Source organism: Treponema primitia ZAS-2 (genome assembly GCF_000214375.1).
Taxonomy (GTDB): Bacteria; Spirochaetota; Spirochaetia; order Treponematales; family Breznakiellaceae; genus Termitinema; species Termitinema primitia.
On record NC_015578.1, the window covers coordinates 2,248,545 to 2,479,230 of the forward strand.

202 protein-coding genes, 4 tRNA genes and 1 riboswitch (2 of these 207 only partly in view) are annotated in these 230,686 nt (G+C 49.2%); of the genes, 125 read left to right on the forward strand and 81 right to left on the reverse strand.

Features of this window, described 5'->3' with window-relative positions; translation table 11 throughout:
- The 3 genes in view from TREPR_RS09780 to TREPR_RS09790 are tightly spaced (at most 18 nt apart) and all read left to right on the forward strand, a layout consistent with a single transcriptional unit that may run on beyond the window.
- Nucleotides 1–1,355, forward strand: the 3' end of a protein-coding gene (locus TREPR_RS09780) for an Ig-like domain-containing protein (RefSeq protein ID WP_015708150.1). It extends 3,043 nt beyond the left edge of the window; 1,355 of the gene's 4,398 nt are visible here — the last part of the coding sequence; its start codon lies beyond the left edge, outside the window; it ends in the stop codon at nt 1,353–1,355.
- Nucleotides 1,356–1,373: 18 nt separating this feature from the next.
- Nucleotides 1,374–3,335: a cytoplasmic filament protein CfpA gene (gene cfpA / locus TREPR_RS09785; protein WP_015708151.1), complete on the forward strand. Its 1,962-nt coding sequence runs from the start codon at nt 1,374–1,376 to the stop codon at nt 3,333–3,335.
- A complete protein-coding gene (locus TREPR_RS09790; RefSeq protein WP_015708152.1) occupies nt 3,332–4,657 on the forward strand; it encodes an ABC transporter substrate-binding protein in 1,326 nt (441 codons plus the stop codon). The genes cfpA and TREPR_RS09790 overlap by 4 nt, the downstream gene beginning before the upstream one ends.
- A gap of 5 nt (nt 4,658–4,662) precedes the next feature.
- Here TREPR_RS09790 and TREPR_RS09795 read toward each other — a convergent pair whose 3' ends face one another.
- The 8 genes from TREPR_RS09795 to TREPR_RS09830 all read right to left on the reverse strand — a co-directional run bounded on the left by TREPR_RS09795 (nt 4,663) and on the right by TREPR_RS09830 (nt 13,730).
- On the reverse strand, nt 4,663–5,331 hold the full coding sequence (locus TREPR_RS09795) for a DUF6320 domain-containing protein (RefSeq protein WP_015708153.1): 669 nt from the start codon (nt 5,329–5,331) through the stop codon (nt 4,663–4,665).
- 1 nt (nt 5,332) lies between these two features.
- Entirely contained in the window at nt 5,333–6,598 is a 1,266-nt protein-coding gene (locus TREPR_RS09800) for a hypothetical protein (protein WP_015708154.1), read from the reverse strand.
- Between the two features lie 9 nt (nt 6,599–6,607).
- Entirely contained in the window at nt 6,608–7,531 is a 924-nt protein-coding gene (locus tag TREPR_RS09805; protein WP_174269883.1) for an alpha/beta hydrolase, read from the reverse strand.
- 334 nt (nt 7,532–7,865) lie between these two features.
- Nucleotides 7,866–8,342, reverse strand: a complete 477-nt coding sequence (locus TREPR_RS09810; protein WP_015708156.1) for a DUF192 domain-containing protein — start codon at nt 8,340–8,342, stop codon at nt 7,866–7,868.
- Nucleotide 8,343: 1 nt separating this feature from the next.
- Nucleotides 8,344–9,051 (reverse strand): hypothetical protein, encoded by a 708-nt coding sequence (locus TREPR_RS18745; RefSeq protein ID WP_015708157.1) that lies wholly within the window; start codon nt 9,049–9,051, stop codon nt 8,344–8,346.
- A gap of 134 nt (nt 9,052–9,185) precedes the next feature.
- On the reverse strand, nt 9,186–10,418 hold the full coding sequence (locus TREPR_RS09820; RefSeq protein ID WP_041611128.1) for a Crp/Fnr family transcriptional regulator: 1,233 nt from the start codon (nt 10,416–10,418) through the stop codon (nt 9,186–9,188).
- 95 nt (nt 10,419–10,513) lie between these two features.
- The gene (gene murB / locus TREPR_RS09825) at nt 10,514–11,494 is read right to left on the reverse strand and encodes a UDP-N-acetylmuramate dehydrogenase (protein ID WP_015708159.1); all 981 of its coding nucleotides are present in this window, start codon (nt 11,492–11,494) and stop codon (nt 10,514–10,516) included.
- Nucleotides 11,481–13,730, reverse strand: a complete 2,250-nt coding sequence (locus tag TREPR_RS09830; protein WP_081468655.1) for a hypothetical protein — start codon at nt 13,728–13,730, stop codon at nt 11,481–11,483. Before TREPR_RS09830 ends, murB begins: the two co-directional genes overlap by 14 nt.
- A 110-nt stretch (nt 13,731–13,840) precedes the next feature.
- On the opposite strand from TREPR_RS09830, the gene TREPR_RS09840 reads away from it, so the two are divergent.
- The 21 genes from TREPR_RS09840 to mazG all read left to right on the forward strand — a co-directional run bounded on the left by TREPR_RS09840 (nt 13,841) and on the right by mazG (nt 45,244).
- On the forward strand, nt 13,841–14,422 hold the full coding sequence (locus TREPR_RS09840; protein ID WP_015708162.1) for a DUF4398 domain-containing protein: 582 nt from the start codon (nt 13,841–13,843) through the stop codon (nt 14,420–14,422).
- 673 nt (nt 14,423–15,095) lie between these two features.
- The gene (gene nifJ / locus TREPR_RS09845) at nt 15,096–18,659 is read left to right on the forward strand and encodes a pyruvate:ferredoxin (flavodoxin) oxidoreductase (RefSeq protein ID WP_015708164.1); all 3,564 of its coding nucleotides are present in this window, start codon (nt 15,096–15,098) and stop codon (nt 18,657–18,659) included.
- Between the two features lie 311 nt (nt 18,660–18,970).
- On the forward strand, nt 18,971–20,503 hold the full coding sequence (locus TREPR_RS09850; protein WP_015708165.1) for a DUF5312 family protein: 1,533 nt from the start codon (nt 18,971–18,973) through the stop codon (nt 20,501–20,503).
- A gap of 9 nt (nt 20,504–20,512) precedes the next feature.
- A complete protein-coding gene (locus TREPR_RS09855; RefSeq protein WP_015708166.1) occupies nt 20,513–21,811 on the forward strand; it encodes a glycosyltransferase family 4 protein in 1,299 nt (432 codons plus the stop codon).
- Between the two features lie 69 nt (nt 21,812–21,880).
- Complete coding sequence (locus TREPR_RS09860) at nt 21,881–22,489, forward strand: HAD family hydrolase (protein WP_041611595.1); 609 nt, start codon at nt 21,881–21,883, stop codon at nt 22,487–22,489.
- 24 nt (nt 22,490–22,513) lie between these two features.
- Nucleotides 22,514–25,072, forward strand: coding sequence for an ATP-binding protein (locus tag TREPR_RS09865; RefSeq protein ID WP_015708168.1), 2,559 nt, complete (start codon nt 22,514–22,516; stop codon nt 25,070–25,072).
- Nucleotides 25,073–25,133: 61 nt separating this feature from the next.
- The gene (locus tag TREPR_RS09870; protein ID WP_052299714.1) at nt 25,134–28,688 is read left to right on the forward strand and encodes an ATP-binding protein; all 3,555 of its coding nucleotides are present in this window, start codon (nt 25,134–25,136) and stop codon (nt 28,686–28,688) included.
- A gap of 21 nt (nt 28,689–28,709) precedes the next feature.
- Nucleotides 28,710–29,414, forward strand: coding sequence for a PHP domain-containing protein (locus TREPR_RS09875; RefSeq protein ID WP_015708170.1), 705 nt, complete (start codon nt 28,710–28,712; stop codon nt 29,412–29,414).
- 351 nt (nt 29,415–29,765) lie between these two features.
- Nucleotides 29,766–30,815, forward strand: a complete 1,050-nt coding sequence (locus TREPR_RS09880) for an ABC transporter substrate-binding protein (RefSeq protein ID WP_015708171.1) — start codon at nt 29,766–29,768, stop codon at nt 30,813–30,815.
- A gap of 93 nt (nt 30,816–30,908) precedes the next feature.
- Nucleotides 30,909–32,690: an ABC transporter permease gene (locus TREPR_RS09885; protein ID WP_015708172.1), complete on the forward strand. Its 1,782-nt coding sequence runs from the start codon at nt 30,909–30,911 to the stop codon at nt 32,688–32,690.
- A complete protein-coding gene (locus TREPR_RS09890) occupies nt 32,683–33,822 on the forward strand; it encodes an ABC transporter ATP-binding protein (RefSeq protein WP_015708173.1) in 1,140 nt (379 codons plus the stop codon). Before TREPR_RS09885 ends, TREPR_RS09890 begins: the two co-directional genes overlap by 8 nt.
- 286 nt (nt 33,823–34,108) lie before the next feature.
- A complete protein-coding gene (locus tag TREPR_RS17880) occupies nt 34,109–35,191 on the forward strand; it encodes an endonuclease/exonuclease/phosphatase family protein (RefSeq protein ID WP_015708174.1) in 1,083 nt (360 codons plus the stop codon).
- Nucleotides 35,188–35,955 (forward strand): HAD family hydrolase, encoded by a 768-nt coding sequence (locus TREPR_RS09900; protein ID WP_015708175.1) that lies wholly within the window; start codon nt 35,188–35,190, stop codon nt 35,953–35,955. The genes TREPR_RS17880 and TREPR_RS09900 overlap by 4 nt, the downstream gene beginning before the upstream one ends.
- A complete protein-coding gene (locus tag TREPR_RS09905) occupies nt 35,948–36,718 on the forward strand; it encodes an HAD family hydrolase (protein ID WP_015708176.1) in 771 nt (256 codons plus the stop codon). Before TREPR_RS09900 ends, TREPR_RS09905 begins: the two co-directional genes overlap by 8 nt.
- 46 nt (nt 36,719–36,764) lie before the next feature.
- Complete coding sequence (locus TREPR_RS09910; protein WP_015708177.1) at nt 36,765–38,630, forward strand: ABC transporter permease; 1,866 nt, start codon at nt 36,765–36,767, stop codon at nt 38,628–38,630.
- A gap of 64 nt (nt 38,631–38,694) precedes the next feature.
- The gene (locus TREPR_RS09915; protein WP_015708178.1) at nt 38,695–39,816 is read left to right on the forward strand and encodes an ABC transporter ATP-binding protein; all 1,122 of its coding nucleotides are present in this window, start codon (nt 38,695–38,697) and stop codon (nt 39,814–39,816) included.
- 21 nt (nt 39,817–39,837) lie between these two features.
- Nucleotides 39,838–41,034, forward strand: coding sequence for an ABC transporter substrate-binding protein (locus tag TREPR_RS09920; protein WP_015708179.1), 1,197 nt, complete (start codon nt 39,838–39,840; stop codon nt 41,032–41,034).
- Nucleotides 41,035–41,666: 632 nt separating this feature from the next.
- Nucleotides 41,667–42,731 carry a LacI family DNA-binding transcriptional regulator gene (locus TREPR_RS09930; RefSeq protein ID WP_015708181.1) on the forward strand — a complete coding sequence of 355 codons (1,065 nt, stop codon included), beginning with the start codon at nt 41,667–41,669 and terminating at the stop codon, nt 42,729–42,731.
- Nucleotides 42,715–43,608 carry a carbohydrate kinase family protein gene (locus tag TREPR_RS09935; protein ID WP_015708182.1) on the forward strand — a complete coding sequence of 298 codons (894 nt, stop codon included), beginning with the start codon at nt 42,715–42,717 and terminating at the stop codon, nt 43,606–43,608. The genes TREPR_RS09930 and TREPR_RS09935 overlap by 17 nt, the downstream gene beginning before the upstream one ends.
- A gap of 27 nt (nt 43,609–43,635) precedes the next feature.
- Nucleotides 43,636–44,337, forward strand: a complete 702-nt coding sequence (locus TREPR_RS09940; protein WP_015708183.1) for an MgtC/SapB family protein — start codon at nt 43,636–43,638, stop codon at nt 44,335–44,337.
- Nucleotides 44,338–44,398: 61 nt separating this feature from the next.
- The gene (gene mazG, locus TREPR_RS09945; RefSeq protein ID WP_041611604.1) at nt 44,399–45,244 is read left to right on the forward strand and encodes a nucleoside triphosphate pyrophosphohydrolase; all 846 of its coding nucleotides are present in this window, start codon (nt 44,399–44,401) and stop codon (nt 45,242–45,244) included.
- A 22-nt stretch (nt 45,245–45,266) separates the two neighbouring features.
- Here mazG and TREPR_RS09950 read toward each other — a convergent pair whose 3' ends face one another.
- Together TREPR_RS09950 and pth are read right to left on the reverse strand one after the other, a co-directional pair.
- Nucleotides 45,267–46,241 (reverse strand): hydroxyacid dehydrogenase, encoded by a 975-nt coding sequence (locus TREPR_RS09950; protein WP_015708185.1) that lies wholly within the window; start codon nt 46,239–46,241, stop codon nt 45,267–45,269.
- A 15-nt stretch (nt 46,242–46,256) separates the two neighbouring features.
- Nucleotides 46,257–46,880 carry an aminoacyl-tRNA hydrolase gene (gene pth / locus TREPR_RS09955; RefSeq protein WP_015708186.1) on the reverse strand — a complete coding sequence of 208 codons (624 nt, stop codon included), beginning with the start codon at nt 46,878–46,880 and terminating at the stop codon, nt 46,257–46,259.
- 71 nt (nt 46,881–46,951) lie between these two features.
- On the opposite strand from pth, the gene TREPR_RS09960 reads away from it, so the two are divergent.
- The 7 genes from TREPR_RS09960 (at nt 46,952) to TREPR_RS09990 (ending at nt 54,894) form a co-directional block, all read left to right on the forward strand.
- Nucleotides 46,952–48,808 carry a glycoside hydrolase family 36 protein gene (locus TREPR_RS09960; RefSeq protein ID WP_015708187.1) on the forward strand — a complete coding sequence of 619 codons (1,857 nt, stop codon included), beginning with the start codon at nt 46,952–46,954 and terminating at the stop codon, nt 48,806–48,808.
- Nucleotides 48,809–50,461, forward strand: coding sequence for a putative manganese-dependent inorganic diphosphatase (locus TREPR_RS09965; protein WP_015708188.1), 1,653 nt, complete (start codon nt 48,809–48,811; stop codon nt 50,459–50,461). It abuts the gene before it with no gap.
- 258 nt (nt 50,462–50,719) lie between these two features.
- Entirely contained in the window at nt 50,720–51,532 is an 813-nt protein-coding gene (locus tag TREPR_RS09970; RefSeq protein ID WP_015708189.1) for a MerR family transcriptional regulator, read from the forward strand.
- A 162-nt stretch (nt 51,533–51,694) separates the two neighbouring features.
- Entirely contained in the window at nt 51,695–52,750 is a 1,056-nt protein-coding gene (locus TREPR_RS09975; protein ID WP_015708190.1) for an IS481 family transposase, read from the forward strand.
- 82 nt (nt 52,751–52,832) lie between these two features.
- A complete protein-coding gene (locus TREPR_RS09980; RefSeq protein WP_015708191.1) occupies nt 52,833–53,801 on the forward strand; it encodes a uroporphyrinogen decarboxylase family protein in 969 nt (322 codons plus the stop codon).
- A gap of 64 nt (nt 53,802–53,865) precedes the next feature.
- On the forward strand, nt 53,866–54,477 hold the full coding sequence (locus TREPR_RS09985; protein WP_015708192.1) for a GTP-binding protein: 612 nt from the start codon (nt 53,866–53,868) through the stop codon (nt 54,475–54,477).
- Nucleotides 54,478–54,894 (forward strand): hypothetical protein, encoded by a 417-nt coding sequence (locus TREPR_RS09990; RefSeq protein WP_015708193.1) that lies wholly within the window; start codon nt 54,478–54,480, stop codon nt 54,892–54,894. It abuts the gene before it with no gap.
- Between the two features lie 92 nt (nt 54,895–54,986).
- Here TREPR_RS09990 and TREPR_RS09995 read toward each other — a convergent pair whose 3' ends face one another.
- From TREPR_RS09995 to TREPR_RS10015, 5 genes are read right to left on the reverse strand one after another with little or no spacing between them, the layout of a single operon-like run.
- Complete coding sequence (locus TREPR_RS09995; RefSeq protein WP_015708194.1) at nt 54,987–56,045, reverse strand: ABC transporter ATP-binding protein; 1,059 nt, start codon at nt 56,043–56,045, stop codon at nt 54,987–54,989.
- A gap of 9 nt (nt 56,046–56,054) precedes the next feature.
- Nucleotides 56,055–57,056 (reverse strand): ABC transporter ATP-binding protein, encoded by a 1,002-nt coding sequence (locus TREPR_RS10000; protein WP_015708195.1) that lies wholly within the window; start codon nt 57,054–57,056, stop codon nt 56,055–56,057.
- Between the two features lie 11 nt (nt 57,057–57,067).
- On the reverse strand, nt 57,068–57,955 hold the full coding sequence (locus TREPR_RS10005; protein ID WP_015708196.1) for an ABC transporter permease: 888 nt from the start codon (nt 57,953–57,955) through the stop codon (nt 57,068–57,070).
- 6 nt (nt 57,956–57,961) lie between these two features.
- A complete protein-coding gene (locus TREPR_RS10010; RefSeq protein ID WP_015708197.1) occupies nt 57,962–58,909 on the reverse strand; it encodes an ABC transporter permease in 948 nt (315 codons plus the stop codon).
- 57 nt (nt 58,910–58,966) lie between these two features.
- Complete coding sequence (locus TREPR_RS10015; protein ID WP_148257286.1) at nt 58,967–60,523, reverse strand: ABC transporter substrate-binding protein; 1,557 nt, start codon at nt 60,521–60,523, stop codon at nt 58,967–58,969.
- Nucleotides 60,524–60,752: 229 nt separating this feature from the next.
- Between TREPR_RS10015 and TREPR_RS17885 the strand changes: the two genes are divergently transcribed.
- Together TREPR_RS17885 and TREPR_RS10025 are read left to right on the forward strand one after the other, a co-directional pair.
- A complete protein-coding gene (locus tag TREPR_RS17885) occupies nt 60,753–61,322 on the forward strand; it encodes a flavodoxin family protein (RefSeq protein ID WP_015708199.1) in 570 nt (189 codons plus the stop codon).
- Nucleotides 61,323–61,453: 131 nt separating this feature from the next.
- Entirely contained in the window at nt 61,454–61,846 is a 393-nt protein-coding gene (locus tag TREPR_RS10025) for a pyridoxamine 5'-phosphate oxidase family protein (protein ID WP_015708200.1), read from the forward strand.
- On the opposite strand, the gene TREPR_RS10030 is transcribed toward TREPR_RS10025, so the two are convergent.
- The 10 genes from TREPR_RS10030 to rpiB form a co-directional block, all read right to left on the reverse strand.
- Complete coding sequence (locus tag TREPR_RS10030) at nt 61,836–62,954, reverse strand: zinc dependent phospholipase C family protein (protein WP_015708201.1); 1,119 nt, start codon at nt 62,952–62,954, stop codon at nt 61,836–61,838. The two genes, TREPR_RS10025 and TREPR_RS10030, sit on opposite strands and share 11 nt — an antisense overlap.
- 18 nt (nt 62,955–62,972) lie before the next feature.
- Nucleotides 62,973–63,608 carry an ATP-dependent Clp protease proteolytic subunit gene (locus TREPR_RS10035; RefSeq protein ID WP_015708202.1) on the reverse strand — a complete coding sequence of 212 codons (636 nt, stop codon included), beginning with the start codon at nt 63,606–63,608 and terminating at the stop codon, nt 62,973–62,975.
- Nucleotides 63,609–63,643: 35 nt separating this feature from the next.
- The gene (locus TREPR_RS10040; RefSeq protein WP_015708203.1) at nt 63,644–64,174 is read right to left on the reverse strand and encodes a CinA family protein; all 531 of its coding nucleotides are present in this window, start codon (nt 64,172–64,174) and stop codon (nt 63,644–63,646) included.
- Nucleotides 64,167–64,583 (reverse strand): bactofilin family protein, encoded by a 417-nt coding sequence (locus TREPR_RS10045; protein ID WP_015708204.1) that lies wholly within the window; start codon nt 64,581–64,583, stop codon nt 64,167–64,169. Before TREPR_RS10045 ends, TREPR_RS10040 begins: the two co-directional genes overlap by 8 nt.
- Entirely contained in the window at nt 64,567–65,304 is a 738-nt protein-coding gene (locus tag TREPR_RS10050) for a response regulator transcription factor (protein ID WP_015708205.1), read from the reverse strand. Before TREPR_RS10050 ends, TREPR_RS10045 begins: the two co-directional genes overlap by 17 nt.
- The gene (lnt, locus tag TREPR_RS10055) at nt 65,304–66,932 is read right to left on the reverse strand and encodes an apolipoprotein N-acyltransferase (RefSeq protein WP_015708206.1); all 1,629 of its coding nucleotides are present in this window, start codon (nt 66,930–66,932) and stop codon (nt 65,304–65,306) included. The genes TREPR_RS10050 and lnt overlap by 1 nt, the downstream gene beginning before the upstream one ends.
- Nucleotides 66,929–67,339: an HU family DNA-binding protein gene (locus TREPR_RS10060; protein ID WP_015708207.1), complete on the reverse strand. Its 411-nt coding sequence runs from the start codon at nt 67,337–67,339 to the stop codon at nt 66,929–66,931. Before TREPR_RS10060 ends, lnt begins: the two co-directional genes overlap by 4 nt.
- Before the next feature lie 60 nt (nt 67,340–67,399).
- Nucleotides 67,400–67,675, reverse strand: a complete 276-nt coding sequence (gene rpsT, locus TREPR_RS10065) for a 30S ribosomal protein S20 (RefSeq protein ID WP_015708208.1) — start codon at nt 67,673–67,675, stop codon at nt 67,400–67,402.
- 70 nt (nt 67,676–67,745) lie between these two features.
- Nucleotides 67,746–67,916, reverse strand: a complete 171-nt coding sequence (locus tag TREPR_RS18445) for a hypothetical protein (RefSeq protein WP_148257287.1) — start codon at nt 67,914–67,916, stop codon at nt 67,746–67,748.
- A 123-nt stretch (nt 67,917–68,039) separates the two neighbouring features.
- Complete coding sequence (rpiB, locus tag TREPR_RS10070; RefSeq protein WP_015708210.1) at nt 68,040–68,495, reverse strand: ribose 5-phosphate isomerase B; 456 nt, start codon at nt 68,493–68,495, stop codon at nt 68,040–68,042.
- A gap of 69 nt (nt 68,496–68,564) precedes the next feature.
- Between rpiB and TREPR_RS10075 the strand changes: the two genes are divergently transcribed.
- Both TREPR_RS10075 and TREPR_RS10080 read left to right on the forward strand, forming a co-directional pair.
- The gene (locus tag TREPR_RS10075) at nt 68,565–68,945 is read left to right on the forward strand and encodes a metal-dependent transcriptional regulator (RefSeq protein ID WP_015708211.1); all 381 of its coding nucleotides are present in this window, start codon (nt 68,565–68,567) and stop codon (nt 68,943–68,945) included.
- Nucleotides 68,908–69,729: an RsmB/NOP family class I SAM-dependent RNA methyltransferase gene (locus tag TREPR_RS10080; RefSeq protein WP_015708212.1), complete on the forward strand. Its 822-nt coding sequence runs from the start codon at nt 68,908–68,910 to the stop codon at nt 69,727–69,729. The genes TREPR_RS10075 and TREPR_RS10080 overlap by 38 nt, the downstream gene beginning before the upstream one ends.
- Before the next feature lie 5 nt (nt 69,730–69,734).
- Here the strand turns inward: TREPR_RS10080 and TREPR_RS10085 are convergent, their stop codons facing one another.
- The 6 genes from TREPR_RS10085 to dxs all read right to left on the reverse strand — a co-directional run bounded on the left by TREPR_RS10085 (nt 69,735) and on the right by dxs (nt 75,695).
- Nucleotides 69,735–70,577 (reverse strand): tRNA pseudouridine synthase A, encoded by an 843-nt coding sequence (locus TREPR_RS10085; protein ID WP_015708213.1) that lies wholly within the window; start codon nt 70,575–70,577, stop codon nt 69,735–69,737.
- Nucleotides 70,570–71,436: a DUF2225 domain-containing protein gene (locus tag TREPR_RS10090; RefSeq protein WP_015708214.1), complete on the reverse strand. Its 867-nt coding sequence runs from the start codon at nt 71,434–71,436 to the stop codon at nt 70,570–70,572. Before TREPR_RS10090 ends, TREPR_RS10085 begins: the two co-directional genes overlap by 8 nt.
- 7 nt (nt 71,437–71,443) lie before the next feature.
- A complete protein-coding gene (locus tag TREPR_RS10095; RefSeq protein WP_015708215.1) occupies nt 71,444–71,818 on the reverse strand; it encodes a holo-ACP synthase in 375 nt (124 codons plus the stop codon).
- A gap of 61 nt (nt 71,819–71,879) precedes the next feature.
- Nucleotides 71,880–72,848, reverse strand: coding sequence for a CdaR family protein (locus TREPR_RS10100; RefSeq protein WP_015708216.1), 969 nt, complete (start codon nt 72,846–72,848; stop codon nt 71,880–71,882).
- Nucleotides 72,838–73,695, reverse strand: coding sequence for a diadenylate cyclase CdaA (gene cdaA, locus TREPR_RS10105; protein ID WP_015708217.1), 858 nt, complete (start codon nt 73,693–73,695; stop codon nt 72,838–72,840). The genes TREPR_RS10100 and cdaA overlap by 11 nt, the downstream gene beginning before the upstream one ends.
- A gap of 74 nt (nt 73,696–73,769) precedes the next feature.
- Nucleotides 73,770–75,695: a 1-deoxy-D-xylulose-5-phosphate synthase gene (gene dxs / locus TREPR_RS10110; RefSeq protein WP_015708218.1), complete on the reverse strand. Its 1,926-nt coding sequence runs from the start codon at nt 75,693–75,695 to the stop codon at nt 73,770–73,772.
- A gap of 901 nt (nt 75,696–76,596) precedes the next feature.
- Here dxs and TREPR_RS10120 point away from each other — a divergent pair.
- The 10 genes from TREPR_RS10120 to TREPR_RS10165 all read left to right on the forward strand — a co-directional run bounded on the left by TREPR_RS10120 (nt 76,597) and on the right by TREPR_RS10165 (nt 85,994).
- A complete protein-coding gene (locus TREPR_RS10120; protein ID WP_015708221.1) occupies nt 76,597–77,457 on the forward strand; it encodes a flagellin N-terminal helical domain-containing protein in 861 nt (286 codons plus the stop codon).
- A gap of 329 nt (nt 77,458–77,786) precedes the next feature.
- Nucleotides 77,787–78,641, forward strand: a complete 855-nt coding sequence (locus tag TREPR_RS10125) for a flagellin N-terminal helical domain-containing protein (protein WP_015708222.1) — start codon at nt 77,787–77,789, stop codon at nt 78,639–78,641.
- Nucleotides 78,642–78,797: 156 nt separating this feature from the next.
- A complete protein-coding gene (locus TREPR_RS10130; RefSeq protein ID WP_015708223.1) occupies nt 78,798–79,181 on the forward strand; it encodes a flagellar protein FlaG in 384 nt (127 codons plus the stop codon).
- Nucleotides 79,182–79,242: 61 nt separating this feature from the next.
- A complete protein-coding gene (gene fliD / locus TREPR_RS10135; protein WP_015708224.1) occupies nt 79,243–81,273 on the forward strand; it encodes a flagellar filament capping protein FliD in 2,031 nt (676 codons plus the stop codon).
- A gap of 11 nt (nt 81,274–81,284) precedes the next feature.
- On the forward strand, nt 81,285–82,244 hold the full coding sequence (locus TREPR_RS10140; protein ID WP_015708225.1) for a hypothetical protein: 960 nt from the start codon (nt 81,285–81,287) through the stop codon (nt 82,242–82,244).
- A gap of 28 nt (nt 82,245–82,272) precedes the next feature.
- Nucleotides 82,273–83,355, forward strand: coding sequence for a flagellar brake protein (locus tag TREPR_RS10145; protein ID WP_245534718.1), 1,083 nt, complete (start codon nt 82,273–82,275; stop codon nt 83,353–83,355).
- A 56-nt stretch (nt 83,356–83,411) separates the two neighbouring features.
- A complete protein-coding gene (locus tag TREPR_RS10150) occupies nt 83,412–83,675 on the forward strand; it encodes a hypothetical protein (protein WP_015708227.1) in 264 nt (87 codons plus the stop codon).
- Nucleotides 83,668–84,108: a tRNA (adenosine(37)-N6)-threonylcarbamoyltransferase complex ATPase subunit type 1 TsaE gene (tsaE, locus tag TREPR_RS10155; protein ID WP_281054610.1), complete on the forward strand. Its 441-nt coding sequence runs from the start codon at nt 83,668–83,670 to the stop codon at nt 84,106–84,108. Before TREPR_RS10150 ends, tsaE begins: the two co-directional genes overlap by 8 nt.
- Nucleotides 84,105–84,800, forward strand: coding sequence for a tRNA (adenosine(37)-N6)-threonylcarbamoyltransferase complex dimerization subunit type 1 TsaB (gene tsaB, locus TREPR_RS10160; protein ID WP_015708229.1), 696 nt, complete (start codon nt 84,105–84,107; stop codon nt 84,798–84,800). Before tsaE ends, tsaB begins: the two co-directional genes overlap by 4 nt.
- Nucleotides 84,801–84,911: 111 nt before the next feature.
- On the forward strand, nt 84,912–85,994 hold the full coding sequence (locus TREPR_RS10165; protein ID WP_169313419.1) for an HD domain-containing phosphohydrolase: 1,083 nt from the start codon (nt 84,912–84,914) through the stop codon (nt 85,992–85,994).
- A 5-nt stretch (nt 85,995–85,999) separates the two neighbouring features.
- Here TREPR_RS10165 and csrA read toward each other — a convergent pair whose 3' ends face one another.
- The 7 genes from csrA to TREPR_RS10200 form a co-directional block, all read right to left on the reverse strand.
- Nucleotides 86,000–86,233 (reverse strand): carbon storage regulator CsrA, encoded by a 234-nt coding sequence (gene csrA / locus TREPR_RS10170; RefSeq protein WP_015708231.1) that lies wholly within the window; start codon nt 86,231–86,233, stop codon nt 86,000–86,002.
- Entirely contained in the window at nt 86,227–86,676 is a 450-nt protein-coding gene (gene fliW, locus TREPR_RS10175) for a flagellar assembly protein FliW (RefSeq protein WP_015708232.1), read from the reverse strand. Before fliW ends, csrA begins: the two co-directional genes overlap by 7 nt.
- Before the next feature lie 28 nt (nt 86,677–86,704).
- Nucleotides 86,705–87,952: a flagellar hook-associated protein 3 gene (locus tag TREPR_RS10180; protein WP_015708233.1), complete on the reverse strand. Its 1,248-nt coding sequence runs from the start codon at nt 87,950–87,952 to the stop codon at nt 86,705–86,707.
- Nucleotides 87,953–88,010: 58 nt separating this feature from the next.
- Nucleotides 88,011–89,891, reverse strand: coding sequence for a flagellar hook-associated protein FlgK (gene flgK / locus TREPR_RS10185; protein WP_015708234.1), 1,881 nt, complete (start codon nt 89,889–89,891; stop codon nt 88,011–88,013).
- Nucleotides 89,892–89,902: 11 nt separating this feature from the next.
- A complete protein-coding gene (locus TREPR_RS10190) occupies nt 89,903–90,394 on the reverse strand; it encodes a hypothetical protein (RefSeq protein ID WP_015708235.1) in 492 nt (163 codons plus the stop codon).
- A gap of 165 nt (nt 90,395–90,559) precedes the next feature.
- A tRNA-His gene (locus TREPR_RS10195) sits at nt 90,560–90,631 on the reverse strand.
- A 95-nt stretch (nt 90,632–90,726) separates the two neighbouring features.
- Nucleotides 90,727–91,368 carry a flavodoxin family protein gene (locus TREPR_RS10200; protein WP_041611132.1) on the reverse strand — a complete coding sequence of 214 codons (642 nt, stop codon included), beginning with the start codon at nt 91,366–91,368 and terminating at the stop codon, nt 90,727–90,729.
- Nucleotides 91,369–91,502: 134 nt separating this feature from the next.
- Between TREPR_RS10200 and TREPR_RS10205 the strand changes: the two genes are divergently transcribed.
- Nucleotides 91,503–91,576 (forward strand) — tRNA-Val (locus TREPR_RS10205).
- A 144-nt stretch (nt 91,577–91,720) separates the two neighbouring features.
- Here TREPR_RS10205 and TREPR_RS10210 read toward each other — a convergent pair.
- The 3 genes from TREPR_RS10210 to mfd are packed head-to-tail and all read right to left on the reverse strand — an operon-like array spanning nt 91,721 to nt 96,571.
- Nucleotides 91,721–92,449 (reverse strand): lysophospholipid acyltransferase family protein, encoded by a 729-nt coding sequence (locus TREPR_RS10210; RefSeq protein ID WP_015708237.1) that lies wholly within the window; start codon nt 92,447–92,449, stop codon nt 91,721–91,723.
- Between the two features lie 32 nt (nt 92,450–92,481).
- Nucleotides 92,482–93,111: an HAD family hydrolase gene (locus TREPR_RS10215; RefSeq protein ID WP_015708238.1), complete on the reverse strand. Its 630-nt coding sequence runs from the start codon at nt 93,109–93,111 to the stop codon at nt 92,482–92,484.
- 22 nt (nt 93,112–93,133) lie between these two features.
- A complete protein-coding gene (gene mfd / locus TREPR_RS10220) occupies nt 93,134–96,571 on the reverse strand; it encodes a transcription-repair coupling factor (RefSeq protein ID WP_015708239.1) in 3,438 nt (1,145 codons plus the stop codon).
- Nucleotides 96,572–96,757: 186 nt separating this feature from the next.
- On the opposite strand from mfd, the gene TREPR_RS10225 reads away from it, so the two are divergent.
- The 8 genes from TREPR_RS10225 (at nt 96,758) to TREPR_RS18640 (ending at nt 102,001) form a co-directional block, all read left to right on the forward strand.
- Nucleotides 96,758–97,522 (forward strand): Swt1 family HEPN domain-containing protein, encoded by a 765-nt coding sequence (locus tag TREPR_RS10225; protein WP_169313420.1) that lies wholly within the window; start codon nt 96,758–96,760, stop codon nt 97,520–97,522.
- Between the two features lie 161 nt (nt 97,523–97,683).
- Nucleotides 97,684–97,878, forward strand: a complete 195-nt coding sequence (locus tag TREPR_RS10230; protein WP_015708240.1) for a hypothetical protein — start codon at nt 97,684–97,686, stop codon at nt 97,876–97,878.
- A 76-nt stretch (nt 97,879–97,954) separates the two neighbouring features.
- Nucleotides 97,955–99,247, forward strand: coding sequence for a hypothetical protein (locus TREPR_RS10235; RefSeq protein WP_015708241.1), 1,293 nt, complete (start codon nt 97,955–97,957; stop codon nt 99,245–99,247).
- Nucleotides 99,248–99,273: 26 nt separating this feature from the next.
- Nucleotides 99,274–99,672, forward strand: coding sequence for a hypothetical protein (locus TREPR_RS10240; protein WP_015708242.1), 399 nt, complete (start codon nt 99,274–99,276; stop codon nt 99,670–99,672).
- Nucleotides 99,673–100,038 (forward strand): hypothetical protein, encoded by a 366-nt coding sequence (locus tag TREPR_RS10245; RefSeq protein WP_015708243.1) that lies wholly within the window; start codon nt 99,673–99,675, stop codon nt 100,036–100,038.
- 15 nt (nt 100,039–100,053) lie between these two features.
- Nucleotides 100,054–100,674 carry a hypothetical protein gene (locus TREPR_RS10250; protein WP_015708244.1) on the forward strand — a complete coding sequence of 207 codons (621 nt, stop codon included), beginning with the start codon at nt 100,054–100,056 and terminating at the stop codon, nt 100,672–100,674.
- Nucleotides 100,675–100,718: 44 nt separating this feature from the next.
- On the forward strand, nt 100,719–101,774 hold the full coding sequence (locus TREPR_RS10255) for an IS481 family transposase (RefSeq protein WP_015708190.1): 1,056 nt from the start codon (nt 100,719–100,721) through the stop codon (nt 101,772–101,774).
- A 53-nt stretch (nt 101,775–101,827) separates the two neighbouring features.
- A complete protein-coding gene (locus tag TREPR_RS18640; RefSeq protein WP_169313421.1) occupies nt 101,828–102,001 on the forward strand; it encodes a hypothetical protein in 174 nt (57 codons plus the stop codon).
- A 55-nt stretch (nt 102,002–102,056) separates the two neighbouring features.
- Here TREPR_RS18640 and TREPR_RS10265 read toward each other — a convergent pair whose 3' ends face one another.
- Nucleotides 102,057–105,140, reverse strand: a complete 3,084-nt coding sequence (locus TREPR_RS10265; protein ID WP_015708245.1) for a hypothetical protein — start codon at nt 105,138–105,140, stop codon at nt 102,057–102,059.
- A gap of 254 nt (nt 105,141–105,394) precedes the next feature.
- Between TREPR_RS10265 and TREPR_RS10270 the strand changes: the two genes are divergently transcribed.
- Complete coding sequence (locus TREPR_RS10270) at nt 105,395–105,973, forward strand: hypothetical protein (RefSeq protein WP_041611136.1); 579 nt, start codon at nt 105,395–105,397, stop codon at nt 105,971–105,973.
- A 64-nt stretch (nt 105,974–106,037) separates the two neighbouring features.
- On the opposite strand, the gene TREPR_RS10275 is transcribed toward TREPR_RS10270, so the two are convergent.
- The 4 genes from TREPR_RS10275 to TREPR_RS10290 form a co-directional block, all read right to left on the reverse strand.
- On the reverse strand, nt 106,038–106,520 hold the full coding sequence (locus TREPR_RS10275; protein ID WP_015708247.1) for a hypothetical protein: 483 nt from the start codon (nt 106,518–106,520) through the stop codon (nt 106,038–106,040).
- Nucleotides 106,501–109,584: a hypothetical protein gene (locus TREPR_RS10280; RefSeq protein ID WP_015708248.1), complete on the reverse strand. Its 3,084-nt coding sequence runs from the start codon at nt 109,582–109,584 to the stop codon at nt 106,501–106,503. The genes TREPR_RS10275 and TREPR_RS10280 overlap by 20 nt, the downstream gene beginning before the upstream one ends.
- An 83-nt stretch (nt 109,585–109,667) precedes the next feature.
- Nucleotides 109,668–110,144 (reverse strand): hypothetical protein, encoded by a 477-nt coding sequence (locus tag TREPR_RS10285; protein WP_015708249.1) that lies wholly within the window; start codon nt 110,142–110,144, stop codon nt 109,668–109,670.
- Nucleotides 110,145–110,226: 82 nt separating this feature from the next.
- Nucleotides 110,227–112,644: a leucine-rich repeat domain-containing protein gene (locus TREPR_RS10290; protein ID WP_015708250.1), complete on the reverse strand. Its 2,418-nt coding sequence runs from the start codon at nt 112,642–112,644 to the stop codon at nt 110,227–110,229.
- 240 nt (nt 112,645–112,884) lie between these two features.
- Here TREPR_RS10290 and TREPR_RS10295 point away from each other — a divergent pair, with 240 nt between their 5' ends.
- Nucleotides 112,885–113,085 (forward strand): hypothetical protein, encoded by a 201-nt coding sequence (locus tag TREPR_RS10295; RefSeq protein ID WP_015708251.1) that lies wholly within the window; start codon nt 112,885–112,887, stop codon nt 113,083–113,085.
- 39 nt (nt 113,086–113,124) lie between these two features.
- Nucleotides 113,125–114,039: a hypothetical protein gene (locus TREPR_RS10300; RefSeq protein WP_015708252.1), complete on the forward strand. Its 915-nt coding sequence runs from the start codon at nt 113,125–113,127 to the stop codon at nt 114,037–114,039.
- Between the two features lie 103 nt (nt 114,040–114,142).
- On the opposite strand, the gene TREPR_RS10305 is transcribed toward TREPR_RS10300, so the two are convergent.
- The 10 genes from TREPR_RS10305 to TREPR_RS10355 all read right to left on the reverse strand — a co-directional run bounded on the left by TREPR_RS10305 (nt 114,143) and on the right by TREPR_RS10355 (nt 126,073).
- On the reverse strand, nt 114,143–115,561 hold the full coding sequence (locus TREPR_RS10305; RefSeq protein ID WP_245534719.1) for a DUF2779 domain-containing protein: 1,419 nt from the start codon (nt 115,559–115,561) through the stop codon (nt 114,143–114,145).
- Nucleotides 115,562–115,654: 93 nt separating this feature from the next.
- Nucleotides 115,655–116,518 carry a hypothetical protein gene (locus TREPR_RS10310; RefSeq protein WP_015708254.1) on the reverse strand — a complete coding sequence of 288 codons (864 nt, stop codon included), beginning with the start codon at nt 116,516–116,518 and terminating at the stop codon, nt 115,655–115,657.
- Between the two features lie 502 nt (nt 116,519–117,020).
- Complete coding sequence (locus TREPR_RS10320) at nt 117,021–117,206, reverse strand: hypothetical protein (RefSeq protein WP_015708256.1); 186 nt, start codon at nt 117,204–117,206, stop codon at nt 117,021–117,023.
- Nucleotides 117,207–117,258: 52 nt separating this feature from the next.
- Nucleotides 117,259–117,498, reverse strand: a complete 240-nt coding sequence (locus TREPR_RS10325; RefSeq protein ID WP_015708257.1) for a hypothetical protein — start codon at nt 117,496–117,498, stop codon at nt 117,259–117,261.
- 1 nt (nt 117,499) lies between these two features.
- The gene (locus TREPR_RS10330) at nt 117,500–118,084 is read right to left on the reverse strand and encodes a hypothetical protein (protein ID WP_015708258.1); all 585 of its coding nucleotides are present in this window, start codon (nt 118,082–118,084) and stop codon (nt 117,500–117,502) included.
- Nucleotides 118,084–121,065: a DUF4116 domain-containing protein gene (locus TREPR_RS10335; protein ID WP_015708259.1), complete on the reverse strand. Its 2,982-nt coding sequence runs from the start codon at nt 121,063–121,065 to the stop codon at nt 118,084–118,086. The genes TREPR_RS10330 and TREPR_RS10335 overlap by 1 nt, the downstream gene beginning before the upstream one ends.
- Before the next feature lie 14 nt (nt 121,066–121,079).
- On the reverse strand, nt 121,080–121,892 hold the full coding sequence (locus TREPR_RS10340) for a hypothetical protein (protein WP_015708260.1): 813 nt from the start codon (nt 121,890–121,892) through the stop codon (nt 121,080–121,082).
- Between the two features lie 23 nt (nt 121,893–121,915).
- Nucleotides 121,916–122,500, reverse strand: a complete 585-nt coding sequence (locus TREPR_RS10345) for a hypothetical protein (protein ID WP_041611137.1) — start codon at nt 122,498–122,500, stop codon at nt 121,916–121,918.
- Nucleotides 122,500–123,354 (reverse strand): hypothetical protein, encoded by an 855-nt coding sequence (locus TREPR_RS10350; protein WP_015708262.1) that lies wholly within the window; start codon nt 123,352–123,354, stop codon nt 122,500–122,502. Before TREPR_RS10350 ends, TREPR_RS10345 begins: the two co-directional genes overlap by 1 nt.
- Nucleotides 123,355–123,595: 241 nt before the next feature.
- Entirely contained in the window at nt 123,596–126,073 is a 2,478-nt protein-coding gene (locus TREPR_RS10355; protein WP_015708263.1) for a hybrid sensor histidine kinase/response regulator, read from the reverse strand.
- A 241-nt stretch (nt 126,074–126,314) separates the two neighbouring features.
- Here TREPR_RS10355 and TREPR_RS10360 point away from each other — a divergent pair, with 241 nt between their 5' ends.
- The 12 genes from TREPR_RS10360 (at nt 126,315) to TREPR_RS10420 (ending at nt 137,287) form a co-directional block, all read left to right on the forward strand.
- Nucleotides 126,315–127,991 carry an ATP-binding protein gene (locus TREPR_RS10360; protein ID WP_015708264.1) on the forward strand — a complete coding sequence of 559 codons (1,677 nt, stop codon included), beginning with the start codon at nt 126,315–126,317 and terminating at the stop codon, nt 127,989–127,991.
- A gap of 78 nt (nt 127,992–128,069) precedes the next feature.
- Nucleotides 128,070–128,624: a hypothetical protein gene (locus tag TREPR_RS10365; protein WP_015708265.1), complete on the forward strand. Its 555-nt coding sequence runs from the start codon at nt 128,070–128,072 to the stop codon at nt 128,622–128,624.
- Nucleotide 128,625: 1 nt separating this feature from the next.
- On the forward strand, nt 128,626–128,895 hold the full coding sequence (locus tag TREPR_RS10370) for an STAS-like domain-containing protein (protein WP_015708266.1): 270 nt from the start codon (nt 128,626–128,628) through the stop codon (nt 128,893–128,895).
- A 495-nt stretch (nt 128,896–129,390) separates the two neighbouring features.
- Entirely contained in the window at nt 129,391–130,422 is a 1,032-nt protein-coding gene (locus TREPR_RS10380) for a helix-turn-helix transcriptional regulator (RefSeq protein ID WP_015708269.1), read from the forward strand.
- Nucleotides 130,423–130,656: 234 nt separating this feature from the next.
- The gene (locus TREPR_RS10385; protein WP_015708270.1) at nt 130,657–131,172 is read left to right on the forward strand and encodes a hypothetical protein; all 516 of its coding nucleotides are present in this window, start codon (nt 130,657–130,659) and stop codon (nt 131,170–131,172) included.
- A gap of 347 nt (nt 131,173–131,519) precedes the next feature.
- Nucleotides 131,520–132,101 carry a 2'-5' RNA ligase family protein gene (locus TREPR_RS10390; RefSeq protein WP_041611139.1) on the forward strand — a complete coding sequence of 194 codons (582 nt, stop codon included), beginning with the start codon at nt 131,520–131,522 and terminating at the stop codon, nt 132,099–132,101.
- Nucleotides 132,102–132,425: 324 nt separating this feature from the next.
- The gene (locus TREPR_RS17890) at nt 132,426–134,012 is read left to right on the forward strand and encodes a leucine-rich repeat domain-containing protein (RefSeq protein ID WP_015708273.1); all 1,587 of its coding nucleotides are present in this window, start codon (nt 132,426–132,428) and stop codon (nt 134,010–134,012) included.
- Nucleotides 134,013–134,051: 39 nt separating this feature from the next.
- The gene (locus TREPR_RS10400; RefSeq protein WP_015708274.1) at nt 134,052–135,116 is read left to right on the forward strand and encodes a hypothetical protein; all 1,065 of its coding nucleotides are present in this window, start codon (nt 134,052–134,054) and stop codon (nt 135,114–135,116) included.
- 351 nt (nt 135,117–135,467) lie between these two features.
- Nucleotides 135,468–135,659 carry a hypothetical protein gene (locus TREPR_RS10405; protein WP_015708275.1) on the forward strand — a complete coding sequence of 64 codons (192 nt, stop codon included), beginning with the start codon at nt 135,468–135,470 and terminating at the stop codon, nt 135,657–135,659.
- A gap of 349 nt (nt 135,660–136,008) precedes the next feature.
- Entirely contained in the window at nt 136,009–136,488 is a 480-nt protein-coding gene (locus tag TREPR_RS10410; protein WP_041611140.1) for a hypothetical protein, read from the forward strand.
- A 264-nt stretch (nt 136,489–136,752) separates the two neighbouring features.
- Nucleotides 136,753–136,959, forward strand: a complete 207-nt coding sequence (locus TREPR_RS10415) for a hypothetical protein (RefSeq protein WP_041611141.1) — start codon at nt 136,753–136,755, stop codon at nt 136,957–136,959.
- Nucleotides 136,946–137,287 carry a type II toxin-antitoxin system PemK/MazF family toxin gene (locus TREPR_RS10420; protein WP_015708276.1) on the forward strand — a complete coding sequence of 114 codons (342 nt, stop codon included), beginning with the start codon at nt 136,946–136,948 and terminating at the stop codon, nt 137,285–137,287. The genes TREPR_RS10415 and TREPR_RS10420 overlap by 14 nt, the downstream gene beginning before the upstream one ends.
- Before the next feature lie 52 nt (nt 137,288–137,339).
- On the opposite strand, the gene TREPR_RS10425 is transcribed toward TREPR_RS10420, so the two are convergent.
- On the reverse strand, nt 137,340–138,068 hold the full coding sequence (locus TREPR_RS10425) for a hypothetical protein (protein ID WP_041611142.1): 729 nt from the start codon (nt 138,066–138,068) through the stop codon (nt 137,340–137,342).
- A gap of 46 nt (nt 138,069–138,114) precedes the next feature.
- Between TREPR_RS10425 and TREPR_RS10430 the strand changes: the two genes are divergently transcribed.
- The 15 genes from TREPR_RS10430 (at nt 138,115) to TREPR_RS10500 (ending at nt 152,894) form a co-directional block, all read left to right on the forward strand.
- Nucleotides 138,115–139,323 (forward strand): sensor histidine kinase, encoded by a 1,209-nt coding sequence (locus TREPR_RS10430; RefSeq protein WP_015708278.1) that lies wholly within the window; start codon nt 138,115–138,117, stop codon nt 139,321–139,323.
- On the forward strand, nt 139,320–139,925 hold the full coding sequence (locus TREPR_RS10435; RefSeq protein ID WP_015708279.1) for a response regulator transcription factor: 606 nt from the start codon (nt 139,320–139,322) through the stop codon (nt 139,923–139,925). The genes TREPR_RS10430 and TREPR_RS10435 overlap by 4 nt, the downstream gene beginning before the upstream one ends.
- 31 nt (nt 139,926–139,956) lie before the next feature.
- A complete protein-coding gene (locus tag TREPR_RS10440; RefSeq protein ID WP_015708280.1) occupies nt 139,957–140,616 on the forward strand; it encodes a tyrosine-protein phosphatase in 660 nt (219 codons plus the stop codon).
- A 142-nt stretch (nt 140,617–140,758) separates the two neighbouring features.
- Entirely contained in the window at nt 140,759–141,565 is an 807-nt protein-coding gene (locus tag TREPR_RS10445; RefSeq protein ID WP_169313422.1) for a uracil-DNA glycosylase family protein, read from the forward strand.
- A complete protein-coding gene (locus tag TREPR_RS10450) occupies nt 141,558–141,800 on the forward strand; it encodes a hypothetical protein (protein ID WP_041611143.1) in 243 nt (80 codons plus the stop codon). Before TREPR_RS10445 ends, TREPR_RS10450 begins: the two co-directional genes overlap by 8 nt.
- A gap of 209 nt (nt 141,801–142,009) precedes the next feature.
- Nucleotides 142,010–143,437 carry a DUF4116 domain-containing protein gene (locus TREPR_RS10455; protein WP_015708282.1) on the forward strand — a complete coding sequence of 476 codons (1,428 nt, stop codon included), beginning with the start codon at nt 142,010–142,012 and terminating at the stop codon, nt 143,435–143,437.
- A gap of 164 nt (nt 143,438–143,601) precedes the next feature.
- A complete protein-coding gene (locus TREPR_RS10460) occupies nt 143,602–144,633 on the forward strand; it encodes a formylglycine-generating enzyme family protein (RefSeq protein WP_148257454.1) in 1,032 nt (343 codons plus the stop codon).
- Entirely contained in the window at nt 144,623–145,786 is a 1,164-nt protein-coding gene (locus TREPR_RS10465) for a formylglycine-generating enzyme family protein (RefSeq protein WP_015708284.1), read from the forward strand. Before TREPR_RS10460 ends, TREPR_RS10465 begins: the two co-directional genes overlap by 11 nt.
- Nucleotides 145,787–145,829: 43 nt before the next feature.
- Entirely contained in the window at nt 145,830–146,489 is a 660-nt protein-coding gene (locus tag TREPR_RS10470; protein WP_015708285.1) for a response regulator transcription factor, read from the forward strand.
- A gap of 13 nt (nt 146,490–146,502) precedes the next feature.
- The gene (locus tag TREPR_RS10475; protein WP_015708286.1) at nt 146,503–147,822 is read left to right on the forward strand and encodes a protein kinase domain-containing protein; all 1,320 of its coding nucleotides are present in this window, start codon (nt 146,503–146,505) and stop codon (nt 147,820–147,822) included.
- A gap of 13 nt (nt 147,823–147,835) precedes the next feature.
- Nucleotides 147,836–148,642, forward strand: coding sequence for a vWA domain-containing protein (locus TREPR_RS10480; protein ID WP_015708287.1), 807 nt, complete (start codon nt 147,836–147,838; stop codon nt 148,640–148,642).
- Between the two features lie 70 nt (nt 148,643–148,712).
- Nucleotides 148,713–149,579: a PP2C family serine/threonine-protein phosphatase gene (locus TREPR_RS10485; protein ID WP_015708288.1), complete on the forward strand. Its 867-nt coding sequence runs from the start codon at nt 148,713–148,715 to the stop codon at nt 149,577–149,579.
- A 10-nt stretch (nt 149,580–149,589) separates the two neighbouring features.
- Complete coding sequence (locus TREPR_RS10490; protein ID WP_015708289.1) at nt 149,590–150,195, forward strand: hypothetical protein; 606 nt, start codon at nt 149,590–149,592, stop codon at nt 150,193–150,195.
- An 11-nt stretch (nt 150,196–150,206) separates the two neighbouring features.
- Nucleotides 150,207–150,908, forward strand: a complete 702-nt coding sequence (locus tag TREPR_RS10495) for a hypothetical protein (RefSeq protein ID WP_015708290.1) — start codon at nt 150,207–150,209, stop codon at nt 150,906–150,908.
- Nucleotides 150,909–150,983: 75 nt separating this feature from the next.
- A complete protein-coding gene (locus tag TREPR_RS10500; RefSeq protein WP_245534720.1) occupies nt 150,984–152,894 on the forward strand; it encodes an ATP dependent DNA ligase in 1,911 nt (636 codons plus the stop codon).
- A gap of 121 nt (nt 152,895–153,015) precedes the next feature.
- On the opposite strand, the gene TREPR_RS10505 is transcribed toward TREPR_RS10500, so the two are convergent.
- From TREPR_RS10505 to TREPR_RS10525, 5 genes are all read right to left on the reverse strand, one after another.
- Nucleotides 153,016–153,849, reverse strand: a complete 834-nt coding sequence (locus tag TREPR_RS10505; RefSeq protein WP_015708292.1) for a formate/nitrite transporter family protein — start codon at nt 153,847–153,849, stop codon at nt 153,016–153,018.
- A 272-nt stretch (nt 153,850–154,121) separates the two neighbouring features.
- Nucleotides 154,122–154,337: riboswitch (cobalamin riboswitch) on the reverse strand.
- Nucleotides 154,338–154,642: 305 nt separating this feature from the next.
- Nucleotides 154,643–154,715 (reverse strand) — tRNA-Lys (locus TREPR_RS10510).
- A gap of 36 nt (nt 154,716–154,751) precedes the next feature.
- Entirely contained in the window at nt 154,752–156,431 is a 1,680-nt protein-coding gene (mtaB, locus tag TREPR_RS10515; RefSeq protein WP_148257291.1) for a tRNA (N(6)-L-threonylcarbamoyladenosine(37)-C(2))-methylthiotransferase MtaB, read from the reverse strand.
- Nucleotides 156,367–156,963, reverse strand: a complete 597-nt coding sequence (locus TREPR_RS10520) for a tetratricopeptide repeat protein (RefSeq protein ID WP_174269884.1) — start codon at nt 156,961–156,963, stop codon at nt 156,367–156,369. The genes mtaB and TREPR_RS10520 overlap by 65 nt, the downstream gene beginning before the upstream one ends.
- 42 nt (nt 156,964–157,005) lie before the next feature.
- Nucleotides 157,006–157,380: a bactofilin family protein gene (locus tag TREPR_RS10525; RefSeq protein ID WP_015708295.1), complete on the reverse strand. Its 375-nt coding sequence runs from the start codon at nt 157,378–157,380 to the stop codon at nt 157,006–157,008.
- Between the two features lie 188 nt (nt 157,381–157,568).
- On the opposite strand from TREPR_RS10525, the gene pta reads away from it, so the two are divergent.
- Nucleotides 157,569–158,567 (forward strand): phosphate acetyltransferase, encoded by a 999-nt coding sequence (gene pta / locus TREPR_RS10530; protein WP_015708296.1) that lies wholly within the window; start codon nt 157,569–157,571, stop codon nt 158,565–158,567.
- A 113-nt stretch (nt 158,568–158,680) separates the two neighbouring features.
- Here pta and TREPR_RS10535 read toward each other — a convergent pair whose 3' ends face one another.
- Genes TREPR_RS10535 through TREPR_RS10545 form a run of 3 tightly spaced genes read right to left on the reverse strand, consistent with a single transcriptional unit; the run spans nt 158,681 to nt 161,882 of the window.
- Nucleotides 158,681–159,037, reverse strand: coding sequence for an FMN-binding protein (locus tag TREPR_RS10535; RefSeq protein ID WP_015708297.1), 357 nt, complete (start codon nt 159,035–159,037; stop codon nt 158,681–158,683).
- A gap of 11 nt (nt 159,038–159,048) precedes the next feature.
- Nucleotides 159,049–160,806, reverse strand: coding sequence for a putative PEP-binding protein (locus TREPR_RS10540; protein ID WP_015708298.1), 1,758 nt, complete (start codon nt 160,804–160,806; stop codon nt 159,049–159,051).
- The gene (locus TREPR_RS10545; protein ID WP_015708299.1) at nt 160,806–161,882 is read right to left on the reverse strand and encodes a hypothetical protein; all 1,077 of its coding nucleotides are present in this window, start codon (nt 161,880–161,882) and stop codon (nt 160,806–160,808) included. Before TREPR_RS10545 ends, TREPR_RS10540 begins: the two co-directional genes overlap by 1 nt.
- A 92-nt stretch (nt 161,883–161,974) precedes the next feature.
- On the opposite strand from TREPR_RS10545, the gene TREPR_RS10550 reads away from it, so the two are divergent.
- The 3 genes from TREPR_RS10550 (at nt 161,975) to TREPR_RS10560 (ending at nt 167,545) form a co-directional block, all read left to right on the forward strand.
- Nucleotides 161,975–162,973, forward strand: a complete 999-nt coding sequence (locus TREPR_RS10550) for a DHH family phosphoesterase (protein ID WP_015708300.1) — start codon at nt 161,975–161,977, stop codon at nt 162,971–162,973.
- Nucleotides 162,970–164,475, forward strand: a complete 1,506-nt coding sequence (locus tag TREPR_RS10555; protein WP_015708301.1) for a pallilysin-related adhesin — start codon at nt 162,970–162,972, stop codon at nt 164,473–164,475. The genes TREPR_RS10550 and TREPR_RS10555 overlap by 4 nt, the downstream gene beginning before the upstream one ends.
- Before the next feature lie 454 nt (nt 164,476–164,929).
- Nucleotides 164,930–167,545: an ATP-dependent Clp protease ATP-binding subunit gene (locus TREPR_RS10560; protein WP_015708302.1), complete on the forward strand. Its 2,616-nt coding sequence runs from the start codon at nt 164,930–164,932 to the stop codon at nt 167,543–167,545.
- Between the two features lie 24 nt (nt 167,546–167,569).
- On the opposite strand, the gene TREPR_RS10565 is transcribed toward TREPR_RS10560, so the two are convergent.
- The gene (locus tag TREPR_RS10565; RefSeq protein WP_015708303.1) at nt 167,570–168,844 is read right to left on the reverse strand and encodes a glucose-1-phosphate adenylyltransferase; all 1,275 of its coding nucleotides are present in this window, start codon (nt 168,842–168,844) and stop codon (nt 167,570–167,572) included.
- A gap of 111 nt (nt 168,845–168,955) precedes the next feature.
- Here TREPR_RS10565 and TREPR_RS10570 point away from each other — a divergent pair, with 111 nt between their 5' ends.
- From TREPR_RS10570 to TREPR_RS10660, 19 genes are all read left to right on the forward strand, one after another.
- Complete coding sequence (locus tag TREPR_RS10570) at nt 168,956–171,409, forward strand: DEAD/DEAH box helicase (RefSeq protein ID WP_015708304.1); 2,454 nt, start codon at nt 168,956–168,958, stop codon at nt 171,407–171,409.
- On the forward strand, nt 171,399–172,712 hold the full coding sequence (locus TREPR_RS10575; RefSeq protein ID WP_015708305.1) for a ribonuclease H-like domain-containing protein: 1,314 nt from the start codon (nt 171,399–171,401) through the stop codon (nt 172,710–172,712). Before TREPR_RS10570 ends, TREPR_RS10575 begins: the two co-directional genes overlap by 11 nt.
- On the forward strand, nt 172,687–173,118 hold the full coding sequence (locus TREPR_RS10580) for a GNAT family N-acetyltransferase (protein ID WP_015708306.1): 432 nt from the start codon (nt 172,687–172,689) through the stop codon (nt 173,116–173,118). Before TREPR_RS10575 ends, TREPR_RS10580 begins: the two co-directional genes overlap by 26 nt.
- A 34-nt stretch (nt 173,119–173,152) precedes the next feature.
- A complete protein-coding gene (gene ruvA / locus TREPR_RS10585; RefSeq protein ID WP_015708307.1) occupies nt 173,153–173,746 on the forward strand; it encodes a Holliday junction branch migration protein RuvA in 594 nt (197 codons plus the stop codon).
- A 63-nt stretch (nt 173,747–173,809) separates the two neighbouring features.
- Entirely contained in the window at nt 173,810–174,838 is a 1,029-nt protein-coding gene (locus TREPR_RS10590) for a helix-turn-helix transcriptional regulator (RefSeq protein WP_015708308.1), read from the forward strand.
- 344 nt (nt 174,839–175,182) lie between these two features.
- Nucleotides 175,183–176,070, forward strand: coding sequence for a sigma-70 family RNA polymerase sigma factor (locus tag TREPR_RS10595; RefSeq protein ID WP_015708309.1), 888 nt, complete (start codon nt 175,183–175,185; stop codon nt 176,068–176,070).
- An 83-nt stretch (nt 176,071–176,153) separates the two neighbouring features.
- Nucleotides 176,154–178,379, forward strand: a complete 2,226-nt coding sequence (locus TREPR_RS10600; protein WP_015708310.1) for an ATP-binding protein — start codon at nt 176,154–176,156, stop codon at nt 178,377–178,379.
- Nucleotides 178,380–178,691: 312 nt separating this feature from the next.
- Nucleotides 178,692–179,075, forward strand: a complete 384-nt coding sequence (locus tag TREPR_RS10605; protein ID WP_015708312.1) for a hypothetical protein — start codon at nt 178,692–178,694, stop codon at nt 179,073–179,075.
- A gap of 58 nt (nt 179,076–179,133) precedes the next feature.
- A complete protein-coding gene (locus TREPR_RS10610; protein WP_015708313.1) occupies nt 179,134–179,898 on the forward strand; it encodes a metallophosphoesterase family protein in 765 nt (254 codons plus the stop codon).
- 60 nt (nt 179,899–179,958) lie between these two features.
- Entirely contained in the window at nt 179,959–180,363 is a 405-nt protein-coding gene (locus TREPR_RS10615) for a hypothetical protein (protein ID WP_015708314.1), read from the forward strand.
- Nucleotides 180,360–180,773 (forward strand): peptidyl-tRNA hydrolase, encoded by a 414-nt coding sequence (locus tag TREPR_RS10620; RefSeq protein ID WP_015708315.1) that lies wholly within the window; start codon nt 180,360–180,362, stop codon nt 180,771–180,773. The genes TREPR_RS10615 and TREPR_RS10620 overlap by 4 nt, the downstream gene beginning before the upstream one ends.
- 46 nt (nt 180,774–180,819) lie before the next feature.
- Nucleotides 180,820–181,623, forward strand: a complete 804-nt coding sequence (locus TREPR_RS10625; protein ID WP_015708316.1) for an ADP-ribosylglycohydrolase family protein — start codon at nt 180,820–180,822, stop codon at nt 181,621–181,623.
- Nucleotides 181,624–181,631: 8 nt separating this feature from the next.
- The gene (locus TREPR_RS10630) at nt 181,632–184,268 is read left to right on the forward strand and encodes a PD-(D/E)XK nuclease family protein (RefSeq protein ID WP_015708317.1); all 2,637 of its coding nucleotides are present in this window, start codon (nt 181,632–181,634) and stop codon (nt 184,266–184,268) included.
- A complete protein-coding gene (locus tag TREPR_RS10635; RefSeq protein WP_015708318.1) occupies nt 184,265–187,423 on the forward strand; it encodes a UvrD-helicase domain-containing protein in 3,159 nt (1,052 codons plus the stop codon). The genes TREPR_RS10630 and TREPR_RS10635 overlap by 4 nt, the downstream gene beginning before the upstream one ends.
- A gap of 84 nt (nt 187,424–187,507) precedes the next feature.
- Nucleotides 187,508–188,101, forward strand: a complete 594-nt coding sequence (locus tag TREPR_RS10640) for a hypothetical protein (RefSeq protein WP_015708319.1) — start codon at nt 187,508–187,510, stop codon at nt 188,099–188,101.
- Between the two features lie 70 nt (nt 188,102–188,171).
- Entirely contained in the window at nt 188,172–189,497 is a 1,326-nt protein-coding gene (locus TREPR_RS10645; RefSeq protein WP_015708320.1) for a DUF262 domain-containing protein, read from the forward strand.
- Nucleotides 189,494–191,461 (forward strand): GmrSD restriction endonuclease domain-containing protein, encoded by a 1,968-nt coding sequence (locus TREPR_RS10650; protein ID WP_015708321.1) that lies wholly within the window; start codon nt 189,494–189,496, stop codon nt 191,459–191,461. The genes TREPR_RS10645 and TREPR_RS10650 overlap by 4 nt, the downstream gene beginning before the upstream one ends.
- Before the next feature lie 208 nt (nt 191,462–191,669).
- Nucleotides 191,670–193,220 (forward strand): formylglycine-generating enzyme family protein, encoded by a 1,551-nt coding sequence (locus tag TREPR_RS17895; protein WP_015708322.1) that lies wholly within the window; start codon nt 191,670–191,672, stop codon nt 193,218–193,220.
- Nucleotides 193,217–193,840, forward strand: a complete 624-nt coding sequence (locus tag TREPR_RS10660; RefSeq protein WP_015708323.1) for a hypothetical protein — start codon at nt 193,217–193,219, stop codon at nt 193,838–193,840. The genes TREPR_RS17895 and TREPR_RS10660 overlap by 4 nt, the downstream gene beginning before the upstream one ends.
- 52 nt (nt 193,841–193,892) lie before the next feature.
- On the opposite strand, the gene TREPR_RS10665 is transcribed toward TREPR_RS10660, so the two are convergent.
- Nucleotides 193,893–194,228: a hypothetical protein gene (locus tag TREPR_RS10665; RefSeq protein ID WP_015708324.1), complete on the reverse strand. Its 336-nt coding sequence runs from the start codon at nt 194,226–194,228 to the stop codon at nt 193,893–193,895.
- Nucleotides 194,228–194,533 (reverse strand): type II toxin-antitoxin system RelB/DinJ family antitoxin, encoded by a 306-nt coding sequence (locus tag TREPR_RS10670; RefSeq protein ID WP_015708325.1) that lies wholly within the window; start codon nt 194,531–194,533, stop codon nt 194,228–194,230. Before TREPR_RS10670 ends, TREPR_RS10665 begins: the two co-directional genes overlap by 1 nt.
- Before the next feature lie 218 nt (nt 194,534–194,751).
- Here TREPR_RS10670 and ruvB point away from each other — a divergent pair, with 218 nt between their 5' ends.
- From ruvB to TREPR_RS10695, 5 genes are read left to right on the forward strand one after another with little or no spacing between them, the layout of a single operon-like run.
- A complete protein-coding gene (gene ruvB, locus TREPR_RS10675; RefSeq protein ID WP_052299805.1) occupies nt 194,752–195,741 on the forward strand; it encodes a Holliday junction branch migration DNA helicase RuvB in 990 nt (329 codons plus the stop codon).
- Nucleotides 195,716–196,738, forward strand: coding sequence for a tRNA preQ1(34) S-adenosylmethionine ribosyltransferase-isomerase QueA (gene queA, locus TREPR_RS10680; protein WP_015708327.1), 1,023 nt, complete (start codon nt 195,716–195,718; stop codon nt 196,736–196,738). The genes ruvB and queA overlap by 26 nt, the downstream gene beginning before the upstream one ends.
- A gap of 54 nt (nt 196,739–196,792) precedes the next feature.
- The gene (locus tag TREPR_RS10685) at nt 196,793–197,014 is read left to right on the forward strand and encodes a hypothetical protein (RefSeq protein ID WP_245534721.1); all 222 of its coding nucleotides are present in this window, start codon (nt 196,793–196,795) and stop codon (nt 197,012–197,014) included.
- Nucleotides 197,015–197,039: 25 nt separating this feature from the next.
- Nucleotides 197,040–198,833 carry a glycoside hydrolase family 13 protein gene (locus TREPR_RS10690; protein ID WP_169313423.1) on the forward strand — a complete coding sequence of 598 codons (1,794 nt, stop codon included), beginning with the start codon at nt 197,040–197,042 and terminating at the stop codon, nt 198,831–198,833.
- A 25-nt stretch (nt 198,834–198,858) separates the two neighbouring features.
- The gene (locus tag TREPR_RS10695; protein ID WP_015708329.1) at nt 198,859–200,106 is read left to right on the forward strand and encodes a glycerate kinase type-2 family protein; all 1,248 of its coding nucleotides are present in this window, start codon (nt 198,859–198,861) and stop codon (nt 200,104–200,106) included.
- Nucleotides 200,107–200,398: 292 nt separating this feature from the next.
- Here the strand turns inward: TREPR_RS10695 and TREPR_RS10700 are convergent.
- The 3 genes from TREPR_RS10700 to TREPR_RS10710 form a co-directional block, all read right to left on the reverse strand.
- Nucleotides 200,399–200,472: transfer RNA gene (locus TREPR_RS10700), tRNA-Pro, on the reverse strand.
- A gap of 63 nt (nt 200,473–200,535) precedes the next feature.
- Entirely contained in the window at nt 200,536–202,371 is a 1,836-nt protein-coding gene (locus tag TREPR_RS10705; protein ID WP_015708330.1) for a sugar phosphorylase, read from the reverse strand.
- Nucleotides 202,371–202,769 carry a cytidine deaminase gene (locus TREPR_RS10710; protein WP_015708331.1) on the reverse strand — a complete coding sequence of 133 codons (399 nt, stop codon included), beginning with the start codon at nt 202,767–202,769 and terminating at the stop codon, nt 202,371–202,373. The genes TREPR_RS10705 and TREPR_RS10710 overlap by 1 nt, the downstream gene beginning before the upstream one ends.
- Before the next feature lie 89 nt (nt 202,770–202,858).
- On the opposite strand from TREPR_RS10710, the gene TREPR_RS10715 reads away from it, so the two are divergent.
- Nucleotides 202,859–204,973, forward strand: a complete 2,115-nt coding sequence (locus TREPR_RS10715) for a hypothetical protein (RefSeq protein WP_015708332.1) — start codon at nt 202,859–202,861, stop codon at nt 204,971–204,973.
- A gap of 127 nt (nt 204,974–205,100) precedes the next feature.
- On the opposite strand, the gene TREPR_RS10720 is transcribed toward TREPR_RS10715, so the two are convergent.
- Genes TREPR_RS10720 through metG form a run of 6 tightly spaced genes read right to left on the reverse strand, consistent with a single transcriptional unit; the run spans nt 205,101 to nt 213,098 of the window.
- Nucleotides 205,101–206,843 carry an AMP-binding protein gene (locus tag TREPR_RS10720; RefSeq protein WP_015708333.1) on the reverse strand — a complete coding sequence of 581 codons (1,743 nt, stop codon included), beginning with the start codon at nt 206,841–206,843 and terminating at the stop codon, nt 205,101–205,103.
- Nucleotides 206,844–206,870: 27 nt separating this feature from the next.
- Nucleotides 206,871–207,425: a helix-turn-helix domain-containing protein gene (locus TREPR_RS10725; RefSeq protein ID WP_015708334.1), complete on the reverse strand. Its 555-nt coding sequence runs from the start codon at nt 207,423–207,425 to the stop codon at nt 206,871–206,873.
- Between the two features lie 11 nt (nt 207,426–207,436).
- Nucleotides 207,437–208,957 (reverse strand): type I 3-dehydroquinate dehydratase, encoded by a 1,521-nt coding sequence (locus tag TREPR_RS10730; protein WP_015708335.1) that lies wholly within the window; start codon nt 208,955–208,957, stop codon nt 207,437–207,439.
- 36 nt (nt 208,958–208,993) lie between these two features.
- Nucleotides 208,994–209,509, reverse strand: a complete 516-nt coding sequence (locus TREPR_RS10735) for a hypothetical protein (protein WP_015708336.1) — start codon at nt 209,507–209,509, stop codon at nt 208,994–208,996.
- A complete protein-coding gene (locus tag TREPR_RS10740; RefSeq protein ID WP_015708337.1) occupies nt 209,506–210,624 on the reverse strand; it encodes a lipid II:glycine glycyltransferase FemX in 1,119 nt (372 codons plus the stop codon). Before TREPR_RS10740 ends, TREPR_RS10735 begins: the two co-directional genes overlap by 4 nt.
- On the reverse strand, nt 210,624–213,098 hold the full coding sequence (metG, locus tag TREPR_RS10745; protein ID WP_041611144.1) for a methionine--tRNA ligase: 2,475 nt from the start codon (nt 213,096–213,098) through the stop codon (nt 210,624–210,626). Before metG ends, TREPR_RS10740 begins: the two co-directional genes overlap by 1 nt.
- Before the next feature lie 186 nt (nt 213,099–213,284).
- Between metG and TREPR_RS10750 the strand changes: the two genes are divergently transcribed.
- Complete coding sequence (locus tag TREPR_RS10750) at nt 213,285–214,523, forward strand: ATP-binding protein (RefSeq protein ID WP_041611145.1); 1,239 nt, start codon at nt 213,285–213,287, stop codon at nt 214,521–214,523.
- Nucleotides 214,524–214,702: 179 nt separating this feature from the next.
- On the opposite strand, the gene TREPR_RS17900 is transcribed toward TREPR_RS10750, so the two are convergent.
- Entirely contained in the window at nt 214,703–216,073 is a 1,371-nt protein-coding gene (locus TREPR_RS17900; RefSeq protein WP_015708340.1) for an Ig-like domain-containing protein, read from the reverse strand.
- A gap of 251 nt (nt 216,074–216,324) precedes the next feature.
- Between TREPR_RS17900 and TREPR_RS17905 the strand changes: the two genes are divergently transcribed.
- A complete protein-coding gene (locus TREPR_RS17905) occupies nt 216,325–216,654 on the forward strand; it encodes a helix-turn-helix domain-containing protein (protein ID WP_015708341.1) in 330 nt (109 codons plus the stop codon).
- Between the two features lie 7 nt (nt 216,655–216,661).
- On the opposite strand, the gene TREPR_RS10770 is transcribed toward TREPR_RS17905, so the two are convergent.
- Nucleotides 216,662–217,306, reverse strand: a complete 645-nt coding sequence (locus TREPR_RS10770) for an RluA family pseudouridine synthase (RefSeq protein WP_041611628.1) — start codon at nt 217,304–217,306, stop codon at nt 216,662–216,664.
- Nucleotides 217,307–217,423: 117 nt separating this feature from the next.
- Here TREPR_RS10770 and TREPR_RS10775 point away from each other — a divergent pair, with 117 nt between their 5' ends.
- The 9 genes from TREPR_RS10775 to TREPR_RS10815 all read left to right on the forward strand — a co-directional run bounded on the left by TREPR_RS10775 (nt 217,424) and on the right by TREPR_RS10815 (nt 228,288).
- Nucleotides 217,424–218,593: a hypothetical protein gene (locus TREPR_RS10775; RefSeq protein WP_015708343.1), complete on the forward strand. Its 1,170-nt coding sequence runs from the start codon at nt 217,424–217,426 to the stop codon at nt 218,591–218,593.
- A gap of 77 nt (nt 218,594–218,670) precedes the next feature.
- Nucleotides 218,671–219,651 carry an ABC transporter ATP-binding protein gene (locus TREPR_RS10780; RefSeq protein ID WP_015708344.1) on the forward strand — a complete coding sequence of 327 codons (981 nt, stop codon included), beginning with the start codon at nt 218,671–218,673 and terminating at the stop codon, nt 219,649–219,651.
- Entirely contained in the window at nt 219,648–220,610 is a 963-nt protein-coding gene (locus TREPR_RS10785) for an ABC transporter ATP-binding protein (protein WP_015708345.1), read from the forward strand. The genes TREPR_RS10780 and TREPR_RS10785 overlap by 4 nt, the downstream gene beginning before the upstream one ends.
- Nucleotides 220,611–220,632: 22 nt before the next feature.
- Nucleotides 220,633–221,589 carry an ABC transporter permease gene (locus tag TREPR_RS10790; RefSeq protein ID WP_015708346.1) on the forward strand — a complete coding sequence of 319 codons (957 nt, stop codon included), beginning with the start codon at nt 220,633–220,635 and terminating at the stop codon, nt 221,587–221,589.
- 11 nt (nt 221,590–221,600) lie between these two features.
- The gene (locus tag TREPR_RS10795) at nt 221,601–222,539 is read left to right on the forward strand and encodes an ABC transporter permease (RefSeq protein WP_015708347.1); all 939 of its coding nucleotides are present in this window, start codon (nt 221,601–221,603) and stop codon (nt 222,537–222,539) included.
- A gap of 24 nt (nt 222,540–222,563) precedes the next feature.
- Complete coding sequence (locus TREPR_RS10800; RefSeq protein ID WP_015708348.1) at nt 222,564–223,697, forward strand: M24 family metallopeptidase; 1,134 nt, start codon at nt 222,564–222,566, stop codon at nt 223,695–223,697.
- A 38-nt stretch (nt 223,698–223,735) separates the two neighbouring features.
- Nucleotides 223,736–225,349 (forward strand): N-acyl-D-amino-acid deacylase family protein, encoded by a 1,614-nt coding sequence (locus TREPR_RS10805; RefSeq protein ID WP_015708349.1) that lies wholly within the window; start codon nt 223,736–223,738, stop codon nt 225,347–225,349.
- Between the two features lie 30 nt (nt 225,350–225,379).
- Nucleotides 225,380–226,594, forward strand: coding sequence for a dipeptidase (locus tag TREPR_RS10810; RefSeq protein WP_015708350.1), 1,215 nt, complete (start codon nt 225,380–225,382; stop codon nt 226,592–226,594).
- Nucleotides 226,595–226,647: 53 nt separating this feature from the next.
- Nucleotides 226,648–228,288: an ABC transporter substrate-binding protein gene (locus tag TREPR_RS10815; protein WP_015708351.1), complete on the forward strand. Its 1,641-nt coding sequence runs from the start codon at nt 226,648–226,650 to the stop codon at nt 228,286–228,288.
- Between the two features lie 155 nt (nt 228,289–228,443).
- Here TREPR_RS10815 and TREPR_RS10820 read toward each other — a convergent pair whose 3' ends face one another.
- Complete coding sequence (locus TREPR_RS10820) at nt 228,444–229,097, reverse strand: PTS sugar transporter subunit IIA (RefSeq protein ID WP_015708352.1); 654 nt, start codon at nt 229,095–229,097, stop codon at nt 228,444–228,446.
- Between the two features lie 564 nt (nt 229,098–229,661).
- A complete protein-coding gene (locus tag TREPR_RS10825; RefSeq protein ID WP_015708353.1) occupies nt 229,662–230,111 on the reverse strand; it encodes a bacteriohemerythrin in 450 nt (149 codons plus the stop codon).
- A 234-nt stretch (nt 230,112–230,345) separates the two neighbouring features.
- Here TREPR_RS10825 and carA point away from each other — a divergent pair, with 234 nt between their 5' ends.
- Nucleotides 230,346–230,686, forward strand: the 5' portion of a protein-coding gene (gene carA / locus TREPR_RS10830) for a glutamine-hydrolyzing carbamoyl-phosphate synthase small subunit (RefSeq protein WP_041611147.1). It continues 778 nt past the right edge of the window; the window shows 341 of its 1,119 coding nt (coding positions 1–341); it begins with the start codon at nt 230,346–230,348; its stop codon lies beyond the right edge, outside the window.

Genomic DNA, 230,686 nt, shown 5'->3' on the forward strand with positions numbered 1-230,686 from the left:
TTGATATTTCCGAGGCGCCCCTTGGATTCTACAATATCCGTATCGTTGCCACGGACATGGCGGGAAATACCGCCGTGGCCAGCCGCAATGTTACTAAAACTACCGAGGCTGAGGCATCGGAAGCGTCCTTCTACAACCCCATGCCCGGAGAAGTTCATACAGGCACCATCAACATAAGCGGTCGGACCCGGGGACTGGTGGTTCCCACAGAGGTCCAACTCTGGGCAAACCGGGAGCCCCATGCTACGGTACCAGTAGATAAATACGGAAATTTCTTTTATAAGTTCCCCCAGAATAAAATACCCGACGACGGCTTTCTTGTCCTTTCGGCCAGCTATGAAACCCCCTCGGGGGAGATGGTGTTCAGCAATGAACACCCCATGCTCTACCGGGATGCGGGCCCCACGGTTACTGTTGAAAGCCACAAGGACGGGGACGTGATCACCGGCAGGCCCTGGTTAAAGGGCCGCGCCTGGATGGAGTTCAGCCCATCCCAGTGGGCTTCCCTGCCCAGGGGAGAGCGGCCTTACTACGATGTGAAAAAGGTCCTGATAAGCTTTGATAATGGCCGCACCTACCATGTTGCCAAGGGAACCCGGGAATGGAAATTCCGGCTGGAGTGCAGCGAGATAGGCCGGGGACCCCTTCCCATCCTGATTCGGGCGGAATTCGCCAACGGCGAAATAGCCATACGCCGGGTGGTAATGACTATTGACCTGGATCCCCCGGCCCTGCGGACCCTTGACCCAGAGGAAGATACCCTCCACCGGGATGCCTTGTATGTCTACGGTACCGCCTCAGAGGAATACGCCTTTGACTCGATCATGATCAACCTGCGGCCCGGGGATAAAGCCCTCTACATGATTCCCCCCATTATCCAGGGACTATACCTTGATGCATCCTTTTTCGGCGCAACTATCGCATCCGGAGGTTTGGGGATTACCTTCTTTGAGAACAATGTAAAGCTCCAGGTCCATGCGGGGATAGCGCCCTCTGAGGTCGAAGGCGAGGCAGGGCGATATCCCGGCCAAGTTTTCGGGGCCAAACTTATCGCCAACCTCTACAACCTCCCCTTCCGGTACATCTTCGGCCCGGACTGGGAAATGTTTTCCATGACCTGGGCACTGGGGGCCAACTTTGCCTACTTCTCCATGGGGGAAGGCACGCCCCAGATCCTGGGGGCGGTTCTGGCCCAATGGGAAGTGGCGCGTTTTACCTTTCCCCAGTTTAAGGTTTTCAGCTCCTATGCCGCCTATGTGGAACCCGCCGTGTGGTTTACCTCCACTGAAGAGGGTATCAAAGCAGACAGGTTCAAATTCCGTATCGGCTTTGGAATCCGGGCTAATGTGTTCTAAAGTTTAAGGAGAATCGCCATGGGAACCAAGGGCACACCGGGCCAGGCAAAAAGCCGGCAGGACGAAGTTACACGGCTCATGCAGGAGGAGACTGAAAAGGTCATCCATCACATAAAAACCCAACTGCCCAAGGAAGTGGTTGAACGGCTGGATGTCCCGGGGGGGCTCAAGGATAATTTGCTGAATTTTTTCAACCGGAGTTTTCAGGATCTGTTCAATCATTATCTGGGAAGTACCGAAGACGATATTGGGAAAAGCCTGCGCGACTTTCAACAAAGTTCCCCGCGCAGTTATGCTGGGGGAGATCTTCCCCGGTACGCCCCCAGGGACATTACAGAACTTCTTACGGGCATAGGCGGGACAGGTAAATTCAACACCGGGGAAATCGAAAAATCCCTGGTCAATATGTACGGTCATTTCCAGGGTCACCTTCAAAAAAGCATCAATGAACTGGAAGATAAGACCAGCAGCCTCCTCCGGCACAGGACCGATACAGGGGCCTTTATCCGGGGTGACGGAAGTTATAGGGTGGTCAAGTGCAGTTTCAGGGACAACCTGGAAAAGCCCAGGACGGTAACGGACCTTAAACTTTCGATTAATATTCCTGAATCGGATCTGATAAGCCCCATCTTTCACTACCAGGCTACCGCAGAATATCTGATAAAGGATCTGCTCTCCAGACGGATACAGAATAGCATTGACAAGGAAATTGAACAGCTTCGGGATGAACGGATAGATGAGGGCTTAGAGGATCTGAACGATACGGATCTGCTCCTGCATAAGTTGGATCAGGTGGAGGAATTCACCGATGACAATGCGGATCAGGACAAAGCGAAGCGGTACTCCCTGCTCGCCAAGAGCATCATGGACCGGCTTAAGGGCATGGGTGCAGAACTTGAAGGGGATTACGACCAGTTGAATATACGGGAAAACCTCAGGAAGATCATTGATTCCGAAAATATCCGGGATAGAGGCTTCAACACTGCGATTAATTCCATTACCACAATCCTGGACAATGCCCGGCTTGGATTTCAATACATTGAAAACTTAAAAAACGCCCGGGAACTGGTTATCCGGGAATATGAAGACACGGATACCCAGGGGCTTCCGGACGAACGGTACCAGCTGCGGCTGCGTTACTACGATACCAATCAGCTTACAGAAGCCCGCAAAGCCTATGACGCTCAGATGAAGAGTTTCGGGACCGAGGTAAAACTGGTTTGGGACATACTTCAGGTAATCTACGAGGAGGGCAAATCCCCCTTTAAGGTCTGTGACTTCAAGGACCTGACCCGAAAAACCCAGGACCGGATCCGTAAACTGAATAAGGACCAGGCTGGCCCCTACGGGGATCTTGAAAAACCCTGGGATGAAATGAGTTTTGTACGCCCTACTGAGACCGAGGTGGAGAAGGCGAACCGCACCTACACCTGGGAAAAGGAAAATATCCAGCGCCGCATCCCCATCATACGGAGCCTGATCCAGGAAATTTACAATTACGATTATCCTGTGGAACGGCGCTCCCTGGAGGATAGGCTGAATTTTCTGGAAGCGGAATACAATCGCTTTGAGTACGGCATCAACCCCTACCACCTCCAGCCCGGGCTGGTCCTGGATATGGATATCACTTCAATAAAACGGAAAAAACTGACCCTGGAGGCAATGTCCAATGTGCTCACCGAATTCCTCCGCACTGTTTCCCGGGGCTTCCAGGATGCAGCCCTCTCCAACAGTCCCCGCCAGGGGGGCACCGGCAATCAGAGGAATGACCGTTTCCGCAAGGGAAATCTTGGCAACCCCAGCCCCGCCGGGTCCGCCTCCTTTCTTGCGGGCAGCATTTCTGCCAGTTTAGGTATGGACGAAACCCAACCTCTCCCGGATTCGGTGCCTATGGAAGAGGATCCGGAAAGCGGGTCGGATACGGAACTTCCAGTGAAGTCTCCCACAGATGAAGAAGCCGGGGAGATTCGGGAAATTTGATACGGACCACATCAACCTTACTGATAGTTTTATTGCTGGTAGGGTGCGGCAAACAGGAACCTGTAAAACTGCGGGTACTGAATTATACAGACAGCACATCCCCCGCTTATTCAACTGAACTTGAACGGGTATGGGAAGCCTTTGAAAAGGCAAATCCGGAGATTATCCTGGAACGGGAGGATCTCCGGGGAGAATCCTTTTTTAACAGGCTTGAGACCTATATCACCGCAGGGGATCTTCCGGATGTGATCTACGCATGGCCTTCGGAACAGGCCGCAGGGCTTACCGCCCCGGGTATCACAGAGCTTCATGCCAAAAAACTCCTCAAGGACCTGGCGCCCCTCATTAAAAAGGACAAACTTGGAATGACCTACTCCCCGGTTGCCCTGGACGGCGCGCTTCAGGCAGGTGGCTATCTGGGGATTTTACCCCGGTCCATCGGTTCCAGCCACAGTTTTTATGTCAATAATGCGGTTCTTCGGGATGCAGGACTTAGTCCAGCAAAGACCTACGATGAACTGAAAGCCCAGGTTCCCCTGCTGGCCGCCAAGGGGTATGACACGGTTATTATCGGTAATCAGGACGGCTGGGTAATGCCCTACTGCCTTTTTTCGCTTTTGGCCGGACGGTTCTGCGGCCCCCGCTGGGAACAGCGTATACTCTCGGGAGAAGCAAAATTCACGGATGAAGATTTTATAGCGGCTATCAGCTTCGTACAGAATCTCTACCGGGATGCTGTGATCCCCATGGAGACACTAAACTATTCCTACGGAGACGTTACCCGGCGCTTTGCCACAGGCCAGTCAGCCTATTTGATCGACAGCCAACAACGGGCAGCCGCCCTGGTAAGTCCCGACACCAATGGTGATACATTAATCTCAGCGGAACGGGAGGAAGACATACTCCTCAGGGTATTCCCTGAAATCAGGGGAGTAAAACTAAACAATTCTACCTCGGTTATCCCCGGCCCCGGATGGGGCATCGGCGCTCAGGTAGCTTCAAATTCCGCAAAGGAAAAAGCAGCCTGGGGTCTGGTAAAGTGGCTTTCCGGCAAGGAAGTCCAGACTTGGCTTTTGGAATCAGGGGCCATCATGACAGCCACCCGCACTGATATTGAAATTGACAGCCTGCCCCTATCCCTCCTACAAAAGGCCGCCGCCGGCTTCGCCGGCAACTACAGCGCCGGAACCGCAGTGATCAGCAGGACCTTCCAGTCCCGGGTAAACGTCTCCCTCAACGATGGCTTGCAAGAACTGGGGATTGGAACCAAGTCCGCCAAACAGGTGGCAGAAGCGGTTCAACGCAGTTTTGAACAGCCGTAACGGAACTAAAGGTGCATGCGCCGCTGGAGTTCCTGCCACAGGGATTTACCCTCAAAGAGCAGGAGAAAAGCCAGAGATATTATGGAAAGGGTAAAACAAACAAGGGCAGGATAGATGATGGTGACCACATGAAAGATCACCAGCAATAATGAAAAAATACTGATCACACTGATAAATCCCAGAAATAAACAGTAATCTTCAACTTTTAGCCTGCGTACCTTTGCAAATACCGCTAGGGCAACCATAGAACAACTAAAGAGTATGGGAATTACAAAATTCAGGGACCACTTATAAAAACCATTGAAAAAATCCCAGAGTAGAACCAACAGGGATATTATCATAAGCTGACGGAAAATAATTTTGGGAATGTCCCACCATTGCCGGTTAATAACCAGAAAAGAAAGCCAGAGGCTGGCAAGGCCTGCGATGATAAAAAGTGACCACAAAATCCCCGAAACCGGCAGGGCAATATTTACCGCCACGGATATGGCCGCCACAGCAATGGTGCCGAAGGCGATAAAGCTAAGGAGCCTTTTGAAAGAACCCGAAGGAGGCTGAATGAGGGGGAAAACATTCCCCTCAGGTTCGGCGATTCCGGTCAAATCTCCCTGGCAGAGGGGGCATCGTTGAGGGTTGCCGGCTACCTTGACATTACATTTATTACAAACAAGCATACTAGGCTCCCAATCCTGCAAGGTTGGAGACAATCGTAATATCCAGACCTAAATTCCCCAGGGCACGGAAGAAGGCCCTCTGAATACCCGAGCTTACCAGAGGGGAAGAAAAACTGATCACCAGGGTATCCTCAAAGGAACAGATGGCGACATGGGGACGTTTTGTACTGGTAAATAAACTGAACAGGCTTATATGGGGAGCAAGCTCCCGGGGCATGCTGATCTTTCCGATGTTGGATAGCGCAGCGCTGTCCTCCATATCCGCCTTCCATGCAGCGGTTTTCAATACCGGGGCCTTGACCACCAGGGGCACCACCTTCAAGGCAAATGCATCCTCCAGGGAAAAAAGCCGGTTGATCCGCTCCTGGATCCGTTCAGGGGTCAACTCTGTTTTAAAAGAAAGCTTAACCCGCTCTGCTACATCCTCCAGGGTCTTCCCCTGGGTAGAAAAATTGTGGGAAACATTAATAGCCCCAAAAAAATTCCGGGCCGTAGGGGTGGCAAAATATTTTCGCAGATCCACAGGAATAGTGACGGACACCGGCTTATCCTCATCCCGGATCTTCATACCCTCATGGATGGAACAAATAAGCAGGCTGACAAGAAATTCGCTTACCGTGGTTTGATGTTCATGGGCTTTTTGTATCATTGCAGAAACCGAAACATGGCCTTCAATAATACCTATCCTGGATTCGGGAAACCGTTCGCCCCTGATACGGTACGCCCGGGGCAGAGAGGGAATCCGGGGCGCTCTTTTTTTAGAGTAATACTTATCAAAGGCGTCCAGGCTTTTTTGCTCATCCGAGGCATCGTCGTTTTCCAGGTGAATATTTTTATCAATTCTATGGGGATATTTTTCCGTAAGGTAGTGGTACACGATGGTTTTCAGAAACTGGAGGGCCCCAACTCCATCGGAAAGGGCATGATAAATTTCCAGGTTGATCCGTTTACGGTAATAGCTAAGCTCAAAGAGGAGGTTTTTCCTGTTCACATCATACAGGGGCGCACAGGGGGGTTTATATTCCTCCCGTACCACAGGCTGTATATCACTTTTTTCAAAATAGTACCAAAAGAAGCCCCGGCGTATGACAAACCGGTAGAAAGGATACTCGCCCAGGCTGGCGTTCAGGGCACGCTGCAGGGTCTCTGCATCCACTGCCTCCCGAAGCTCGCAGCAGAAACGGAAAACCTTGGTGTCATCCTTGGTGGTACTGGGAGGAAATATTTTTGCGGCATTATCCAGACGACTCCATTGATTAGAATACACGGCGCTCCCCTACTCATCCAAAAATGCGTTAATCAGTTCATAGGTTTTCTGCACATGAACAAAGCGTGGGGAAAGCATCATATAGGCGTGAAAGGCATCCTTCATCCTGAAAACCTTCACCTGAACCCCCGCCTCTTCCAGCCGCTTCCCATAAAACTCCCCCTCATCCCGGAGTGGGCAATACTCGGCACTGATGATCAGGGTTTTAGGCTGGCCGCTTAGATCCGCTGCTTCAAGTGGCGCAAAATAGGGATTTTTGTAATCATCATCCGAGGACTTGTACAGGTCTATCATATCTGCCACTCGTTTTGAAGTTAACAAATAATCGGTTCCATTGGTCCTGATGGATTCAAAGGGCGAAGAGGAACTGTGATCCGCAGCGACCGCAGGATAGATCAAAATTTGCCGGGGAGGCAAAAATTCACCCCGGTCCCTGGCCATAAGGGAAACCGCCGCTGCCAGGTTGCCCCCGGCGCTGTCCCCGATAATGGTTATATTGGCAGGGTCCACGTTGAGCAGACTCTTACCCAGGAACAATTCCCGGGCCACGGCGTAACAATCCTCCGGGGCAGCGGGAAAATGGCTTTCCGGAGCAAGCCGGTAATCCACAGAAACCACCACCGCAGAAATAGCCCCGGCTAAATAGCCGCACATCTTAGTATAACTTTCAATACTTCCGGTAACCCAGCCGCCGCCATGGAAAAACAAAAGGAGCCGCCGGGGGCTTCCCTTTTTGGGCAAAAAGACCCGCACAGGCACCTCATAATCACCGGATTTTACCATATGATCCCAGATTGAATAGGCCTCAGGTTTAGGTCTTAGCCGGGCGGACAGATTTTCAAACTGTCGCTCCACCTTATAGCTCTTCTTAATATCCACATTCAGGTAGGCTATAGCTTTCAGAGCCGCCCGCATCGCCTTGTTTATAGCCACATTTTGCCTCGCAGGGATAGTATACAGCAATTTTCTCTGTTTATGATAGCTGTATTGGTGGTAGTGACCGGGGCGCTCCCCTGCGCAAGCAGGTTCTTGGCAATTCCCTACCACCCTAACCTGTAGAGCCTGCCTACGGAGCCCGGTAGGTCTCCTCCGGCAGAGAATTCCAGAGACGGGTGGCAGGGAATTGCCCGCCCGCCCCTGCCTCTGTCCCTATATAGGTACCTTAAAGCGGTTGCTATATACAATGGTATGGTTGACTTTAGTCGTTTGACGCTTTTTCGCCCGGTCAGTAGCCCAGCAGAGCTGTCATAAACTGAGAACACCAGCCTTACTGTACCGGCCCGCACCGATCGCCGATACTGATCCCTGCCCTGGTGAACCAGCCCTGGGGGACTTCCAGGGCATAGCGGCCTGAGCGGCGTGATTGAATCGCAGTTGTATCCTGGGGCTTCATGTCGTGGATTTCCATAATACGGCCGTCATAGGCGATATAGGCTATGGACAGGGGAAGCAGGGTATTTTTCATCCAAAATGAAAGGATCTGGTCCTTTTCAAATACAAAGAGCATCCCCTCCCCGTCTTTCAGGGAGCTCCGCCCCATGAGGCCCCGAGCACGCTGATCATCGGTTCGGGCAATTTCAGCCAACAGTTTTACTGTTTCCCCGTTTTCCCGCTCTATGGTAAGCTCCCGCTGTTCCAGCTTGTGCTGCCTCCCGGTACTTCCGGCGGAATCACCGGGAGCGCAGTTTACTGCCCCTGCGCCGATCAGGATCAGGCTAAAAAAAAGACTCCGGGGGCATTTCACGTTAAAACCCGTCCAAAAAAGAATTCCGGTTGAGCAGTTCCCGGGAGCCGTCGGCGGAGGAGCTTTTGACCATAGCGCTGAAGGCCGGCTTGTCTATGTACTTCACCGTCAGGGGCCGCTCAATAGAGACCCGGGTCTCGGCGGTTTCCCAGACAGCCTCCTTGGGGCTCAAGGAACTGGGGGGGCCGTAACGTTTCACAAAGCTGGTAAAAACCGAGTAGTGATCCACCAGCCGGGTATCCAGGATAAAAGACATGATGAACAGGGATTCATCCCGGAACTGAAAGAAAGCGCGCCGGATAAAGGACAGGCCCTGGGTTTCCACTAGGGTTTGATCCTGGTCCGAAGGGACCAGGGAGACATCCCGGTCTTCACGGAAGCGGAATATGTCATCCTCCCGGAGAACTATCTTGAGCCCATCAAGACCGATTCCTAAAAAAATGTGCCGGAAACTGCGGGGCAACTCAGCGTAGACCGAGGGTTCCTCGGCCGCCGTTTCTTCCACATCTAAATAATTGAGGTATTCCTCGTCTTGGGTGTATCCCTCTGCCGCTTGGCCTTCAGTGTCCCCTTGGCCTTCGGTTTCTTCCGAAAAGTTGCTCCAGTCATATTCAAAGCCCTCATCGGCGTTGCCATTATCCTGGGCGTACAAAGCGCCGGAAAGGAGGAGCAAAGACAAGGCCAGTACCAGGGACAGATGTTTCATCATTTGATTATCGGTGAATTCAGCGCTAAAACTAAACGCTTCAAGTGATTCTCGGTTTAGGATAGCTGTATTGGGTTACTGACCCGGGAGGGAAATGAGCCGCCATTGCTTGCTTAAACAGAAAATTGTTAAAGTGCCTAGGGTTTCTTTACCCCGGCTTTGCGGTGCTTTTCTATGCGTTCCATATTCCGATAGTACTGGGCCTGTTTGGATATCTCCCAGGCATCCAGGACGCAGATCTTTTCATTGATAAGCCGGATCTTGTGGTTATCCATAATCTTTTTCATCACCAGGTTGCCCTCCGCTTGGGAGAGACCCACCATGTTTATCAGTTCCTTGGGGCCGAAATCAAAGATATGGCTCTGGACATTTTTAAGGTCCACCCGGGCTTTTTCAAGCTGGATCAACAGGACATCGTACAAACGTCCCAGGGGATCCGCGATCAGGGTGTTGGCTATCTGTTTATAGATGAACCAGATCCGTTCCGACAGGAGGGTGGTCAGTTTGGCGACTATCTGGGGCTGGGTGACTACCATGCGGCTAAAATTCTCCCGGTTCACTGTGAGGAGCAGGGCGTCCTCATAGGCGACTGCGCAGGCGGTTCGGGGTTTAGACTCCAGCAGTGCCATTTCCCCAAAAATATCTCCACTTTTCAGCACCGCCAGGAGAACTTCGTTATTGTCCGCTATCTTGGCTATCTTTACCGACCCTTTCTGAATGATATACAGCTCTTCCCCGGGCTCACCCTCGGCGAATATCATAAAATCCTTGGGGTATTTCCGAATGTAGTCGCCCTCCTGGGACTCAATGGCCTGGGTTTTAACATAGGGGGCAATTTTCATCATCCGTTCCCGGGCGAGGTTAAAATTTTCCCCCTGGGGACAAAACCTGACATACTTGGAATAGGCGTGATACGCATGGTTGTATTGGCTTATCTTGGCGTAGTACTCGGCCACAATAAAGAGGTGCTCTGTCCCCTCCTCACCTGCATTTTTCAGGGTCAGCCGGGTCAGAGCTTCGTCAAGGTAGCGCATACGTTTGGAAAACAGGAGGATGATCTTCATGGCCACTGCGGAATTCTTTTGAATCAGTTCGCTGTATTGATCCTTTTCAACGGAAATCAGGGTAACATCTGTTATGGCTTGGGCGGTTTCGATATGGCTATGGGTGGACATGGTGGATACCACCCCGAAGAAGTCCCCGGGTCCCAGGAGATTGCTCCCTTCCTCAACCACCACTTCCACGGCCTTGGAAATTCGCACCTTCCCTTCCCGGATAATGAAAAACCGGTCGGCGTTATGCTTACCCTCCACTACGATATAAGAGCCTTTCTTAAAACTGACAAACGTAAGTTGCAGCTGTCCGCTCATAAAACCCCGCTAAAGTATAAAATCCCGAAAAAATTGTCATTATACAAATTCTTCTTTTAGTATATCTTAGTATCGGAATAAAATCCATTCAGAGTTCAGGGATTAAAATCTCCGACAAAAATAATTTCCGGTTCCAATTCAATCCCCAGGGCGGCCTTTACCTTTTCCGCCGTTAGGGATGTCAGTTCCCGAATATCAGCAGCCCTGGCGTTCCCGGTGTTGATAATAAAGTTCCCGTGCCAGGGCGCAATTTGGGCCCCTCCTACAGAAAGGCCCCTCAGGCCCAGTTCATCGATGATCTTTCCTGTGGGTTTCCCGAAATCCCGGTTGTTCTTAAAGGCTGACCCCGCCGAAGGGAAGCGGTAATGCCCCTTCTCCTCCCGGTCTCGGCGATGTTTTTCCATATCACCCTGTATTTCCAGCTTTTCCCGGCGTTGAAGCCTGAACCGGGCGGCCAGAATCAGGACATCCCTGGTTTGGAAGGGGCTTTTTTTATAGGAAAAATCCCCTTTCCCGGGGAAAAGGCTGATTCTATTCAGTTTTTCATCCAGTATTTCGGTTTCCAAAAGTACATCCGAGACCTGCCTATCGAAGCACCGGGCGTTCATCCACACCGCCCCTCCCAGGGTGCCGGGCATTCCCGCCAGGAATTCAAGCCCCCCCCAGCCTTCACGGGCAGCGGCTTCTAGGGCATCATCCACCCTTGTCCCCGCCCGGATCAAAACGCTGCCCGAGGCAGCTGTAGCTTCGTCGGGGCTGAAGTCGCAGCCGGTCCATCCGGTGGTGTCCAGCACTATCCCCCGGAGCCCCGAGTCGGATACCACCAAATTTGCCCCGCCCCCCAGGATAAAGAGGGGTATACCCTGGGTTCGGGCCAGATCCAGCAGGGCTACGGCAATAGGTGGGAAAGCCTCGCCCCGGGGCCGTATCCAAAGATCCGCCGGGCCGCCGACCTTAAAGGTGGTATGGGTCGACAGGGGTTCGTCGTATTTCAGGTCATCCTGGGCTAGCAGAGCCGTGATTTCAGAGGGGAGCCTTTCGATCAGGGCCTCCAGTACTGCTTTACTGTAACTCAAAAAATTCTTTCCTTTCATTATTGTTCTGGTCCACCAGGGCACCCAGTTTCTTTGCAGCCAGGTCCGGCGCCAGGCTGCATATCCGGCTGCTCACCAGATTACGGGTCTTATACCGCTGGGTAAGTCCGGACAGAAGCCGGGCGGAAATCACTGGGTGACCGGCGGCAGTATAGCCTGTGGCGGCGGACCAGGAAAAGGCACATTCTCCGGTATCCAGGGCAAAGCGCCAGGATGGAGGGCTCTTTTCCAGGAGTTCTTTCACCAACGAGGCCGCCCTTGCCCCGGGGCTTTGAGGCGCCGGAACCTTATCCCTGTCGTCATAGGGGACGGCGCCCTTCATTTTTGTCATGGCCCGCCGCTCCAGTGGGGAACCAAAGGCAAAAACCGCCGTATCCCCCTCAATGCCGCTTAGCACCCCGCCGGCCTTTCCAAACACCTTAAGCACCTCTTTGAGAAAGGCTGAGGCGGCTTGGGCAGCCTCCTGGGGACTACTTCTGTTTTCAAGGCCCTTCAGGTTTCCCTCCCGAACAACCACAATAGCCGCGTTGGTATTGAGGGTTTCTGAAAGCCCTGGCCCCCCAGCCCGGATGAGCCCTTTCAGCCAGGAAGGATCCATCCGGGGACCGTAGGCCCGGCGGAGGCGGTTTGCCTCCCGGTATTTTGCAAGCAGGGCGAACACAAAGGATGAGATAATCCCCGCCAAGGCCCCGGATAAGGGGATAAGGGGATCCATCCAGTAAGAGCGGAGGATAAAACTCTCTGAAAAACCAAAACCCAGGGCTGCGGTCAGGACCAGACCCAGGCCCAGGGAAACCCAAGGGCCGGTCAGGGCAATAGAGGTCAGAATGACCAGGACCCCAAGAAGAGACCAGACCAGGGTATCCTGGCCGGTATCCGGGCTGAATACCCGGCCGGTAAGGAGGGTATTGGCCATGAGGGCGGAGCTTTCCAGGTCTGAGTTTTCCCCGGGGGCGCCCAAAATGCAGAAGGCTCCGGAAAGTTCCGCTTCCATGGCAGAGCGGAGGCGCAGCAGTTCGGCGTATTTTTCCCGAAGATTCCTGAAAGTGAGGATCAGCTCATTTCGTAGGACCGTAACCCGCCGTATCCCCTCCACTCCTAAGGATTCGGAGGCAATCATCCGCTCATATCCGTCAACCAGGCTTGTTTCCGAGGGTCCATTAAAAAATTCATCCAGGGACTTGAAATACCCCGCCCTGGCGTTCAGCCAGAGGTCTTTTTTTTCCTGATCCGGGGCTGCCAACAGTTCGTCCCGGATTTCTTCGGTATATTTATGGAGGTATCCCGGATATGCTACGGGGTCCAGGTCCTTATAGATACCCTGGTTTTCCGCATTGGTCAGGAGCCGCCCGAATTCCCGGTCCGCCTCCTCATATTCCTGAAACGCAGCCAAGGGGATACGACGGAAATCCTGTTCTTCCAGGTTAGGAGGAATAAACAAAAGCGCCCCGGTTTCGTCTGTGGGGAGAGGAAAATCCCCCTCCGGCCCGGCACTGAAAGTTCCAGCGCTTTTCAGGGCGGCAAAAACAATATGCTCCGCCTCAGAACCATCTTCCCGGATCATCACCGGGGCGATACGGCGTATTTTGCCGTCCCAGTCCTTGGCCGACCCAAGATACAGATCCAGCCCGGGAAGGTAGAGCCTGCCAAAAACCCCGGCGGAGTGCTCCAGGAGCTTCTCCTGTTTTTCCTGGGGAACCAGGGCTTGGAGAAGCCGATCCTTACCCCGTTCGGTGATAATCACCAATTCCCCCACATAGCGTTCCGCCTCCGAGGGAAGGATAAAACCCAGCCGTATAGCCTCAAAGAGGTTCCGTATATTCCGTTCCACCAGGGCAAATTCCCCGTCAAACCGAGACCGTATCCCGGGGGAACCGGAGCTGTCACCGGAAACACCGGGAAAGTTCCCCCCAAAGGAAGGGTTTTCCAGGACCGGTGTCTGAATAATCAGAGTATCAGCCCCCATTTCGGTCAAGGTCATCAATACCTGAGAAGCCGCAGAAGGATCGATAAAATCCTCTTGGGACAGCCGGGTTTCGATAAGCAACAGCTCCTGAGAAACCGGAGGGCGCCCGGCAAATTGCAAGAGATAATCGTAATGGGGCCCCAGCTTAGGGCCTTTCAGAACATGAGAAGAAAGGACAATAACAGCAGCAGCGACACAAAACGTCACCGCCAGTCTGACCAGAGCCTTCTTTTTAGAAATATATACTGCCATAGATACCTTATTTTCGAAATTATTCCGATAATAGTAAAGTCTTTTATACTTGCTTATACCATAAGGTATGATTATTATATAAAGACAGAATGATTTTCAGGAGGAAAAAATTGAGCAAAAGTAGAATAAACATCATTCTATTTGTACTTTTAGCCCTGTCCCTGGTAGGCTGCGCCAAGCCGCCTACCGCAGAAATGGATAATGCCATAGCAGCGGTAACCAGGGCGGAAAATGATCCAGATGCCATAGCCTACGGCAGCTCTTCATTAGCCCGTGCCCGGGAAGCCCTGTCCAATATGCAGGCCGAAGCCGGTGCAAAGCGCTATGACGGTGCAAAGACCTATGCCCAGGAAGCGATTAACGCCGCAGACCGGGCCATAGCGGACGGCAAAACCGGAGCCCAGCGTGCCCGGGACGAAGCCGCCACCCTGGTAAACGGAGCCCGTACAGCCCTGACAGAAACCGAAAAGAACATCACCGCCGCCAAGGGTGTAAAAAACCTCGGTCTTGACTTTGACGGTATTTCCCAGGACTTTAATTCCGCTAAAAACCTGGTAGATCAGGCTCAGGGTTCTCTTTCCACAGGGAACTACCCTGACTGTGTCAGCAAAAGCCAGTCTGCCCGGTCTATTTTAGGGAATATTGATACTAAGATAAGTCAGGCAAGTATAGCTACTTCACGGAAGAAGTGAGCTGAGATGGCATACACAGGGGAGGAAGAGAAATACCCCCGCCCCCTAACCTGTAGAATTCCCCTTCGTCAGCCTCGCTTTGCGAGTCTGCTCCGGGGAGGAATTCCAGAGACGGGGGCGGAGGTATTTCCCTCCCTCCCCTGCCTTTTGTCACTCACACTTCCAGAATAAAAGGATAGCCTGTTCCCCAAGGTTCAATAATATTCCCTGCCATTATGTTTAACAGCGGTCCAAAGTACCCCTTTAAGTACCATATACCATTGATCCAAAGCATCCCCTACCCTCATGTTTACCACCGATTTAAGGCGCCCCTTACCGTACCGTATACTAGCGATCCAAGGCATACCCTACCCTTTTATGTTTACCACCGATCCAAGGCGCTCCCTCCCGTTAAGTTTAGCGGAGTTAAGGTTTTCCTTATGTTATGTATAACAATGGTTTAATGTAAATATACCGGGATAGAGGCAGGGCCGGGGGGCAATTCTTTCCGGCCCGTCTCTGGAATTCTCTGCCGTAGCAGACCGCGTAGCGGGCTGACGGAGGCAGGCTCTACAGGTTAGGGCCGGGGAGAATTGCCCCCCCGGCCCGGTCAGTAACCCAGTACAGTTATCACTATTGAACATTTTACATCCAAAAGATATAATAAAGAAACCCTTTACCTAATGAGGAAAAAATGTCCGAAAAACACATGGTTATGATTGATGGTAACACCGCCGCGGGCCAGGTTGCCCACGCGCTAAGCGAAGTAATCGCAATTTATCCGATTACCCCCTCCAGCCCCATGGGCGAAGTCTCCGATGAGCTTTCAGCCCAGGGCAAGAAAAACCTCTGGGGCACTATCCCCCAGGTGGTCGAAATGCAGTCTGAAGCTGGCGCCGCGGGGGCGGTCCACGGGGCCCTGACCTCAGGCGCCCTCTCTTCCACCTTTACCGCGTCCCAGGGATTGCTCTTGATGATCCCCAATATGTACAAGATCGCCGGTGAGCTCACCTCAACGGTGTTCCACATCGCCGCCCGTGCCCTGGCTACCAGTTCCCTCTCGATTTTCGGGGACCACCAGGACGTGATGGCCTGTCGGCAGACCGGCTGGGCCATGCTTTCCTCCAACAGCGTCCAGGAAGCAGCGGATTTGGCGGTCATTTCCCATGCCGCCACCCTTCGCTCCCGGATACCCTTCCTCCACTTCTTTGACGGTTTCAGAACCAGCCACGAATTGCAGAAGGTCGAGGAAGTGTCCTTTGATACCCTGAAGCAGATGATCGACGACGATCTGGTCCGGGCACACCGGCTGCGGGGGCTGACCCCGGAAAAGCCCTCCATCAGGGGTACCGCCCAAAACCCTGACACCTATTTCCAGGGCCGGGAAGGGGTAAACCAGTACTACAATAAGGTTCCCGCCATAGTTCAAGCGGAAATGGACAAATATGCCAAGATCACCGGTCGTGCCTACCACATTTATGACTACTTCGGGGCCAAGGATGCGGAAAAGGTGATCATTATCATGGGTTCCGGCGCGGAAACCTGCGAAGAAACCGTGGAATACCTGAACAAAAACGGTGAAAAGGTCGGGGTACTCAAGGTACGGCTCTACCGGCCCTTTGATGCCGCGGCTTTTGTAAAGGCCCTGCCTGCAACGGTTAAGGCTATTGCGGTTCTGGACCGGACCAAGGAGCCCGGCTCCCTGGGCGAGCCCCTGTACGAAGATGTCCGGACCGCCATCGGCGAAATTCAGGCTGAGGGAAAGGCCCAGTTCAAGGATTATCCCACCATTCTGGGCGGCCGCTACGGCCTGGGTTCCAAGGAATTCACCCCCGCCATGGTCAAAGCGGTTTTTGATAACCTTTCGGGTAAGAAAATCCCCAAATTCATCGTTGGGATCAATGACGACATCCTGGGCCAGAGCCTGGCCTATGACGAACATTTTGTTTTGGCCGAAGAAGGCATGAACGAAGCCATGTTCTACGGCCTGGGTGCCGACGGCACGGTCGGGGCCAACAAGAACTCCATCAAGATCATCGGGGACGCCAAGCCGGAACTTTCCGCTCAGGCCTACTTCTCCTACGACTCCAAAAAATCCGGGGGCTTCACGGTCTCCCACCTGCGCTTCGGTAAAAGCGCCATCCGCCGCCCCTACCTGATCACCAAGGCGGACTTCCTGGCCTGTCACAAATTCTCCTACATGGAAACCTTCGACCTCCTGGCCAACATCAAAGACGGCGGCACCTTCCTCCTGAACAGCCCCTATAGCGCCACCGAAGTATGGAAGGAAATCCCTGTGGAAGCCCAGAAGCGGATCATCGACAAAAAGGTCAAGTTTTACGTGATCAACGCCGCAGAAATAGCCCGGAATACCGGCATGGGGAACCGTATCAACACGGTCATGCAGGCCGCCTACTTCAAGCTTTCCGGGGTGCTCCCGGAAGCGGATGCAGTCAAGTATATGAAGAAATTCATCGAAAAATCCTACGGCAAGAAGGGCGCCGACGTGGTCCAGAAAAACTACGCCACCGTGGATGCCTCGCTCAACGCAGTTCAGGAAGTGAAATACTCCGCTGTAGACGGCAAGCTTCATATGAAACAACCTTTTGCCACAGCCAAGGACCCCTGGATTCAGGATGTGCTGGGCGCCGTGTCCATCCAGGATGGGGACAGGTTGCCGGTAAGCAAAATCCCCGTGGACGGCACCTTCCCCACCGCCACCACTCAGTACGAAAAACGGGCGGTCGCCGAGCGGGTTCCCAGTTGGGACCCCTCGATCTGCGTTCAGTGCGGTACCTGTGCTATAGTGTGTTCCCACGCCTGTATCCGCTTCAAGAACCTTACCGACGCCGAAGCGTCCAAGGCCCCCAAGGGCTTTAAGACTGTGGCGATTAAGCCTAAGCCCGTGGACGGTAAACAGACTGCCCTGGTCATCTCCGCCGAAGATTGTATGGAATGCGGGGTCTGCATCAACGCCTGCCCTGCCAAATCCAAAGAAGATCCGAACAAGAAGGCCCTAAGCTGGATTAACTATGCGGATAACCCGGAATACCACGCGGAACAAGCCGCAGCCTGGGACTATTTCCTCAGCCTGCCCGAAGTTCCCGCGGAAGAACTCAACCTGTCCACCCCCAAAGGCCTGGCCTACAAGCGGCCCCTCTTTGAATTCTCCGGCGCCTGCGGCGGCTGCGGTGAGACTCCCTATGTGAAGATCCTCTCCCAGCTCTTCGGGGACCGGGCGGTTATCGCCAACGCCACGGGCTGTTCCTCCATCTACGGCGGGAACCTTCCCACCACCCCCTACGCCCAGCGCGCCGACGGCCGGGGCCCCACCTGGTCCAACAGCCTCTTTGAAGACGCCGCAGAATTTGGCTTAGGTATGCGGCTCACCAGCGACAAGCTGGCTGAGTTTGCCAGAGAAGTGGCAGTTGTCGCCAAGGGCGAAGGCCTCCAGACGGGCATCATCGACAAGATCCTGGCAAACCCCCAGAGCACTGACGCTGAGATCGAAGATCAGCGCAAACTGGTAGACCAGCTCAAGGCAGCCCTGAAAAGCGACACGAAACCGACTGCCAAGCAGCTTGCCTCCCTGGCGGACCACTTCATCAAGCGGTCCGTGTGGATACTGGGCGGCGACGGCTGGGGCTATGACATCGGCTACGGCGGTCTGGACCACGTCCTGGCCAGCAACCGGAACATCAACGTCCTCTGCATGGATACGGAAGTGTACTCCAACACCGGCGGTCAGATGTCCAAGGCAACCCCCATAGGGGCCATCGCCAAATTCGCCGCCGCCGGCAAGGACATTACCAAAAAGGACCTGGGAGCCCAGGCTATGAGCTACGGCTATGTATATGTGGCCCGGATCTCCATGGGGGCCAACATAGGCCAGACCATCAAAGCCTTCCGGGAAGCAGAATCCTACCCCGGGGCCTCCCTGATCCTCGCCTACTCCCACTGCATCAACCACGGCATCGACATGAGCAAGGGCCTGGAACAGCAGAAAGCAGCGGTTACCTCGGGCCTCTGGCCACTGTACCGCTACGATCCCCGGCTCAAGGGAGAGGGCAAAAACCCCTTCCAGTTGGACTCCAAGGAAGCCACCACCAGCCTGGAAGACTTCATGTACAAGGAAGTCCGCTTCAAGAGCCTCAAGGCTGCCAGCCCCGACCGCGCCGACGCCCTGCTTGCCAAGGCCAAAGCCCAGGCAGAGCGGGTGTGGAAAGAGTACAAGTATTTAGCGGATAGACCATTCTGAGAAAAAAACTTTCGGTTTTTTTCTTAAGGAGTTTGGCGGAGCCAAACTCCACGAAAAGTGTTTAGCTAATGAGGCCCGGAGTCGCTGTGAAGGCGGTTCCGGGCTTTTTTATGGTTAAAAAGCGGGAGGCGAATTTTCCCTTGCTGTTGAGACCCACCTAAAATCCCGGGGTTTATAGCCCTAGCCCCCATAAACCAAGCACTCTGGAGTTTGCGCAGCAAACTCCAAGCAAGTTCCGCAGGAACTTGCCCCCTTCCCAACGGTATTGAAAAAACCCTGCCGATATTCCATAGTATTAGGGAGGTACGTTTATGCCAGATGATTTAATCGGGAAGGTCATTTCGATAATTTCCGGCGGTGAGGAGCCGGATTCGGAAAAGAAGACCCTGCTAAAGTTGGTGGTCAAAGAAATCAGCCAGAATAAATATGCCAAATTTTTCCGGCTGAAGTCCGAGGAAATCGACCCCTCCTTTGCTGCCTATATCTATGAAATATACAAGATAGTGTATCCTGCCTGCGCCTTTGTGCAGAATACCGCCAAGCTGAGCCGGGTAAAGCATATCTCCGTGGAAGCCTTTATGGACAAGGGAACCCTGGAACTGGCCCGGAAGCTCCGCCCCGAAGTGGTACAGGAGCGGGTTAAGGCCCAGGAACCTAAGGTTGTGAGTGCCCAGCTTAAGGAAGATCTGAACTCCTTTGTTGCGGTCTTTGATAGTAAGCGGATTGCCAATATAAACCGGTGTTATAACCTTAATACCGCCTTGATACAGTTTGCCCAGTTCAATTTCCTTTCAATTTTACGGAGATTCGACACTGGTCTGCCCGAGGGCAATGGCCCCTATACCCCCCGGTTCCAGCCGGCTAAGGCGGCGGATCTGATCGAAGAATTAAGGCAGTTCCGCGCGGTCATTCAGCACCTAGAACCCGGGGATGACTGGAAAAACGCCCTGACTATCCTGAAAATCGCCCGGGATGGCCAGGAGCTTATCCCCCTAAACCAGTGGAATATGCTTCTGATGAACCTGCGGGAGTTTAAAAATTCTAATATCATCGAGCTCATCGGGCAATACACCACCAAAAACCCGGTATGGCGGGTTAAATCCGAGCCAATTGACGAGCAGTTGGCGGAAAACTGGCTTGAGGCAAAGCGTTCCGATGTTCAGGGGGTGATTGACCGTATTGTGACCAGCCAGCGGAACGGCCAGATAGAAACCCTGGCTACCGCCGTGTTCGGGACCCCGGAGGTGACCAGGCTTCAGTACTACAACCAGGAAACCACTGATGCCTGCAACGATATAGGCCTGGATGGTTTTCTCTATGCCGGGGCAATGAATTACCTCACCGCATTTGTTCAGGATTTTCTTTCCAAAGAAATGCAGGAACTCTGCGATATACTCCTGGTCCGGGGGCAGTGGATAATCAATTCCCAGTCCATGGAAATGTCCAACGCCATCCATACCATCAACGATGCTACCGAATCGGCCGCCGACCTGGACCTGCTCCTTTCGGAAACCGGAACCTTCGGCCCCCGTTTTTCCCAGGCCCTGGTCCAGGCGGACCGGAACAAGACCCAGGCCAGGTTCATTGACCATGTGGCAGGTGAACTGGACGAGACCGCCCTTACCCTGATCAATACCGCTGTCCAGAGCCTGGTGGTGGTGGGGAAGCACATGAAAAACCTCCTGGGAGATACCCAGAAAAGTCCCCCTGAGCTTATCATCAACTGGAAGGAACTGGGGTACTTCACCAAGGTCCCCATCAGCCAGCGTATAACCGAGGCTTACAAAAAAATCAATTACTTTGTTCAGTTAATGTTACTGCTCACCCATCCCGAGTCGGCTTAGGAGGCCTTCATGTACCTGACCAAATTGACCAATATCCGCCACATAGGGTTTGTATCGACCCGCTTACAGGGTACCGATGGGGTTTCCCTGGAAACCGATAAATGGCGGCAGGTACTAGAAAAGATGGGGTATGAATGTTTTTTCTTTTCAGGCCTTTCCGACTGGGCGCCGGAAAAATCCATGGTGGTGGATGAAGCTTTTTTCGGCCACCCCATCATCGAAGATATACAGGAACGCTGTTTCGGAACTACCGTCCGTGGGGAGGGCCTGACCGGGGAAATCCAAGCCATACGGTTTCGGCTTAAACGGGCTATCTACGAATTTGTAGAGACCTTCAATATCGATCTCTTGATCGTAGAAAACGCCCTAACCATCCCCATGAACATCCCCCTGGGGCTTGCCCTGACCGAATACATTGCCGAAACAGGGATCCCAACCATTGCCCACCACCACGACTTTGCCTGGGAACGGCAGCGCTTTTCCGTGAACTGCGTGGAGGACTACCTGGCCATGTCCTTCCCTCCCCGGCTCCATACCATCAACCATGTGGTGATCAATTCCGAAAGCCGGCAGCGGCTTTCCTACCGCTGCGGCCTTTCCTCCATCATCATCCCCAATGTATTAGACTTCGATACCCAACCCCCGGAAATGGATGATTACGCCGCAACCATGCGGAAGGACCTGGGCATAGCGGAGGATGAGCTGCTGCTGCTCCAGCCTACCCGGATGGTTGCCCGCAAGGGTATTGAGCACGCCATAGAACTGGCGAACCGACTGAGGGACCGGGGTAAAAAAGCCAAGCTCCTGATCAGCCACCAGGACCGGGACGAAGGTTCCCAATACTACGAACGGACCATGGACTACGCAAAGATACTTGGGGTGGAAGTGATAGTGCGCCCGGACCTTATCGGCGCAGAACGGGGAAGCACCGAGGGGTTGGACGGAGCTCCGGGACAGAAAAAGTACAGCCTCTGGGACTGCTACCTGAACGCAGACTTTGTCACCTACCCTTCCACCTATGAGGGGTTTGGCAATGCCTTCCTGGAGGCGATCTGGTTCAGGAAGCCCATCCTGGTAAACCGCTATTCAATATTCCAGCGGGACATAGAACCCCTGGACTTTGATGTGGTGATCATGGAGAACTACGTAACGGCAGAAACTATCGACAGCGTGGAAGCTATACTATCCGGCTCCGGGGCTTTAAGTGTGATGACCTCCAAAAATTACGAGCTGGGGAAAAAATTTTTCTCCTTCAACCTTCTGGAACAGCGGATCCACCAGGTTATGATGAATTTCGGTCAGTTATAAAGGGAATTTCTAAAAGCTTCAGTTCTTAGAATTTTGCTGCGTAAAAAAACTAACGGGGAAGGCTGCAAGGTGATCAAAAATATTATCTTCGATATGGGAAATGTGCTTGCCAAATTCGATACCGCCCGTTTCTGTGCCTCCCGGGTACGGTCCAGACGGGACCGGAAAATTATGCAGCGGGAAGTGTTCGCCTCGATTGAATGGTCCCGGCTGGACCGGGGGGTTATTACCCATGAGGAGGCCATAGCTTCCATCCAGGGGCGGCTGCCTGAAAAACTTTGGCATTATGCGGATTGGCTGGTGCGGCACTGGTATGATCATTTTGAGCCCGACCAGACAATTGAGCGGTTCATCGGCGCCCTGAAAAAAAAAGGGTACCGAATCTACCTGCTTTCCAATGCAGGATTTGATTTCTATAAGTTCAAACCCTCTCTGGGGGCGCTGCGCTGGTTTGACGGAGAAATTGTCTCTGCGGATGTTCATCTCTTGAAGCCGGACCGGCAGATATTTGATGCACTGCTCAATAAATACGCCCTAAAGGCGGAGGAATGTTTTTTTGTAGACGACATGAGCCTCAATGTTGAAGCCGCCCTTAACATCGGCTTTTCCGGCATGATCTACCGGGGATGCGTAAGGGATCTTGCCGCTGGGCTGGAAAAGGCTGGGGTAAGCCTTTAAGGATCGGAGAACAGCATAATTGGTATGAAAACGGACCTCAAAAAAATTTCACTAACCCTGCGTTTTACCCTCTTTTTTATCATTTTTGTGCTTGCCGTAATCGCGATCATTATTACCACTTCCGTCCAGCAGATAAGGGACGCCGCAAAAATGACCAGCGCCTGGCTGGGGTTTCCCATTGTAAATCGGGCCGCCGCACAGATTGACGGTGACGCCTTCGAAAGACTCTGTAAAACCCTGAACGCCCGGGACCCTTTCTACGAGGAGACCCGGCTTAAACTTTTGGCGATTAAAGAAGAAACCAAATGCCTCTACCTCTACACCATGGCGCCAAAACGGGGGGGAGGGGGACGAGGCCGGGGAAGGGGAAAGATATACCAATTCATTGTTGACGGCGGAAATCCGGAGGATGAAGGATTTTCCCCCATCGGCGCCGAAGAAGATACCAGCGCGTATGATATCGCCTTTCAGTTGGCCTGGGAAACAAAATTGCCCCAGTTCGGGACCCTGGCGGTACAGAGCCAGTGGGGCTACACCATAGGGACCTTTATGCCTATCTTAAATTCCGCCGGGGATGTTGTCGGTATTATCGGCTGCGATTTTGAAGCGGAATCGATTTTCAACGCCATCATGTCCCGGATCAAACAACAGACTGTTCTTTCTACGGCCTTAATCCTTCTTGGTTTTTTAATCTATCTGTTTTTGCTTAAGGGGGTAACGGCTTATAACCGGAATCTTCTGGAATTGAGCAGGAAAGCAGAGGCTGCTTCGGAAGCGAAAAGCGCCTTTCTTGCCAAAACGAGCCATGAGATCCGTACTCCCATGAATGCGATCATCGGTATGGCGGATATTTTACTGCGCCGGGAACTGTCCCGGGAAAGCCATGAAGATGTGGAGAGTATTAAAAAGGCGGGGATGAGTCTGCTTTCCATTATTAACGACATTCTTGATTTTTCAAAAATAGAATCCGGTAAGCTTGATATTGTAAGCGACGATTATACGCCGGCCTCGATGATCAATGATTGTATCAACATTATCCGCCCTCGGCTTAAAGGCGCCCCTGCTGTATTCACGGCCCATGTTGATAACAGTCTACCCCAAACGCTTTCAGGCGACGCCACCCGCATCAGGCAGGTGCTTTTGAATCTTCTTTCCAATGCGGTTAAATACACCAAAGAAGGAACCATCACCTTGACGGTTACGGCCCCGCCCCTTCCTGATATTGAGGACTCAGTTTTATTAACCATGACGGTTGCCGACACCGGCCAGGGTATACAGGCCGAGGATATGGATAAGCTGTTCGGGGATTTCCAGCAGGTAGACCTTAAGCGGAACCAGGGTATTGAAGGAACCGGCCTGGGGCTTGCCATAAGCCGCAGCCTTTGCCGCCTCATGGGCGGGGATATTACGGTCAGTTCGGTTTACGGCCAAGGCAGCGTTTTTACCGCCGCCATACCCCAGAAGCTTGTGAACGCCGCGCCCATGGCGGAGCTAAACCATCCGGGAAAAAGTCTTGTCCGCTTTACGGCGCCCGCCGCAAAAATCCTCATCGTGGACGATATTGTTACCAATTTAAACGTAGCTCAAGGTTTGCTTGCCCCGTATCAAATGGATATCACCACCTGTACCAGCGGAGAAGAGACGGTCAAGCTGGTTATGGAAAAAGACTACGATCTGATACTCATGGATCACATGATGCCCGGTATGGATGGCATAGAAGCCACGGCGGCTATCCGGGCCTGGGAAAACAAACGGCAAATTTCGGAGGGATATGCGAAGCATATTCCCATCATAGCTTTGACCGCCAATGCAATTTCCGGCATGAGGGAAATGTTTCTGGAGAAGGGCTTTGACGATTATCTTTCCAAGCCCATCGAAATTTCCAAACTTGACAGGATAATGGCCAAATGGATACCCACAGAAAAACAGATAAGCGCCGAAATGGAAACTGTTTCAGTGGAACCAGACGCTGAAACAGCGCCGGGCACCGGGGGCATAAAAATAGACGGGGTGGACACCGCAAAGGGTATTGCCATGACCGGCGGGACCGAAGCCGTCTATCGGAAGGTATTAAGCGCTTTTTATCAGGACATTTTGGACAGGCTGCCCCTGTTTGCCCTCATTCCTGATCCGTCTTCCCTTTTCCTTTTTACCACCAATGCTCACGCCATCAAGAGCGCCGCCGCCACCATCGGGGCTGCCGCAGTATCCGCAGAAGCTGCGGAACTGGAGGCTGCGGGAAAGTCGGAGGACCTGGCGCGTATTATAATGGGCTTATCGGAATTTTACCGGGACCTCCAAAATTTGGCGGATGGCATAAGCCGGGTCCTGGGGGACGATACCCCGGAGAATCAAGATAGGGGCGCCGGGGGAAGTTCCGCCGAGTATGTTCCCCTGTTTACGGAGCTCCATGCAGCGCTTGAACAGGAGCAACCCGGGACGGTACACCGCCTCCTTACGGAATTGGAAGCGGCGCCGCTTGACGGAAAAACACGGGAAGCCCTGGCTGCTGTTTCCAACGCAGTTTTAATGAGTGAGTTTCAGGAAGCAATCGAAAAGCTGACGGTACTCCGCCAGACATAAGGAAAAAGGAAAAAAGTAATTGAACGGATCGGGTACAAAACAAGTATTTTTATTCACAGTAATGCTTTTGGCATTCTTATCAAATTTAAACGCCGAGCCCCGGGGAGCGGGCCCCCTGTATATAGACTTAAAAACCTACCCCCTCTATGTAAAATCCGGTTTTTCCCCCGCCGACCTTTTGAGGGGGCCCGATGTTTCTTCCGGTGCCTGGCAGGTGGTGGAAGTTTCCGCCGGCCCGGTGATGATACGGGATTTCGGGCTTCCGGATCTTCCCCGCCGTGTTTTCCTTTCCCCCTTTGGAGTTAAGGAAAGAGAATTTACTGTTCTTGTTCCCTTTAAGCCGGAAGACAAAATCCTCTCTGCTCTTGATTCGGATACTACTTCTGCGCCGGGTTTGTTTTTGGCCAGTATAGGTGACAACTGGGAAGTTTACCTTAACGGTCATCTGGTAAAGTCGGAAATGCACCTGAACTCTGAGGGTAGTATTGTTTTGCACCGTAGCATGCGCTGGGTTTTCTTCCCCCTGGATAAAACCCATTTTGTCCCGGGGGAAAATATTCTGGGCTTCAGGCTCGTCGGGGATCCGACCTATAAATCCTTGGGGTTTTCCTATGCTTCCCCGTACTATATTGATGAGTATACCCGCATCGCCGATCAGTATAGCGAATCTCTGACCATGGCCCTGATTGGGGTGTATTTTTTCATGGGGATCTATCATTTATTTATGTTTCTTATCCACAAAAAAGAATACTATAACCTGTCCTATGGCCTTTTTTCAGTGGTACTGGGTGTTTATTTCTCCATGCGTACCCATTTTATTTACCGCATTATTGCTAATACGGCTATTATATGGCGGGTAGAATATTTCTGTGTGTTCCTGGCGCTGCCCATTGCGGCTTTTTTCCTGGAAAGCCTTTGTCTGAAGAAAAACTTTATCATCACCCGGATTTACGGCGCCATTTCTGTACTGCTTGCAGTGGTTCAATTGCTGTTTTCCCAAGCCTTTAGGGACGATATTCTAACAATATGGCAAGTAGTAATCATACCGGCTGGTATACTTCTCGTGAGTTTCTATTTTGGGTACTCCTTTGTAATTGCATACCGGGAGATAAAAGGGCAGTATACCGCTCCGGGGGGGGTCTCCTTTCCCAGGACGGTGGCTAAAGTTTTTATTGACACCTCTATTGGCAGTTTGATAATCGGGGGGGTAATCGGTATCGGCTCCACTGTTCTTGATTTAATCGACTCTACCTTTCTGCATTACGGGCTTACCCTGACCCGTTACGGCTTTTTTGTGTTTACCACCGGGGCGGCCTTGATCATGGCCCGCCGGTTCGCCTCCTTGTACAACCAGCTAAACCTTACCAATAGGGATCTGGAGCAGACAACCCGGACCCTGGAAAAGCAGATAAAAGCTTTGACAGAAGCGGAACGGGCAACCCAGGCAAAAAGCGTCTTCCTGGCCAATACCAGCCATGAGATCCGTACCCCCATGAACGCTATCCTAGGAATGGCGGAACTGATACTGCGGAAGGATATTCCCCAGGATGTATACGAAGAAGCCAGGAGTATCAAACAGGCGGGATCAAACCTACTTTCCATCATCAACGATATTCTGGACTTTTCAAAAATAGAATCGGGCAAGCTGGATATTGTAGAAGTTGATTACCAGCTGGGTTCGGTGATTAACGATGCTATCAGCATCATCCGTATCCGGCTGAGCGAAAAACCAATACTGTTCACTGTGGATATTGACAGCAGGCTGCCGGACCGCCTGGCAGGGGATGAAGTACGGGTGCGGCAGGTATTGATGAACCTCCTCTCCAATTCGGTCAAGTATACCCAGGCAGGCCACATTATCCTTGCAGTCACCGGTGAGCTGTGGGAAGATCAGATTATTCTGGCCATTTCGGTTACCGACACCGGCATCGGTATTAAACAGGAAGATATGGGGAAATTGTTCGGGGAGTTCCAGCAGTTTGATACCCACCGGAACCAGGGCATTGAGGGAACCGGCCTGGGGCTTGCCATAAGCCGTAACCTCTGCCGCCTTATGGGCGGAGATATTGTGGTGGACAGCGTATACGGAAAGGGCAGCGTCTTTACCGCAACCATACCTCAGAAGGTGCGGGAAAAGGAGCCCCTGGCGGCGGTTGAAAACCCTGAAACAAAAGCGGTACTGCTCTATGAAAGCCGGAAAGAATACGCCGATTCGATTGTCTATTCGATACAGAACCTGAGCATGCCGGTAACCGCCGCCGTGGATATGGAACACTTTAGCCAGGAGCTGAGGGCCAGTTCACTCCCCGGTGAGAAAAGGTATTCCTTTGCATTTGTATGCGCCGAGGCAGTGGAGGCGGCGTTATCCATTATACAGGAATTATCCCTGCCCACAAAATTGGTGCTCCTGGGAGCGCTCCAGGAAATATCCTCCTTCAAGAATATCCCTATTATCAGTATGCCCGCCTATGCCCTGCCCATTGCCAATGTGGTTAACGAAAAAACAGATACCCCCTATCATACAGAAACCATTGTACGGTTTACTGCCCCTGACGCCCGGCTCCTCATTGTTGATGATATTGTTACCAACCTGAATGTAGCTAAGGGGCTTCTGAGTGTATATCAGATCGATATCACCACCGTAACAAGCGGAAGGGAAGCGGTAGATTTGATAAAGAACAACCGCTATGATATGATACTGATGGACCACATGATGCCCGAAATGGACGGCATTGAAGCGACTGCAGCAATCCGGGCCTGGGAAGCCGAACAAAAGGAGTCGGTGGAGTTTGATCCGCAGGATCAAACTCCCAAGGAACAGGCAAAGCCTGTTCCCATCATCGTTCTTACCGCAAACGCAGTAACCGGGATGAGGGAGATGTTTTTATCCAAGGGCTTTAATGACTACCTCTCCAAGCCTATTGAGATATCCAAACTTGACGGGATGATGGCAAAATGGATACCCCTTGAAAAGCAGATAAAACCAAAGCCCGGAACCGATTCTGAACGAACTATGGAAACCACGGGTATAAAAATTGACGGGGTGGATACTGCCAGGGGCCTGGCCATGACCGGCGGGACTGAGGCGGGGTACCGAAAGGTGCTGGCCTCCTTCCGTAAGGATGCCCTGGAACGGCTGCCCGGACTGGAACGTGTTCCCAATGAGCAGGAACTCTCCCTTTTTACCACCAATGTACATGCCCTCAAGAGCGCTGCCGCCACCATCGGCGCTGCCGGGGTATCAGAGGAAGCCGCGGAACTGGAGGCGGCGGGGAAGGCAGGGGATCTGACCCGTATCGAAGAAGGGCTTCCTCCGTTCTACTGGAATCTGAAAGATCTGGCGGAACAGATAGTATCAGTGCTGGATGACAAGGTCGACGCTGAAACTGATTCCGATAGCGATATTTCCCAGTACCTTCCCCTGTTCACGAAGCTAAAGGAAGCTCTGGAACAAGAGCATCCCGGGCTTATCCGCAGTATCCTTACGGAACTTGAGCAAAAACCCTTTAACGACAAAACGAAAAAACATATCGATGGTATTTCAAATTCAGTCCTGATGACTGAATTTGAAGAGGCCTTAGTAACAATAAATAAACTGATTAACGACCTGAGTTAAATGAGAAATGAGGTATAACAGATGAAGACTTTCCGCATTGATCCCCATGTTCACGCCAGTGAAACCAGCGCATGCAGCTGGATAAGCGGTTCCGACATGGCCGCCCAGTACAAAGCCCTGGGCTATGATGGTATAGCCATAACCGATCATCTTCATGAAGGGTACATTTCCTCTCTCCCCTGCCGGGATAACTGGGACGCCTGTGTGGATAAATATCTTTCGGGTTACAGAGCGGCAAAGGCCATGGGTGAAAAGGTGGGGCTGGCCCTTATCTTCGGTGTGGAGATACGTTTTACTGAAAGCGATAACGACTATCTTCTCTACGGCATGGATGAACAATTTCTCAGGGCCCATCCCTATCCATACCGGAACGGCCTTGAGGATTTTTATAACAATTACCATGATAAGCTGCTTATCATCCAGGCCCATCCGTACCGTGGGGGCGGTGACAATATACGGCCCCGGTTTCTCCACGGGGTGGAGGCTGTCAACGACAGTCCCAGGCATGATAGCCACAACCAGCAGGCCTTTGCCCTTGCGGAGGAGCATTCCCATCTGATACGGACCTGCGGTTCCGATGCCCATAGGCCTGGTGAACTGGGCCGTGCGGCCATGGTATTTGACTTTCCGGTCCACGATTCCCTTGCATACAAAGAAGCGCTTGAAAAAGGAGCGTACCATATGGAGTGCCCCAATTTCAGGGATCTAATCGAAAAGTATACATAAGACAGCGTTCAGGAACAAAGAAAGCAGATATTGATCCCATTTTGCCCGTTCATTTGTTACATTTTTGGTAAACGGTTGCAATGATGTTTCGGTATAAATTTTAAAAAATGGACTTTTCAACAAGATTTTTGGGAATATTTAAGGATAAGTCACAGCAAATTACATTTTATAACTATTTTTAAAAAATATTTTTCTTGACAGATTTATAATTCAGGGGTTACAATAACGTAAACGGTTACAAACCATTGATTTTCTTGCTTTTTATGCAAGGTGATCATAGAATTAAGAACAAGTTACCTAAGTCCCGGTATAAAAACCGATACTATACAATTTCGAGGAGGAAATTTTAGTATGAAACATCGACTTCCATTATTTCTGTTTGTGTCTATCCTTTTGGCGGCTTGCACCCCCAAATCAGGGCAATCAGCCGGAACAGCCGCGCCGGCTTACAACCAGCTCACGGTCTATTCGGCCCTGCCGGATCAGGAAATCCCCACCTATTTTAATGCCTTTGAAAAGGATACAGGCATCCATGTGAACTATGTCCGGCTCTCCGCCGGGGAGATGATGGCCCGTATCTCTGCGGAAAAAAACAATCCCCAGGCCTCGCTCATGCACGGCGGTTCCAGCGATACCTATGTGGCGGCAAATAAAGAGGGGCTTCTGTCCCCCTATCAGTCCTCAGAACTTGCAAACATCCCCGCCCAGTACCATGACGCGGATGGCGTGTGGAACCCCATCTATGTAGGGGCCATCGCTTTTGTCTGTAATACCGATTGGTTTAAGGAAAACAACCTGAAGATGCCCACATCCTGGGCGGATCTCGTTAAGCCGGAATTCAAGGGACAGGTATCCATGGCCCACCCTGCCACATCCGGCACTTCTTACACCGTGCTTGCAACCCTTATCCAGCTCTTTGGGGAAACCGAATCCTGGAACTATCTGAAAAAGTTAGACGCCAATGTACGCCAGTACACCAAGGCCGGAGCCGCCCCGCCCCAGGAAGCGGCCCTTGGGGAAGCGGCCATTGCCATCACCTTCTCCCATGACGGCCTCAAGCCCAAAATGGAAGGGTATCCTGTGGAACTGGTGTTCCCCACCGAGGGTACGGGTTACGAAGTGGGAGGCGTGGCGCTTATCAAAAACGGCTTTGAAAAAGAACAGGAAAACGCAAAACGTTTTATCGACTGGTTTATGAGTGTCCGGGGGCAGGAACTGTTCATTGATGCCGCCAGTAACCGTCTGCCGGTCAATACTAAAGCCAAGTATACCCCGGGGCTGGTCAGCCTGGATGACCTGCCAATCATTAATTATGATGCTGTATGGGCGGGGCAGAACAAAGCAGCTTTTGTAGCGAAATTTAATGATTTAATCGAAAATACTTCAAATCTCAAGGAGTAATTTTTCACCGTCTTTGAGATAGTCCCTTAACAACCCGGGAAAGGCAGACCTGTCCGCTTTTTTCGGGTTGTTCGTACCATAAAAGGAGGTACCATGCTAGCAGGAGCCGCCGGGGAAAAAATCCCGGAGAAGAAGCTTAACTACCTGTCCGGTCGTAATGATATGACAATGCTTATCCGCCAGCCCCTGCTTCTGATTACTATTTTTATTATCGGCCTTATGCTTGTGACCTTTGTCCTCCTGCCCATTTTTAATGTGTTCAAAATGGGCGCCACCGATGGGAACAACCGTTTTACCCTGGGTAATCTTACCAGTATTCTCTCCACACCATCCTTACGCAGAACATTCTACAACAGTATGACCCTGGGGCTTATCGTCGCGGTAATCGCAACAGTGATAGGGTATTTGTTTGCTTTTGCCATAACCCGCACAGAAATGAAAGGTAAAAAATTTTTTAAGGCCATTGCCACTCTGCCCATTGTTTCGCCCCCCTTTATCCTTTCACTGTCCATCATCTTCCTGTTCGGCCGTCAGGGCCTCATCACCAGGGGCCTTTTGGGGATCAGAAATGCTGATGTATACGGGATGCACAGCCTTATTGTGGTGCAAACCCTCTCGTTCTTTCCAGTAGCCTACCTGACCCTAAGCGGCATTTTGGAATCTATCGACGATTCTGTGGAGGATGCGGCTTACAGCTTGGGCGCCACCCGGGGGCATATCTTCAGGACCGTTACCCTCCCCCTTTCTTTGCCGGGCATAATCAGTGCCATGCTGCTGGTTTTCATCCAGTCCATGGAGGATTTCTCAAACCCTGCGGTCATTGCAGGTTCCTTTTCCACTCTATCCGTAGAAGCCTACCGGATTATCACCGGTATGTACGATCTCCACAAGGGTTCCATGATGGCAATTGTACTGCTCTTGCCGACCGTGGCGGCGTACCTCCTGCAAAAATACTGGATGCGTAAAAAAAGTTTTGTTACCATCACGGGGAAGCCCACCCAGAAACGTCGCAAGCTCCATGAAAAACACATCGTATACCCCCTGTTTGCCGCCTGTATCCTGGTTTCAGCCTTTATCATACTCTTGTACGGGACCGCCCTGACCGGGGCTTTTGTGAAAACCTGGGGAGTTAATTATCAGCTCACCCTGTCACATTTTGAATTTGTGCTGTCCATGGGGCTGGACTCCCTGTGGAATTCGGTCAAGCTGGCCGTCTATGCCGCACCCATTGGGGGCATACTAGGCATGATTATTGCGTATCTCACCGTGCGGGTCCGGTTTCCCGGCAGGAGGGCCATGGAAGTAGTTTCCCTGCTGACCTTCGCCGTGCCCGGCACGGTGCTGGGTATAGGCTATATTACTTCCTTTAACCAAAGGCCTCTGCTCTTCACAGGCACAGCGTTTATACTCGCCGCAGCTTTTGTGTTCCGCAACCTTCCTGTGGCTATAGAGTCGGGTACCACAACCCTGCTACAGATAGACAAATCCATTGAAGAGGCTTCTTCCATTTCAGGTGCAAGCAGTGCCTATTCCTTCCGCCGTATCACCCTGCCCCTGCTGCGCAATGCCTTCTTTTCCGGTCTTGTGTACGCCTTTGTGCGGGCAATGACCGCGGTAAGCGCCATCATATTTCTGGTGTCCCCCCGATGGCCCCTGGCCACATCAAAAATATTTTCCCTCTTTGAAGCCTCACGGTATTCCGATGCCGCAGCCTATGTTACCCTTATGATTGTTATCATCCTGGCTGCCATAGGCATCATCAATATTTTAGTACATATTCTGCTTTCCCCCAGGGCAAAGGCCCCCCGGGAGGAGGAAATCAAAAAAGCGCTAGTATCATTTGAAGTACAAAAGGAAGGAGCCGGCCATGTTTGAAAATACCGAGGCCATACGCCAATTCAGCAAAAAGAGCAGCGGCGTAACCCTGAAGAATATTACCAAGTTATTCCCCACCCCGGAAAAAAAGGGGGAAACCATCGCGGTGAACCACATCGACTTGGATATTGCCGATGGGGAGCTTGTAACCCTGCTGGGGCCTTCGGGCTGCGGTAAAACCACTACCCTGCGGATGATCTCCGGTTTTGAATATCCCTCGGAAGGGCAGATCCTTATCGGCGGTAAGGACGTAGCAAAGGTGCCCCCCAACAAGCGGGGGATTTCTATGGTATTCCAGAGCTACGCCCTGTTCCCACACATGAGCATTTGGGAAAATGTCGCCTACGGACTGAAAGTACAGCGTCTTTCCAAGAATGAGGTTCTCGCCCGTACCAATAAAGTTATTGAATTGATGCAGCTAACCGGGATGGAACGGCGTTTCCCGAACCAGCTTTCCGGGGGGCAGCAGCAGCGGGTAGCCCTGGCCCGGGCCATCGTCATTGAGCCCAGTGTGCTTCTTTTTGACGAACCCCTTTCAAACCTTGACGCAAAACTGCGTGAACACATGCGAGACGAACTCCGGTCCCTACAAAAACGCCTTGGAATTACCAGCCTTTACGTCACCCACGATCAGGGAGAGGCAATGGCTATCTCTGACCGGGTGGTGATCATGAAAGACGGAGATCTCATGCAGATTGGTACGCCCAAGGACATCTATGAGTATCCCTCCTGTAAATTCGTGGCTAATTTTATTGGCAAGGCAAACTTTATCTCCGGCATCTACGAAGCTAAGGAAGATGAAGCGGCCCTGGTTCGCATCGGAGACAGGAGTTTCAAAATACCGAACCCCGGCAAAGCGCCGGTTCGGCCCGGGGAAAAGTGCTGCCTTACATTCCGGCCTGAATCGGTCAAACTGTCCGTGCACGAGGAGGGGATTCCCGGAACCATCAGGCGGGTAACCTTCCTGGGTTCAAACATGGAATATGAGCTGGAACTTGCGGATACCGTGCTGGTGATAGAAATTTACAATCCCCAGCTGCATAAAACTTACGCCGAGGGTGAAAAAGTAAACGCCGTACTTGATATGGAATGTGTACGTGTGCTGCCCGACTCTCCCCTGGATGCGGAATAAGCTTAATTATTGCTTCTACCGGCCACTGGCAAGCAGCGTTCAGGAACAAAGAAAGCAGATATTGATCCTATTTTGCCCTTTCATTTGTTACATTTTTGGTAAACGGTTGCAATGATATTTCGGTGTAAATCGTAAAAACTAGGCCTGTCAACAAGGTTTTTGGTAAGATTTAAGGATAAGCCACGTCAGATTACATTTTTTTCACATTTTATAAATATTTTTCTTGACAGATTTAAAATTCGGGGGTTACAATAACGTAAACGGTTACAAACCGAATAGGGGAGTTATGATTCAGTACAAACAGGAAAGTATAGGGATAGCCGCCGCCGCAGTGGGGAAACTGTCCCACCCTGAGGCTATAAAGACCTATTTGCCTGAAATGCTGGAGCTTGAGGGGGATAATAGCTTTTCCAAGACCGGAAAAACACCCTTCAGGGCGGCGATTTTCAATATGGAAGCAGGCAGGCGGCTTAAGGAGATAAAAGCCTATTTTACCTATCTCCCCCAGCTTAAGGATGCGGATGTGCTCTTTGCCAATGAGCTTGACTACGGGATGGCCCGGACAGGGAATCTTCATGTTACAAAAGAACTGGCAGAATGCCTTGGCATGAATTATGTTTACGGGGTGGAGTTTCTTACCCTTAAAGCAGGGCAAAGCGGGAACGGCCTTGGGCTGCATGGAAACGCCATTTTTTCCCGCTTCCCCCTAAAGAATTTCGGCGCCCTACGGCTCCCCATAGCCTACGACTGGTTTTACAAGCCCGGGGACAGCCGCCTGGGTATGCGCATGGCGGTATTTGCAGAGGCAGACATGGGCGCCCTGGGAACAGTGGGCCTGGTGAGTGTGCACCTGGAAAACCGCACTGACCCCCGGGGAAGGCTGCATCAGATGGAAGCCCTTCTTAACGCGGTGGAAGGACATTTTGCCCCCGGGACTCCGGTGCTCATAGGCGGGGACATGAACACCAATACGATTGACGGCAATGATGACAGCCAGATGCGCAGCCTGGCGGATCACCCTGATGAACAGTGGCGGCGGCTGGGACAGATTCCCGCCCTGGAACCCCTGCTGGACCATGCGGCCTCCCGTGGCTTTTCCTACCATGACTGCAATAGCATGACCAAGCCCACCAGGCGCAAGCCCATGGATGACGGGCAGACGGTGCTGCTCAACCTGGATTGGTTTTTCCAGCGAGGCCTTGTCTGTTCTGCACCAAGCAGGGTGGAAAGTATCTTTCATAGCAATGGCCTTAAAAACCCGTCGGAAGAAGCCCTCTCCTATCAGGGGCAGGAATTGTCGGATCACGATATTGTTTTGGTAAGCTGCGCGGGTAACTCCGTTGCAAGTTGCGGAGGGAAGCGGTCATGATCCGGGCGGTAATTTTTGACGTCGGCGGCGTACTCCACACTAGCGAAGACGACCCTGTTCAGGAAAAAAACTTTGCCCTTTCGGTCTTACAAACCCTGTCTGAAAACGGGATTAGCCTGAATATAAGCCCCGAGGATCTTATTGCCGCGGTGGACAAGCGGGCCAAGGAATACAAAAAACACAGCGAGCAAGACCTTAAAGAACTTCCCCCGGCAAGGGTCTGGTCAGAATTCTTCCTCAAAGACTTTTCCCTCACAGAAAAGCAACTGGCCCCCTGCGCGGAACGCCTCTGTTTTCTGTATGACGGGGAACGCAAGCAGCTTGTCCCGAGACCAGGTATGAAGGAAGCCCTTGGTGAGCTTAAAGCCATGGGCATGAAGCTTGGCATCATCAGTAATATTCTTTCCCCCGACTTTGTCCATGACCGGCTTAAACGGTACGGCCTGGCGGATTATATGGACTCTGTGGTTACCTCCATGGAAACGGGGATACGGAAACCGGACAAGCACATATTCGAAATTGCAACAGAAAAACTCAGCCTGGTTCCGTCCGAATGCGCCTATGTGGGGGATCGTATCTCCAGGGATGTGATTGGTTCCCATAATGCAGGCATGGCCATGGTCATATTGATTAGATATCCTGCGTCGGAAAAAAAGGACGCCCGGTTTGTTTCCCCTGAAAATGAACCGGATTACCGGGTTGACGGGTTTCCGGAAATTCCGGCCCTGATACACAATGCAAATCGGAGGGCACAGCATGCTTAAGGCGGTCATTTTTGATATGGGCGGAACCCTGGAGGATGTGTTTCATAAACCGGAATATAACGAAACCTGCGGCAGAAAACTCCTTGATTATCTGGGGATGCAGGGTATGCAAATTGATCTTGAGCCGGCCAAATTTATGGAGCACATTGAGGCCCAAAATAAGGCGTACCGCAAATGGGGTGTGGACCAGGGTATTGAGCTCAGCCCCTACGAACTTTGGTCCCAGTGGCTGCTCAAAGGCTTTGACTGTAACCGGGATCGCCTCAAGGCTGCTGCAAACGATCTTGCGGATATCTGGGAACGGGTCTACTATCACCGTTCCCTGCGCCCGGAATCAAAGCCCATGCTTGATGAACTTGCGGAGATGAAGATATCCATGGGGATCATTTCAAACACCTCTTCCTATACCCAGGTGTTTGAAATACTCCACGAATACGGGATACGCGGCTATTTTGACACCATCGTTCTTTCTTCCATTGCGGGGTTTAGAAAACCTAACCCGGCGCTTTTCCTCACTGCTTCAGGCGCCCTGGGAGTCAGGCCCGACGAATGCCTCTATGTGGGGGATACCATTTCCCGGGATGTGCGGGGTTCCCGGCTTGCGGGGTATCTCGGCTGCATACGGATCAATTCGGAATTGACCAAGGGTTCCGATGCAGGGTTCGGGACCGAAGACGAGGAAGCGGAGTATCCGGTAGCCAGCCTTATGGAAATACCAGGGATAGTAAAGAAATTAACAGAAGAAGGGGCTTCAAAATGTTAAACCTTGAAATTACCCCTGCTAACAATACGGTAAAGGAGGAGACTGTATGAGTACAGCGCAGTTATCCCAGCCAGGATCTTATTCGGTGGCACGGAAGATAAAAAATGCCTTTCTCAATATTGTTACCAATCCCTACAATGTCATTGTAGTGATAACAATTATTCTGCTCGGCTATTTGATTATCATGCCCCTGCTGGATATGATTACCACCACATTTGAATTGCAACGGGTGGACCTGAGAAGGTTTCCGAACATGACGGAGGGTGAATTTACCCTGTACTACTGGAACCGTCTGGTTTTTTCAAACCTCAGCCAGGCACTGCTCTACAGACCGCTGCTCAATTCTCTTTGCATAGCGATTTCTGTTTCGGTAATGAGCATACTGCTCGGTTCGGTTATTGCATGGCTCATGGTGCGCAGCGATATTCCCTGGAAAAAATTCTTTTCCCTGGCGGTTATCATTCCCTATATGCTGCCCTCCTGGTGTAAATCCATGGCCTGGATTACGGTATTTAAGAATTCCCGCATTGGGGGTCGTATAGGCTTTCTGGCAGCTATGGGTATTGAAACCCCAAACTGGCTTGCCTACGGGCCCATACCCATAGTCCTGGTATTGGTCATCCACTACTATGCCTACGCGTATCTTTTGGTATCCGCGGCCCTCGGCTCGGTCAACAGCGAACTTGAAGAGATGGGAGAAATTGCGGGGGCCAATAAGAGGCAGATACTGAGTAAAATAACCATGCCCCTGGTACTGCCGGCCATACTTTCGGCGGTTATCCTTACCTTTTCCAAGGCCATGGGAACCTTCGGGGTACCGGCCTTTCTGGGGATGAAGGTAAACTTCAACACCATTTCTACCACCTTGTATCAGACCATTAAAAACCGGGAAGCCACAACGGGCTATGCGGTGGCCATGATACTGATAGGGATTTCGTCAGTTTTTGTGTTCATCAATCAAAAGGCCATCGGTGCGAGAAAGAGTTTTGCTACCATAGGTGGTAAGGGTGGACGATCAACCCTGATAAAACTGGGGCCCTGGAAGTATATGATAATGGTCATGCTGCTCCTGCTCCTGGTGTTAGGCGTTATGGGCCCCCTGCTTATTCTGGTAGTGGATACCTTTATGCTTAAACCGGGCTTATATACCCTATCCAATTTTACCTTCCACTACTGGGCCGGGGCGCCAAACCTTTCAATCTATGAAGGCGAACCGGGGGTGCTCCACAATCCGCGCTTCTGGATGATATTCAGAAACACTATCATGCTGGTGGTATGTACTTCGGTTATCGCTTCCCTGGTAGGGCAGATTATCGGGTATATCATTTCCCGAACCAGGGGAAAACTGGCGGGGAAATTTATCGAACAGCTGGTCTTTGTGCCCTACCTTATTCCATCCATTGCCTTTGGCGCAATTTACCTGTCCATGTTTGCGGTTCCCCGTCTCGGCATACCCCTGCCCGGGGGAGGAACCTTCCACCTTATTCCGTCCCTGTACGGAACCTTTACCCTCATGGTACTGGTCAGTGTGGTCAAACATCTGCCCTTCTCATGCAGGGCGGGTATTTCAAATATGCTCCAGATAGGGGTCGAGCTGGAAGAAGCGGCGACCATCCAGGGATCCTCCTTCCTTAACCGCTTCAGGCGCATTGTACTCCCCCTGTCCAAAGCAGGTTTTGTATCGGGCTTCATGCTGATATTTATCAGTATCATGAAGGAACTGGATCTGATCGTCCTTATCATGACCCCCACCAGGGCTACCCTGCCCTATATGGCGTTTCAATATGCGAACCAGAACCAGGAACCCTATTCCAATGTGGTTGCAGTAATACTGTTTGCCATTGTTTTTATCACCTATATGCTGCTGAATATCGGCGGTAAGGCGGATATCGCCAAGAGCATGGGCGGCTGAAAACCGTTTCTTGCAAGTTCCCCGCGCAAAGCACGGGAAACAAACATCTAACAAGGAGAAAGAGATGAGCAGGATAGAACTTAAAAATATTGACAAGTTTTACGGCAGTAACCATGTGCTGAAAAACCTTAACCTTACCATCGAGGACGGAGAATTTATGACCCTCCTGGGACCCTCGGGATGCGGGAAAACAACAACCCTCCGGGTCATTTCGGGACTTGAGACGCCCCAAAACGGAACCATCAGCCTGGACAACAAGGAAATTGTCAATGCAAAGGAACTGTTCTATGTGGCGCCTTCCAAGCGGGAACTAAACCTGGTATTCCAATCCTACGCCCTGTGGCCCCACATGACGGTGTACAAGAATGTAGCCTTTGGGCTGACCATAAAAAAGATCCCCAACAGCGAGATCAAGGCAAAGGTGGAAAACGCCCTGGACCGTATGCAGATACTCCAGTACAAAGACCGGTATCCCTCGGAACTTTCAGGCGGGCAGCAGCAGCGGGTGGCCATAGCCAGGGCCATTGTTACCACCCCAAAGATACTGCTTTTGGACGAACCCCTTTCCAACCTTGACGCGAAGCTCCGTATTGATATGCGGTCAGAACTCAAGCGGCTGCACCAGGAAATGGGGACCACGGTTGTGTATGTTACCCACGATCAGATTGAAGCCCTTACCATGAGTACCAAGGTAGCTATTTTCTTTGACGGAGTGCTGGTGCAGGTGGATACACCAATGGATGTGTATAAAAACCCTGTCTCCCTGAGGGTGGCAGACTTTATCGGCAATCCCCGGATTAACTTTGTCGAAGGAAAGGCTTCCCTTGAAGGGGGTGATCTGGTGGTAGCTTCTGATCTGGGTGAATTCAGATTCGACCAAAAGGACCTGACCGCCAATGAATTCCCCAAATCAGGAAAATTTGACTGCATCCTCGGCCTCAGGCCCGAACAGCTCACTCCACAGAGAAATTCTTCCCCCGGCGCCCTGGAGGCTTCCGTATACGCTTCCCAGCCTGCGGGTTCCGAGACCCTGGTGCAGATTCAGATAAAAAATACCCGGCTTCTGGTCAAGGAGCTTGGCATAGGCAATTATGAGAGTGACCAGAAACTGTACCTGAGCATAAATCCTAATATGATCAATGTCTTTAACAAGGAAAGCGGCGCGCTTATTAAATACGCACTGTAAAATTTTATGGAGGAAAAGAAAATGAAAAGAATTATTATTCTTTCGGCATGCGTCTTTGCCCTGGCTTTAAGCTGCGGTAAAGGAAAAACAACTGGCAGCTCCCAGGCAGCTGCGCCGGTTACTCCGGTTATCACCGAATGGGCCAAAGCGAATAAAGTCGACGATGGCTCCCAAACTGAGGATGAATTGTATGAACTTGCCAAGAAGGAAGGCCAGGTTACCATCTATTCTATTTCCAGCCGTATTACTTCGATAAAAGTCAGCTTTGAAAAGAAATACCCTGGAGTTACGGTTAATGCCTTTGACATCAGCTCCAACGAACTCTATGAAAAGGTTACCAGGGAATATGCTGCAGGGGTTTACAACGCCGATCTGGTGCATATCAAAGATGAGGACGGGGCGATTTATCAGGAAATGGTACTGCCCGGTAAATTCAACCTTTACTACCCACAGGATATCTGCGCTCATATACCTGAATCGTCACGGGCCTATTCCATGCCCCTCTATGTTGAGCTTTCCCAGTGGTTTTATAATTCAGAGCTCTTCAGCGCTCCCCCCATTTCCAGCTGGTGGGATCTGACCAAACCGGAATGGAAGGGCCGTATAGTTATGCAGGACCCCCTGAGCGCCAACACCTATCTTATCAACTTTGCGGCCTTTGTGGCAAACTCAGCGCTTTTTGAAGAGGACTATCAGAAAGTCTTCGGCGAAAAAATAAAACTTTCCCCCGAGTGTCCCACTGCGGCGCATGAACTTATCAAACGTCTAACAGCAAATGACATTATCTTTGAAAGTTCATCCGACAGGGTTTGTGAAGCGGTCGGTACAAAAGGACAGAAAGGACCGGGTTTAGTCGGCTGGGCAGCTTCTTCCAAGCTCCGCAAAAATGCCAGCGACAACTGGGTTTTGGCACCTATCAATATTACCCCCGGAACCAGTCTCCATAACCAGAATAATCTCTACCTTGTGGACCAGGCTCCCCATCCCAATGCGGCAAAACTTCTGCTCCGCTGGATGCTCGGAGGCACCGATGGCAAAGGCGAGGGCTTTAATCCCTTTAACACCCTGGGCGGCTGGTCTGTACGGGATGACGTTGTCCCTGCCAAGGGCAATCCCCTGCTGGCAGACCTCAAGACCTTTGAAGCAGATCCCAGTTACCTTTACAGCGCCGTGCCTGATATAAAGGATTATTGGATTTCACTTCAAACAAAAAGATAAATTGAGACGTTTTCCCCGCCTATGCGGAGGGAACGCCACCGCACTTACCATTAAACGAAAGTTCGGAAATATAGTATCCGGACTTTCGTTTAAAAAATCCGGTTAAGCAATGGGCATTTTTACAGACAGAGGCAAAATAAAAAGTACTTTTTTTCTCAGCGCTTTTTCACTGAGCATGCTTTATGCTGTGATATTTATACTGTCCTATGCACTAAGCGCTGGGCCCGTCGCGAATCTTGTTCCATGGGATACCGGAAACTTTCTTGCGGTATGGCTGCCCCCGTCAATTATCTGCATCATAGCCAGTGCAATCTGCGTTATACCGCTTTTTTTTATCAGGGATAAACGTCTGGTTCCTGCGGCATTTTTTCTGCTCTTTATATACGCAGCTCTTATAGGCGTTTTTGCCCTTCTACACTATTCCCCAGAGCAGCGCCGGGCAGCGGCAGGGCTTTTTATTATGTATCTCTTTTTGCCTGTATTATGGGGCAATCTGATTTCCACTCTTGTCTATGTCTTTTATGGAAAGCGCACGTAGCACCGTGCATAATATTTATGTATTGACGGGTTTACAAAATAAAAATATACTTTAACTGTTACATAACTGTTTATTCAAAATGAAGGGTATGCCAATGATAAGCACAAAGAGGTTAACCATACGGGATATTGCAAAAATAAGCGGCGTATCCTACGCAACTGTTTCCCGTGCCCTGACCGGTAGCCCCGGTATCAACAGCGAAACCCGTAAACAGATTCTTGGGATATGCGACCAGGTTGGATATACCACAAACTACATGGCCCGCTCCCTGGTGGTGCGAAAAAGCAAACTTCTTGGGTTTATCGTGGGCAGCATCGACAACCCCTATATGGCCCAGCTTGCCTTTCAGGTGGAACTCTACGCCAGACAGCGGGGGTACAGCCTTATCCTCTGTAATTCCATGCACCAGGAACAGCACGAGGCGGAACTTTTTTCCCTCCTCATGGGCAGGCAGGTTGACGGAATCATCATTACCCCGACCAACGCCGAATCCTATGAATTGATGGATAAATACGTTGAGCAGATCCCTACGGTCGTTATCGGTGATAACCTGAAGGATGAACGCCGCAGTTATGTTACGGTAGATAATTACCAAGGAGCAGAACTGGGTACGGAATACCTCATATCCATGGGCCACCGGTCTATTGTCTATATCGGCCACCGGCAGGGAAGCAAAACCCATCAACACCGTACCGAGGGGTACCTCAACGCATGTAAGAAGCACGGCTTGAAAACTGCGGTAATCAGTAATGCTGCGCCATCCAGTTCCATAGAACACGGGTATACCCTGGGGAAAAATCTCCTTTCAGGCCCTCATCCCTATACAGCGATATTTGCGGGTAACGATACCACTGCCCTGGGTGTAATGAAGGCGGCGGATGAATTGGGAATACGAATACCCGAAGATATTTCCCTAATCGGCTTTGACAACATTTCTTATTCCATGCTACCCCGGATCAACCTTACCACCATTGAACAGCCCTTGCGCACCATGGCTGTTTCAGCGGTGGATATGTTGATCCATAATATAGAAGAAAGCGCGGCGGGGTATTCACACATTGTGCTTACCCCCACCCTGGTAAAACGAGGCACCTGCCGGCTTATAACAGGAGCCGGAGAAGAATATCAGAAGGAGAACTTACATGGGCAAACAATTTGACACCCTTATTATCGGACAGCCCTCACTGGACATCAACACGGACCATGAAGGGCACACTATCCACGAGATAGGTGGAGCGGTGGTTTATTCAGGCTTTGCGGCGGCAGCTCTGGGCCATTCGGTTTGCGTGCTTCCCAAGGCAAATAAGGATACTGTGGATACCGTATCCCTGTTCGCCAAATCAAAGAACATTGAAGTTGCGGTGGTTGGAAGCGCCAATAGTACTTCTATTGAAAACATCTACCATACTGCGGACAAAGAACGTCGGACCTGCCGGGCGGTGAGCCGCATAGATGGGTACCGGCCCGCAGATGTGCCTCCGGTGGACGCTAAGATTTACCACTTGGCAGGGCTAATGCGGGGAGACATCGGCAATGATATGATTGATTTTGCATATAAAAAAGCCCTGGTGGCGGTAGATGTGCAGGGCTTCCTCCGCTGTGGAGATGAGAAAACAGGGGAGATGTCCTTCCATGACTGGCCTGAGAAACACGAACTGCTGCCCAAAATACGGTTCCTCAAAACCGATGCGGCGGAAGCAGAAATCCTCACAGGGCTCAAGGACCGGACCGAAGCTGCGAAGGTCCTATTCGGCTGGGGCGCCCAGGAGATCATGATCACCCACAATACGGAGGTGCTGATCTACGACGGGAAAACCATCTACACCGAACCCATAAAAGCCCGCAACCTTTCCGGGCGTAGCGGTAGGGGGGACACCACCTTTTCAAGCTACATCACCGAACGGCTGGGAGTGGGGATCCCTGAGGCACTGCTTACCGCCACCGCCCTGGTCTCTCTGAAGATGGAACACCCCGGCCCCTTCAACGGAACCAGGGCCGATGTAGAAGCCTATATCAGAGAATTCTACAAAAAATAACAAGTACAACAAAGGATAGGAATTGTTATGAATTTTGACTACACGGAGATACTACAAAAACTGCATGAGCTTAACTGGATATCTATATGCCTGCGATCTGTTCTATCCATGCTTCTCGGCGGCTTTCTTGGCTATGACCGGGGCAAAAAAAACAGACCCGCAGGGTTCCGTACCCACATGCTGGTATGTTTCGGCGCAACCATGGTAATGATGACCAACCAGTTTGTCTACCAGACCTACCACGTATCGGATCCGGTACGGCTGGGCGCCCAGGTAATCAGCGGCATCGGCTTCCTCGGTGCGGGTTCGATCATCCTGAACGCCAAAAGCCAGGTCAAAGGAATTACCACCGCTGCGGGCCTTTGGGCTGCGGCTTGCTGCGGCCTTGCCATAGGTATAGGCTTTTATTCGGGGGCTATTATGGCCGGGATTGTCATTTATTTTATCGTGGTGGTGCTGAACCGCTTTGATACCCGCATCCAGGATCGTACCACAGTTATTCCCCTGTACCTTGAATTCGATAAAAAACACCCTTTCAGCGATTTTCTCTCCTATGCCCGGGAACAAAAACTTTCAGTGTCAGATATACAGCTCAGTAAAAACAAATTCATGAAAAAGATGACCTTCTGCGTGACCCTGGTGGTAAAAAGCGATATACCCCGCTTGCGTTCAGAGGTAGTGCAGTTGGTTCAGCACGCCGAAGGGGTTCAGTTCATGGAGGAGCTGTAGATGCCGGGGGATTTGTCGGATAGACTTGATCTTCTGGGGCTTTACAAGCCACACTGGGGTTATGTCTGATTCAAAGAAAACCGAAGAAGGGGCCTTTAAGGGCCTCTATGACACGGTGGTGCAGCTCCGCGCCCCCGACGGCTGCCCCTGGGACCGGGAACAGTCACCTGCTACCCTCCGGGGAGATCTTATCGAAGAGACCTACGAGTGTATTGAGGCCATTGATCAGAAGGATCCTGCCCATATACGGGAAGAGCTGGGGGACCTTTTCCTCCTGGTGACCATGATCTCCTATATGCACGAGCAGGAAAAGCTCTTTTCCGTGGCCGATGTGCTGGGAGACATCACAGAAAAACTGATACGCCGACATCCCCATGTATTCGCCGACGTAAAGGTTAAGGACAGTGCAGAGGTTCTGGACAACTGGGCCAGGATAAAGGTAGAACAGGAGGGCCGCAAGCCCAAGGACTCCCTGATGGACCAGGTGTCCCGTTCCCTGCCGCCCCTGGACCGGGCTTACAAACTTCAGAAAAAGGCTGCCAAGGCCGGTTTCGACTGGCCGGATACCCAGGGAGTCATGGGCAAGGTTGATGAAGAGTTGGGGGAGGTCGCCGATGCTATCGGGGCACTGGAAGCCCTGAGCCGTCACGCCGCTGAGGCCCCCGAGGGGGTCAGAAGGCTGCATGAAGACCTGGAAGGGGAACTGGGGGACCTCCTCTTTTCAGTGGTAAACCTCTGCCGCTTCTTAAAAGTGGAGCCTTCAGTGGCCCTCCAGCGCACCAATGCTAAATTTACGGAACGCTTCCGGCACATAGAAAAAAGGATGAAAGAAAGCAGCCTAGAACTGAGCAAAGAAAATATGAATGCCATGGACAAATTCTGGGAAGAAGCTAAGGAAAAAAGTTAACCCTAAACCCGAGTAAACCATATCAGGGCGATACTGTGCTGTCCGCCCTCGGATGCGCCGGGTGGTTTACCGGCCAAGTGGGCTTATCACCCCGGAGTATCTCGTCGATGCCTTTAGCGGCATCCAGGGACATTTTGTAGTTTGCCTCAACCGAAAGGCCGGCGCTGTGCTGGGTCACAATTACCTGGTCCATGCGGTATAGGGGGCTGTCAAAGCGGGGCTCGGGATCAAAGACATCCACCGCAGCCCCGGCAAGGCGGCCCTCATCCAGGGCCCTGGCCAGATCGGCTTCCACGTAGGTGTCACCTCGGGCGCAGTTAATGTAATAGGCACTGGGTTTCATAGCGGAAAAGGCTGCGTAGTTAAACATTCCCCGGGTTTCAGAGGTAGAGGGCACAAAAACCCCCAGGTAGTCCGAAGAAGAGAGGATCCGGGAAAAATCCGTGGTATGCTCCACCATCAGCGGGGTTTCGGGGTGTTTACGGGGGTGGTAGGTGAGTATCTTCATACCCAGGCCTGAGACTTTTTCAGCTACCATGCGGCCTATGCGGCCAAAGCCTACGATGCCCAGGGTTAAACCCGCCAGATCCCGGCGCTTCAGGTGTTCCCGGTAGGTCCAGTCCCCTTCCCGGGTTTTTCGATCCAGCCTGATGAGATCGCATTCCAGGGCCATGATCATGGCCACCGCGCATTCTGCCACGGTGTTTCCATTGGACAGGGGGGCGTTGACCACCCATATACCCTGGGACTCGGCGTAGTCCACCGCTACCGTATCCACCCCTACCCCATGGCGGGCTATCACCTTGAGCTTCTTCCCCGCAGCCAGAACCTCCTCGGGGAACCGGGCGATACGGGCCAGCAGGGCGTCGGCGTCAGCGATTTCCCGTTTAAGGGTTTCAATATCCGTGGGAACACCCACCTTGATCTCATATCCCCGTTCAAGGAGATAGTCCTTTCCCGATGAATCCACGTCCTCGGGTATCAATACCTTATACACCGGTTTACCCCTCCCCTAGCCTATCTTCTTTTTATTCCATTCCGGCAAAAGTGCCTCGGGCCCCTCCAGGAGCGAGCGGGTCAGGGCGGAAGCACAGGCTTCCAGGACCTGATCCAATACCGGCTTCTCCGGGTTTCCAAAATCCGACAGAACCCAGCCGGAAATATTATCGTGGTTCGGCCTGCCTATGCCTATACGCAGGCGCCAAAAATCGGCAGTGCCGAAGCAGCTTTTCATGGACCGCAGGCCGTTGTGCCCCCCCAGGCCGCCTGAAAACTTGAATGCCGCGACGCCCAGGGGAAGCTCCAGCTCATCATGGATCACCAGTATTTTTTCCGGGGGAATTTTAAAAAAAGAAGCAGCGGCCTTGACCGACTCCCCGGAAAGGTTCATATAGGTTTCGGGCATGAGGAAGTGGAGTCTCGGGGGAAGGGCCGGCAGTTTTAGGCCGTCCGGACCGTCAACAGGCGAGCTTGGCGGTTTTAAAGCCCTGCTGTCCAGGCCGGCGTAAAGGCCCTTGTACTTCTTCTGCCAGCTCAGGGCAAAGGGAAGAACCGCTGCTAAAAGCCGGCCCGCGTTATGGCGGTTATTCTGATATTCAGGTCCGGGGTTACCCAGAAATGCAATAAGTTCAATCATTGGTTTGCTAATCTTTCTATCCTATAGTAAACTATTATCAGCAAAATTTATAGTGATTTTTCGGGGATAATATGGAACTTATACAAACAAAGGGCCCATTGCCAACCGGGTTAGCCGGGACATTGCTGCGCTATACTGCCGGAGCTGCGGGGCAAATTGCAAGGGAAAGGGGCGGGGCTTTTGAAATCGCCCTCTGGCCCTTTGAGGAATTAATGAATTTTGCCGGCCTGGAAGGGGCGGACCAGGAGGCTTTCGGAGATCCTACGCAACTGACGGTCCAATGCGGGGGCTGGCAATCCTGGTCTGCGGGCTGGGAACTGGCTGCGGGGGAAACCTTGCCGAATCGGGTCCTGATTATCCCGGAGTTGTTAAAGCTTACCAACCGTCCAGGGGACACCGAGACACTGGCTGACCGGAGCGGCAAAGACTGGCTTATTGGACACTTCATCATGTATATCAGAGCAGGAGACCGCTACCTCTGTATAGCTGCTCTGGATGAGGGGCCTCCGGTAACGTACCGGATCAATATGAAGCGGGGATTGGTCAGCGCGGAGATCTACTGCCCGGGGAAAACCTGGGCGGAGGGGGAAGCGGCGGCAACGCTGGCGGTTTTTTCCGTTCAGGGATTCTTTTCCCTGAAGGATGCACTGAGAAAACTCTACGGGCAGGAAGAGAGCTTCAAAACCACTGCCTTCCTGGGTAAGATCCCCGGGGGATACGAATCCTGGTACAACCACTACACGAATATCAATGAAAAACTCATCCTGGGAGATCTGGAAAATCTGGGAAAAACCGAAAACATCATCAAGCTCCATTACCTGGATTCAAAAAAGCCCGTGGTATTCCAGATAGACGACGGTTGGGAAAAGGCTGTGGGGGAATGGGAAATCAATTACAAGCGCTTCCCTCAGGGACTCGCCCCGGTGGCTTCACAAATCGAACAGGCCGGGTACATACCCGGCCTCTGGTTCGCGCCTTTTCTGGTGATAAAAAAAGCCCGCATATTCAGGGAAAAACCCGAATGGGTCCTGAGGGAAAAGCCGGGTGGTAAGCCCGTGGTGGCAGGGTTCAACCACCTCTGGGACAAACAGTATTACTGTCTGGACATATCCCGGGAGGATGTACTGGATTACCTTGGGGGGCTTATAAACCGAGCGGTCGATGAATGGGGCTTCCGCTATCTCAAACTGGACTTCCTCTACACAGGCCTCTTTAACGGGGCCTTTGCCAATCCCGGCAGCCCTCACGAACACTACCGCCGGGCCTGCGCTGTCCTAACCGGCCGTAGCGCTACCAGGACCGGGCTTCCGGTGGCCTACCTGGGCTGCGGCCTCCCCCTGGGGCCTTCCTACCGCCGCTTCCCCCTCTCCCGTATCGGGGCGGACACAAAGGCCGAGTGGGACTGGAAACTGGTAAAATGCCTGGGCCACACAGGCCGGCCCTCGGCCTATATAAATCTCATGGACACCATAGGCCGTTCCTTTATGAACGGCTCGGTGTACATCAACGATCCGGATGTGATCTTCCTCAGAAGCCAAAACTGCCGGCTCACGGCCAATGAAAAGGAACTTATCGCCCTGGTCAATTTCCTCCTGGCAGGACAAATCATGTTTTCCGACAATCCCCTTCAGCTAAGCCCTGATGACCTGGCCCTGTCCGGGCATATTGCGGAACTGTACCGCAGCCTGGAGGGGGATGAGTATGGGGTAAGGCGGCTGGACCGGGATCTGTTCCGCCTGGAAAGCCGGTCCAGGAAAACCACGGGCATCATCAACCTTTCCGAAAAGCCCTGGCAGGTCTCCGGGGATGAGACAGAAGGCGGTTTTTATGCTATACTAAAGGAAGGAGAGTATATTATTGATCACCGTATCGGAGGGACCATGAATTTTGCACCCCATACAATTACGATCCTACGGATAAAGAAATAAATGAAAAAGAAAACCTATATAATCGGACACCGAAACCCCGACACTGATTCGGTGGTTTCCGCCGCAGCTTATGCCCGGCTAAAACAGGCCCAGGGGCAAGAAAACGTTTTCCCCGCAAGGGCGGGGAACATCGGCTATCAAACCGAGTACATCTTCAACCGCTTTAAGGTACCCGTACCGGAGTACCTGCCGGACCTTATCCCCAAGGCCTCCTACTACATCTCGGAGCCCCCAGTGACCATAGCCGAAGATGTGACGGTCTGGGAGGCCCTGGAACGTATGCAGAAGGACGGCCTTAGGGTCATCCCCATCGTTGATTCCCAGGGTATATACAAAAGTATGCTCCACTACCGGGGTTTTGCCAATTATATTATCACCCACATCAACCCACACAAGAAATCCTATTTTCCCGTGTCCATCGATCACCTGACCGCCACCCTCCGTGCCCAGCCTATCACGGTGTTCAATTCCAGTGAAGTGAAGAAGTCCCCCATTGTGGTGGCCGGCTCTTACAATGACTACTTCAAGAAACATCTGGAAGAGGAAAGCCCGGACGACTCCCTGGTGATCCTGGGGGACCGCTGGGATTTACAGAAATTCTGTCTGGAGAGGAAGGTCCGGGCGCTGATACTCTCCAACGGCCATACCCTGGATAAGGAACTGGTAGCCTTGGCGACAAAGAACCATGTATCGGTGATAACCAGTCCTTTCGATACCTCATCAACAGCGATGCTGATCATCTACTCAGCACCGGTGAGTGCCATGGGGGACGATTCTGTACCCCTGGTTCACCTGAATGATCCGGTGCGAAAAATACGGGAACCCCTATCAACGGCCCCTTCCCGCTGTCTCCCAGTGGGGGATGACGAGGGCCGGGTGGCGGGGATTATCTTCGAGGGAGACCTGATCAAGGAACCAAATATCGAAGTAATAATGGTGGATCATAATGAACCCAACCAGGCCATTGAGGGGATTGAAAATTACCGTATCCTTGAAGTGATAGACCACCACAGGCTTGGAAACCTTTCCACCAAGTACCCTATCACTTTTATTAACAAGGTAGTAGGGGCTACCTGCACTATTATTGCCAACCTTTACCGGGAATCCCATGTACCCATGGACAAGGAAATAGCATCAATACTACTCTGCGGTATCCTGTCAGATACCTTATCTCTCCACTCCGCCACAACCACCGATACGGATAGGAATACTGCGGAGTACCTTTCTTCGGTTACCGGCCTGGACATAATTCAACTGGGACAGGAACTCCAGACAGAAGCGAACCGCATCAACGCCCGTCCCGCAGAAGAACTGGTCGCCATGGACATGAAGGAATACGCCGAACAGGGGGTGGAATTTTCCGTGAGCCAGGTTGAAACCGACCGCCCGGACGATCTGGTAACCCGCAAGGATGAAATCCTGGGTCAGCTTGAAAAAATCTGCTCCCGCAAAAAATGGCTGTTCTCCGCCCTTCTGGTCACCGACGTGACCACCCTGGATTCCCTGCTCTTTGTAGCGGGAAAAAAATCCTTCCTGGCCCAAATCAACTTTCCCCGCAAGGAAGATGGTATCTATGTGATGAAGGACGTAGTTTCACGGAAAAAACAGCTCATCCCCCTGCTTTCTGAACTGGTGGAAAAGGCAAAGGACTGACTGAATCTATTCGCATACTATACAATCAGGAAAAATCAACCCGAAAAATGGGTATTTTTCAGGAAAAGTCAGCCCGAATAATGTGGAATTTTGAGGAAAAATCAGCCCATAAAAGAATCCGGATCCTTAAGTGGATCTTTCCTGGACAGCTCCCGCAGAGCAAGGGCTAGAAAAAAAAGACGAAAATCCGCATTATAAAGATTGATCAAGGATAGTAAACCGAAACAGGCTAAAGCTACTTTAGCTTTGGGAGGTACAATGAAACACAGTATCACCGATGTCGCAAAGGTTTTAGGGCTAACATCCAGCGCCATACGCTTTTTTGAGAAAAAAGGCCTGACCTATGTTGAACGTGAGATGAATGGGCGCCGTTTTTATACCGAAACGAATGTGCTTGAGTTGCTTGATTATACTAATTATAGATCCATGGGCTTCACTTTGAAAGAAATAGCGGAATATTTCGAAAGAAACCGCAAGAAAGGAAAGACTCGTGAAATGATGATAAAATATAGGGAAAAATATAAGCTCAAGGCGCTTGAACAAGCGGAAAAATATAAAAATTTGGCTAATGCTATTGAATCACATTTACAAAATGACCGGCTCATTGATGACTTGCTTGATAAATATGAGTTTAGTAAGCCGCCGTCTATGCTCATGTTGTACGATGAAAAATATGGTATCGCCTCGAAGGACCAAAAAATGCAGCTAATTCAACAAAAATGGATAAAAGCCATGCCCGAAACAAGATTATCGGTTTTACTTTATTCTATTGAAACCATGGAAGCGCGTTTTGGGCTTTCTATACTATCGGAAAGAGCGGAAAATCTTTCGCTGCCAAGAGATACGCACGTACAGGAATTATCCAGCGTATCCTGTTTACACACAATTATCGCTATGAATGTAAAATATATCGAGGAACCACAGTATGCATTTATAAAGCCATTAGAATTTGTTAGAGCACATGGCTTCATGCTTGCGGGTAAACCTTGGGGACATATCCTGTTTGTAGATGCAGAAAAAACGATGGGTTTATGTCTTTATATGGAACTTTGGATACCAATAAAACTCTAAAATTTATTAAAAAAAGCTTGCTTATAAAGCCACTTTAACTTGTACCATAAAATCACAGCTGTTTATTGACCACTAGTGGTTGTCTGTCATGATGTGTACTAGTCAAGATAATATCTGACACTTGTTGAAAAATATGATATACTAATCAGCAAGGAGCGGAAGATGACGAACCAACAAAAAATCATCAAAACGAAGGTCGGGATACTTGAGCTGGCAAAGCAGCTTGGGAATGTGTCGCAAGCATGCAAGGTCATGGGGTATTCCCGGGACAGTTTCTACCGGTTTAAGACCCTGTATGAGACCGGGGGCGAACTGGCGTTGCAGGAAATCAGCAAGCAAAAACCCAACGAAAAGAACCGGGTGGATCCTGAGGTGGAGAAGGCGGTGGTGGACTTTGCGTATGAGCAACCGGCCTATGGGCAATTGCGGGTCAGCAATGAGCTGAAGAAACGGGGCATGTTGGTCTCCCCCGGTGGGATTCGCAGCATCTGGCTTCGCCATGACCTGGCTACATTTAAGGCACGGCTGAAGGCGCTGGAAGCGAAGATGGCCCAGGAGCATCTCATCCTCACGGAGAGCCAATTGGCGGCCATGGAGCGAGCCCAGGAAGACAAAGAGGCTCACGGGGAAATAGAGACCGAGCATCCGGGATATTTGGGGGCTCAGGACACCTACTATGTGGGAAACATCAAGGGTGTCGGGCATATTTACCAGCAAACTTTTATCGACACGTATTCCAAGGTCGCTTTCTGCAAGGTGTACGACCGCAAGAATGCCTTGGTAGCCGCCGATATGCTGAACGATGTGGTGATTCCCTTTTTCGATTCCCAAGACATTCCCCTGCTACGGATCCTCACGGACCGGGGGAGTGAATACTGCGGGAACCGGGAGCATCACGAATATGTGTTATACCTGGATCTTGAAAACATTGAGCATACCCGGACAAAAACCCGCCATCCTCAAACGAACGGCATTTGTGAACGATTCAACAAGACCTGCAAGGAAGAGTTCTACTCGGTTGCCTTCCGTAAAAAAGTGTACCACACCATCGACGAGATACAACTTGACCTTACCGAGTGGATACGGCAATATAACTACGAGCGAACTCACAGCGGCAAGTATTGCTACGGGAAGACGCCAATGCAAACGTTCGTTGATTCAATTCCATTAGCCAAAGAAAAACTCATTGGCTATTATGAATCTGACGGTCAGTCCTAATGGATTTCTTTAAGTGTCAGACCATGTCTTGGCTAGTACACATGATGTCATGGCAGTATTCAAATGTTAAAGAGGTAAAGGCATGAACTTATCCCCAAAAGAAAATTATCTGAGGGCATTGAATCACCAGGAACCGGAGTATATACCCTTCGGAGTCGCGGAATCTGTGTTGGTTGCATCGAATCTGGAACTGGAGTACGGACATCCCGGCGGTGGCATCGATGGCTTTGGAGTGCGTTGGGTTTCTTCCGCTGAAGGGGCCGGCCAATCGCTCCCGGATTCAAGGGCATTTTTGCTTGATGATGTTACCGAATGGAAAAAGAAAGTCACTATTCCCAATCCTGATAAGATTGACTGGCAATCAATGGCCGAAACACAACTCGCTGGGGTAAATCGTGACACTACACCAACCTTGGTTATTTCTCCAAATGGTCCCTTTGAACGACTCGCTGCATGTATGGGATTTGAAAATGCCCTTATCGCAATGGTGGAGGAACCGGATGCGGTGAATGAATTATTGTCAGCGATTACTGACTTTAAAATTAAGTTCATTAAAAATATCGCAAAATATTTTAAACCTGATATTTTTTATTATGCTGATGACATTGCAACAGAACGCAACCTTTTTATGTCCCCGGCAACCTACCGGGAACTCATAAAACCCCAGCATAAGCGTATTGCTGAGGCGAGCAAAGAGTGTGGCATGATTCCGATACAACATACCTGTGGCAGAGCCGAAGACATCATTGAAGATATTATCGACACAGGAGCAGATGCTTGGAGTTCTGTTCAACCAAGAAATGATATTGCCGGTTTATTAAAAAAATACGGCAATAAAATAGTCATTGAAGGCGGATATGACGCAAATGGGGCTCCAGGTTTTGAAACTGCTTCCAATGAAAAAATTGAGGCGGAAGTTCGAAGATGTTTTTCCGAATATGGCAAATATAAAGGTTATACGTTCTGGGGGTTCTTAATGAAAACCGGAACCAATCTAAATATATTTGAGGACGTATTTAACGCCTATCTGAAAGTCCGGGACGGGAAATAACCCAGAAAGGGTGGCGCAGACTTATTGTTTACGCCGCTCTTTTTGTTTGTACGGAGTATAAAGCATGAATGTCCAAATAATCGTCCTTGGCGGCTTCCTCGGTTCCGGTAAAACAACTGTTCTGCTGGAACTGGCAAAATATCTCACCGGCAAACAGGGGCAGGTACAAAACACTAGGGTGGTCATCATCGAAAACGAGATCAGCGAGGCGGGTATGGACAGCCGCCTTTTCGAGAAGGATTACCGGGTAAAAAACCTGTTTTCAGGCTGCGCCTGCTGTACCTATTCGGGGGAATTTGAGGCCGCCCTGCAAGCGGTGATCCGGGACTATGAGCCTGAGTGGATCATCGTGGAAGCTACGGGGCTTGCCTATCCGGATGCGATTAAGGCATCGGTACAAAAGTCAACGGGAATTATTCCCTGTATGCTTACAGTGGCGGATGCAAAACGCTGGTTCCGTGCCCTTGCAGGAATGGAACAGTTTGTGGAGGGCCAACTCCGGGAGGCGGACATTATTTTGGTGAATAAGGTCGATCTTGCGGGAGAAGCAGAGACGGCTAAAGTCATTGACAGTATCAGCGCGAAACAAAGCGCCGCTCAAATAGTTAAGACCACGGCCAGCGCGGGATTAGACGAATCATTTTGGAACGATATCTTAAAACCAAGGAGGCCCTGAATGGACCGGAATGATTCCCATGAACATCATCACTCCCATAATCATCACGAACACGAACAGGTCGGCCATGTTCATCTCCCGGAGGACAGAATAAGTATTTCTACCCATGAAGAATCCATTATCGCCGTATTCAAATCCCATATAGCGGCGCCCTACCAGGAAGCGGTCGGGATAGTGGGCAGGGGCATGAAAAATGTGGCGGAAGAAGTTGTTGAAAACGGCGGGATAATAGGGCATATTAAATCCTTTGTGATTGCCGAGGGCGAGCGGTGTATGATTTCGATAAGCGATGCCGGGACAGAAGCGCAGGAAAAACATATTCCCGGTGAATCCGCCAATTTTGAACTGGTTGTTATCGTTTTTCATGTCGATGAAGATACATTGCGGGGAATTATTCATTCCATATTTCCCGAATAAGTTTACGGTTCTTATATTTTCCTATTTATAATTATGCCTTTTTGTGCTATTATAATCCCAATCATCGGTTACCGGGAGAATTTTTAAAACCCTTAGAAACCGGAGGGTTCTTTTTCCTCCGGGCTTTTCCCATCCCCGTCAATAACCCACCTCACATAGGGATCTTCCAGATTGTACAGATGACAGGCCACACTATGTTCACTGTTGCCGGGCATGGGCTTAATTACCGGGTGCAGCCGAGAACATACGGGCATGGCCTGGGGGCAGCGGGTATGGAACACACAGCCTGAGGGGGGATTAATGGGAGACGGCAAATCTCCGGTCAGGGTCATCTTTTGTTTGCGGATATGGGGATCCGGTTCTGGTACCGCAGAAAGCAGAGCCTGGGTATAGGGATGGAGGGTATTGGAAAACAGCTCATCTGTGAGGGCAGTTTCCATCAAATGCCCCAGGTACATTACCCCAATACGGTCGGAAATAAATTTTACTACACTGATATCATGGGCAATAAAGAGATAGGTAAGCTGATCCTGCTTTTGCAGGTCCAGGAGCAAATTTATTATCTGGGACTGGATCGAAACATCCAGGGCTGAAACCGGTTCATCACAGATGATAAGTTTAGGATTAAGGATTAAAGCCCGGGCAAGCCCGATACGCTGGCGCTGGCCGCCTGAAAATTCGTGGGGGTAGCGGTAAAAGTGTTCGGTACGCAGCCCGACCTTATCCATTATTTCCATTGCCAGGGCGATCCGCTCCTGAGTATCCCGGCCGATACGGTGGATGAGCAAAACTTCCAGAAGCATATCCCCTACCCGGACCCGGGGATTGAGAGATGTGTAGGGATCCTGAAATACCATCTGCATGTCCCGCCTGAAGGGCCGCAGGTCCTTTTCGTTTAGGGAAGTAATATCAGTTTTATTGAACTTAACACTGCCGGAGCTGGGATCCTGCAGCCGGATAACTGTTCGGCCAAAGGTACTCTTGCCACAGCCGGTCTCCCCTACCAGGCCATAGGTCTCCCCCTGGTAAAGGGTCAGAGAAACACCGTCCACAGCTTTAACCTGGTTAATTATCTTACCGAAGGCGTTCCGGATAGGAAAATGTTTTACCAAATCTACAACATCAAGTATAACTTTATTTTCCCCAGCCATATCCGCCCCTTAGCCTTTTAATCCCGCAGACAGTTGGCCCGCAGTTTTCCAGCACCGCGCCTTATGGGAACTACTAATCTCCTGTAAGGCTTGAGACTCTTCTCTGCAGCGGTTCTCGGCATACAAACACCGGTCCGCAAAACGGCAGCCTGAAGGAATCTGATCCAAAAGCGGTACCGTGCCGGGGATCATATACAGCTTTTCATCCCTGGAACCGGAGAGGCGGGGAATGGATTTCAGAAGACCCTGGGTATAAGGATGCCGAGGATTATCAAAAAGTTCATCCACCAGGGCTTCCTCCACTATCTGCCCCAAATACATCACCACCACCCGCCGGCAGGTTTCCGCTACCACCGCCAGATCGTGGGTGATAAGTACCACCCCCATGTTAAGTTTTTTGTTCAAGCCCACGATCAGGTCCATTATCTGGGCCTGGATGGTTACATCCAGCGCAGTTGTGGGCTCGTCGGCAATAAGAAGCCGGGGGCCGCAGGCCAGGGCAATGGCTATCATGATCCGCTGCCTCATGCCCCCGGAAAGTTCATGGGGAAACTGGCTTATCCGTTTGACAGGATCAGGGATGCCCACCATGCCCAGCAATTCAAGGACCTGTTCACGGGCTTCCGCTTTTTTCATATGCCGGTGAATAATAAGAGATTCGGCAATCTGATCCCCCACGGAAAATACAGGGTTAAGGGAACTCATGGCATCCTGAAACACCATGGCAATCTCCTGCCCCCGGTACTCCCTCATCTGCCGGCGGGGGATATTAAGGATATCCCTACCCTGGAAAAGAATTTTTCCCGAATACTGTACTTGCCGTTTTTCATCATATAAACGGAGAATAGACTGGGAGGTAACGCTTTTACCGCAGCCCGACTCCCCCACAAGTCCCAAAATCTCCCCCTGCTCCACGGTGAATGAAACTCCGTCCACTGCCTTCAGAATACCCCGTTCAGTGTGAAAGCTGGTACTCAGTTCATCAATGGATAGTAATGCTGTTTCACCCATGTTCAGTTTCCTCAATTGCTCAAGGGATCAAGCAGGTCCCTCATGCCGTCCCCAAAGAGGTTAAGCCCCAGTACCGTAAGGGCAGTGATGATACCGGGAAACACAATCAGCCACTGGGCCTGATAGATAACCCCCCGGCCGTCGCTCAGGATACTGCCCCAGCTTGGCTGGGGCGCGGGAATACCGGCTCCAAGGAAACTGAGGGCCGCCTCGGTAATAATCGCAGAAGCGAACACAAAGGTCATCTGCACAATCATGGGGGAAATAATATTAGGCGCAATGTGGCGGAAGAGTATCCGTCTGCTTCTGGCCCCAACACCCTTCATAGCCTCAATATAAGTCTGCTCCTTTACCACCAGGGCAGCGGAGCGGGCAATTTGAGCCATACTGGGGGTGCTTACCACCGCAAGGCTGATGATAACATTTTTAATATCCGCCCCCAGGGCGGTCATCAGGGCAATGGCAAGCAAAATCGAAGGGATGGACTTCAGGCCGTCGCAGATCCGCATCAGTATATTGTCCAATACTTTGCTGTGGCTGGCGTAAAGCCCGATGATCATCCCCAAGGCGCCGGAGAGGATCCCCGTGGAAAGGCCCACGATCATGGATATCCGCGCCCCATAGACGACCCGAGTAAATACATCCCGGCCCAAAATATCCGTGCCAAACCAATGCTCCGCCGATGGGGGCTTGAGCTGGTTTGAAACATCCACCGTGTAGGGAGAAGTTCTGATGATAATGGGGCCGAAGATCGCCGCAAGCAACACTATCAGCACTATCACAAGCCCCGCCACAGACTGCTTGTTGCGGAGGAATTTCCGTATCAACAAGGCCCGCTGTTCAGCTTCCAGCCGCTTCCGCAGTTGGTGCATTTTTTCAAAATTTACCGCTTGTTTCATTGTCTTTTAGTTTGCCAGCCGGATACGGGGATCCGCCAGTCCGTAGAGCAGGTCAACTGCCAGATTAATTACCACATTGATAAGGGCAATCAACAGCACCACTGCCTGAATAACCTGATAATCCCGGCGGCCAATGGAATTGACCACCAGGGAACCGATACCGGGAATCCCGAACAGGGATTCTACCACTGTGGCCCCCGAAAGAGCACCGATAAAACTCTGCCCCACCACCGCAATGATCGGTACCAGGGCATTACGGAATGCGTGTTTTGTTACCAAGAAAAAATCCGATACCCCTTTCGCCTTTGCCATACGCACATAATCACTGGCAAGGGTCTCCAGCAGGCTGGCCCGGGTCATCCGCATCAGCAGTGCGGAGTACATGAAACCCAGAGCAATGGCGGGCAAGGTGAGGGAACGGATATGGGGCCCCAGGCCTACGGAGATTGGGGAAAAACCTGCCACCGGAAACCACCGGAACCGGACTGCGAAGATCACAATCAAAAAAAGTCCCAGAAGAAAACTGGGAAGGGAAATCCCCAGCAAGGCGGTAACTGATACTATATGATCCGGAACAGTACCTTTCTTCCGGGCCCCCAGCATACCCAGGGGCAGCGCAATAATCGTGGCGATGATCATGGAATACAGTGACAAGGAAATGGTGGGCCGCAGACGATCCGCAATCATGGTGGATACAGGAATACTCTGGGCTACTGAAACCCCAAAATCACCCTGACAAACCCGGCTTATCCAATTAAGGTAGCGAGGGACAAAAGGCTGGTCCAGTCCCATCCGCAGCCTAAGGATGGCAATATCCTCAGGGGTGGCATTCTCCCCCAAGATCATCGCCGCCGGATCCCCGGGGATTAGATACACGATGCTGAAAATAACCACCGAAACGATAAACAGTACCGGAATAGCGGAGAGGAGCCGCTTAACAATATACTTTCTCATCCCAAACCTCCGGCACTAAAACTATTGCCCCGACCTTGACAGCCGGGATATTGATTCCTACTTTCTTATCTTGGTATTCCAGAAGTAAAGCCCATTATAAACAGTAACGTTCTCCACCTTCTTGTTCCATGCGGAGGCGGCAATATAATGTCCCAGGTTGAGGATAGGCAGGTATTCCCAGGAATACTCCTGGAGGGTATCCCAGATCTGCCGGGCTTCTTCCCTGCTCGTGGCGGCGTTGAAAGCGGACACATACTTCTGCAAGGTTGGGTCATCGGACCAGCCCGCATAGGTCGCCGCAAAATAGAGTTTCAGGGAAGGCACCGGAACGCTGGAAAAACTGGTGGTGTAGATATCGAAGCGGACCGGATCGGATATATAGGCCATTACCGTGGCCCAGTCAACGGTGGTTACCTTTACATTGATGCCGATGGCCTCAAGCTGCTGCTGCATAACCAGGACGCCGCTGTCCAAATTACCCATAGTGGTGGTGAGTATCACAAAAGGCTCTCCCTTATAATTGGACTTTGCCAGATACTCCTTTGCCAAAGCAGGGTTTTTCAGATTGTACTGATCCTTCCCGGCAAGGGATTTCCAGTAAGGCTGGGTGTCGTCCATATAGGAAGATCCGAGTTCATAGAGTTCGCCATAGACAGGCTTAAGAATATCATCCACATTGATCACCGCATTGACAGCCTTGCGGAAGTACAGATCCGAAGCGGGACCTTCTCGTTTGTCAAACACAAATGCTGAGGTACCCGCCTGGAAACGCACCATTTCTACATCCTGCATTGCCGCTACCCTGGGCAGATCATAGGTACTGAGGTTGTAGTTAATGTCATACTGACCGGTTTCCAGCCCCGCGATACGGGTGGTGGCTTCCGGGACCACCCAGAAGTAAATCTGTTCCACCCCGGGCGCCTTATAGCCAGCCCAGCCATCAATCGGCTTCGAGGGATCCCCGTAAGGGACATAGTCGGCGAATTTCTCCAAGAGTATATACTGGTTGAGTTTCCATTCCACAAATTTGAAAGGACCGGTGCCGATATTCTGTTTCAGGAAACCCTTGTCGTCCTCGTCGGCGCAGGCCTTTGCCGTGGTTATCGACGCAGGCTGATTGGCCCCGGCTATCACATCCGGAAAGGTTACCGCAGGATGATTAAAGGTAATGCGGACCGTGCTATCGTCAAGCTTTTCAAACCGGGAGGCCCCGGCAAGTTCCCGCATCACCGAAAAGCCGCCGATCCAGCGGTTCATGGAGACCACCACATCATCTGCGTTCATCACCGAGCCATCGTGAAATTTCACCCCTTTCCGCAGATAAAAGGTAAACGTAGCCGCATCGCTGCTCATTTCAAAGCGCTCACAGAGTTCCGGCACTACTTCGGATTCGGCGTTCAGGGTAACGAGTTTTTCCCATATAGTGCCGGCGCCGATCTGGCGGGCAACAAGGGAGCTGTTTTTATGCAAATCCAGGGAAGGCGATTCCTGCATGACCGCCACATTCAAAACTGTTTTGTACTCCACCGCCGATGCTGGTGCGGCTTTTTTCCCGCACCCGGCCAAAACCGCCAGCATAAGACAACAACATACCAATCCTAAGCCTTTTTTCATTTGTATTCCTCCATAAATGATTTTTCCAATTTTATAGAAAAAAATACAATAGATCAAGTATATTTATTATTTATTCATTCTCTTGGAGTGTATGCGTAAATATGCAAATTTAAAGACGAGCCGGCCTGCACTGTACAGCACAGAATGGGATAGGCATTTCAACCTATTACTTGCAATTATGCCGTTCCGTGTTATTATATTCCCAATACCCATATATAGGAGAGTTAACATGAAGAAAATTCTGGTAATCAATGGCAGCGGCAGAAAGGAGGGCAATGCGGCGGGCTTGGCCTCCCAGGCAATTGAATCAATGAAAAAGGCGGGAACCGAGGCGAAGCTGTTCAATTTAGGCGAAATGAACATCCATCCCTGTGTCGCCTGTAACGGCTGTAAAACAGGTACCGGTGGATGTGTCCAAAAGGATGAGCTCAGCAGCTTGATTGATGACATGCTGGACTGCGACGGCATCCTATTGACCTCCCCGATCTATTTCGGCCGGGCTACTGCCCAGGTGTATATCTGGGTCAACCGCCTCTATAGTTTAATGTCCTCTGCGGGGAGCCGCTGTGAAAAAAAGGAAAGCCGGAAACTCGGCGTAATTCTCACCTTTAACAGCGGCCCTGCGGATGTCTATGCCAAGGAAGCGGATTACCTGGCCATGGGGGGGGTAAAAATGGTTGCCGGCATTACGGCGCACAACATTTTGCTAGCCGGTGGCTTAAGTGATAAGGACGCGTATAAAAGCCACACCGAGTACCTTGATAAGGCGAAAGTCCTGGGAGAGTGGCTGGTTCAGTAAGTTCTGATTCCCCGGAGCCGCCGCTGATCCGAGGCGGCTTCCTTATTGCAAGAAACACTTGAATCCTTTACCATTGCCTCGGAACATCCAACGAAGTTCCCCGCGGACTATAAATCTCTGGAGGTATTATCATGCAGGAAGTATATGATTTCTTGAAGAAATGCGGGACCTATTATCTGGCTACGGTGGAGGGAAATCAACCTCGGGTCCGCCCTTTTGGTACGGTCGATATTTTTGAAGGAAAGCTCTATATCCAGACGGGAAAGTCAAAACCCTGTTCACAACAGATTAAGGCTAATCCCAGAATCGAGATCTGCGCCTTTGGAGACGGAAAATGGGTCCGTGTGCAGGCCCAGGCTATTGAAGATGACCGGCGGGAGGCAAAGCAGCATATGTTGGACGCCTACCCGACTTTGAAGGATCGGTACTCGGCGGATGATAATAATACCCAGGTACTGTACCTCAAGGATGCGGTGGCCACCATTTCCTCCTTTGCCGGAGAACCCCAGGTCATTAAATTCTAATCCCCCGGAGCCTCCGCTGCTGATCCAGCACTGCCTCCAAAGGCAGCGGCCGGGTCCGGGTGGGGGCACAGGGTTTTCCCGCTTCATCCTGGATTGAAAGGCCGCCGTTGCCAATGGTTTGGGCCGCCTCCATGATGGGGAAGGCGCCGGTTTCCAGGTACTTGGCAATAGGACCCGAAAGATCCTCCCCAGCGGCTTCCACCGCCTCTGCATAAAGCTCAGGAAAGGACAGGGTATACTCAGGCCCATTCAGAAGGGGATAATACCAAACTGAATGTTCCCGGTTAAGGTAATCGGCATCGGAGGGCAAATCTTCGGGGTACAGGTAAACCAGGGGCATCTCTTCCAGGATAGCCTGGTATTGGGGATCCTTTGAATGAAGGGTGGTGCGCTTGGGTGCAGTGATCCGGAAAAAATCCGCGCAGTCCCGGAAGGTGTTGTCCATGCGCTGGGCAAGCTTTATATCTTTGCCGGCCCGTTCGGGAAAGGTACGGCAAAGCGCCTGGGCAAGCAATTCCCTTAGCCCCGGGGGCGGCGCCTCACAGATCGCCACCAGGGTTTCCTGGTCCCAGGCTGCAACAGGTATACCCCGCCGTTCCTCCAGCATAAGTGCATCGATAATCCGCTCAAAAAAGGCATGGATATTCCGGCTGTTTACCCCTTTGACGGGGCCGGGTTTTCTCTCAGCCCCGGTTATGGCAGTTTTATATACAATATAAGGATGACAAGCCCGGTCCAGGATTGCGTGGGTCATGAAACCCAGGGCATAGGCGCCCAGGGCGGTGATGCTCCCCTCTTTACGGTGGGCCCGCACATCTTCGGCGCTGGCCGGGGGGTCAGGCAGTGCCATTTTCAGGAGCACACCGGTAAAGACACCGCAACCCCGGCGGTGCAGCAGGGTCCCGTATTCCAAGCCTACCGGCCTGGTCATCTGGTTGTGGTAGAAAATATCCGGCCCCTGGCAGCCCAGGGTAAAGGCGGCCCTGAATTCTTCCGCTACTTTTTCCCGGGCCCTTTGAGCGACTATCCCGAAACGGGGGAAGAGCAGCCGGTACAGGCAGTCAATCAGATCTTCCCCAAAAAGGGTATGCAGTATCTGGGAAGGCACGGGCCCCTCAGCCCCGGCTTATAATTCGTCCCGGCGGGTGATAACCCGGGAAATCAGGCCGTACTTGACCGCTTCCTCGGCATTCATCCAGTAGTCCCGGTCGGTATCCTTTTCCACCTGGGCAAAGGCCACCCCGGTTTCATCCGCAATAAGGCGGTTGATCTTTTCCCTGAGTTTTTCCAGTTCCCGGGCGTGGATTTCAATATCCGTTGCCACCCCCCGGATCCCCGAAAGGGGCTGGTGGATCAGATAATGGCTGTTAGGGAGCCCTACCCGCCTTTCCTTGGGCGCAGCAAGCTGGATGATCGCCGCGGCGCTTGCCACCAGGCCCATACCGATGGTCCATACCGGAGGCTTTATAAAGCGTATCATATCAAAAATGGCGTACCCCGCATCGGCATCCCCCCCGGGGGAATCGATGAAAATACGGATGGGGTCCTCCCCCATGTCCTCCAGGAGCAGAAGCTGCCTGATGGTCCGTTCCGCCAGATCCTTCTTTATTTCCCCGGAAAGCAGTATGGTCCGGGTCTTCAGCATCTTATGTAACAGGGGGTCCCCCCCTTTCGCCTCTTCCTTGCTATCCTCGTCTTCCTCATCCTCTTCTTCATCCTGGACGCGAATTCTCTCTTTCTGATTCTCAAACCGGTACTTCATTAGGAGCTCCTTCATATATAGAAAATATAAGTAATTTATTCGGCCAAGGTCAATCGATTAAGCAAGATACTTATTGCGTCCCCTGCTGCTGCGTTCCGTATGGCGCTCCGGTCCCCATCATAATGGCGGCACAGGGCCTCCGCAGAAAACCCCTGCCGGGCAAAGCCTATCCAGACCGTACCTACCGGCTGCCCCGAGCCGTCTCCGTCGGGGCCGGCAAGACCGGTGACCGACACCGCCACATGGGCGCCGCTTTTTTCCAGAGCTCCATCAGCCATGGCGCAGGCAGTTTCCCTGCTTACCGCACCGCAGCGGTCAATCAGTTCCCTTTCTATCCCCAGCAGTTTTACCTTGGCGTCAATAGAATAGGTAACAAAGGAACCCCAGAACACCCGGGACGCCCCGGGTACCCGGGCGATACGGTCCGCCACAAGCCCTGCGGTGCAGGATTCGGCGGCGGCCAGGGTAAGGGATTCAGCGGCCAAAGCCGTGATCAGGGCGGCTGCTGGGGTATCCCCAGCAGCCGGAACTCCCGTGTTGCCGCCGGACCTGGGGGCTTCAGTCATTCATTCTCTGCAATTCTGCTTTGATCTCCTCGGTGGGCCGGGAGAATATCTCCACTTCCTTATCCACCCCGGTCATGCTGCATTGCCCCTCAAAGAGAACCCCATCGGCAATGCGCAGCCTGGCGGCGCTGCAATCACCCCGGACCTCGGCGCCGGTATACATATCGATCCTGTCCATGGCGTGCACCTCCCCAACCACGGTCCCGTAGACCATCAGGGAACTGACGGTGATATGATCCGCCTCCACCACAGCGCCCTTATCTACAATAAGCGCCCCAGTGGCTTCTATAGTCCCCTTGAATTTACCCTGGATACAGAGGGTCTCCTTAAACCGGAGTATGCCGCTGAAACTGGTACGGTCCCCGAGGATCACAGTGGTGTTTTTTTTCTTGTTATCTGTCTTTGCCATGATCCTCCATATCCTGCCGTAAGGAATGTTGGATCCGGGTTTCCAGGGTTTTTATACCAATTTCATTCTTCTTCAGATCCTCCCATTCAGAGAGGGTCCGCTCTACCCGGGCATCCAGTTCAGCGATATGTTTCCGCATCGAAACGGTTTTATCCTTTATAAGATCCAGAAGCCGGGGTAGGGTTTTTTCGTCAATAGTTTCTGTGCTCCTGGAGACCTGGGTTATAGCCGCATCCAGATCGTCCATGCCCTTTATAAAATCCCCCATTGAGGCCTTTATGTCGGCGCTCAGTTCCTCCGCCTGGCTCAGCCGGGATTCCCGGACCAGGATCTGCCCAAAGAGTTCTCGGTTCCGCAGTACCGCCCTGATCCGGGCCAGGACTTCGGAAAAATTAAAGGGCTTGGTAATATAGTCGTCGATCCCCAGCTCAAAGCCTTCGACCTTATCTTTCACATCGTCCAGGGCGGAGAGCATGATGATCGGTATTTCCTGGTATTTGGGGTCTCCCTTGAGGAGCCGGGTAAGCTCCCAACCGGACATCTTAGGCATAATATTGTCAAGGATAATAAGATCCGGGTGAAACTTCTTCACCTGTTCCAGAGCTGCCTGACCGTCCTCAGCTTTTTCAACCGCAAAGCCCAGTTTGGAGAGTATTACTTCAAAGAATTCAACATTCAGAGGGTCATCATCGGCAATAAGTATTCGCTTTTTTGTATTCATCAGTTCCTTCCTTTTCGCATTATACCCCGCAGAGCCCCCAGGATCAACATGAATGCCGCCGCAAGGACAAAGAGTTTCCCCCAGATATCTCCCCAGAAGGTATAGGGGGTATTCGGGCTTATCACCGGAACTTCCACATTGATCCAGGCCTCGGTAAAGGGTTCCGCCATGGCCAGAACCTTGCCATAGGGATCAATGGCGCAGGTCTGGCCTGAAGCAGTGGACCGCACCATGGAGCGGCGGTTTTCCACCGCCCGGAACACCGCCATGGACAGGTGCTGCATCTGGGCGGGAACACTCTTGGACCATGCATCATTGCTGAGATTTACGATAAGCTCCGCCCCATTTCGAACAAAATCCCGGGAAAGGTAGCCGAAAATATCCTCAAAACAGATGGGTGTCGAAAATTTAAGGCCCCGGCTTTCAAAGACTGTGGCCTCCTCACCCTCTTTCCAGAAGTGGGTATCCGCTTTTTCCAGCATATCGTATATCCAGGGAAGCTGCTTCTGATAGGGAAAGTGCTCAGTAAAGGGTACCAGGTGGAGTTTCCGGTATATCTGGTTTATGGTGTTCCCCTCAAAGAGCATTACCCCGTTGTAATCCACCCGTTCCAAAATTCCCTGGGCATTAAGCTCCCGACGGGCATCGTCATTCCCGATCACATAGGGGACTTCCTGGGTCGCCAGAAAGTCCATCAGATCCCGTACCAGGAGAAAAGACTCAGGATCATCCCGGTACATGGTATGCCAAAAGATGCGGGGAACAAAGGCCGTCTCAGACCAGACCACCAGATCCGTTTCAGGGGCCGCATCCAGGGCTTCCAGAGAAAGCCGCCTCAGGGTGTCAAAGTTTTTCCGGTACTCCGTGATACCCCCCCGCCAGGGGTCGGTGTTATGCTGGATCAGGGCGACATGAGCCTTAGGTGCAGCGGAATAATCCACCGGGGACACAAAGCCGTAAACCAGGGTTGCTGTCAAGGCTATTACCCAGACCAAAGCGGCGGCCCATTCCTGGCTTAAAAAAGCCCGCAGAGGCCGGATAAAACCACCCCGGGGGGTCCCCAGGGGCTGCCGGTCCCTGAGAGCCCCAGCTATATAGACCGAGGGAAAGACAACCAGGGCGGAAACCCCCCAGACCCCGAAGATGGCGGCGATCCGGATTACCGGCAACACTTGCCATTGGGAATAACCGGTTATTCCGTATGGATAACCCAGGAAACCCTGGGTACGGAGAAATTCATAGGCGATCCAAAGTATCCATTGGACTATATACCCCTTCCGGGGAAAGAGTATGGTTGCCAATTTTAACAGGGGAAAGAGTATGGCAAAATAAACCAGGTAGATGGAACCCACGATGAGCCCCGCTAGGGGGTGGAACACACTGAGCCAGTAGTTGAACAGCCCATAGGCGGCATACCCGTAGAGGGCGCCAAAAAAGATCGAGGCCGGTAGGGATACCTGATAGATCACCCAAAACACCGGGACAAAGGCTATCCACCCTAAAAAGGAAAGACCGTTTATAGCTATAGGGTTAGGAAAGGATCCGGCAAAGAGCAGAGCCCCTAGGAGTATCAAAGCGATCTGAACCGGAAAACCCTTCCAGTTCCGGGCGCCCTTTAAGGAGCTCATGTCGTATCGCCATCTCCGCGGGAAGCTTCGCTGGATGTTCCGCGGGAAGCTTCGCTGGACCTTCTGCGGGGGGCTTCGCTGGCAGGGGACTTTTCAGTGGCGCCTATATTCCAGACATCCTGTTTCAGTTCGCGACCAGGCCTGAAGGCGGCAATCCCGTGGGAATTAACCGAAACCTGTTCACCGGTCTTCGGATTCCTGGCTTTCTGCCGGCCCTTACGGATACGTACTTCAAAGGTTCCAAAACCACGCAACTCAATAACCATCTGTTGGATCAGAGAATCTTTAACTTCTTCTATAAAAAGATCCACCACGGTCCGTATTTCTTTACGGCTCATCCCGATCTTTTCATATACAGAATCAATAATATCAGCCTTAGTTACCTTCTGACCCGCTTTTCCCGCCATTCCGCCCTCATAATTCGATTTACCTACCCCGTGGGGCAGGAAACCTTGAGTATCCCCATGTTACTGGGCTGCTTTCAGAGAATTAAAGAGCCGCTGCATCCTGGATTTCTTCCGAGAGGCAGCGTTTTTCTTAACAATCCCCTTACGGGCAGCGGTATCTAGCTTTTTAATCATCTCCTTAAGAGCTAATTCAGCATTATCAAGCTCTTTCTTCCGGGATAAAACCTCAAATTTCTTTACGCTGGTCCTTACAGAACTCTTAACCGCCTTATTTCTCAAACGGCGCTCTTCACTCTGCCGATGCCGTTTCTCTGCGGAACTGCTTTTACCTGCCAACGGGAACCCCCACTATACAAAAAATTTAAACCGGCCATTACTAAAAAGTACCGGCATTTAGACTCGTGATCTATTTAAAGTCCGAAGGTCGCCGCTCAGTACGTTTGCACTTTTCACACTCAGCGATATTCTTGAACTTTCCACCCTCAAACAGGGTCTTCATCTTGATTTCACCACCGCAGGAACAAAAGAATTTCTGGGTCGTGCTGGATGTACGGGCGTTTTTACTGGCCTGGGCCATAGCTTCACTCCTTGCCAAAAATGGCGTTTTTAAGGGGATTTTCGGCAAACCCCCAAAATAGTATCTTAACAAGATACCATAAGCCTGGGGAGACTGTCAACGGGGAAATCCGGGCCTCGCAATTCAGTTTATGAAATCGATTTTCCCTTCCTCGATTTTCGTGATCATATCAAGACGGCCCTGATGACGCCCGCCCTCAAATTCCGCCTGGAGCCAGGTTTTTATGATCAATTTAGCCGCATCCGGAGCTATAACCCGGGCGCCCAGGGCAAGTATGTTGGCATTGTTATGCTGACGGGAGAGCAAGGCGGTATAGCAGTCTGTACAGACCACGGCTCGTATACCCTTCACCTTATTCGCTGCCAGGGAAATCCCGAAACCGGTGCCGCAGATAATAATACCCTTATCACATTCACCGGAAGCAACTGCCTTTGCCGCTAAATACCCATATTTGGGATAATCGGCCCGCTCGCCGGAGGGGACGCCGAGATCCTTAAAGGGCAGCTTTAGTTCTTCCAGATAACGGCCTATTTCTTGCTTCATCTCAAATCCCGCGTGATCACTTGCTAAGGCTATCATGGCATACTCCTCTATTAGGTAAACTATAATAAAGGTTGACAATAGTTTCTATATCATCCAAAATAGAGTATGACCCAATCTTTGGAAGATTATCTTGAAATGGTAAGTTTCCTGTCCGATGAAGGGGAAGTCCGGGTTACGGACATTGCCACCCGGCTGGGGGTGTCCAAACCCTCGGTACTTACCGCTTTGAAGTCCCTGGAAGAGCAGGGGTTGCTTGAACATGAGCGGTACCGTACGGTCAGCCTGACGGCAAAGGGAACCCTGCAAGCTTCGGATATACGGGACCGGCATAACTTTCTCACCGCCTTCCTCCAGGATGTCCTGGGTGTGGGTGCGGAAACTGCCGAAGAAGATGCCTGCAAAATGGAACATATCCTCTCGGAAGAGACCCTAAAAAAAATGAAAATCCTTGCCAGGGCAAAGAAAAAAACTGATACCCACGCATAACAGCGACTTCGAAGCTTATTATACCAAAATCTATGGAAAACGCTGGCAAGCCCTGCGGGAAAGCCTTCTGGAGGAAAATGCTGCCCTGCCCTACAGCGGGGGTAATCACCCGGACCGCAGACTCCTCAAGCCCTATATGCTGGACCGGGCTTCAATACTGGCAGCCCAATCCCTGCGGCTCCCTGAAGAAGGAATCATCCTGGACGCCTGCGCTGCCCCGGGGGGCAAAACCCTGGTCATCGCCTCTGTTTTAAAACCGGGCTTGACCCTCCTTTCAAACGAGCTTTCCGCTGAACGCAGACGCCGGCTGTCAAAGGTCCTGGACGAACATCTGCCCCCGGAAGTCCGGGAGCGGGTCACCGTCTCAGGCTTTGACGCAGCGGCAATCGGGGGCAAAAAAAGTGAACATAGCCGTTTTGCAGGGATACTGCTGGATGCCCCCTGTTCCAGCGAACGCCATGTTATCAACAGCGAAACCGCCCTTTCTCAATGGAAGCCGGCCCGCCCCCGCTTCCTCGCCCGCAGGCAATGGTCCCTGCTTTCATCGGCAGTTTTACTGCTGCGTCCCGGTGGATCCCTGGTCTACGCCACCTGCGCCCTGTCCCCGGAAGAAAACGACGCCGTGGTTTCCCGGCTCCGGGAAAAATATGAAGAGGCAATGGTTCCGGACCCGCCGGATTTTGTGGAAGGGGAAGCAACTGAATGCGGCAGGATCATCCTTCCCGATGTATGCGGCGGCATGGGGCCCATGTATGTGGCGCGGTTCAGGAAGCGGGAACTGTAGTTTTCCTACCGGTAATACTCCACCTTCCACAGAAACAGCCCGTTTGGGGGAACCGTGGGGCCCGCAAGGCTTCTATCCCCTGATACGATGATCTTCTGCAACTCCTCCGGGGGCAATCTCTTTTCTTCATAGTACAGTAATGTTCCCACAATAGAACGGACCATCTTCCATAAAAAGGCGTTGGCCTGAACCTCGAAGATTAGGGTATCCCCTTGCATAAAAAACCCGGCGTGAAAAAAATAGCGGTTCCGGGATTCACTGGGGTCCTTTGGCCAGGCAAAGACCGAACAGTTTATCTCGCCCTGCAAAAGCCGGGCATAGGCGTTCAGAAGGCTTATATCCGGACGCCGCCAGAGCTGGAGGTTGTAGCGCAGTTCATGGGGCAGGGCGGGACGACCGCAGATAAAGTGATACCGGTACATACGGGAACGGGCGTCAAAGCGGGCGTGAAAATCCGGCAGGGTTTCCAGGGCTTCCAGGATGCGTACATCCCTGGGGAGGAAGCCATTCAGGGCGGGGATAAAACGCGCAGCATCTATGCGCTCTATATCGGTAGAAAAATTCGCAACCTGGCCTGCGGCGTGTACCCCTGCATCGGTCCTGCCGGAACCGGTCAGGGCAACCGGATGCTTGTGGATTTTTTCCAAGGCTGCCTCTATAACTCCCTGGACAGTGCGAACCCGAAGGCGCCCCGCGTCCACTTCATCTGTGCAGTTTTGCCCAGGGCAAAACTGCTTAAGGCAAGGAGAAAAAGGCTGGGGGCCTTTTTCTCCTTGCCTCTGCCACCCTGAAAAATCCGTACCATCATAGGCTACAAGCAGCCGTATGTTGCGGGTAGCATCATTCATCTGGCTGATTTAATTCTTTGTTGAGCGAATCGTAGAGGGCGCGGGCATTTTCCAGGAGGACCCCGGGTTTTGATTTGGAGGATTTCCCCATGCCAAAGACTCGGGCCACGGTCCTCTTGGCCTCATCCAAGGAAGCAATTCTTTGAGCAGGGTTGGACATGGGGCCATACTTCGATTTTAGCAGGGCGCAAAGATACAAGGCCCCCTCATAGGCATAGTTTTTATCCGTATCAGGGCCGAAGACCTTGAGGCCTGACAGATTTTCTACCCCCGACTGTTCCCGGCGTATAGCATCGTTGTAGAGGAACTGGGCTTTTTTCTTGAACAGCGTTGCTACCCAGTCGTAATGCTGCCCGGGGTATTTAACATTCATCTCATCCAAAAGCCACCCGGCCCGGAGGGCGGTCATACCCTGTTTAATGGTGGGCGAAAAATCCTTGGGGAAAAAGTCGTAGCACCGGAGGGTCAGATAGAGGGAAGCGGCGCCGGAAACAAGGGTACGGTTTTCATGGAAGTCCACATCGGGAAAAATCGCCAGGGTATCTTCTATCCGTTTATTCTGATCCGCAATGACCTTCTCACGGTTAATCTTGGGAAGGGCGGAAAAATCCTTATCCATTGAGGCAAACCAGCAGTCCGGGCAGACCGTGGCCTGATAGGCCAGGGGATAGATATCACCGTATCTAATGGAAGGTTCGTAGAGCCTGTGGAGTTCATCCGTAAGGGACCCGGCGATAAGTCTGCCGCTGCCGGTGAGCAGTTCCTCCCGGTGGAACACCGAGCCGCAGACAGGACAGGCATAGGACTCCTTGGATAAAAAGGATATTTTTACTTCCCGTTCTTCAGTATTTGTGGGCATGGTTCAATCACTCCGCCTCTAAAACCACCATGGCGATGGCATTTTCCCGTTCATGGGTTAGGGACACATGTATTCTGGTGGCGCCGCTCCGCTCCAGGGCGGATGAGGCAGTTCCCAGAACCTCGATTTCCGGCCGACCATTATACAGGTTTACCACATTGATATCCCGGAGCACGATCCCCGCAAGACCCGTACCCAGGGCTTTACCAAAGGCTTCCTTCGCCGCAAACCGGGCCGCCAGGGAAAGGGCCGCGGCGTTTCCCCGGGAAAGGGACGTGGAAAGCTCCTGGGGATGAAAATACCGTTCCAGCAACCCGGGGATGCACTGCCAGCGTTCAAGGCGGCGTACATGGACCACATCAACCCCGATACCAACAATCAAGAGGGGAACCTCCGCCTTTCAGGCTCGGTTGAGGAGCACGAGGGGAACCTCCGGGTGAGTATCAAGTTCCGTCCTCACTATCCTGCAACTGTTTGCGTTTTATGCTAAGCATCACATTTTCCGGGTCCTGCCGGATAAGGGTAAACGTGGCTGGAATATCCACCAATACAGGCAAGGTGTAATCCCCCGTTTCATGCACCGATGAACAGTCAACATACAGGGAAATTTCCTCCCTGTTGATCCTGCCGAAGCGGTTCTCCACACCCTCAATGCGTATGGAGCCGAGGCTGATTTCCAATTCGCCTGAAAACCCTTCATCAAGGCTGTTTATAAGAATGGGAAGATCCTCAAAATTTTGTACCCGCAGCTGCTCCCGGACATCACCGTGAAAATCAATGAACCCGTTTCCCCGGATCATCAGGAGGGGATTCTGGTTCAGAAGTCGCAGAGTAGCGGAAAATTCATTAATCCTGCCGGTCAGTTCAATAAAGTCTGTGGGAATTTCGGAAATAGCCCCCAGCAATCCCTTGGGCCCTTCAATAACCACCTGCCCGGGATCCAAACTATAGGTACCCATCTCATACCCCTGGTCCAGGTTACCCCGGAAATTTGGTCTTACAGGAACAGTTTTACTGAGTCGTTCATCCAAGGTAAGCATAACTTCCAGGGGGTCCACGGATATTTCCAGGGTTACCGCCCTCAGAGCGGTGCCCTCTTTGTGAATTTGAACCGGGGCCCGGTAGGTTCCCGGATCCGTATATTTTGTAAGATCGATATATGCCTGGATATCTTCTTCCAGGATAGGGTAGATGGTGTTGGCATCCCCCCGGAGGGTTACCCGGATCATCCGGGGATAGGGGCTGGCAGGAATCAGACGGCTAACAGTTTCCACGTTCAGGGGAACAGAAAAAAACCGTTCCTCCATAAGGCTCATGCGGTGAAAAATAAAAACCACAATGGCCAAGGCTATGGAAAGAACCTTGGCGGGCCAGTTTTCAGCTATACTGGCAAGAAGTTTTCTACCGTTCAACAAAAACATCCTTCCCGTCATCAATGGTTGAACCCACAGCGTTATCCGGCGCCGCCGTAGTCTGTTCCGACTCCCCTCCCCGCACACCGCGGTCAAGAAGCTCCTTGAGTTTACGCTGAACCTCCAGGGGAGATAAATCGTAGTAAAGCTTACCGTCCACCGCCAGAGAAATGGCGCCGGTTTCCTCGGACACCACCAAAATTACCGCATCGGACTGCTCGGACATACCCAGAGACGCCCGGTGCCGGGTACCAAAACTTTTTCGTATATCCTGCTGCTCCGAAAGAGGCAGGAAGCAGCCCGCAGCGGCGATACGTCCATTCTGGATAACCATGGCCCCGTCATGGAGGGGGCCGTCAAATTCAAAGATCGCCACAATAAGGCTGGAAGAAATCTCCCCGTTGATCCGGGTGCCGGTTTCCATGATGCTCTTGAGGTTGATCCGCCGGGGAAACACCACCAGGGCGCCCCGGCGCTGCTGGGACAAAATCTCTGCCGCGGTGATCACCGCTTCAAGCTGACCGATACGGGGTTTGCTGTCCGGATGGAACAGTTCCCCCTGGCCCAGGCGTATGAAGATCTTCCGCAGTTCCGGCTGGAACACAATCGCTATGGCGATAAAAAGCCCAGGGCCCAAAATGGTAAGCAGCCATTGCAGGGTGCTTAATTTTAACAGATAGGCAATGCCGTAAAACAGCGCCAGGAGTCCCGCCCCTTTCACCAACTGTACAGCCTGGGTCTTTATCAGGAGATCATAGGCCTTGTAAAGGAGGAAAGCCAATAGGGCAATGTCCACTACAGGGCGGATGATATCATAAATTGTCTTTAGCCGCTGAAGCCATTCCAAAATTTTGCCTTCCTAACTATATATTATGGCATCCCGGTAGGGTATGACAACACCCCGCCGGCATTAACTTCTATTTAAGTGCGGCTGCCCAGGGCCCATTCAACGCCAAGCGCCGCTTTATAAGCCCGGGAAACCGCAGTGGCAATCCCCAGCCCGTGCAGCCCTGCCCGGCGAAGCAGCTCATCCCGTTTTCCCTGGGAAACAAAGCCCTCCAGGGCGGCCAGGATCAGTATTTTCCCTGAACAGAACCGGGAATTTCCCAGTTCCGCAGCATATTCTCCGAAACCGCCATTTTTTATCCCTTCCTCAATAAAAACCATCAGGTCATACCGGTTCATCAGGGCGGCTAAGTAATCCTCATCCACGGGCTTGAGGAAACGCAGGTTGTAGAGATCCGCCTGAATACCCTCCTGGGAAAGGAACTCCGCCGCTTCCAGAGCCTGGGTATACAGACTGCCCGTAAAGCAAAGGCAGATGCGGGAACCCTCTCCCCGGGGCAGCAATACCCCCCTGCCCCGCTCCAGGGGCTGGGCAAAGGCCACAGGTTCCTCGGGACAGGCGCTTTTAGGGTACCGGATCATACAGGGTCCCGGCTCTTCCAGGGACCAGTCCAGCATGGCCTTTAGTTCCCCCTCCCCCCCAGGTGCCAGGATGCTCAGGTTCGGTATAGACCGGAACAGGGCAATGTCAAACAATCCCTGGTGGGTTTCCCCATCATCGCTCACAAAACCGGACCTATCCAGGGCAAAACAGACCGGCAGCTTTTGCAGGCACACATCGTGGATAAGCTGATCCACCCCACGCTGCATAAAGGTGGAATAGATGGCCGCCACCGGACGCAGCCCCTGGGCAGCCAGCCCCGCCGCAAAGGTCACGGCGTGCCCCTCCGCAATGCCGGTGTCAAAATACCGGTCCGGAAATTCCTTCTTAAAAGGAAGGAGCCCAGTCCCCTTGCCCATGGCGGCGCTTATCCCCAGTACCCGGCTGTCCCTCCGGCCCGCTTCCAGGATGGCCCGGGAAAAGGCGTCCGTAAAGGACAGGCGCCGTTCCCCTACAGGGCTTTCCAGGATCCCGTCGCTCACAGAAAAACTTCCCACCCCGTGGTAACTCCCCGGATCATGTTCCGCAAAGTCATAGCCCTTGCCCTTCCGGGTGATCACATGGACCACCACCGGCCGGTTCAGGGTCCGTACATCCTGGAGCACCTCGGTCAGCCGCTGAATCTGGTGCCCGTCGATGGGTCCCACATACTCAAACCCCAGGTCTACAAAAAAATTATCGGTATAAAAGATCGCCTTCACCGCCCGTTTCATACGAACCACAGCAGCAAAAAAAATGTCCCCAATAAAAGGAAGCCGCTTCGCCATGGCGTCAAAATTGCGGCGGAAACTCTGGTAATAACCTTTCATACTGAGGCGGCTGAGGTATTTGGAAAGCCCGCCGACATTGGAGCCGATGGACATTTTATTGTCATTGAGGATCACCACCAGGGGGAGGGCCAATTGCCCCGCATGGGAAAGGGCCTCGTAGGCCATGCCCCCGGTCAGCGCCCCATCCCCGATAAGGGCAATCACCCGGTTTTTCCCACCCTTAAGGCGCTCCCCGGCCAGAAGCCCCAGGGCGGCGGAAATCGATGTGGATGCGTGGCCCGTATTAAAGGCGTCATGGGGGCTTTCGGAAGTCTTGGGGAACCCCGCCAACCCTCCGGACTTACGGAGGGTAGAAAAATCTTCGCGGCGGCCGGTGAGGAGTTTATGGGTATAGCACTGATGCCCAACATCCCAAATAATTTTGTCCCCAGGGGAGTCAAAAACCCGGTGCAAGGCGATGGTAAGCTCCACCACCCCCAGGTTTGACGAGAGATGCCCCCCATTTCGGCTCACAGTGGACACGATTAGAGAGCGTATTTCCGAAGCAAGCCGGTTCAATTCCGAAAAGGATAGTTTTTTAAGGTCCCCCGGATCCTGTATCCGGGCTAAAACAGACTCATACTCCTGCATATAACAAAAAATTATACACCAAAAAACCCTTTTTCTCAGAATTATTAGTGAAAAAACTATTATTTTGCTCTTTTAAAACAAACAAAGCCGCGGCAATACCACCCCGCGGCTTAAAAAAGGCTCATTTGTTCTTGTGTCGATTCTTTCTAAGCTTCTTCTTACGCTTGTGGGTTGCGATTTTTCTCAGTTTGCGCTTTCTTCCGCAGGGCACTTCAGCGACTCCTTTCCTCAAGATGGGTGAATATAGTATGAATCAGAGAATAAAAAAGGTCAATAGGGGTTTTCTGTATTTCAGACAATTCTCTTTTTATATAATTGTGCTGGGGTAATGATCGGGGAGGGTGGGCAAGGCCCCTCGGCCCTAACCTGTAGAGTCTGCTTACGGAGCCCGCACCATTCTTTTGTGCGGTCTCCTCCAGCAGAGAATTCCAGAGACGGGCCGAGGGGCCTTGCCCACCCTCCCCTGCCTCTATCCCGTATAGGTACCGTAAAGCGATTGCCATACATAATGGAGGAGGTATGCCTTTGGCCTATTTTACACAACGGTATGGGGGCCTTAAAGCGATTGTTATACACAATGGAGAAGGTATGCGAAGCGAGGCTGACTCAACATGTTGGTGCTTGCATCCCCGCCCCTCCCAGAGAATGAGCCACTATTGTCTAAACTGAGATTTGCTGTTTTTTTTGCCATATATCAAAAAAAGGTAAAGTTTACCCGGTTTTTTACCGAAACAAGTATTGGTAAGAAGTATTTTTCAGGCAGACTGGCGGAGCGCGGCCAGGCTGTCCGGAAAAAGCGATTTACCACCCCAAGGCAGGGAGGTTTCATCCTAAAGGATGGCCATCCTTGCCTTATCCTGAGGCAAGGATGCCTTGGGCAGACATTATCAAGGAGGATGACATGATCATCAACCACAACCTGTCCGCTATGTTTGCAGACAGGTCCCTCAAGGTTACCCAAAATAACCTTACCAAGTCCATGGAGAAGCTTTCTTCGGGACTTCGTATCAACCGGGCGGGAGACGACGCTTCCGGGCTTGCGGTTTCCGAAAAGTTACGGAGCCAGATCCGAGGGCTGAACCAGGCCTCGTCCAATGCAGCTAACGGCATTTCTTTTATCCAGGCCAGCGAAGGATACCTCCAGGAAACCCAGGATATTATCCAGCGTATGCGGGAACTGGCTGTCCAGTCCTCGAACGGGGTGTACACCGATGAAGACCGTATGTACATCCAGGTGGAAGTATCCCAGCTGATCGACGAAATCGACCGGATCTCCAGCCACGCCCAGTTCAACGGCATGAACATGCTCACCGGCCGTTTTGCCCATCAGAGCAGCGACGGTGTGGTCACCGCCTCCATGTGGTTCCATATCGGCGCCAATATGGACCAGCGGGAACAGGTGTTTATCGGCACCATGACTTCCCTGGGACTGGGTATCCGTAATGTGGGGGACGGCTCTTTCATGGACATGCAGTCCCCGGAAGAGGCGAACCGGGCTATCGGGACCCTGGATGCGGCTATCAAGCTTATCAATAAGCAACGGGCCGACCTGGGGGCCTACCAGAACAGACTGGAGATGGCTATTAACGGCCTCAATGTGGGGGCCGAGAATATGCAGGCATCGGAATCCAGGATACGGGACGCAGATATGGCCAGCCAGATGGTGACCTATATGCGGGATCAGATCCTGTCCCAGGCGGGAACCGCCATGTTGGCCCAGGCGAACCAGCGGACCACTTCGGTCTTGCAACTTCTTCAATAGCGCATTACATTAAAGAGTAGGAGTATTCTGTCTTAGGAAGGAATACCCCTACCCTGCCGGGATAATCCCGGTATCAGGCTGGAAAATTCTTTCGGGAATGCTCCGTGCCATGTTATTTGACAAAGACCCTTGCTAGTATACTTTACAGATGTGAAGTATAAGCGCACGGCGGAACGAATCGTTTATAACCGGGTTAAACCGGGGATAAACGGTTCGTTCCGTACAGAGAATTTCCGGGAGGAATGGCGCGACCCTCCTTCCGGGAAGGCTTACCGTGCGGTTCGACTGTGGCTAAGGATAGCCGCAGTTACTAGCTCAAGGAGGGTTATATGATTATTAATCACAACCAGAGCGCCATGTTTGCCAATCGCCAGCTTGGTGTTACGCAAGCCGATGTAGCGCGGAGCATTGAAAAGCTCAGCTCAGGTCAGCGTATCAACAAAGCCGGTGATGATGCTTCCGGACTCGCGGTCTCCGAAAAAATGCGGGGCCAGATCCGGGGTTTAAATCAAGCGGAGCGCAATATTCAAAACGGTGTGTCCTTTATCCAGGCTACTGAAGGGTACCTTCAGGAATCCCAGGATATCCTGCACCGTCTCCGGGAACTGTCCGTACAGTCCGCCAACGGTATCTATACCGATGAGGATCGTATGCAGATTCAGGTTGAGGTTTCCCAATTGATCGATGAAATCAACCGCGTAGCGAGCCATGCTCAATACAACGGTATGAACATCCTCACCGGGTCCTTTGCCCAGAATTCCAGTGTTAACCGGATAATGCAGCTCCAGGTCGGGGCCAATATGGATCAGAACGAACAGATCTTTATCGGTACCATGACCGCTCAGGCTCTTGGTTTACAGACCACCCAGGGTGAATCGGGGAGTATCTCCATCGTGTCCCCTGAGGAAGCGAATGCAGCTATCGGCTCCATAGATTCTGCTTTGAAGTTAATCTCCAAGCAGAGGGCCGATCTTGGCGCGTATCAGAACCGTTTTGAAATGGCTGCGGAAGGGATCAGCATTGCTGCTGAAAACCTCCAGGCCGCCGAATCCCGGATACGGGATGCGGATATGGCGACCGAAATGGTTGCCTTTACCAAGGATTCAATCCTGTCCCAGGCGGGGAACGCTATGTTGGCTCAGGCCAATGTGCAGACCCAGTCGGTGTTACAGCTCCTTGGTTAATGTTTCATAACCATTTGGTGTAACAAGAGGCTTCTGGACGTCGTCTTTTGGAACCCGGGGACGGAGGAGATCGCGCCCTTCTCCGCCCTTTTTTGAAAGCAGCGATTCTCCTTATGAAGGAGAATTATTTCAATAAGTATGTAATGGGAGGTACCTATGGGTACTGTAATAGCCGCTGTGGGTGTAAAACCCCAGCAGGAACTCCCCCAGGACAGAGGATTCGCTAAACAAACGCGGATACTGGCGGCAGCAAAGACCGCCGCATTAGAAAAATTTGAAGCATCCCTGCCGGGAAATCGGAATCCATCGGAAAAAGTTCCCCTGGATATAGGACCTACCGTCGCTGACCTTGAACGGGTCACCCTGGCGTTAAACCGAAGACTTAAATTCGAAGTGGATCACCAGTCCCATGAAGTAATCGTCAAGGTCATTGATGGCGAAACCGATAAGGTGATTAAGGTACTTCCACCGGAAGAATTGCAGCGACTGCATGACAACATCAAGGAAACTATTGGTTTCTTATTCGACGAGAAGGTATAAGCTGCTAGCCTGAACCGGTTAAGCAAACCCGGTTCAGGCCGACAGGAGAAGCAAGCGGGGTATGTCCGACATTTACGTGCCCGGAGTAAAAAGCCGGTTTAATACCGATAAACTCATTGAAGACCTTATGCAGGTCGAGCGGGTTCCCAGAGACCGCGTAGAAAAGCACGTCGATACCCTTCAAACACAAAAAACATACTGGCAGGAAATGGGCCGGCGCATGAGTTCCCTCCGGGAGAGCGCCAGGCAGCTTTTTTCATTTCAAAACCCCTTTAATGAACGGATAGTGGTTTCCCAGGACGATTCGGTTATTACCGCCACCGCCACCAGGGAAGCGGCGGAGCAGAAGCACAACTTTACGGTAAAACAGGTTGCATCTGCGGATCGTTTTATATCCGCCCCTTTGCCGGAAAACTACAAAATAAACGGGGGAACCTACGATTTTTCCATAGGGGAGGATCGGATTTCCTTTAACTTCCGGGGGGGCACCCTCCGGGAATTTTCGGAAGCCCTGAACCGCCGGGGCAAGGATAAGATCCAGTCCAGCCTTATCGCCGTGGAAACCGGGACCAGATCCCTGCTCATCGAATCCCTGGTAACCGGGGAAAAAAACCGCCTGGGCTTTTCCGGGGATTCTGAAGCCCTGGCCCTGAACATAGGCATGGGTGAGCGGACAAATGATTCCACCGTAGACTTTGTCCTCCGGGATGCCACGGTACAGTCCAGGCGGGCTGCGGAGGCTTCCCTGATCAAGGTGGCGGAAAATACCCTCAGTGTTGCCGCCGGTGGAAGGGCCATTATCACCCCTCCCACCACCATCCCCTCAAGCCCCAACCTGATTATAAGCTTTGAAACCCTTACTACCCTGCGGAGGGAGGGGGCCGTTGTGATACCTCAGCCACCTCCGGGGCCGGAGATACCTACTTCGGGGTCCGCCAGCTACGGCGGCATCACCGTGGAAAACGATCTTTCCGAAGTCAATATGCCCCCCTGGATTCCCCCGGAAGCTCCGGCCCGAATGGATGACCTGGGGGTACTGACCTTTACCTATACCGATGGGACATCCACCATACTTCCCCCTATTACTGATTCTACTGATTTCAAACCCTACCAGTTCCAACTACAGGATATCGCGGGGGATAAAACTATTGTCTCCCTGGAATTGGTGAACAACAATACCCATCGGGATGTGTCAATCAAAAACATCCGCATCTACGATCCCAATGCATTGGGGGGATTCACCCCCCGCAGCCCGGTTTCTGCGGCGGCGGATGCCCTTATCACCATGGACGGGATCGAGATCAGGCGGCCCACCAATAATATTGACGATCTTATCCCGGGGGTTACCATAACTCCCCGGGCTGTTTCTGACCGGCCACTTACCCTGGGGGTACAGCCTGACCGGGAGGGGATCAAAGACAGCATTATCTCCATGGTGGGGAACTATAACCGCCTGTTAGCGGATATAAATGTATTAACCAGAAATGACGAACGGATAATCCAGGAACTGAGCTACCTTACCCCTGAGGAACAGGAAGAGTACCGGAAGAAGCTGGGGGTATTCTCAGGGGATTCAACCCTGAGCCAGTTTAAAAATACCCTCCAGAGGGCAGCTTCTTCCCCCTACCCCACTTCGGACAGCCCAATCCTGCTTTCCCAGATTGGCATAGGCACGGACGTCCGCCGTTCCGGGGCTTCAGGGTATGACGCTTCCCGGCTGCGGGGCTACCTGGAAATAGACGAAAAAGCCCTGGACGCCGCCCTGGAAACCCGTATACCCCAGATACGCCAGCTATTCGGATTTGACAGCGACGGGGATCTTCTGGTTGATTCCGGGCTTGCCCACACTATTGATACCCTTGCCAGGCCCTATGTGGAAACCGGGGGGATCATCAGCCTAAAAACCGGTACCATTGATTCCCGGGTGGACCAGGATCAGCGGCGGATGGAAACCCTGGACCGGCAGCTTGCCAGCAAAGAGTCGGCACTCAAGATGCAATACGGCCAGATGGAAGGGGCCTATAACCGTATGGAACGGATGTCCACTTCCCTGGATCAGTTCAGCCAGAGGGCGAATAATAATAATAATTAGCAGGTAAGGGTATGAAAATTACAATCGACGGAAAACCAGCGGATATTATCCTGGAAAAAGAAAAAACCTTAGGCGACCTTTTAGGCGGCATTGGGGAATGGCTTTCCGGGTCCAGGTATTCCCTGAGTGGCCTGCGGATAAACGGTGAAACCACCGGCGCGGCTTCTCTGGAAGCGGCCTTTGACCGGGATCTGGGGGAGTTAGAAACCCTGGATATTGAAACCAGCAGCCTGCCCCAGCTCTTAGCCGAAGCTCTGCTGGACATTCAGAATAAAATTGCCGCCTATGAAAACGCTTCCTTTGAAGAACGGCGGAACATACAGCAAAATTGGGAAACCGGCCCCTCGGCGAGTTTTCTAGCGGAACAGATCCCGGATATCTACGGGTATGCTGCCCAAACCTTCCGGGGTGAAGGCTTTGCCCCTGAATCTCTCTCTTCCCTGATTGAAGAACGGCTCCGGGAACTCCGGGACCCCGGGGCGGAGTTAGGCCGTATAGAGCAAGCGGTGGAGAGCATTGCCACGCGCCTTGAGGACCTGCCCCTGGATATTCAGACTGGAAAGGATGGGCGTGCCGCAGAAACGGTGCAGCTTTTTTCGGGAATTACAGAAAAAATCTTTCGACTCCTCTCTTTCCTAAAACTGGAAGGCTTTGTTACCGATACTTTAGTCATAGATACTGCGCGGGAAACTCCGTTGCAAGTAGCGCGGGGAACTTCGTTGCAAGTAGCGCGGGGAACTTCGTTGCAAGTAGCGCGGGAAACTCCGTTGCAAGTAGCGCGGGAAACTCCGTTGCAAGTAGCGCCTTTCAGCGCTTTTATCGAAGATTTCAGCGCCGCCTTAAAGGAACTTTTGGCGGCCTATGAGGTAAAAGACGCGGTTTTAGTGGGAGATTTAGCGGAATATGAGGTGGCGCCCCGTTTGCGGGCCCTGTATTCGGCAATCAAAACTCCGGCTGCCGCCGCATCTTAATCAAAAGGAAGGGTCCATGTTCCCGGGGATGACATTTTATCTACTTCAGGATGTATATTTTGTCTCCTTCGGTGACAGGTATCCCTGGGCAGGCCCTGTCTTAGGGGTAAGCTTTGGGGGGTTCTTTCTTTTTTTACTAATCCACGGCCTTATCAAGAATCGAAGCGGCGCAGGGGCTCCCCGGCGCTTCAGCTTTTTTGCCCTTTCAAAAATCGCCAATTCCTACGGGCTGAGCAAACCCCAGAAAAAGGTGTTGGAGGATATTTTCAGAAGCGATGCGGTGAGCGATCCCATCTCGGTTATACAGAGTACCCCCCTGCTGGATAAACACTTTAAGCGGGCGTACCGGCGCATTGAAAATACTGCGACCAGCGATGCTGTTGCCCAGCAGCAGATAGCCCTGCTCTTTTCCACCAGAAATACCATCGAGGCTGTGCAGAATACTACCGCCACCGCCACTTCTACCCGGCAGATCCCCTCGAACATGGCGGGGGTTCTTGCGGTGGGAAAGGAAACCTATCCGGTCAGGGTGGTCAATTCTAAAGGGGATTCGGTGCTGGTAGAAAGTCCCAAAAATTCCTTGGGCAACCCCATACGTATCCCCACTGGAACCAGGGTTGCCCTGTCATTCTTTACCAAGTCCAGTAAGGGCTACTCCTTTGATTCCAAAATACTGGGAACCATGGATACCCCCAAGGGGCAAAATTTACAGCTAGCCCATGCTGCACGGGTTAAACCCCTGGTTCAGCGGCGTTTCCGGCGGATTCAAACCGCTACCCCCTGCATTTTCCACGTTGTTTTAGTAAGCGAAACAAGGGTGGGCCGTAAAATGGTTAAGAAAATGACCGTAGACAAATACCGGTATACCGGTACTATCATGGATCTATCCATAGGCGGGTGTTCCATGCAGAGTTCCGCGAATATACGGGCCGGTACCAGGATTAAGCTTGAATTTGAATCCGGAGATACTGCGTCATTGGCGGCTCTGGGACAGGTTCTCAGGATCAACCGGGGCGGAAAATACACAACCATACATGTAAAGTTTATCAAAGTACCCCGCAGGGCGCAGAATTCTATTAATGCCCTTGTTTTTGAATATAATGATGAATGATCGGTAGGCAGGGCTGTAGCGCTTCCCGAAAAATTAAAAGGTAAGGTGAGGGCGGGATGAAGATAAAACAGATTAGAGATATTGTTCGAAAAGATGTCCCAATATACTACCGGCGTCTGTTTAACGGCGTCCTTGAGATTGAGGTTATGGGCAAAAATCTAGAACGACAGATAGATTTTACCATTGAAACCCTGCCTACCGGTATGAACCAGGTTTCGGTGACCATTGCTGAACCGGTTGACTATCCCCTGGTTCCCCTGATGAAGGAACTAAAACAGTTTATTTCCGACTTGGACGAAAACGGAGGCCTTCCTGGCTAGTTTTGTTTCTTCTTCCCCGGAAGAAACCATGGCTATTGGAGAAAGGATCGCCGCTAATCTGAAAAAAGGAAGCATAGTCGCCCTCTATGGAACCTTAGGCGCCGGGAAAACCTGCATTACCAAGGGTATTGGCCGCTTTCTTGGCATTGATGAAGCGATAACCAGCCCCAGCTATACGATTATTTCCGAATATACAACCCGCCATCCCGATATTTTGCCCTTTTACCATATTGACGCCTACCGCCTGGAAGGGGATGATGACTTTATCGCCCTGGGGGGTGAGGAACTTCTCTTTGGAGAGGGTATTTCGGTGATTGAATGGAGTGAGCGGCTAAAGTCTACCATACCCGCCGGGGCAATTACCGTTACGATTACACTGCTTGAAGATGGACACCGCCATATCACCATTGAAGGACTGGAAACGCTGAAATGAATATACTTGCCCTGGATACTTCCTCGCAAGTTCTGTCCGCCGCCCTTTCAAAGGGAGAGGATGTCTGGTATTTTGAGGTGGACGGAGGCCTTCGCCATGCGGAACTGCTCATGGATGTCCTGGACCGGCTCCTGGGCAGCGCCGGCCTGGAGAGCGGAGATATTGATCTGGCGGCCTGTATGAAGGGCCCCGGGTCCTTTACGGGGCTGCGTATCGCCTTTGCGGCAGTAAAGGGCCTGGCCCTGGCCCTGGGTATCCCCATGGTTTCGGTCCCGACCCTGGACTGTTTGGCCGCCCCCTATGCCTCATGGCCCGGTCTGGTCATCCCCGCCTTGGATGCAAAAAAGGACCGCTTCTTTAGCGCCCTATACCGGGAAGGGGAACGGCTCGGCGATTTTATGGACGCATCCCCGGAAGAAATCGCCGCCCGGATCAGGGCCCTCTCAGGCGGGGACGCACAGGCCGGGGAAAATGTGATGATTACCGGGCCTGACGGGCCTCTATTGTATGAAAAGCTCAAAACGGCCTTTGGGCCGGGACTTTTTTGCGACCCGGGTGGAAAACGGGGAAGGGCCCGGGAACTATTGGACATCATTTTGAAAAGGGGTATAATTGGATCAGAAGAGGAGTATTTTTCCGGGCCCCTTTATTTACGAAAGAGCGATGCGGAATTATCCTTTGGCGCCAAATGATGCCTCTAGGGAGCAAGCTCCAGGGTATCTCTAAGCTTGTATTATTTGAGCGGAGGCTCGTTCGACAAGAAGTTCATTAAACCAGATTCACGAATAAAAAAGTTGGGATTTATGCAGGATATACAAAAAACGGAAGAAATTCCCGATAATGAAAAATTGGAAACCCTGGATGTCCTTGATGCGGCGGAAGTGGAGGACATTGAGACTGCGGACGCTGCTATCAGGGTTTCTCATACTCCCTCAATGGAACTATTTGAAAACAGTATATTCCCGGTTTTATTTATAGATCAACATCTGAAAATAATCTACGCCAATCCGGGATGCAAAAATATGTTTCCTTTTTCAAAACTCGTAGGCAGCTATTTTGTTGATACCTTCGGAAAATTCTTTGAATTAGAAGATATACGAAAAATCAGAGATACTGTTATAAAGGGGGATAACGGATTTTCCTGGAAAGGAAAAGCCCGGATAAAGTCCCGTGAAATTGTTACGGTTCAGACAAAAGTATATCTTTTCGCCGCAGAAATGAACATCAAAGCCCCTGAGAATTTTGTGATCATGTTTGATGATGTGACCGAAGAGAACCGCCTTCTCCTGCGCTCAGTTTTTATGAGCCTCCTGGAGGCGTCGAAGCTAAAAGATAATGATACGGGTCAGCATATCTCCAGGGTAAACCTGTATTCTCGCTGCCTGGCAGAAGAACTGCACCACAAACCGGGGTATGAACGGGTGGATGCGGATTTTATTGACAATATAGGATTCCTGGCGTCCATGCACGATGTGGGAAAGATAGGCACTCCGGATGATATTCTAAATAAGGAAGGCCCCCTCTCGGACTGGGAGTGGTCGGTAATGCAGGAGCATACCAAGAACGGCGCCTTTATACTTTCTACTTATCCTAATCCTATGGCAAAGGATATCGCCCTGTGCCACCATGAAAAATGGAACGGCACAGGGTACCCCTTCCAGCTGGAAATGGATCTGATACCCCTGTCTGCCCGGATTGTAGCCATCGCGGATGTGTACGATGCCCTGAGAATGCGGCGGAGTTATAAGCCCCCCTTTGACCATCAAACGGCGGTTCGCCAAATGATGGAAGGAAAGGGAACCCATTTTGACCCTACCCTGCTTGATGTGTTTTATACATCGGCGCCCAGGTTTAATGCACTCTTTGAGAAAAACAAGGATACGTGACCTTATTACAGAGGATCCCTTTTGGCACCAAAATCCAATTCCGGGAAAACCGGCTTTGATTCTGCGGCAGCTTTGTTTTCCGCCTTTATGGCGTCGAATACTTCCTGGCGGAATACCTTTACTGTTTTTGGGGCATCCACACCGATACGCACCTGATCTCCCCGAATTTCAATGATGGATATAGAGATATCCTCACCTATCATGATCTTTTCATTGATTTTTCTGGATAGTATCAGCATGTGCCCTGCCTCACCGCCGCAAGTTCTTCTATGATGTCATGCTTTGTTTTCCACCGGGGATCGGTTAACACAGCCTGCTTACCCGAGCGGATGTCTCTGTTGATTATCAGGGGCCCCTGAAGATTAGCAGTCATGGGGCTGCCGCCGGAAGGGATGGTAACAATGGAAAATATCAGGGCTTTCTCCGGGCCGGATAGGCCTATATCCTTAAGCTCCTCATCGTTAATGTCCAGTTCATAATCGGGTCTGAACAGAAATGGGTTGATCAGGATGAAGGCTATCTGTTCAACCTCCAGGGACTGGAGCCAGTAAAAGGGCTGCCGTTCCGCATCAAGGAGTATATACTCCTTAAAAGATTCAAAGCCCAGAAGGCCCAGGGGAAAACTGATCCTTTGCCGTTCATCAACTTCAATCAAGCCATACGCTTTTGTTGCGACCTTCACGGTATACTCCTAATACTGCGCAGTTTAACTAGCGCAGGAAATCTAGCAAGGTTGGGGGAAGAACCTTGGCGGCGGTCTGTAAAGCCGCCTTATGGGCAAAGTCCATCATGGCTAAATCGGTGGCCGCAGAGGCCATGTCAAGCCCTGCTTCCCGGGAAAAGGCGGCGGCCACATTGGGTATTTCTTTGTTTAAGCGCTGCCAGGTCGCTTCCGCCCGCTCTTCCCGGCTGCCCAGCTCGGCCAGACGGCTTTCCATATTGGACAGGGCAAGGTCCATGCCGCCTATGCCCTGGCTGCCCGCAAATTCCGTGTCCCCCCGGAACAGGGCGTCCCGAAGCCGGATAACCATATCAAAGGCGGAACCACCTGAAACCCGGGCAGAAGGGTGCCAGTTGGGCGCCCCGGGATCAACAGAATTACTAATGACCCCTAAGTCTTGCAGTATCCGGGAATCCTGCCGGTCTTCCAGGCGGATCAAATGAGGGTTGGTCCCCTCCAGGGCAATACCCTTGGTCATAGGATCGATGTATGCTTTTACCGGCGCGGAGGATTCGTTGATCTTCGCCACGATTGCAGGAAGACTGTCCCCGGCGCCGACATTGATTTCTTCCCCGTCCACATAAAAGGCACCGCTTTCGGTAACCCGGTAATCGGAAGCATCAAAGGTGGAGAAGATCTGCATATTCTCAGCCCAGAAAACTTCCCCGCCCCCCATATCAAGGTCGGCGTAGGCGCCTTCGCTCACCTCGGTCCTCCGGGTAGCCCCGGCGCCCCGGTATTCCACCCGGACCACCACGTTTTCACCGCCCCCGGGAACGGTTCCTTCCACCATGCGGAAGGGCTCGGTAAAGGCCTTGTCCCCCGCAAAGATCTGTTTGCCGTCGGGTCCCATAGCGTTAGAAACCGTAACGATCTCCTTGAGCAGTTCATTCACTTCCTGTGCCATGTATTTCATATCCTCAGGCGCATAGGTACCCTGGGCTCCTTGCACTGAAATTTCTCTAATCCGCTGCATCACATCAATGGCCTGCTTCATATAGTCGTCGGTGATCCGGTAGTGATCCTGTGCGTACTGGGTATTATTCTCAAAGCGTTCAAGCCTGGTAAGGTAGGAATCGTAACGTACCGCATGGGAAGCTGCCAGAGGATCATCCCTGAGCTCGTTTATCCGGGACTGGTTGGCTATCTTTGACTGGACCTTGCTCAGCCCTTCTTCCTGGCGCCGCAGATAGTACTGCATATCCGTATTAGGCATATCCGTCGAAACTCGTCTCATACAAACTCCTTCTTAACACTGTTCATAAGGGTTAGTTGATATTCAGTAATACTGAATATCAACTAACCCCCATTCTGTTAATAATAGTGTCCAGCAATGTGTTCACCGTGGTGATAAACCGCGCTGCCGCCGCATAGCCGTGCTGGTACCGGATCATTGCCGACAACTCTTCGTCCACATTTACCCCGGAGACAGACGCCCGCATATCCTTAAGGGTTTTCATGGCCAGGTTCTGGGTTTCCAGCTGCCGGCCGCTCTGCTCGCCCAAAAGGCCGATACGCCCCACTGCATCGGCGAAGTAATCGTCAAAGGTGCCCTGGCTGCCCACCATGACCCGGGTGTTCCGGATGGCGGCTATTGCCATGGCAGCCTCCCCGTTACCGGGATTGGCGGAGCGGCCGTTTTCGCCGAACCCGGCGGCCACAGAATTGACATCCCGGAGCAGGGCCGGGTTAATATCGATCCACCCGGAAGGATGGGCCACCGGCGCCACCGAATAGTCCTGCACACCCCCACTGAGAGCGGCACTGGCATCCGCCTGGGCCCAGTTATAGGCCCCCGCAGGCCCCTGCCCGTTTAACACCCCGGCATACCCGGTGAGAAAGTACCCCGAATCCTCAATGTGACGGATCACAAAATCGGGGTTGCTCGGATCTTCTGCGGGAGTCCCTTTCAGGGAAAGAAAGCCATCCCGGTTGAGCCGGGCCACCACTTCTCCACCCGCATTGTTGATACGGGTAACTACTTCGGTCACTGTATCCGTAGGATAGTAGGGAACCTGCACATTTCCTGTGGCCCCTGAAAGGGAGATAGTTCCCTCAATGCCCAACTGAGCCTGGGGTTCCAGGGCATTGGTACCGTTGATACGGAAAATATAGGAGGAATCAAATTCCCCGTCCCCATCCCGGTCATAGTTTCCGTTAAGGTTAGTAACAAAGGGATATTCCTGGAAGAATTCCTGCCCCGTAGTACCGTTAAGGCCGTAGCTTTCACGGTGTATCTCATTGACCAGATCCACAAAGTTCATGGTCATATTGTCCAGGTTTTGTATTTCCGACTGTATGGTATTGTCCCGGAGATCAAGCAGCGCAGCCAGACTTCCGCCGCGAAAGTGGGCCTCATCCCTGGTCTCACCCCAGACGATCCGGGAATAGCCTTCGGTTTCGATACCCTGTTCCAGGTCGAACTGGCGGCCGATTTTTCCCTGGACCAGCACAAACCCGGAGGTGTGGACCATAAATTCATCCGGGTCCCGGCTGTCCACGGTAACATCAATTATTGAGGAAAGCTTGTCCACCAGAAGGTCCCGGCGGTCCAGGAGGTCATTGGGATTGTCCCCCTGGGCACGCACCTTTTGAATTTCCTTGTTCAGCCCGGCGATCTGTTTGGAAAGATCGTTCACCCGGCCTACGGTGAGCTGTATATCCTGGTTCACCATATCCTGTAGGCCCTTCAGCCCTCGGTACCGGTCATGGATGGCGTCTACCATGGTTTTGCCCCGTTCAAGCACCGCTTCCCGGGGGGCGGTATCTGCAGGGTGCCTGGAAAGTTCCTGCCAGGAATCCCAGAAGGCGTCCATACGGCTCCGCATGGAATTATCCCCCACTTCCATGTACAGCTGTTCCATCATGCGTACATAGGGGTCCCGGGCGGTCCAGTACCCTTCCCCGGAAGCCCGGGCAACGATCTGCTGATCCAGAAGCTGGTCCCGGAGCCGTTCAATCCGCTCAACCACCGTGCCCTGCCCTATCTGGCCGGGGGTCTCCTCCCGGTTCAGCCCCGGGAGATAAATGGGCTCAAAGGGGGAAAATTCCACTCGCTGCCGGGAATAGCCCTCAGTTTCCATGTTGGAAAGGTTATGCCCCGTGGTATTCAGGGCCTGCTGATGGGCGATAACCGCCCGCTTGCCTATTTCAATTCCCGAAAAGGTAGATGTCATGGTTTTTCTCCTTACAGACTCTGGTTCAGCACCAGGCTCCGGGGCGCAGGGTCAGCCTGGACCCCCTGCCTGGTATAAAGCCGGCCCTTACGTTCAGGGAAAACCTCTTCCAGGAACCCACTCACAATAGTCTGGGCTTCGCTGAGGTAATCCGTAAGGGAATCATTAGTGAACCGTACTTCCAGGGTTTTCATCTTGATACGCCGGTATAATTCGGAAAGTTCCCGCCGTTCAGGCTCGGGCAACCTGGCGGCAAAGCTGTAAAACCCCACCCCTTCATGGTTAAACCCCATTTCCTTTGCCAGATCGGTGAAAATCTGCACCCTTTCCTGGTCCAGGGCTTCAAATTCATCCCCGATAGCCGCCAAAGAACCGAGGTATCCCTCAAAATCGGCCCATTCCCGGCCAGTGACTGCACCTTTCACCTGTATCTGCAAGCCCCGGATCTTCTCCAGAAGCTCAATTTCCTGCTTTAATATGACCGAACATTCACCATATTCCATATTATACCTCTAATAGTGTATCGGCATTCCAAAGAGAGCGGTTAAGGGGATTTTTCCCGGGCCTGACGCTGGTTGCCTTCCAAAAGAAGGAATAATCACAGATATCACGGGTTAATTAATGAATGATTCTTACTATCTTGTCGTTGTCCCAGTAATGATTTATAGGGTGGATGACGGGGTTTGAACCCGCGACGACGAGATCCACAATCTCGGACTCTACCGCTGAGCTACATCCACCATGAAACATGTTCTCTAATAATTGCTTAAATTGCCTGCCTTGTCAAGGCGTGTAATAGTATGCCACATTCCGGGGTTCTAGGTTGTTAGGGCTGCTAAGGTATCAGTTCCGCCCCAAGCTCAAAGGCCTTCTGTTTGTGCTGGGGGAAGACCTCCTCCCGGCGCTTCTTCCGGGCCGGCTCGTCAAACATGGTCATCTCGTATTTGGAATAGTCTGTGGTCTGCCAGGTTTCGGTGGAGATCAGGGTTTTTGCCGGGCCCAGGACACGGTCAAAAAGGTCCTCGTAAGCTTTGAATTTGGCTGTATACCCTGCAGATTCCAAAGCGGGCTCGGGAATGTTCATGGTGTAAAGCAATAACGAGGGGATACGCCGGGTTAGAAAGGTCTTTTTTTCTTTGCTATAGGTAATGTACTGGAAGGTAAGCCGCTCAACTAAGGCCCGGACAGAGGCGGTGACTTCGCTGATATAGATGGGGGAGCCGATGATAAGGGCGTCACAGCCATGGATACGGTCCAATACAGGTTTAAGATCATCCCCAGCAGCGCAACGGCCCAGGCTCTTGCCGCCCAGCTTTTTACAGGCAAAACAGCTGATACAACCCTTGAAATTCAAATCGTACAGGTTGATAAGCTCCGTTTCTGACCCCCTGGATGCGGCGCCTTTCAGGGCTTCCTCCACCAGGATATGAGTATTCCAGCCCTTGCGGGGGCTACCGTTAATGGCGATAGTTTTCATTTCAAACACCTCTCTTTGCCTATACTACTGCGGCGCCGGTTTGAAGCATAGAGGGATCTTGCCGGATTGACGAAAGAGCGTCTTTTATGATAATTTCCATAAACCGGGTTTTCAAGCCTGTCCAGGCTAAGTCCGGGCGCATAGCTCAGCTGGTTAGAGCACCACGTTTACACCGTGGGGGTCAGAGGTTCGAATCCTCTTGCGCCCAAAACATTACATTTTATAGAAAAAATCACTTTTTTTACTTGACATTTATTTATACAATATATATCCTAGTATTTATATAGTATTTATATGTTGAAGGGATTGCCCCCACTCTCCTCCATAAACAAGGGCAGTCTCTTCAACTTTTTTAAGGAGCGTCTTTCAGCATACCCGCTATTACCCCGTAAACCTGATCCGTAAGGCCCCGCTTTTCATCGGCGGAAATCTCAGCAGTTGCGATGGCAGGGGCATAGCTGACCGAAACCGGCCCTGTCTGGAGACGGCCGGTTTTTTCAAACACCTCATAGCTGCCGGCTATAGCCAAGGGGACCATGGGACACCCGGCCTTGGTGGCTAATTTGAGGGAACCTGATTTGAAAGGAAGGAGACCCTGGCCTTTGCTCCGGGTGCCCTCGGGGAAGATGATCATGGAGCCACCGGCCTTGATTCGCCCTATCCCCTCGTTAATGGTACCCACCGCTTTCCGTATATTCTTCCGATCAATGAAGAGCCCCCCTATAAGCAGAATCCAGATATTAAGGAAGGGGATAAGGGCCAATTCTTTTTTTGCGATAAACCCGATTGGGCGGCCCACAGTAGCCAGGATCAACACAATGTCTAAGATACTGTTGTGGTTGCCCACCAGACAGAACCCGCCTTTTCGGGGCACATTTTCTGTTCCACGAATAGTAAGTTTGCAGCCCGTTGATGCCAGGGTCACAATAGCCCAGCCCTGGGCAATCTTATAGGTCAGAAAACTCATCTGCTTCTTTAAACCCAGGGAGCTTAAAAGAAAAGCTATAATCCCGAAGGGAAAAACGAAGAGCATGGACAGGCTGGTAACAAAAAAAACAAAGATCGTTCGCAATAAAACCATAGGGGACTCCTTATAGAGAATCTCTAAAAACTTCAGTTTTTAGAGGCGCCCAGGGTTACGGACAGTGTTTCCAGATCTGCCCGGGCAGTTTTGCTGTCCTTCCAGATAAAGGCCTGTATCCCCAGGGAACGGGCCTTATCAACATTAACGGCTATATCGTCAAAAAAAGCCATCTCTTCCGGCTCTAAGCCCAGGGCGGAAAGGGTTTCCCGGTAGATCTTCTCTTCCGGTTTGATCGAATCAACTTCGCAGGAGAATATCCCCCGATGGGGCAGCTGGAACACGGGTATATTTTTCCGGGCCATGGCAAGAAATTCATGAGGCATGTTGGAGAGTATCCCTAACTTCAACCCTGCATTTTTAACATCCTCCATGAGCTTCACTGTTTCGGGATTTATCCTGGACCAGCTTTTCAGATCAATTGCCACCATCTGTTCCAGGGCTGTCTCCGCCGGAAAAACCCCGGCCTTTGCCAAAAAGCCCCGGTAATATTCAATCCCCGTCAGGGTCCCCCGGTCATATTCGCCCCGGGCCGCCCAGAGCAGGGGCTCAAAACGCGGCCTTTCCATCCCCGCAATAGCCACTAGCTCATCTATCACCCCCGTATCCTGGGGTAAAGAAATTACATTCCCAAAATCAAAAGCCACACCTTTAATCGACACTAGCTTCTCCTTCAAGTTTTTATCAGCCCGCTAAAGCCGCCAGCTTTTCACGGATGAATTCGCTCTTTTCTTTTAAGCCTATGCTCCCGGTCTGTAATATCAGCACATTGGGGGCCTTAGGATCAAGCTTAACCCGGCCTGAAGATTCCTTCATGAGCCGCAGGAGCCGGTCTATTTTTACCCTGGAAACCTTGCCAAATTCAACCTTCACCGAACCGCCCCGCTCCCTGAGGGAGAACACCGAGATGTCCCGGCAGATGATGCGTATTTCAGCCAGGGCCAACAGGGATGCGGCCTCGTCCGGGGGGGGGCCGAAGCGGTCCATAAGTTCCCCGTGGAGGCTTTCCAGTTCATCCCGGGTTTTTACTGCGGCGATCTTCTTGTAGACTTCCATCTTTTCCTGAGCCCCGTCTATGTAAAAATCCGGAATGAACCCCGTGTATTCCAGCTCCAGCAGGGTTTCTGTTTCCGCCTCGTACTGGGAATTTTCCAGCCGCCGTACCGCATCGTCCAGGAGACGGAGGTAGAGGTCAAAGCCCACAGAATAAATATCCCCGGACTGTTCCCGGCCCAGGAGGTTTCCGGCGCCCCGGATCTCCATGTCCTTCATGGCGATCTTGAACCCCGAACCCAGCTCGGTAAAGTCCGAAATAACCTGGAGCCGCTTCATGGCCAGCTCCGACAGGGCCCGGTCCCGGGGGTAGAAAAGGTACGCGTAGGCCACCCGGTCGGACCGCCCTACCCGCCCCCGAAGTTGGTACAGCTGGGACACCCCGTACATGTCCGCCCGGTCGATAATAATGGTGTTCACATTGGGAATATCGATGCCGTTCTCAATAATGGTGGTGGACACCAGGACATGGAAGCCCCCGTGAATAAACCGGTGCATCACGTCTTCCAGGTCCTGGGCGTCCATTTGCCCGTGGGCGGTTTCCACCAGCATCTCCGGCGCCAGATGTTCTATCCGTATCCGGGTTTCATTGAGGCTTTCCACCCTATTGTGCAGAAAGAATACCTGCCCGCCCCGCTCGACCTCCGCCCGTATGGCCGCCGCAAGCCGGTCCTCGTTGTATTCGCCGATTACCGTTTCAATGGGGTGGCGGTTATTGGGAGGGGTTGCCAGGAGGCTCATGTCCCGGATCTTGAGAAGGCTCATGTGGAGGGTCCGGGGTATGGGGGTGGCGGAAAGGGTCAGGCAGTCAACATTGTGCTTGAGTTCCTTGAGACGCTCCTTGTCCTTCACCCCGAAACGCTGTTCTTCGTCAATAACAATGAGCCCCAGGTCCCGGAAACTCACATCCTTCTGGATGATCCGATGGGTCCCCACCAGTATATCTATTTCGCCCTTCTGTACCGCTTCCAGGGTCTTCCGTGCTGCGGCCCGGTCAACGAAGCGGGAGAGCATACCCAGGCGTATGGGAAACTGGGAGAACCGTTCCTGGAAATTTTCAAAGTGCTGTTCCGCCAGTATCGTTGTGGGGGCCAGAAACGCTACCTGCTTGCCCCCCATGACAGCCTTGAAGCAGGCCCGCACCGCCACTTCTGTTTTGCCGTACCCCACGTCCCCGCAGATCAGCCGGTCCATGGGGTGGGTGCTTTCCATGTCGTCCTTAATCTCCTCCACACAGCGGAGCTGATCCTCGGTTTCGTCAAAGGGAAAGGCCGCCTCAAACATGGTCTGCCATTCGCTGTCCTGGGGAAAGGCAAAACCCCGGGAAGCCTTGCGCTTGGAGTAAAGCTCGATTAGTTTTTCTGCGATATCCTCAACGGATTTCTTGACCCGCCCCTTGCGGTTTTCCCAGCTTTTGGAACCCAGCTTGTCCATCCGTGGCGGGCTGCCTTCGTTGCCGATATAGCGCTGAACCAGGTTGACCTGCTCAATGGGGACAAAGACGATTTCTTCGCCCAGGTATTCCAGCTTGATATAGTCCCGCTCGTGCCCCAGGGCCTTTATCCGCTCAATCCCCTTAAAAAGCCCGATGCCGTAGTTTATGTGCACCACAAAGTCCCCAGGGTTAAGCTCAACAAAAGTGTCAATAGCAACGCTGCGCACCTGCTTGAGAGACCGGGGAGGCCGTTTCCGCCGGCCGAAAATCTCGTTTTCCTGGACCAGCATAAATTTACTGTCCGGCAGGGCAAAGCCCATGGAAAGGGGCGCCGCGGCGACAGTAACCTTCTCGTCCTTGAAAAGCTCGGTCAGCCGCCCCGCCTGGGTTTCCGATTCTGCGGCCACCACCAGTTCCCAGCCCTGGGCAGCCAAAACCGAAAACTCTTCCTTGAGATAATTGATGTTGCCAAAAAAACTACGCGGGGGATCGCAGGATACCATGATCCGCTTGGCCTCAGTTTCGGCATTCCCCTTAATAGTCATGAACGACACCTGCCGGGGCAAACGTCCCGCCAGGTCCGCAAATTTCAGCAGTATCCGTTCCGGCGCCGGGACTTCCCGCTCCCGCAAAGCTTTGGTATAAAAACTGTGGTATTCCCGTTCCAGGGATTCCTGGGCGTTCTCCAGCCGTTCCCGTTCCAGATAGCAAACCCCGGCACCAGGCGCAAAGTAGTCCGTCAGCGCCGCTGCCCCCCCTTCAAAGGCCAGGGGGAAAAACAGTTCCTCTCCGCCGGCGCCCCGCCGGGTCATCAGCTCTTCAAGCATGGCCCGGCCCTGATTGGCAAATTCCGGAAAGGATGCCAGGTTCCGGCTCAGGGTCTCTATACGCTCATCGGACCAGACCACTTCCTTCAGGGGCCGGATCACCAACTCGCCGACCTTTTCCCGGTCCCCCGGCCCCAAGCTGCTCTGGTCCACCGGGTCAAAACGCTTGATGGACTCCACCTGGTCAAAGTCAAAGAGGACCCGGTAAGCCGAATCATCCCCGCCCATGAGTATGTCCAGCACCTCCCCGCGCAGGGCGAATTCCCCGTGGACCTGGACTCGTGGAACCCGGATATACCCGTAACCCGACAGGGTCTCAGCCAGGGCGATAGTATCGATTTTACCACCCGGTTTAAGAGTAATGAGTAGGCTGCGGATATACTCCGGGGGCGGCAAGGGGGTGAGGAAGGCCCGTTCCGGGACCACCACAATGCCCCGGTTCCCCGGACCCGCTTCTATAGACCTGGCCAGGGAGCCCAAAACCCGGGTGCGCTCCCCGAATACCGTGGAAAGGGGGGCCATTTCCCGGTAGGAAACGGTTCCCCACCAGGGAAACAAGGCCACCGGGACACCCAGGGTTTCCAGGTCCGTGGCCAGCTCCGCCGCCTCCCGCTCCGAGGGGGTCACCGCCAACAGATTATCGTGATTGGTCTGGAACAGGGCGGACAGGAGTATTGCCCCAAAGGAGCCCTCGGCGCCCTCTATCTCCAGGGGGAATTTGCCCCCCTTGAATTCGTCCAGAACCCTGGAAACTGCGTCGGAAGCGACTATTTTTTTTAAGAACGAAGGAAAGGATAAGGCATTCATACCAGTTTATAGTAGTTTGACATAAAATTTCAGTTTTGTTAGCCCCCCGGGGGCGGGGGTAACTTGTCCGGGCAAGAATTTGGGAGTATGCTTAACTGAAAAGCGGATGGAGAAAATACATGGAATTACAATACACCTACTGGCAGGAAGATGATGGGTGGTATAAAGAAAACCAGAGGGCATTTTATGAAAAAGTCTGAAATTGCCATGTATACCAAGCTATATCAATATCTTCTCATGCTCAAAGACCCATTGTATGTTTTCATCAGCCAAATACTCCAGCACCTTTCCCCTGATTTATGGTGGGAAAAATATGTCGTTCCCTACATAGAGGAAAAATATAACAAGGATTACAAACACCTTGATTTCCTTGATTTGATAAATGTCCTCTATCATAATTGGCAGCCAATAAAAAGTTATATCAAGAAAAATTATTCAATACCTGATTGTGACAGGTACATCTATGTGATAAGCGATATGCACTACATCCGCAATTTTGTTTCCCACACAAGGGAAACAAATATGTCCCCTTATAAGTATAACAAGCATCTGGCCACCATCGTGGATTTTGCAAAATTTATACATACAGGCGAAGGGCTGGTCTCCACATTGGAAAAAGAGGTCCAAAAATCCAATCAGGACTATACTTTTACTGTGTATAATACAGAATCAAATGTGAACAGGGAAGAATTGATTTATTTTATTGAAAAGAACGTGCTGTCTAAAGCCGTGGACAAAGGAGATGTCCTTGACCCAAGTATACGGGAAAGCCTCATCCGGACAAGCATTCGGATCAAAAATATGAAAACAACCGATGAAATCCTGAGTTTCTTTAAAGGTGCCTTAAAATCTCCCAGAGGCCAGAAAGTCCGGGATGAATTACATGCCCATGGCTTAAAATCCTTCGAGGATATATATGATGAAATTGCTCAAAAATATACCCCTAAATAAGGTATAAATCGGCTATAGTACTAATATCTTCAAAAAATTCAAAATTTTTAAGCAAATTTCTTGCTAAAAAAATAAAAAAACGGGGTAAAATAGGCAATATTGTTTTGAGAAAATAATCTGGCATGATAGAATTGTATTAAGAAGCTATATAGGGGTACTCCATGGATCATAACGAAAATTTAGAAGATTTGAACCGTTCTGCTGAATCCGGCTCAACTGAAGAGGCATCAATAAAGCGAGCCAAACTGAGGAGGCTACAGATGGAAAAAGCAAAGAAGGGCGACAAGCCTGGGGTTTATGGGTGGGGTTCGGTTTGGGGTTTTCAGAATGGGATTAGCTGGACACTGCATTTGTGAGATTAGTTGGGAATTGACGAGGCTGGATTAAGTTTTTCATAGATAAAAACTTAGGTACAAATAGGAGGAAGTCAAGATGGCAAAGAAAATGATAAAATCATTGGACAAGGATAGGGCTTATTTTGAGAATGAGATACAAAACATTAATGATAAAGATAAACAAGAAGTATTTAAGTTCAAGATTACGATTATCAAAACAAAATTACCTGCCGAAGAAGTAATGGGCATATTGCTAACAAAAGGCAACAAAGATTTCCTTTTGAATTTATTAAGAAAGCTCATTGGTGAAACTGCAAGTGCGTTTTTACGAGCTGGTTCCCCCGATATCGCCGATCAAAATAGTTATTATCGTTTGGAATATTATGACTGGGATAAAAAGAATGGCGATCATGCAGACATACTATATCATGAAATTGTAAAACTTATAAATATTTATGCTCCATTTTCCAAACAGTTAAATATGGGCAATAGTATTTATTCAATTCGGCAACAAGACGAATATCATGGTGATAGTGGTAGATGCATGGAGCAAGATATTTATACAGAATGGAATTTGGAAAACCGACAGTCACTCTTTACAACACAATATAAAAATTGTTTTTTCAATTACTTTGAACATCCCCTGCTTAACAGTTTTTTTGATTTAGGAATTAAATTTTGCTATGATAATATCAATAATATGTATTTTGATTGCTATTTTGTCAATATACTCAAGATGACCAATATTTCTTTTACTAAATCCCACTGTGGTTTTTACGGATCTCATGAAATATCCCTATTTGAAGATTCAGAAGATGAAGATGAAGAGGCATTTAAAATTATTCTTGATTATTCAAAGAAAACCAATTTACAATATATTGGCATTTCTGATAAAAAGAAAAACACACTTGGCGAAGTCACAACAAGAGGTGATGAGGATGGAAATACAAGTATTATAATTTCTGAAACACTTGGAGAATTTAACCATGAGGTAAAAAAAGGACGCGTTTTAAAAGCAAATATCACTTTATATATGTATCCTATTTACCGATTTTCAGAAAACTATCATATTGATCCCGAAGATCTGATGAAAGTAGTTTATATTCATGAGCTAACACACATGGCTGTTATAATGGGAAAAATCACGATAAGTAATACTATTTCCGGTTTCCAAAAATCATCAACTTTGAGTACTGAATACCCTACTTCCAAATATCATGAAACATATGCTCAGTTTTTTACCCATCAATTAATAAAAAACGATAAAAGGCTTTTAAATGTATTTCTTGTACTAAATGAACAACAACCATCTGAATATAAAGAATGGATAAAGTATGAAAAACACACAATAAATTCATTTGTTTTAGAAAAGGTTTTATGCCAACAATGACAAATCCTACATAAAAGAAGGAAACGATGAAAAACAAAGTTAAAATGCACAACTTGAAAAAAGATGATTACTTCTCCTTAATTGATGATAGCGTAAAATATGATACCAATAAGGACATTATAGAAAAATATTTAGATGGGGATAAAGAAGATAGTGAACCTTCTATTCACATTAAAACTCTCAAAGAATATTCAATACCTGAAACCGAGTATCAGCAACTTTTAAAAAAATCACATAGTTTGGCTAAATATGAATTTGGATTTGACCTTCTACAAACATCCTTTAAAAGTTATCAAGAACTTTTTGAAAACGAACAACAAAAAGTCTTAAAATTAACAGATATTGTAACTGAACTTATTGAGAAGGGAGATACGTATGAAACTAAAGAAAGGGTATGGGCTTTAATTACAAAGTTATTAGAGTAAATGATATTAAACGAAGTAGCGACGATTTATTCAGATGATATGATTATTGAAGTTTATCCGGATAGCGGTAAAATAGGGGATCCTATTAACCCGGCATATGCGTATTTAAAAAATTCTAATGGTGATTTTCTGGGAAAATTTTCTATAACAAAACAAGTTCCATTAGACAAATCAATGATTTTTGATTGCCATAAAGAACCAGAAACCGGAAAACTTGTATCTATTCCATCAGAATATAAAGAAAAAATTGTTAAATGGGCCATTGACAAATATCCGTATAATGATGATGAAGATGGCATAATAACAAACTGGGGTGCATTGAAAATTATATTTAGCGGGTTAAACCCAAATATTATGCTTATATAAAATAATAGGAAATATATGTTTAATAAAGATTCCGGCTCAAAACATCTTGACGAGATGGTTACAATTCATAAAAAAGAATCTGGTTTATCTGTAAATATATATCTTGATGATTCTTTGTCTTATAAAAGAAGAAAACATGCCAAACAAATCATATTTCAAACCGACTATGCTGATAAACCAATCACAAACACCTTTGCTTCAATGAATTTTAATGGAGAGCTTATCGGTACTAATTCTTTGCCAAATGAAGATATTACTAAAATCAGAAATTTTGTCAAAAATAATTTGGCTGCCATTGGGTCTTTGGCAGATATGGATATTGGAATTGTTGAATTTCTTAAAATCATGATACCTGGTGGTAATCTGGCAACCGAAGAATCAAAAGAAAACCAACTAATATCCCTTCCAATGCTAATGACTGAACAGGAGAATATTGCTGAAAATATAAAAATCATTGAGACAGGAACTTGTTTGCGTAAAAAGAGAACTAAGCTGCCCGCAAATATTTTTCTTGATGATACGGGAAACTGGTCCCAATCAGGCCAGTGGAGCCATTTCAAAATAATTAAATTTCAGGCGGACAATGATGACATGACACATACAAATATCAGATGTACTAGTCAAGATAATATCTGACACTTGTTGAAAAATATGATATACTAATCAGCAAGGAGCGGAAGATGACGAACCAACAAAAAATCATCAAAACGAAGGTCGGGATACTTGAGCTGGCAAAGCAGCTTGGGAATGTGTCGCAAGCATGCAAGGTCATGGGGTATTCCCGGGACAGTTTCTACCGGTTTAAGACCCTGTATGAGACCGGGGGCGAACTGGCGTTGCAGGAAATCAGCAAGCAAAAACCCAACGAAAAGAACCGGGTGGATCCTGAGGTGGAGAAGGCGGTGGTGGACTTTGCGTATGAGCAACCGGCCTATGGGCAATTGCGGGTCAGCAATGAGCTGAAGAAACGGGGCATGTTGGTCTCCCCCGGTGGGATTCGCAGCATCTGGCTTCGCCATGACCTGGCTACATTTAAGGCACGGCTGAAGGCGCTGGAAGCGAAGATGGCCCAGGAGCATCTCATCCTCACGGAGAGCCAATTGGCGGCCATGGAGCGAGCCCAGGAAGACAAAGAGGCTCACGGGGAAATAGAGACCGAGCATCCGGGATATTTGGGGGCTCAGGACACCTACTATGTGGGAAACATCAAGGGTGTCGGGCATATTTACCAGCAAACTTTTATCGACACGTATTCCAAGGTCGCTTTCTGCAAGGTGTACGACCGCAAGAATGCCTTGGTAGCCGCCGATATGCTGAACGATGTGGTGATTCCCTTTTTCGATTCCCAAGACATTCCCCTGCTACGGATCCTCACGGACCGGGGGAGTGAATACTGCGGGAACCGGGAGCATCACGAATATGTGTTATACCTGGATCTTGAAAACATTGAGCATACCCGGACAAAAACCCGCCATCCTCAAACGAACGGCATTTGTGAACGATTCAACAAGACCTGCAAGGAAGAGTTCTACTCGGTTGCCTTCCGTAAAAAAGTGTACCACACCATCGACGAGATACAACTTGACCTTACCGAGTGGATACGGCAATATAACTACGAGCGAACTCACAGCGGCAAGTATTGCTACGGGAAGACGCCAATGCAAACGTTCGTTGATTCAATTCCATTAGCCAAAGAAAAACTCATTGGCTATTATGAATCTGACGGTCAGTCCTAATGGATTTCTTTAAGTGTCAGACCATGTCTTGGCTAGTACATATCAGAATACCCATGAGCATTGACGAGAACCCTCAAATCCTCACAGATAATCCGGAGATTTCACTCATCCCCAGCGAGATTGAACAAATCAAGACATTTGTAAGAAATAATAGGGATTTACTTTTGCAGCTTGACGCTCTGGAAATAGATTTCTTCGGTTTTATGGAAAAAATGCGATTAAGCTGATATATGATTCTTAATCATTCAATATCTCAGTCTGACAAAATCTATATAGGCGGCATTAAATTCCATTTGGTTCATTTTGCGTTTCCTTATTACGTATGAATTTTGCCGCTTCGCTGTTCTGGGTGATGGCAGCGTTAATTATTTCAGAGGTTTGATTAACCACAAACTCCAGTGCAAGCCCATTTTGCTCCACCGCAGCAAGAGCGAGTTCCGGTATATTTGCCTGTATCTTCTGCATATTCTGCAGTGCCAGGCCGTTCTGACGGACCATGGCTATACGCATTTCCGGTGTTCGTACTTTCAGGGGTATATTTTCGGTAGCCATAAGGCCATCCATTTCTATGACTGCCCAGCAGATTTCCGGTGTCCATACTCTAATATAATGAGCAGCGCCTATATCTTGCTTGATAGCAATAAGGCATAGTTCCAGGTATTCTGCTTCGGTACAATATTTCTTTTTTACGCCGCTTATGGCATTTCTGCCCTGTCCCACTGCTTTACGGCAAAGAGTTAGGTATTGTTCATGGGTAAGACGGCGAATGTTAACATGGACAAGGGCTTCCCCGGTCTGTTCTACCGCGGCGGAACATAATTTTATGTACTCCTCATTAGTATAGAGTTCATCCCATACATATTCCAGAGCAGTCCCGTTCAATTGGATAAAGTCAAACCATATTTCGGGTGACTGTTCTTCCATATATAATAATGCATTTCCGCTCTTCTTGAGGGCGGCAAGAAAAAGCGCTTGGTTTTGTTCGGCGCTGAGTATTTCTTCTTTTACAAAAACCAGCGCATCCACATCACTTTGTACTGCCGCAAGACAGATTTCGTAATATTGCTCCTTAGTAAATAGTGCAATAATACTATCATTCATATACTGCAATACATCTCCATCATGATGAGCAGCAGTGAGGTATATTTCAAAATATTGTGCAGAAGTGCATTTTTGATCAATCACATATTTGCTATTTCCCCTATACCTCTCTTGAACAGCGCCCAGGCATATTTCAAAATACTGGTCGGGATTAAGAAACTGGGGGTCAACACCCTCAAGGTCAAGTGTTCCATTTTCCCGCGATGCAAAAGCATTGCATAACTTAAAGTACTGATCTTGCGTAATAAATTGGTTTTTTACATATTTCAGGGCATAACTATGATCATGCTCCATAGCTGCCATACATAAATCAAAGTATTGTTCCCCGCTTAGATTCCATGGAGCGCCGATATTTGTTTGAACATATTTAAGGGCAAAATCATCTTTTTTAACTGCAAGAAGGTATAAATCAAAATATTGAGAAGCGCTAAATTGTTTTGCCAGAGGGTGTTCATTTATTATGTCTAAAGTATGAATATTTTTTGAACAGGCAGCTTTGCATAATTCAAAGTAATCCCCGATAGCACAGTCTTCTTCTTTCATATCCCGTAAAACATCTAATTTTTCCGGGGCAGCAATGTAACAAAGCTCAAAATACTGCGATGCTGTCAGATATTCTTTTCTTACAAATGACAGAAGCCAATTGTCTTTCTTTACTGCGGTCAAGCATATTTCAAAGTATTGATCGGATGTAAGATTGATAAGAAATGTTTCTTCCGCATACCGTATGGCTATTGCATCTTGCTTGACAGCGGCTGCATATAGTTCCTGGTACCTTTTACCAATGGCAAGCCTATTCACATGGGTTAAGACATTGATATCCTTTTTTATCGCAGCAAGACAGATCTCATAATAGCGATCCGGGGGACAAATATATTCATTTACATGTTCCAATTCTTTCGGATTATCTGCAATGGCAGAGAGGCATATATCCGCATATTGTTCGCCGGTACATACTGCTATATCTACAAGGGACAATAATGTTTCAGGGTAAACGCAGCTATACTCCATCTCTGCACGCATTGATTCGAATTGATGTATAGCCAAAATGCATATTCCCACATACTGTTCCCGGGTACACTTTTCCCATTTTACATACTCTAAGGCCCTTCCATCCTGTTGAACCGCCACCCGGCATAGGTCAGGGTATTCTGCGGCAACAATTTCTTTGTCCACATATTCCAGTGCAATTCCATCCTGCTTAAGAGCCGCCTTACAGAGCTTAAGATATTGTTCAAAGCTGAAACGTTCTGCTTTTACCAGATACAGAGCCTTTCCGTATTGTTCAACTGCGGACAGGCATAATTGAAAATCATCTTCTGTATTATCAGAAATTCTAAGCACATAATTCCAAAGAGAATCCCCGGGCTCTGCGCCCAACCCGGTTAATATTCGCAATATAGTTTCTGCATCATACCGATCAGCCTCTGTCTGATTCTGATAAGAAGCCCGGCTCAGAGGGGCAAGAATGGTACGGCTTATTAAATCGTCTTTGGAGGCCATTATTGAATTCAACCGTATCAAAAGACCATAGAGATTTGGCTGAGGCCGCGATATCTTTTTTGTATCGCATTCCCAATTCCTCAACTTATTTTTATAGTGCGCAATAATTATAACTGCTTCCCTTTGGGCCAGTTTAAATCGCCGTTCCCATTCATCCTGTTCTCTGGCGGCGATATTTGTTATAATTATTTTTATAGCCTGTAATTCTTCATTATTATAATCAAATTCGCTGAGATCTAACCCTACTTTAAGAACATCATCATCTTCGTCATCCAAATTATTAGTTATTTCACGATATAGTTTCCTACTTTGTACGAAGTGACCTTCATTATCCGCTAATTTACAAAGATACTGCATCACAAAGATACAGAACTTGTAATATCGCGTATTATGGTCTTTACTGGATCTAGCCGTATTTGGCCGCCTTGTATTAAGCAATGATTCCAAGACCAGCTTTACCGTATCCGTGGAATCTGACCGCATGAGGCAAAGAATCGCTTCTTTCTGCATACGTTTTAATAATTTGAGGTCCCCATCTTTTTCCTGCTCTACCAGATTCGTAAGTCCCGCTTCAATGTCCTGGTCGTAGGCACCGCTACCGGTTAAAAACAAACCGTATTCAAAAATATCAAAACCAAGAACCTTTTCCCGGTCTATCAGGGGCAAGACCTCTATGCGGTCCATATGGCGGGTGGTGTAGCTAAACTTGACTGTTTTCTTCATCAGGCGATGATATTCTCTTAAAAAATCCTGGTTGTTCATAATAACTTATGGTATCAGACCGATTGTATTTCACAAAACCATTTTACCGGTTTTGTGAAAAAAAATGAAGTTTTTTAATTATTTACTTAATATTTGTATAGCATTTTCTGTTAAAAATTTATAAAAATTTTTAAAAAACTGGCAATTTTGCATTGAGAAAACAATTTGCTTTGATACAGTGAAAGTGGCGTAAATCAGTGAATTTATCAATGTTTTTTTACTATTTTTCTCAAAGTTGCATTAAGGAGAATATTTTGACATTACAAGAAACACTGTATTTATTAGAAAACCATTCGTGGAAAAAAGAAAGTTTAACAGAAATATCTTCATATTTAAAAGATGTTATAACTATTCTTGACGGAGTAGGTTTAAGACATGAAAGGCTTGAATGTCTTTTACTTATTTTTTATTTCAGAGAAACTGAATATTCTAATCATTGGAAAAATAAACTGGATGGATTTATACCTAATGTCCCATTAATCAAAAAAAAGAATGGGAAAGATGTAAGACCAAAGAAAGAATTGATTTATAATCATTTGTGGAAAAAGTATGATGATATAGATTATTCTACATGCTTATATAAAGGAATTTTTGAAAATGCTTTTTTTGATGAAGAATATAAGAGAAAAACAAAAGAATCTTTTGGGATAAAAGGACTTCGTTTACCTTGGGAGCAAGTTAGACAAAATCAAGATATACAAGGAATTCACGATTTTACAGATGATTTTCATTTATGGACATCAGAAATACTTTCAAAAAATGGAACTATAGCAAGACAAGAGGTTTATAATAAAATTGATGAATTATTAGAAAAATATCGCTATAAATTATAGTCAAATTAATAAGATAAATTTGTTAAATAAAAAGTATAACTCAAATATAACCACTCCCGAAAAATCACAGATCAAACACCGTCCCAACCGGCTGAATTCTTTTTCTTCCCTTGATATTTTTTACTAGTTTTCCATTAACAACCTCAGTTATTGAATAATTTAAAGTTTCAGTATTTGTCTTTATCAACACCCCGGTTAAAGGTCCCACCCATGAAATTAAATTAGCAGCCCAATCAAAGATATAGTCTTTGGAATTCTTCGATAGCTTAGCAATTTGTATAGTATAGAATGATCCATTATTTCGAATTCTTATCCATCCGGAATTCAAAAGGTCTTTCATAATTTCTTCACGAGCCGCATTTTCAGTTCCCAATAATTCGTGATAACTGTCATAGATCGCTTGAATATTTTCTTTAGTATAACCAAAAGCCGCTGGATTTTCTATAACCTTTTTGATATGAGTTTCCCATTCAGACAATCCTAATATTTTTCCTTTTGGGCTAATCCAGTAGGCCACCGCTTGATGATCAAATTCCATTTGGTTCATTTTGCGTTTCCTTGTTATGTATGAATTTTGCCGCTTCGCTGTTCTGGGCGATGGCAGCGTTAATTATTTCAGGGGTTTGATTGACCACGAAATCCAGCGCAAGCCCATTTTGCTCCACCGCAGCAAGGGCGAGTTCCGGTATTTTTTCCTGTATCTTCAGCATATGCTGCAGTGCCAGACCGTTCTGGCGGACCATGGCGATACGCATTTCCGGTGTTCGTACTTCCAGGGGTATATTCCTGGCAGCCACAAGGCCATCCACTTCTATGACCGCCCAGCAGATTTCCGGTATCCACGCTTCAATATAATGAACAGCACCTATATCCTGCTTGATAGCAATATGAAATAGTTCCAGGTATTCCGCTTCAGTACAATATTTCTTTTTTACGCCGCCTATGGCATTTCCACCCTGTCCCACTGCTTTACGACAAAGAGTTAGGTACTGTTCATGGGTAAGACGGCGAATGTTAACATAGACAAGGGCTTCCCCGGTCTGTTCTACTGCGGTGCAGCACAATTTCATGTATTCCTCATTAGTATAGAGCTCGTCCCAAATATATTCCAGAACAGTCCCATTCAATTGGATAAGGTCAAACCATATTTCGGGTGTCTGTTTTTCCATATACAATAATGCATTTCCGTCTTTCTTGAGAGCGGCAAGAAAAAGCGCTTGGTTTTGTTCAGTACTGAGTATTTCTTCTTTTACAAAAACCAATTCATCCACGTCATTTTGTACTGCCGAAAGACAGATTTCGTAATATTGTTCCTGAGTAAATAGTGCAATAATACTGTCTTTTATATATCGCAAAACAATTTCATTAGAATGAGCCGCAGTGAGATAAATTTCAAAATATTGCGCAGAAGTACATTTTCGATCAACTATATATTTACTATTTCCTCTACACCCCTCTTGAACAGCGCTCATGCATATTTCAAAATACTGGTCTGGATTAAGAAATTGGGGGTCAAAATCCTCAAGGTCAAGTGTTACATTTTCCCGCGATATAGTGGCATTGCATAACTCAAAATACTGCTCTTGTGTAATGAATTGACCTTTTACATATTCCAGGGCATTACCATAATCATCCGCCATAGCTGCCATACATAAATCAAAGTATTGTTCCCCGCTTAGATTCCATGGAGCGCCGATATTTGTTTGAACATAATTAAGGGCGAAACCATCTCTTTTAACTGCGAGAAGGCATAAATCAAAATATTGAGAAGCGCTGAATTGCTTCGCGAGAGGGTGTTCATTTATTATGCCTAAAGCAAAACGATCCTTTGGACAGGCAGCTTTGCATAATTCAAAGTAATCCCCGGCAGTACAGTCTTCTTCTCTCATATCCCGTAAAACATCTGATTTTTCCGGGACAGCCATGTGACAAAGTTCAAAATACTGCGCCGCTGTCAGATATTCTTTTTTTACCCTTGAAATAACCCAATTGTCTTTCTTTACTGCGGTCAAGCATATTTCAAAGTATTGATCGGATGTAAGAGTGATAAGAAATCTCTCTTCCGCATACCGTATAGCTGTTGCATCTTGCTTGACAGCGGCTGCATATAATTCCTGGTACCTTTTACCAATGGCAGGCCTATTCACATGGGTTAAGACCTTAACATCCTTTTTTATCGCAGCAAGACAGATCTCATAATAGCGATCCTGGGGACAAATATTTTCATATATATATTCCAATTCTTCAGGATTATCTGCGATGGCAGAGAGGCATATATCCGCATATTGTTCGCCGGTACATACTGCTGTATCCACAAAGTATAATAATGTTTTGGGGTAAGCGTGGCTATACCTCATGTTCGCCCGCATTGTTTCGAATTGATGTATAGCCAAAAAACATATTTCTACATACTGTTCCCGGGTACACTTTTCCCCTTTTATATACCCCAAGGCTATTCCGTCCTGTTGAACCGCCGCCCGGCATAGATCAAAGTAGTCTACGGCAATAACTTTTTTATCCACATATTCTAAGGCCATTCCATTCTGCTTAAGCGCCGCCCTGCAGAGTTTAAGATATTGTTCAAAGCTGAAACGTTCTGCTTTCACCAAATACAGGGCCCTTCCGTATTGTTCAACTGCGGACAGGCATAATTGAAAATCATCTTCTGTATTATCAGAAATTCCAAACGCATAATTCCAAAGAGAATCCCCGGGCTCTGCGCCCAACTCGATCAATATGCGCAATATAGTTTCTGCATCATACTGGGCATCCCCTGTCTGATTCTGATAAGAAGCCCGGCTTACAGGGGCAAGAATGGTACGGCTTATCAAATCGTCTTTGGAAGCCATTATTGAATTCAACCGTATCAAAAGACCATAAAGATTTGGCTGAGACCATGACATCGTTTTATCGTGGTTCCTATTCTTCAACGCATTCCTATAGCGCACAATAGTTATAACCGCTTCCCCTTGGGCCAGTTTAAATCGTCGTTCCCATTCATCCTGTTCTCTGGAGGCAATATTCGTTATAATTATTTTTACAGCCTGGATTTCTTCATCATTATAATAATAATATTCGCTGAGATCTAATCCTGCTTTAAGAACCGCATCATCTTCGTCATCCAAATTATTAATTATTTCACGATATAACTCCCTCTTTTGTAAGATGTCACCTTCATCATCAGATAATTTACAAAGGTAGCGCATCACTAAGATACAGAGCTTATAATATCGCGTATTATGATCCTTACTGAATCTAGTCGTACTTGGCCTCCGTGTATTAAGCAGGGATTCCAAGACCAGCTTCACCGTATCCGTGGGATCTGACCGCATGAGGCAAAGGATTGCTTCCTTCTGCATACGTTTTAATAATTGAAGATCCCCATCTTTTTCCTGTTCTACCAGATTAGTAAGTCCCGCTTCAATGTCCTGGTCGCAGATACCGCTGCCGGTTAAAAATAAACCGTATTCAAAAATATCAAAACCGAGAATTTTTTCCCGGTCTATCAGGGGCAGTACTTCGGCGTGGCCCTTATAGCGAGTGATGTGACTAAACTTGACCGTCTTTTTCATCAGGCGGTGATATTCTCTTAAAAAATCCTGGTTATTCATAAAACCTCATGGTATCAAACCGACTGAATTTCCCAAAACCATTTTGCCGGTTTTTGGAAAAAAATTGTTTATTTTTTCTTTTTTTAAATTATTGGCTTCATTACATCTATATTTTCATTTCTTTTCTGTCTTGCTATCTTTCTTCTTTTATAAATACTGCCATCTCTTGTAAATTCATTAATTTGTAAAGATGAAATAATTCTAGTAGTACCACCTACGGATATTTCATCAGTTAAAAACAATATATCCGGTTCTCCATGTTCAAAACGAATACAACCAACGCCTTTATTTCTATTGGGCAAATGAGCTACACCAATATATATAAAATCAGGATCACTATATGCATATCGTACGTAATAAAAACTAAATCCCCTTTTTTTAACACATAAATTACTTTTGCTTCTTTCCCAAATAAAATTTTTTACACAAATAAATTCATGCCCTGATCCACTCTCATCAATCTCATATAATGCTTCATCTGAATCTGGATCAAGAGGACTATTTGTAGTTGCTTCTTTTAAATTTAATTCTTTATATAAGCGTTTTAAAATATTTGCCATATACTCTCCTTTTATAATTATGCCACGAATACCGATTGACTCAATACTGTGTCAAATACAAATTACCTAATACTTATAACTCCTAATCAGGTAATATTTCTTTTTCTACAATCTGCCGGATCTCCTCGTCAAAGAATGAAAATAATGTCAGGAACAAAAAGCGGGGGCTATCTCCTTGTTGTATAGAGAGTACCGCCGCTTTCTTGGCGCGGCTTAAGTTCTGTTTAACCGGATCGGTTTCCTGCTCTATCATGTTGTCAAAAATTTCTGTGATAGATGTTTGTCTAAAACCATCGATAACAAAAACAATACCGTATTCAAATAGATCACCATCTGCAATCGCTCTGCGGTCCAGGAGTTCTTCCAGAGCCAGAAGCCCCTCGCGCCTCGACTTGTCTGAAAATTCCATAGCTCGACAAATAAAGCGTACTTCTTCCCGGTCCCTGGGCTCGGGCCGTTTATAGAAGCGCATATTAGGAAGGTGATCGAATGCGTCGATATCGCCATCCAGATATTTAGTGAAGGCCTCCGTAAACCCACGACCGGGCAGGCGGACTATTGAATTAAGAGTAATGGACAGAATTGTCGGACTATCCCCCGCCTGTATACCGAGTATCCCCTCCAGTTCTAAACGCCGCAGGATCTTTCGGTAATGATTGTGCTCTCGTTCAAGGTAATTAGTTAAAATAGGGCGAATTATTTCCGCATCAGTACCGTCAACCACCAGGAGGAGGCCTGTTTTAAAATACTCATCGTGAATATCTTCAATTTCCTCTTCCAGAGCCAGAAGCCCCTCGCGCCTCGCCTTTTTTGAAAGGGCCATTACCAGCATGATAACGTTATGAGCGAGAGCTATGAAGTCATCGTAGCTTAGAGAGCCATGGGCCGGCACTAGTTCATTGTTAGGGATATACAAATGATCATTTGACAAAACAGAATCGGGTAAATCTCTTATTTCGGTATTGGTTAAAATGAGCTTATAAAGAGTCGGTATGGTCCCTATGGCATCGGGAAGCTTTTTAATTTTTGTGTGTCCCAGATCGAGGATTTCAAGGGCGGAAAGGCCGGTAATCCCATCGGGCAGGGTTTCTATATTTGTATAACTAAGATCAAGCACCGCAAGGGAAGCAAGGTTTCCTATACTATTAGGCAAATTTTTGATTTTTGATTTTTTTAAGGAAAGGCTCTTCAAAGAAGAAATTTTGCCAATGCTTTCCGTCAGGCTGTCAATTTCTGTACCTTCCAAATTAAGATTAGTAAGGTTGGTGAAATTGCCGATACTGTCAGGCAGGGCTGATATCTTCGTGTCTTTTAGGGAAAGATAATGCAAGCCAGAAAGATTTCCTATACTTTTCGGCAGGGATTGTATATACAGGCCCGACAAATCAAGAGAGGTAAGGCCAGAAAGGTTTCCTATACTTTCTGGAAGGGATTGTATATGTAAATCCCTTAAATTAAGTGAAGATAGCTTAGAAAGATTCCCGATAGTTTCTGGCAGGGCCCTGATTTCTGTTCTGTATAAACTAAAATCGACTAGTTCCCGGAGATTGCCAATGCTGTCAGGCAAGACCGAAACATTTGAATTGTTTATACTCAGCTTCGTAAGGGCAGTGAGTTTTCCTATCCCCTCCGGCAGGGAAGTAAAAGTCCCATAGGATACATCGAGTTCTCTGAGCTCGGTGAGTTTTTCGATTCCGTCGGGTATAAAGGAAAGGTTTCCCATGGTAAGTTTTTTAAGGCTTTGAAGTTCCCATAGCCATTCAGGAAAAACCGTAATACTACTGGCATTAAAATCAAGACTTTCAAGTTTAGTAAAATTACGCACCCATTCGGGTATTTCGGTGATGTGGCTGGGAAAACTTAATCTTTTTAGATTTATACATTTACCAATTGATTCGGGGAGGACCGGTTCTTTCTCAACATAACCATCAATATCCAGGGATTCCAAACAACCAAGCTCAAACAGAAGAATGGCGCCGGTGATTACTTCCAACTGTATTTTCAGGCCCTTAATCTGCTCCAACTCCCCTTGCCTGTCCTTAAAACCGTCAAAGCCCAACTGTATATCCTTAAGGGTAAATTTCCATGTGTCTTTAAGGATTTTGTCGCCATTGACCGCAGCCTCAATAAGGTCGGCAAATTTCATATCCTTCTCCTTCCTTTTATTTTCTTGTGCTAAAAGCGATGCTTCCTTGGCTGCCTGATATTCTTCCCGGAAATTACCTTTGGGACCAATAATTTCGCCGGTCTCCGAGAGATGACGGACAATGCTTTCTATCTTTACCTGATCATCCAGTCTCTGGTTATCCCGGTACCTATTGGTTATTACTTGCCGAAACAACCTGGCGATCCGGGGGGAGAAATTCCGGCAAATCTTCTCCACAGTTTTAGGTTCCGTGTTTGTAAAAGCCGATACGGCGGTCCCCCAGAGGTCCACTTCCCGAAAGACCCTTTGCAGCGCCCGGTCATCCAGAGCCAGAATTAAATCGTCAAACCACATAGTGTGCCCCCCTAGAGCATTTTCCCTGTTAATTTATGGTATCAACCCGATTGTATTTCACAAAACCATATTGCCTGTTTTTTGAAAAAAAAATGAAGTTTTTTGCTATCTACTTCATATTTGTATAGTATTTATCATTAAATATTTGCAGAAATTTGATGAAAATGGCATATTTCGCATTGAGAAAACAATTTGCCTTGATACAGTGAAAGTGGAAATACTAGATACGAAGGAGTGACCATGGAAATTGACAAGAAATTGGGGAACCTTTATAATGAAGAATCTCCTACCGCTTCCGGGAAAACGGAAGAGTCCGTCATAAAGCAAGGTGAACGGAAAAGGTCTCGGTCACCGCAAAAGAAGAAAGACGACAAGCCTGGGTTTTATGGGTGGGGTTCAGTGACTGGATTTCAGACAGGGGTTTTGATGAGACTGGAGTAGGACGTTTGGGTGGAATATAATAATGGAGATTATAGATGAATGATATTAATTAATAACGCACTGGAAGAATGTTTAAACCAAATGCTCTTGAGGATGTTGGGTTTTAAAATTCCATTGGGAATAAGAATGGAAAGTATTCCTGAAAAATATTTTGCATTTGGATTTGCAGAAGATGCTGAAAAGCTAATGACTGTAATTAATAAAAGACTCAAGGACGAAAAAAGCGCAATAGATTCTGCCTCTGCTGCAATGAGGGAGTTTGAGCCAAAATATACCGAAGGGGAGGATATAGATGATTGGTTTGGATCATATCATCCCATGCATAGCCCAGGGTATATTACTCTAAATTCCAAAAATCTTGCCAGGCTTTTGCAACTGATTCTTAGAACTCTTAAAAGTAACAGGAAACGAAAAAAGTTAGATGATTTGGACATAGCCGAAGTCATATCCATAGGAGTTGCCGTTGTAATGAAAACTATATATCACGAATATTTTCATTATTTTTGTGATATTTTAAGGGTAACCCACAAAAATGTTCAACCTTATTCCTTGAATGAAGAAGCACTAGCTGTTGCCTATTCCTATCTAATGCTGTTTTCAAGTATGCGTATGCCTTTTTACCCACCGGAGACATTACATAGATTCATGGTAGAATCAAATATATTATCATTAGATGGGAAAATAATAGAAAACTGGTTGGATCTTTCCACTATAGATAAGTTTGATCCTATGAATACAAAAATCTGTATAAAAAAGTTAATGTTTGACAACTACCCCAATGGATACAACCAATATACTGAGTATATATACGATCTATCTTTTTTATATGATGGCATAAATGAACATTTATTTAAACATAAATTTAACGTTTATGATGGCTTTGATGGCTTAAAACTAATAGATAGTCAGATAAGGGCATTACTTTTTCAATCTATTGAAATAAGAGTGATTTAATTATTAGTTAATAGGAAGAATAAAATGGATAATTGTGACTTTCCGGATATAGATGAAACCGCTTTTGAAAAGGGTATTGATGAGTTTATTAAAGAAGTATAACTTATACTAATTCTTTCAAATATCCCCATATCTTTACCATTGCCAAAGTATCAAGCCGGCAATAAGCAAGCAGGGATTGCCGGATCTCGGTGATTTCTTCCGGACGTTTCTTTTCTAACCCGGGAAAAGCAGTCATGGCTTCACCGCCATTTTGAATTAGTTCAAGGTTATGATAGTCCAGTTCAGGATCATCAGGGAACAGTCCTGGTAAAACTGTTTTAATTGAATAGGATCCTTGAAACTCCCGTCGATAATAGGCATGAGACTGGAAAGGGGTCATGAGGTCTTTAATATGGCTCTGTATATCAAGGAGATGATTAGATAAATCAGGGAACAAATCAGCAAGGTCTTTTATTACCCTTTTCTCAAATCCACTATTATAAGCCAGGGTGCAGACCTTCCGGGGTATATCTTTACAAAGGGCTTCTGCCAGGGGACGGCGTGGATCTGTTCCCTCTTTGGCTAAAAATTCATGATGTTCTGCCTCTGTATCCGGACTCTTGAGTATATGCAGAGAATATTGAAAAGGGATTTGCATATAAGGCCAACAGCCGTCAAATGGAGGGAGGGCCGGCATGAAAGTTTCAAAGTCCAGGAAGTATAAGGGGAATGTTAAGGTTTTTAAAAATGACTTGATTTCTTTTTTATTGATAGTTGGATCCAAGCTCCTGGCTTCTGACTCAACCTGACGCTGCTGCTTTTCCGAAAGAGAAATGTTATTTTTTAAGACATCATCAAAACTGATTATTCCCTGGTTATAATAATCAAATTTAGTTTTCCCTGCCAAACGTGCAATGGAAAATATACTCTGTTCAGGAATATGTTTCCAACAGTAGCCGCTATAACCACATTCATAGGGGTCACTACAATGTGGGCCTATATCTATATCAGGTTCTTCTTTTTGTTCGGCAGTTTTCTTTAGGGCGGCTATCTGATTTCCTATATCTTTTTGTTTAGCTAAAACTTCATTGGTACAATCTTCAACAGTAAATAATTTTTTCAGGTCAAGTTTGCCTTGCCTGATATATTGATTGTTGATATGCATGAGGGATATTTTTTTGACCTTGAGACCGCATCCGGAAAGCACATAGTATTGAAAGGCCATATCATCATAATAAATGGGATTTATTCCTGTGGAACTTTTAACTTCTATTATTTCGAACGAGTCTTTAACCAAATGAAGTATATCCACACTACAGAAATTACCCTCGTAGGAAAAGGAGGCTTCTGTGATTACTTTTGTCTTTTGTTCAAGTAATTTTTTAGTATCATCAATCATAAGAAATTTGTCAGCATTATAGGGAACTTCGGAAAATGTACCAAAATAGCCCATGGCTAAATCACCAATCTCATTACCCGTATTAAGTATCCCCTGGTTCATCACTCCATCATCATATTCATCGGGTATATTCTTCTGCATCCAGAGAATTTTGGTACACTGTAAGCCGCTGCAATAACGGGATTTGGAAAGGTTCATAATGTTATGATGCTAGATGAATAAAAGAAAGACAATTTACAATTTCCAAGGTAATTTCCTTATTTGCTCATCTATTTCTGAAATAAATTTAATTTTCCCCTTTTCTTCCATAAATATTTTACCATAAGCATGCCCCTTACTTGTCATCAAACTTCTGATAGTAGCTAGAGGATTTTGAGAATATTTACAATTCCCGATTGCATCAATAAATTCTTTCAAATCAAAACCATTCTCTGGATTATCCTCAGTCTTTTCAATAAATAATGCAATTATTTTATGATGATTAAAATCAGGCTTTTTACTCCATTTTTTTATTTTAGTTTTAATACTCTTCAAATCTTCTACCGTATAATTTCCTTTTGACGTTTCGGTAGAGTATGCACTTAATATACCTTTATTATTATCTACAATTATTTGACTGTATTTTATTCCATTTTCATTACACAATTCTGTAATTTTATTATATTCTTCCTTACACATTTCTTGCAGGTTACCAATAACTTCAACCTTAGCAGAATAACCACTTTTAAATTGAAAATCTTCAATTTTTTTAATTAATTTGACTTTCTCATCAGGTTCCAAATCTTGAAAAAGATCGTGTTTATTAATAAATTCAATATAGGATTTTCCACTCTTTTTCGAATTATATTCTTTTAATACTGGAACAACATTACCAAAGAGATGAAGCCCACATTTAGTTTTATTAATCGGTATTAAATGATCCCAAGAATAGTTACCATCTACTAAGTCTTTTCCAGAATAAATGCATTTGTTTTCAAACTTTGTTTTTGTTTTTTCTTCATCTTCATCCGAAAAGCCGCCATAATTTTCGCTTATATTACTTAATAAGCAACGAATAAAAGCATTTGCAACATCAGAAGGATTTGTCCTTTTAGCCAAAATAATACCCCTTTATAAAGTTCAAGAAAACAGCAATATAAACTACCTGCTAATCAGAACAATCCTATAAAATGGAGACCTATGACCACCTATCTCTATTTCTTCCCTACAGGCTTCTTCCCAGCAGATGCAACCTTAACCGGATCCTTAGCCTTTCCGCAGATACAAAGAAAATCCTACCAAAATCAGATGTTTTTGTCAATTATATATTGAAAAAAATCTACCTTATGTCAATATTTTAGGGGATGGTCAACCAAAAAGGAAGCCACCCATGCCGGAACCTGCCAAAAGAGATCCCAAAGCCTCAATTTCTTCAAATCACCATAAAGGATAGTGAAGGCAATGAATGGACCACAACCATAGCCCAGCCCAAGGACTTTTCCTCGGGAACGATATCAATATGGGCTGTCTTTTACCTTTATTGGTTCAAAGCCGATGAAGTAAATATTTTATGAAAAGAAATTTTTATATAGCAACCAGATTACCCTTGGTTCAAATCACCCTACAAATCTTCGTTGCACTTCGCATTTGAATCCGGGATTGTCAATGGTTTTTCATCTAAAATATTTTTTACCAGTTTCACCTCCTCTTTGCTGAACCTATAAGAAATTCCATGAAACTCTTTTGGAAGTTCCATCCCATACTTCTCACGAACATATATTCGTGCTAACTCTTCTATTACTATCATTGTATCCTCCTAAAAATCTATACCCTTTGGCATTTATTAACTTATGAATAGATTACATAACATTATCTAAACTATGCCAATACTTTAAAAGTTTCATCGTATCCTTAGTTCCCTTTTGAAAACTCTTTGTTAAAATAGGGACTAATCGTTTAAGTATTTTTTCATCGCATAATCCTTCTTCTCTTAACAGAGTAATAAAATCAGGCATATTTTCATCTGTTACTTTTCCAGTATTTTGTAATATATATATTCTACGTTTAATAAAACTAACGATGGCTTCTTTAAAATTCATTTCAATTCTTTTCCATTACGTTTTTAATAAAATATTCAGGATAAAAAACTTTAATGCCGGTTTCTATATTATCAATAGCTATATTGATAGTAATAACAACGCCGTTATTATTTAACCCTCCATTTAAAGAGGATGCTTCTAAAAATGAATTAATGATAACACTTTTGTTTTGGGTATTTTGAAATATAAGGCGAAATGTCTCGTCAAACTTTTTTATAAGCATTGCTTCTTCAATTTCAGTTATCCTGTCAATTTTACCAACAACCTTCGCCTTTCCGCCAAATAGTTTGTCCAAAATCATTGAATAAAATACAGCGTCAATATCAAGGAAAACATTATATTCCTTGCCCTGAATATCAAATATTTCCTCTAACAGAAACTTAAAATTCTTATTTTCCCCTATGAATTCCTCATATTTACATTGATGACATTTTGTTACGCTTACTATTGATTTAACAGCAAACATTGTTGACAGAATAGATGTAAATGTTCTTATGAATACTTCGTGCAATCTTATAAAAAGAGTCTGCTGTTTTTCGGACAAAATATCATGACCCTCAAAGTCCCACCGTTTAATTGTCTTCATTATTTCAAATCATCCTTATAGATTGATAATAATTCCATATAGAGTTTTTCATATTGTTTAACGGAAAATGTAAGATCTTTAAAAATATTTAAATCAAATTTGTTTGATTTAAAAGCTTCTGCATAAATATTTGGAGTACGCATCTTGGCAGGGATAAATTCCAAAGCAATTGATGAATTTTGTACTGCCATGAGACATAATTCGCTAGTTCGCAATTGCTTAGGTACATAATTTAAAGTATATCCTTCTCTGCTTACTGCGGAGAAATGTAAATCAAAAGCTTCTGGTCCATCTGATTTAAATTGCTCAGGAATAAATTCTAATGCATATGGATTCTGCTCTAGTGCAATTTTACATAATTCAATAGTTCTTTGATCTTCGTTAATATATTGTAGATTAGTTCCTTCACGCATAATTGCATCAATAATAATTTCGGTATTTAAATAATGAGAAGGAATCCACTTTAATGCATAAGGATTATTTTGCAGTGCCCGAAGACATAATTCTTTATTAACTAAATTTTTGGGAACAAATTGAAGTGCGACACCCTCTTCAGAGACAGCGGAATAACAAAGATTAAAGTCCATAAACTCTTCATTTACATACTCTAAAACTTTCCCATTTTGTTGTACCGCTTTAAGACATAGATCATATGTTTTATCTTCAGGCGTTAAAACTTCAAGAACAAATGCATTAGTTTGTACCATATCAATTAACAAATTAGGTATATTATAATGCTCACGGAGGTAATCAGTTATTTCTTGTGAAATACCCACCATATAATAACATTTCTGTAGAGCTTTTAAGCACAATTCAAAACTCTTAAATTCATCGGGAATTTGTCTAAAAACCAGTCCGGCAGTCCAATCTTGAATGGCCGCAAAACACAGTTCTTGAGTTAAATATGCTTTATTGACAAATCCAAAAGCATTGAAATCGTTTTGTACAGCAGCAAGACAAAGTTTTGCATCCTGAAAAGAAACCGGAACATCGGCTAATGCATAGCCATTTTGTTTAACAGCAGATAAACACATCTCCTTATTAATATAATTACCGGGTACATACTTTAATGCTAAACCATCATTTTTAACTAAATTCACGTAAAGGTCTTTTGTCCTATACTCATCAGGAATGTTTTTTAAATTGCCTCTGTCTATTTTAATAGCCATCATGCAGAATGTTCTGGTTTTTATCTCATTAGGGATATAACTCAAAACATTTCCTTCCCATTTTCCTGCAAGAACTGCAGCAAAACACAGTCCTAAGCTTTTGAAATGTTCGGGTATATATTTTAAACTATCAGGGCTTTGATTAACGGTTTTCAAACAGAAATTTGGAGTTAAGTATTTTTCTGGTACATATTTAAGTACATTTTTGTCCAATGACGAATTTTTTATTGCTTTAAGACATACTTTTTTTGTTCTTAATTCTTCCGGAATTTCCTGCAATCCCATGCTGAATTTACTTACTGCCGCAAGTGCAAATTCCTCTGTCTTAAATTCACGTGGTAAATATTTAAAAACGTTGAAATGATTCTTTACCGCAAGAAGGCAAAAACTCTTTGTGAGATATTTTTTTGGTACATCTTGAATCATTAGTCCATTTTTCTTTATGACATCATAACACATTTTTTTTGTTTTAAGATTATCCTTAATATAAGAAAATGCCATGCCATATTTCTCATGTTTAATTGCCTCAAGAGCAAGTTTAGCAGTTTGATATTCTAAGGGCACAAATTTTATAGCACATCCTGTTTCTCGTACAGCATCAAAATACATCTCTTCATTTTGATATTTTAACGGAATATATTGTAATGCATTACCATTAAGTTTAACCGCATCATGATAAAAATCAAAGGTTTTAAATTCCTCCGGAATTTGTTTAATAACATCAGCACATTGATCATTTTTAATTGCATCAAGATACAATTGCCTGGTTCTGAACTGTTCGGGAATCAAATTAATATCAATATCAATAGGGTAATTAACTGCTAAAATACATAATTCTGAATCTATAAAATTGGCGGGTATATGCTTTAATGCTTCACATCCATTCCTTTCCACAGCTACTTTATAAAGTTTTTTAATAAACACTTTATCATTTAAAAATTTATTGGGTACATACTTCAAAGAAGGTGGATCGATATCAACAGCTTCAAAACACATTTCTTTTGATATATATTCTTCAGGGACTGAACTTAAAAGCGGAGGTATATCTTTATCAAAGTAACCCCAATTTCTTTGTTTAGATTTGAATACTAACCCGCACAATTGTTTTGTTTTAAGTTTCTGAGGTACATAGTTAATGGCAAAAGCATTATTTTTAACAGCATTTATACATAAGTCTTTATCTTTTAATTTTTCAGGGACATAACGTAGGGCATAACCATCGGAAAATACCGCTAATTTACAAATTTCAATCCCTTGTGATCCTTCTGATTTTACAGATTCCGGAACAAATTGCAATGTTTTACCGTAATCTTTTACAGCCATCATACATAATTTAATACCAGGTACCCCACAGCATTTAATTTGATCAGGTACAAATTCAAGTGCACGAGGATTTTCACGTACTGCATAAAAACAAGGCAATTCTGATTTTTTTTCAGATTCAATATATCGCAGAACTAACCCATTGCGTTTAACAAGCTTCAAACATAATTCTGATGTCTTAAGTTCCGATGGCATAAAAAAAAGCAGCAGAGGATTTCTGAACAACGCTTCCTCCCAAAAGAGAGCATCTTTCAAAAGAGCAGTTTTAGCTTTTTCATTAGCTTCCTGCTGTCCTTCAGATTCAACTTCTTTCTCATTTGAGAAAGTCTTGATTAAAACAGAATGATAGCGAGGATTGCTATCTGTATCGTAAACCATGCATTCCGGATCCAGGTAATTGTTAATTTCACCTTGTTCGATAAAAAATTGATTGCCAAGAGAACGAGCCGCCCAAAATGTACCATCTTCAAATTCAAAATATTCATTCATATTAAATTACCTCTTTATTTCCAATAATCCTCATAATCCGATCCGCTCCATCCACCATATAACAAATCGCCCTTTTTCACATTAGTACCGTCAACTAAATTGATAATACAATTAGCAGGCGAATACTGTATTAAATTCCCAATCAGTGTTGGTTTAGGTGTTAATTCTTCCAGAAGAATATCATTCCAGATATTCCTGGTATTTCCATATTCAATAAAGTTTTTTTTATTCCTTGTAAGGACATTTTCCTTAAATACTTCTTTATAGAACCCTTCAATACCTTGGATTGTCTGAACTCTGCAAAGATGCTGGATTTCATTTTTTGGAGTGCCATCGGAAATAATTAAAGTCGGTAAGAAATAGGCGCCGCATTCATGGCAGCAAATCCTTGTATCCTGACGGTATTGTTCCGCCAAATTCTTGAATTGCGGATCTGGTTTTGGATGCGCATAATAATCTGTTAAATCCTGCATACTATAAACGGCATTACATTTTGGGCAATAGGAATAGTTGATAAGTTTAATTTTAGTTCCGGGAATTTTTCTGTTTCCCATTCCCTGTTCTTTATTTTTTTGTTCAATATCGGCAAGAATTTTTTCCCCGTTTTTATTATCATAAAAGCTGATGGTTGTTATGTCATGATTAAATAAGCCGTAGGTTTTTTCAGGCGTTTTTCTGTCCATTAAGTATTGTGAAAGATCATCCAAATTTTCAATGTTTACAAAACCATTACCGGTTGTGATGGCTAGACGGTCTGGGTCGATAGGTTCGGGGTTTATGGCAACCAACAATTGATCAATTTCTTCCTGGCTTAAAATTTCTTTCATTTATCACCCCAATATCTTAATATTCATTTTATTATTCTTATCTCCTTTACCGCCCTTAAATCCCAAATACAGCCGCCCTCACAATTCCAACCATTATACCACATACTGCTTAACCGCCTTTCTTCAAAATACTTTGTGATGATAATGCCCTGATAATCTTTAATTACCATAGACCATTTTATCGGTTGAAAACTGTTTTCTGTTTCATCGCTTGCAATTTTACGATATCTCTTTTCAAATTCGTTAAAATCATTATCATTATTAATAGAGAGTATGTTGGCATTTTCTTTTAATTCAATTTTAAATTGTCTTTTCAATTTTTCAGGATGGAAGTCATTATCTATACACCATTTTTTCCAGCCATCAGCATTTTCCATAGAAAACCATAACCCACTAGGTTTTGCTATAACAAAATCCTGCATTTTAATAGACTGTGAGTAAATTCGATTTAAATCAAGTTCAAAAGTACCGCAAAATGTATAATGTATCAAAACTATTTTATTTTCTTTGCAGATACTCGTATTTGATTGAATCCGTATAAAACGATTCTTTGGCTTGCTCAATAAAAGCTCCATGGTTTCAAAGTCCCCGCGGTTGATGTTTTTCATTATTTCCAATAGTCCTTATAATCCAAACCACCCCATCCACCGTATAGGAAATCTCCATTTTTGATATTGGTACCCTCAACCAAATTAATAATACAGTTGGCAGGGGAATACTGTATCAAATTCCCAATAAGCGTTGGCTTTGGCGTCAATTCTTTGAGAAGAATATCACTCCAGATATTTCTGGTGTTTTTATACTGTACGATGTTTCTCCGGCTTTTGGAAAGAACAGGTTTCTTAAATACCGTTTTATAGAACACCTCAATGCCATGAATAGTTTGAACCCGGCAAAGATGTTGGATTTCATTCTTTGGGGTACCGTCAGAAATAATCAGGGTCGGTAAAAAATAGGTACTACACTCATGGCAGCAAACCCGTGTATCCTGCCGGCATTGTTCCTTAATATTCTTAAATTGTGGGTCTTCTTTGGGATTGGCATAGTATGTCATTAAGTCTGACATACTATAAATGGTATTACATTTGGGGCAATAGGAATAATTGATAAGTTTGATTTTAGTACCGGGAATTTTTCTGTTTCCCATGCCCTGCTCTTCATTTTTTTGCTCAATATCGGCAAGTATTTTTTCGCTGTTTTTATTATCAAAAAACTTGAGGGTTGTTACATCATGAGTATACAGACCATAAGCATCCTCAGGCGGTTTTCTGTTCGTTAAGTATTGTGAAAGATCCTCCATATTTTCAATATTTGAGAACATAGGCTCGGGATTTATGGCGGTCAATAATTGAGCAATTTCATCCTGGTTTAAAGTTCCGGAACCGGCTGTTGGAGAAACCCTGCGTAAGGGTATGTCTCGACGCTCTAAAATTTGGCTGAAGGCTGATTCGTCGTTTTCCATTTTTAGTCCTTATAAGGCGATTTTATAAAATAAAATTCATCTCTCAATTCGATATGGCCTGTTTTTGAAAAAAAAGAATAATTTTTTTTGACTTTTACTATACATATGTTTAGTAATAAGGGAAAAGTGAGAAACAACTAAAAACTAGCCTATAAGGGAAAGAAGCATTTTTTATGGCAAAAGCATATTTATTTAAAGACTTGCGCCAAAAGATTCGTGGGTTATTTGGGCCGGAAGCTCCTCATGCCCCTTTTTTGTTCAGGTAGCGCCGCAGTTTTTCTAAAAGTACCGCATAATCCAGGGGCTTTCCCAAATGGTCGTTCATGCCGGCCTCTATACACTTTTCTATATCCTCGCGGAATACATTTGCGGTCATCGCCACAATAGGCACAGTTGCGGCCGCGATAGGGAGAGCGCGTATACGGCGGGTAGCTTCAAACCCGTCCATTTTGGGCATCTGCACATCCATCAGTATCATGTTGTATTTTTCCGGATTGCTTTGAAACATCTCCACCGCTTTTTCCCCGTTCTCTGCAAAGTCTATGGCCAAAAGGGTCGGTTCCAAAAGGGCCGCCACGATTTCCCGGTTGATTTCCACATCTTCGGCAATAAGTACCGTAAAACCTTCAAGGGCGCCGGCATTGTCCATCTGCATATCCAGCGTGCCATGTTCATCCTCTGCAAGGGCATCCCCGCGCTCAAGCAGCACTATGAACGAAAATTCAGAACCATGTCCCAGCTCGGCTTCCACACTGATATCCCCGCCCATCATTTCAACAATGTTTTTTGAAATGACCAGTCCAAGGCCGGTGCCGCCGTATTTGCGGGAGGTGTCACTTTCGGCCTGCTGGAAAGCATGAAACAGCCGGTCTTTTTGCTCAGCGCTGATGCCAATCCCCTCGTCTTTCACGCTCACCCGGATGCGGCAACTGCCATTTTCCTCTCCAAGCAAACGCGCTTCAAGGTAAATGCCACCCCCAGAGGGAGTGAATTTAACTGCGTTCCCCAAAAGGTTTGTCAGGACCTGGGAAAGGCGCTGATCATCCCCGCGCAAATTGCGGGGTATGGCTTCGTCAATATGAACGGTCAAAACCTGTTTTTTTTCAGCAACCCGAAAATTGATCATAGAGGCAATATTCCGAATCATCTTTTCAAAATCAAAATCCACACAGGCAAGTTCGAGTTTGCCCGCCTCGATCTTTGACATATCAAGTATGTCGTTGACCACCCCAAGAAGATGCCGGGAGGCGCCCTCAATTTTATTGAGGCAATCATCCTTCCGGGACAAATCCGCAGAAGCCTTCGCGATGCTTGTCATGCCGATGATGGCGCCTATGGGCGTCCTGATTTCATGGCTCATGTTCGAAAGAAATTGGCTCTTCGCAATATTCGCCTGTTCTTTCGCAACAAACGCGTCGTTAATCGGCTTCGCAATTTTACGGGAAAGAAACCTGGATACAAATATTGCAACAAGGATAACAAGCAAAAGCAGGGCTGCCCAAATCACGGTAATAATCCTGATAGTTGAATCAACATTATCCGCGATGGATTTCGCCATTCGCAATACTTCTCCGCTGGTATTATTCGCCAGGCCGGCAATGTCCTGCACCCGGAGTATGTAGGCAAGGGTCCAGCCGGTCAGCTCTATGGGGGCCCACATGATGTATGAATCAACCGGCTCACCATCCCTGCGCGGGGAGCTTCGCTGCAAGTTGCGCGGGGAGCTTCGCACCACGGCGCGTACCGTGCCAAAGGGTTCCGCCCGTATTTCTGCGATAAGGCTTTCCGCATCGTCCCCAAGAAAATCAGAAACCTCATATTCTTCCATATCGCCAAGGCCCGGGGCGGAAATGATTTTTGTATCGTCCTCTGTACTTTTCAGTAAAACGGCATAACCGTTTTCGCCTACCACGGTGGACTGTATATTTTTATCCAAATTTTCAATTTTGATATCCAGACCGGTTACACCCTTAAACGTACCATCCTTCCCATAAAAGGGAACCGAGATGGTAGTGGCAAGCCCGCGCCCCGCTGAATCCCGTTCGGCGTCGGAAATATAAAGGGCGCCTGAGTTTTTCGCGGCGGTGTACCAGTACCGCTCCCGCATGATAGGCAGCATATCGACGGGTATGTCCGCTTTGAACGCCGCATCTTTATCGTATTGAATATTTATCCCCGAGGCTGTGGTAATAAACATGGTGGAGATATCGGGGTTTTTTTCCATGATCAGGGAGAGCAGCCGCCCCGCATTGCCAAGCAGGTAGGTTTCCTCCAATAAACCCGCGCGCTCCAAATCGCTTGCGTCAAACCGGCGATCTTTTTGCATGGTGGGATCGAAAAACCAATGGATCTGAAGCTGCCCCGGCGGGATATCCCGGTAATTAGGGATCGGAACAGGCTTAAAGGCGTCCGGCTCCTGATACATTTTCTCTATGGAGTCTTTTATCAGGACAATATCCCCGGCTATGTCTTCCAGATCATCGTTGATAATCCGGGCATTCATCCGGACAAGGCTGGAGGTATCGTCAATCCCCTGATCCAGCAGAGAGACCATGATACTATCCGCCGCGATACGACCTATATCAAACTTGCCGTGCGACGTAGCGGCGCGGATGTTCACCAGTGCCACAATGACCAAAACGCCGCTGATAAGCAATGCCGCGACACAGGGCAAAAGTATGGCATACAGCAGCCTGTTTTGTAACGAATTGTTATTCACGCGCCTATTATCTCCCCAAAAGAAACCATCGCAGGACATTTTGAGAAAAAACCGGAAATTACAGCCAAAAATGAACAAAATAGTGAAAATTAAGCCTAGCACATACAAAGTAAGGCTGTAAAGTACTACGAAATTAGGGGCTTGAAAAACGCTAAAAGAATACCTCAGATCAAAAAACAAAAATTTCTGACAAATTTTCGGCTTTTGCTTATACTGTGTTACAGAAACAAGGAGATACAAAATGAACAAAGAAACCACCGGTGTACTCGATCATTGCAAAGAAATCATAAGCCATTCCGCCTATCATCCCCTGGATGCAGCTTTTTTTGCCGATGCGGCACAAGACCTTGCAGCGGTAGGCGATCTTTTCTCTATAACCCCAACCCAGGCGGCTCTTTTTACCCTGCTCCTGGATGAATGCGGTAATGGGGCCATCTCTATCAATACCATTGCGGATAAAATCAAATGCGGCAGAATACAGTTCCTTAAATACCTGGACGATTTTGAAGCCCTGGAACAAAAACACCTTATCCGGCCTGAAAAAGATTGGGAAGACTTTTCAAGCAAAAGAAGCGGCGGTTCCAGCTTTCCTTCATACAGTATTCCCCTGGATGTCATAAAAGCCCTCCGCGCAGAAAAGGAATACCGCTATGCCCCCTATAGCAGCCTTACGCCGGAAGAATTTTTTGAAACCGCCGGAGAACTTTTAGAATCCTTCAGGAATTCCACTATTACCAGGAATAGCCTGGAATCCGAATTAAAAATTCTGCTTAATTCAAACCAAAAAATAAACTTTGTAAAGGGTATAAAAACCCTGTCCATCAGGATAAATGCCACGGTATTACTGCTTTTTTTCTGCTGCTCATATATTGAGGATAAGGAAAATATTTCCTTCAAGACCTTGCAGTCTATTTTTAAACATTTAGGCCGCCGTATTCTGGCAACAAAATTCAGGAACCGCGATAATCAACTTTTTGAAACCGGACTTATCGAAAACGAATGTGACCGGGGTATGGCGGATACCGAATACTATAAACTTACCCCAAAGGCCAGGGAGGTCTTTCTCGCCGATATTAACCTGAAAGAAAAAAGCAAACAGAGCAGAAACCTTATCAAAGCAGAAACGCTAAAGCCCCGGGATCTGTTCTACAATGAAAAAACGGATCGCTGCATAAAGGAATTGGGATCTTTATTGCGGGAAGAAAACTTTGCCGCCATTAAACAGCGGTTTGCGGAAAAGAACCTCCGTTCGGGCTTTACCTGTATTTTCACCGGCGCCCCCGGTACCGGCAAGACAGAAACGGTCTACGCTCTGGCCAGAGAGACAGGCCGGGACATCATGCTGGTAGATATATCGGAAACAAAAAGTATGTGGTTTGGGGAAAGCGAAAAACGGATCAAGGAAATTTTCGACCGCTACCATGGCCTGATCAAAGGCCGAGGCCTTACTCCTATCCTCTTTTTTAACGAGGCCGACGCGGTATTAGGCAAACGCCAGGAATTAGGCGAAGTCCGCCGGGGCCCTGCCCAAACCGAAAACGCCATTCAGAACATCATCTTACAGGAGATGGAAGACCTCGCCGGGGGCATCCTCATTGCCACCACCAACATGGCAGACAACCTGGACAAGGCCTTTGAACGCCGCTTTCTCTACAAAATTGAATTTGAAAAACCCGACATCCGGGCAAAAACCGCCATCTGGAAAAGCAATCTCCCGGGCCTTACAGAAGTTCATGCGGAAACCCTGGCCCAGCGTTTTGATTTTTCAGGGGGCCAGATAGAAAATATCATCCGCAAGGAAACTGTGTCTTCCCTGCTCTCGGGCATTGAAGCAGACCCGGAACGGCTTATCCGGTTCTGCGAAGAGGAAGTGATGGTAAAGGACAAAACTAAGACCATAGGGTTTGAGGTGGGGTGAGCCAAAATGGGGTCCGGGGTATGCGCCCACTTGAAATTATACTAAAAAAAGCATATCCTTACACGGAGATAAAACTTTATGATAGAGCATGAAATTGTAAAAGCAGTTGTTTCTGAAATGAAAAATTGTTTCGGGAAAGACAACGAGCATTTTTCTAAAACCCGTGATATTTTCGCCACACGCATACAGAGTTACACTTTGGAAACGGGAAAGTATTTAGAAGCAGCTATAATTGGTGAAATCGGGAACAATACATTTGATCATAATTTTGTATTTGAAAATAATTATCCCCGGGGTGTATATTGTAATTTATTATATCGAGAAAAATACATTGTATTAGCAGATTATGGAAAAGGTGTAAAACAGTCGCTACTGCCTGTCCTGCCCTCAATTACATCAGATACAGAAGCTATAGAGATAGCATTTACAAAAAGAATTTCAGGGAGATCACCCGAAAATAGAGGAAATGGATTAAAATTCGTTTCTGAAAACATTCAACAAAATAACTGGCATTTATATTTTCAATCCGGTTCGGGCTGTTGTTCAATAGACAATACCGGATTAGCTATTTATGAAAATGAAATTCCGTTATTGGGTTGTTTGGTAATTATTATGTTTAATGGAGGAAAATAAAATGCTTGTAAAAATAAATAACTTTGGAGATATTCTCATTTCCCGACCGGCAGGAAAGGAAGCATTTTTAATGGCAAAAGCATATGTGTTTAAGGAACTTGCCCTAAAGGATGATATTATTCTTGATTTTAACGAAATAAAAGTATTAACCCCTTCATGGGTAGATGAATTTATTTCTGGTATTAAATCAGAATACAAAAATCCAATACAATATATAAATACAGAAAATCCCTCTGTAAAGGCTTCGTTAAAAACTGTTTTATCAGAGTGATAAAGGGACGCAGATTCAGTACGGAATTTCAAGGGAAATCAGGTCAAGAAAAAAATAGTTTTGACAATTTTTCGGGTTTTGCTTATACTGTATATGGCAGGTTGAAGAGCTCCGGAATTGGCCGGGTCGGTGACTTCAACAGCGCAAACGGCGGGAAGGATTCGTCCTTCCCAAAAGGGAAGGCTTCTTTTTTGGGAAGCTTTCCCTTTTTTTGAATTACATTATCCCCTTCCAGCCGGGAATAACAGCGCCAAAATGCCGTAGGCGCCAGAAACCGACACAACTCGGCCCACGCTGCTCCTTCTATTGAAAAACTGCTGGCTTATTGCCGTGATGAAGTTTTGGTTATGGATACGGTTCAATGGATAGGATTTGCTGCGTAAAACAGAGCTTGAGAAGCGGGAAGACTATTTCCCATATTTTTATGGGAAATGGCCGCTATAAAAAAATTGCTTTAGCATTCCATGACAAACCAATCCGGTATATAATAGCAACATGAAAGAACAAAGAAAAAGTCTGCCCAGAGCGTCCCTTGCCCGGATTTATCACATTGACCGCGAAATTGCCTCCGGCAAATACCCCAACGCTGATAAACTGGCAAAAGGCTATGAAACAAGCAAGGCCACTATTCACCGGGATATTGACTATATGCGCAATTTTCTTGAAGCCCCGATTGAGTATAATGCTCGGCATCGTGGCTATTACTACACCGAAAAAACATTCAGGCTCCCTGCCCGCTATGCCGCCGCCGAAGACATGCTCGCCCTCGGCATGGCAAAATCACTTTTGAGGCTTTACCAGGATACGCCGCTTTATGATTCGGCTAAACGCCTTTTAGACGAGATCACTTTACCCCTTACTCAGGATGACACCGGAACACCCGGCAAAGCTCCCCCCGGACAGGCTGATAAATCCCCTTGGTATGAAAAACGTGTAGTGGTTCCCCCGGTTGCATCCGCGCCGGTCAAACCTGAATTGTGGCAGACCATCATCGACGGCATTCGGGAGAACCATCTCATCACCTTTGATTATCAGGGAATGGACGATAGGGACTACAAAACCCGGCTTGTAAGGCCATACCAGCTTCTTTTTCAGGACGGTATGTGGTATCTCTACGGTTATGCAGAAGAACGCAAGGCAGTCCGTACATTCTCACTGTCCCGAATGGAAAATGCCGCACTCACCAACGAAACATTTGAACTGTCCCCCAATTATGATTTTTTTTGCAACCATGACGGCAGCTATTTTGGCGTTTACCTGGGGAAAAAATATTACTTCAAAATATGGTTTTCCAACGATACAGCCCGGTACATTGAGGAACGGCAATGGGCTTCAAATCAGAAAATTAAAAAAGCGGAAAAGGGGGATGGAATCATCATTCATTTTACCAGCGCACAGTTCAAAAAAGTCCTGTGGTGGGTACTTTCCTATGGTTCCGGCGCTTTTCCACTTGAACCGCCCGAATTGGTGAAAGAATGGGAGCAGAATGTTGAGGGAATGCGGAAGCACCGAAATAAGGTGACCTAACCCCGATAATTTATTTTTGATCAATTTTTATCTTTTTTTCTGGTTTAGCACTCCATGACAAACCAACAGTGGTAAAGTGTATATACAAAGGGATGGGCAAAAAAGTTGCCCTCCCCTCTATATGCGGAGACCGTTCAGTCGAAGACCGGGGCTTATTCGCTAAAAACATCGACCTTATAGAAACAACTTTAGCCTTTAAGATTTCAATAATAAATGTAACTTAAAGGAGAGATCATGAATATAAATGAATCATTTCGTTTACGAAACCGTCTTAAGGACAGAATAAGAGACCTGAAAGAAAGGGTAGCTAGTGCCGAGTATGAAAAAACCGAAGGAGGGGAAGAACATACATGGCGCCTGGATGGGAAAACGCTCAAGGAAACTATTGAGCTTACGGATACTCTCATGGATTTACTATGTACCTTAAATGAGGCCATTGAAAATGCCAATACGGAAAATCGGCTTGACCTTGTTCGTATGGAAGCGCTCAAACAAAAACTTGCTTTTTATTCAGGCATTGTTCTGAAATGCAGGGAAGGTAAGAGGTTTGAGTATGAATATCCGGAAGGGTACGGCAGTGAAAAAATGACAAAAATTACCAAGGTTCTTGTTCTTGACCAGCCAAGTATGGTTGAGAAGTATAATGCGCTGAAAAATGAAAGCGTACAAATTGAGGTAAAACTTTCGAAGCATAATGCAAAGATTAACGTCGAGTTTGACGCCTCAAAGATCGAAGAGGCTTTAACATAGGGTTTTTAGGGGGTGCGAAATTCCATAGCGCTGAATTGAAGGAAGTGGTACAAATACTGAACCTGCCTGGAATGTTAATTCCAGGGGATTTCTATCCTGTTTTCTGTGAGAAATATAAACAACCATCGAGAGTGGTAAAATTGTCTGGAGAACAGGAAAGAACAAAAAAATCAGATAATTATTACACTTAAAACTTAGTATGGTTTGTATCATGCGCCAATCCGAGAGGATTGTGTCTTTCATATTCAACTATGGATATCCACCCCCTTTTAATAATGAGGGTGTTATGTGAAACTGCGTTTCACTTCGATTGAATAGCGCGGCAGCCGCCGCGCTAAAAGGGAGTTATGCGTATAAATATAGCGTTGCCTTTGTTGCGTCCTTTTAAGGACGAACTTGACAAAAAGACTGGGCCATTGAGAAAAACGTTGTCCAAGTCTTCGCCGCACTACAGGTGGCTGGACAGAGAGGAATGGCGGGTTACATTGGGGTATTTTGGAAAAGTAGGCGATCCTATTGATGTTGAGCATGTGTGTATGGCAATTGAACAAGAGGTGCTTGGGTTTGGCCTTATCGTAGGTGTTACGGGAAGATTTGAAACTTTTCCAAAAGATCAAAGTTATTATGGAAACAGAAATACCGTGGGGCTAACCTTTGAAAAGGGAGGCGATAGAATAGCAGAACTTTCAGGCAGAATTGCCGACAAAATGAACGGTTTGATATCAAATAAATATACCCAATTCAAGAGTCCCTATATTACTTTGGTGCGCAAAGATCGCCGTAGAAGGCCAACTTTGCCTAATGGCCGGATAAAGAAATTGGAATTAGAGCCTCTTGAGTGTAGATTTAATAAGGTTGTTATTTATATTTCTGATAAACGGATTTCTGAGGGTGTGTATGTACTGCAAAGATCGGCAAGGCTGATATGAAATACAATAAAGAGGCTTTAAATTCCTGGGAGTTATAAAGATCCTCCTCTGGTTTTGTCCAAAAAAATTGATGCTGCTCGGCTTATATACCAAAAATCTAGAAAACCAAGGAAAACTCTGGCTTTAGAGTGTTCAGATAGTACCAAAAAATCGCTTGTTGACCTTTTTACCCTATAAAGATACAATCATAGAAAGTGAATTTTGCGGGCGAGAATCGAGATGCCGTTATCGCATCAGGCTCCCAAAATCCGACTAATTGTTGATGAAGTTTGTGGCTAGCGTAGGCTGTAACCTGTTAATAAGGGAGGAAAGAGAAACTGAAAGATGTTTTATGCAAAAATTTCTGTAGGTAAAGATAAATATGAAATAATCACTCCTGAAGAGGCGATTCGCCATGAAATTTATTATTGTTTAGAATGCGATCGTCCGTCATCTTTTGTTCATCCGAAAGATATGAGATCCCATTTCCGCCACCTAGAAGCAAATCCAGATTGTTCACTTAGTAACGCAGATAAAAACAGCCTTGATTTAGATAAATGGTTTTATTGTCTTTATGAAAATGAAGGTGTAGATTATAAAAAAAGATGGGCTGCATCAATTGAAAAATTATTGAATAATGGTCATATTAAGTGGCTAAAGGGCCAAGTACGTGTCGTTAAGCCAATTCTCTATTATATTAATATAAATAGAGAAAATAATACTTTGTCACCTGATAAGTTATTTTTATTATTGGGTATATTACGAACCATTAAAGATGATGATGCTCATGCAGCATTTCTTTCAAATATTCAAATTGTTCGTAATGATAAAGAATTATTGATATCATTAATAAAAAATAATGCGGATCTACTAAGTGATATACCAGATAATTTTAAAAGCATAGAAGAATTTTATAAGCTAAAATTGGAAGCAGACGGTTATATAATTAATGATGGGCTATTAACCAAGTATACTGGGAGTAGTGAGGTCGTAACAGTACCAGATGGCGTTACCAGTATCGGGCAGGGGGCATTTTCCTTATATTCGAAGCCACCCCCGAAGCCACCACCCCCGAAACGTTTCGTTATTGTTATTGAGGCGATTTTGAAATCGCAACCACTAAAAAACAGAAGAGGATTTTCCGTGCAGCCAAGCATAACATCCATAACTCTCCCGGTAAGTATTACTAGTATTGAGGATAGGGCGTTTGCCGGGTGTAGAAAACTAGCCGCCATTAACATCCCCGAAGGAGTTGCCAATATTGGAAATAATGCATTTTACCACTGTTGGAGCCTATCCACTATAACTCTCCCAAAGGGCATCCTTAGTATTGGCGAGGGGGTATTTGCTTATTGTACGAAACTAGCCGCCATTAACATCCCGGAAGGAGTTACTAATATTGGAAATTATGCATTTTACCACTGTACGAGCCTATCCACTATAACTCTCCCAAAGGGTATCATTGGTATCGGGGAAAATGCATTTGTCGGATGTAGAAACCTCTCTACCATTACCCTACCGGAAGGCATCCTTAGTATTGGCGAGGGGGCATTTGCTTATTGTGGGGAACTAGCCGCCATTAACATCCCGGAAGGAGTTACTAATATTGGAAATTATGCATTTTACCACTGCACGAGCCTATCCACTATAACTCTCCCAAAGGGTATCATTGGCATCGGGGAAAATGCATTTGACGGGTGTATGAAACTAGCCGCCATTAACATCCCGGAAGGCATCATCAGTATTGAGGAGAAGGCTTTTGCTGATTGTGGAAGCCTTGTTACTATTTTTCTCCCAGACAGCATTACAAATATTGGAAGTAGTGCCTTTTTTAGATGCAATAACCTCATGGAAATTAGTATACCAAAGGGCGTAAAAATTGAACTAACTGCTTTTTATGGTTGCCCTGGTAAGATAACAGTCAGGGAATAGTAAGAATAATGTGATTTTCTATCTTTTGGAGGTATAAAAATGGACAGGATAGTTCTTTATGAAAACGATATAAGCAATATTCTTTTTAGTACAAAATATGATAATGAGCTGGAGATACAAGAATTAGTTAAAAACCAGCCAGGTATTATTGAGCTTAGTTCTATTTTTGATTCGCCTTTATTAATAATTGGGCGTGAAACTCACAGAATAGATGTATTGGGAATTACTTTGTCTGGAATACCAGTAATTGTTGAATGCAAGAGAAAAGATAACCCTGATATGAGATATTTGATTGCTCAAATATTTGAATACGGATCAGCTCTTCAAAACAAAAATTTTGATGATTTGGATACTTATGCACGCAATTATTTTAACAGTGAAAGATGTAAAGAAACCAAATATAAAAATAAATCTCTATTGGAGGCATTATCAATTTTAAAAAATGAAAATTCAGATTATGATGATATCTCTAATGAAAATATCCAGGAAACGATATATAATAACCTCAAAGAAGGAAATTTTTACCTCTTGGCGGTAGCCGATGAAATTGATGATATCACAAAAGGCACGATTGAATTTATGAATTCAAAATTAGGCGGCTTATATATTGAAATGGTAGAAATAAAAAAATATAAAGCTAATGCAACGATTGTATTTGTCCCACAACATACCAATCCAACAAGTACTATTCATACCAATTCCTCAAAAAAACGAGTATCCAGTGGTATAGGAAAAACAACTGTCGAAGAAATGAAATCCAGAGGCACAACACAACAGAATGAGCATATTACTCAAATCATAAATATTTGGGAAAATTATGACGATTGTTCAATAGTGATGGGTACAAGCGGTCTAAGTATGCGATATAAAGATATAGCTATTTTTTGGTTGTTTGTTGATTCTTTGAGAATTGCAAATCCATTAAAATCCCAGCTAAAAACAAAAAAAATGCCAGAAAAACTTTATGATGATATTCTGTCAGTCTTTAAAAGAAAGTTTACAGAGAAATCGGTATATATTGATAATATTATCATCGAAGATTTTAAATGTGTAAGCGAAGCTATTTATAAATTGTTAAACGGAGTAAAGGTAAAAGAATCTTAATGTTTTTTGGTTACCAAAAACATTGATCTAATCTAACGGGCGAGGTATATCTACCCCCGCAATCTTATGTTTAGGAGATTCAGAATGATGACCCATGCGTTTCAGCGCTCAAACAGTGCCAAAATCCCAAGTGCTTCGCGCTGATTCCGAAAGGAGGCAAAAATAGCCGCCGGCTGTTATAACTACCATCCCCCACTGGGCAGTTTCATTTCTTCCGTATTATAGGAAACCTTAGACGAAGGGGGCTGCTTAATGGCAGCCTTCTGTTTAAAATATCACTTTTTTATCTGATTTAGCACTCTATGACAAACCAGCCTGATATACTAAAGATATAAACTTATGGAGGCAATCATGGCAACACAGGAACTGAAAGATGCGAATGGCCGCTTAATCGGCACCATACGGAATGGATCTAACGGGGGGCTTGAAATCTTCGATGAAAGCGGCTGGCTTAAAGGAACCTATGACCCGCAATCTGACCAAACGAAAGACAGCTCCGAGCGGCTGGTTGGAACGGGGAACTTGCTAACCACCTTGCTTTAAGGCTTAAAAATCGCAAAATATTTGTATTTTTTTTATCTGGCTTAGCACTCCATGACAAACCAACTGGGGTATATTGTATCAAATATCCGGTCTTGCCCCTGCTAACATGGCATCAGGCATTATAGATAGACCGGACTAAAATAAAGGATAGTTTTATGAAAATTATTAAGAAGGTACTGGTTGGGTTATTTGTTTTAGTATTAAAAGAACGATACTTATAAAGCCTTTCTTGATGGCGGTTTAAGGCATTGGAAATACAACTTTACATTTATTGGTGGAATACCAGATTAGACGTGAACTTCATGGGCTAATGATTAAAATGAATATGTTTCGCATAAGGAGGTAAGTAATGCGAAAAAAGTTTCTGGCAGGCATCTTATTTTTTTTGATTAGCGTATTCGTTTTTGCGGAGGGCCGCAGCTTTCTTTTGTTGATTTTTCAGGGACGACGCAACATAGTTGCTTCTAACTATCTTGTCGATCTTTCTCGTAAGCAAGAATACCTTGCCCGTTTTAAATTCAGAATTTCTGGCTTACTTACCGAGTGGGTAAAACTCCAGCCTAGTTATACCGGAGGGACCATAACCGTTAAAGAGTATATAGGCAACGGGGCTGATTTTTATTACCGGGTCTATGTCGATAACATCGAGTATTATTACGTCGATCTTAGTTGGGAAAACAGTCCGACAATAACCAGTCGTATCGGTCCTTTCGAGGAGATTTTACCTCTTGTATTTGTCGATCAAGGTAAGACCTTCCTTGGAGTAGATGTAATCCGTTTTGCCATACCTGGTCAAATACCAATTCCTACGGATTATGAAGAGTTCTAAATAATGACTCCCCAGCATCAGATAATGGGAGGCATTTTTTATTGGCAAGAACGGGTTTCCAACCCTCCGGTATGCTATTTGTCAATATTTGGGGCGTTTCATTTTCCCCGCCTACCAACCGGAAATAGCAGCGCCGAGATGCCGGGGGTAGGCCATTTGATGGTTTCTCAACGATTGAAAAGGAAATACTTTTGCCCTGTGATCGACCAGGTAATTCTTGCCCTTTTGTTACTTAGGTGTTATAGTGTAGACAAGAGGTAAGCCATGACCATAGAGCAGACTGTTGAGATACCTGCCAGCCGCCGCATTTATATTGATTTGCCCTCTCAAATTCCTATCGGCACGGCCAGAATAGCGATAAACATACTGGAATGTCCTTGCGCCAATGAAATAGAAGCGTTCAGTGATGAAAATGAGGCGACCAAATTTACCACCCGCCTTGCGAAGAGAATGATGCATGAAGCGTGGTGAAATATGGACACTTAGGGACGAGGAATATGCCAGCAAGGCACGGCCGGTCATTATTGTTCAGTCCGATCCCGGGGAATTTTTTAATTCCGTCATTCTTTGTTTATTTACTACCTTTGAATCATCCCATATTCCGACAAGGGTTCATATAATTCCGGATAAAACAAACGGCTTACAGAAAGACAGTTTTGTCATGACGGAAAAGTTGATTACTATTGACAAAAAAGAACTTGGCGAAAAAATAGGCGTTTTAACTGATGAGCAAATGCGTCAAATTTCCCGCGGGCTTGCGAAGCTGCTTGAAATCCGTAAAGAGGATATTTCCGACTAAAGTCGGTCCGACTAAAGTCGGTCCGACTTCAGTCGGCGCTGCAAGCGGCCGTTCATTTTCCCCGCCTACCAACCGGGAATAGCTGCGCCGCCCTTTTCAGCAGTGCCGAGATGCCGTAGGCGCCAAAAACCGATACAAAGCGGTCCACGATATTAACCGGAAGGCGGGCCAAAATCTCCATGGCAGGCAGGCTGAGTCCCTGCCGCAGGAGCCCCACCTTGAAGTAGGTTTCCGGGTGTGCATCGGATATGGGGGACTGGAGGGCTTGGTCTATAAACACCGCAATCAGCCCGCCCAGCACACTCATGAGGATGCACATGAAGAGGGAGAGTATGGACAGCATGATGACCACGGACAAAAAAGAGGCGCCGGATGTCTGCGCGGGGAACTTCGTTGCAAGTAGCGGGGATTCCTCGACTTGCAACGGAGTTTCCCGCGCAGGCGCGGGGGCGCCGGAGAAAAGCCTGAGGCCGCTGCATTCCCGGGGGAAGTGGCGCATAAAAAATGCGGTGACCAGGGCGGAAGCGGCGCCGCAGATGGCGAACAGATAATACCCCCAGAAGGGATAAAAGCCTATGCCGTAAGCCGCCTGGGAAAGGACGGCGGTAAGAAGCCCCGCCGCAAGGCCTCCTGAAAAGGTAACGCTGATGGTTAATACCGTATCAAGGTACAGCCCCTGGCCGAGAAAATCCGCAAAGCGCCAGAGGCCGTAATTCCCCGCCGTCCCGGCTAAACAGAGAATCGCGGTGACCATCACTCCGCCAAGGATCGTTCTTTTCATTGCAAATAGTATACCACCCCTTTTTTATTTGTGATACACTTTTATCATGTTCACGCTGAAACACCCGCGACGCCTCCCTTGCAAGCTTCCGGCTTTTTTCCTTCTGGTTTTTTCCCCGACCCTCTGCGCCGCTGCCGTACCACGGGAACAGGCTTCCGCTGGGATCATTCCCTTGATCGAGCAGTGGATGGATGTGGAACGGGCCTTTTACTCAGGCGACACCGCTCTCCCTTCGATATTTGCCGCCTTTCGGGAAAATATGGAAAACTATATGGACTCTCCCCTTTTCCGCCAGTATGCAGGGCTGCCTTCCGGGGATCAGAAGGAAACCATGGGCTCCCTTATCACGGCCTTTGCCGAAGCTACTGCGGCAGGACGGCAGGTGGACGCGGAGGCCGCCGCGAAAGGCATAAGCGCCGCTCTGGTGTTGTGGCAATATTTTGAAAGCTCCGTATCCGATGCGGTTTTTGCCCGGACCTATTTTTTATTCGCCCTCTTTATGCTGATCATCGGCGCCCTGATACTTGCTCTCTGGCGCATACACCGGGACCTCCAGCATTCCCGCATACAGGAACAGGGGGCCGCCGCTTTTTCCCGGGCGGTGATCATTGCCCAGGAAACGGAACGGTCCCGGATTTCCGTGGAACTCCACGATACGGTTTTGCAGGATTTGGGGCGGCTGAAACAGCTTACCGAAGAATGCGGCGGGGAAAGGCGCGGGCCCCTGCTTGCCATGGAAGGGAACATTATGAAGACCCTCCGTTCTGTTTGCCAAACCATTATGCCCCCGGATTTCAGCCGCCTGGCCCTGGCGGATGCCCTCTATAGCATTACTGCGGAGTTTCGGGAGCGGACCGGGATTCCCTGCCGGGTGGGCATAAGCGAGGGGCTCACTATGGAAGGGCTCACTGCGGAGCTGCAGCTCCAGTGTTACCGCCTGGTTCAGGAGGCCTTCACCAATATTGAGAAACACGCCCATGCGGAAACAGCGTTCCTAACCCTGCAAAACGGGCGTTTGGGGGACCGGGCCAGCCTGCTTATCTGCGTAGCCGATGACGGCGTGGGCATGGAGGACACCGGCCATCCCCTGGACTATTCCCGCATGGGGATACGGGGAATGTATGAACGGATAGGAATACTAAAGGGAACCCTTTCCTTTAACGGCGATCCCGGGCACGGCCTTACGGTGCGGATAGAGATACCCCTGGGTGTTCCTTCTAAAAGCTCCCTTCTGTTACCTGCGGAGGAACCATGAATACCCTTGTCCTTATCGACGACCACACCATGATGCGCCGCGGCCTGGCCAGCTATTTTACTCAGACCGGCCGCTGGCAGGTACTGGGGGAAGCAGGATCCCAGGAAGAAGCGCTTGCCCTTTTTGAAACCCTCTCCCCAGGCCCCCTGCCCGGGATCATACTCCTGGACATCGATCTTCATGGTTCCTGGGGGCTCGATCTTATTCCCCGGCTCCGAAACTATTACGAACAAAAGCCCCCGGCGCTTATCTATTCTGTTTATGAGGACTACGCCCATGTAAAGGCCGCCATCCGCGCTGAAGCCGCAGGATATGTGTGCAAGTCCCAGGGGGAAGCGGAACTGGAAATGGCCATGGATGCGGTCCTGCAGGGCCGGATTTTCTTTGCCCCCCATCTGATCGTTAAGATGGACGCCGTCTCTGATATACTGCTCTGCCTCACCAAACGGGAGCGGCAGATCTTCGGCATGGTCCAGCGTTCATACAGCAACCGCCAAATCGCCGAGGAACTTGTGGTCTCTGTGCGTACCATTGAAAACAACCTGAGCATTATCTATGATAAGACCGGGGTTCCCGGCCGCAAGGAATTGGAAAAACTGTGACGAAGGGATTCTAAACAATGAAGGAATTCTTATGAAGGGCGAAAGAGCGAGGGTATCAACCAATTTTCACGAATTCCGCATGGGCAGCATTGCGCCTAAAACACTGTACCGGAGCAGCCATCCCATAACAGACGCGGATATAAAAGATGCAAAGGCAATCGCCAAATACGCCACGAAGGCGAAGATAGCTGCGGTGTTAAATCTTAACAACACAAAAGCTGAACTTAAAGCGTTAGCCGTTTTTGCCCCCTGGTATCACGATCTTTATAAAGCTGATTGCATAATAGCCCTGGATATGAATTTTGACTATTTAAGCTCCCGCTTTTGCACTAAATTTCGCCGGGGTATACAATTTATGCTGACCCAGAGCGGGCCGTATCTTGTTCATTGTTATGCCGGGGTAGACCGGACAGGGTTTGTGTGCGCTGTCCTGGGATCTCTAATGGGGGCAAAACTCCGGGAAATTGTGGCCGATTATGTGGCTTCCTATAATGACAGTACCATGACCAGGAATGAATATAAAGAATATTCACAGATTATCGTTGATCTGTTCCGTGAAATGAATGGCGGCGGAAAGATAAGCGATAAAAATCTGCAAAGTGTTGCGGAAGATTTTCTTTTACACAAGGTAAAATTGACCAGGAAAGAACTTGCGGGGCTGAAAATGATACTATCAATTAATAGAAAATAGTGGCAGTTAGCGTGATACCTTACGCACGTCTTATACGCATGAATTTTCCATGAAAGCTCACTCTGGACAAATTATTTCTTCATACTATGATATATGGGGGGTTAAATATTTAGCCATATACGTTTACAAAGCGGGGAATATTATGCCGGATGCCACTCAGATTAGGGATAAACTTAAATCATTATATACGGATCTTAGCTTAATGAAAAACGATCAAGACTTAGTATTGTATAAAAACTGTAAATGTAAAGATGATTGTTGGAAAGGTCATCCTGTAAATTCGAAAAATCCTGAAAATAACAAAATCACACTACCCTACATTGGAAAAAGCTATATAAAGAGTGGCCTTGTGTGCGTTGGTTTAAATCAGCATGATGATGGTGGTCTTGACAGCCATTACAATATTATAGGCGATAAAAAGGACGGTGTTATAAAAATATTAAAAGATGGAGGCAAAGTAGATAAAAATGGTTCGCTTCTTTGGCACAGAACAGCAGTGTATGCAAATATCATCCTCAAAAAAATTAAATGCAAGAATAATAATATTTTATCTGTCAATGATGAAGTATTGGAAGATGATAAAAAGGCGCTCTCGGGTATTTTTAATGACATTATTTATATGGAGGCAATAAAATGTTCTCCAAAGGTTGATAGATCAAAACCATTTCCAGCAATGAAATGGCAATGTATACCCAATATTTTTGTCGAAGAGCTCAAAATTATAAAACCGAAAATAATATTGCTTTTAAGTAAAGGGACATCCACGGTGTTAAGACAATGTCTAAAAAATGAGGTTGCAGAAGAAGAGAAATCAAAGCAGCGGCATATGTCAAGATATAAAATGGATTTTAACGGAAAAACAGTACAAGTATTTGCCGTCCCCCACCCCGCCCGGTATAATTCCAAAGATTTATACAGCGAATTAATAGATCTGGTAACCCATGCCTGATAAACCCACCCTGAAAAACACCGGCCGCCTCTGCTCCGTGTACTGCCCGCAGTGCAAAAGAGTAACCGACAAAATTTCATTTAACCTGCTGCGGGAAGCGGGAAAAGTATCGGTACAGTGCCCGGTCTGCGAAAATACAACCCTGCTGGAATATGACGGCAAACAGGCGGCGGTGTGGCATCGCAGCCAGGCCCTGGACGGGGTGATAGCGAAAGTGAAGGAAAGTAAACAATGAGTGACGATACAGAGAAGGTGTACAAAAACTATTTTGAATATGAAGATGGAACTTTTTGGTGCATAATGGGCTCCAATTGATCCATCTTTACTGAAACAGGTTTTATCAATACAAACGTCAGCCACTACAGCTAACCGAGGAAATCTGCCTTGCCGCCGTAATGTTTCTCGCCGTAAGCGGCGATGCTGTTCACCAATAAGGAATGTTAAATGTCAAGCGAAAAAACATATCAGGAATGGTTTGCCGAGGCGAGCCAGGATTCATTTGTACTGGCAAATATGCCCCCTTCGATGATAACACCGGAAATTTGCTTTGAGGCTTTAAAGTGTCCCAGCCCTTACAATGCATTAATGCGAACGCCCAAAAAATTATTAACCAGGGAATTCTGCCTTGCGGCCGCACAGAAAACAGGGGATACCCTGAATTATCTGAAACATATAAAAAAAATAGACCTCATGACACCGGAAATTTGTTTTGCCGCTGTTAATACCTACGGACGAGCATTGGAGCATGCGCCGGAAGCGCAAAAAACGCCGGAACTCTGTCTTGCCGCTGTTCAACAAGACCCTTATGCGCTTCGATATGTACCGGAGCAATTAAAAACAAAGGAACTCTGCCTGGTTGCTTTTCAAAAAAATCATAACACGCTCCAATATATGCCGGAAAATTTCATCACTCCGGAATTATGCCTTGCTGCGGTTAAAGGAAGCGGGTACTTGATTTTAAAAGAAATACCGGAAAAATTTAAAAATGAGGAACTTTGCAAAAGCGCCGTAGAGCGGGACGGTGTTTCCCTTGAGTATGTGCCCGAAAAATTAAAAACTGCGGAACTCTGCTTTGCTGCGGTACAGAAAAACGGCTATGCCCTTAAAAGCGTACCGGAAAAGTTTAAAACGCCGGAACTCTGCCTTACCGCAGTACAGAATAACAGCTCTGCTCTTAAAAGCGTACCGGAAAAATTAAAAACTGCGGAATTGTGTTTTATTGCGGTACTGAACGACAACGCTGCCTTTCAAGATGTGCCCCAGGCAATCAAAGCGCAGGTTCAACAGATGCTGAACGATACGCCGCCTGAAAAAGCCGCGCCCCAGGCGCCTCCCTCGGCAGCCGAAGAAAATGAGGCTCTTACAGACATCATTGATGAAATCAAAACGCTTATCAACGGAGGGAATCCCCCAACCTATCTCATTCCCTATTTACAGCCCTTTGCTGAAGAAGGGTATACGGAAATTCAGCAAATCCTGAACGCACTGAATTCTTCAAAAACAAAGACAAAGGCACCCGGCTCCGCTCTTTTTGATACCCTCGGCTGGGCGTATCAATTTGCAGATGATAGTAACAACGCTATTGTTGTTTTCACCGAAGCTATCAAAATTGATCCAAAAAATTCCGATTTGTATTATGGACGCGGCTTCGGATACGAATATAAAGAAGATTATGCCAACGCAATCGCGGATTACACACTAAGTTTAAAACTAAAGAGCGATAACGACGGTAGTTTATCTGGCCGCGGCAGATGTTATTACGAAACAGGTCAATTAAAAGAGGCCCTGGCGGATTTAACCAAGGCCTGTAAACTCGTTCCTGCGGATCAGTATTACAAAGAGCAATTGGAAATGGTAAAAGCCGCCCTTTAGGATAAGGGTAGACTGTTTGGGAAGAAATGAAGGATATGCTGAGATGACAAGGAGTTAACTCCTTGTCAATTCGGCGTTTTTTGATCATCTTCATAAAAATAACTCCTTGCAATATAAGGAGTTATAAACCTTTCGGTTGTTTTATTAGATCTGTTTTGAACGAAATGCCCTGTTTTGCTTATACTGTGATACCAAAAAACAAGGACAAAGCGGTGGCGGATAATTCTTTTTCGATTACATTGGCAAACAGTATTAACGAGCAGGGCGCGGATTTTCTTGAAACCGGCGCTTTTTGGGATATGCTCGAAAAAGATGCCAATATATCCGTCTCAACGGCTCGGCTCCTCCGCTTCTGTGTTGAGACGGGGTTTCACCACAGGGTGAGCGCCGCAGGAAGCAGCACAGACATACTGCTCATTGCCCGGGAGCTGCAAAAAGACTTTTTTATAGCCCCTGATCCGGCGGAAGCTATACTTACCCTGCTTGTTTCTCTGCTCCGCCCCAATAATCCCGAGCTTCTGCCCGATACAGGGCCTGTTTATGCGGCGGGAATTGAGGACTTGCACCGGCTGCCCCCTCCGGGCAATGCGGCGCCGGAGGATGCCTTTCTTTTTGTAAAGGGCAAATCATTTACCATGGGTAAACCCGGCGGTTCAGGCTATGATCATTTAAAACCTCATAAAGTTACGGTGGGCTCCTTTTATATCTGCGAGTTTCCGGTAAGGCAGAATGAATATTACCAAATCGCGCAGTATAATCCCAGCTACCGAATCGGCGCCGCGCTGCCTGTTACCGGGGTAAGCTGGTACAACGCGGTGGATTACTGCAATAAACGCAGTATCATTGAAGAGTTGCAGCCTGCATATCGTATTGATACCATGCCTGATCCGCAGAATATCCTTGCCTTCGATGCCATCAAGTGGACGGTTAGCTGTAATGCCGAAGCTGACGGATACAGGCTCCCCACGGACGCCGAATGGGAGTGCGCCTATTCGTTGTTTCAAACCGATGAATATACCCGTGAATGGTGTGGGGATCTGTGGCCCGTCAAGATCAACAGCTATCCTCAATTTGCACGTACATGGCACAAGCCCCTGAACTCATGGGACAAGGGCAGCGAATACCCTGCCGGTAACGATGGGCCTTATATCGGTAGTTTAAGTTTCCGCCTGGCAAGGACAGCTTATGAGCAGTAACATCCCTGCAATTGATACCTTTGCGGCAATCCTTGGAGACCTTATCCGCGATAAGGGCGCGGGGGTATTACACAGCCCGCAATTAAAGCCCCTGCTTGCGGACTACACCCGCAGGGAATATAAAAACGAGGTAGCTCTTTTTCTTCGCATACAGGATTCTCCCTGCGCTGAAAAAATCATGGCGGCCTCCCCTTCCGACCTGGACGGCGTCGCCCTCGCTCTGGTTCAGTTTTTGCAGGATGAATATGCGCTCTCAGGTTCTGCTGCCTGTCTTATGATTGGGACTTTGAGTTCAAGTCTGCGCGGAGTAATACCCGCCTCTATCACTGCGACGCCCTCAAATTTGAAAAGCTGGGCAGCAGCACCGCAACTTGCAACGCAGTTTCCCGCGCATAGTTCTGTAAACGGCGGCTTTATACAGATTGCCCCGGGATCATTTATTATGGGCGGAGATTTGCCGGATGTTCCTAAACACAGCGTTGCTGTGGGCGCTTTCGCCATTGCCCAACATCCGGTAACACAAGCGGAGTTTTTTACAGTTATGGGGTATAACCCAAGCTATAGCTACGGCGCGGATCTTCCCGTAGAGGGCCTTAGCTGGTACGAGGCGGTGGAATACTGTAACAGCCGCAGCGTATATGACGGCCTTACCCCTGTGTATATCATTGATAAAACAAAGGAAGCGCCGCCCCTGAGGGTACTCAGTTGGGGGGAGGACCCCTTCAACTGGATTATCAGCGCCGATTCTTCCGCCGATGGCTACCGCTTGCCCTCGGAGGCTGAATGGGAGTATACCTGCCGCGCGGGTACGCTTACCGATTACAACACCGGTACCCGGATACTGTCCCTTGGCGCCGCGTGTATGAAGAGCTGCTGCCCTTCTCCGGTGGGGAGTTTTCCTCCGAATAATTGGGGCTTATACGACATGCACGGTAACATCAATGAATGGTGCAGTAACCGTACTTATGATGGCCGCTGTTATTACCGGGGCGGCTCATACAGGGATAACCCAAATAGTATGCGCTCCTGGAAAAGGGGTGATCCCCAAAGGCCCTGGAGAACGGGCTGTCCGGCTTTTATATGGAGCGCCGATTACACCGACCCGCATGGCGGCTTTATAGGCCCTTACGGGATACGGCTGGTAAAAAACTAAAGGAAAATGCATTTTTACAAGTTCATAAGAGGAGGTATGTGTTATGGAACAGAAGGATAAGGATGAATATAAAAGGTACCGGGATGCCCTGAAAAGAATCGGGCAAAAAAAGACCCTGGTCCTTATTGATTCACACACCATGTTTCGGGAATTGTTTGTCTCCTGGCTGATAAAGACCGGGGAGCGTTTATGGCAGACCTATGATTTTTCATCGGGCAGCGAAAAATTAGCCGCCTTATTTGAAAAAAAGCCCCCGGATTATATTTTGCTCAGAATGGATTTTGATATGAAGGAGGCGCTTGATTTTCTTTCCCTCATTGAAAAGCAAAATACTAAAGCACGCACTGTGGTTTATTCGGACAACACCGATTATACCCATGTACGGGCTGCGTATTATGGATCATCCGGCGGTTTTTTGAGTACCAATGAAACAACAAAAGATATCCTTCACTGTTTTTCAGCAGTTGAATATGGGAACAAATACATAGACGTGCATAATGCACAAAAAATGGCGGATGCTGCGGAAAAAGTAAAGTCTTTGCTCAAAAAAGAGCAGGAAGTATTCACCCTTGTGCAGCAGGGTTTTTCCAACGCCGAGATGGCGGCCCAGCTTGGCATCGGCAAACACAGTGTGGAAAATTATTTGAGCGCCTTATACACCAAGTTCGGTGTGGAAAACCGCAAGAATCTGGAAACTTTGTAAAGGAAGGGAGAAAATGAAAAAGAGCGGTATAAACGAAAAAGAATATCCTTCAGGCAAGACACTCAAAACCTGCGCCCTGAAAACGGTTAAGGTGGGAGAAAAACTCGGCGAAGGCGGACAGGGCGCGGTGTACCGGGTCAGTTACGACGGCAAGCCCAAGGCCCTCAAGTGGTATTTTAGCGGCAGGATAAGTTCGCCGAAAAAATTCTATGAGAACCTTGAAAACAACATTAAAAAAGGCGCCCCCAACGCCGCGTTTTTATGGCCCCTGGATATTACTGAACCAGGCGCCGGGGCCGTAAATAGCGGCACCTTCGGCTATATAATGGATCTGCGGCCGGAAGGGTATAAAGACTTTTCACGGTTTTTACTGGCAAAAGAAAAATTTGCAAGCCTTACCGCCCTTACCAACACGGCCCTTCAAATTGTGGAAGCCTTTCGGGAGCTGCACAATTCCGGCTACAGTTATCAGGATCTGAATGACGGCAACTTTTTTGTCAACCCTAAAACCGGGGATGTGCTTATCTGCGACAATGACAATGTGGCCGAGTACGGCAAAAACTTAGGCATCGCCGGTAAATGCCGTTACATTGCGCCGGAGATCGTTCTGGGCAAAGCGCTGCCCAGCGTACACACCGACAAGTTTTCCCTTGCGGTGGTACTGTTTCTGCTCCTTATGTACAATCACCCCCTGGAAGGGAAAAAGGCATTCCCGCCCTGTATGACCGAGGCACTGGAACGAAAAATTTACGGCGAAGAGCCGGTGTTTATTTTTGACAGCGAGGATGATTCAAACGCTCCCCTGCCGGAAATCAACAACAATGCGATAAAACGCTGGCCCCTGTATCCGGCATATATACGCGAAAAATTTTGCGAAGCCTTTAGCAAGAAAGCATTGGGCGATCCTTCATTCAGGGTTATCGAAAAAGACTGGCTCAAGGTTTTTATCCGTCTGCGCAGTGAAATTTACAAGTGCGATATCTGCGGCAATGTCTTTTTTGCCGATCCGGTCAAAAGTACCTATTGCCCTGACTGCCGAACGGAACATCTTTTCCAGCGGCATATTGAATTGCCCAAATGGGATATCGCGGTGCACAAACGTACACGCCTGTACGCCTGCCACACTGAATTGGACAGTGATGATTTTAAGACCCTTACTGCAGAAATCACCGTGAACGAAAGCGGAGGGTTTGAACTGAAAAACCTTTCCAAAAAAACATGGCTTGTGATAGATGCTAAGGGCAAACAGGTATCAAGGGGTATGAATAAAACTGTACCCATGGAAAAGGGAACGCAGATTGTATTCGGTAATGTTACCGCAGCAATCTTATAGGAGGATTTGAAAAATGGGTTTAAATGACGCGGTGGAAGCAATTCCACGAAAAACAATGGTACTGTTTTTCCTGATAGACACATCGGGAAGCATGTCGGGGTCGAAAATCGGCGCGGTAAATGCCGCCATCGAAGAAGTCCTGCCGGAATTGCGGGATCTTTCCGCATCAAACGCCGATGCGGAGGTGAAAATAGCGGCCCTGGAATTCAACAATACCGCTCTGTGGATTACCAAAGATAATCCCGTCAAGGTTGATGATTTTCGCTGGACCTACCTTGATGCAGCGGGCTCTACCTACCTGGGCGATGCATGTCTCCAGTTAAACGACAAGCTTTCGACCAAATCATTTATGCGCGAAGCCTCAGGCTCCTTTGCGCCGGCAATTTTCCTGCTTTCCGATGGTGAGCCCACTGACAACTTCGACGGGGGCCTTGCGGAATTGCAAAAAAACAACTGGTTCAAGGCGGCAATAAAAGTAGCCGTCGCCATAGGGGACGATGCTAACAAACTTGAATTGGCAAAATTTACCGGCTCCATGGAATCGGTACTGGAAGTACACAACGCGGTTATGCTCCGCAAAATGATACGTTTTGTGAGCGTCCGCTCTTCTCAGGTTGCAAGCAAAAGCGTGCAGATAAAAACGCCAGCCGCAACGCCAATGCCAACGGCAGCTCAGACAGCGGCTTCAAACGTACCATCCGCTCCTGTTTCGCCTGCCCCCCAGGCTCCGGCGGAAACCGGCGCAAAGCAGCAGGATTTGAACGAACAGCTTAAGGAAATTGCAGCGGAAGCGGCAAATGCCGGTGATGAGGAATGGTGAAAAAATTGCTCCGCAATTTTTTCTTGGAGTTTGCTTCGCAAACTCCACAGTGGGGGTGGGGAGTGAATTTATGATGATGTACCAGGCTTTTAGCTGTTCGGTCATAGGGGCAAGCCATGCAAAAAGCGGCAAACCTTGCCAGGATTATTCGCTGCATTATGCGGACAAAAATGTGGTTATCGCCGTTGTCGCCGATGGGCACGGAAGCGCCGCGCATTTTCGCAGCGACCGGGGCGCCCGTATCGCCTGCGAATGCGCAGTTAAGTTCATAGCCGCGTTTGCGGAAAAATACGGAGGGAATTTAGGCGAATCGGAATTGCCGGAGCTGGCACGGAACATCGCTTCTGAATGGGACAAACGGGTTGCCGGGGATTGGGAAAAAGATCCGCCCGTAGGGCTGAGTGAAGAACAGGCGGCAGGGGATTCAGAGGAGCCCGAAAAATCTAAGAACCCCAAGGATATTCTGAATCCCCGGGACCCTCCGGATAGCCGAAACCCACGGGAGGCCTACGGATCAACGCTTATTGCAGCGGGGGTAAGCCGCAGCGGCTGGTTCGGCCTGCAAATCGGGGATGGTAAATGCGCGGTCCGTTACGCTGATGGCGATTTTTTGCAGCCCATTCCCTGGGACGAAAAATGCTTTCTCAATGTAACGACTTCCCTGTGCGATACTGATCCGGGTTCGGAATTCCGGTATTATGCAAGCCGCAAAATTCCTGCCGCGCTGTTTATTGGTACTGACGGTGTGGATAATTCGTATCCGGTTCATGAAAACGAAAAACATCTGAACGGGTTATACAGCATTATTGAGGATAATTTTTCTAAGGAAGGTTTTAAAAAAGGATTAATGGAGCTATGCGATTTTTTGCCTGTTCTTACACAAAAAGGCAGCGGTGATGATGTGTCGATTGCCGGTATAGTGAGGGTAAACCCCTAAGGAGGATAGTATGGCAAGAGGCTTAACTTTTTTAATACAGGGAATATCATATAGCGCAGCGCCTGAAAAAATTGACCGAAAAAAACTCTACGGCAGACAGGAGACCCAGGCTATTGCACGGGACGACAGTGTTTGTTCACTGGTTTCAATGGATGAAAGCAGCGGCCTGATCCTGCCAAAAGGCGGCATAGGCATGGGAAACCTGTCATCCATGGGTGAATGGGTGGAACGTTCAACCCTGAAAACCGTTGCCCTTGATGGCAGTGAACTTGGCTTGCACAAGTCCAGCTATGACGGATCAATTACGATAGAACAAGCAGTTACCCCGGAAGTGTTTCTTAATCATACAATTAAGACAATTTACAAACTTCCGGTTCCGCCTGAATGTATTGCGGCGGTGGGGAAAAGTATTTATACATTTCCTTACAATTACCGTGATTCTTATGAACAGGAGACCGCATTTCTGCTTGTATCAAACAACACTCTTTTTATGCTCACCGGTTACGAGGCTTCCTTTGCCATGCTCACACTGGAACAAAATGCTATGCTTGGGGACATGGAAACCGAAGATATTGATGAAGAATCAGACAGCGAAATTGATTTTTCATTCCGTTAAAAGGAAAGGATATGCGTTTAATCAATATTACCAACGAAAAGCAGCGTGACGCAAAGGTAGCCCTGGAACCTTTCCCGTACCGGCAGCGTACCAAGCTGGTGATGGCCGATGGCACGGAAAAACAAAGCGTGCAGTTTATTAAAACAACAACAAGTTTCGAAGCCCTCATTTCCCAACACGGCTCACTTGACGCTGTGGGGGAGGCCCTCATTTCAGGGGACAGGGAAATCGATTTTGAACAGGTGGGACGGTTTCTGCACAAAACGGTTAAACTCTATGTGCATACAAACGGCGATATGGCTTATATGTTTAACCTTGTGCAAACCCTGTTCAATAAAGAAGGTGAGGAAATAGAACGGCGGAACCTTTCAAAACAGGCGGCAAATATCGCGTCCGAAATTCCCATACGCTGGACGGGGAAACAGATCCCCAAGGATGAAGCTATCCGGCGTTTTGTGTTTACCCGCAATTACCAGCTGCGCCATACCTCGGGCCTGAGTTACGACTTTCTTTTCGATATGGCACGGCAATTACATACGCAAAACACCCTGCTTTTGGTGGGTGGTGGTAAATCCGGCGCCGAGCCTATTGTGCTCAGCCTGGGCGGGACGCCCTATCGAGGATTTTTGGAAGGGCGTATAGAGGGCGAACCCGCCGGAACTGCGTATTGCCTGATTCTGCATTTGAGCAATATGGAATTAAAGGATATATAAGCCATGTCATTACTTAATTTGGCCGAAGCATTACCGCGCAAAAGTACGGTTATTTTTCTTATTATTGATACTTGTATGCCCGATCTTAAGAGGAACACCCTGGAAACTGCTATCACCCAACTGCAATCCTGCCTGCAAGACTTATCTGAGACCAGCAGCGAAACTTGCCTTGAAACAGATTTACTGTACTATGAAGGTGAGCGGGGATTTTCTGCAATGTGCGATACCCTGGGGGGCAAACTTTCCACAAAAACTTTTTTGAAAAACCCCCAGGGCTATTATCCGCCGGTGATCGTGCTTTTTTCTGCAGGAAGTTCCGATTCCGGCAACTTTGCCGAAACCGAATCGGCCCTGGTAAAACTCCACGCAAACAACTGGTGGAAAGCCGCCGATATTTCGGCGGTGGCAATAGGCAAGGCATGCAATCGTGATTTCCTCGGTCACTGGGCTAGCAATGCCGAACTGGTACTTGACGCGAACACCCCTTCGTGCCTGGAACGTATCGTAAAGTCGATTAACGCACCGCGCTTTTCCCGGGTTTATAATAGTGTTGAGGATTTAACGCCTCCTGAAATGGACAAAGACAGACAAGTGCCGTCTGAATATTCACAGCAGGCAGTAGATTACAAAAAGAATATATCGAAAAATTTTGTGCCCCTTAACCCTTCCCAAATAGAAGACAGGCTTTATGGGAACGAATTTTTTGTTACCAGGAAATATGATGGCCTCTTAACCCTGCTCTTTTGGGAAAATAACGGCGGAACAGGGGACGGAAAACTCACCATTGTTAATTCAAGCGGCAAAACCCTGGATTCCTCATTGCCCTGCGCCGCTGCGGCCGCATCTTGTTTTAGCAGGTCGAAAATACAGAGCGCTATAATTGCTGCGGAACTCTACGCCGATGAATCGGGCGGCAGAACAAGGGTGACGGACGCCTTGTCTGCACTGGCGGAAAAGGGCGATCACAACCACCTCCGGCTCGCCCCCTTTGATATTGTGTCTCTTGATGACGTTCAATGGCAGGGAGAAAACTACGGCCAAACCCATGTGCAACTGGGATACATCTTTACTGACACCCAATTCGTGTACCCTGTCAGGCATACGGTTTGCCATAACAAATTCGAAGTGCAAAGCATATTTACCGAATGGGTTGAAGGTGAAGGCAGCGAAGGGCTTGTGGTGCGATCCGGGAAAACCGGCCTTTACAAGATAAAACCCCGTCAAACCATAGACGCAGCAGTAGTAGGCTTTTCCGAGGCGGACGGCGGTGGCGCGGTACGAAGCCTACTCTATGCGCTTATGAAAAAAGAAGACGGCGAAGCGGATCAATATCAAATAATAGGGCGCACCGGGAACGGCTTGACAACGGAACAGAAGAAATCCCTTTACAGCCGCCTTATGGCGCAGAAAATTCCGTCAAATTATGTGGAAGTTGATTCAAATCATGCGGCGTTCCACCTTGTTAAACCTGAATTGGTAGTAGAACTGTCTGTCAATGATGTACTCACCGAAAATGCCGCAGGGCTAATCCGTAATCCCCTGCTTGCTTTACAGAAAAGCGGCCTGAACAAAATCGGCGCCGCCCCCGGCTATAGTTTTGTATCCGCAGTTATTGAGCGGTTCCGGGATGACAAGAAAGTAAACCCTGTTGATCTGCGCCTGTCCCAAATTCCGGTACAAACCGCGCTGTCCCCAACAGTTATGTCGTTGCCCACCGAAACTGCGCCCTCAAAAGTACTGTTCCGGCGGGTGTATAAAAAGGAATCATCCTCTATGATGGTACAAAAATATGTAGTATGGCGTACAAATAAAGGGGGAACGCCGGATTATCCATCCTTTGTTTTTTCGTATACCAATTTTAGCGCAGGCCGTGCAGAACCTCTGTCCATCGAGGTACGTATATCGGAAAGCGAAGAACAAATCATGGCTCTATGCCGGCGCTGTATCGAAAAAGAGGTAAAGACCGGATGGATGCAGATTGGGTAATAGCGACAAAGGAAACGGGGGAGTTTCACCCCGCTTCCTTTGTGATATATTAATAAAACTATATTGATATTTTTTTATGTCTGTTGTTTTTTACAAGGACATTTTCACTGCACAAAAAACTTCAGGCGGCCTTTTTTTTAAGTGACAGCCAGTACAGCAAGCCCACCATGCCTGCGCCACCTACGATATTGCCCAGAGTTACCGGGAGGAGGTTTTTGTAAAAGAAAGTTCCCCAGTTAAGATTTGCCAAAGCATCTGCCGCTACATGGGAAGCTTCCACCCAGGCCGGGTTCGCTTTTGCCCAGATACCCGCAGGAATATAATACATATTGGCTACCGAGTGCTCGAACCCGGAAGTGATGAACAAACAGATGATGAAAAAGATAGCCAGGATTTTGCCGGTCAGGTCTTTGGAGCCGTAGGAAACCCATACAGCCAGACACACCAGCCAGTTACACATGATCCCTAAGAAAAATGCCGAGTGGAAAGGCAGAGCCGTCTTATATGCGGCGATCTTGATAGTCTGGCCGCCAAGAACATTGGCACCGCTGTTAAAGAGCCCGGATTCCTTCATCATGTAGGCAATGAACAGACTCCCGATGAGGTTGCCGATGTAGACCACCAGCCAGTTGCACAACAGTTCCCGGACCTTGATCTTCCGGTCCAGGGCAGCCACGGCGATCAGGGTGTTGCCGGTAAACAATTCGCCCCCGGCCAATACCACCAGCATCAGCCCGGTACCGAACACCGCGCCGGCCAACACTTTACCAAGCCCGTAGGTGTTCGGGTCCGCAAAGAGGTTGAAGGCAGCCATGTTGGATCCCTCGGAGGCAAATGCAATAAAGACTCCCGCCAGGAATGCCAGGATTAGTTCCTGAAACAGGTTTCGTCGGACCTTGGTGACCCCGGCATCGCTGGTGTACGCTAAGATTTCAGCAGGTGAACGTGCTTCCATAGATAATACCCCTTTAAAAAAATAGTTTAAAAAAAACCTCTGCCTTCCACAAGCGGAGAGGAATGCAAGAAGACAGAGGCCAAGGAACAAAGAAATTGCGCGTTCTGCATTGCCCGACCGGACCACCCGTGCCAGACTCCATTCCTATAAAAACCGAAAAACAGGGCACAGCCATGGTGATGGATATGCACACATCCTCCCTGGATAGGAAAAAAACAAAAAACAGGCTGTTATAAAGAAACAACTTTTCAGACTAACCCACGAGCCTTAAAAAAAACGCAACCATATATCAAAGTCTCCTGGCTTATGGGCTCCGGCTACTCACCGGACATTTCCATCGGCCTTCCCAGTCGGATTTTAGTCTGGCCAGTGACCGTTAATGATGGAAAACCCACTCACAGTTACGGGATAGCGGAGGAATCTCAGTCAATACCGATCACCTCCCTTCCTTTGAAATATACTAACTGAAATCTACAGTAGCCCTGCCATTCTGTCAAGCGGAATTTTTCTTGTTGAATTTTTCTTGTTTTGATTGATTTTTTGGATTGTTTCTTATTTATGGTATTATTTTTACAGTGCTTGTCCCGCTTCAGTACGGCTGATCCTTAGATGATACCAGCTATTCCCCTGGCTATTCATTCCCGCTTCTATTGACCGCAGCCCATGCTACCCGGAGCATTAGGCGAACGCCATCATTCCTCTGTGAGGAGAAAAGTACGTACAGTTGTCACCCAATCTTTGTTTTTTGAAAAAAAACGTCCCCGTAATTGCTTACGAGGACTAGAAATACCTTTGAGCCGCGCCTGATTCGAACAGGCGACCCACGCCTTAAAAGGGCGTTGCTCTACCTACTGAGCTAGCGGCCCGGGTTCAAGTACTTTACCCGGTTACACAGGTAAAAGTCAAGGCTCTGAAAGGGAATTTTCCGGCATTTTTGGAAGCGCCACCGCGTCAAAGTGGGTATCCGGAGGCGCCGGTTCCAGGATGCGGCAGCGAAGGACGCTTCCCGGGGAAAGGGGCGGCTGATCCGCCTCCAGGGGTAATTTCAAATGTAAGTAATTTTCTGATAAAGCGCTTACAAAAGAAGTACACCCTTGAGATTCCATAGTGACAGGGCTTTCCTCCACAATGGCATCCACGGTTTTTCCGGCCTGGCGGCTGATGTAGGCGGCGCGGCCTTGGCGGGCCAGGGCGATTAGGGCTTCCACCCGGCTGACCGCTTCCCGCTCGGGGATATGGTCCTTGAAAGCGTAGGCTGGTGTGCCGGGACGGGGGGAATAGGGGAAGGCGTGGATCCAGGCAAAGTCGGCTTTTTGGCAAAGTTCACGGGTTTTCTCAAATTCAGCGGGGGTTTCTCCGGGAAAGCCTGTGATGATGTCGCAGGCCAGGAAGGGGTCGTCCCGCAGGGACCGGAGGCGGCGGATGGCGCTTTCCACGGCTTCCGGACCGTAGGGGCGGCGCATACGCTCCAGGACCAGGGGGCTGCCGGACTGGACCGACAGGTGAAAATGGGGACGTATGCGATCATGGGCCAGGACCCGGAGAAAAGGCTCGGTCAGACAGTCCGGTTCAAGAGAGGAAAGGCGAATTGCGATGGTCCGGGTATTTGCCAGAAGGTACTCCAGCAAGTCCCCCAGACTTGTACTCTGGGAACCTGTATTCGCCTCGTACTGGTTGAGGTTTACCCCGGTGAGTACCGCTTCGCCATGGCCTGAAGCCTCCAGTTCCCGGAGCCGGGACAGGACGGTTTCCGGGTCCAGGCTGACGCTGGGGCCCCGGGCAATGGAAACCCGGCAATAGGAACAGGCGTGATTACAGCCGTCCTGGATTTTCAGGAAGGGCCGGGAATGAAACGAAAACTCCTTTACATTAAACCGGAAGGCCGGCGGGAGGGGCAGATCCGGGACGGCCCAGGGCACGCCGGCAAGGCGCGGCGGCTCCGGGATGGTGCCGGGTACAGCGGCTGAGCGTGGTGGCTCCGGCGCAGCTCCGGGGGCGGCGCTGGCCGCCGGCTGGCTCGGCTCCGGCGCGGCGGCAGTATTCCCTTTTAGACAAGTTTCCAAAAGCCGGGACAGTTCCGCCGGGGACAGAGGATCCGGCGAGGCGTCGTGGGAAACTTCGTTGCAAGTTACGCGCAATTGACGGGGCAGGTCCAGGAGAAGGCTCTTATTGTCCCCGCTTACCACAAAGAGGCGCCGGGGAGATGCAGTCTCCAGGGCGGCGATGGCTTCTGCCTCCACCTGGGCATAGCAGCCGGTGACAATGACACAGCCCTGGGGGTGATCCTTCAGGGCTTTTCGGATCAGGCGCCGTGCTTTCTGCTCTGACTTAGAGGTAACCGTGCAGGTGTTGATCAGCGCTAGGGCGGGAAGACCCTGGGCTTCGGCGGCTTCATCGGCAGCGGCATCCCCGGCGTGGACCGGGAAGCCCTCCCGGCGGAAGGATTCGGCGATGGATTCGCTTTCAAGCTGATTCAGCTTGCAGCCCAGGGTGTGGATTTCGACGGATACCATGAATTTAGCGGATGGCCATGGCTGCCCGGGTACGGTCCAGGCCCCGGCGGGCATCAGAATACTGGGCATTCAGGGCCAGGGCCTGTTCATAGGCGTAGACCGCCTCCTGAAGCTCCCCGGCGTTTTCCCGGGCGTAAGCCAGACGGGTCCACCAGGCGGCGTTTCCCGGCATATAGTGGACCGCCGTGGAAAGGGCTATGTCGGCGTGGCGGAAGCGGCCCAGGCGAATGTAAATCTCCCCAATAAAATAGTAAACCATATCGATACGCCCCCCCTCGGGGGCAAGGTTGATGTACTCCTGAAAATACTGAAGCCCATCGGCATTCCGACCCTGGTAATAGCTTATTTCACCCAAAATTTCCACTATCCGCTGATCATAACGGCTAATATCCCAGCCCAGCCGGGCATAGTTCAGAGCTTCTTCGTATCTGCCCAGGCTGATAAGGCTCCAGCAAATCACCACATGGGCATCCAGATTGTTGCGGTATTCGGCGATTTCATTTTTACAGATGCTCACGGCGCTTTCATAATTGCGGTTACGGTACTCAAGCAGGGCATCGGGACGGGTTTGGGCAAAGGTCTTTGCCGTAAAAAGGAGCATTAAAAACAGTCCCCCGCTGAAAAAAAACGCCTTCATCCCTTGTTATTCCGCATTTTCCGGGTTAGTCCGTTCTGTCATGGTACAGCGCCCATTAAACAGGCAGCCGGTTTCCATAAAAACCTCCGGGGCGCTGACATTACCCTTCAATTTTCCGGTTACCGCGACCTCTACCTTTTCCGTGGCCGTGATATCCCCCGTAACAGAGCCTCTGATTATCACCCTGGGGGCGTTAATATTGGCTTCCACCACCGCCCCTTCATCAATAACCAGGAGCCCATGGGCTTCTATCTCCCCGGAAAGTTTCCCCCGGATGAGAAAAGGCTTCTCAAAACTCAGGGTGCCGGAAAAATGAATATCCTCGGACAAAATTGTATCAAAATCCTCATCTTCGAGGCTATCATTATGCACATCGGTCATTGGTATACTCCAATCTTAATAATTACCCGCGGATTGCCCTCCCGTCAATAGCCCAGGAATTGAGGCGCTAAGAGAAACCGCTTCTTCGACTCCTATCACTTAGCCTTTTTTCCCCTTGCGTGTTCCCCGCTTACGGGGTAAACTGGTCTATAAGCGTTTTTGAACCAATTTAAACCAAAGGAGTACATATGAACTTTGTAAACGACATGCGCCAAAAGGCCAAGACCCTGCAAAAACGGCTGGTGCTGGCCGAGGGGACCGAGCCCCGGACTATCAAGGCTGCCCGGATCATTTTGGACGAAAAACTGGCCGCTTCGGTGACCCTGGTGGGCAAGGAATCGGACATTCAGGCAGTTGCCGAAAATGAAGGGGTCAATTTAGGGGGGATTAACATCATCAACCCCCTGGTTTCCCCCCTGGCGGGCAAATATGCCCAGGAATACTACGAACTGCGGAAACACAAGGGCATGACCGAGGAACAGGCCAAGAAAGAGATGGGCCACTTCCTGCGCTGGGGGGCCATGATGGTCCACCTGGGTGATGCAGACGCCATGGTAGCCGGCGCGGAAAGCGCCACCGCGGACGTGCTCCGGGCAGGGCTTGCCATTATCGGCACCATCCCGGGCTCCAAGACTGCCTCCTCCTGCTTTGTGGTGCAAACCACCGATAAAGCCTGGGGGGTTGACGGTACCCTGATCTTCTCGGACTGTGCGGTGGTCCCGGACCCCACGGCGGACCAGTTGGCTGATATCGCCATCAGCGCCTCCCAGTCTTGCAAGGAATTCCTCGGGGTTGACGCGGTGATAGCCCTGCTCTCCTTCTCAACCAAGGGTTCCGGCGGGGATCACCCCAATGTGCTCAAAGTGCGGGAAGCCCTGGAAAAGGTAAAGGCCAAAGCCCCGGCCCTGGTAATCGACGGTGAAATCCAGGCCGACGCAGCCCTGGTCCCCTCGGTGACCGACAAAAAAGCCCCGGGCAGCCCCATCCGCGGTAAGGTGAACACCCTGGTATTCCCCGATCTGGGCTCCGGCAACATCGGCTACAAACTGGTACAGCGCCTGGGCAAGGGCGAAGCCTTCGGCCCCTTCCTCCAGGGTTTCGCCAAACCCATCAGCGACCTTTCAAGGGGCGCCTCGGTGGAAGACATCGTGGTAACCTCGGCGGTTACATTGGCACGGGCGAAGTAATTAGAAAAGGTACGAAAAGAAATTAACGGGGAGCCGGCTTGGACTGATGTCCGGGCCGGCTCTTTTGTTGACAATTAGGTGGGTGTATAAAAAGGCTATCGTTCCGTACCTGCTTATTCCAATGCGTTTTCTATGGCCTTCAAAATAACTTTGCTGCTTGCGGTAGCGCCGCTCACAGTGTCAACTTCCACACTTTGTTTTGCTAAAACCGTCTCAATGATCTTTTCGGCTTTGCTTCCCCGGCCATTAAAATGTTTTATAATGGTTATGTTTGTCAGGGCGGTATCCTTTACTTCCACGTCCAGGATAACCGACACCGGGAACGCCTTATAGCTGCCCCTGTAGGCGCCATCTGCTTTTCCCTGCAAATCCGGCATAAGGGGCTGTAGTTTATCAAACCTGCTGGCGCATCCGCTAAGGGCAGCAAGTAAAACTAAAATCACGCCCAGGGCTCCTGTTGATTTTTTCACAGTATTTCTCCTCATTCTTTTTCCAACTGAAACTGCGTTGCAATTTGCGCTGCCGCCAGTATGGCTGCGGGCACCGCGTATGGAGAGCATGACACATAATCTATCCCCGTGTCCATACAAAACCGAATCGCCGCCGGGTCTGCGCCCTGTTCACCGCAGAGCCCGCAGACCAGGTCCGGGCGTGTAAGGCGGCCCCGATCCACCGCCAGGACGATGAGTTCCTTTACCCTTTCGTCCAGCACACTAAAGGGGTTGCCTTCCAAAAGATCGAAGCGGGAATAGGCGGGCAAAAAACCGACCGCATCGTCACGGGAAAGGCCCAGGGCGGTTTGGGTCAGGTCGTTGGTACCGAAGCTGAAAAACTGCGCGTATCCGGCAATGTCCCCGGCTCCCAGGGCCGCTGCGGGCAGCTCGATCATAGCGCCGATTCTATAGGGGATAGGTTCAGCATTTTGCTCCCAGTGTACCGCTTCCTCAGTGTCCGCAATGCCGGGGAAACGGTCTCCCTCGATTTTTTTGCCCCAGGCGATGAGTCTGAATTCCCGGGGGTTCATCACCAGGGGGACCATGATTTCCAGTCGGGATTCTATCCCCTCTTTCCGCAGGGCTTGGGCCGCTTCAAAAATTGCCCGGGCTTGCATGGCGTAGATTTCCGGATAGCTTATGGCGATGCGGCAGCCCCTATGGCCCAACATGGGGTTGCTTTCCCGCAGCGCGTCGATCCGGGCCCGGAGTTCTCCGGGCGAAGGGGAGGGTTTTCCTCCGGCCCGCAGGTACCCTGAGTAGGATTCCAGTTCTTCCCCGGTGCGGGGCATAAATTCGTGGAGCGGGGCGTCAAGAAGCCTGATGCACACTTCCTTCCCGGCCATGATCCTGAGTATGCCGGTAAAATCCTCCCGCTGCATGGGGAGGATTTTTTCCAGAACCAGTTTCCGATCCTCCGCCGAAATAGCCAGGATGAGTTCCCGGAAAAGGTTGATCCGTTCCGGGGCAAAGAACATGTGCTCGGTGCGGCAAAGGCCGATGCCCTCGGCGCCCAGGGCCAGGGCCAGGGCGGCTTCCCGGGGGGTTTCCACATTGGCCCGGACATGGAACTTTTTTAGCATCCCCTTTGCCAGGGCTATGTATTCCGAAAGCTCATCGGTGACAGCCCGGGGGATCAGTTCCCCTTCGCCCAGGTACACCGAAGGCGGGCCGGAATAGGGCACGTTCAGGGTGATGGTATCCCCCTGGGCGAATTCCAGATCCCCTAGAACCGCTCCGGTCCCGTTGATCCGCAGTTCCGGGGCGGTCAGGGCCGGCTTGCCGTACTGACGGGCCAGCACCGAGGCATGGGCCGAGTAGCCCCCTTCTGCGCTGAGCACCCCCTCTGCGGCCTCAATGGCCGGCACATCCCCGGCAAAGGCGGCGTTCAGGACCAGGATGCACCTGCCGTCTTCCCCGTTTTGCAGGGCCCGCTTCCGCTCTTCCAACAATGCGGCGGCGCTGAAATAGGCTTTGCCTACCACTGCCCCTGCTGAACCGGCAAGGCCGCCGCTCCAGCAAGGAAGGGAGCTGAGGCTTGCGGGAACCAGGGCCGGGCGGAGCAGTTCATTGAGCAGATGGGGACTCAGGGCCCTGAGCGCCTCGGCCTTACTAATACTGTGCCGCCTTTCCCGGTCCAGGATCAGGGCGAGTTCCTCCTGGGGGGAACGCTGTTCCGCACCAGTGGCGCCGCCCTCCCCCTCCCGGGTAAGCCCAGGGGGGTTAAAAAAACTATTTGAATCCATCACAAATCAGCTCCTGGACCGAACAGTTTTAGTAAGGTCCCGGGAGAACCCCGGAGAAAGGGCTCGAAACGGGGGCTTGCCCCTTCGGCCAGGTAACGCCGGAGTTTAGCCACATCTTTTATACCCTTCCCCGCCACAGCAAAATTGATCCCCCCCCCGTGTTTCACCTTCCCCCACTGAAAAAGGGAATTGATATCCAGGATGCGCTCATCTTCGTAGTAAAGGTACACTTCCAGTTCAGGGTATGCGGCCCGGTAAGAAGCGATGATCCGTTTCCAGGCTTCCACATTGCCATTATGGAAAAGGTCGTTGGTTACCGTCACTATATACCGGGGACTCAGGGTTTTTTGCGGCAACAGGGATGCTGTTGTTTCCACCGGAAGCCGTTTCGGGGATCGATTTCCCGACCCGCCGCCTTTTACCGCCGGCGCCCGCTTCGGGGACCGCGCACCCGCTTTTTTTGCCGGCCCCTGATAGAGCGCCGGGGCAATTTCCGGAAGGCTGCCCTGAAAAAGGGCAAGGGCGGTTTTGGCTGCGTTCAGGAGAAAATCCTCCCCCCCAGGCTCAGCCCCGGTAGCTTCGGTTCCGGCAAGCCCGGGGACGGACCCAGCGGCATCAGACCCGGCCCCGGGACTGCCCGCATAGATCACCAGAAGTTCGTGTTTTGCCAAAACTCCCAGGGCGGCCAGGGGTTCCTCCTTTTTCGGGTTAACTACCAGGGGGCCCAGCTCAGGGTGGTGATAAACGGCGGTCAATTCTACGGCCTGCCATTTGGCAAATTCCCCTGCCAGGGCCGGGGCCAGGGATTGCAGGTCCCTGGCTTCGTTAAGGTTTGCCGAAACCGCCTGGTAACCCCTTTTATCAATAAGCAGGGTCCGCAGGATCGCCTGGGTCTGCCAGGGTTCCCCCCCAGTCACCGGGAGTATGTCAGCGAGCTGTTCCCCGGCATCCAGGGCGTCAAGAATTGCCAGGGTCTTTTTTATATGCCGCACCCCAGCATTAAATCCGGATCTGGTGGAAAGATCAGGGGGGTTGTCTATTGTTTTTATTGGAGGGACTGGGTTACAAGTTACCATTTATAAAAATTCCTATATCTTTGAAAAAAAGTAAAGCCTTTTTCCATCATTCCCCCCTTCCGCAACTGTATATTTTTTAATAAACTAAAGGTATGTGTCAAAAGATTGTGGATTTTATCAATAGAAATGAATCCTTCGTTCTCACCACCCATGACACCCCTGACGCGGACGGTATTGGGGCGGAAATTGCCCTGGCCTATGTTTTGAAGCAACTCAAGAAAAAGGTGCATATTATCAACGCTTCGGCGGTCCCTGAGCATTTCCGTTTTCAGGACCCCCGGGGTATAAGCAAAGTCTGGGACCCGGAAAAACACGGGGATTTACCCGGAAAATCGGTTCTAATCATCCTTGATACCTCTGACGAATTCCATATTGGAGCCATGAAGGATATCATCCCCCGCTTTCAGGCGTTTATGGTTATCGATCACCATGAATTGAACCCCCACGCAACCATGGAAGGGTACATCGATCCCAGCGCCGCCGCAACCTGCCAGATGGTCGTGGAAATCGCCACTGCCTTCCGTATTACTCTGGACAGGGAAAGCGCCGTGGCAGCCTATGCGGGGCTCAACTATGATTCGGGTTCCTTTGCCTATTCAAAAACCACGGCCCGTACCTTTGCGACAGCCAAGACACTGGTGGAAGCGGGGGTTAAACCCTATGAGATTTACGGGGAACTGAACGAAAGCGCCACCACCAGTTCTTTGCTCCTGCAAAGGCAGGTCATGTCCACCCTGGAGCTTTTTTGCCAGGGCAGGGTCGCGGTACAAATACTCAGAAAAGAGGACCTAAACTCCACGGGGGCCCGTTTTGAGGATGCGGAAACCTTCATCAATATTCCCCTAAAAAGCCGGGATATCCTGGTTTCCATTCTTATCAAAGAAAACAGCGAAGGGCCGGTCCGCTGTTCCCTGCGGTCAAAGGGAAAGGTGAACGTTTCTAAAATAGCCCAGCAGTTTTCCGGCGGGGGCCATGCCCTGGCAGCGGGGTTCCGCAGCGATCTGAATATCGAGAAAACCCTGGAACAGGTTCTGGGAAAGGTAGAAGCCGCACTGGAACTGTCAGAGAAACCGTCGGCAGAAAAAGTATGACCAGAAAATTTATAAAAACCCTGACCTTGGTAATTTTTCTGTTCACCGCCATAGGGATCGCCTACCTATACCTAAAGCCGGAGACCTTTTTCCACATCCAGAGTAAAAAGCAGTATCAGACCAAAATCGTGCTTCCCCAGGACCCGGAATTAGCCGGGTATAACGGGGGCAGTGATGTGGAGCGTATGGTTTACGAAGACACCATGAATGCCAAGGTTGCCCTGAAGGAAGGGGAAGCCATGGTAGCTGTCCTTACCCAGGATTTGGATGGGGACATGGTTGATGAACAGATCCTGGCCTACCGGAATGTCCTGGAAATGGACAGCCCCATTACCGTTACCTATGTAGACTTTGACGATACCATAGGCGGATACCGCATACTCTGGAGCGCCGCCACCGCGGTCACACGTCCGGGAACTGCATCGATCTATACCCAGGATCTTATCGGGGACCGCAGTCTCTGTATCCTGGTTAGCGGCATGAACAGCGCCGGTGAGCAAACCCTGACAATTTTCCACGGCATGCCCCAGGAAATACCCCCTGAGGAGGCGATCTTCTCAAAAATCGCCGAGCTGAAGATAGACGGATCCATTCAGGTTCAGGAAGCGGAACGTACCCAGGCTTATCAGCTCGGGCTTGCCCGGGGGCAGAGTTTTACCCTGGCCTCCTATGGCCGGGATTCGTTTTCCACCAACATACTGGATCAGGTAGAGACCATCTACACCTTTAATTCAAGCAGCGGCATTTACGAGCAGGAACGGGTAAACCGGATTCCTGGTTCCCAGATTGAGCAACGCCGGGTACGGGAACTCTTAAACGGGGGCAAAGAGGAATTTGAAAAATTCGTCACCGGACTATGGTATTACGTGAGCCCCCAAGGGACCTTGGACAACAGGCAGTATATCTATTTTGATCCCCCCAGCCGGGAGATCATTTTCTACGGCGAAGAAATACAGCAGGTCTTTACCTGGCAGAATTCCAGCGCCACCCGGCACGGGCTCTATGTTTCCAGTCAGAATATTTCGGTCACCACCCTCAGGCGTTTCCTGGATATTGAACTAGAATCCCTGGACAGCATACGGGTAAAGGTCTTTGAAGATGTGCGGCTGAAGATCTACGTCACTGCCCCCTGGGACGGCTCTTACCGGAAAGCCGGCTCCATGGACACCGCCGCGGTCAAGACGGAAAATTTGACCCTCCCCTATATCGACGCCTCCTTTGACGGATCCATCGGCAGAATGGCCTTTTCCTCCGATGGCAGCTACACCCTGTATTCCGGCGGCGCCATTCAGAAGCGGGGAAAATACGCCTTCTTTATGCTGGACAACCAGGAACTACTGGAACTGCGCCCCCAAAGCAACACCGGGCTCGTCCACGAAACCTACCGGGTCGAGCGCAATGGAAGCTCGGAAAACATTACCCTGGTCAGGATACGCCTGGGAACCCGGGGGATACAGGAACTGCATGAGGCGGCCATCTCCCTGGCGAAGATTAGCGTCTAGCGGTGAAGAGCCATCTTAGGTTTATGATTAACTGTGCTGGGGTAGTGACCGGGGAGGGAGGGAAATTCGCCCCTCCCCCTAACCTGTAGAGTCTGCCTTCGTCAGCCCCGCTTTGCGGGTCTGCTCCGGCAGGGAATTCCAGAGACGGGGGAGGGGCGAATTTCCCTCCCTCCCCTGCCTTTATCTCGGTATAGTTACCCTAAGCGATTGCTATTCACATGGGTGGGGGGCATTAAACAGTTGTTATACATAGCTGACGAAGGGGAATTCTACAGGTTAGGGGCAGGGGCCATCCCCACCCCTCCCGGCGAATAAGCCTCCCCTATTTTTCCCCGGAACTATAGCTTGAGCGCCCCCATTGTGTTATTATTAATACAGCAGACATGAGAAGCGCTTTCCAAATCTCCGGTTTTGAAAGGGACTCATGGTTCTTACCAAAATCGGGAGGCTTCTTTTGTCAAAAGGTTTAACCCAGCGGGCCCATCGTATATTGACCATCGACGCTCAGGAAGAGGCGCGTCACTTTAATTCGGATCAGCTCCTGCCGGAACATGTGGTAATTGCCCTGCTCAAAGAAGGGGCGGGTATAGGCTGCAAAGCCCTGATGTTCCTCAGAATCGATTTACAGGAATTCCGGCATACCCTAGAAAATGAAATTACCCGGATGAGCGGGCTTCTGGTGTACGGGGACGTTCCTCCTTCCAAACGAACCAGGGCCTTGCTGGAAAATGCCGCCGAAGAAGCCCGGACCATGGGCAATGATTATATTGGCACGGAACACATCCTCTTTGCCGCCATGCGTGAACAGGATTCACCGGTGCAGCTGTACCTGAACCAGCGGGCGGTGGATACAGATATGCTGCGGGTGGTGGTACAGACCACCTTTAGCCACGGCAGCGGACCGGAGGATGATTTTCTCCCCCCGGGCAAGATGTCCGGGGCGCCTGAAGGGTACCAGTCCCCCTTCCTCCACAGCCGGGGCTCCGGGGGCTTTCCGCCGAAACCCGGTGAGGAAGCCAGGCGTTCCCGGCCGGACCGGGTGAAACCGGTAAACTACCCTCCCCTCAGCGCCACCCCTACCCTGGATGAATACTCCCGGGACCTGACCGCTTTGGCAAAACTGGGCAAACTGGATCCGGTGATCGGTAGGCGGAAGGAAATCGACCGGTCGGTGCGTATCCTGGCCCGGCGGACCAAAAACAACCCGGTCCTGGTGGGTGAACCCGGGGTGGGAAAAACCGCCATCGTGGAAGGCCTGGCCCAGCTCTTTTCCGGGGAGGATATCCCGGAAGCTCTGGCGGGAAAACGGATCCTCTCCCTGGACCTGGGCTCCGTGGTTGCGGGAACCAAGTACCGGGGGGAATTTGAGGAACGGCTCAAAAAAATCATGAAGGAAATCGCTGCCGCCCGGAATGTGATCCTCTTTATTGACGAGATCCATACGATTATCGGGGCCGGGGGCGCCGAGGGAACCATTGACGCCTCGAATATGCTCAAGCCCGCCCTTTCCCGGGGGGATATCCAGTGCATAGGCGCCACCACATTGGGGGAATACCGGAAGCACTTTGAAAAAGATGCGGCCCTGGAACGGCGTTTCCAGGCGGTGCAGGTGAATGAACCGGACACCGATGAAACTCTAAAGATACTCAAGGGCATTCAGAAAAAATACGAGGACCATCACCGGGTGACCTACACCCCCGAATCGGTGTCCGCCGCAGTGCGCCTGGCCCAACGCTACATCATAGGCCGGTTTATGCCCGATAAGGCAATCGACATCATGGACGAGGCTGGGGCCATGCGGAAACTGGAAGCGGGAAGCCATCCCCCGGAAGTTTCGGAAATCGAAACGGAAATACAGCAGCTTACCAACGAAAAAAGCGCCCTGGTTTCGGTCCAGGATTATGAACGGGCCGCAGGAATCCGGGACCGGGTACGGAGCCTCAGGCTGCGCCTGGAGTCCCTCAGGGATGCCTGGGAGCGGTCCTCCCGGGAAGAGCGGATGGTGGTGGACGAAGGGGATATGAGGCGGGTAGTTGCTGAAACCACCGGGATACCCCTGACCAGGATGGAAGAGCAGGAGTCCAGGCGGCTCCTGCGTATCGAGGAGGAGCTTCACAAGGAAGTGGTGGGCCAGGACGAAGCGGTAAAGCGCATCGCCTCATCCATACGCCGTTCCCGGGCGGGGATTTCCTCACCCAAGCGGCCCATGGGATCCTTCATCTTCCTGGGCCCCACGGGGGTGGGCAAAACCCTCCTGGCAAAACGGCTTTCCGAATACCTCTTCGGCAACGAGGATTCCCTGGTCCGCATCGATATGTCGGATTATATGGAAAAACACAATGCCTCCCGGCTGGTGGGGGCGCCCCCGGGCTATGTGGGCTACGAGGAAGGGGGCGCCCTGACCGAGCGCATACGCCGCAACCCCTACCGGGTGGTACTCTTTGACGAAATTGAAAAGGCCCATCACGATGTGTTCAACCTGCTTTTGCAGGTGCTGGAAGAAGGGGAACTCAAGGACCACCTGGGGCATACGGTAAATTTCCGGAACACCGTGATCATCATGACCAGCAATGCCGGGGTGCGGGAGATTTCCCGGGATTCCCAGCTGGGCTTTGCCTCGGAGACCGGGATCATGAGCATTGAGGAGATCCAGAGCGCCGCCCTGGCTGAATTGCGCCGGCTTTTCAACCCGGAATTTATCAACCGGGTGGATGATGTGGTGGTCTTTCACTCCCTGACAGAGGAACAGGTGGCGGCCATCCTGGACTTGCAGGTAGGGGAACTTTCCCAGCGGCTTGGGGAACAGGGCTACGGAATAGAAGTGCTGCCTGAGGCAAAAAAAATTCTGATTGAACAGGGCTGGGACCCCAAATACGGGGGCCGTCCCATGCGCCGGGCCATCCAGAAAGAGCTGGAGGACCCCTTGTCACTATTGCTGTTGGAAGGGAACTACCCCTTCGGCTCACTGTTTGTAGCGGATGCTCAGGATGGCAAGATAAGCCTCAGGCCCGCAGCAAAAGCCGGCGGCGGGCAGATGGTAACAGAGGATGTGCTGCCTGTGACCAGGTGAGAACCTCACAGCCACACTAAATTCCTAAATCACCGTTCCCGGGTACAGCACGGTATTTTTCGGAATAACGATGATCCCGTCCACGATGTAGTAGTTGCCGTAGTTGCCGTCCACGCGGGTCTGGTCGTCGATGCCGATGCGGCAGCCTTCGCCGATGGAGGCGTTTTTGTCGATGATGGCCCCCTTGACGATGACGCCCTTGCCTATGCCCACATTGGGGACCCGAGCTTCGGCGTTCTGCTGCTTCTGGGCTTCTGTTTCGTAGAAGTCCGCGCCCATGCAAATCACCCCGTTGAGGCTGGCCCCGGATTCGATGATGGTACGGACCCCGACTATGGAATTGGCTATGGAGGCGTTGGTGATGATGCAGCCTTCAGCGGCTATGGACTGGTTCATGTTGCTGAAATTCATCTTTGAAGGGGGCAGGTTCCGTATATGGGTATAGATGGGCCGGTCCTCGTCGTAAAAGTCGAACCGGGGTTTCAGGGTGGTCAGTTCCAGGTTCGCCTCGTAAAAATTCCGTATGGTTCCGATGTCTTCCCAGTAGCCGTTGAACACATAGGCGTTTACCTTGAGGTTATGGATGGCTGCGGGGATGATCTCCTTGCCAAAGTCCGTATAGTCATTGTCCAGGCAGCTTTCCATGGCTGAGGCATTGAAAATGTAAATGCCCATGGAGGCCAGGTACTCGTCGTTTTTAGTGGTTTTGTCCTTTTTCAGTTCCGCCGGGACCTTGAAATCGCTAATATCCTTGGTGGGGCCGGGTTTTTCCATAAATTCCGTGATTTCTTTGTTCTTGTTTGCCTGCAAAATCCCAAGCTGGCTGGCTTCGTCCCGGACCACCGGGGTGCAGGCAATGGTTATGGCTGCCCCGGATTCCTTGTGCTTCTGCAAAAAGTCCTGGAGGTCCATGCGGTAGAGCTGATCCCCGGAAAGTATGAGGTAGTAGTCCGGGTTCTGGGTCCTGAAATGGACAAAATTCTTCCGCACCGCATCGGCGGTGCCTTCGTACCAGCCCGAATGTTCAAAGGTCTGCTCCGCAGCGAGGATCTCCACGAAGCCCTTGGAAAAGGAATCGAAGGTATAGGCCTTGGCAAGGTGCAGGTGCAGAGATGCGGAGTTGAACTGGGTGAGGATGTAGATCTGCCTGAAATTGGCGTTGATGCAGTTCGAGATGGGGATATCAACCAGGCGAAATTTGCCACCGAAAGGTACTGCCGGTTTGGCCCTGGCCTGGGTCAATGGAAATAACCGGGTCCCCTTTCCGCCGCCTAATACTATAGACAAAACTTCAGCCATAGAAACCCCCTTGTTTGTAATCGAGAAAAAACACCTATATTTAGTATAGAAGGGAATTGATGTTCTGTCGATACTTTACGTTTATTCTTTCTTGGGGATAATATAAAAACAATGGAAAATTCTGCTGAAAAACTGGAAAAAATCCTTAAAGACCCGGGCTTTGCCCCCTACATTGCGGAAGAGCGGCTTTTGCCCGCCACTGAAGGCGCCTTTGTCCCCTTCCCCCCTGATCTGGACAACCGTATCGTGGAGCGGCTGCGGGCCCGGGGCATCGTGGAAATCTACACCCACCAAGGGGCGGTCTGGGAGGCGGTTCAGCAGGGCCGCAATGCGGTAGTGGTGACCCCCACGGCATCGGGGAAAACCCTCTGCTACAACCTGCCCACCCTCCAGGCCCTGCTCCGGGACGATAAGGCCCGGGCCCTGTACCTCTTCCCCACCAAGGCCCTTTCCCAGGATCAGCAGTCGGAACTCAACGAACTTATTGGCTCACCAACCAAGGATGGTCCCGGTGCGCCGGATGAGGGGCCGCCAGGGGGGCCTATCCCCATAAAAGTTTCCACTTATGACGGGGACACCCCGGAATCGCTGCGGGTGGCGGCCAGGGACACCGGGCGCATCATCATTTCCAACCCGGATATGCTCCACGCAGGGATTTTGCCCAACCACCCCCGGTGGATCAAGTTTTTTTCCAACCTCAAATACGTGGTAATTGACGAGGCCCACGCCTACCGGGGCGTCCTGGGGAGCCATGTGGCGGATGTGCTGCGCCGGCTCAGGCGTATTGCCGCGTTTTACGGCTCAAAGCCCCGGTTCATCCTCTGTTCTGCCACTATTGCCAACCCCCGGGAGCTGGCGGAAGCCCTGATTGGCGACGAGGTCACCCTAATCGACAATAACGGGGCGCCCAGGGGCGAAAAGCGGATCATCCTCTACAACCCGCCCCTGGTTGATGCGGTCCAGGGCATACGGCGCAGCGTGGTGACCGAAAGCCGGCGCTGGATGCTTGCCTTCCTCAAGGAGGGCATCAAGACCATACTCTTTGCCCATTCCCGGATAAAAACTGAGGTGGCCGCCTCCTACGTGAACGAGGACCTGGCGAATTTTTTTACCGACAACAGCCGTATCCGGGTGGAAGCCTATCGGGGGGGCCTGCTCCCCAACGAGCGCCGGGAAATTGAAAAGGGCTTACGGGAGGGCAGCATACAGGGGGTGGTGTCCACCAATGCCCTGGAACTGGGGATCGACATTGGCGGCCTGGACGCTTCGGTAGTAGCGGGGTTCCCCGGCTCCTTCAACAGTTTCTGGCAGCAGTCCGGTCGGGCAGGCCGGCGCGGCGGGACCTCGGTATCGGTCTTTGTGGCCTCCGCCTCTCCCCTGGACCAGTTCATCATGAACGACCCGGAATGGTTTTTCAGGAAAAGCGCCGAAGAGGCCCGCATAGACCCGGACAATCCCTACATACTCACGGACCACGTTAAATGCGCCGCCTTTGAGCTCCCCTTCCGGGATGAGGCCATAGCGCAGGGCGAGGAACCCTTTGGAAAAGATGTAGGGGAGGTGCTCGCCTTTCTGGAAGAAGAAGGGGTGGTCCGCCATACCGGGGGCGCGGTTTCCGCTGAAGGAGCGGCTTCCGCTGAGAGCGCAGTTTCTGCCGAGAGCGCGGCCGCCGCTGACGCCGACCGGGAGCGCCGCCAGGGACGCTGGCATTGGGCGGACCGCTCTTTCCCCGCCGAGGGAGTAAGCCTCCGCTCAGCCCTGGCGGACAATGTGGTAATCCTGGATGTGACCCAGGGGCGGAACCAGGTGATAGGCGAGATGGACCGGCCCAGTGCCAAGGAGATGCTCTTCAAAAACGCGGTGTACATACACCGGGGCCGACAGTACCTGGTGGAATCCCTGGACATAGAAAACCGCAAGGCCCTGGTCCGGGAAGCGGATGTAAACTACTTTACCGACGGCCTGGTAAAAACAGACATCAAGGTCCTCACGGAGGACGAAGAGGTGACAGTCACCATTTCCGGCAAAAGCGCTGCCCGGGGCATTTTATGCGATATCCTGGTCCGCTCCCAGGTAGCGCGGTTCAAGAAGATACGCTTCCACACTCATGAAAATATCGGTTACGGGGAAATTGATCTGCCCGAAGAAGAAATGCAGACCCGGTCCCTGGCCCTGCTTTTTGGGAAAGACACCGGCGCCGGAGAAGTCCTGGCAGGTTTCGCCGAGGAGGAAGTGGGATCGATACTCTCCGGCGCGGGAACCCTGATCAAGCATATAGCCCCGATCTTCATCCTCTGCGACAGCCGGGACATCGGGGTGGCTGAACGGGTCCGGGACCCCCACTTCGGCATACCCGCCCTGTTTATCTACGACAAGTACCCCGGGGGCACCGGTCTGGCAGAAGCCCTGTCCCGACGCGCCGGGGACCTATTCCAATCCGCAGCGGAAACCCTGTCCCGCTGCCCCTGCAAAACCGGCTGCCCCGCCTGTGTAGGCCCCGGCGGTAACAAAGAGGGGACCAAGGTGTTCCTGGACGCCCTCATTCAGGAAAAACGTGGCTCCTAATCTGAAAAACCGGCTCCGGCTTATCCGGGAAAGCCGCCCTGTAAAGCCCGGTGCTGCTGGTGGCAAGGAAGCAGTTGCCGCCGCCACAGCAGGCCCCAGTGCGGCTTCCGGGGACCCAGCCGCTACGCTGGGCGCCCTTGCCCAGCCGGACTCCCCTGCCCTACCCGGCTGGACAAGCGCCGGCTATCAAACCCTCATGCGAACAGTCACCCAGGACCTGCCGGCCTTGCCTTCTGATCTGCCCCGGGCCCTGGGAATCCTGGCGCCGGACCTGCTCAGATACGCCGCCCTTACCGGAGGCGCCGCCGGAATAGACATGCCCGCCCCCGAGAACCTCCTTTTCTTCGACCTGGAAACCACGGGCCTCTCCGGGGGTGCCGGTACGGTGGCTTTTCTTGCGGCATTCGGGCGCTTCGTTAAAACCGGCGCCGTTTACAGCCTGGTAACAACCCAGTACCTGCTCCTGGACTACCCCGGGGAGCCGGAGTTCCTGGAAGCGGTTTTGGGAGAAATAGGGGCCAACCAGGCTCATACCACCCATGACGGCCGCACCAATAATGAAACCGGTTTCAATAAAAAAACCGGAAAGCCGCCCCTGGTGGTCAGCTATAACGGCAAAAGTTTTGACTCCCAGATTTTACGGAACCGCTGCCTCATGAACGGCCTGATACCCCTGGAACTCCACCAGGCCGACTTGCTTCACCCGGCCCGGCGGCTCTGGAAACGGCTGCTCCCCTCCTGCTCCCAGGGTGAAATCGAAAGTTCCGTCCTGGGCCTGGACCGGAGCGGGGACATTCCCGGGGCCCTGGCGCCGGATATCTGGTTTTCTTTTTTAAAAAACGGGGAAACCGGGGATCTTTTGGGCATCTGCGACCACAATCTCCGAGATATACGGGGACTGGCTTCCCTTTTCATCGCCCTGACCCGCTTAGCCACTGATCCCCGGGGCGAAACCCTTCGCCACGACAGCGAGAACCTGGCCCTGTGGTGGCGGCGTATGGTCCGGCTTCACGGGGAGGCGGCTTTTGGGGAAGGGGCCGCAGAGACCGGGGAAGCCCTCTTAGCCCGGGCGGCGGAAGCGGGCCATCCCCGGGCGGCCCATGCCTATTACCGGAAACTGGCCATTGACGCTGAGTGGAAACGGAAGGATTACGACGCGGCATTGGGGTATGTTGACACGTTCTTGGCGTTAGAAGAAATACAGGATAGTATAAGGGGCGAAATGAACTGCCGCCGGGAACGGCTGCTGGAAAAGCTGAAAAAATACGGAGGATCCCATGAATATACGGATTCTGACCATTGAAGATTATGACGCTGCCTACTCCCTGTGGAAGTCTTCCCAGGGCATAGGTTTGCGGACCCTGGATGATTCCGAAACCGGGATCAGAAAATTTCTGGAACGGAACCCCCACACTTGTTTTGCGGCGGAGGAAAATGGGGAACTAGTGGGAACCATACTGGGGGGCAATGACGGACGCCGGGGCTATATATACCATGTGGCGGTAAAGGCGAGTTTCCGTGACCAGGGCATTGGGAAGTCCCTGCTGGAGGCAACAGAAAAAGCCCTCATCCAGGAGGGGATCAACAAATCTGCTCTGATATCCATGAAAACCAATGTGGGGGGAAACCGTTTCCTCAAGGCCTGCGGCTACCCCATCCGGGAAGACATAGTCTACCGGAACAAAGACCTCAACAGCGAAAATACCTGAGAGATGATCCGACTCAGGGTTATAAGGCGTATGCATGTTTAACAGTATCCGTGGAACCATTACGGAAAAATTTGAGGATACCCTGCACATCCTCACCGGGGGTGTTGAATGGGAAATCATTTTGCCCAAAAGCGACGCAGCGAATCTTCCTGCTCCCGGCGAAGAAGGCCGGGTCTTTACCTGGCTCTACCACCGGGAGGACCAGATGCGGCTCTTCGGCTTTGCCGACGAGGTCAGGCGGGAGACCTTCCTGGAACTCAACAAAGTTGACGGCATAGGCCCCCGGCAGGCGATCAAAATCATGGGGGGCATAGGCCAGGAGGAACTGCAACGCGCCCTGGACACTGAAGATGTGGGCCGCCTGGAAGCGGTACCCGGGCTGGGGAAAAAAACTGCACAAAAAATGATCCTCACCCTCAAGGGCAAACTTGCAAGCGGGAGCGGGCGCCCCAATATCGCCTCCCCCCACTCTGAATTAGTAACCGCCCTCACGGAAATGGGCTACGACCAGCGCTCGGCCGCAGAAGCCCTGGAAAAAGCAGAGGCCCGGCTGCCTGAGGGGCTGAGCGGCGGGGAGCAGGAAAAGTTTCTGTTCAAACAGGCTATACTGTATTTAAGCGGAGTCTAACGCTTCTGAGACCCAATTGCGGGAAGCTGGATTTATTCATTCCTGTGAGATATTATTTATATCATGCCAAGAAAAAAGCTGCCAAAAACCGCGTTGCCGCGCATTTATTTCATTGACAAAGAAATAGCGTCCCTTAAGTATCCAAATGGGCCGGCCCTGGCGCGGCAATACGAGACGAGCCTTTCCAGCATCAACCGGGATATTGCCTATATGCGGGACATGTTCCATGCGCCGATTGAGTACGATTTTTTCAAGAAGGGTTTTTACTATACCGATCCGACATTCCGGCTGACCGTGGGCGTAGGCCCGGCGGGGTTTGCCAGGGCGGATGACATTCTGGCTCTGGGCATGGCCAAGGAGCTTCTTGAGCTCTACGAGGGCACACCGATTCATGAGGCGGCACTGAATTTGCTTGAAAGTATTTCTGCCCCTTTTAAAAGTATGGACAGCGAATGGTTCAAGGAACGCATCGTGATCCCCCAGGCCGCAGCCGCGCCGATGAACAAAGCGGTGTGGAATGATCTGGTTGCAGCGATGCGGGAAAACGCTGTGGTCACCTTTCAATACCGGAGGGGTAATTCGCCACTGGAGAAGGACGGCACTGTGGCGCCGGCTACCGGCAAAGTTTCCAGGGAACTGCGGCGTGTCCGGCCTTACCAGCTTCTTTTCGACAGAACATCATGGTTTCTGTACGCCTATGATGAGGATAAAAGCGCCATGCGTATGTTCTCCCTGTCCAGGGTACAGGACATAAACCGGACCGGCGCTTTTTTTAAAATTCCCGAAAAGTTTGACTACCGCACCCAGGAAGGCATGAGTTACTTAGGCATTTTTTCGGGAAGCAAAACCCACAGGGTTACCATTGAAATCGACGGAGACGCCGAATGGATCAGGGAGCGCGAATGGGCGCCGGATCAGCGTATCAAGGAAAAAGCGGAGGGGATCGAACTCACCTTCACCACCAACCAGCTGCAAAAAACATTGGAATGGATCCTGGCACAGGGGCCCCGCGCCCGGCCAATTGCCCCCAGGGAGCTGGTGGAACAGTGGAAACAAACGGTACGCGCCATGGCGAAACGGGCGGAAGAATAGTATGCCACTCTATGACACGGTGAATGTGTTATACTGACAGCATGCCCGAAAAAAATCCAGAAAGCGGAGTCAAATTGATAATTTTTCTAAAAAAAAGTAAAATTTCGTTCATCTTTTGCTCACCATATCACTCTATGACACGGTGAGTATGCTATAATAATAGCGTACCCGAAAAAAAGGTACGACTTAAACTGGGTGGATCATTTTCTCCTGAATTCCCCCTATGCCGCATTGCGGTAAAGAAAACGGACGCCATTGCGTCTGACGTCTCTGTATTTAGCGCTGCCATCCGTATGCTTGGCGCCGCCGGATATGGTGTCTTCTTTTAGCAGACAGGAGGAAAAATGAAACTAAGGGCCGTAAATCAAAACAAAACGAGTAAGACAATCTCCGGTGTATCCTTTGAGGAGGATTCCCTGGGGATCTACTTCAAAGGTATGGGGAGCGAAAAGCTCCTGACGGCGGAACAGGAACTTGAGCTTGCCAAAGAGGTAGCGGAGGGCAATAAAACCGCCAAAGATAAAATGATCAGGGCAAACCTGCGCCTGGTTGTTTTCATGGCAAAAAAATACCGGAATTGCGGCCTTTCCCTTTCTGAGCTGGTTCAGGAAGGAAACATTGGCCTCATGAGGGCTGTCGAAAAATTTGATTACCGGAAAGGATTCAGATTCTCCGCCTACGCCGGCTGGTGGATATACCAGGGTTTTACCAAAGCGATAGCGGAGAAGACAAGAACAATTCGCCTGCCCTCCCATGTTATCACCCGGATCAATAAAATGAAGAAGGGGTCATCCCAACTTCAGGAATTTCTTGGGCGAAATCCCGAAGATGAGGAAATTGCCGAACACCTGGGATGGACAAGTAAACAGCTCAGGGTGGTAAAGGGTTTTTCCCGGGACGCTGTCTCCTTTGATACGCCGATTGGAGATGAAGAAGGGGCCGGGTCCCTGATCGATTTTATTGAAGATGAAAAGGTCTCTGATCCGGCGGATACGGCTATACGTACCTTCCTTAAGGAAGATCTGTACACTGCGCTCTCCACACTCCCTGCCCGTGAGCAGCGGGTATTGGAACTGCGTTTTGGGCTGAATGATGGCTGTCCCCTGAGCCTGAAAGAAGTTGGGAAGCGTGAAGGTCTTTCCCGGGAACGGATACGCCAGATTGAAGGCATGGGACTGCGGCATCTTCGCCAGCCCCATCGAAGCCGGAAATTGAAAGCATACATCCTGTAAATTTACATTACATTCACCGCATGGGAACCCCCAAAATTGACCATTTTGGGGGTTGTATCGTCTGTTTTTACGAAGGAGACCCTATGGAAGACCAGAAATACCGGAAAAGCCCCCGGCTTTTGAACGAATTTGAACAAATCGTAGCCGCTGTAGATAAACACAAGGGCATCAACGGCCCTTTCTTTAAAGAGGTGTGGCCCGCCCTGAGGGACACCGGGAAATTTTTCGATATCAGCGCCCAGGAATCGGCGCTCTTTGCCCTGATACTTGCATCCTCAGGGGAAGAACCGGTTTCCGCAGGGGTAATTGCCAAAAGGATCAACTGCAATTATATCCAGTTTCTCAAATACATGGAGTCCTTTGAGAATCTGGAGAAAAAAGGGCTCATCCGCCCCTACTCGGGCAACGACACTTTTGAAAGCCCTTCCCGGAATTTCAATCCGATCTACGTGATCCCCATGGATGTGATCACCGCTGTCCGGGAAGGCCGGAAATACAGGTATGAAGACTGCGAGTCGCCTGTGACCGCCAAGGACCGGGCGCTCAAAGCGCTCAAAGAGCGCGAAACTTGTAACGCAAGGCAGCCGGTAAACTCCCCCGGAACCGCAAGCCGAAGTTCCACTCCGGATCTGCTGAACAATCTGGATCAGATTAAGCAGCTCGTGGAAAAACACGGGCTGGGTCCCGAGTTTTTTAACAGTGCGAAGGAAGATCTGGACGCTGTCTGTGGGGTGCTAAAAGTTACCCCGGTCCAGGCAGCGTTGTTTGCCCTGCTGCTGGAAAAGTCGGGCGCCCCCGAGGCGTGCCTTTCGGGCATTGCCCAGGCCCTGCACTGCGGCAAGATACAGGCCCTGCGATACTCCGGCGACCTTGAAGCCCTGGAGCTTAAGCATTTAATCGTCGCCTTTGATACTGAGGATGATAATATTTTTAGTTCCCGGCCCTCGTTCCTCAAAAAGCGCCAGAGCCAGGACTCGTGTACCTATATTGTTCCCCGGGATGTTTTCCTGGCCCTTGAAGCCGGACGGGAATACCATTACGCTATTTACCGCGGACTCTCTCCGGAAGAATTTTTTACCGCGGCGGACCGTATTTTATCAGCTTTTAGCAAAAGAGAATTAAGCTCCAAGCAGTTTCTTTCCGAAATAAAATACCTCTTTAGCGGTAACCCGGATATAATGTTTGTACAAAAAATAAAATCCTGCAATTTCAGCTTCACCCTCGATATGGCGCTCCTCTATTTCTGCGCATCTCTTGTGGAAGACAATAACGAAACGCTGCGGTTTTCCCATATCCGCTTTCTTTTTGGCAGAAGAAACAGCCAGGAGGCGAAGCGCTCTTTTATGAATGGCAAAAACGATCTTTTCACATCAGAGCTCATTGAGCATGTCTGTGACAATGGCCTGGCCGACACCGATGAATACCGCCTTACCAACAAAGCCCGGGACAGCTTTTTGGAGGATCTTGATCTGAAGGAAAATAAAAACATCAAGGGGAACAATATCATCCATTCCGGCAGCATTGCGGAAAAGCAGCTCTACTATCCGCCAAAGGTATCTGTTCAGATTGATGAACTGGGCCGTCTTTTACAGGAAGAGCATTTTTCCGCTATTGTGAAGCGTCTCAGGGAAAGCAACATGAAAACAGGCTTTGCCTGCCTTTTTTCAGGCTCCCCGGGAACCGGCAAGACCGAAACTGCATACCAGATCGCCCGGGCCACGGGCCGGGACATTTTCTTTGTAGACATCAGCGAGACCAAAAGTATGTGGTTTGGGGAAAGCGAAAAAAAGATAAAGTCCCTGTTTACCCGTTACAACGGTATGGTCAAACAGGCTAAGCTGGCGCCGATACTGCTCTTTAACGAAGCAGACGCGATCCTGGGAAAACGCCAGGAAATCGGCGCCGAACGGCGCGGTCCCGCCCAGACTGAAAACACCATACAGAACATCCTGCTGCAGGAGATCGAAAATCTGGATGGGGGCATTCTCATCGCCACCACCAATATGGCGGATAACTTTGACGCAGCCTTTGAACGGCGCTTCCTGTATAAAATCAAATTCGAGAAGCCGGATCTGGAGGCAAAAACCGCCATCTGGAAAAACATACTGTCTCAGCAGGAAGACAATGAGATGGATCTGAGCGTCCTTGCGGGTCGCTTTGATTTTTCCGGCGGCCAGATAGAGAATGTGGCCCGCAAGGCCACCGTAGCGAGCCTTATCAGGGGGAAAGCTCTTTCTTCCGCGGACATTACCGCCCTCTGCGAGGAAGAACAGCCCGGCAGGGAGACACATCACATAGGATTTGTATAAGATGGAAGAATCATGGATGTTCTATTGGTGGTCCGTAAAAAAGGGGCTTATCACCATCAGCCCTGTTCGCAAACCGTACGGAGACTGGGCATGTAACCATATTGATCTTTTTGACAAAATGGTTAATCTGGAGTTTGGTAAATAAGGGGGGAATGATATGGCTGACAGGCTTTCCAAAGAAAAAAATGACCTTGCATTGCGCCATACACGGAAGCTATCAGGCGTAGGCCGCATGAGGACGACTATAAAAAGCACTTGGAAGATGCAAAACAAAAACTCAGCGAAGGAAGCAGTAACTAGGGGGAATAACCAATGAAACTTGAAAAAGAAAGGTATTTTCAACTGTTGGAAGACGATTTTATTTATGAAATTCACAAAGACGTAATAGACAAAGTTGTAAAGGAAATTGAAAATGAAGATAGTCTATTACGTAATGCTTCCGAGAATTTCAGTTCCCCAAAGGAAATCGAGATTTCCGATACAGCATATGAAGAACTAAAAAAGCATTCTGAATTACTGAATAAGTATGAAGGGAATGATTTTAAATCCTCTTGTTCATTTGAATCGTATCGGGAGAAATATGAAAAAGAGGTACAGAAAAATTATAAGATGCGAATGATTGTAGAAGGTTTGATGGACGACTATGTAGATGATATGAGTGACAAAATAAGAGTGCTGCTGGATATATTGTTGTAATGAATGAGAATTGAATTACCGGGAGATCGGGTACAAACAACTTATTGGAGGTATTTAGTTGAACAGGATTTTTATAACCGGCGATGGGCACGGAGAAATAGATTTTACCAAATTTGATACCCTCCAAAAAACACTTGAAAAGGACAAAAAACCCCTTGATTCATCTGATATAGTAATTGGCTGCGGAGACGCAGGTATTGTCTGGTATGGCGGAAAAAACAGAGATGAGGAAAAACTTTTAAAGCGGTATGCCCAAAAAAAGGCAACTTTTCTCTGGGTACTAGGCAACCATGAAAATTATGGCAGGATTTATACCGATGAATTTCCTGTCATAAGCCTTCCCCTGGTAAACGGGGAAGTACGGCAGGTGAGCGATAATGTATTCTTCCTATTGAACAGCCATACATACACCATTGCCGGAAAAAGATTTCTTGTGTTTGGCGGCGGTTTAAGCGTTGATAAAGCATACCGAATACCCGGCAGAAGCTGGTGGCCCCAGGAAATACCAACCGATGAAGAATTTCATCAACTCCTTGAAATAGCAGGACATGAACGGTTTGACTATATTTTAACACATGCCGCGCCTCAAAGCTTTGTAAAAAAACTTTTTGATAAAGGGAATAAGATAAACGATCCTGTATCAAAGATGTTAGAAGAAATACTTACGGTGATAAATTATAACGCGTGGATTTGTGGACATTATCACGAAGACAAGGTTTCGCCAAATTTAAAACTTGCGTGCCTGTATAACAGAATCATTACACTAGAATCGGTTCATCAGGAAATTTCAGAAGGCGGAATACTTCTGGAAAATGTGGATTAAAACGAGCTTGAAAATACGCTATTGGCGTAATATAACACAACGGTATTTGGAGGATAACACATGGGACATTGGGAAGACGTCGAAAGGTTTGAAGTAGCTATTGAGGGGCTCAAAAACTACCGTAAGGAAGTAAACATGAGGAGAGACCTTAATGCCCCTATGCCAAAGCTGTCAATAGAATGGTCAGATGTCTATGCGGGTACGAGGCCTTATGAAAAAGGAAGCCAGCTCAAACGCTTGATTGGTAACGTTAATCAGGCGATAGCGGATGCGTGCCGTGCATGCGGCTATAAGACTATTGATTCAATTTTCTATGATGCTCAGGGAAGAAATGCAAAAGAAAAGCCCGGGGATAAGGATGACCCGAAAGCAGTCTTTGAATGGTACGATACGCTTACCATCGGCAAATTTAACGAATGTGTCGATACTATAATCGCTGAGCTGGGCAGGCGCCGTCAGGTATGAAATATCTTGTTTTTATTCAAAAAACTCCCAATAAGATTTCAGAACATATTTTAAATGGATCCCTTAAAGAATTTTTGAAAGAACTTAATGATGAATCCGATAAAAATATTTTAAACCCAATATATTCTTATGAAACAGCTTGGGCAACGGATGCAGATGAACCGGATTGGTACAATGAAAATTATGATAAAATTGTATTTAAGATGGATCTTTATAAAGTTATAAGAGAGTTGATTAGAATTGCAGATAATAATGATCTCCCACATATAGAAATTGATAATTGTAATAGTTGTTTTAATAAGGATTCCGAAATTGCTCTTCTGATAGGGCCGTTTAAAGATGATCAAATTATTACTATTGTGTCTGAAAAAGAATTTTTTGATCGAATATTTAAAAATGAGGTAAAATAATGAGGTACGGACGTACTGTAGATTGAAAAGAAAAAGGAGATGAACCATGCAAAAGCAGCAGGCAATTTTGGGCGCCATTGCGGGAGATGTTATCGGCTCTACCTACGAGTTCAGTAATGTCAAAAGTACGGATTTCGAACTGTTCACCAGGGAAACCTATTTTACCGACGACAGTGTTATGACCATAGCCGCCATGGACGTACTGCTCAATAAATTGAATTACACCGAAACCTATCAAAAATACGGCAGGATCTATTCAAAACGGGGTTACGGCGGTAATTTCGAAGACTGGCTTTACGAAGATAATCCCCAGCCCTATAACAGTTGGGGTAATGGTTCGGCAATGCGCGCCAGTCCCATAGGCTGGTATTGTAAAAGTATCCAGGCCGTTATGGAGGAAGCAAAAAAGAGCGCGGAAGTTTCCCATAATCACCCGGAAGGAATTAAGGGCGCCCAGGCTGTTGCCGCCGCAGTCTTTTTGGCGCGCACAGGAAAAACAAAGGGGGAAATCAAGGAGTTTATTACCAAAACCTTTGACTACAATCTTGACAGAACCCTGGATGAAATACGGCCGGACTATAAATTTGAAGTAAGCTGTCAGAAGTCGGTTCCCGAAGCCATTATTGCATTTCTGGAAAGTTCCGATTATAAAAGCGCCGTAAGGCTTGCGGTATCCATAGGCGGCGACAGCGATACTATTGCCTGCATATCGGGGGCCATAGCCGAAGCTTTTTACGGCGAGATACCGGGGGAAATTTTCGATACCGTGTCGATGATTGTGGGGCCTGATTTAATGAGGGGCGTCATTCGCCCTTTTTCGCGGAAATACGGCATTAGTGAAAAGGGGTGATAAACGGCATGAAAATTACCTTCGGCTTGAATCAAAATAACGCGGATTGGTCAGAAAAGCAGGCAGCTTCAGGTGAAATTCACCTTGGTCCCGAAGGGATGCTGTCTTTCCTGCAAACAAAGCTTGGATTAGGCGGTACCGACTGCTCTGCTGTGGTGCGTATTGACCAATACCGGAAGCGCCTGGCAGCGGTGATTTCTGCAGGTGCAGGCGCAGCTTCCGGTGATCCGTGGTTTCAGAAATCCTTTGAACTTGATCCATGGTCTACTGCCAAACAGCTTTTGAGCTGGCGGGATGAGTTGATTCTTGCCGGATGGAACCGTGCAGCCCTTCCTGCCACTAATTCAAAGCGTTTGGCCGCATTATCAGCCATTGAGAGCAGAACCGAACCATTGGCTCAGGGCTTTGCGGATAAATTGCATGAACTAATGGATGAACTTGAGTATCTTGATACTTCCTGTATTCAATCAATTCAGTTAGCCGAACCACTGGAACTGCTCCCCCATCTCTGGCAGCTTCTTTTCAACAAACTTGGTGAATCAGGTGTATCAATAAAAGAACCGCCGCCCCAAGGATCAATTGACTTCTCTGATGATTCACTTATTCTGTTGGAATCTGATACTGAATGGGAAGCCGCAGAGGCGCTTGCCATGTGGTTAGCCGCAGACAAAGATGCAAACAAAAACGTGAACATGATTGTTTCTGATGCATCCGGCGTATTGGGGACGGCCTTGCACCGCCTGGGTCTTCCGCGAACCGGCAGCAGGGAATCATCAAAATGGCGGGCCCATTTGCAGATCCTTCCCCTGGTGTTTGCCAACGCATGGCAGCCGATTGAACTTGGGGCATTGGTGGCCCTGTTAACACTTCCAATCAGTCCGGTTCCATCGGATGTCAGATACTGGCTTTTGCGGGCATTGAAAGATGAAGCCGGAGTCAAGGGCAAAGAATGGGACCATGCATTGGAAGAAATCAAAAAACAATATGCTGAACCCAAGGATCCAAAATACAAAGCGAAAACAGAGAAAGAAGTTGACGAAATACTCAAAAAGATTGATGAAATGCTGGTTTCGGATCGTTACCCTTCCGGGGGTATTCCCGAAGGCGCCATCATAGAACGCTGCAACTGGATAATCAAAAGTTTAACCCCCCAATGTAAAGACAATGATTTTCTCAATAAACCAATAGGCCATGCAATGGCATTGAAACAATTGGTAACCGGGCGCAAGACAATAGGCCGGATCGAATTGGAGCGGATGATCGATTTACTGGTAACTGAGGAATCTCTTGATATTAAAGCCGAGGCTAGTCCATGGAATATTTCAACCCACCCCGGGGGAGTAACTGCTTCACGCCCTGTTCTTATCTGGTGGAACTTTATCAATCAGCCAGGGCCCGCAGCAAGCTATTGGAATCCGGCGGAACTGGAAGCATTAAACAAAGCCGGTATATACCCGGATGAGAACGGTATGGCCCAGAAACGTGAAGTTTTTGCATGGAAAAACGCTTTTCTAAAAGCAGAGGAAAAGGTCATCCTGATCCGCCCAAAAAAGCTGCGGGGCGAGGATACTACAGGGCATCCATTATGGGATATGATTACATCATCTGCGGAGAAGAAATGGGATGAAAAAACAGTAAAAATTTTTATTCAAAACAGTACCGATGTATTCTTCACCAATGAAAAATGGGAACTTTTTGGCAGAAAAGGTACGACAATAGGGGCGCCGCAGTTTGTATTACCCCAGGGGCAGAATGAATACTCTATCTCCAAAAAACTTATTACGATTCCAAAATCAACTTCCTACAGTGATATGAGCACCCTTATTGGCTGCCCCTTAAAGTGGGTGATGGAAAAAGTCGTCAAAATTCGGCCATCCGATGCTGCGTCAATCCCTGACATAAATCAAAGCATTGGAACACTATGCCATTCTATTATTCAGGATATCTATGCGCGGGGAACTACGTTGCAAGTTGCACTCTCCAAACGTTCCTGGACCCCCGCAGATGCTCAAAAAGAAGCTGAACGGCTTTTTGACAAAAAAGTCGAATCCATGGTTATTGAACTCTGCGCAGAAGGCAAGAAAATCGAAAGAGCCCGTTACCGGCAGGACATAGGCAGAGCTGTTTATGGTTTGGGTGAATTATTGCAGAAGGAAGATTTCACAGTTGAGGAGGCTGAAGCCAAATTCTCCGGCACCCTTTGTGAAGTGCCTTTTAACGGATTTGTGGATCTGCTCCTCCGGGATAAAAAAAATAACCCCCTTGTGATTGATTTAAAATGGACCCGGTCAGGAAAATACAAACGCCAGGAAATTAAAGATGGGCTTGATTTGCAGTTGGCATCTTATGCTTGGCTTATAGAAGAAAAAGAACCGGGCGCAGAAATAAATGCCGGTTATTTTATCATGCCCGAAAATAGCTGGCTGCCGGATAATCAAAAGAATCTGCGGCAGGTCTTTCAAAATGCAGCAAAAGCATGGCAAGGGGAATTAAATATACTGGCGGAGGGCCTTGTTGCGAAGGGGCATGATATAAATGACGAAAATGATGATGAAAGCTCCACCGCACCCTTTAAGCTAAGTGCGCCCTGCGGTTTTTGCCAGTATAAAGGTTTATGTGAAATAGACGAAAGGAACGCACAATGAGCACTATCAATATTATCAATGCCAGCGCCGGTTCCGGAAAGACCTATTGGCTTACCAAATTGGCCGGTGAGAATGTAGTGAACGGCATAAGTGCGAATCGCCTTTTTGCCACAACCTTTACAAAAAAAGCGGCCGCAGAGCTGGTAGAACGCCTGCGCCAGCGGCTTCTGTCTGATGGCAAGGAAGAAGAGGTAAATTTACTATCCGATGGGTTTGTCGGAACGGTAAACAGTGTGTGCGCCCGTTTGCTCACCGAATACGCCATTGACGCCGGTTTATCCCCCGCCCTTGACGTTATACCTGAAGAGGACACGGGTAAAATTTTTAACATGGCCGTAGAAGAAGCTATCGCCGAACAGGCAGACAAGCTGGAACCGGTTGCCCGGCGGCTAAGCCGGTATGGCGCTTACCGCCAAGGCGATTGGCGCAATGATGTAAAGGACATAGCCAAGATGGCCCGGGATAACCGCTTGGATTCAGGCGCCATTGAACAGAGCGCCAAAAAATCATGGGAATCCTTTAGTACCCTCTTGCCTAATACCATTCAGTGCGATACAGCGGCCCTGGTACAGGCCATCCAATCGGCGATTGATGCACTCAGCAAATTAGCAAAACTGTCAAAGGGCTCACAAGTCGCATTGGAGGCACTGGAAGAAATTAAAAAAACTGCATCCGATCCAGAAAGGCTGCCCTGGAGTACCTGGGCAAAACTTGCAAAATTATCAACCCCAAAGGACGGTAAAGACGCGGTAGCTGAAGTTCAGGGACTGGCCGGCGAGTGGTTAAAAAATCGCCGTTTCCATGAGGATGTTAAAACCATGATTGACGGAGCCTTTTACTGCGCCGCCCTGGCGGTTGAACATTTTCAGACCTACAAGAAGCAGCATGGCTTGATGGATTTTACCGATCAGGAATCCGGTGTACTGGATTTGTTTGAAGGAACAGAAAGCCAGTTTTTTCAGGATTCCCTAAAAAATCGGCTTTCATTGCTATTGGTCGACGAATTTCAGGACACCAGCCCTATACAACTGGCAATTTTTCTTGAACTTAACCAATTATGCGGCTCTTCATTCTGGGTTGGGGACCCCAAACAATCTATTTATGGATTTCGGGGCTCAGACCCTGTTTTAATGAATGTCGCCGCGGATCACTTTAGTAAAATTGCGGATCCCCGCCTCAATAAACCCCTGTCAGATTCATGGCGTTCACAAAAACTGCTCGTTGATTTTTCAAACGCTGTTTTTAAGAATGTGTTCCATGAAATGCCGGAAAACAAGGTTACCCTGAATATTCCCTCTCAACGGGAAAAAGATGCCAAAGGTGGGAATATCGAAGCATGGCTTTTGGATGCCCAAAATAAATCGGATACTGCCATTCGCCTTGCTATTGCAATCCAAACGCTTTTGGGTGACACCGGCGCCAAACCCGGAGACATCGCTGTTCTGTGCCGTAAAAACGATGATTGCGATGACCTTGCAAATGCCCTGGAGAGTATCGGGCTCCGGGCATCCACGGCCCGGGGATCACTTGTAAAAACACCGGCTTGCCGTTTAGTTTTAGCGGCCCTGCGTTATCTTGCGGATAAAAAAGATACCCTCGCGATGATTGAAGTGATTAACTTCCTGGGAAATCATGGGGAATACAAAGACTGGCTTGCAAAACTGGTGAATGACAGGGATGCTTACCTGGATGAATTAAAATCAAACCCGGTATTCCAAAACCTGGATGCCCGGCGTGACGAATTACGCCGCTTAACCCCCTTAGAGGCCCTTGAGTATGCCATTGATGCCTCCGGTGTATTGGAAGCGGCAGCGTCCTGGCCGAACACCCCATTGGCGCTGGCAAACCTTGATAAACTGCGCCTTAGCTGTGTGAAATATCTGGATTTGTGCAGGGCCCGGCATGATTCCGGAAGCCTCTCGGGATATTTGTCCTATTTAACTGAGAATGATATTAAAGAATCAGAAGGCTCTGATGACCAGGCTATTCAAGTGCTCACCTATCATAAAGCCAAAGGCCTGGAATGGAAGGTAGTCATTCTCTTTAACCTTGATGACGGGCTTAAAGGCAGCGCATTCAATCTTTCTGCCAAAACAGAAGGAGCATTTGATCCGCAAAATCCTCTGAATAACAGAATACTCCATTTCTGGCCCGACCCCTTGCCGGGAAATCAAACGTCAGATGAGTTGGAATCCTTACTGCTCGATTGCCCGGAACAACAGGAAGCAATAGACCGGGAGATTAAAGAAAGGCAACGCTTGTTATATGTTGGTTTTACCAGGGCCCGAGACAGCCTGATTCTTGCGGTGCACAGAAAAACGACCAATGCCGGCGCCAAATTGATGACCGCATGGCTTGATGAATTGACCGATGCCGACCATGAGCCGCTTATCACCCTGCCGGTGAGTGCCACCGGCAAGCACCTCCTCAATATTGGTGGAACACAAATCCCCATAACAATCAAGGAATATACCGAAAAAACGCAAGCCCTACAGTTGACACGGCCAGAGTTGAGCAAACGCCGTCCCCTGGTTCCTGCCGACCTGCCGCTGTACCCGCCAGCCCGATACTCCCCAAGCGCTTTGGAATGGGAAGCAGAAGCACTGTCTAAAATCACAGTGAGTGAACGGTACAGTTTAGGAAATAGAATAGCAGTAAAAGGAACGCCGGATTATAACCTTTTCGGCACCGCAGTTCACAACTTTCTTGCGGTAGAACAGGGAAAACGAAACGCAGCGGAATGGGAAAATACGGCACATCGGCTATTGGAACGCTATGGCATCCTCTCTGTTATACATCCTGCCGACATGGTTGAAATACATAAAAGAGTAACTCAATTTATAACGAATACCTATCCGGGGGCAAAGATTCGCCGTGAATGGCCTATCAGCCTTCGTGAAAGGGATAACCGCCTAATGCAGGGCTTTATTGATATGCTCCTTGAGCTGGATAATGGCTTTGTAATCCTTGATCACAAGACCTTTCCGGGCGCTAATGCTGAGGAAAAAGCCCGCGAGTATGCCCCCCAGCTTGCCGCTTACCGCCGTGCAGTTGAGGCTGCGGCTATGGAAACCGGGACAGGGAAGAAGGTGCTGGCTGCCTTGATACATATGCCGGTTATCGGTAAGATATATGAGGTTGAAAATACTCGTTAAAACATTTGCAAATTACACGCTGAAAAACACGCAATTTGCATATGATATAATACGGGAAGAAATAACATTACAGGAGAAAAAACAATGGCAATCGTAGATGTTCCTGAAATTTCTAAAAACTACAAGACCAAACAATTTGGAGCTTCTGATATTAGATGGGTAAAAAATGTAAATGATGAAAAAACAAGTAGTGCGTATTTACGTCCGGACAAAAGGGTTATTATAAATCCGAATGGTGTGTTTTTTTGCCTTCAGGTAAATACACCAAGCTTTAAAAAATCCTTGAATTCAGTCCACTTTGGAGAGCTTATTCTCCTTTATCAATATTTAAATAATCAAACCGTTAAATGTTTCACCCATTTGGTTACCCCTATCGCCGACGAGGTAATTCAAAATCCTTATTCAGATGACGGCGGGCCGGGAAGATGGGTGAAAGTAATTGGGATGACTAATAATCAAGCAAAAAATAGCATTCCTATAACAGATACAGAATGGCGAACTATAGGATTCAAATTTGGTGTCCATCGTGATTTAAGTTATCAGCAAGGAATAGCTTTTGAAATTAATCCTGATAAACAATTATCCGAACAACAATTCACCAATCTACAAAATAATATTTGGAGCAAATTTCAACGTCCTGCGTTTAATGTCAATATAACGGATATACCTGTAAAGTAATTGCGAGCCAGGTAAGCAACGGACCTGACAAGCTTTGAACTAAAACCAGAGGAATGGGGGTAATATTTATATGGAAACAAAAACAGAAGTTACAGTCAGCATTAAATCAATAGATGAGATTTTACAAGAACGTAATTTAAAAATACCTGATTATCAAAGACCATATAAATGGGAACGTAGTCATATTCGCAACCTTTTTTATGATATCAGAGAAACGATTAGCAAAGGTATCAATGAATACAGAATTGGTTCAATAATTCTGCACGCCAAAGACAAGAACAATCTTGAAATTGTTGATGGACAGCAGCGACTATTGTCAATATCGTTATTATATTTTTATCTTAATGAAAAAAAATCTTTACCACAGGGAGTAGCCAACCTTTTGAGTAATCAGTTTGTTGAAATTTCGCTTTTACATGCAAAGGAAAATTTCAATGAATGGAAATCATTGTGTGATTTAATTAAAGCCAATGAACAAAAGCATCTTTTTTCCTACATTAAAAATAATTGTAAGGTTTCAGTAATAGAAATGCCTGGCAATAATCTATCCGAAGCGTTCCAGCTTTTTGATTCTCAAAACAACCGGGGCAAATCACTTGATCCGCATGATTTATTAAAGGCTTACCATCTAAGATCAATAAATCGCCCGAGTGAACAGACAATTAAAAAGTGGGAACTATTTATAAATGATGAAATTTTTCCTCTAAAAGAATTATTTAATAAGCATTTATTCAGGATCAGACACTGGTCAAACGGCGATACAGGAATAACCAGGAAAAAGCATGGCAGTGAGTTAAGGTTTAGCGAACGGTTTATTGACGATTTTAAAGGGGTTTCTCTTGTCAATGAATCATATCCTTATCTATACCTATATGAGAAACTAAAAGAAAATAATATTGACTTCCCAAATTCATTAAATATGCCTATTATTGACGGTGAAGCATTTTTCAGGTATATTGAATATGCGTACAGTTTGTTTTATGAAAATTTTTATAAACGCAATAAACTTTGTGATAAATTAAGCGATAACATAAGAAACCATATTTTTGAAAGCGGCAATAATAAATTTACAAGGAATATTAACCTTTATGTCAATTTACTCACATTGTTCATCGATAGATTCGGTGAACAATATGTTGACAAAGAGGTTTCCGAAATAACTTTTGTTTGGGCATTTTACCCCAGGGTAATAGCAAAATTAATATATGATTCTACAATCGCCAACTATGCATCCGGAGGGATGTTCCAGCGCAAGCCAGGATATCAAAAGATGTTTCAGGTTCTTATGTCGGCGGTAACCCCGCGAGGGTTTGTAGCAAATATTAATACAGATATCTTAAATAATTTTACTGCTGATGGAATTATTCAAAAGCTTATGGAAGGAGACAAAAAATGAAAAATCCTTTATCCATATTTGAGTTACTGTGTAATGACAGCATAAAATACAGTATTCCACTTTACCAAAGAAATTTTTCCTGGACAGATCGTGAGATATCGCAGCTACTAATTGATATTCTCGATTCCATAAAAGAAGAAAGGAAGCAATATTATATAGGCACATTAGTAATTTGTAAAAATGGTGATAAATTTTCAATTATTGATGGCCAACAAAGATTTACTGCTATATTATTAATTTCTTTGGCAATACAAAATAAATATTCTAATATTGAAAAATTTGTTGAAAAAATCAATCTTTCCTTTGAAGCAAGGCAAAAATCAGATTTAACGATTAAAAAGCTACTTGTCAATGAAATAGTTAACGATACCAAAGATAACGAGTTATTAAGAGGTTATCAGGATACATTGGATGCATTGAAAGAATTTGTCGGAAAAGATGATTACGTCAATATCAATATGAAAGATTTTTATAATTATTTGTTTCATAAAGTGACAATATTTATTAACGAAATGCCGGAAAATACGAATGTAAATTTGTATTTTGAGCGATTCAACTCCCGGGGCGAACAATTAGAATCCCATGAAATAATCAAAGCCGAGCTTATGCAAAAGCTTGTTGACGAAAAGACGGACATGTTGACCATTCAAAAATTTGCCAAAATTTGGGACGCTTGTTCAGAGCTTGAAACTCCGTGCATAAAATTCTTTAGAAAGAAAATAAAGGGCGCCGATCCCAATGACGAACGCGAAAAAGTATTCAATTGTCAATGGGATGACTATACGCCTGGCAGCAACAGCTGGCGCTATGGTTATGATATTGCTGATGTTTACAAAAATATTCACGTAAATAATGAGAATAAAAAATCCATATTGAGTGTACTGGAAAACGGCATCGACCCTCATGCTATCGATACGGTAAATGATGGGAATGAATCAGCAACAAACGATGAAACAGACAGATACCGATGTATCATAAACTTTGATACCTTATTATATTATGTCTTATATATTTCTGATGGCAAGGAAGTGGACGAAGTCCAACTTGATGATAAAAAATTACAAAAATCATTTAAAGTTTCTTCGCGAAACAGTGAATGGATATTAAAATTTGGTGAAAACCTTCTAAAGATTAAATTCATTTTTGACAGTTTTATTATCCGAACTTCATTAGAAAATACGCATGGCTTAAAAGAAGGACAATGGTTTTTACGTAAGGCGCATAGAATCGATAAAAACGAAAAAACAAGGGGACATCTTTATGTTCAAACCCAATTTGATAAAATTTCTTTTGACGAACGAAATGATGAAATAATAATGTTACAGAGTATGTTTGCTGTAACCTTTACGGCTTACAAAGATACGAGGTGGCTTTTTTCAACAGTGAAATACTTATATGAAAATGCCAAAAATTTGAATAGCCCTGCTTTTTCACATAATTTCCATGGATTTCTGGAAAAATTATCAAAACAATATGCAAAAAAAAGAATTTGCAATGAAGCTGGGCAGACAGACAAAAGCAAACTTAGGTATAACAATGGGGTTCCGATATTTGCATTTAACTTGATGGATTATGTTTTGTGGAAAAAAAGAAGCAACTTAAGACCAATGTACAAAGAAGTTAATTTTAATGATTTTGAATTTACATACAGGCGTTCGATTGAACATTGGTATCCGCAAAATCCGGACGAAAATGTTGGTTACAACAAAATGAATGATGACTTATTGCATTCATTTGGCAACTTGTGTAATGTCGTAGCAAGTCAAAATTCTGCTTTTGGAAATCTCTATCCCCCGGCGAAACTTAATCAATGGCAGCATATATTCGCGTCACAGAGTTTGAAACTTCAAATAATGGCGATACTAACAAAAAAATTGAATGGATGGGATGAAAGTAAAACCAATGAAATTAGAAATGCTGAAACCGAAATGATTACATGGTTGAATCAATATATGCAAAGTTAGGTATAAGAATAAAATCCCCGGGGTCCGGGGTGAAAAACAATGAGCATTCTCTTTCACCATGTCATTATATGACACGGTGAATAGGCTATACTGGCAACATGACAGAGAATCATTGAAAATAAAACCCACAACAGCCACAGATTGAAGATCCCCAAAAAAATCACCCATTGGGTGAAAAATATCTCATCCCTTTAATAAGGAGCAATAAATGGCAAAAAAAACTTTCGCTATCTTTTTAACTGCGGGCATATTGACCGCCTGGTATCCCGGTGTTATGTGGGGCGGCGGCCAGGGGGACTACTCAACGCCTGCGAACTATGCCGAATGGGCAGGAAACGCGGCGCCTTACCAAACGACCTCCCGCAACCTTGCAGGGAGCGGCGACACTTTGGGTATCGGAGTGGACACCAGGAACGAAATCGCCGGGCGCAGGGAGTGGGTGGAAAAGCTCAACCAGTGCGATAATTACGTGGCAAATTATATACAGAACACGCCGCTGCCTACCTACCTGGTGTACTCTACCGAGCTGGGGATGGGCGAAATTGACTGGGACCGGGAAACTCGCGCCCTCAGTTTCAGGATAGCCTTGTATCCTGACAAAAACTGGGCCGCACCCATACAGAGGGCGGTGAACGAGGTTTACGCAGGGCTTGCCGCCACAGGCAAGGCTTCAGCCTGGGAGCTTCTCTGGCCGGGAAAGACCGCTGCAGGGGGCGAGTCTCCTGCCAGGGCGGAAGTAAAACGCGAATACCTCACTGCCATTGAACTGGTAAATGAGAGCGGACAGGTGATAGGAAATCAGTCGGTATCCCTCACAGCGGGCTGGAAGACCGGAATCGGCAGCCAGTATGCGGAACATGCAGAAGTCGCAAGCGCAAGCGACTACCTATTTCCCCGGGTGGTTGCAAAAAGTACCCAAACCGCTAAAACCGTCACCTTTCCCTACGTGGACGCACAAAAAATCACCGGCAAACTTAGCATCAGAATTGCACGGCTCAACGGGAGGAGCGCGGAAACTGCGGCGCGGGAAAATGGGGTACACATTTTAACGGAAACCAATTACGCCCGTATTCTTGAGCAGCAGCTCAACATGAAAAGTGTCAGTGGCGGGACCTTTATGATGGGAGGCACGGAAAAGGACGAACAGCCCCGGCGCCGGGAAACCGTAGCAGGTTTTTACATGGGGAAGTACGAGGTAACGGAAGGAGAATACAATACTTTCTTAAGCGCCACCGGGCGCAGGGGAGCGGATAATCATAACAGTGATGATGTGCCCGTTTCCGTAAACTGGTTTGATGCGGTACGGTATTGTAACTGGCTTAGTGAGATGACCGGACGGAGACCGGCGTATACGATAAACCGGGACAACGTCACCTGGAACCAAAATGCCGACGGCTTCCGGCTACCCACAGAAGCGGAATGGGAATACGCCTGCCGGGCCGGGACTACCACAGCGTACAGCTTCGGCGCCTCAATTTCCGAAAGTCAGGCGAATTATAACGGAGAATACGGACGACGCAAGGCCGGATTATGGGGGCGGATGCCCGTGGGGAGCTTCGCGCCGAATCCCTGGGGGTTCTACGATATGCACGGGAATGTATGGGAGTGGTGCTGGGATGCTAAGGGCATGCAGCGCGCCGAGCGCGGCGGCGATTATCTATCCTGGGGCGAATACCTCCGTTCGGCTTTTCGGAACTGGAGCAATCCCACAAACGGCGCCGGTTTCCGTATTGTAAGTTCCGCAAGGACAATGGGATGAAAAATATAGTTGTGGTTTGTTTGTTCTTTGTCTGCGGTTTCGGACCTGCTGTGTCCGCCGTCTTCGCAAAAGAAGAGCTGGGGTATGTATATTTTAAGTACCAGGTAATAGATACCCCGTGGACCGGTTATGTTCCGCCAAACGCGGCTAATTTGCAGCACATGGTTTGTCTGGATATTACGTTTATCAGTAATCTGCCCAGGGAATATACGGACTATTTTGTGGACATGTATGAAAATAACGAGATTAACGTGGGCCTTAGCCATCAAGTTTTTGGGGGCAGCCGTAAATCCTTTGCACTATTTACCAGGACCAAAGATGGTTTTATAAGCAGGAGGCCCTTTGCGAAAAAATGGGATCACCCGAATGGCGCCTTGGATACTCCCAATCTGGGGAGCTATGAATTTTTCTATACTGAGGGAGAAATTCAACAGACCATGGCCAGGTGCGCACAAGTTATTATAAATACTATCTGCGGACACAGTAGGTCCGGTGGAAATGTATCCGCTCATGCAGTGGGCAATACTTCCGTACCGGATATTTTTGATGATGCAGAGCAGGGCTTTCGTTTCAGAAAAACCAATCTTTTTGAAAGAAAATGGATTGTGTATAGAGAATGATGAAAAGATAAGCGCGATAATACTGCTTGGGGAGATAATACAGAGGAGGTGACTACTTTTCTAAAAATGCAATCAAAAACTCTATGTCCTCTTGTGTCAATTTTCCTATAGGTTTGGCCTTGCTTACAACGTCCGGAGGTAACTTTAGCAGTCTAACTGTATCAACATAAGATTGCTTTTCAAGTCCTGCCAGTTTCCAATCGACTATTTTGTAATATTTTGCCTTTATCGTTTCGCTTTTATTAGCGTATTGTGTTGTGATCCCAAAACCGTATGCGGCGGATGCAGTAGGTCCGTTGTTATCGCCAGTCGAAATCATCAAAACCGGGCGGCGTTTCCCTCCGGTTTTCCAGGAAATATACGCAACAAAAATATCGAAGGGCTTCATTAGCCATTTACTCCCCAGTCGTAAAGTTCGGGGGTTTTCTCTTTATCGATAATGATATTGCCCTTACCGTCTGATTCAAGTTCAACTATTTGCATTTTCCTGTTTTGTAAGGCTTTGATTAGTTTTTCGTCGGGGGTCGGTAAAGGTTCGGGCTGAAAGGGTAAACGGCGTTCTACAATAATTTTACGATAGAACATCTCGATTGCTGTCGTCTGGTCAATCCCCATCCTTGAAAGTAAATCAACGGCCTGAGCCTTTATGCTCTTATCAATCTTGACGTTTACGTTTGACTTTGCGTTAGTCATAGCTTATCTCCTTAAGGAACAATATAGCACTTTATAACGACACTGTCAACATAAATGCATCAATGTGGGTAATATCCACCGAGTATGATCCCTTGTGAAAACAAGCCTTCCCGGCTTATAATACCCCCATGGGCAAACGTAAACCCGACAACCCCGTGCTTCCCGAAGATGATATCCCCCCGGGGACTTTACCCCCCGGCCTGCTCCACCCCGAGGCCATGGAAGAGGATACCCGGGACTACTCCCTTCGCCCCCGGAGCCTGAAGGAATTCCTGGGCCAGGCGGCTATGAAGGAAAACCTGGAAGTTTTCATCCGCGCAGCCAAGGAACGGAAGGAAAACCTGGATCACCTGTTTTTGATAGGCCCCCCGGGACTGGGCAAAACCACCCTTGCCCAGGTAATAGCCAACGAACTGGAAACCGAAATCGTCCAGACTTCAGCGCCGGCCCTGGAAAAGCCCAAGGACCTGGTAGGGATACTCACCAGCCTGAAAGAACGGAACGTCTTTTTTATCGACGAAATTCACCGGCTCAAACCGGCTATCGAGGAAATGCTCTATATCGCAATGGAGGACTACGGGATCGACTGGATCATCGGCCAGGGGCCCGGGGCGCGGACCCTGCGGATCCCCATCAAGCCCTTTACCCTGATCGGGGCCACCACCAAGGCGGGGAATGTTTCCAGCCCCCTGGTGAGCCGCTTCGGCATACCCTGCCGGTTTTCCTTTTATGAACACGCAGACATGGAGGCCATAGTCCGTCGATCCGCAGGGATACTGGAGACAAAGATCGACGATGACGCGGCAGCCCTGTTGGCGGCCTCGGCCCGGGGCACTCCCCGGGTGGCGAACCGGCTCCTGCGGCGCATGCGGGACTTTGCCCAGGTGGCCGGGGCGGCTTCAATCACAAAAAAAGTGGTAGCAGAAGGACTGCGCCGGCTGGAAATAGATCACCTGGGCCTGGAAAAACAGGACCGGGAAATCCTGGCCATGATCATCAAGCGCTACAACGGGGGCCCTGTGGGCGCAGAAACCCTGGCGATCTCCATGGGTGAAGGGGTGGACACCCTGGAGGATTACTACGAACCCTACCTGATCCAGGCGGGGCTGCTCCAGCGCACTCCCCGGGGCCGTATGGCCACCGCCCAGGCCTACGAACACCTCAAACTTCCCAAGGGCATCAATGAAACTAACGGACTTCTCTTTTGATCTCCCCCAAAACCTGATTGCCCAGTTTCCGCCGGAACAGCGGGGGCAGAGCAGGCTTTTGGTTCTGGACCGTATGCAGCGCAGTCGATCCCATCACCATATAGCGGATCTTCCGTCCCTGCTTGAACCGGGAGACCTTCTGGTCTTCAATAATTCCAAGGTGAGGAAAGCCCGGATCTACGGGACCGGGGCAGGCGGCGGCAGGGTAGAATTTCTGCTCCTGAAACAGCAGGATCCCCAAACCTGGACCGTCATGGCCCAGCGGACAAAACGCCGCCGCATGGGGACCCGCTATATTTTTGATGATGCCCTGGAAGCTGAAATCATTGGCGAAGAGGGGGAGCTCCGTTTGCTCCGCTTTGACCGCCCAATTGATGAGGCATGGCTGGACCGGCACGGACACATTCCCCTGCCCCCCTACATCAGGCGCGAGGACAGCCCGGCGGACAGTGAGCGCTACCAGACCGTTTACGCCGCCGTCCCGGGCTCCGCAGCAGCGCCTACAGCAGGGCTTCACTTTACCGAAGAACTCCTCGCACACCTTACTGAGCGGGGCATAGAAAGCGCCTTTGTCACTCTCCATGTGGGGCTTGGCACTTTCCTTCCGGTGCGCAGCGAAACCATTGAGGACCACTTGATGCACGAGGAAAACTATTCTATTGACGAAGAAAACGCCGCCAGGATCGAACGGGCAAAAGCTGAGAAGCGCAGGGTTATCGCCGTGGGCACCACCAGCGTCCGCACCCTGGAGTCCGCCTGGGACAGCAATGCAGGGAAGCTTTGCCGGGGCGAAGGGGCGACATCGATCTTCATCTACCCAGGCTATACTTTTAAGGTGGTGGACGCCCTGTTCACCAACTTCCACACCCCCGAATCGACACTGCTGATGCTGGTATCGGCTTTTGCTGACAGGAATTTTATCCTGGATTCCTACCGGGAGGCGGCAGATCAGGGCTACCGCTTTTTCAGCTATGGCGACGCCATGTTAATCGTCTAAACATTCCACCGGAATTACCGATAATTGAAGGAGGTTCTAAAAATTTTTCGGAGGATGATGATGATAAAACGTTACTATATAAAATGCGGATTAAACCAGACTGCGTATTTTGATATTCTTGAACAGACTGCCGAGGGATACCGGGTCCGCATAACCAGGACAAGCAACGGATATGAAAAAACAGCGGACGAATTTCTGGACAACCGGCTTTTTGATACCTGCCTTAAAACCGGGTATATCTTTGAAATGAAAGAAAGCGCCAGTTCTGTTGCCTGAAAAGAAATCAATTCTGAAAGAAAAAATGCCCCTAGTGTTCCACCACTCCGCCCTTCCCTGGCGCTGGCATGATAAATACGAATCCATAGTAACTCTGCGTATCCAGGCATCGGTGGACGTGGATGAGGTGACTCTACTGTATGGGGACCCCTACGACTGGACCGGCCCGAGCAATCCCGGATCAGGCCCCACCCGCTGGAACTTCGCCGAACAGGTCATGGGACATCAGTTTTCAGGAAGCGATACTGTTATCTGGCGGACTGCTATTCCGGTACCTAAATACCGGCGCCTCAAATACGGTTTCCGGCTGAAAACCGTATACGGGCAGTTTTACTATTCCGAAAACGGTGTCCAGGCCTATACTCAGGATGCGGTGAACCGTATCCCCTACAACCACTTTTCCTACCCCTTTATCCATACTCTGGATTCACCGAATATTCCCTCCTGGGCACAGGACACGGTTTGGTACGAAATATTTCCCGAGCGTTTTCGCAATGGGAACCCCGCCATCTCACCCGCCGGGTCCGAAGACTGGGAAACCGGAAAGCCGGAACTGAACAATTTTTTTGGCGGGGATCTGGCTGGAATACGCAGCGAATTACCCTATCTTTCGGATCTCGGGATAAACGGCATCTATCTGACCCCAATATTTCCTTCTCCCTCAAACCACAAGTATAACATTCAGGATTACTACGCTGTGGATGAACAGTTCGGCGATTTAGGGGAACTGAAAGCCCTGATTGCCGAGGCCCATGAACGGGGGATCCGGGTCATGCTGGATGCGGTATTTAACCACGCCGGGGAAAGCCACCCCTTCTGGCAGGATGTGCTGAAGAACCAGGAACAGTCCCCTTACAGAGATTATTTTCACATTCACCGCTTTCCCGTAAAAAGTTCCTACAGTGAAAAATACGCCATGGACTTTGACGCCTTCGGCTTTTACCCCAACATGCCCAAGTGGAACACCGAAAACCCTGCTGTCCGCAAATACCTGCTTGAGGCCGCCGCTTACTGGATACGGGAAGCGGACATCGACGGCTGGCGTCTTGACGTGGCCAACGAGGTATCCCTGGATTTCTGGAAAGATTTTTCCCGTTCTGTACGTTCCCTGAAAGAAGATTTTTACATTGTAGGCGAAGTCTGGTTCAATGCCTCCACCTGGATACACAGCGGCTGCTTTGACGCCGCCATGAACTACCCCCTGAATTCGGCTGTGTCCGATTTTTTCCTTGAAAAAAAAATTGATGCACTTCAATTCACAGAAAAACTGTTCGCCGTCCTTTCCCGGTACAGTGATATTCACAACCGCGAAGCCTTTAACCTCCTGGACTCTCACGACACTGACCGCGCCCTGACCAGGGCCAGGGGTGACAAGCAAGCCCTCCGCAATGCCTTTACCATGCTGTCTCTGCTCCCAGGCTCACCCTGCATTTATTACGGCACCGAAATTGGCATGGAAGGGGGCAACGATCCTGACTGCCGCAGGCCCATGGTGTGGGATGAAAACAAACAGGATTTGGAGCTGAAAGAATTTTTTAAAGCCCTTATGGGGTTTAGAAAAAAATACGCCCCTATTATCCGGAATAATATTATTGAATACCGCGAAGAAGAAGGTTTCCACTATTGGGTGTTTTCCGGGGAGAATGAAACCCTCACAGCAATTTATGCAGAAGGGAGCGCACCCTCAGGGTTTACGGCCCCGGGGCGTATCGTATTTTCTACAGGCAATCCAACCGGGGCCAATGCCGGAGGAGAATTGGCGCCACATACGCTCACAATTTTTTTTCAAAGTCCTGTTTCCGCCATATACAAAAACTGAATAATGCACTATAATTTCTGTCATTATGGATAAGATAAACATTGACGCCAATACGCTTATTACCCGTTCCATTGCGGCGAACCTGCCCGGCATTGCCGTGAAAAAGGCCCTGGGCGCCCACCATTTTTCCGGGCAGCTTTCAGTGATAGCCATAGGAAAAGCAGCATGGACCATGGCTCAGGCTGCCCATGAAGAACTGGGGAACCGCATTGCAAGGGGAATTGTTATAACCAAGTACGAACATTCCCAGGGTTCAATTCCGGGTATGGAAATCATCGAAGCCGGGCATCCCCTGTCGGATGAGAATACCATCAAGGGCACAGAAAAAGCTTTGGCCCTGGCGGAAAGCCTTGGGGCGGGTGATGAACTGCTCTTTCTTATTTCAGGCGGCGGGTCCGCCCTTTTTGAAAAACCCCTCCCCGGCCTCAGTTTGGCGGACATTGTTACTGTTAATAACCAGTTGCTTGCCTCGGGGGCGGATATCGTGGAAATAAACATGATCCGCAAACGGCTTTCCTGCGTCAAGGGCGGCCGCTTCGCCCAGGCCTGCGCCCCCGCCAAGGTCTTTACTGTGGTATTATCCGATGTGTTGGGGGACCGGCTGGACTCCATAGCCTCAGGGCCCGCCGCGCCTGACAGGTCCACCGCAGAAGAAGCCCTGGCTGTAGCAGCGCGGTACAAATTAAAACTAAGCGACACCATCCTGGAATATCTCGCCAAAGAAACCCCAAAGCAGTTGGACAATGTAGAAACCGTGATCACCGGCAGCGTCCGTACCCTCTGTGCCAGCGCTGCAGAAATCGCAAAAGAACTGGGCTATGCCCCGCAGATTCTCTGTTCCGACATGAACGGTGAAGCCCGTGAGGTAGGGATTCTTATGGCTGCCATAGCCCGGCAAATTGCCGGCGGGCAGTACTCCCCTTCCCGTCCTTGCGCTATCATCCTGGGAGGTGAAACCATCGTGCACCTAAAAGGAAAAGGCAAGGGAGGCCGCAACCAGGAAATCGCCCTGGCCGCCGCGGAAGGTATTGCAGGCATAGCTAATCTGACTATATTTTCAGTAGGTTCCGATGGGACCGATGGCCCCACCGATGCTGCGGGGGGAATTGTGGATGGATCCACCGCTGCAAAACTTAAGGCAAAGGGGCTCAAACCCCTGGATATCCTTGATAATAACGATGCTTACAACGGCCTTAAGACAGTAGACAGCCTGGTACTAACCGGCCCTACCGGCACAAATGTTAACGATCTGTCAATAATACTGGCGCGTTGATACAGCCAAGTCCGATGCTGAGGAATAATTAGTACCCCATGGGCTCATGATTTTTATAGTTTGAAGTAACCCGGATTTCTGCGGTACCCTGGCTGGTGTTTTGGTTTCGATTTTAGACCAAGGGATCGATTGTTTATTTCGTTATATAGGGCTCACCCAAAATGCCGGTCATAAACTGTTGGCACGGCTAATGGGAAACCAAAACTTGCTTTTGTTTTAGGACAACACCGTAAAAAAGCCGTAAATCCTTGTATTACAAAGATTTACGGCTCACAGGGCCAAGACCCCTTAATCGGGCAACCCGGATTCGAACCGGGGACCCCAAGTCCCCCAGACTTGTACGCTAACCAACTGCGCTATTACCCGAACAAGTGCATACACACTAGTAGAAAAGACTTTATCACAAAAAAGACAGGTGTGTCAACGCATTCATGTCGATAATTCCCGCTTTTCTCCACCCCCGTAGGCGATCCACCGGGTTTCCCAGGGCGCCAGGGCCAGTTCTTCCCCCGCAATACCTTCAAGGGGAATGCCATTCTCTCGGAGCCGCAGTGTCGCAGGCTTAGCCCCCAGGTTCTGGGCGCAGAGTACATAACGGCTTGAGATCCCGGCGCTGCCGGCCTTGGCTTTAGCGGGAAATCCCCCCACGGGACCCCGCAGCACGGCGAAAACCGCCCCATCTGCGTCAAGTATGCGCTGGGGAATCTCCGGGGAAAAGGCTTCCTCGGCCTTTCTAAATTGGAGGAAGCCCTTGATCCCCCGGTATATCAGGGAGCGCAGGGAGTGGGGATCATCCAGTTCACGATCAACCCGATCTATTGGGGGGCGTTCCCGGTTTATAGCCCGGTTATAGCCCAGAAGTTCCGGCCCTTCTGTCCAGGCTTCGGAGCCTATCCAGCTGTGGAAGTACACCGCCGGGAGCCCTGCCAGGGAGAGGAGCACACCCTGGGAGGCCAGAAAGGCCCGGGCGCGGATTTCCGCTGAGCCCAAGGACGGGGGGGCGGCCAGGCTTACATAGGAACAGTTCAGTTCGTAGGGGATGGGGCCCTCGGGAGTAGCCTTGTAGCTGACCAGGGCGCCGCGTCGCTGGGCTTCTTCTATGGAAAGGGCAAAGGCAGCATCATCCACCAGGCCCTTGGCGGGGCCCAAGCCTACACCATCGTGGCTTGCCAGGTAGTTGAGGAAAAGCCAGCCTTTTTCCGAATAGGGGGGCAGGGTTTTGGCCCAGCTGCGCAGGGGGCCGCTGTCAGCGGAAAGCAGGCTGTGGAGGACCAGGGGCGGCAGGGCAAAGTTGTACACCATGTGGGCCTCGTCCCCAGTACCAAAGTAGGCCACATTCTGGAGGTGGGGCACGTTGGTTTCCGTGAGTAAAAGCAGGTCCAGGCCCAGGGTTTCGGCGATGGCCCGGAAGAGTTTTACCACAGCATGGGTCTTGGCATGGTGGATGCAGGGGTGGCCATCCTCCTTCCAAAGGTAGCCGATGGCGTCAAGGCGAATTATCCGTGCGCCCCTTTTGGCAAATTCCAGAAAGATCCTGATAAATTCCAGAAGCACTTCCGGGTTGCTGAAGTCATAATCAACTTGATCGGCGCTGAAAGTGGTCCATACGTATACTTCTGAACCATCCTTACGTGTAAAGGGGGTCAGCAAGGGGTGGGTCCGGGGACGGGTCACGGCGGAATAGTCATAGTCCTTAGGCCGGGTGGTGTACCAGCCCTCATAGCGTTTGTCCCCGGCCAGGAAGCCCTGAAACCAGGGGCTTTTTACGCTGCCGTGGTTCACCACAAAATCAAAGGCCAGCTTAAAGCCCTTGCCCAGGGCGGCGATGTCCTCCCAGGTTCCAAAACGGGGGTCCACCTCCCGGTAATCCACCACGGAAAAGCCGTCATCGGAACTATAGGGGTGAAAGGGGAGCAGGTGGAGGTAGGTGAAAGCACCTTCGTTGCGGCGTTCCAGGAAGTTTCCCAGCCAGGACAGGCCGGTTTCCGCAGGGAACGTGTCGGCTAAAGCCGACCCCGGGAGTTCAGCCACAGCTTCCCCGCTTGGATCTTCCGCCGCACTTCCCCGGTCCCCACCTGCAGGGGCCAGCATATCCCCGTAGCTGATCAGAAAGGCATCCCGGTGGGTAAATCCCTGCAGGCCCGGGCCATGTTCGACTCCTTCCAGTATCGAAAGCAGTTTTGCATGGGTCTCCCGGCCCGGCTTATCGCCATAAATAAAGACAAGCAAGTTTTGCAGAGCTTCGCTCTTTTCGTTATCCCCCATTAGGTTGCCAAATCGTGGAGGGAGTCAAAGGGCAGCAAGGCGCCCAGGGTGATATCCACCGTTTTATCCCCGCTACCCCGGAAACGGACCTGGGCTTCTGGGGCCATGAATTCGCTCAGAACCTGTCGGCAGGCGCCACAGGGACCTACGGGGTCCCGGGAATCCGGGGTGGAAATTGCCAGGGCAGTGAAGGAGCGCTGCCCCCGGCTTACCGCAGAAACAACGGCGCTCCGCTCGGCGCAAATAGCGAGGCCGAAGGAACGGTTTTCCACATTACAGCCCGTATAGACCGTCCCGTCATCCCCTAGGAGCGCGGCACCTACCCGGAATTTTGAATAGGGGGCATAGGCCGCATCGGCGGCTTTGCGGGCGGCCAGGAAAAGTTCATCCATATCCATATCAAATCCTCCATAAAGTTGAATTGCGTAATCGTCCATTAACGTATATCATAAAATTCATACTATACGTAATGAAAGGATTAATTATAATGCGAAAAAACTATTTGATGTATCCCCTGCTGCTTACCCTGGCCTTCTCCCTGAATGGGACAGGTTTTTTTGCCCAGTCCATGCAGGACCGGGAGCCCCCGGGAACACGGGGCGGATCAGGCGGCCCGGCAAACTCAGGCCCCGCAGCGGAAGGGGAACTGCCCCTGCGCAGGGTTTCCCTTTTTTCCTCCGGGGTGGCTTACTTTGAACATGCCGGGGAGCTTTCGGGTTCCGCCGAAATTCCCCTCCCCTTCAATGCCGGCGCGGTCAATGACGCGTTAAAATCCCTGGTGATCAACGACTCCGGTTCCCACTCCCCTTCTGTGCAGTACCCTTCGGAACAGACCCTGTACCGCACCCTGCGGAGCCTCCGCATCGATCTGTCGGGGAATCCCGGGGCCGCAGAAATACTGCAAGGATTGCGGGGCGCAGAGATACTGGTCAATGCCACGCCGCCTGTGAGCGGCCGCATTCTGGGTATCGAATACCGGAGCACACCGGGAAGCGGAATCTACGGGGGCGAACCGGTCCGGGAAGCCTGGCTTTCCCTGGTGACTTCCCAGGGCATACGGGTTATGGCAGTTAAGGATATGGTTTCTTTTTCCTTTACCGACCCTTCCCTTAATGGGGACATCCAAAGGGCCCTGGACCTAATCATGGAATCCCGGCAAGCCGAGACCCGGACTCTCAGGGTTGTCTTGCCTGCCCAGGATCGCCGCACAGTATCCCTGAGCTACGTAATCCCCGCGCCGGTATGGAAGGTTTCCTACCGCCTTGATCTCAGCAGGGAACAGCCCCTGCTCCAGGGCTGGGCTATCGTGGACAACGATGGTGACACCGACTGGAACCGGGTTGAACTTTCCCTGGTAACAGGCCGGCCTGTTTCCTTTATTCAGAATCTCTACCCCCCCTATTACCTTGACCGCCCTACCCTTCCCCTGGCCATTGCAGGGGCTGCCGAAGCGCGGAGCTACGACTCAGGCTGGGGTGGCGCGGCTGACGCCGAGGCACTTATGGAGACCCGTGAGTATGCCCCCCAGGCAAAGTCCTTGAGCCGGGCACCGGTACCCGCGCCTCCCCGAGACGGGGCTGCTTATAACTCCGCCATGCAAAGCCTTGCGGGGGGCGCCGAAAGCGCCTCAGGCCGGGAACTGGGGGACCAGTTTGAATTCACCCTGAAAGATCCGGTCACCCTGGCGCGGCAGCAGAGCGCCATGTTCCCCCTGGTGGAGGGGACCGTGGGGGTGAAAAAAACGTTAGTGTTCAGCGGGGAACGGGCTGCTCAAGAGGGGATCATCCACCCGGCTATCAGCGCGGAGCTGACCAACACCACGGGCATGAAGCTCCCCGCAGGGCCGGTCACGGTTTTTGACGGCGGTTCCTATGCCGGGGACGCGCTGCTGGGATTCTTTCCTACCGGGGAAAAGCGGCTCATCTCATACGGAGAGGATCTTTCCGTATCCGGGGCGGTCATTGCCTCATCAACCCCGGTGGTCAGAACAGTTACCATAAGCGGTGGGGTCATGGTAATAGCACGGAGGATCAGCTTTGAACGATCCTACACCATCAATAACGCTTCCGGTGAACGGAAACAACTGATCCTGGAGCACCCCATAACTGCGGGAACAGCATTGGTGATGCCCGCAGAATTCGACGAGCGCACAGATACTCTCTATCGTTTCAGCATGAACCTTTCTGCTGAACGGGAACTTACCATTACTATCCGCGAAGAACTCCCCCTGGAGGAACGAATAGTCCTGACCCAGCTCCTGGCGGAGAATTTTGCGGCCTACGCCACAAACCAGGAAATACCCGCCAATGCCCGGGCAGCCCTCCAGCAGGCTATAGAACTGAAGAAGGCCGCAGACACCGCAAAGGCGGCGCAGCTTGAAATTGAGGGGCAGCGGACTTACCGCACAGCCGAACAGGACCGTATCCGGCGCAACCTGGAAGCGGCGGGAAACCAGACGCCCCAGGGGCAGGAGTACCTTAAACGGCTGGTCGCCATGGATACAGAAATCGATGCACTTTCCGCCAGTGTTGACGAAGCCAGGAAAACTGCACAGGCCGCGCAGAAAGAGTACGAGGATTATCTGGGGAGACTTGATATATAGAAAAAACAGGAATAACCACAGAGGCGCAGAGAGAAGAAAAGGGCAGAAAACTTCCTCCCCCTTCCTCCGTGTACTCTGTGTTCTTCCTCTGCGACTCTGTGGTAAATCTTCTTATGTATTTTCTCCATTAATCCGGGGAAAGCCCTGGCCCGCCGGTATCCGCGCTTCCCGTATCTTCCGCCCGGATCTGTACCCGGCGAATTTTACCGCTGATGGTCTTGGGAAGTTCGCTTACAAACTCTATTATCCGGGGGTACTTATAGGGTGCGGTAGTCTTCTTCACATGGTTCTGGAGCTCCAGCTTCAGTTCCTCCGAAGCGGACCAGCCCTTGGCGAGGATTACTGTGGCTTTGACCACTGTGCCCCGGTCTGCATCGGGGACACCGGTGATGGCGCATTCCAGGACTGCTGGATGTTCCATGAGGGCGCTTTCCACTTCAAAAGGGCCAATGCGGTAGCCTGAGCTTTTGATCACATCGTCGGAACGGCCCACAAACCAGTAGTAACCGTCTTCATCCCGCCAGGCAACATCACCGGTATGGTAGACATCATCGTGCCACACACTTTTAGTGAGCGCTTCATCCCGGTAATAGCCGTGAAACATTCCTATGGGCCTACGCCGGTCTGTGCGGACCACCAGCTGGCCTTCTTCCCCCATATCGCAGGAGCTGCCATCTTCCCGGAGGAGGTCCACGTCATAGCCCGGGGAGGGCCTACCCATGGAGCCGGGCTTAGGTTCCATCCATTGTAAGGTAACCATTGTAACCGTGAGTTCGGTCTGGCCGTAACATTCGTGGAGCTTGAGCCCCGTACCCGCGAGAAACTGCTCGAATATCTCCGGGTTCAGGGGTTCCCCCGCAACGGTACAGTGTTTCAGGGAAGAAAAATCGTATTTTTTCAGATCTTCCTTGATAAAGAAGCGATACACCGTAGGGGGGGCGCAAAAGGTGGTAAGCCGGTTTTTGGAAATAATTTCCAGCATCGCCGGGGGATCAAAGCGATCGTAATCGTACACAAATATTGCGGTCCCGCAGAGCCACTGCCCGTAAATTTTGCCCCAGGCGGCCTTGGCCCAGCCGGTGTCTGAAACGGTAAGGTGGAGTCCCCCGGGGACCACCTGGTGCCAGTATTTTGCGGTGGCAATGTGCCCCAGGGGATAGGCAAAGTCATGCTGCACCATCTTGGGCATCCCCGTGGTGCCCGAGGTAAAGTAGAGGAGCATGGTGTCATTATTGGTGTTCACCTTTGGAGGGCGGGTAAAATTATCCGGAGCTTTTTCCACAAGAAAATTAAAATCAGCCCATGGCGACTTGGCTGCTTTTCCGGGCTGTGCCTCTTTAGGGGAATGGACGGATCGCACAAAGGCCTTGTAGCGCAGGGATACTTTTCTCGCAGTATTACTATGCATTTTTGCCAGAGCCTCATCAACACGATTCATCACCTGTTCATCGTCCACGCAGACAATCCCGGCTATGTCCGCAGCCTCAACCCTGTAAACAATATCCTTGACGGTCAGGAGATGGGTCGCAGGAATGGCAATGGCGCCGATTTTGTGGAGGGCCAGGAGCGTGGGCCAGTATTCATGGCGGCGCTTGAGGATAATCATCACCGGGTCTCCCTTGCCTATGCCCGCATCCAGGAACACCTGGGCCGCCTTATCCGAGAGCCGTTTTATATCGCCGTAGGTAAATTCCGCTTCGGCGCCTTTTTCGTCACGCCATACCAGAGCCCGATCATTTCCTCGCTCAGCAGCAATGGTATCCATCACATCCCAGGCAAAGTTAAAATTTTCCGGTATGTTCACAGAATAATTGTTGTAATAATCCTCATAGGAATCAAAGGTATCCCGGGATAAATATTTCTCCAGCATCGGAAAAGCCTCCTTTTAGAAAAGTTGTTAAAGAACCATGGCGAGAAAACGGGCGCGCTGCCCTCCCAGGGCTTTCATACCGTGGGGCTCGCCGGAATCATAGTAGATACTGTCACCGGGACCCAGTTCCATTTCATGACCCCCGACAGAAATCAAGAGCCGACCCTCCAGGACATAGTCAAATTCCTGCCCCGGATGGGTGTTGAAGCTCAGGGGTTTCTGCTCTGTGTCTGCGGCTGCTTCCACCAAGAAGGGTTCCCCCTTTTTGTGGTGAAAATTGTGGGCCAGGTTCCAGTGGGTATACATGGGGCGCCGGATCACTTCAGTGCCTTGAGCCGCACGGGTCAGGCAAAAAGTCCTGAGCCGGGACGGCTTGCCCATGACCAATTCGGTCAGATCCACACCGAAATGGTTTGCTATTTCCACCAGGGCGCCCACGGAAATTTCCGCTTCACCGGACTCCCATTTTTTGTACTCCGGGGTATCAAAACCCAATTCATCGGCCAGGGCTTCCGCACTGATCCCCTCTATTTCCCGCAATACCCGCATACGGGCGGCAATCTCGATCTTCTCTTCTGCCATAAAGCCTCCTTTTAACCCGACCTTGCCCGGGATACGAGCTTGGAAGGATACTCTTTTCCAAGATAATAGGAATACTGATACTTAGCCTGACGGATAAGCATATCATGCCCGTTCATAACACGACAGCCTGCTGCAGCGGCCCGGATCAGGAACCGGGTACGCTCGGGCTTGTAGATGAGGTCCATCACCACTTCTGTTCCCTTAAATGCGTAGATCTCCAGAGGGTCTCCCTCAATATCCGGGTCCATACCCACTGAAGTGGTCTGCACAATAATATCGCTGTAAGCGTTCATCAGCTCGGCGCCATGTGTGTCCAAGCTGCCCCAGGCGAAGCGGTAGGGGGCCGCTTCTTCCCGGGCCCGTGGTACGGTACGGTTCAGAATCAGGGCCTTTCCCTTAAGGCGGAATATTTCCGCCGCCACTGCCTTGGACACCCCGCCTGCGCCAATGATGGTGATCCGGCAGCCCTTGAAATTTGTCTTTCCGATAAAATCCAGGAGGGAATCCGAAAAGCCCCGGGCATCGGTATTAGCTCCGGTCCAGCCATCTTCTTCTGCTATGAGGGTATTACAGGCGCCCAATGTTTCTACATCGCCTAACTTCTTATTCAAATAAGGAATGACCTTCTCCTTATAAGGAATGGTTACCGACACGCCCTGGAGCTTGATCTCAGCGGCAAGCTGCATGAAGGGGTCCACCGAATCCGAAGGGAAAGGTACATATACTGCGTCGGTATTTTCCGAAGTAAAGACTGCGTTGAAAAAAGCAGGACTGGAGCTTACCTTAAGGGGATAGCCCAGGATGCCGAAAAGCCTGGTCTGGGAAGTGAGTTCCCTGAAACGGTACAGCTCCACCAGTTCCCGTGGGGAGATTTGACCCGGAGCGGCCGGGGGGAAATCGGAATCCTGCTCCGTGCCCTCGGCGGAGGCATAACTCAGGTGGCTGCCCAGATATTCCGCCAGAATACGGGTGCTGGTCCCCATGTGTCCCATACAGAGCAGTATCTTTTCGATACCCGCAGTATCTTTAGCGGCCCGGTACACCCGAAGCACATCATCAAAACCGTGGGGCATCACCGCTACTTTTGCAATTTCATCCCCCACATGAAGCAGTCCCCGGATCTTTCCGGGCAAATCCTCATCCACCCCCTGAAGGTTATGGTAAGACCGGATGATCCGGGTACCAAAGGTGCGGGCCGCTTCTTCAAGGCTAGGGACATTGAGGTCTTCCTCCAGATCCACATAGGCAAAATTATGCCGCCGGTCCGCCTCCGCAAAGGCCAGGCCTTTGGAAAAGAGGCTAATCCGGGCGCCTTCACCGCCGGCAAACTTGCCGCCGTCCATTTTTCTGCGTATGGTTAACAGCACCGGCAAGCCCGCCTGTTCGGGGAAACGACGGATCAGCAGGCGTTCATCCGGCTCCAGATGGTCAACCCGCAGCTCCGCCATATCAACATACTTCCGGTGTTTTTCCAAAACCTCCAGATCTTTGGCAATGGTTTTTCCGGTGAGGCAGAGACATATCTTCGCCATAACAACTCCTCATAAATCGCAGATAGAAATCAAGCCTTAAAAATCGGAACGATAAATAAAAATCGACTCCACCCGTCCGGCGTTATCCAGGTTCACCCGCAATTGCAGGGGCCAGGATCGGGAAGGCAGAGCATAGAGCAGGTACCCGCTGAAGCTTTGTACCCCATCCCCCAGGATCAGAGAAACCACCCCCCCGGGATCGCCCAGGGTAATACCGTAGGCGGTTCTTACCGAAACCTGCCATACCCGGTCTTTAAAAACATACATATCCCGGTCATTATACACAAAAACCACATCGTCCTGCCACTCCTCAGCTCCTCGGATCGTATATACCGATTCGGGAACCCCGTAGCGGGCATACACCAAGCTAAGGGTAAGCCCTATGGGCTGGGCAGGGTCCCCGGGGAGTTCCTGCTCCCCGGAAAAGGACTGAGGGAAAAGGCTTACCCCACCCAGAAACAGAAAAGCTACCAAACAGGTAAAGAAGCGAGCCCTGGGCTGAATGAAGCGTAATTTGCAACGAAGTTTCCCGCATAACAGTATTGCTATCACGATGGTTTCTTCCCCTTTTTCTTTTTCCTAAGATTCCATAAGACTTTCCGCAGGGCTTCTGCGATAGAAAAAAGGTTCCGTATGAGGGGTTTATAGGTATAGTCCCAGGTTCCCGGGCGGTGAATGATCCGCCCTCCAAAGCCGGTTTTAAAAAGGTAAAGCCCTGCCATGGGATGGCCCGGATCGGCGGACGGAGGTATACCGAAAAGATCATACACCCTACACCCCGCAGCCTTGGCATCCTCCATGGCCTTCCACTGGAGGGCATAAGCCGCCATGAGGTTACGGTCCTGGTTTGAGGTAGCGCCGTAGAGATAGGTCGCCTCAGTTTTCCTGAAAAGCACGATATTGGCAGCCAGCGCCCTCCCCTGGTATTCTGCAATATAGAGCCGCAGTTCCTGGCCGGAATCGGCGGGATACTCCCCGCAATGGGAAAACAGGGTTTCATAATAGGAAATGTCATGAATGCTGATGCCGTCCCGTTTTGCGGTCTCCTGGAAAAGGGCATAAAAGGTACCCAGTTCCTCCGCCCCTGTAAATCGTACGGTTACTCCCTTCTTTTTCGCCAACCCTATGTTGTAGCGCCACTTGGGTTTCATCTGCTTGAGGATATCCTCCTCAGACGGAACAAGGTCCACCAGGGCCGTGTCCGGGGGCTGCACCGATGCTGCGGCCCGGGAAAAAGGCGGGTAGATCTGCGGCGGGGGAGTTTCCGCGCCCTCGGTATACCAGGGGGGATCGAAACGGATAAAGGCGGTATTTTCAGGCAGCAGGGGTTGCAGGGCCCGGGCAAGTTCCAGGAGGATCCGGCTCTTTCCCTCATCATCGGGGAAAAATCCCGGGGGCAGTTCGGGCCCCCAAGGCACATAAGCGAAGGAAGCCCCAAAGGCCAGGCGCCGGCGTATCACCAGAAGAGGCATGGCAACCGGGCCCCGGGGGCCGGTCCCGGCATCTGCATACCAGCTGATCAGGAAGGATCGGGCAGTCCACCCGAACCGCGCCTTAAAGCTGCCCCAAAACCCTGATTGCAGGAAAGAGGCGGCCCCATTACAGGCGGCAAGATCCGCGAGAACTATCCCCCGGATCCCGTAGGGGGATTTTCCGGGGGCGCTCATCAGTGAACTTCTCCTGTGGAAATAATTTTTGTTTTAAGCGGAATGCCGCCGGCGTTCAGAGCTTTACCCCCAACAGTAACCTGGTGATCCTTCACCAGTATGGGGATGGTAAAAAATGTGTCGATGCTTATTTCCCCGGCATCCCGAAGCTCCTGCCCCTCAATGCCCACACGGGTTCCCGTAGGCAGTTCCCCGGCGTCCAGCACCTCTACCCGCTCGTTGCCCTCAGCATCCCTATCCGAAGCGGCCAGGAGCATACCCCGGCTTTCAACCCCCCGGAGCTTGGCGGCCTTGAGATTGTACGCAACGATAATGCGCTTGTGGAGCAGCTCCTCTTCTTTATAAAAGGGAACCAGCCCGGAAACAATGATCCGTTCTTCCAAAACGCCCTCAGTATTGGTGATATTCAGGGTTTCTATGTAGAGTTTGTCCGCTTTGGGGTGCCGCTCTATCTTTACAATTTCTGCAACCCGGAGATCCAGGGTAAGCGCAAAAGCTGCGGGAAGCTCCGCCTCAGGAATCGGGGCGCTCTCCGGCTTTGCAGGAGCAGCCGGCTTCGGTGCCCCGGCCTGGCCGGACCCTTGACTAGCGACAGCTTTGTTAGCGGCGGCGTCCCCGGCAGCAGTTTGAGCGACGGCTGTCTTGTCGGCAGCATCCCGGTCGGCCCGTTCCTTCTGGCTTCCGGAATAACGTTCCCGCAGTTCCGCTATTTGCTCATCCTCCAACTTGGTGAAAAGGACCTCGCTTTTTACCACCTCGTGGAGCCCCTTGTCCCGGCCTATATCGTCCCAGGTAATAACCTTGTCTATCGCAGCAATCTTGATCTCAGGGATATTGTGCCCCGCTATCCTGAGTCCCGGCAATTTTATTCCCTCCTTCTTCTTCCCAATGGAAAGGCCGAAGAAGGAGGCAATTTTTTCTGCCGCCTGGGGCATATAGGGCTCGATCATTACCGCAATATCCCGGACCACATGGCAGAGGTCCCGAATCAGGGCTTCCGCAGCCGGGGGGTCATCCTTTCGGGTCCGCCAGGGTTCGCCGTCCTGGAAGGTCTTATTGGCAAATGAAGAAAGTTCAAAGATCGCCCGAAACGCATCCCGCAGGTCAGAGCGCTCCAGCTTTTCCGCAATATCCGCCTCAAAGTCCCGCACGGTTTCCCAGAGGCCGGTATTTTCGGGAAGCAGGATACCCCCGGGGGCCAGAATCCCGGTACCGGGAATTTTCCCGTCATAGTAGCGGGTCACAAAGGACAGGGTCCTATTTACCAAGTTGCCCAGGTTACCGATCAGTTCCCCATTCACCTTTTCCTGAAAATCTTTCCAGGTAAAGAGGGCATCCGCCTTTTCCGGCCGGTTGTAGAAAATGTAGAAACGCCAAATATCCGCCGCAATGCCGGTCTCCATCACATCGGTTCCAAAGACCCCCACCCCTCTGGTCTTGGAAAACTTGCCGCTTTCGTAGTTCAGGTATTCCGTGCTGGACATGTGATGAAGCATGGTCCAGTTATCCCCGGACCCTAAAAGGCTGGAAGGGAAGATCACCGTGTGGAAGGGGATATTGTCCTTCCCGATAAACTGGAACAGTTCCACCTCATCGGGGTTTTTCCACCAGTCATCCAGGAAGGCATGCCAACTCTGGGTCTTAAGTCCCTTGGCAGTCTCCGCACCCAGGTTCCCGGTAATGGAAATATAGCCGATGCAGGCGTCAAACCACACGTAAAAAACTTTATTTTCATACCCTTCTTTGGGCACCGGGATCCCCCATTTAAGGTCCCGGGTAATGGCCCGTTCCCGCAGGCCGTCCCTGAGCCAGGCCTGGGTCATCTGTACGGCATTTTTTGACCAAAAGCCCTTTACTGAAGCTTCCTGTATCCAGGGATCAAACTTATCCCGGAGCTTGGGGAGATCCAGGTAGAGGTGTTTGGTGGATTTTAAGGCCGGGGTGGAACCACAGCTTGCACAGCGAGGCTCTTTAAGCTCCGTAGGGTCCAGGAGCTTACCGCAAGATTCGCATTGGTCCCCCCGGGCGTCGGCATAGCCGCAATGGGGGCAGGTCCCCCGGACATAGCGGTCCGCCAGGAACCGGTCACAATGGCTGCAATGAAGCTGCTCGATGGTATGTTCGGTGATAAACCCGTTGGCATCCAGTTTTTTGAAAATATCCTGGGTAACCTCGGTCTGAATTGGGGTGGAAGTGCGCCCGAATTTGTCAAACCCGATATTGAACCAGCGGTAAATCTCCGCATGGATGGTATAGTACCGGTCGCATAGTTCCTGGGGACCAATCCCCTCCTCGGCGGCCCGGGTTTCCGTGGCGGTGCCGTATTCGTCGGTGCCGCAGATGTAGAGGGTGTCGTAACCCCTGAGCCGGCAGAACCGGGCAAAGGCATCGGCGGAAAGAACCTGAATCAAGTTACCCAGATGGGGAACATTGTTTACATAAGGAAGTGCAGAGGTAATTAATCGTCGCTTCATAAGAGTCAACTATAGTAAAAGGAAGGGGATTTTACAATCCCATAATGCAAAGCCCGCCGCAGGAGGTCCATAGACCGTCCGCATATCATTCGATTATAGTCGATATTTATATCATTTTTCACATATATGTCGATTATATTCGACGATTTACTTGATAAAAGCCGATTAATTGAGTATTATTATACTATGAAAATTGAAAGGGAATCATACTTGTCCCAAATCAGGCCCTTTATAAATACCCCGTTCATCAAAGTTTTAACCGGTATCAGGCGCTGCGGGAAATCGACAATTTTAGAATTGCTAAAAGATGAGCTTATCGCCTCGGGTATAAATGAAAAAGCGGTGGTCCACATCAATCTTGAATTGTATAGTATAGAGGACATCCTGATCCCGGAAAAATTGGTGAAGGAAATAACCGAGCGCCTGGAAATCAGTCCTAAGATATACCTTCTGTTGGATGAGGTACAATTGCTTTCCGGTTGGGAACGGGTGATAAATTCATTTTTTGCTGCAAAGAACGCCGACATATTTATTACCGGCTCAAACTCCACCCTTCTTTCATCAGAGTTAGCAACCCTGTTATCAGGACGATATGTGCAATTTACCATACGACCACTTTCTTTTGCGGAGTACCTCACTTTTATCCGGGATATCAGAAATAGTTCCATTAGTGATCCTACGGCCCATATTTGGGATTATATTAAACTGGGAGGATTTCCTACAATTCACTATTTCAAAGAAATGAACAGTGCCCTGATTTACAAAGCAGTTTCCGATATCTATTCTACGGTTGTTCTAAAAGATGTGATGCAAAGGAATGGCCTGCGAAATACTGATATGTTGGAACGGGTGGTACGATTTGTTTTTGACAATGTGGGCAAGCTGTTTTCGGCCCGGAGCATATCAGGTTATTTTACCAGCCATGGACGAAAATTAAGCGTGGATACGATTTTAGATTATATTACGGCCCTTGAAAGGGCCTATATTATTGAAAAGGTCCACCGTTATGATATTAAGGGCAAAAAATTACTGAACCTTCAGGAAAAATATTTTGTGTCCGATGTCTCTTTCATCCATGCCCTGTTAGGGTACGATGATAACAGAATTGCCGGAATTATGGAGAACATTGTATACAATGAACTTAGGCGCAAGGGATGGGAGGTATTCACCGGACAGCTTAATGATAAGGAAATTGATTTTGTATGCACGAAACAAAATGAAAAAATGTATATTCAGGTTACCTACATTATTAATAACGATCTAAAGATTATTGAACGAGAATTTGGCAATCTTTTAAAAATAAAGGATCAATTTCCAAAATATGTAGTCAGCCTGGATAAAAACCGAACGAGTTCCGTTGAAGGGGTACAGCATATCTACCTGCCGGACTTTTTATTGATGGAGAATGCTGACTACAAATCATGAATTACAATGTCATTTTTAATTTACCGCAAAAACAAGGGGAAGGTGAAAGAAAAGAGAGGTAACGCAAAGGCGCCTGGCGCCACTGGCAAAAGAAAGGCCCGGCTTATTGCTAAACCGGGCCGAAGAAATTCAGTGTACCACCGCTGGTCTTTTGCAGTCCCTCAAAGCCGTAACAATATTTACGGATAATTAGTGGTAAATGTATCGATAGAAGGACGATAAACAATATACGAAATTTTGTCACCGTCTGTGCTTGTACATTTTAACCGGAGGTATAATCTATCTTCCTCAACATAACTTGCATAATTTTTAAGGGTGTACGTTTTTGCACTCCCTGCAAGAGTAGCACCATCTAAATACACACCATCTGACTGTATTGAAATCACAATGTTATCAGGCGCTTTATAAGTGTATAAGCCATTGGGAGTCTTTCCCGATGTTTTAAGCGTCCAGTTAAAAACCAGATCGTTGCCGCTTTTTTTTGTAGTGCTGATGGTGAAGAGCGCTTGATCAATTCTATATTCGATTTTTTCTTCCGCAGCGCTCACCGTAATACTAAAATCCTTTGTGTAGTCAGAAGAAGCAGTGGCTCCATTGGTGATAGTTGCCGTAACCGTTACCGTGCCCGCCTTTGTGGTGCTGAGGGTACTACCGGAAATAGAAGCCCCGGTAGTTCCTGCGGCACTTACACTCCATTTGATGGTTTTGTTCGTGGCGCCAACCGGTGCAACCGTACCAGTCAGGGTAAGATTGGTTCCCGCAGTAGCCTTAGTAGGGACGCCGGTGATACCGGTTACTGCAACAAATTCATCATCGTCGTCACCACCTTTATTGTCACCACCACTTTGATCATCACCATCACCGTCTTTCGCACCAACAGTAATAGTAAAATTCTTTGTGTAATTACCAGAAGCAGTACCATTGGTGATAGTTGCCGTAACCGTTACTGTACCCGCTTTTGTGGTGCTGAGCGTAGTTCCGGAAATAGAAGCCCCGGTGGTTCCTGCTGAATTTACACTCCACTTGATAGTTTTGTTCGTGGCACCGGTCGGAACAACCGTACCGCTCAGAGTAATATTGGTTCCCGCAGTAGCCTTAGTGGTGACTCCGGTAATATTCGTAACTGCGACAAATTCACCATCATCATCATCCTTGTCATCCTTGTCATCCTTGTCATCACTAGTTGTGCTTTTGGTAAAAGTCATAGGCGTACTACCGTTAGCCGGAGTAACCGTCAGATTTGTCCCTGAAATGATGGCGGTACCGTATATTTTGCCGCTTTCTGTTAATGTCGCGGTATTACCCAAAATGGTATAGGCTCCGGTACCAGAGAAGCCGCCGCTTACAGCCCAGGTACCGACAGAAGGAAAGGTTAATGTCAGTGCCTGATCGCCTGTTCCGCTGGTCCAAGTCCCCACAAAAAGATTGGTATAACTGCCACTGGGGGGGCTAGTGGGGTCACCTGAATTGCTATCACCACAGCCAACAAAAACTATTCCGAATACCAGTAAAATAGCCAGCATTCCCACAAAAAAACCATGTTTTTTCATAATCGCATCCCCTTTGCCATCTGGCACTGAACCGGGTTCCCCACCCTTTCTGGTGGAGAAAACACCAGTGCGTCCCCCATGAGACTACCCGGCGTTTTCCGGTAAAACAGGCAAAATTTTCTAAATTTCACCCTCGAATTTCAAAATATCATGCAAAATATTATCTGTCAAGTAATAATAAATATCCAATAGATAGTTATCAGAAAAAGATAAGTCTATATTATTACCTTACAGATAAGCAGGCTGAAAAAATGGCACGGCTTCGTGAAATTTTTGCAAATAACTTGAAAGAAAACCGTAAAAAATGTGGGTTTTCCCAAGAAAAACTGGCCGAAATGGCCGAAGTATCTACTCATTATATCGCCATGATAGAACTTGCCCGTAATTTTCCTACATCAGAAATTATTGAACGCCTTGCTGCCGTTCTGGACATCGAAATCTATGAACTATTTGTGGTTTCCCATTCTCCTAAAGAGGAACTGGAGAAACTTCGCCGGACACTTGTTACTGAAATACGGCAGATGGTTGAAGAGGCGGTGGAAACCGCTTTTGCAAAGCGGGATAAGAAGCCGAAAGGGTAATTCTTCACTACAGAAACGGCCCAAAGTAATCAGGCAGGGGTGCACTCAGATCCAGCGCAAACCCGCAGAGGCTTTCCGGTATAAGCAGCCGGCTGGAATGGAGCAGCAGCCGCTTAAGCCCCTGTTCTTTGCGGAGCTTTTTGTTCAGGGGAAAGTCGCCGTACTTATCGTCCCCCAGGATGGGGTTCCCGATGGACGCCAAGTGTCGGCGTATCTGGTGCATACGCCCAGTGCCCAGCTCCAGTTCCAGCAAGGAGAAGTCCAAAAGGTGACTGTCACCATTAATGCAGCGGTAAGTGGTTTTAGCTTTCCGGGATGCCCCCCGGATTTCCAGGTCCGTTTCTATGGTCCCCGACTCAGGCTTAGGGCAGCCTGAGCAAACCGCCAGGTACAGCTTTAAAACGGTACCTGGCACGGATCGTGCGAAGATGCCTGAAAAAAGGGCCGCCGCCTCTTTGCTTTTGGCAACAAGGATGAGCCCTGAGGTGTCCTTGTCCAGGCGGTGGACTAGGAGGGGCCGGGGGCTGAATTCCGCAGCCAGGAGGGAGTCCAGGGACACCCCTACCCCTTCCCCGCCCTGCACCGCCAGGCCCGCAGGTTTGTTCAGGACCATGCAGAGTTCATTTTCAAAAACAAGGTCAATATGCTTCAATTGAAATACACCCTTTTTATCAACGAAAAAAAACAAGAGGAGTTTTCCCAATATACCGATTATCATAGTACCATGATCAAGCAAAAAATGTTTATCCCACCCCTACGGAACTCTCTGATGGCAGCCTTGCTAGGGGCCCTGCTTTCCATACCCGTTTTCGCGGAGCCCCTGGTCTCACCCACCTGGGGATTTCGTCTGGATTTGCCCGAAGAGTACCAGTACCTGAGCGGCGATGGGAAGGACAAGTTTTCTTTCCGATCAACCGAAGGCGCAAACTTTGAAATGGTGGTGTACCCTCCGGGCTCGCAACAGGCCCAGTCCCTGGAAGCCCTGGCCCAGGATACCCAGAAGAGGCTTAATAATAAGGGGGAGATAAGCTTTTTTACCTATCAGGATAAAAAGGCCGCTCTGATAGAGCTTGATTTTTCAATCCCCGCCGCTCAGACCGGGGGCAGAAACACGGGAAAGAATACTCCCCTGAAAGGATGGGGGCTTTGTGTGGAAATGGACGCCCGAGCAAACGGGGTTCCCATACTCCTTGCCCTGGCATACGGGGATGCGGGGAATGCGGCCCTGGAAATACTCCATCTTTCCGCCCTGGATTCCATTGCCCCAACCAATGCCGACCGGCGGGTTCCCGGGCCGGTTACGGATTTTTCCTATCCCCGGGGAAACCTGGTACAGGTTAGCCTGGCGGGCCTGGGGGTGAAGGCCCAGGTCGGCGAGTTTGATGAAGAGGGCGCCCAGTATTTGGTGGACCGGGAATTCGAAGTGCTGCAACTTTCAGCCTCCACCCCCCGGTGGAAGCAGGCCTGGACCCGTTTCTACCGGGCTATATACCGGGACTCCTTCAGCCGTCTGGGTGAAGCCGCCTTTGCCCTGGAACGGTACTGGGATGTGCCGGCAGGAACGGGCCCATCCGAAGCTGAAGCCCTGGTTACCGCAGGGAAGGCCCTGGCTTGGGTACAATCCTTTAACTATGAGCGGAATCTTTTGGGCAGTGACTTTATAAACCTGATCAGCGCCGCCGTCCAGGGCCGGGGTGACTGCGACAGCCGCGCCATGCTCTGGGCTATCATCATGGAACAGGCGAACATCCCTGCGGCTATCATGGTTTCCGCAGACTACGGCCACGCCATGGGGCTCATCGATCTTGCAGGGCCCGGAGCCCGCTTTGATTGGGAAGGAAAGCGCTGGCTGGTTGCGGAAACCACAGCGAAGGTTTCCCTGGGACTCATCGGGCAAAATGTGAGCGATCCCGCCCACTGGCTGGGGGTTGTGTTTTAGACTCCGTTTTTTTCAAAACTAATTGACACTTGGTTTGATTTGTTTTATACAAAAAGAAATTCCGATTAAAGGTGCTTATGCCGGAACAACTGCTTTGTATAAAAAATTTTTCTCTTACGGTCAGCAAAAATAACCTGCGCCTGATAGATCGGGTGGATCTTTCTATTGATAGGGGAGAAATAGTAGGGGTTGTAGGCGAATCGGGCTGCGGTAAAAGCATCACCGCCCTTTCTATAATGAACCTGCACCCTGCAAAAATGTTCCAAACCGGGGGAGAAATACTCTTTGAGGGGCAAAACCTGCGGGACCTGGATGAAGATCGGATGATCAAGGTTCGGGGGGACCGGATTGCCATGATTTTCCAGGAACCCATGACCTCCCTGAACCCTGTTTATACTATAGGCTGGCAGATTGCCGAAATGTTGACCCTCCACCGGCAAATGAGCAAACGGGAAGCCATGCGCGAAGCCTTGGAACGGCTCAATTTGGTGGCGATTTCATCCCCCGAGGATGTGCTGCTCCGGTATCCCCATCAGTTATCGGGGGGCATGCGCCAGAGGGTGATGATCGCCATGGCCATGGCCAACAACCCAAAGCTCCTCATCGCCGATGAGCCCACCACTGCCCTGGATGTGACCATCCAGGCCCAAATCTTAGACCTGATGCTGGAACTCCGTGAAAAAACCCAGGCGGGAATTATGCTGATCACCCATAACCTGGGGATGGTGGCGGAAATGTGCGATCGGGTGACGGTCATGTATGCCGGCCAGGTGGTGGAGGAAGCGGAAGTAAAAGAGCTTTTCCAGAACCCCAAACATCCCTATACAATTGGCCTTATGGCTTCCCTTCCCCGGCTTGACGATGAACGAACCAGGCTTGACGCCATTCCCGGAAGCGTACCCGCTCCCCAGAGCTTTGATAAAACCGCCTGTCGTTTCGCCCCCCGTTGCGGTTATGCCCGGGAAGAATGTAAGACTGTCAAACCTGTCATGATACGAATCAGCGAAACCCACCATGCTTGCTGTCATCTGATAAAAGGCCAAGGGGCCGTGGCATGAGCCCCTTATTGACGGTAAAAAACCTTACCAAGCATTTTCCCGTTTCTCACCGTTTGTTTTTTGCCGGTAAAAAACGCCTGCGAGCCCTGGACGGCATCAGTTTTGAGGTAGCCGAGGGGGAAACCCTGGGGATAGTTGGCGAAAGCGGTTCCGGAAAATCCACCGCCGCCAGGACCATCCTGCGGCTCATTGAGCCTACCGGGGGGGAAGTAATTTTCGACGGCCAGGATATCATGAAGCTCCAGGGGGAAACCCTGCGCAAATTCCGCAAGAACGCCCAGATGATCTTCCAGGATCCCTACGCCTCCCTGAATCCCCGGCTCACCATTGGCGAAATTATTGAAGAACCCATGAAATACCATGGCTTCGACGATCATACGGACAGGAAAGAAAAGGTCATGAGCCTCCTTAGGGAGGTGGGGCTTCACCCGGATTATCATGCCCGGTTCCCTTTCCAGTTTTCCGGGGGGCAACGGCAGCGAATTGGCATCGCCCGGGCGCTGTCCCTGCAACCCCGGCTGATCATTGCTGATGAGCCCGTATCGGCGCTGGACGTTTCTGTGCAGGCTCAAATTCTCAACCTCTTCATGGATCTTCAGTACGTGCATAAGTTTACCTATATTTTCATCGCCCACGATCTCAGTGTGGTTAAACATATCAGTAACCGTATCGCAGTCATGTACCTGGGGGAAATTGTGGAAATTGCGGAAAAACATGAACTGTTTAAAAACCCTCTGCATCCATACACCCAGGCGCTTATCAGCGCTATTCCTGAGCCAAACCCTTTAAAAAAACGAAGCCGGATAATCCTTACCGGGGATATACCCAGCCCCATAGATGTACCTAAGGGCTGCCGGTTTTACAGCCGATGCCGATTCTGTACAGTCCTTTGCAGGGATGAACGTCCTAAACCCTTTGAAAAAAACGGGCATAAGACGCTTTGCCATTTGTATCACTAGGACCATAAAAAGGGGTGTAAACTTGGGTAAATATTTATTGGGCCGCCTTGTCCGGGGTGTTATAACGTTTTTTATCGCCGCCACGATTACTTTTTTGATCCTGCGCCTTATGCCCAGCGACCCGGCCACGATTATGATGGATCCCCGGATGAGCCAGTTGGACAGGGATCTGATGCTCCACAATTTTGGCCTGGACAGGCCGGTTCCGGTTCAGTACGCATATTATCTCAAGAATATGCTCCATGGTGACCTGGGCCTCTCTTTCTCCACCAGGGCGCCCGTAGGAAAGATGCTCATGGAACGTATACCCTGGACCCTGCTCCTTATGGTCTGCGTTATTATTAACTGTTTTATCTGGGGCATACCCATTGGGGTTGTTGCGGCAAAGCGGCGCAATACCTGGCTGGATCGATTCATAAATGTGTTCACCGTCATTGGAACTTCCATATTCGTACCATCCCTGGGAGTATCCCTGCTCTATCTTTTTGGCCTCAAGTTTCCAATCCTGCCAATAGGCGGTACCCATACGCCGGGGGTTACCGGGGTCGCCTATGTGATAGACGTTGTCCGGCACATGATCCTCCCGATTTTTACATTGACTTTTGTGAACCTGGCTAATTATGTGTGGTATATGCGGGCTTCAATGATAGAAATACTGAATGAGGATTATATGCGCACAGCCAGAAGCAAAGGAATGACGGAAAACCGCGCTGTGTGGCGCCACGGCGTCAGGAACGCTTTGATCCCCACAGTAACCATGACCGGGCTTCTCATGGGCGCAATGGTGGGCGGTTCCATTCTGACCGAGACCGTTTACTCCTACCCCGGGGTTGGCAGGCTGATTTATGAAGCCGTTCAACGGCTTGATTTTCCTGTACTCCAGGGGGCGTTCCTGATGCTCTCATTTGTAGTTATCCTCCTGGGAGTAGTGGTAGATATACTATACATTACGCTGGATCCCAGGATAAACCTGAGTTAAGGGAGAAAACGGTGCCCAATAGTGAATTCGAGCTTCAAAAACCACTGCCCTCTCAAAGGGCCACAGGAGACGCTCCGGATTTTTCGGAGGACAGCTATGAGAAACTTCCCAAGCCTAAGAGCATATTTTATACCTTTTTTCGCCACAAGCTGGGGGTCGCAGGTTTTATCGGGGTACTCGTCATCCTGCTGGTCGCCCTGCTGGCGCCTGCGATAACTCCCCTGCCCCAGGGCTACGGCGCCTATGAGGATGTGGTAAAATCGCCGGGGGGTAAATACGCCTTTGGAACCGATGCCATGGGCCTGGATGTTTTTAGCGAGGTTATCTGGGGCGCCAGAACTTCCATTCGGGTTGGGATAATGGTGGCGCTGTACTCGTCCCTTATTGGGGTTCCCCTGGGTCTCCTGGCGGGTTATTTCGGCGGAAAGCTGGACGGCCTTATTATGGCCGTAACGGATCTGTTTTTAACCCTCCCTATGCTGCCCTTGATGATTATCATGGCTGCTATCATGGGGGCCAGTATTTCTAACGTGGCCTTTGTCATAGGCATACTGTCCTGGCCCCGCATCGCCAAGGTAACCCGGGCATCAGCCCTGGAGGTAATGGGGATGCAGTACATTGAGGCGGCGAAATGCCTGGGTATCCCTACCAGGGTCATCATCACCAAACATGTGATGCTTTACGCAGGCTCTTTTATCCTGGTGGAAATGACCATGCTTATGGCCACTGCGATCCTGACCGAGTCGGGGATCAGTTTTCTGGGCTTGGGGGATCCCCTGGCATGGAGCTGGGGCAAGATCCTGCAGAACGCCCAGCTTAACGGCATATTCGTCAAAGCCTGGTGGTGTTCGCTTTTTCCGAGCATCGCAATTATCTTTTTTGTGCTGTCCTTCAGTTTTTTAGGAATAGGATTCAGGGAAGCGTTAAACCCCAAACTCAGGGAAATGTAAGCAATAAATTCTGGAGGCTAAATTATGGTTGAATGGGCCGAATTTCAGAATAGAAAAAAACTGCTGGGGAACTACATAAAGGAACAAGGGATTGATGTATTTTTTGTATTCAACCCTTATAACCTGTTTTACCTGACCCGTTTTTTTCATGTTTCCACTGAGCGCCCCCTGGTCTATGCCATGACCGCCGATGGAAAAGCGCACATACTCTCCCCCGCCCTGGAGGAAGGGGAAGCGCGAAAATTGCCTGTAGTGGATTCGGTAAAGGGTTATTTCGAATTCCCCGGAACCGGCGATATATTGGGAGATTTTTTTGCGTCCCTTGCCCGGGATGGGAATATCAAAGCCCGGGCGGACAGCCTTTCCCTGGGCCGGTACCAGGACTTACAGAAACGCTTTCAGGATGTGGGCCTCTCTGACGCGGTAGAAAAGATGCGGCTTATTAAATCCCCCTATGAGATTGGCCTTCTTAAAAAAGCTGCGGTTTACGCAAATTTTATTGTCACTGAAGGATTTAAAATTGCAAAACCCGGCATGACTGAAATGGAACTCCTCTCTATCATAGAACAGAAGACGATTAGTAAAATGGTCCAGGAGCTGGATGAGATAATCTACGTCCCCGGCGGCCCCGCAGGCGGCTTGGTTCCCAGTGGGGACCGCACTGCCCTGCCCCATGCCCTGCCCAGCGCGCGGATAATCAATCAGGGGGAAAACATGATCCTGAGCTGCGGCGCTAATGTTGAGGGGTATCGGATTGAATGCGAACGCACCTTCTTCCTGGGACAGCCTTCGGCGCGACACCGGGAAGCGTTCCTACTCATGGCCCAGGCGCAGAAGATGGCTGTAAGCCTGATGAAACCCGGCGCCGGATGCCGGGATATTGACAATACAGTTCTGGACTTTATCCGCGACAAAGGATATAGTGATGCGCTGAAACACCGGGTAGGACACGGCAAGGGGCTCGAGGAACATGAGGCGCCCTGGATAGAAAGCGGGGACCCTACGGCGCTGGCGCCGGGTATGGTAGTTTCCGCCGAGCCGGGACTCTATATTGACGGCTTCGCCGGCTTCCGTCACTCCGATACGGTGTTGATCACCGAAACGGGCAATGAATTACTATCCAGCGTCACTAGGGAATTGGAAGAACTTATCTACTGAGCTGCAGAACCGGAGAGTGAATTTTAAAGGGGGCATATATGTACGATGTGATATTAAAAAACGGTTTTGTAATAAACGGTTCCGGTAACCCCGGCATTTTTACTGATGTGGCGGTACAGGACGGAAAGATCGCCATTGTAGGAAAACTGCCCCAGGGCGCGGAGGCCCGGGAGACCCTGGATGTCCGGGGGCTTACGGTGTGTCCGGGTCTTGTGGATCCCCATTTGCACGAGGAACTGCCTCTCCTGGACGGGACCTCCATGGAAACCTACATCCGCGAGGGTATCGCCACTGTGGTAAACGGGAACTGCGGCCATTCGATAACTCCGGGCAAACACGACAGCATCCTTCGCTATATGTACGAAAATGGCCTTCAAAACGAGACAGGCTATAAAAAACTGATCCATGCCCTCACCCCATGGAGCGATTTTTCAGGCTACTGCAAGGCCCTGAACGCAAAAAAACCTCCCCTTAACTCCTCTCTGCTTTTGGGGTATGGAACTATTCGCTGGACCGTCATGGGAGGTTCCAAGGACCGGCGCCCCACCGCCGAGGAGGAACGCCAAATTTTCGAAGTCATTGAGGAAGGGATGAAACAGGGCGCCGCGGGAATATCCACCGGGCTCGCGTATATTCCCTGCCGCTACGCTGATTACGAAGAACTCCGAAAGGTATGTGAGATTGTCGCCAAATACGACGGAGTGTACGCCTCCCACATCCGTTACGAAATCGGCCATCTCAACGCCGTCAGGGAATGTATTGACCTGGGCCGGGATACAGGGGTGCGGGTACAAATATCCCACCTGACTCCCACCAGCCTGGAAAGCTACCGGGCCATAGCCGAAGCCCGCAAAGAAGGCATAGAAATCGCCGTGGATACCATCCCAAAATCCAGCGGCCATTGTATGAAAAAAGATCGCTTCATCCGTTTTGTCTGCGCCACGGTCTCGGAAATGTTCAACATGACCGACGATGAATTCCGGAAGGCTGCGCAAACCCCGGAAGGAAGAAAACTTACCCTGTCCAGCGTACTCTTTAACGATCCTAATATCCGTTTAATCCGAACCTCCGTTCCGGAATACGAAAATCAAAGCATTGATGATCTGGCTAAAAAGGAAGGTCGGGATCCTGCGGAAATGCTCCTGGACATTATCTGTAATGATACGATCGACTGTCTTATCTGGACCGGCGGGCTTAACCGCAATGATTTTTCCGGCAAGCCCTACGATCCTGAAGTATGGGGGAATCCGGTAATTATGGCCGGCAGCGATCGTATCTTCGGAGACGCCGATGATCCCTATTCCTGGTACGAGCTTTTCAGGCCCGGCTCCATGCCTAATTTTATCAACAATATGACCGGCTGCGGAGTTTCCCTGGAGGAAGTAATCCGCCACGTAACATCCCTGCCGGCCCAGCAGTTCCGATTATCAGGCAGAGGGCTGCTCCTGCCGGGTTATGCCGCGGATATCTTCGTGATGAACAGAGAGGAATACCGTTTCCCGGACAACCAGGAAGTGGACTACAACAATCCCCTGGCCATGGCCAAGGGCGTATACCATGTGTTGATCAACGGAACGTTCGCCTTAAAAAACAAAAAATACTTGTCCTCTGGTTCCGGGATGACCCTCGGCCCCAATGGCAGGATTTTATAAATTTAGCCCAAAATCTAAGGAGGAAAAGTAATGGGACTAAACAAAAAATACGATGGGTATAAAGCCTGGGGATATCTGACCCCCGGGGATGACTACCAGGACTTCGGGATGATCGACACCAATGGTCTCTGGCCGGGAATGAAACCTTTTTATTTCCCACTGACCGCAGATCAAGAGAAACGGGTAGAAAAAATAGCGGCGGATAATATTATTATCTCCCTCCATGATCACCCCTGCCTCTTCCCAAAGGACATGAACCAGGTCTTCGCCTATAACCGGGAAGGCCGGGAAGCTTGCGCTTATGAAGCGCTTTCCCAGTCATATCTGGACGCGGTTTTCGATAACATGATGGACGGGACCTGTACCATCACATCCAAGGGCGGCTGGAAATGGTCGGACATCATTGCCGATATCGGGATCCGCCTTTGCGATCTTGCCCACCAGAAATTCCTTATCAAGGCCGAAAAAGTTGAGGATATTGAACGGGCTCACCGGGAGGGCAAACTCGCCTGGGTTGGCGCCATCGAAGGAGCGGCCCCCATTGAGAACGAACTGGATCGCATCGACATACTCTATGGCCTTGGAATCCGCCTCTTGGGGGTAACCTATTCGGAAGGAAACCAATTGGGCAGCGGAATCAAGGAAAAGAATGACGGTGGACTCACCATTTTTGGTGAAAAAGCAGTTGAACGGATGAACAAAGTCGGTATGGCCATTGACTGTTCCCATGTGGGCGTAAAAACCACCCTGGACACTATCCGGGTCAGCAAGAAACCTATTTTTATCACCCACTGCGGCGCCCGGGCGCTCTGGGATATTAACCGCCTGGCTCCGGATGATGTTATCAAAGCCTGCGCCGACAAGGGAGGCGTCATCGGCATTGAAGCGGCCCCTCACACCACCATTACCAAGAATAATAACGCGGAACATTGTGTGGAATCGGTAATGGAACATTTTGAATATGTGAAAAACCTGGTGGGCATTGATCATGTGACCTTTGGACCGGACACCCTTTATGGAGACCACGTGGGACTCCATGACGCCTTTGCCCAGCATCTTTCGATTAAACAGACATCCAGCGGGGTCCAGCATCCAAAAATGCCCTATGTCCGGGGATTTGAGAATCCCACCGAGGCCTCCAAGAATATCGTCCGCTATCTGGTGATGAAAAATTATTCCGATACGGACATTGCAAAAGCGGTCGGAGGAAATGTCCTCCGGGTATTAAAGGAAGTATGGGCGTAAACTTCGGTTACCCCCGCATTTCAACGAAAAAGTTATAATGAGGAGAACTTTATATGAGTACGAACAAGAAATTCACCCTGGGAATTCTACTGGGCATGGCCCTGATTCTCACCCTCGGTTCCTGCGGCGGAAGCGGAAAGGCTTCCGGCTCCTCAGGAAAAGTGCGGCTATCCGTGGGCATCACCGCGGATCCTGACACCTTAAATCCCATCGTTTCCCGCGATCGGGCAGGCAACTGGCTTGGCTGTATCCAGTACCCAACTCTTTTAAAGAGGGGTACTGACGCTTCCATGCAGCCCTATGGCGCCGACAGTTTTTCTATCAGCCCCGATGGGCTTGAGGTGACTTTTAACCTCAGAAAGGATCTTAAATGGTCCGATGGAACCCCCTTTACCTCAGCCGATGTGGCGTACACAAAGTACCTAGTCGGGGATCTCAGGCTCGCCAATTTTGCCAGCAGTTTTGATATAGTAACAGAAACGCTGACGCCGGATGATCATACCATCATCTTTAAGCTGAGTACCCCTTCCTACGTGTTTGTGGGAAGCATCGGCCCCTGGATGAAGATAATCCCCAAGCATGTGTGGGAAAAAATCAGCGATCCCGGAACCTATCTGAACGATACGAATGTAGTCGCCATGGGCCCGTTCCTTATGACAGAGGCCAAACGGGGCGAATACTATATCTACAAGGCGGTGGATAGCTGGTTCCAGGCGCCCGGCGCCGGAAAACCTGCGGTGGATGAACTTGTCTTCCGGGTTTATCCGGATATCAACGCCATGGTTATTGCCGTGCAAAGTGGCGAAATTGATTTTACCGCCAAAGAAATTCCCTTTGACTCCGCTGAGGCGCTCAAATCCCAGGGCTTTATTATCGAAAGCAACGAAAGCCTGGGGTATACCCACACCTCCTTTAACGCCTCCAGCGAATTCCTGAGGGATGTCAATCTGCGGAGGGCCCTGGCAGCGGCTATCGACAAAAAAACTATCATACAGTTTGCCATTAAAAATGAAGGAGAAGTAATGGACAGCATCATTTCTCCGGTTTTTGGAGATCTGCCCAGCAAATCCCCGGCGGCGAAATATCCCACCTATAATCCCAATACGGCAAAACAGATACTCGCCGACGCAGGCTATCGGGATACTGACGGCGACGGTATCCTGAATGCCCCCAGAGGCGGCAAGAATGTCTCTTTCAGTATGATGTACGACGGTAACGATATTGTGGTAAAGAACAGTTCCGATATTGTCTATCAGAATTACAAAGATATCGGCATAGATCTCAAACTTCTCCCAATGGAAAAAACCACCTATACTGAAAAGCTCAAGGTCAAGGATTTTGATTCCTGGCTTGGAAACTGGGGTATCATGGAAGTCCTGAACGGCGATATGAATGTGGTGTATGAATCAAACTCGGCAATGTATTACTATGGCATTCCATTTGCTGATATCGATGCATCCCTTTTGACTATAAAAGAAGCGGGAACCTATGATCAGATAGTGGTCGGCATCCATCAGTTTGAAGAAGCCATGGCAGCCGAATGTATCGCCATTCCTATCTTCGTGCAGCATTTTGCCTATCCCCACAACACAAAATATGTCGGATTTGAGGTTTACCCCTCGGATCTCGGCGGGATCATCGACCCCCAGGGCATGGCAAACGTACGACCGGCTAAATCAACAACCTCGCCCTAAAGGGACGAGGTATGTTGTTCTGATAAGGTATTTGTATTCGGGGTTTAATACCCTTTAAAACGCCCTAAAGGGCGGGGTATTAAACCCCTCAACACGAATAAAAATAAACCTTTTTAAAAAAATCCCGTCTCAGGACGGGATTTTTTTTGCCCCGATCAGGCTCTGTTCACCAGAAGGGCGTAGGCATCCTGGGTATTTTCCGCACCGAGTAGTGCATCCCGGAGGCCGGTGTTTTTCAGCCGGGCACTGAAGAAGGCTATGGTCTGTAAATAGTAGGCGTGCTGGTTATGGGCAGCGGCGATCATGAAGAGAAGCTTCACCGGCTCATCGTCCAAGGGCTGGAAGTCAACGATATCGATACGGCTGATCCCCACGGAAATTACCATGTCGGTCACCGAGGCGAGCCGCACATGGGGAATGGCGATACCCCGGCCCATGGCAGTGGTCATCAGCTCCTCCCGCTTGAGGATCTCCTGAACCAGTTCCTTGGGGTTCTTGACCTGGGGGGCCGTGGCAAGATTATTCGCCAGTGCAATAAGGGCTTCCCGCTTGGTAGAAAAATTGAGAAAAAGAACCCGGTCCGGGGAAATGAAGGTCTCCGCCGCTATGCCTTCCATAAGAGGGGTCATGGTATGGGTGGAAAGCCGATCATTCACCCATTTTTCGATCTCCGATTTCTTAAAACGCCAGACAGTCCCTATCTTTCCCGCCGGGATATCCCCCTTCTGGGCCCAGTCGTAAACGGTCCGCTCGGAAACCCGCAAGTACTTAGCCACCTCATCTATGGTAAGTATATCATCGTCAATCATCAGCACTCCTCGGGTTCATTAAAGGGAATTAAGTGCTAACACTTTACACTATATGTCAGGATATGTCAAGTCATTCTATTGGATTCATGGGGTGTGTGGACTTATTGGGGTAATGACCGGGGCGGGCAGGATATTCCCCTGCCCCCCTAACTTGTAGAGTCTGCCTCCGTCAGCCCCGCTTCGCAGGTCTGCTACGGCAGGGAATTCCAAAGACGGGGGTCAGGGGAATATCCCGCCCGTCCCTGCCGTTGTCACAGTAGCGACATCATAACCTATCAGGCGGACGATTGCAGCGCCCCTTCCAACGAAAGAGCATCCACCTTGGTAACCACCACCGAGACACGCCGAGTCCAAGTCCCCCCACCCTTTTGTGGGGCTATGGTGGCTATAATATCTGCAACTGAGATAAGGCAGGGGCGGGTGGGCGATTCCCCTGCTCCCGTCTCTGGAATTCCTCCCCGTAGCAGACCCGCAGGGGCTGACGGAGGGGAATTCTACAGGTTAGGGAGCAGGGGAATTGCCCACCCGCCCCGATCATTACCCCAATCCGCCGTCCATCATAGGCTACATCCCAATAGTCTCAGCCAGAACCCCCTGCTTCTTGAGGTTCTGTATATATAGAGCGTAGTTTTGGTCCTCCACGGCGATATGGGAAAGTATCCAGTCTTTGAGAAACCGGACAAAGGTGTTGGGGACAAATTTTTTTCCGTCCTCAAAATTTTGGGCATCCTCCAGGACCTGTTTGACAAAACTTTCATGCCATTTTTTATGGTTCCCTATATCAGGGTATTTGATATTTTCCAGGAGCTTTTCCTCTGCGGCAAAATGGTACTTTACATAGTCCACCGTGGCCTTTATGGTGGTCGTAAAATATGCCCGGGCAGCCTCATCACTTGCCAGGCAGCTCTTGTAAAGCTCATTGGTCAGTCTGATAAGCTCTTTATGCTGATCATCCATGAGCTGAATCCCTACCGAATAACGGTCTTCCCATTTAACTAGGTCTTCGCTTTCCATAACAGATCCTTTTCATTCGAAGTATACTACAAAAAATATAAAAAGAATAGTATTTTATCAAAGAATGGAATCACTGGGTAAAAAGGTGAAATTAGGAATCAAAAATGTGATTTTAAAGGTATTTTCCCTGGATGAAAGTGAATTTTGGATGTTTTTTAATTTTTCGTTCTTTATTTTTCAAAATTACTTGTATATTTTGCGAAAAACCGCGTATTATTGAGACCGGAGGCGGGTATGAAAAAACAGGCGCGATTGGTCTTGGAGGACGGGTCGGAATTTGCGGGGTGGTCCTTCGGGAAAGGGCGTTCCCAGGCGGGGGAAGTGGTCTTTACCACCGGCATGACCGGCTACCCCCAGTCATTGACGGACCCCAGCTTCCGGGGGCAGATACTGGTGGCCACCTATCCCCTGATGGGAAACTACGGGGTCCCGGTGAAGCCCAAAACTGCCGAGCCTTTTTACGACGAACTGGGCATACCCACCCATTTTGAATCCTCCATGGTCCAAGTCTCGGGCTTTGTGGTGGCCGAGGCCTGCGAGGAACCCAGCCATTTTGCTTCCGGCGCCTCCCTTTC

Bases quoted from the DNA above. Each gene is read 5' to 3' on its own strand.
- TREPR_RS10240 (WP_015708242.1), top strand. From the start codon at position 99,274: ATGAAAAACAAAGTTAAAATGCACAACTTGAAAAAAGATGATTACTTC.
- TREPR_RS10325 (WP_015708257.1), bottom strand. From the start codon at position 117,498: ATGAATTTTAAAGAAGCCATCGTTAGTTTTATTAAACGTAGAATATAT.
- TREPR_RS10540 (WP_015708298.1), bottom strand. From the start codon at position 160,806: ATGGATTCAAATAGTTTTTTTAACCCCCCTGGGCTTACCCGGGAGGGG.
- TREPR_RS10670 (WP_015708325.1), bottom strand. From the start codon at position 194,533: ATGACTAACGCAAAGTCAAACGTAAACGTCAAGATTGATAAGAGCATA.
- TREPR_RS09995 (WP_015708194.1), bottom strand. From the start codon at position 56,045: ATGGCTGGGGAAAATAAAGTTATACTTGATGTTGTAGATTTGGTAAAA.
- TREPR_RS10440 (WP_015708280.1), top strand. From the start codon at position 139,957: ATGAAGGGCGAAAGAGCGAGGGTATCAACCAATTTTCACGAATTCCGC.
- TREPR_RS10710 (WP_015708331.1), bottom strand. From the start codon at position 202,769: ATGGATATGGATGAACTTTTCCTGGCCGCCCGCAAAGCCGCCGATGCG.
- TREPR_RS09880 (WP_015708171.1), top strand. From the start codon at position 29,766: ATGAAACATCGACTTCCATTATTTCTGTTTGTGTCTATCCTTTTGGCG.
- ruvB (WP_052299805.1), top strand. From the start codon at position 194,752: ATGGAAGAGGATACCCGGGACTACTCCCTTCGCCCCCGGAGCCTGAAG.
- rpiB (WP_015708210.1), bottom strand. From the start codon at position 68,495: ATGATAGCCTTAGCAAGTGATCACGCGGGATTTGAGATGAAGCAAGAA.
- TREPR_RS10725 (WP_015708334.1), bottom strand. From the start codon at position 207,425: ATGGCAGAAGAGAAGATCGAGATTGCCGCCCGTATGCGGGTATTGCGG.
- TREPR_RS09910 (WP_015708177.1), top strand. From the start codon at position 36,765: ATGAGTACAGCGCAGTTATCCCAGCCAGGATCTTATTCGGTGGCACGG.
- TREPR_RS10615 (WP_015708314.1), top strand. From the start codon at position 179,959: ATGGGACATTGGGAAGACGTCGAAAGGTTTGAAGTAGCTATTGAGGGG.
- TREPR_RS09830 (WP_081468655.1), bottom strand. From the start codon at position 13,730: ATGGCAGTATATATTTCTAAAAAGAAGGCTCTGGTCAGACTGGCGGTG.
- TREPR_RS10225 (WP_169313420.1), top strand. From the start codon at position 96,758: ATGAAAAAGTCTGAAATTGCCATGTATACCAAGCTATATCAATATCTT.
- TREPR_RS10630 (WP_015708317.1), top strand. From the start codon at position 181,632: ATGAAAATTACCTTCGGCTTGAATCAAAATAACGCGGATTGGTCAGAA.
- TREPR_RS10500 (WP_245534720.1), top strand. From the start codon at position 150,984: ATGCCCGATCTTAAGAGGAACACCCTGGAAACTGCTATCACCCAACTG.
- TREPR_RS10190 (WP_015708235.1), bottom strand. From the start codon at position 90,394: ATGGAATATGGTGAATGTTCGGTCATATTAAAGCAGGAAATTGAGCTT.
- flgK (WP_015708234.1), bottom strand. From the start codon at position 89,891: ATGACATCTACCTTTTCGGGAATTGAAATAGGCAAGCGGGCGGTTATC.
- TREPR_RS10090 (WP_015708214.1), bottom strand. From the start codon at position 71,436: ATGCCCACAAATACTGAAGAACGGGAAGTAAAAATATCCTTTTTATCC.
- TREPR_RS10685 (WP_245534721.1), top strand. From the start codon at position 196,793: ATGATGATGATAAAACGTTACTATATAAAATGCGGATTAAACCAGACT.
- TREPR_RS10690 (WP_169313423.1), top strand. From the start codon at position 197,040: ATGCCCCTAGTGTTCCACCACTCCGCCCTTCCCTGGCGCTGGCATGAT.
- TREPR_RS10130 (WP_015708223.1), top strand. From the start codon at position 78,798: ATGGGTACTGTAATAGCCGCTGTGGGTGTAAAACCCCAGCAGGAACTC.
- TREPR_RS10025 (WP_015708200.1), top strand. From the start codon at position 61,454: ATGCAGGAAGTATATGATTTCTTGAAGAAATGCGGGACCTATTATCTG.
- TREPR_RS10455 (WP_015708282.1), top strand. From the start codon at position 142,010: ATGTCAAGCGAAAAAACATATCAGGAATGGTTTGCCGAGGCGAGCCAG.
- TREPR_RS10265 (WP_015708245.1), bottom strand. From the start codon at position 105,140: ATGAACAACCAGGATTTTTTAAGAGAATATCATCGCCTGATGAAGAAA.
- pta (WP_015708296.1), top strand. From the start codon at position 157,569: ATGAACTTTGTAAACGACATGCGCCAAAAGGCCAAGACCCTGCAAAAA.
- TREPR_RS10625 (WP_015708316.1), top strand. From the start codon at position 180,820: ATGCAAAAGCAGCAGGCAATTTTGGGCGCCATTGCGGGAGATGTTATC.
- TREPR_RS10620 (WP_015708315.1), top strand. From the start codon at position 180,360: ATGAAATATCTTGTTTTTATTCAAAAAACTCCCAATAAGATTTCAGAA.
- TREPR_RS10590 (WP_015708308.1), top strand. From the start codon at position 173,810: ATGCCAAGAAAAAAGCTGCCAAAAACCGCGTTGCCGCGCATTTATTTC.
- TREPR_RS10345 (WP_041611137.1), bottom strand. From the start codon at position 122,500: ATGAAAAACATCAACCGCGGGGACTTTGAAACCATGGAGCTTTTATTG.
- TREPR_RS10425 (WP_041611142.1), bottom strand. From the start codon at position 138,068: ATGAAAAGAACGATCCTTGGCGGAGTGATGGTCACCGCGATTCTCTGT.
- TREPR_RS17895 (WP_015708322.1), top strand. From the start codon at position 191,670: ATGGCAAAAAAAACTTTCGCTATCTTTTTAACTGCGGGCATATTGACC.
- TREPR_RS10320 (WP_015708256.1), bottom strand. From the start codon at position 117,206: ATGATAGTAATAGAAGAGTTAGCACGAATATATGTTCGTGAGAAGTAT.
- TREPR_RS10665 (WP_015708324.1), bottom strand. From the start codon at position 194,228: ATGAAGCCCTTCGATATTTTTGTTGCGTATATTTCCTGGAAAACCGGA.
- TREPR_RS10060 (WP_015708207.1), bottom strand. From the start codon at position 67,339: ATGGCGGGAAAAGCGGGTCAGAAGGTAACTAAGGCTGATATTATTGAT.
- TREPR_RS09930 (WP_015708181.1), top strand. From the start codon at position 41,667: ATGATAAGCACAAAGAGGTTAACCATACGGGATATTGCAAAAATAAGC.
- TREPR_RS09900 (WP_015708175.1), top strand. From the start codon at position 35,188: ATGATCCGGGCGGTAATTTTTGACGTCGGCGGCGTACTCCACACTAGC.
- TREPR_RS10600 (WP_015708310.1), top strand. From the start codon at position 176,154: ATGGAAGACCAGAAATACCGGAAAAGCCCCCGGCTTTTGAACGAATTT.
- TREPR_RS10450 (WP_041611143.1), top strand. From the start codon at position 141,558: ATGCCTGATAAACCCACCCTGAAAAACACCGGCCGCCTCTGCTCCGTG.
- TREPR_RS10810 (WP_015708350.1), top strand. From the start codon at position 225,380: ATGGGACTAAACAAAAAATACGATGGGTATAAAGCCTGGGGATATCTG.
- TREPR_RS10785 (WP_015708345.1), top strand. From the start codon at position 219,648: ATGAGCCCCTTATTGACGGTAAAAAACCTTACCAAGCATTTTCCCGTT.
- TREPR_RS10305 (WP_245534719.1), bottom strand. From the start codon at position 115,561: ATGCAGAAGAATATACCCGATGAATATGATGATGGAGTGATGAACCAG.
- TREPR_RS10605 (WP_015708312.1), top strand. From the start codon at position 178,692: ATGAAACTTGAAAAAGAAAGGTATTTTCAACTGTTGGAAGACGATTTT.
- TREPR_RS09870 (WP_052299714.1), top strand. From the start codon at position 25,134: ATGCTTTTGGCATTCTTATCAAATTTAAACGCCGAGCCCCGGGGAGCG.
- TREPR_RS10640 (WP_015708319.1), top strand. From the start codon at position 187,508: ATGGCAATCGTAGATGTTCCTGAAATTTCTAAAAACTACAAGACCAAA.
- TREPR_RS10285 (WP_015708249.1), bottom strand. From the start codon at position 110,144: ATGGCAAATATTTTAAAACGCTTATATAAAGAATTAAATTTAAAAGAA.
- TREPR_RS10180 (WP_015708233.1), bottom strand. From the start codon at position 87,952: ATGAGACGAGTTTCGACGGATATGCCTAATACGGATATGCAGTACTAT.
- TREPR_RS10360 (WP_015708264.1), top strand. From the start codon at position 126,315: ATGAACAAAGAAACCACCGGTGTACTCGATCATTGCAAAGAAATCATA.
- TREPR_RS10165 (WP_169313419.1), top strand. From the start codon at position 84,912: ATGCAGGATATACAAAAAACGGAAGAAATTCCCGATAATGAAAAATTG.
- TREPR_RS10445 (WP_169313422.1), top strand. From the start codon at position 140,759: ATGCCGGATGCCACTCAGATTAGGGATAAACTTAAATCATTATATACG.
- TREPR_RS10495 (WP_015708290.1), top strand. From the start codon at position 150,207: ATGCGTTTAATCAATATTACCAACGAAAAGCAGCGTGACGCAAAGGTA.
- TREPR_RS10075 (WP_015708211.1), top strand. From the start codon at position 68,565: ATGACCCAATCTTTGGAAGATTATCTTGAAATGGTAAGTTTCCTGTCC.
- TREPR_RS09970 (WP_015708189.1), top strand. From the start codon at position 50,720: ATGAAACACAGTATCACCGATGTCGCAAAGGTTTTAGGGCTAACATCC.
- TREPR_RS09940 (WP_015708183.1), top strand. From the start codon at position 43,636: ATGAATTTTGACTACACGGAGATACTACAAAAACTGCATGAGCTTAAC.
- TREPR_RS10015 (WP_148257286.1), bottom strand. From the start codon at position 60,523: ATGAAAAAAGGCTTAGGATTGGTATGTTGTTGTCTTATGCTGGCGGTT.
- TREPR_RS09975 (WP_015708190.1), top strand. From the start codon at position 51,695: ATGACGAACCAACAAAAAATCATCAAAACGAAGGTCGGGATACTTGAG.
- TREPR_RS17900 (WP_015708340.1), bottom strand. From the start codon at position 216,073: ATGAAAAAACATGGTTTTTTTGTGGGAATGCTGGCTATTTTACTGGTA.
- pth (WP_015708186.1), bottom strand. From the start codon at position 46,880: ATGATTGAACTTATTGCATTTCTGGGTAACCCCGGACCTGAATATCAG.
- TREPR_RS10705 (WP_015708330.1), bottom strand. From the start codon at position 202,371: ATGGGGGATAACGAAAAGAGCGAAGCTCTGCAAAACTTGCTTGTCTTT.
- TREPR_RS09920 (WP_015708179.1), top strand. From the start codon at position 39,838: ATGAAAAGAATTATTATTCTTTCGGCATGCGTCTTTGCCCTGGCTTTA.
- TREPR_RS10465 (WP_015708284.1), top strand. From the start codon at position 144,623: ATGAGCAGTAACATCCCTGCAATTGATACCTTTGCGGCAATCCTTGGA.
- TREPR_RS10780 (WP_015708344.1), top strand. From the start codon at position 218,671: ATGCCGGAACAACTGCTTTGTATAAAAAATTTTTCTCTTACGGTCAGC.
- TREPR_RS10415 (WP_041611141.1), top strand. From the start codon at position 136,753: ATGACCATAGAGCAGACTGTTGAGATACCTGCCAGCCGCCGCATTTAT.
- TREPR_RS10480 (WP_015708287.1), top strand. From the start codon at position 147,836: ATGGGTTTAAATGACGCGGTGGAAGCAATTCCACGAAAAACAATGGTA.
- TREPR_RS10385 (WP_015708270.1), top strand. From the start codon at position 130,657: ATGAATATAAATGAATCATTTCGTTTACGAAACCGTCTTAAGGACAGA.
- TREPR_RS10005 (WP_015708196.1), bottom strand. From the start codon at position 57,955: ATGAAACAAGCGGTAAATTTTGAAAAAATGCACCAACTGCGGAAGCGG.
- TREPR_RS10545 (WP_015708299.1), bottom strand. From the start codon at position 161,882: ATGGTAACTTGTAACCCAGTCCCTCCAATAAAAACAATAGACAACCCC.
- TREPR_RS17890 (WP_015708273.1), top strand. From the start codon at position 132,426: ATGTTTTATGCAAAAATTTCTGTAGGTAAAGATAAATATGAAATAATC.
- TREPR_RS09935 (WP_015708182.1), top strand. From the start codon at position 42,715: ATGGGCAAACAATTTGACACCCTTATTATCGGACAGCCCTCACTGGAC.
- tsaB (WP_015708229.1), top strand. From the start codon at position 84,105: ATGAATATACTTGCCCTGGATACTTCCTCGCAAGTTCTGTCCGCCGCC.
- TREPR_RS10380 (WP_015708269.1), top strand. From the start codon at position 129,391: ATGAAAGAACAAAGAAAAAGTCTGCCCAGAGCGTCCCTTGCCCGGATT.
- TREPR_RS10825 (WP_015708353.1), bottom strand. From the start codon at position 230,111: ATGGAAAGCGAAGACCTAGTTAAATGGGAAGACCGTTATTCGGTAGGG.
- csrA (WP_015708231.1), bottom strand. From the start codon at position 86,233: ATGCTGATACTATCCAGAAAAATCAATGAAAAGATCATGATAGGTGAG.
- TREPR_RS10750 (WP_041611145.1), top strand. From the start codon at position 213,285: ATGAAAATTGAAAGGGAATCATACTTGTCCCAAATCAGGCCCTTTATA.
- TREPR_RS09795 (WP_015708153.1), bottom strand. From the start codon at position 5,331: ATGCTTGTTTGTAATAAATGTAATGTCAAGGTAGCCGGCAACCCTCAA.
- TREPR_RS10775 (WP_015708343.1), top strand. From the start codon at position 217,424: ATGGCAGCCTTGCTAGGGGCCCTGCTTTCCATACCCGTTTTCGCGGAG.
- TREPR_RS10085 (WP_015708213.1), bottom strand. From the start codon at position 70,577: ATGAATGATGCTACCCGCAACATACGGCTGCTTGTAGCCTATGATGGT.
- TREPR_RS10435 (WP_015708279.1), top strand. From the start codon at position 139,320: ATGAATACCCTTGTCCTTATCGACGACCACACCATGATGCGCCGCGGC.
- TREPR_RS10485 (WP_015708288.1), top strand. From the start codon at position 148,713: ATGATGATGTACCAGGCTTTTAGCTGTTCGGTCATAGGGGCAAGCCAT.
- TREPR_RS09885 (WP_015708172.1), top strand. From the start codon at position 30,909: ATGCTAGCAGGAGCCGCCGGGGAAAAAATCCCGGAGAAGAAGCTTAAC.
- fliD (WP_015708224.1), top strand. From the start codon at position 79,243: ATGTCCGACATTTACGTGCCCGGAGTAAAAAGCCGGTTTAATACCGAT.
- TREPR_RS10050 (WP_015708205.1), bottom strand. From the start codon at position 65,304: ATGAATACAAAAAAGCGAATACTTATTGCCGATGATGACCCTCTGAAT.
- TREPR_RS10335 (WP_015708259.1), bottom strand. From the start codon at position 121,065: ATGAATGAATATTTTGAATTTGAAGATGGTACATTTTGGGCGGCTCGT.
- TREPR_RS09855 (WP_015708166.1), top strand. From the start codon at position 20,513: ATGTACCTGACCAAATTGACCAATATCCGCCACATAGGGTTTGTATCG.
- TREPR_RS10650 (WP_015708321.1), top strand. From the start codon at position 189,494: ATGAAAAATCCTTTATCCATATTTGAGTTACTGTGTAATGACAGCATA.
- TREPR_RS10010 (WP_015708197.1), bottom strand. From the start codon at position 58,909: ATGAGAAAGTATATTGTTAAGCGGCTCCTCTCCGCTATTCCGGTACTG.
- TREPR_RS10340 (WP_015708260.1), bottom strand. From the start codon at position 121,892: ATGAAAGAAATTTTAAGCCAGGAAGAAATTGATCAATTGTTGGTTGCC.
- TREPR_RS10275 (WP_015708247.1), bottom strand. From the start codon at position 106,520: ATGAACCAAATGGAATTTGATCATCAAGCGGTGGCCTACTGGATTAGC.
- TREPR_RS09875 (WP_015708170.1), top strand. From the start codon at position 28,710: ATGAAGACTTTCCGCATTGATCCCCATGTTCACGCCAGTGAAACCAGC.
- TREPR_RS10140 (WP_015708225.1), top strand. From the start codon at position 81,285: ATGAAAATTACAATCGACGGAAAACCAGCGGATATTATCCTGGAAAAA.
- TREPR_RS10595 (WP_015708309.1), top strand. From the start codon at position 175,183: ATGAAACTAAGGGCCGTAAATCAAAACAAAACGAGTAAGACAATCTCC.
- TREPR_RS10520 (WP_174269884.1), bottom strand. From the start codon at position 156,963: ATGCTCCTTTTTACGGCAAAGACCTTTGCCCAAACCCGTCCCGATGCC.
- TREPR_RS09820 (WP_041611128.1), bottom strand. From the start codon at position 10,418: ATGAGCGGACAGCTGCAACTTACGTTTGTCAGTTTTAAGAAAGGCTCT.
- TREPR_RS10580 (WP_015708306.1), top strand. From the start codon at position 172,687: ATGAATATACGGATTCTGACCATTGAAGATTATGACGCTGCCTACTCC.
- mfd (WP_015708239.1), bottom strand. From the start codon at position 96,571: ATGAATGCCTTATCCTTTCCTTCGTTCTTAAAAAAAATAGTCGCTTCC.
- TREPR_RS10300 (WP_015708252.1), top strand. From the start codon at position 113,125: ATGATATTAATTAATAACGCACTGGAAGAATGTTTAAACCAAATGCTC.
- TREPR_RS10525 (WP_015708295.1), bottom strand. From the start codon at position 157,380: ATGACCGATGTGCATAATGATAGCCTCGAAGATGAGGATTTTGATACA.
- TREPR_RS18445 (WP_148257287.1), bottom strand. From the start codon at position 67,916: ATGGCCCAGGCCAGTAAAAACGCCCGTACATCCAGCACGACCCAGAAA.
- TREPR_RS10350 (WP_015708262.1), bottom strand. From the start codon at position 123,354: ATGGAAAACGACGAATCAGCCTTCAGCCAAATTTTAGAGCGTCGAGAC.
- TREPR_RS10695 (WP_015708329.1), top strand. From the start codon at position 198,859: ATGGATAAGATAAACATTGACGCCAATACGCTTATTACCCGTTCCATT.
- TREPR_RS10290 (WP_015708250.1), bottom strand. From the start codon at position 112,644: ATGTGGTTTGACGATTTAATTCTGGCTCTGGATGACCGGGCGCTGCAA.
- TREPR_RS10210 (WP_015708237.1), bottom strand. From the start codon at position 92,449: ATGGTTTTATTGCGAACGATCTTTGTTTTTTTTGTTACCAGCCTGTCC.
- TREPR_RS10645 (WP_015708320.1), top strand. From the start codon at position 188,172: ATGGAAACAAAAACAGAAGTTACAGTCAGCATTAAATCAATAGATGAG.
- TREPR_RS10505 (WP_015708292.1), bottom strand. From the start codon at position 153,849: ATGGAAGCACGTTCACCTGCTGAAATCTTAGCGTACACCAGCGATGCC.
- TREPR_RS09980 (WP_015708191.1), top strand. From the start codon at position 52,833: ATGAACTTATCCCCAAAAGAAAATTATCTGAGGGCATTGAATCACCAG.
- TREPR_RS10045 (WP_015708204.1), bottom strand. From the start codon at position 64,583: ATGGCAAAGACAGATAACAAGAAAAAAAACACCACTGTGATCCTCGGG.
- TREPR_RS10000 (WP_015708195.1), bottom strand. From the start codon at position 57,056: ATGGGTGAAACAGCATTACTATCCATTGATGAACTGAGTACCAGCTTT.
- nifJ (WP_015708164.1), top strand. From the start codon at position 15,096: ATGTCCGAAAAACACATGGTTATGATTGATGGTAACACCGCCGCGGGC.
- TREPR_RS10475 (WP_015708286.1), top strand. From the start codon at position 146,503: ATGAAAAAGAGCGGTATAAACGAAAAAGAATATCCTTCAGGCAAGACA.
- TREPR_RS10125 (WP_015708222.1), top strand. From the start codon at position 77,787: ATGATTATTAATCACAACCAGAGCGCCATGTTTGCCAATCGCCAGCTT.
- TREPR_RS10570 (WP_015708304.1), top strand. From the start codon at position 168,956: ATGGAAAATTCTGCTGAAAAACTGGAAAAAATCCTTAAAGACCCGGGC.
- TREPR_RS10120 (WP_015708221.1), top strand. From the start codon at position 76,597: ATGATCATCAACCACAACCTGTCCGCTATGTTTGCAGACAGGTCCCTC.
- queA (WP_015708327.1), top strand. From the start codon at position 195,716: ATGAAACTAACGGACTTCTCTTTTGATCTCCCCCAAAACCTGATTGCC.
- TREPR_RS09890 (WP_015708173.1), top strand. From the start codon at position 32,683: ATGTTTGAAAATACCGAGGCCATACGCCAATTCAGCAAAAAGAGCAGC.
- mtaB (WP_148257291.1), bottom strand. From the start codon at position 156,431: ATGCCCAGTATTCTGATGCCCGCCGGGGCCTGGACCGTACCCGGGCAG.
- TREPR_RS10730 (WP_015708335.1), bottom strand. From the start codon at position 208,957: ATGGCGAAGATATGTCTCTGCCTCACCGGAAAAACCATTGCCAAAGAT.
- TREPR_RS10390 (WP_041611139.1), top strand. From the start codon at position 131,520: ATGCGTATAAATATAGCGTTGCCTTTGTTGCGTCCTTTTAAGGACGAA.
- lnt (WP_015708206.1), bottom strand. From the start codon at position 66,932: ATGAGCTCCTTAAAGGGCGCCCGGAACTGGAAGGGTTTTCCGGTTCAG.
- dxs (WP_015708218.1), bottom strand. From the start codon at position 75,695: ATGCAGGAGTATGAGTCTGTTTTAGCCCGGATACAGGATCCGGGGGAC.
- TREPR_RS10420 (WP_015708276.1), top strand. From the start codon at position 136,946: ATGAAGCGTGGTGAAATATGGACACTTAGGGACGAGGAATATGCCAGC.
- TREPR_RS10635 (WP_015708318.1), top strand. From the start codon at position 184,265: ATGAGCACTATCAATATTATCAATGCCAGCGCCGGTTCCGGAAAGACC.
- TREPR_RS10250 (WP_015708244.1), top strand. From the start codon at position 100,054: ATGTTTAATAAAGATTCCGGCTCAAAACATCTTGACGAGATGGTTACA.
- metG (WP_041611144.1), bottom strand. From the start codon at position 213,098: ATGAAGCGACGATTAATTACCTCTGCACTTCCTTATGTAAACAATGTT.
- TREPR_RS10405 (WP_015708275.1), top strand. From the start codon at position 135,468: ATGGCAACACAGGAACTGAAAGATGCGAATGGCCGCTTAATCGGCACC.
- TREPR_RS10740 (WP_015708337.1), bottom strand. From the start codon at position 210,624: ATGAGCGCCCCCGGAAAATCCCCCTACGGGATCCGGGGGATAGTTCTC.
- TREPR_RS10035 (WP_015708202.1), bottom strand. From the start codon at position 63,608: ATGAAGTACCGGTTTGAGAATCAGAAAGAGAGAATTCGCGTCCAGGAT.
- TREPR_RS10295 (WP_015708251.1), top strand. From the start codon at position 112,885: ATGGAAATTGACAAGAAATTGGGGAACCTTTATAATGAAGAATCTCCT.
- TREPR_RS10330 (WP_015708258.1), bottom strand. From the start codon at position 118,084: ATGAAGACAATTAAACGGTGGGACTTTGAGGGTCATGATATTTTGTCC.
- TREPR_RS10720 (WP_015708333.1), bottom strand. From the start codon at position 206,843: ATGCTGGAGAAATATTTATCCCGGGATACCTTTGATTCCTATGAGGAT.
- TREPR_RS10255 (WP_015708190.1), top strand. From the start codon at position 100,719: ATGACGAACCAACAAAAAATCATCAAAACGAAGGTCGGGATACTTGAG.
- TREPR_RS09865 (WP_015708168.1), top strand. From the start codon at position 22,514: ATGAAAACGGACCTCAAAAAAATTTCACTAACCCTGCGTTTTACCCTC.
- TREPR_RS18745 (WP_015708157.1), bottom strand. From the start codon at position 9,051: ATGATGAAACATCTGTCCCTGGTACTGGCCTTGTCTTTGCTCCTCCTT.
- TREPR_RS09905 (WP_015708176.1), top strand. From the start codon at position 35,948: ATGCTTAAGGCGGTCATTTTTGATATGGGCGGAACCCTGGAGGATGTG.
- ruvA (WP_015708307.1), top strand. From the start codon at position 173,153: ATGTTTAACAGTATCCGTGGAACCATTACGGAAAAATTTGAGGATACC.
- TREPR_RS10805 (WP_015708349.1), top strand. From the start codon at position 223,736: ATGTACGATGTGATATTAAAAAACGGTTTTGTAATAAACGGTTCCGGT.
- TREPR_RS10245 (WP_015708243.1), top strand. From the start codon at position 99,673: ATGATATTAAACGAAGTAGCGACGATTTATTCAGATGATATGATTATT.
- TREPR_RS10555 (WP_015708301.1), top strand. From the start codon at position 162,970: ATGACCAGAAAATTTATAAAAACCCTGACCTTGGTAATTTTTCTGTTC.
- TREPR_RS17880 (WP_015708174.1), top strand. From the start codon at position 34,109: ATGATTCAGTACAAACAGGAAAGTATAGGGATAGCCGCCGCCGCAGTG.
- TREPR_RS09990 (WP_015708193.1), top strand. From the start codon at position 54,478: ATGGACCGGAATGATTCCCATGAACATCATCACTCCCATAATCATCAC.
- TREPR_RS10150 (WP_015708227.1), top strand. From the start codon at position 83,412: ATGAAGATAAAACAGATTAGAGATATTGTTCGAAAAGATGTCCCAATA.
- TREPR_RS10235 (WP_015708241.1), top strand. From the start codon at position 97,955: ATGGCAAAGAAAATGATAAAATCATTGGACAAGGATAGGGCTTATTTT.
- cfpA (WP_015708151.1), top strand. From the start codon at position 1,374: ATGGGAACCAAGGGCACACCGGGCCAGGCAAAAAGCCGGCAGGACGAA.
- TREPR_RS10430 (WP_015708278.1), top strand. From the start codon at position 138,115: ATGTTCACGCTGAAACACCCGCGACGCCTCCCTTGCAAGCTTCCGGCT.
- TREPR_RS10490 (WP_015708289.1), top strand. From the start codon at position 149,590: ATGGCAAGAGGCTTAACTTTTTTAATACAGGGAATATCATATAGCGCA.
- TREPR_RS10660 (WP_015708323.1), top strand. From the start codon at position 193,217: ATGAAAAATATAGTTGTGGTTTGTTTGTTCTTTGTCTGCGGTTTCGGA.
- TREPR_RS10410 (WP_041611140.1), top strand. From the start codon at position 136,009: ATGCGAAAAAAGTTTCTGGCAGGCATCTTATTTTTTTTGATTAGCGTA.
- TREPR_RS09915 (WP_015708178.1), top strand. From the start codon at position 38,695: ATGAGCAGGATAGAACTTAAAAATATTGACAAGTTTTACGGCAGTAAC.
- TREPR_RS10460 (WP_148257454.1), top strand. From the start codon at position 143,602: ATGCCCTGTTTTGCTTATACTGTGATACCAAAAAACAAGGACAAAGCG.
- TREPR_RS17905 (WP_015708341.1), top strand. From the start codon at position 216,325: ATGGCACGGCTTCGTGAAATTTTTGCAAATAACTTGAAAGAAAACCGT.
- TREPR_RS10230 (WP_015708240.1), top strand. From the start codon at position 97,684: ATGGATCATAACGAAAATTTAGAAGATTTGAACCGTTCTGCTGAATCC.
- TREPR_RS10370 (WP_015708266.1), top strand. From the start codon at position 128,626: ATGCTTGTAAAAATAAATAACTTTGGAGATATTCTCATTTCCCGACCG.
- TREPR_RS10550 (WP_015708300.1), top strand. From the start codon at position 161,975: ATGTGTCAAAAGATTGTGGATTTTATCAATAGAAATGAATCCTTCGTT.
- TREPR_RS18640 (WP_169313421.1), top strand. From the start codon at position 101,828: ATGAGCATTGACGAGAACCCTCAAATCCTCACAGATAATCCGGAGATT.
- TREPR_RS17885 (WP_015708199.1), top strand. From the start codon at position 60,753: ATGAAGAAAATTCTGGTAATCAATGGCAGCGGCAGAAAGGAGGGCAAT.
- TREPR_RS09985 (WP_015708192.1), top strand. From the start codon at position 53,866: ATGAATGTCCAAATAATCGTCCTTGGCGGCTTCCTCGGTTCCGGTAAA.
- TREPR_RS10040 (WP_015708203.1), bottom strand. From the start codon at position 64,174: ATGACTGAAGCCCCCAGGTCCGGCGGCAACACGGGAGTTCCGGCTGCT.
- TREPR_RS10565 (WP_015708303.1), bottom strand. From the start codon at position 168,844: ATGGCTGAAGTTTTGTCTATAGTATTAGGCGGCGGAAAGGGGACCCGG.
- TREPR_RS10715 (WP_015708332.1), top strand. From the start codon at position 202,859: ATGCGAAAAAACTATTTGATGTATCCCCTGCTGCTTACCCTGGCCTTC.
- TREPR_RS10365 (WP_015708265.1), top strand. From the start codon at position 128,070: ATGATAGAGCATGAAATTGTAAAAGCAGTTGTTTCTGAAATGAAAAAT.
- TREPR_RS10800 (WP_015708348.1), top strand. From the start codon at position 222,564: ATGGTTGAATGGGCCGAATTTCAGAATAGAAAAAAACTGCTGGGGAAC.
- TREPR_RS09850 (WP_015708165.1), top strand. From the start codon at position 18,971: ATGCCAGATGATTTAATCGGGAAGGTCATTTCGATAATTTCCGGCGGT.
- TREPR_RS10820 (WP_015708352.1), bottom strand. From the start codon at position 229,097: ATGATTGACGATGATATACTTACCATAGATGAGGTGGCTAAGTACTTG.
- TREPR_RS10400 (WP_015708274.1), top strand. From the start codon at position 134,052: ATGGACAGGATAGTTCTTTATGAAAACGATATAAGCAATATTCTTTTT.
- TREPR_RS10145 (WP_245534718.1), top strand. From the start codon at position 82,273: ATGACATTTTATCTACTTCAGGATGTATATTTTGTCTCCTTCGGTGAC.
- TREPR_RS10815 (WP_015708351.1), top strand. From the start codon at position 226,648: ATGAGTACGAACAAGAAATTCACCCTGGGAATTCTACTGGGCATGGCC.
- TREPR_RS09965 (WP_015708188.1), top strand. From the start codon at position 48,809: ATGAAAAAGAAAACCTATATAATCGGACACCGAAACCCCGACACTGAT.
- mazG (WP_041611604.1), top strand. From the start codon at position 44,399: ATGTCTGATTCAAAGAAAACCGAAGAAGGGGCCTTTAAGGGCCTCTAT.
- TREPR_RS10200 (WP_041611132.1), bottom strand. From the start codon at position 91,368: ATGAAAACTATCGCCATTAACGGTAGCCCCCGCAAGGGCTGGAATACT.
- TREPR_RS10470 (WP_015708285.1), top strand. From the start codon at position 145,830: ATGGAACAGAAGGATAAGGATGAATATAAAAGGTACCGGGATGCCCTG.
- TREPR_RS10280 (WP_015708248.1), bottom strand. From the start codon at position 109,584: ATGAATAACCAGGATTTTTTAAGAGAATATCACCGCCTGATGAAAAAG.
- TREPR_RS09960 (WP_015708187.1), top strand. From the start codon at position 46,952: ATGGAACTTATACAAACAAAGGGCCCATTGCCAACCGGGTTAGCCGGG.